The sequence below is a fragment of the Micromonospora sp. NPDC000316 genome (assembly GCF_042898885.1).
In the GTDB taxonomy this organism is placed as follows: Bacteria; Actinomycetota; Actinomycetes; order Mycobacteriales; family Micromonosporaceae; genus Micromonospora.
Genome location: NZ_JBIAZG010000003.1, coordinates 56,271 through 281,635 on the forward strand (window position 1 = coordinate 56,271; position 225,365 = coordinate 281,635).

Annotated in this window: 216 protein-coding genes, 3 tRNA genes, 1 other RNA gene, 2 pseudogenes and 2 riboswitches (2 of these 224 cut by a window edge); of the genes and pseudogenes, 137 read left to right on the top strand and 85 right to left on the bottom strand. The window is 71.1% G+C overall.

What is annotated here, in order from left to right; translation table 11 throughout:
* Window positions 1-67, bottom strand: partial view of an enoyl-CoA hydratase-related protein gene (locus tag ACFY2Q_RS08460; RefSeq protein WP_387128535.1) — the 5' portion only. It extends 719 nt beyond the left edge of the window; only the first 67 of its 786 coding nucleotides appear in the window; its start codon is at window positions 65-67; its stop codon lies off the left edge, out of view.
* A gap of 19 nt (window positions 68-86) precedes the next feature.
* Between ACFY2Q_RS08460 and hemW the strand changes: the two genes are divergently transcribed.
* Window positions 87-1,310 (top strand): radical SAM family heme chaperone HemW, encoded by a 1,224-nt coding sequence (gene hemW, locus ACFY2Q_RS08465; protein ID WP_387129105.1) that lies wholly within the window; start codon window positions 87-89, stop codon window positions 1,308-1,310.
* 60 nt (window positions 1,311-1,370) lie between these two features.
* On the opposite strand, the gene ACFY2Q_RS08470 is transcribed toward hemW, so the two are convergent.
* Complete coding sequence (locus tag ACFY2Q_RS08470; RefSeq protein WP_387128536.1) at window positions 1,371-2,024, bottom strand: DUF4870 domain-containing protein; 654 nt, start codon at window positions 2,022-2,024, stop codon at window positions 1,371-1,373.
* A 196-nt stretch (window positions 2,025-2,220) separates the two neighbouring features.
* On the opposite strand from ACFY2Q_RS08470, the gene hrcA reads away from it, so the two are divergent.
* From hrcA to ACFY2Q_RS08485, 3 genes are all read left to right on the top strand, one after another.
* Window positions 2,221-3,243 carry a heat-inducible transcriptional repressor HrcA gene (gene hrcA / locus ACFY2Q_RS08475; RefSeq protein ID WP_387128537.1) on the top strand — a complete coding sequence of 341 codons (1,023 nt, stop codon included), beginning with the start codon at window positions 2,221-2,223 and terminating at the stop codon, window positions 3,241-3,243.
* Window positions 3,244-3,316: 73 nt separating this feature from the next.
* Entirely contained in the window at window positions 3,317-4,459 is a 1,143-nt protein-coding gene (gene dnaJ, locus ACFY2Q_RS08480) for a molecular chaperone DnaJ (RefSeq protein ID WP_387129106.1), read from the top strand.
* 1 nt (window position 4,460) lies between these two features.
* Window positions 4,461-5,195, top strand: a complete 735-nt coding sequence (locus ACFY2Q_RS08485; RefSeq protein WP_387128538.1) for a 16S rRNA (uracil(1498)-N(3))-methyltransferase — start codon at window positions 4,461-4,463, stop codon at window positions 5,193-5,195.
* Between the two features lie 322 nt (window positions 5,196-5,517).
* Here ACFY2Q_RS08485 and ACFY2Q_RS08490 read toward each other — a convergent pair whose 3' ends face one another.
* On the bottom strand, window positions 5,518-6,279 hold the full coding sequence (locus ACFY2Q_RS08490) for an SDR family NAD(P)-dependent oxidoreductase (RefSeq protein WP_387128539.1): 762 nt from the start codon (window positions 6,277-6,279) through the stop codon (window positions 5,518-5,520).
* Between the two features lie 62 nt (window positions 6,280-6,341).
* On the opposite strand from ACFY2Q_RS08490, the gene ACFY2Q_RS08495 reads away from it, so the two are divergent.
* The 8 genes from ACFY2Q_RS08495 to ACFY2Q_RS08530 all read left to right on the top strand — a co-directional run bounded on the left by ACFY2Q_RS08495 (window position 6,342) and on the right by ACFY2Q_RS08530 (window position 13,839).
* Entirely contained in the window at window positions 6,342-6,701 is a 360-nt protein-coding gene (locus ACFY2Q_RS08495; protein WP_387128540.1) for a histidine triad nucleotide-binding protein, read from the top strand.
* Window positions 6,698-8,083 (top strand): serine hydrolase domain-containing protein, encoded by a 1,386-nt coding sequence (locus ACFY2Q_RS08500; protein WP_387128541.1) that lies wholly within the window; start codon window positions 6,698-6,700, stop codon window positions 8,081-8,083. Before ACFY2Q_RS08495 ends, ACFY2Q_RS08500 begins: the two co-directional genes overlap by 4 nt.
* Window positions 8,084-8,216: 133 nt before the next feature.
* A complete protein-coding gene (locus ACFY2Q_RS08505; protein WP_387128542.1) occupies window positions 8,217-9,275 on the top strand; it encodes a PhoH family protein in 1,059 nt (352 codons plus the stop codon).
* 15 nt (window positions 9,276-9,290) lie between these two features.
* On the top strand, window positions 9,291-9,764 hold the full coding sequence (gene ybeY, locus ACFY2Q_RS08510; protein WP_355244140.1) for an rRNA maturation RNase YbeY: 474 nt from the start codon (window positions 9,291-9,293) through the stop codon (window positions 9,762-9,764).
* A complete protein-coding gene (locus ACFY2Q_RS08515; protein ID WP_387129108.1) occupies window positions 9,740-11,158 on the top strand; it encodes a hemolysin family protein in 1,419 nt (472 codons plus the stop codon). The genes ybeY and ACFY2Q_RS08515 overlap by 25 nt, the downstream gene beginning before the upstream one ends.
* On the top strand, window positions 11,151-11,537 hold the full coding sequence (locus tag ACFY2Q_RS08520; RefSeq protein WP_387128543.1) for a cytidine deaminase: 387 nt from the start codon (window positions 11,151-11,153) through the stop codon (window positions 11,535-11,537). Before ACFY2Q_RS08515 ends, ACFY2Q_RS08520 begins: the two co-directional genes overlap by 8 nt.
* Before the next feature lie 5 nt (window positions 11,538-11,542).
* A complete protein-coding gene (gene era / locus ACFY2Q_RS08525; protein WP_387129110.1) occupies window positions 11,543-12,439 on the top strand; it encodes a GTPase Era in 897 nt (298 codons plus the stop codon).
* A 182-nt stretch (window positions 12,440-12,621) separates the two neighbouring features.
* On the top strand, window positions 12,622-13,839 hold the full coding sequence (locus tag ACFY2Q_RS08530) for an acyltransferase (protein ID WP_387128544.1): 1,218 nt from the start codon (window positions 12,622-12,624) through the stop codon (window positions 13,837-13,839).
* Here ACFY2Q_RS08530 and ACFY2Q_RS08535 read toward each other — a convergent pair.
* A complete protein-coding gene (locus tag ACFY2Q_RS08535) occupies window positions 13,826-14,632 on the bottom strand; it encodes a DUF4097 domain-containing protein (protein WP_387128545.1) in 807 nt (268 codons plus the stop codon). The two genes, ACFY2Q_RS08530 and ACFY2Q_RS08535, sit on opposite strands and share 14 nt — an antisense overlap.
* 102 nt (window positions 14,633-14,734) lie before the next feature.
* On the opposite strand from ACFY2Q_RS08535, the gene recO reads away from it, so the two are divergent.
* From recO to ACFY2Q_RS08560, 5 genes are all read left to right on the top strand, one after another.
* On the top strand, window positions 14,735-15,601 hold the full coding sequence (gene recO / locus ACFY2Q_RS08540) for a DNA repair protein RecO (RefSeq protein WP_387128546.1): 867 nt from the start codon (window positions 14,735-14,737) through the stop codon (window positions 15,599-15,601).
* Between the two features lie 4 nt (window positions 15,602-15,605).
* Window positions 15,606-16,418, top strand: a complete 813-nt coding sequence (locus ACFY2Q_RS08545; protein ID WP_387128547.1) for an isoprenyl transferase — start codon at window positions 15,606-15,608, stop codon at window positions 16,416-16,418.
* 66 nt (window positions 16,419-16,484) lie between these two features.
* Window positions 16,485-16,670: a hypothetical protein gene (locus ACFY2Q_RS08550; protein ID WP_357012681.1), complete on the top strand. Its 186-nt coding sequence runs from the start codon at window positions 16,485-16,487 to the stop codon at window positions 16,668-16,670.
* Between the two features lie 100 nt (window positions 16,671-16,770).
* Entirely contained in the window at window positions 16,771-17,019 is a 249-nt protein-coding gene (locus ACFY2Q_RS08555; protein ID WP_387128548.1) for a thioredoxin reductase, read from the top strand.
* The gene (locus tag ACFY2Q_RS08560) at window positions 17,016-17,777 is read left to right on the top strand and encodes a pirin family protein (RefSeq protein WP_387128549.1); all 762 of its coding nucleotides are present in this window, start codon (window positions 17,016-17,018) and stop codon (window positions 17,775-17,777) included. The genes ACFY2Q_RS08555 and ACFY2Q_RS08560 overlap by 4 nt, the downstream gene beginning before the upstream one ends.
* Window positions 17,778-18,079: 302 nt before the next feature.
* Here ACFY2Q_RS08560 and gndA read toward each other — a convergent pair whose 3' ends face one another.
* On the bottom strand, window positions 18,080-19,522 hold the full coding sequence (gene gndA / locus ACFY2Q_RS08565; RefSeq protein ID WP_387128550.1) for an NADP-dependent phosphogluconate dehydrogenase: 1,443 nt from the start codon (window positions 19,520-19,522) through the stop codon (window positions 18,080-18,082).
* 185 nt (window positions 19,523-19,707) lie between these two features.
* A complete protein-coding gene (locus ACFY2Q_RS08570) occupies window positions 19,708-20,004 on the bottom strand; it encodes an MTH1187 family thiamine-binding protein (RefSeq protein WP_387128551.1) in 297 nt (98 codons plus the stop codon).
* 285 nt (window positions 20,005-20,289) lie between these two features.
* Between ACFY2Q_RS08570 and ACFY2Q_RS08575 the strand changes: the two genes are divergently transcribed.
* On the top strand, window positions 20,290-20,748 hold the full coding sequence (locus tag ACFY2Q_RS08575) for a hypothetical protein (protein WP_387128552.1): 459 nt from the start codon (window positions 20,290-20,292) through the stop codon (window positions 20,746-20,748).
* 170 nt (window positions 20,749-20,918) lie between these two features.
* On the opposite strand, the gene ACFY2Q_RS08580 is transcribed toward ACFY2Q_RS08575, so the two are convergent.
* The 3 genes from ACFY2Q_RS08580 to ACFY2Q_RS08590 all read right to left on the bottom strand — a co-directional run bounded on the left by ACFY2Q_RS08580 (window position 20,919) and on the right by ACFY2Q_RS08590 (window position 23,921).
* On the bottom strand, window positions 20,919-21,719 hold the full coding sequence (locus ACFY2Q_RS08580) for an energy-coupling factor transporter transmembrane component T family protein (RefSeq protein WP_387128553.1): 801 nt from the start codon (window positions 21,717-21,719) through the stop codon (window positions 20,919-20,921).
* Window positions 21,720-21,804: 85 nt separating this feature from the next.
* Window positions 21,805-23,220 carry an ABC transporter ATP-binding protein gene (locus ACFY2Q_RS08585; protein WP_387128554.1) on the bottom strand — a complete coding sequence of 472 codons (1,416 nt, stop codon included), beginning with the start codon at window positions 23,218-23,220 and terminating at the stop codon, window positions 21,805-21,807.
* A 113-nt stretch (window positions 23,221-23,333) separates the two neighbouring features.
* Complete coding sequence (locus ACFY2Q_RS08590) at window positions 23,334-23,921, bottom strand: ECF transporter S component (RefSeq protein WP_387128555.1); 588 nt, start codon at window positions 23,919-23,921, stop codon at window positions 23,334-23,336.
* 74 nt (window positions 23,922-23,995) lie between these two features.
* Window positions 23,996-24,100: riboswitch (TPP riboswitch) on the bottom strand.
* A gap of 104 nt (window positions 24,101-24,204) precedes the next feature.
* On the opposite strand from ACFY2Q_RS08590, the gene ACFY2Q_RS08595 reads away from it, so the two are divergent.
* The 5 genes from ACFY2Q_RS08595 (at window position 24,205) to ACFY2Q_RS08615 (ending at window position 29,448) form a co-directional block, all read left to right on the top strand.
* Window positions 24,205-25,035, top strand: coding sequence for an alpha/beta fold hydrolase (locus ACFY2Q_RS08595; RefSeq protein ID WP_387128556.1), 831 nt, complete (start codon window positions 24,205-24,207; stop codon window positions 25,033-25,035).
* Window positions 25,036-25,059: 24 nt separating this feature from the next.
* Window positions 25,060-25,866: an aminoglycoside N(3)-acetyltransferase gene (locus ACFY2Q_RS08600; RefSeq protein WP_387128557.1), complete on the top strand. Its 807-nt coding sequence runs from the start codon at window positions 25,060-25,062 to the stop codon at window positions 25,864-25,866.
* The gene (locus ACFY2Q_RS08605) at window positions 25,863-26,612 is read left to right on the top strand and encodes a sugar isomerase domain-containing protein (RefSeq protein ID WP_387128558.1); all 750 of its coding nucleotides are present in this window, start codon (window positions 25,863-25,865) and stop codon (window positions 26,610-26,612) included. The genes ACFY2Q_RS08600 and ACFY2Q_RS08605 overlap by 4 nt, the downstream gene beginning before the upstream one ends.
* A 145-nt stretch (window positions 26,613-26,757) precedes the next feature.
* The gene (locus ACFY2Q_RS08610) at window positions 26,758-27,261 is read left to right on the top strand and encodes a DUF6328 family protein (RefSeq protein WP_387128559.1); all 504 of its coding nucleotides are present in this window, start codon (window positions 26,758-26,760) and stop codon (window positions 27,259-27,261) included.
* A gap of 108 nt (window positions 27,262-27,369) precedes the next feature.
* Window positions 27,370-29,448: an acyl-CoA dehydrogenase family protein gene (locus ACFY2Q_RS08615; RefSeq protein ID WP_387128560.1), complete on the top strand. Its 2,079-nt coding sequence runs from the start codon at window positions 27,370-27,372 to the stop codon at window positions 29,446-29,448.
* Window positions 29,449-29,593: 145 nt separating this feature from the next.
* On the opposite strand, the gene ACFY2Q_RS08620 is transcribed toward ACFY2Q_RS08615, so the two are convergent.
* The 7 genes from ACFY2Q_RS08620 to ACFY2Q_RS08650 all read right to left on the bottom strand — a co-directional run bounded on the left by ACFY2Q_RS08620 (window position 29,594) and on the right by ACFY2Q_RS08650 (window position 33,901).
* Complete coding sequence (locus ACFY2Q_RS08620) at window positions 29,594-30,202, bottom strand: hypothetical protein (protein ID WP_387128561.1); 609 nt, start codon at window positions 30,200-30,202, stop codon at window positions 29,594-29,596.
* 79 nt (window positions 30,203-30,281) lie between these two features.
* Window positions 30,282-30,680: a Fur family transcriptional regulator gene (locus ACFY2Q_RS08625; RefSeq protein ID WP_387128562.1), complete on the bottom strand. Its 399-nt coding sequence runs from the start codon at window positions 30,678-30,680 to the stop codon at window positions 30,282-30,284.
* Complete coding sequence (locus ACFY2Q_RS08630; RefSeq protein WP_387128563.1) at window positions 30,677-30,976, bottom strand: ArsR/SmtB family transcription factor; 300 nt, start codon at window positions 30,974-30,976, stop codon at window positions 30,677-30,679. Before ACFY2Q_RS08630 ends, ACFY2Q_RS08625 begins: the two co-directional genes overlap by 4 nt.
* A gap of 41 nt (window positions 30,977-31,017) precedes the next feature.
* Window positions 31,018-31,884 (bottom strand): metal ABC transporter permease, encoded by an 867-nt coding sequence (locus ACFY2Q_RS08635; RefSeq protein ID WP_387128564.1) that lies wholly within the window; start codon window positions 31,882-31,884, stop codon window positions 31,018-31,020.
* A gap of 2 nt (window positions 31,885-31,886) precedes the next feature.
* A complete protein-coding gene (locus ACFY2Q_RS08640) occupies window positions 31,887-32,648 on the bottom strand; it encodes a metal ABC transporter ATP-binding protein (RefSeq protein ID WP_387128565.1) in 762 nt (253 codons plus the stop codon).
* A complete protein-coding gene (locus ACFY2Q_RS08645) occupies window positions 32,645-33,589 on the bottom strand; it encodes a metal ABC transporter substrate-binding protein (protein WP_387128566.1) in 945 nt (314 codons plus the stop codon). Before ACFY2Q_RS08645 ends, ACFY2Q_RS08640 begins: the two co-directional genes overlap by 4 nt.
* A 54-nt stretch (window positions 33,590-33,643) precedes the next feature.
* Entirely contained in the window at window positions 33,644-33,901 is a 258-nt protein-coding gene (locus ACFY2Q_RS08650) for a hypothetical protein (protein WP_387128567.1), read from the bottom strand.
* Window positions 33,902-33,930: 29 nt separating this feature from the next.
* Between ACFY2Q_RS08650 and ACFY2Q_RS08655 the strand changes: the two genes are divergently transcribed.
* From ACFY2Q_RS08655 to dusB, 4 genes are all read left to right on the top strand, one after another.
* Window positions 33,931-34,272, top strand: a complete 342-nt coding sequence (locus ACFY2Q_RS08655) for an antibiotic biosynthesis monooxygenase family protein (RefSeq protein WP_387128568.1) — start codon at window positions 33,931-33,933, stop codon at window positions 34,270-34,272.
* A gap of 24 nt (window positions 34,273-34,296) precedes the next feature.
* Window positions 34,297-34,776 carry a hypothetical protein gene (locus tag ACFY2Q_RS08660; protein WP_387128569.1) on the top strand — a complete coding sequence of 160 codons (480 nt, stop codon included), beginning with the start codon at window positions 34,297-34,299 and terminating at the stop codon, window positions 34,774-34,776.
* A 116-nt stretch (window positions 34,777-34,892) separates the two neighbouring features.
* Complete coding sequence (locus tag ACFY2Q_RS08665) at window positions 34,893-36,272, top strand: glycine--tRNA ligase (RefSeq protein WP_387128570.1); 1,380 nt, start codon at window positions 34,893-34,895, stop codon at window positions 36,270-36,272.
* A 64-nt stretch (window positions 36,273-36,336) separates the two neighbouring features.
* Entirely contained in the window at window positions 36,337-37,509 is a 1,173-nt protein-coding gene (gene dusB / locus ACFY2Q_RS08670; protein ID WP_387128571.1) for a tRNA dihydrouridine synthase DusB, read from the top strand.
* Between the two features lie 628 nt (window positions 37,510-38,137).
* Here the strand turns inward: dusB and ACFY2Q_RS08675 are convergent.
* Window positions 38,138-38,782: a C39 family peptidase gene (locus tag ACFY2Q_RS08675; RefSeq protein WP_387128572.1), complete on the bottom strand. Its 645-nt coding sequence runs from the start codon at window positions 38,780-38,782 to the stop codon at window positions 38,138-38,140.
* Between the two features lie 606 nt (window positions 38,783-39,388).
* On the bottom strand, window positions 39,389-41,107 hold the full coding sequence (locus tag ACFY2Q_RS08680; protein WP_387128573.1) for a beta-N-acetylhexosaminidase: 1,719 nt from the start codon (window positions 41,105-41,107) through the stop codon (window positions 39,389-39,391).
* 313 nt (window positions 41,108-41,420) lie between these two features.
* Between ACFY2Q_RS08680 and ppdK the strand changes: the two genes are divergently transcribed.
* Window positions 41,421-44,129 carry a pyruvate, phosphate dikinase gene (gene ppdK, locus ACFY2Q_RS08685; protein WP_387128574.1) on the top strand — a complete coding sequence of 903 codons (2,709 nt, stop codon included), beginning with the start codon at window positions 41,421-41,423 and terminating at the stop codon, window positions 44,127-44,129.
* A gap of 51 nt (window positions 44,130-44,180) precedes the next feature.
* On the opposite strand, the gene ACFY2Q_RS08690 is transcribed toward ppdK, so the two are convergent.
* Window positions 44,181-44,681, bottom strand: a complete 501-nt coding sequence (locus ACFY2Q_RS08690) for a roadblock/LC7 domain-containing protein (protein ID WP_387128575.1) — start codon at window positions 44,679-44,681, stop codon at window positions 44,181-44,183.
* A 242-nt stretch (window positions 44,682-44,923) separates the two neighbouring features.
* Between ACFY2Q_RS08690 and ACFY2Q_RS08695 the strand changes: the two genes are divergently transcribed.
* From ACFY2Q_RS08695 to ACFY2Q_RS08705, 3 genes are read left to right on the top strand one after another with little or no spacing between them, the layout of a single operon-like run.
* Entirely contained in the window at window positions 44,924-45,277 is a 354-nt protein-coding gene (locus ACFY2Q_RS08695; protein ID WP_387128576.1) for a VOC family protein, read from the top strand.
* Between the two features lie 12 nt (window positions 45,278-45,289).
* A complete protein-coding gene (locus ACFY2Q_RS08700) occupies window positions 45,290-46,558 on the top strand; it encodes a deoxyguanosinetriphosphate triphosphohydrolase (protein WP_387128577.1) in 1,269 nt (422 codons plus the stop codon).
* Between the two features lie 15 nt (window positions 46,559-46,573).
* Window positions 46,574-47,404 carry a siderophore-interacting protein gene (locus ACFY2Q_RS08705; protein WP_387128578.1) on the top strand — a complete coding sequence of 277 codons (831 nt, stop codon included), beginning with the start codon at window positions 46,574-46,576 and terminating at the stop codon, window positions 47,402-47,404.
* Between the two features lie 6 nt (window positions 47,405-47,410).
* Here ACFY2Q_RS08705 and ACFY2Q_RS08710 read toward each other — a convergent pair whose 3' ends face one another.
* Entirely contained in the window at window positions 47,411-48,619 is a 1,209-nt protein-coding gene (locus ACFY2Q_RS08710) for a low temperature requirement protein A (protein WP_387128579.1), read from the bottom strand.
* Window positions 48,620-48,751: 132 nt separating this feature from the next.
* On the opposite strand from ACFY2Q_RS08710, the gene dnaG reads away from it, so the two are divergent.
* From dnaG to ACFY2Q_RS08825, 23 genes are all read left to right on the top strand, one after another.
* Window positions 48,752-50,632: a DNA primase gene (gene dnaG, locus ACFY2Q_RS08715; protein ID WP_387128580.1), complete on the top strand. Its 1,881-nt coding sequence runs from the start codon at window positions 48,752-48,754 to the stop codon at window positions 50,630-50,632.
* Complete coding sequence (locus tag ACFY2Q_RS08720) at window positions 50,633-51,166, top strand: hypothetical protein (RefSeq protein WP_387128581.1); 534 nt, start codon at window positions 50,633-50,635, stop codon at window positions 51,164-51,166. It begins immediately after the preceding gene.
* Between the two features lie 420 nt (window positions 51,167-51,586).
* Entirely contained in the window at window positions 51,587-52,519 is a 933-nt protein-coding gene (locus tag ACFY2Q_RS08725) for an ABC transporter ATP-binding protein (protein WP_387128582.1), read from the top strand.
* A 241-nt stretch (window positions 52,520-52,760) separates the two neighbouring features.
* Entirely contained in the window at window positions 52,761-53,591 is an 831-nt protein-coding gene (locus tag ACFY2Q_RS08730) for an ABC transporter permease (RefSeq protein WP_387129111.1), read from the top strand.
* Between the two features lie 9 nt (window positions 53,592-53,600).
* On the top strand, window positions 53,601-54,410 hold the full coding sequence (locus tag ACFY2Q_RS08735; protein WP_387128583.1) for an ABC transporter permease: 810 nt from the start codon (window positions 53,601-53,603) through the stop codon (window positions 54,408-54,410).
* A gap of 61 nt (window positions 54,411-54,471) precedes the next feature.
* Window positions 54,472-55,497 (top strand): YihY/virulence factor BrkB family protein, encoded by a 1,026-nt coding sequence (locus ACFY2Q_RS08740; protein WP_387128584.1) that lies wholly within the window; start codon window positions 54,472-54,474, stop codon window positions 55,495-55,497.
* A gap of 257 nt (window positions 55,498-55,754) precedes the next feature.
* Window positions 55,755-56,933 carry an ROK family protein gene (locus ACFY2Q_RS08745; protein WP_387128585.1) on the top strand — a complete coding sequence of 393 codons (1,179 nt, stop codon included), beginning with the start codon at window positions 55,755-55,757 and terminating at the stop codon, window positions 56,931-56,933.
* Window positions 56,934-57,165: 232 nt separating this feature from the next.
* On the top strand, window positions 57,166-58,674 hold the full coding sequence (locus tag ACFY2Q_RS08750) for a sugar ABC transporter ATP-binding protein (protein WP_387129113.1): 1,509 nt from the start codon (window positions 57,166-57,168) through the stop codon (window positions 58,672-58,674).
* A complete protein-coding gene (locus ACFY2Q_RS08755; RefSeq protein ID WP_387128586.1) occupies window positions 58,671-59,798 on the top strand; it encodes an ABC transporter permease in 1,128 nt (375 codons plus the stop codon). Before ACFY2Q_RS08750 ends, ACFY2Q_RS08755 begins: the two co-directional genes overlap by 4 nt.
* Window positions 59,799-59,895: 97 nt before the next feature.
* Window positions 59,896-60,948, top strand: coding sequence for a substrate-binding domain-containing protein (locus ACFY2Q_RS08760; protein WP_387128587.1), 1,053 nt, complete (start codon window positions 59,896-59,898; stop codon window positions 60,946-60,948).
* A 54-nt stretch (window positions 60,949-61,002) separates the two neighbouring features.
* A complete protein-coding gene (locus ACFY2Q_RS08765) occupies window positions 61,003-62,196 on the top strand; it encodes a Gfo/Idh/MocA family protein (RefSeq protein WP_387129114.1) in 1,194 nt (397 codons plus the stop codon).
* Window positions 62,197-62,739: 543 nt separating this feature from the next.
* Window positions 62,740-63,906: an inositol-3-phosphate synthase gene (locus ACFY2Q_RS08770; RefSeq protein ID WP_387128588.1), complete on the top strand. Its 1,167-nt coding sequence runs from the start codon at window positions 62,740-62,742 to the stop codon at window positions 63,904-63,906.
* Window positions 63,890-64,777, top strand: coding sequence for an SCO3242 family prenyltransferase (locus tag ACFY2Q_RS08775; protein WP_387128589.1), 888 nt, complete (start codon window positions 63,890-63,892; stop codon window positions 64,775-64,777). Before ACFY2Q_RS08770 ends, ACFY2Q_RS08775 begins: the two co-directional genes overlap by 17 nt.
* Entirely contained in the window at window positions 64,774-65,766 is a 993-nt protein-coding gene (locus ACFY2Q_RS08780) for a sugar phosphate isomerase/epimerase family protein (RefSeq protein ID WP_387128590.1), read from the top strand. The genes ACFY2Q_RS08775 and ACFY2Q_RS08780 overlap by 4 nt, the downstream gene beginning before the upstream one ends.
* 59 nt (window positions 65,767-65,825) lie before the next feature.
* Window positions 65,826-66,464 carry an EboA domain-containing protein gene (locus ACFY2Q_RS08785; RefSeq protein ID WP_387128591.1) on the top strand — a complete coding sequence of 213 codons (639 nt, stop codon included), beginning with the start codon at window positions 65,826-65,828 and terminating at the stop codon, window positions 66,462-66,464.
* Complete coding sequence (locus ACFY2Q_RS08790) at window positions 66,464-67,321, top strand: TatD family hydrolase (protein WP_387128592.1); 858 nt, start codon at window positions 66,464-66,466, stop codon at window positions 67,319-67,321. The genes ACFY2Q_RS08785 and ACFY2Q_RS08790 overlap by 1 nt, the downstream gene beginning before the upstream one ends.
* Window positions 67,321-68,520, top strand: a complete 1,200-nt coding sequence (eboE, locus tag ACFY2Q_RS08795) for a metabolite traffic protein EboE (protein ID WP_387128593.1) — start codon at window positions 67,321-67,323, stop codon at window positions 68,518-68,520. The genes ACFY2Q_RS08790 and eboE overlap by 1 nt, the downstream gene beginning before the upstream one ends.
* The gene (locus tag ACFY2Q_RS08800; protein WP_387128594.1) at window positions 68,517-69,938 is read left to right on the top strand and encodes an alkaline phosphatase family protein; all 1,422 of its coding nucleotides are present in this window, start codon (window positions 68,517-68,519) and stop codon (window positions 69,936-69,938) included. The genes eboE and ACFY2Q_RS08800 overlap by 4 nt, the downstream gene beginning before the upstream one ends.
* Window positions 69,935-71,002, top strand: a complete 1,068-nt coding sequence (locus tag ACFY2Q_RS08805) for a polyprenyl synthetase family protein (RefSeq protein WP_387128595.1) — start codon at window positions 69,935-69,937, stop codon at window positions 71,000-71,002. Before ACFY2Q_RS08800 ends, ACFY2Q_RS08805 begins: the two co-directional genes overlap by 4 nt.
* Before the next feature lie 218 nt (window positions 71,003-71,220).
* Window positions 71,221-74,094, top strand: a complete 2,874-nt coding sequence (locus ACFY2Q_RS08810; protein ID WP_387128596.1) for a PQQ-dependent sugar dehydrogenase — start codon at window positions 71,221-71,223, stop codon at window positions 74,092-74,094.
* 75 nt (window positions 74,095-74,169) lie between these two features.
* Window positions 74,170-76,287, top strand: a complete 2,118-nt coding sequence (locus ACFY2Q_RS08815; protein ID WP_387128597.1) for a ThuA domain-containing protein — start codon at window positions 74,170-74,172, stop codon at window positions 76,285-76,287.
* A gap of 136 nt (window positions 76,288-76,423) precedes the next feature.
* Complete coding sequence (locus ACFY2Q_RS08820; protein WP_387128598.1) at window positions 76,424-76,918, top strand: sensor histidine kinase; 495 nt, start codon at window positions 76,424-76,426, stop codon at window positions 76,916-76,918.
* 219 nt (window positions 76,919-77,137) lie between these two features.
* Window positions 77,138-78,145, top strand: a complete 1,008-nt coding sequence (locus tag ACFY2Q_RS08825) for a sugar phosphate isomerase/epimerase family protein (RefSeq protein ID WP_387128599.1) — start codon at window positions 77,138-77,140, stop codon at window positions 78,143-78,145.
* A 102-nt stretch (window positions 78,146-78,247) separates the two neighbouring features.
* Here ACFY2Q_RS08825 and ACFY2Q_RS08830 read toward each other — a convergent pair whose 3' ends face one another.
* Window positions 78,248-78,652 carry a hypothetical protein gene (locus ACFY2Q_RS08830; protein ID WP_387128600.1) on the bottom strand — a complete coding sequence of 135 codons (405 nt, stop codon included), beginning with the start codon at window positions 78,650-78,652 and terminating at the stop codon, window positions 78,248-78,250.
* A gap of 292 nt (window positions 78,653-78,944) precedes the next feature.
* Between ACFY2Q_RS08830 and ACFY2Q_RS08835 the strand changes: the two genes are divergently transcribed.
* From ACFY2Q_RS08835 to ACFY2Q_RS08850, 4 genes are all read left to right on the top strand, one after another.
* Window positions 78,945-79,017: transfer RNA gene (locus ACFY2Q_RS08835), tRNA-Asn, on the top strand.
* 236 nt (window positions 79,018-79,253) lie between these two features.
* Window positions 79,254-81,377, top strand: a complete 2,124-nt coding sequence (locus ACFY2Q_RS08840; protein WP_387128601.1) for an MMPL family transporter — start codon at window positions 79,254-79,256, stop codon at window positions 81,375-81,377.
* Window positions 81,367-82,605 carry an FAD-dependent oxidoreductase gene (locus tag ACFY2Q_RS08845; RefSeq protein WP_387128602.1) on the top strand — a complete coding sequence of 413 codons (1,239 nt, stop codon included), beginning with the start codon at window positions 81,367-81,369 and terminating at the stop codon, window positions 82,603-82,605. The genes ACFY2Q_RS08840 and ACFY2Q_RS08845 overlap by 11 nt, the downstream gene beginning before the upstream one ends.
* A gap of 223 nt (window positions 82,606-82,828) precedes the next feature.
* A tRNA-Ile gene (locus ACFY2Q_RS08850) sits at window positions 82,829-82,905 on the top strand.
* Window positions 82,906-83,103: 198 nt separating this feature from the next.
* Here ACFY2Q_RS08850 and ACFY2Q_RS08855 read toward each other — a convergent pair.
* The 3 genes from ACFY2Q_RS08855 to ACFY2Q_RS08865 form a co-directional block, all read right to left on the bottom strand.
* Window positions 83,104-83,445, bottom strand: coding sequence for a hypothetical protein (locus tag ACFY2Q_RS08855; RefSeq protein WP_387128603.1), 342 nt, complete (start codon window positions 83,443-83,445; stop codon window positions 83,104-83,106).
* Between the two features lie 748 nt (window positions 83,446-84,193).
* Entirely contained in the window at window positions 84,194-84,517 is a 324-nt protein-coding gene (locus ACFY2Q_RS08860; protein ID WP_387128604.1) for a hypothetical protein, read from the bottom strand.
* 152 nt (window positions 84,518-84,669) lie between these two features.
* Window positions 84,670-85,401, bottom strand: a complete 732-nt coding sequence (locus ACFY2Q_RS08865; RefSeq protein ID WP_387128605.1) for an LPXTG cell wall anchor domain-containing protein — start codon at window positions 85,399-85,401, stop codon at window positions 84,670-84,672.
* Window positions 85,402-85,673: 272 nt separating this feature from the next.
* Between ACFY2Q_RS08865 and ACFY2Q_RS08870 the strand changes: the two genes are divergently transcribed.
* Window positions 85,674-85,862 (top strand): hypothetical protein, encoded by a 189-nt coding sequence (locus ACFY2Q_RS08870; protein ID WP_387128606.1) that lies wholly within the window; start codon window positions 85,674-85,676, stop codon window positions 85,860-85,862.
* Between the two features lie 669 nt (window positions 85,863-86,531).
* On the top strand, window positions 86,532-87,254 hold the full coding sequence (locus tag ACFY2Q_RS08875; RefSeq protein WP_387128607.1) for a hypothetical protein: 723 nt from the start codon (window positions 86,532-86,534) through the stop codon (window positions 87,252-87,254).
* Between the two features lie 28 nt (window positions 87,255-87,282).
* Here ACFY2Q_RS08875 and ACFY2Q_RS08880 read toward each other — a convergent pair whose 3' ends face one another.
* From ACFY2Q_RS08880 to ACFY2Q_RS08900, 5 genes are read right to left on the bottom strand one after another with little or no spacing between them, the layout of a single operon-like run.
* A complete protein-coding gene (locus ACFY2Q_RS08880) occupies window positions 87,283-87,855 on the bottom strand; it encodes a hypothetical protein (RefSeq protein WP_387128608.1) in 573 nt (190 codons plus the stop codon).
* Window positions 87,852-89,174, bottom strand: coding sequence for a hypothetical protein (locus tag ACFY2Q_RS08885; RefSeq protein ID WP_387128609.1), 1,323 nt, complete (start codon window positions 89,172-89,174; stop codon window positions 87,852-87,854). The genes ACFY2Q_RS08880 and ACFY2Q_RS08885 overlap by 4 nt, the downstream gene beginning before the upstream one ends.
* Window positions 89,171-89,971, bottom strand: coding sequence for an ATP-binding cassette domain-containing protein (locus ACFY2Q_RS08890; protein ID WP_387128610.1), 801 nt, complete (start codon window positions 89,969-89,971; stop codon window positions 89,171-89,173). Before ACFY2Q_RS08890 ends, ACFY2Q_RS08885 begins: the two co-directional genes overlap by 4 nt.
* A gap of 11 nt (window positions 89,972-89,982) precedes the next feature.
* Window positions 89,983-90,789 (bottom strand): hypothetical protein, encoded by an 807-nt coding sequence (locus ACFY2Q_RS08895; RefSeq protein WP_387128611.1) that lies wholly within the window; start codon window positions 90,787-90,789, stop codon window positions 89,983-89,985.
* A complete protein-coding gene (locus ACFY2Q_RS08900) occupies window positions 90,786-91,337 on the bottom strand; it encodes an RNA polymerase sigma factor (RefSeq protein WP_387128612.1) in 552 nt (183 codons plus the stop codon). Before ACFY2Q_RS08900 ends, ACFY2Q_RS08895 begins: the two co-directional genes overlap by 4 nt.
* A gap of 222 nt (window positions 91,338-91,559) precedes the next feature.
* Here ACFY2Q_RS08900 and ACFY2Q_RS08905 point away from each other — a divergent pair, with 222 nt between their 5' ends.
* A complete protein-coding gene (locus ACFY2Q_RS08905) occupies window positions 91,560-91,940 on the top strand; it encodes a YciI family protein (protein ID WP_387128613.1) in 381 nt (126 codons plus the stop codon).
* Window positions 91,937-93,214, top strand: a complete 1,278-nt coding sequence (locus ACFY2Q_RS08910; protein ID WP_387128614.1) for an RNA polymerase sigma factor — start codon at window positions 91,937-91,939, stop codon at window positions 93,212-93,214. Before ACFY2Q_RS08905 ends, ACFY2Q_RS08910 begins: the two co-directional genes overlap by 4 nt.
* A 32-nt stretch (window positions 93,215-93,246) precedes the next feature.
* Here ACFY2Q_RS08910 and ACFY2Q_RS08915 read toward each other — a convergent pair whose 3' ends face one another.
* Window positions 93,247-93,672: a hypothetical protein gene (locus ACFY2Q_RS08915; RefSeq protein WP_387129146.1), complete on the bottom strand. Its 426-nt coding sequence runs from the start codon at window positions 93,670-93,672 to the stop codon at window positions 93,247-93,249.
* Window positions 93,673-93,675: 3 nt separating this feature from the next.
* Between ACFY2Q_RS08915 and ACFY2Q_RS08920 the strand changes: the two genes are divergently transcribed.
* From ACFY2Q_RS08920 to ACFY2Q_RS08935, 4 genes are all read left to right on the top strand, one after another.
* Window positions 93,676-93,891, top strand: coding sequence for a Uma2 family endonuclease (locus ACFY2Q_RS08920; RefSeq protein WP_387128615.1), 216 nt, complete (start codon window positions 93,676-93,678; stop codon window positions 93,889-93,891).
* Window positions 93,892-94,277: 386 nt separating this feature from the next.
* Window positions 94,278-94,547, top strand: a complete 270-nt coding sequence (locus ACFY2Q_RS08925) for a hypothetical protein (protein WP_387128617.1) — start codon at window positions 94,278-94,280, stop codon at window positions 94,545-94,547.
* Window positions 94,547-95,584: a hypothetical protein gene (locus tag ACFY2Q_RS08930; protein ID WP_387128619.1), complete on the top strand. Its 1,038-nt coding sequence runs from the start codon at window positions 94,547-94,549 to the stop codon at window positions 95,582-95,584. The genes ACFY2Q_RS08925 and ACFY2Q_RS08930 overlap by 1 nt, the downstream gene beginning before the upstream one ends.
* Before the next feature lie 39 nt (window positions 95,585-95,623).
* Entirely contained in the window at window positions 95,624-96,553 is a 930-nt protein-coding gene (locus ACFY2Q_RS08935; RefSeq protein WP_387128621.1) for an LLM class F420-dependent oxidoreductase, read from the top strand.
* On the opposite strand, the gene ACFY2Q_RS08940 is transcribed toward ACFY2Q_RS08935, so the two are convergent.
* A complete protein-coding gene (locus ACFY2Q_RS08940; RefSeq protein ID WP_387128622.1) occupies window positions 96,550-96,765 on the bottom strand; it encodes a hypothetical protein in 216 nt (71 codons plus the stop codon). The genes ACFY2Q_RS08935 and ACFY2Q_RS08940 overlap by 4 nt on opposite strands.
* 101 nt (window positions 96,766-96,866) lie before the next feature.
* Here ACFY2Q_RS08940 and ACFY2Q_RS08945 point away from each other — a divergent pair, with 101 nt between their 5' ends.
* Window positions 96,867-97,637: a hypothetical protein gene (locus ACFY2Q_RS08945; protein ID WP_387128623.1), complete on the top strand. Its 771-nt coding sequence runs from the start codon at window positions 96,867-96,869 to the stop codon at window positions 97,635-97,637.
* On the top strand, window positions 97,634-98,908 hold the full coding sequence (locus ACFY2Q_RS08950; protein WP_387128624.1) for an FAD-binding protein: 1,275 nt from the start codon (window positions 97,634-97,636) through the stop codon (window positions 98,906-98,908). The genes ACFY2Q_RS08945 and ACFY2Q_RS08950 overlap by 4 nt, the downstream gene beginning before the upstream one ends.
* Here ACFY2Q_RS08950 and ACFY2Q_RS08955 read toward each other — a convergent pair whose 3' ends face one another.
* Together ACFY2Q_RS08955 and ACFY2Q_RS08960 are read right to left on the bottom strand one after the other, a co-directional pair.
* Window positions 98,909-100,054 carry a site-2 protease family protein gene (locus tag ACFY2Q_RS08955; RefSeq protein ID WP_387128626.1) on the bottom strand — a complete coding sequence of 382 codons (1,146 nt, stop codon included), beginning with the start codon at window positions 100,052-100,054 and terminating at the stop codon, window positions 98,909-98,911.
* A 51-nt stretch (window positions 100,055-100,105) separates the two neighbouring features.
* Window positions 100,106-100,960, bottom strand: a complete 855-nt coding sequence (locus ACFY2Q_RS08960) for an alpha/beta hydrolase (protein ID WP_387128627.1) — start codon at window positions 100,958-100,960, stop codon at window positions 100,106-100,108.
* 156 nt (window positions 100,961-101,116) lie between these two features.
* Here ACFY2Q_RS08960 and ACFY2Q_RS08965 point away from each other — a divergent pair, with 156 nt between their 5' ends.
* The 4 genes from ACFY2Q_RS08965 to ACFY2Q_RS08980 are packed head-to-tail and all read left to right on the top strand — an operon-like array spanning window position 101,117 to window position 104,632.
* Window positions 101,117-102,016: an ABC transporter ATP-binding protein gene (locus tag ACFY2Q_RS08965; RefSeq protein ID WP_387128629.1), complete on the top strand. Its 900-nt coding sequence runs from the start codon at window positions 101,117-101,119 to the stop codon at window positions 102,014-102,016.
* A gap of 1 nt (window position 102,017) precedes the next feature.
* Window positions 102,018-102,839 (top strand): ABC transporter permease, encoded by an 822-nt coding sequence (locus ACFY2Q_RS08970; protein ID WP_387128631.1) that lies wholly within the window; start codon window positions 102,018-102,020, stop codon window positions 102,837-102,839.
* A gap of 27 nt (window positions 102,840-102,866) precedes the next feature.
* Entirely contained in the window at window positions 102,867-104,003 is a 1,137-nt protein-coding gene (locus tag ACFY2Q_RS08975) for a sensor histidine kinase (protein WP_387128632.1), read from the top strand.
* Entirely contained in the window at window positions 104,000-104,632 is a 633-nt protein-coding gene (locus ACFY2Q_RS08980) for a response regulator (RefSeq protein WP_387128634.1), read from the top strand. Before ACFY2Q_RS08975 ends, ACFY2Q_RS08980 begins: the two co-directional genes overlap by 4 nt.
* A gap of 42 nt (window positions 104,633-104,674) precedes the next feature.
* On the opposite strand, the gene ACFY2Q_RS08985 is transcribed toward ACFY2Q_RS08980, so the two are convergent.
* Complete coding sequence (locus ACFY2Q_RS08985; protein WP_387128635.1) at window positions 104,675-105,541, bottom strand: L,D-transpeptidase family protein; 867 nt, start codon at window positions 105,539-105,541, stop codon at window positions 104,675-104,677.
* 131 nt (window positions 105,542-105,672) lie between these two features.
* Window positions 105,673-107,118 (bottom strand): alpha-amylase family protein, encoded by a 1,446-nt coding sequence (locus tag ACFY2Q_RS08990; protein WP_387128637.1) that lies wholly within the window; start codon window positions 107,116-107,118, stop codon window positions 105,673-105,675.
* A 276-nt stretch (window positions 107,119-107,394) separates the two neighbouring features.
* Here ACFY2Q_RS08990 and ACFY2Q_RS08995 point away from each other — a divergent pair, with 276 nt between their 5' ends.
* From ACFY2Q_RS08995 to ACFY2Q_RS09010, 4 genes are all read left to right on the top strand, one after another.
* Window positions 107,395-109,071 (top strand): hypothetical protein, encoded by a 1,677-nt coding sequence (locus tag ACFY2Q_RS08995; protein WP_387128639.1) that lies wholly within the window; start codon window positions 107,395-107,397, stop codon window positions 109,069-109,071.
* On the top strand, window positions 109,071-110,534 hold the full coding sequence (locus tag ACFY2Q_RS09000) for an NADH-ubiquinone oxidoreductase-F iron-sulfur binding region domain-containing protein (protein ID WP_387128641.1): 1,464 nt from the start codon (window positions 109,071-109,073) through the stop codon (window positions 110,532-110,534). The genes ACFY2Q_RS08995 and ACFY2Q_RS09000 overlap by 1 nt, the downstream gene beginning before the upstream one ends.
* Before the next feature lie 70 nt (window positions 110,535-110,604).
* Window positions 110,605-111,216, top strand: coding sequence for a TlpA family protein disulfide reductase (locus tag ACFY2Q_RS09005; protein WP_387128643.1), 612 nt, complete (start codon window positions 110,605-110,607; stop codon window positions 111,214-111,216).
* Entirely contained in the window at window positions 111,213-112,130 is a 918-nt protein-coding gene (locus ACFY2Q_RS09010; RefSeq protein WP_387128644.1) for a cytochrome c biogenesis protein CcdA, read from the top strand. The genes ACFY2Q_RS09005 and ACFY2Q_RS09010 overlap by 4 nt, the downstream gene beginning before the upstream one ends.
* A gap of 48 nt (window positions 112,131-112,178) precedes the next feature.
* On the opposite strand, the gene serS is transcribed toward ACFY2Q_RS09010, so the two are convergent.
* The 5 genes from serS to ACFY2Q_RS09035 all read right to left on the bottom strand — a co-directional run bounded on the left by serS (window position 112,179) and on the right by ACFY2Q_RS09035 (window position 117,581).
* Window positions 112,179-113,462, bottom strand: a complete 1,284-nt coding sequence (gene serS, locus ACFY2Q_RS09015) for a serine--tRNA ligase (RefSeq protein ID WP_387129115.1) — start codon at window positions 113,460-113,462, stop codon at window positions 112,179-112,181.
* Between the two features lie 156 nt (window positions 113,463-113,618).
* Window positions 113,619-114,719: a MerR family transcriptional regulator gene (locus ACFY2Q_RS09020; protein WP_387128645.1), complete on the bottom strand. Its 1,101-nt coding sequence runs from the start codon at window positions 114,717-114,719 to the stop codon at window positions 113,619-113,621.
* A gap of 57 nt (window positions 114,720-114,776) precedes the next feature.
* Window positions 114,777-115,949 (bottom strand): saccharopine dehydrogenase family protein, encoded by a 1,173-nt coding sequence (locus ACFY2Q_RS09025; protein ID WP_387128646.1) that lies wholly within the window; start codon window positions 115,947-115,949, stop codon window positions 114,777-114,779.
* 49 nt (window positions 115,950-115,998) lie between these two features.
* The gene (locus ACFY2Q_RS09030) at window positions 115,999-117,147 is read right to left on the bottom strand and encodes an alcohol dehydrogenase catalytic domain-containing protein (protein WP_387128647.1); all 1,149 of its coding nucleotides are present in this window, start codon (window positions 117,145-117,147) and stop codon (window positions 115,999-116,001) included.
* Window positions 117,144-117,581: a hypothetical protein gene (locus ACFY2Q_RS09035; RefSeq protein WP_387128648.1), complete on the bottom strand. Its 438-nt coding sequence runs from the start codon at window positions 117,579-117,581 to the stop codon at window positions 117,144-117,146. The genes ACFY2Q_RS09030 and ACFY2Q_RS09035 overlap by 4 nt, the downstream gene beginning before the upstream one ends.
* 145 nt (window positions 117,582-117,726) lie before the next feature.
* Here ACFY2Q_RS09035 and ACFY2Q_RS09040 point away from each other — a divergent pair, with 145 nt between their 5' ends.
* Complete coding sequence (locus tag ACFY2Q_RS09040; RefSeq protein ID WP_387128650.1) at window positions 117,727-120,561, top strand: LuxR C-terminal-related transcriptional regulator; 2,835 nt, start codon at window positions 117,727-117,729, stop codon at window positions 120,559-120,561.
* A gap of 33 nt (window positions 120,562-120,594) precedes the next feature.
* Here ACFY2Q_RS09040 and ACFY2Q_RS09045 read toward each other — a convergent pair whose 3' ends face one another.
* The 3 genes from ACFY2Q_RS09045 to ACFY2Q_RS09055 all read right to left on the bottom strand — a co-directional run bounded on the left by ACFY2Q_RS09045 (window position 120,595) and on the right by ACFY2Q_RS09055 (window position 122,390).
* Window positions 120,595-121,143, bottom strand: coding sequence for a DsbA family protein (locus tag ACFY2Q_RS09045; RefSeq protein WP_387128651.1), 549 nt, complete (start codon window positions 121,141-121,143; stop codon window positions 120,595-120,597).
* Complete coding sequence (locus ACFY2Q_RS09050; RefSeq protein WP_387128653.1) at window positions 121,140-121,637, bottom strand: redoxin domain-containing protein; 498 nt, start codon at window positions 121,635-121,637, stop codon at window positions 121,140-121,142. The genes ACFY2Q_RS09045 and ACFY2Q_RS09050 overlap by 4 nt, the downstream gene beginning before the upstream one ends.
* A gap of 66 nt (window positions 121,638-121,703) precedes the next feature.
* The gene (locus ACFY2Q_RS09055) at window positions 121,704-122,390 is read right to left on the bottom strand and encodes a BON domain-containing protein (RefSeq protein WP_387128655.1); all 687 of its coding nucleotides are present in this window, start codon (window positions 122,388-122,390) and stop codon (window positions 121,704-121,706) included.
* Between the two features lie 336 nt (window positions 122,391-122,726).
* Here ACFY2Q_RS09055 and ACFY2Q_RS09060 point away from each other — a divergent pair, with 336 nt between their 5' ends.
* The gene (locus ACFY2Q_RS09060; protein WP_387128656.1) at window positions 122,727-125,489 is read left to right on the top strand and encodes a cellulose binding domain-containing protein; all 2,763 of its coding nucleotides are present in this window, start codon (window positions 122,727-122,729) and stop codon (window positions 125,487-125,489) included.
* Window positions 125,490-125,655: 166 nt separating this feature from the next.
* Here ACFY2Q_RS09060 and ACFY2Q_RS09065 read toward each other — a convergent pair whose 3' ends face one another.
* Together ACFY2Q_RS09065 and ACFY2Q_RS09070 are read right to left on the bottom strand one after the other, a co-directional pair.
* Window positions 125,656-126,063: a hypothetical protein gene (locus ACFY2Q_RS09065; RefSeq protein ID WP_387128657.1), complete on the bottom strand. Its 408-nt coding sequence runs from the start codon at window positions 126,061-126,063 to the stop codon at window positions 125,656-125,658.
* A gap of 137 nt (window positions 126,064-126,200) precedes the next feature.
* A complete protein-coding gene (locus ACFY2Q_RS09070) occupies window positions 126,201-126,341 on the bottom strand; it encodes a hypothetical protein (protein WP_387128658.1) in 141 nt (46 codons plus the stop codon).
* A gap of 425 nt (window positions 126,342-126,766) precedes the next feature.
* On the opposite strand from ACFY2Q_RS09070, the gene ACFY2Q_RS09075 reads away from it, so the two are divergent.
* On the top strand, window positions 126,767-127,129 hold the full coding sequence (locus ACFY2Q_RS09075) for an STAS domain-containing protein (protein ID WP_387128660.1): 363 nt from the start codon (window positions 126,767-126,769) through the stop codon (window positions 127,127-127,129).
* Window positions 127,130-127,148: 19 nt separating this feature from the next.
* Here the strand turns inward: ACFY2Q_RS09075 and surE are convergent, their stop codons facing one another.
* Together surE and ACFY2Q_RS09085 are read right to left on the bottom strand one after the other, a co-directional pair.
* Window positions 127,149-127,976, bottom strand: coding sequence for a 5'/3'-nucleotidase SurE (gene surE / locus ACFY2Q_RS09080; protein ID WP_387128662.1), 828 nt, complete (start codon window positions 127,974-127,976; stop codon window positions 127,149-127,151).
* On the bottom strand, window positions 127,973-128,935 hold the full coding sequence (locus tag ACFY2Q_RS09085) for a 1-phosphofructokinase family hexose kinase (RefSeq protein WP_387129116.1): 963 nt from the start codon (window positions 128,933-128,935) through the stop codon (window positions 127,973-127,975). Before ACFY2Q_RS09085 ends, surE begins: the two co-directional genes overlap by 4 nt.
* A 186-nt stretch (window positions 128,936-129,121) precedes the next feature.
* On the opposite strand from ACFY2Q_RS09085, the gene ACFY2Q_RS09090 reads away from it, so the two are divergent.
* The gene (locus tag ACFY2Q_RS09090) at window positions 129,122-129,589 is read left to right on the top strand and encodes an SRPBCC family protein (RefSeq protein ID WP_387128664.1); all 468 of its coding nucleotides are present in this window, start codon (window positions 129,122-129,124) and stop codon (window positions 129,587-129,589) included.
* A 58-nt stretch (window positions 129,590-129,647) separates the two neighbouring features.
* Here the strand turns inward: ACFY2Q_RS09090 and ACFY2Q_RS09095 are convergent, their stop codons facing one another.
* The 4 genes from ACFY2Q_RS09095 to ACFY2Q_RS09110 all read right to left on the bottom strand — a co-directional run bounded on the left by ACFY2Q_RS09095 (window position 129,648) and on the right by ACFY2Q_RS09110 (window position 135,217).
* A complete protein-coding gene (locus ACFY2Q_RS09095; RefSeq protein WP_387128665.1) occupies window positions 129,648-130,715 on the bottom strand; it encodes a coiled-coil domain-containing protein in 1,068 nt (355 codons plus the stop codon).
* Window positions 130,716-130,720: 5 nt separating this feature from the next.
* Window positions 130,721-130,852: riboswitch (cyclic di-AMP (ydaO/yuaA leader) on the bottom strand.
* A 142-nt stretch (window positions 130,853-130,994) separates the two neighbouring features.
* Complete coding sequence (locus tag ACFY2Q_RS09100; protein ID WP_387128667.1) at window positions 130,995-131,912, bottom strand: cation diffusion facilitator family transporter; 918 nt, start codon at window positions 131,910-131,912, stop codon at window positions 130,995-130,997.
* 105 nt (window positions 131,913-132,017) lie between these two features.
* A complete protein-coding gene (locus tag ACFY2Q_RS09105; protein WP_387128669.1) occupies window positions 132,018-134,141 on the bottom strand; it encodes a HelD family protein in 2,124 nt (707 codons plus the stop codon).
* 107 nt (window positions 134,142-134,248) lie between these two features.
* Entirely contained in the window at window positions 134,249-135,217 is a 969-nt protein-coding gene (locus ACFY2Q_RS09110) for an alpha/beta fold hydrolase (protein WP_387128671.1), read from the bottom strand.
* A gap of 192 nt (window positions 135,218-135,409) precedes the next feature.
* Here ACFY2Q_RS09110 and ACFY2Q_RS09115 point away from each other — a divergent pair, with 192 nt between their 5' ends.
* Window positions 135,410-136,021, top strand: a complete 612-nt coding sequence (locus tag ACFY2Q_RS09115) for a carbonic anhydrase (RefSeq protein ID WP_387128673.1) — start codon at window positions 135,410-135,412, stop codon at window positions 136,019-136,021.
* Window positions 136,022-136,133: 112 nt separating this feature from the next.
* Here the strand turns inward: ACFY2Q_RS09115 and ACFY2Q_RS09120 are convergent, their stop codons facing one another.
* Complete coding sequence (locus ACFY2Q_RS09120; RefSeq protein ID WP_030330285.1) at window positions 136,134-136,463, bottom strand: hypothetical protein; 330 nt, start codon at window positions 136,461-136,463, stop codon at window positions 136,134-136,136.
* Between the two features lie 308 nt (window positions 136,464-136,771).
* Between ACFY2Q_RS09120 and ACFY2Q_RS09125 the strand changes: the two genes are divergently transcribed.
* The 3 genes from ACFY2Q_RS09125 (at window position 136,772) to ACFY2Q_RS09135 (ending at window position 139,378) form a co-directional block, all read left to right on the top strand.
* Window positions 136,772-137,263 carry a DUF3145 domain-containing protein gene (locus ACFY2Q_RS09125; protein ID WP_387128675.1) on the top strand — a complete coding sequence of 164 codons (492 nt, stop codon included), beginning with the start codon at window positions 136,772-136,774 and terminating at the stop codon, window positions 137,261-137,263.
* 103 nt (window positions 137,264-137,366) lie between these two features.
* Entirely contained in the window at window positions 137,367-139,091 is a 1,725-nt protein-coding gene (locus ACFY2Q_RS09130) for a glycoside hydrolase family 3 protein (protein ID WP_387128676.1), read from the top strand.
* Between the two features lie 68 nt (window positions 139,092-139,159).
* Window positions 139,160-139,378, top strand: a complete 219-nt coding sequence (locus tag ACFY2Q_RS09135; protein WP_387128678.1) for a hypothetical protein — start codon at window positions 139,160-139,162, stop codon at window positions 139,376-139,378.
* 75 nt (window positions 139,379-139,453) lie between these two features.
* Here ACFY2Q_RS09135 and fabF read toward each other — a convergent pair whose 3' ends face one another.
* The 7 genes from fabF to ACFY2Q_RS09170 all read right to left on the bottom strand — a co-directional run bounded on the left by fabF (window position 139,454) and on the right by ACFY2Q_RS09170 (window position 146,292).
* Entirely contained in the window at window positions 139,454-140,680 is a 1,227-nt protein-coding gene (gene fabF, locus ACFY2Q_RS09140) for a beta-ketoacyl-ACP synthase II (protein WP_387128680.1), read from the bottom strand.
* 2 nt (window positions 140,681-140,682) lie between these two features.
* Complete coding sequence (locus tag ACFY2Q_RS09145; RefSeq protein ID WP_053653162.1) at window positions 140,683-140,922, bottom strand: acyl carrier protein; 240 nt, start codon at window positions 140,920-140,922, stop codon at window positions 140,683-140,685.
* An 84-nt stretch (window positions 140,923-141,006) separates the two neighbouring features.
* Entirely contained in the window at window positions 141,007-141,951 is a 945-nt protein-coding gene (locus ACFY2Q_RS09150; protein ID WP_387128682.1) for a beta-ketoacyl-ACP synthase III, read from the bottom strand.
* On the bottom strand, window positions 141,948-142,901 hold the full coding sequence (locus ACFY2Q_RS09155; RefSeq protein ID WP_387128683.1) for an ACP S-malonyltransferase: 954 nt from the start codon (window positions 142,899-142,901) through the stop codon (window positions 141,948-141,950). Before ACFY2Q_RS09155 ends, ACFY2Q_RS09150 begins: the two co-directional genes overlap by 4 nt.
* Window positions 142,902-142,979: 78 nt before the next feature.
* A complete protein-coding gene (locus tag ACFY2Q_RS09160) occupies window positions 142,980-144,296 on the bottom strand; it encodes a PucR family transcriptional regulator (RefSeq protein WP_387128685.1) in 1,317 nt (438 codons plus the stop codon).
* A 107-nt stretch (window positions 144,297-144,403) separates the two neighbouring features.
* Window positions 144,404-145,096, bottom strand: a complete 693-nt coding sequence (locus ACFY2Q_RS09165) for a response regulator (RefSeq protein WP_387128687.1) — start codon at window positions 145,094-145,096, stop codon at window positions 144,404-144,406.
* Window positions 145,093-146,292 carry a sensor histidine kinase gene (locus ACFY2Q_RS09170; protein WP_387128689.1) on the bottom strand — a complete coding sequence of 400 codons (1,200 nt, stop codon included), beginning with the start codon at window positions 146,290-146,292 and terminating at the stop codon, window positions 145,093-145,095. Before ACFY2Q_RS09170 ends, ACFY2Q_RS09165 begins: the two co-directional genes overlap by 4 nt.
* A gap of 67 nt (window positions 146,293-146,359) precedes the next feature.
* On the opposite strand from ACFY2Q_RS09170, the gene ACFY2Q_RS09175 reads away from it, so the two are divergent.
* A complete protein-coding gene (locus ACFY2Q_RS09175; RefSeq protein WP_387128691.1) occupies window positions 146,360-146,563 on the top strand; it encodes a hypothetical protein in 204 nt (67 codons plus the stop codon).
* Between the two features lie 100 nt (window positions 146,564-146,663).
* Complete coding sequence (locus ACFY2Q_RS09180; protein WP_387128692.1) at window positions 146,664-146,999, top strand: hypothetical protein; 336 nt, start codon at window positions 146,664-146,666, stop codon at window positions 146,997-146,999.
* 90 nt (window positions 147,000-147,089) lie between these two features.
* Here the strand turns inward: ACFY2Q_RS09180 and ACFY2Q_RS09185 are convergent, their stop codons facing one another.
* Complete coding sequence (locus ACFY2Q_RS09185) at window positions 147,090-147,743, bottom strand: hypothetical protein (RefSeq protein WP_387128693.1); 654 nt, start codon at window positions 147,741-147,743, stop codon at window positions 147,090-147,092.
* Window positions 147,744-147,983: 240 nt separating this feature from the next.
* On the opposite strand from ACFY2Q_RS09185, the gene ACFY2Q_RS09190 reads away from it, so the two are divergent.
* Window positions 147,984-148,598 (top strand): copper resistance CopC family protein, encoded by a 615-nt coding sequence (locus ACFY2Q_RS09190; RefSeq protein WP_387128694.1) that lies wholly within the window; start codon window positions 147,984-147,986, stop codon window positions 148,596-148,598.
* Between the two features lie 44 nt (window positions 148,599-148,642).
* Here ACFY2Q_RS09190 and gltX read toward each other — a convergent pair whose 3' ends face one another.
* The 3 genes from gltX to ACFY2Q_RS09205 all read right to left on the bottom strand — a co-directional run bounded on the left by gltX (window position 148,643) and on the right by ACFY2Q_RS09205 (window position 152,747).
* Window positions 148,643-150,052 carry a glutamate--tRNA ligase gene (gene gltX, locus ACFY2Q_RS09195; RefSeq protein WP_387128695.1) on the bottom strand — a complete coding sequence of 470 codons (1,410 nt, stop codon included), beginning with the start codon at window positions 150,050-150,052 and terminating at the stop codon, window positions 148,643-148,645.
* Window positions 150,053-150,138: 86 nt separating this feature from the next.
* Window positions 150,139-151,416 carry an MFS transporter gene (locus ACFY2Q_RS09200; protein WP_387128697.1) on the bottom strand — a complete coding sequence of 426 codons (1,278 nt, stop codon included), beginning with the start codon at window positions 151,414-151,416 and terminating at the stop codon, window positions 150,139-150,141.
* The gene (locus tag ACFY2Q_RS09205) at window positions 151,413-152,747 is read right to left on the bottom strand and encodes a GH1 family beta-glucosidase (protein WP_387129118.1); all 1,335 of its coding nucleotides are present in this window, start codon (window positions 152,745-152,747) and stop codon (window positions 151,413-151,415) included. The genes ACFY2Q_RS09200 and ACFY2Q_RS09205 overlap by 4 nt, the downstream gene beginning before the upstream one ends.
* A 204-nt stretch (window positions 152,748-152,951) precedes the next feature.
* Between ACFY2Q_RS09205 and ACFY2Q_RS09210 the strand changes: the two genes are divergently transcribed.
* The gene (locus tag ACFY2Q_RS09210) at window positions 152,952-153,398 is read left to right on the top strand and encodes an SRPBCC family protein (protein ID WP_387128699.1); all 447 of its coding nucleotides are present in this window, start codon (window positions 152,952-152,954) and stop codon (window positions 153,396-153,398) included.
* Window positions 153,399-153,582: 184 nt separating this feature from the next.
* Here ACFY2Q_RS09210 and aceE read toward each other — a convergent pair whose 3' ends face one another.
* Window positions 153,583-156,321, bottom strand: a complete 2,739-nt coding sequence (aceE, locus tag ACFY2Q_RS09215; RefSeq protein WP_387128700.1) for a pyruvate dehydrogenase (acetyl-transferring), homodimeric type — start codon at window positions 156,319-156,321, stop codon at window positions 153,583-153,585.
* 300 nt (window positions 156,322-156,621) lie between these two features.
* On the opposite strand from aceE, the gene ACFY2Q_RS09220 reads away from it, so the two are divergent.
* The 6 genes from ACFY2Q_RS09220 (at window position 156,622) to ACFY2Q_RS09245 (ending at window position 161,302) form a co-directional block, all read left to right on the top strand.
* Window positions 156,622-157,026: a YjbQ family protein gene (locus tag ACFY2Q_RS09220; RefSeq protein WP_387128701.1), complete on the top strand. Its 405-nt coding sequence runs from the start codon at window positions 156,622-156,624 to the stop codon at window positions 157,024-157,026.
* 73 nt (window positions 157,027-157,099) lie between these two features.
* Window positions 157,100-157,579 (top strand): MarR family winged helix-turn-helix transcriptional regulator, encoded by a 480-nt coding sequence (locus ACFY2Q_RS09225; protein WP_387128703.1) that lies wholly within the window; start codon window positions 157,100-157,102, stop codon window positions 157,577-157,579.
* 51 nt (window positions 157,580-157,630) lie between these two features.
* Complete coding sequence (locus ACFY2Q_RS09230) at window positions 157,631-160,051, top strand: thiamine pyrophosphate-dependent enzyme (protein ID WP_387128704.1); 2,421 nt, start codon at window positions 157,631-157,633, stop codon at window positions 160,049-160,051.
* A 112-nt stretch (window positions 160,052-160,163) separates the two neighbouring features.
* A complete protein-coding gene (locus ACFY2Q_RS09235; RefSeq protein ID WP_387128706.1) occupies window positions 160,164-160,601 on the top strand; it encodes a DUF3052 domain-containing protein in 438 nt (145 codons plus the stop codon).
* 86 nt (window positions 160,602-160,687) lie between these two features.
* On the top strand, window positions 160,688-161,152 hold the full coding sequence (locus ACFY2Q_RS09240; RefSeq protein WP_387128707.1) for a peroxiredoxin: 465 nt from the start codon (window positions 160,688-160,690) through the stop codon (window positions 161,150-161,152).
* A gap of 78 nt (window positions 161,153-161,230) precedes the next feature.
* Window positions 161,231-161,302: transfer RNA gene (locus tag ACFY2Q_RS09245), tRNA-Val, on the top strand.
* A gap of 251 nt (window positions 161,303-161,553) precedes the next feature.
* On the opposite strand, the gene ACFY2Q_RS09250 is transcribed toward ACFY2Q_RS09245, so the two are convergent.
* A complete protein-coding gene (locus ACFY2Q_RS09250; protein WP_387128708.1) occupies window positions 161,554-162,000 on the bottom strand; it encodes a hypothetical protein in 447 nt (148 codons plus the stop codon).
* Window positions 162,001-162,591: 591 nt separating this feature from the next.
* Between ACFY2Q_RS09250 and ACFY2Q_RS09255 the strand changes: the two genes are divergently transcribed.
* Window positions 162,592-163,308, top strand: a complete 717-nt coding sequence (locus tag ACFY2Q_RS09255; RefSeq protein WP_387128710.1) for an RICIN domain-containing protein — start codon at window positions 162,592-162,594, stop codon at window positions 163,306-163,308.
* A gap of 113 nt (window positions 163,309-163,421) precedes the next feature.
* Here ACFY2Q_RS09255 and ACFY2Q_RS09260 read toward each other — a convergent pair whose 3' ends face one another.
* Together ACFY2Q_RS09260 and ACFY2Q_RS09265 are read right to left on the bottom strand one after the other, a co-directional pair.
* A complete protein-coding gene (locus ACFY2Q_RS09260) occupies window positions 163,422-164,627 on the bottom strand; it encodes a hypothetical protein (protein WP_387128712.1) in 1,206 nt (401 codons plus the stop codon).
* A 196-nt stretch (window positions 164,628-164,823) separates the two neighbouring features.
* A complete protein-coding gene (locus ACFY2Q_RS09265) occupies window positions 164,824-165,579 on the bottom strand; it encodes a hypothetical protein (RefSeq protein WP_387128713.1) in 756 nt (251 codons plus the stop codon).
* Between the two features lie 166 nt (window positions 165,580-165,745).
* On the opposite strand from ACFY2Q_RS09265, the gene ACFY2Q_RS09270 reads away from it, so the two are divergent.
* The 5 genes from ACFY2Q_RS09270 (at window position 165,746) to ACFY2Q_RS09290 (ending at window position 169,694) form a co-directional block, all read left to right on the top strand.
* Window positions 165,746-166,294, top strand: coding sequence for a hypothetical protein (locus ACFY2Q_RS09270; protein ID WP_387128715.1), 549 nt, complete (start codon window positions 165,746-165,748; stop codon window positions 166,292-166,294).
* A 21-nt stretch (window positions 166,295-166,315) separates the two neighbouring features.
* Window positions 166,316-167,113: an alpha/beta fold hydrolase gene (locus tag ACFY2Q_RS09275; protein WP_387128716.1), complete on the top strand. Its 798-nt coding sequence runs from the start codon at window positions 166,316-166,318 to the stop codon at window positions 167,111-167,113.
* 121 nt (window positions 167,114-167,234) lie between these two features.
* A complete protein-coding gene (locus ACFY2Q_RS09280; RefSeq protein ID WP_387128717.1) occupies window positions 167,235-167,864 on the top strand; it encodes an HAD-IA family hydrolase in 630 nt (209 codons plus the stop codon).
* Window positions 167,865-167,989: 125 nt separating this feature from the next.
* The gene (locus tag ACFY2Q_RS09285; protein ID WP_387128719.1) at window positions 167,990-168,490 is read left to right on the top strand and encodes a GNAT family N-acetyltransferase; all 501 of its coding nucleotides are present in this window, start codon (window positions 167,990-167,992) and stop codon (window positions 168,488-168,490) included.
* A gap of 61 nt (window positions 168,491-168,551) precedes the next feature.
* Window positions 168,552-169,694, top strand: coding sequence for a polysaccharide pyruvyl transferase family protein (locus tag ACFY2Q_RS09290; RefSeq protein ID WP_387128721.1), 1,143 nt, complete (start codon window positions 168,552-168,554; stop codon window positions 169,692-169,694).
* 8 nt (window positions 169,695-169,702) lie between these two features.
* Here the strand turns inward: ACFY2Q_RS09290 and ACFY2Q_RS09295 are convergent, their stop codons facing one another.
* Window positions 169,703-169,909, bottom strand: coding sequence for a hypothetical protein (locus ACFY2Q_RS09295; RefSeq protein ID WP_357011880.1), 207 nt, complete (start codon window positions 169,907-169,909; stop codon window positions 169,703-169,705).
* A gap of 253 nt (window positions 169,910-170,162) precedes the next feature.
* Here ACFY2Q_RS09295 and ACFY2Q_RS09300 point away from each other — a divergent pair, with 253 nt between their 5' ends.
* Both ACFY2Q_RS09300 and ACFY2Q_RS09305 read left to right on the top strand, forming a co-directional pair.
* Window positions 170,163-173,429, top strand: a complete 3,267-nt coding sequence (locus ACFY2Q_RS09300) for an SNF2-related protein (protein WP_387128723.1) — start codon at window positions 170,163-170,165, stop codon at window positions 173,427-173,429.
* Window positions 173,429-174,337 (top strand): SWIM zinc finger family protein, encoded by a 909-nt coding sequence (locus ACFY2Q_RS09305; RefSeq protein WP_387128725.1) that lies wholly within the window; start codon window positions 173,429-173,431, stop codon window positions 174,335-174,337. Before ACFY2Q_RS09300 ends, ACFY2Q_RS09305 begins: the two co-directional genes overlap by 1 nt.
* A 4-nt stretch (window positions 174,338-174,341) precedes the next feature.
* Here ACFY2Q_RS09305 and ACFY2Q_RS09310 read toward each other — a convergent pair whose 3' ends face one another.
* Window positions 174,342-174,599, bottom strand: coding sequence for a DUF3040 domain-containing protein (locus ACFY2Q_RS09310; RefSeq protein WP_387128726.1), 258 nt, complete (start codon window positions 174,597-174,599; stop codon window positions 174,342-174,344).
* Between the two features lie 431 nt (window positions 174,600-175,030).
* Between ACFY2Q_RS09310 and ACFY2Q_RS09315 the strand changes: the two genes are divergently transcribed.
* Genes ACFY2Q_RS09315 through ACFY2Q_RS09335 form a run of 5 tightly spaced genes read left to right on the top strand, consistent with a single transcriptional unit; the run spans window position 175,031 to window position 181,343 of the window.
* Window positions 175,031-177,151, top strand: a complete 2,121-nt coding sequence (locus ACFY2Q_RS09315; protein ID WP_387128727.1) for a DUF1800 domain-containing protein — start codon at window positions 175,031-175,033, stop codon at window positions 177,149-177,151.
* Window positions 177,152-177,159: 8 nt separating this feature from the next.
* Complete coding sequence (locus ACFY2Q_RS09320) at window positions 177,160-178,542, top strand: DUF1501 domain-containing protein (RefSeq protein ID WP_387128728.1); 1,383 nt, start codon at window positions 177,160-177,162, stop codon at window positions 178,540-178,542.
* Window positions 178,539-179,957, top strand: a complete 1,419-nt coding sequence (locus ACFY2Q_RS09325; RefSeq protein ID WP_387128729.1) for a ferric reductase-like transmembrane domain-containing protein — start codon at window positions 178,539-178,541, stop codon at window positions 179,955-179,957. The genes ACFY2Q_RS09320 and ACFY2Q_RS09325 overlap by 4 nt, the downstream gene beginning before the upstream one ends.
* An 11-nt stretch (window positions 179,958-179,968) precedes the next feature.
* On the top strand, window positions 179,969-180,574 hold the full coding sequence (locus ACFY2Q_RS09330; protein WP_387128730.1) for an FMN-binding protein: 606 nt from the start codon (window positions 179,969-179,971) through the stop codon (window positions 180,572-180,574).
* Window positions 180,575-180,623: 49 nt separating this feature from the next.
* Window positions 180,624-181,343, top strand: a complete 720-nt coding sequence (locus ACFY2Q_RS09335; protein WP_387129119.1) for an FAD:protein FMN transferase — start codon at window positions 180,624-180,626, stop codon at window positions 181,341-181,343.
* 627 nt (window positions 181,344-181,970) lie between these two features.
* On the opposite strand, the gene ACFY2Q_RS09340 is transcribed toward ACFY2Q_RS09335, so the two are convergent.
* A complete protein-coding gene (locus ACFY2Q_RS09340) occupies window positions 181,971-182,642 on the bottom strand; it encodes a bifunctional DNA primase/polymerase (protein ID WP_387128731.1) in 672 nt (223 codons plus the stop codon).
* Window positions 182,643-182,892: 250 nt separating this feature from the next.
* On the opposite strand from ACFY2Q_RS09340, the gene ACFY2Q_RS09345 reads away from it, so the two are divergent.
* The 9 genes from ACFY2Q_RS09345 (at window position 182,893) to mctP (ending at window position 192,448) form a co-directional block, all read left to right on the top strand.
* Complete coding sequence (locus tag ACFY2Q_RS09345) at window positions 182,893-184,122, top strand: helix-turn-helix domain-containing protein (RefSeq protein WP_387128732.1); 1,230 nt, start codon at window positions 182,893-182,895, stop codon at window positions 184,120-184,122.
* Between the two features lie 16 nt (window positions 184,123-184,138).
* Window positions 184,139-184,711 carry a flavoprotein gene (locus ACFY2Q_RS09350; RefSeq protein WP_387128733.1) on the top strand — a complete coding sequence of 191 codons (573 nt, stop codon included), beginning with the start codon at window positions 184,139-184,141 and terminating at the stop codon, window positions 184,709-184,711.
* A 125-nt stretch (window positions 184,712-184,836) separates the two neighbouring features.
* Window positions 184,837-185,673, top strand: coding sequence for a Nif3-like dinuclear metal center hexameric protein (locus ACFY2Q_RS09355; RefSeq protein WP_387129120.1), 837 nt, complete (start codon window positions 184,837-184,839; stop codon window positions 185,671-185,673).
* Window positions 185,663-186,400, top strand: a complete 738-nt coding sequence (locus tag ACFY2Q_RS09360) for a zinc ribbon domain-containing protein (protein WP_387128734.1) — start codon at window positions 185,663-185,665, stop codon at window positions 186,398-186,400. The genes ACFY2Q_RS09355 and ACFY2Q_RS09360 overlap by 11 nt, the downstream gene beginning before the upstream one ends.
* Before the next feature lie 3 nt (window positions 186,401-186,403).
* Window positions 186,404-187,567 carry a bifunctional RNase H/acid phosphatase gene (locus tag ACFY2Q_RS09365; protein WP_387128735.1) on the top strand — a complete coding sequence of 388 codons (1,164 nt, stop codon included), beginning with the start codon at window positions 186,404-186,406 and terminating at the stop codon, window positions 187,565-187,567.
* An 89-nt stretch (window positions 187,568-187,656) separates the two neighbouring features.
* The gene (locus tag ACFY2Q_RS09370) at window positions 187,657-187,737 is read left to right on the top strand and encodes a putative leader peptide (RefSeq protein WP_350874228.1); all 81 of its coding nucleotides are present in this window, start codon (window positions 187,657-187,659) and stop codon (window positions 187,735-187,737) included.
* Between the two features lie 148 nt (window positions 187,738-187,885).
* Window positions 187,886-190,315, top strand: a complete 2,430-nt coding sequence (locus ACFY2Q_RS09375; protein WP_387128736.1) for a M14 family zinc carboxypeptidase — start codon at window positions 187,886-187,888, stop codon at window positions 190,313-190,315.
* 241 nt (window positions 190,316-190,556) lie between these two features.
* Window positions 190,557-190,799, top strand: coding sequence for a DUF3311 domain-containing protein (locus ACFY2Q_RS09380; protein ID WP_387128737.1), 243 nt, complete (start codon window positions 190,557-190,559; stop codon window positions 190,797-190,799).
* Complete coding sequence (mctP, locus tag ACFY2Q_RS09385) at window positions 190,799-192,448, top strand: monocarboxylate uptake permease MctP (protein ID WP_387128738.1); 1,650 nt, start codon at window positions 190,799-190,801, stop codon at window positions 192,446-192,448. Before ACFY2Q_RS09380 ends, mctP begins: the two co-directional genes overlap by 1 nt.
* A 96-nt stretch (window positions 192,449-192,544) precedes the next feature.
* Here mctP and ACFY2Q_RS09390 read toward each other — a convergent pair whose 3' ends face one another.
* Window positions 192,545-193,426, bottom strand: coding sequence for an AraC family transcriptional regulator (locus ACFY2Q_RS09390; protein WP_357011917.1), 882 nt, complete (start codon window positions 193,424-193,426; stop codon window positions 192,545-192,547).
* 160 nt (window positions 193,427-193,586) lie between these two features.
* On the opposite strand from ACFY2Q_RS09390, the gene ACFY2Q_RS09395 reads away from it, so the two are divergent.
* The gene (locus ACFY2Q_RS09395; protein WP_387128739.1) at window positions 193,587-194,597 is read left to right on the top strand and encodes an aldo/keto reductase; all 1,011 of its coding nucleotides are present in this window, start codon (window positions 193,587-193,589) and stop codon (window positions 194,595-194,597) included.
* A gap of 119 nt (window positions 194,598-194,716) precedes the next feature.
* Entirely contained in the window at window positions 194,717-195,913 is a 1,197-nt protein-coding gene (locus ACFY2Q_RS09400) for a serine hydrolase domain-containing protein (protein WP_387128740.1), read from the top strand.
* 46 nt (window positions 195,914-195,959) lie between these two features.
* Here the strand turns inward: ACFY2Q_RS09400 and ACFY2Q_RS09405 are convergent, their stop codons facing one another.
* The gene (locus ACFY2Q_RS09405; RefSeq protein ID WP_387128742.1) at window positions 195,960-196,532 is read right to left on the bottom strand and encodes a TetR/AcrR family transcriptional regulator; all 573 of its coding nucleotides are present in this window, start codon (window positions 196,530-196,532) and stop codon (window positions 195,960-195,962) included.
* An 87-nt stretch (window positions 196,533-196,619) separates the two neighbouring features.
* Between ACFY2Q_RS09405 and ACFY2Q_RS09410 the strand changes: the two genes are divergently transcribed.
* Window positions 196,620-197,510 (top strand): NmrA/HSCARG family protein, encoded by an 891-nt coding sequence (locus ACFY2Q_RS09410; protein ID WP_387128743.1) that lies wholly within the window; start codon window positions 196,620-196,622, stop codon window positions 197,508-197,510.
* A gap of 92 nt (window positions 197,511-197,602) precedes the next feature.
* On the opposite strand, the gene ACFY2Q_RS09415 is transcribed toward ACFY2Q_RS09410, so the two are convergent.
* Window positions 197,603-198,091 carry a MarR family winged helix-turn-helix transcriptional regulator gene (locus tag ACFY2Q_RS09415; RefSeq protein WP_387128744.1) on the bottom strand — a complete coding sequence of 163 codons (489 nt, stop codon included), beginning with the start codon at window positions 198,089-198,091 and terminating at the stop codon, window positions 197,603-197,605.
* 54 nt (window positions 198,092-198,145) lie between these two features.
* Between ACFY2Q_RS09415 and ACFY2Q_RS09420 the strand changes: the two genes are divergently transcribed.
* Complete coding sequence (locus tag ACFY2Q_RS09420) at window positions 198,146-199,378, top strand: MFS transporter (protein ID WP_387128745.1); 1,233 nt, start codon at window positions 198,146-198,148, stop codon at window positions 199,376-199,378.
* Between the two features lie 11 nt (window positions 199,379-199,389).
* Here ACFY2Q_RS09420 and ACFY2Q_RS09425 read toward each other — a convergent pair whose 3' ends face one another.
* Window positions 199,390-200,151 carry a sulfite exporter TauE/SafE family protein gene (locus ACFY2Q_RS09425; RefSeq protein WP_387128746.1) on the bottom strand — a complete coding sequence of 254 codons (762 nt, stop codon included), beginning with the start codon at window positions 200,149-200,151 and terminating at the stop codon, window positions 199,390-199,392.
* 130 nt (window positions 200,152-200,281) lie between these two features.
* Here ACFY2Q_RS09425 and rnpB point away from each other — a divergent pair.
* Window positions 200,282-200,700, top strand: an RNA gene (rnpB, locus tag ACFY2Q_RS09430) — RNase P RNA component class A.
* Between the two features lie 316 nt (window positions 200,701-201,016).
* Here the strand turns inward: rnpB and ACFY2Q_RS09435 are convergent.
* Window positions 201,017-201,436, bottom strand: coding sequence for a hypothetical protein (locus tag ACFY2Q_RS09435; protein ID WP_387128747.1), 420 nt, complete (start codon window positions 201,434-201,436; stop codon window positions 201,017-201,019).
* 86 nt (window positions 201,437-201,522) lie between these two features.
* Between ACFY2Q_RS09435 and ACFY2Q_RS09440 the strand changes: the two genes are divergently transcribed.
* A complete protein-coding gene (locus ACFY2Q_RS09440) occupies window positions 201,523-202,134 on the top strand; it encodes a hypothetical protein (protein WP_387128748.1) in 612 nt (203 codons plus the stop codon).
* Window positions 202,135-202,170: 36 nt separating this feature from the next.
* On the opposite strand, the gene ACFY2Q_RS09445 is transcribed toward ACFY2Q_RS09440, so the two are convergent.
* Window positions 202,171-203,256 carry a GTP pyrophosphokinase family protein gene (locus ACFY2Q_RS09445; protein WP_387128749.1) on the bottom strand — a complete coding sequence of 362 codons (1,086 nt, stop codon included), beginning with the start codon at window positions 203,254-203,256 and terminating at the stop codon, window positions 202,171-202,173.
* A gap of 532 nt (window positions 203,257-203,788) precedes the next feature.
* Here ACFY2Q_RS09445 and ACFY2Q_RS09450 point away from each other — a divergent pair.
* Complete coding sequence (locus ACFY2Q_RS09450; protein WP_387128750.1) at window positions 203,789-204,046, top strand: hypothetical protein; 258 nt, start codon at window positions 203,789-203,791, stop codon at window positions 204,044-204,046.
* Between the two features lie 1,169 nt (window positions 204,047-205,215).
* Here ACFY2Q_RS09450 and ACFY2Q_RS09455 read toward each other — a convergent pair.
* Window positions 205,216-206,139: a hypothetical protein gene (locus ACFY2Q_RS09455; protein ID WP_387128751.1), complete on the bottom strand. Its 924-nt coding sequence runs from the start codon at window positions 206,137-206,139 to the stop codon at window positions 205,216-205,218.
* Window positions 206,140-206,879: 740 nt separating this feature from the next.
* Between ACFY2Q_RS09455 and ACFY2Q_RS09460 the strand changes: the two genes are divergently transcribed.
* From ACFY2Q_RS09460 to ACFY2Q_RS09470, 3 genes are all read left to right on the top strand, one after another.
* Window positions 206,880-207,599, top strand: a complete 720-nt coding sequence (locus ACFY2Q_RS09460) for a hypothetical protein (protein ID WP_387128752.1) — start codon at window positions 206,880-206,882, stop codon at window positions 207,597-207,599.
* 276 nt (window positions 207,600-207,875) lie between these two features.
* Window positions 207,876-208,337 (top strand): GNAT family N-acetyltransferase, encoded by a 462-nt coding sequence (locus tag ACFY2Q_RS09465; RefSeq protein WP_387129121.1) that lies wholly within the window; start codon window positions 207,876-207,878, stop codon window positions 208,335-208,337.
* A 263-nt stretch (window positions 208,338-208,600) separates the two neighbouring features.
* Window positions 208,601-209,185: a suppressor of fused domain protein gene (locus ACFY2Q_RS09470; RefSeq protein WP_387128754.1), complete on the top strand. Its 585-nt coding sequence runs from the start codon at window positions 208,601-208,603 to the stop codon at window positions 209,183-209,185.
* 376 nt (window positions 209,186-209,561) lie between these two features.
* Here the strand turns inward: ACFY2Q_RS09470 and ACFY2Q_RS09475 are convergent, their stop codons facing one another.
* A complete protein-coding gene (locus ACFY2Q_RS09475; protein WP_387128756.1) occupies window positions 209,562-209,753 on the bottom strand; it encodes a DUF397 domain-containing protein in 192 nt (63 codons plus the stop codon).
* Window positions 209,740-210,546: a helix-turn-helix transcriptional regulator gene (locus ACFY2Q_RS09480; protein ID WP_387128758.1), complete on the bottom strand. Its 807-nt coding sequence runs from the start codon at window positions 210,544-210,546 to the stop codon at window positions 209,740-209,742. The genes ACFY2Q_RS09475 and ACFY2Q_RS09480 overlap by 14 nt, the downstream gene beginning before the upstream one ends.
* 309 nt (window positions 210,547-210,855) lie before the next feature.
* Between ACFY2Q_RS09480 and ACFY2Q_RS09485 the strand changes: the two genes are divergently transcribed.
* Window positions 210,856-211,131, top strand: coding sequence for a hypothetical protein (locus tag ACFY2Q_RS09485; RefSeq protein ID WP_387128760.1), 276 nt, complete (start codon window positions 210,856-210,858; stop codon window positions 211,129-211,131).
* 254 nt (window positions 211,132-211,385) lie between these two features.
* Here the strand turns inward: ACFY2Q_RS09485 and ACFY2Q_RS09490 are convergent, their stop codons facing one another.
* Window positions 211,386-212,312, bottom strand: a complete 927-nt coding sequence (locus tag ACFY2Q_RS09490) for an expansin EXLX1 family cellulose-binding protein (RefSeq protein ID WP_387128762.1) — start codon at window positions 212,310-212,312, stop codon at window positions 211,386-211,388.
* Window positions 212,313-212,735: 423 nt separating this feature from the next.
* Here ACFY2Q_RS09490 and ACFY2Q_RS09495 point away from each other — a divergent pair, with 423 nt between their 5' ends.
* The 6 genes and pseudogenes from ACFY2Q_RS09495 to ACFY2Q_RS09520 all read left to right on the top strand — a co-directional run bounded on the left by ACFY2Q_RS09495 (window position 212,736) and on the right by ACFY2Q_RS09520 (window position 217,077).
* On the top strand, window positions 212,736-213,128 hold the full coding sequence (locus tag ACFY2Q_RS09495) for a hypothetical protein (RefSeq protein WP_053659552.1): 393 nt from the start codon (window positions 212,736-212,738) through the stop codon (window positions 213,126-213,128).
* Window positions 213,129-213,262: 134 nt separating this feature from the next.
* A pseudogene (locus tag ACFY2Q_RS09500) lies at window positions 213,263-213,659 on the top strand (hypothetical protein); the annotation flags it as partial.
* 192 nt (window positions 213,660-213,851) lie between these two features.
* Window positions 213,852-214,010: pseudogene (locus ACFY2Q_RS09505) on the top strand (IS1380 family transposase); the annotation flags it as partial.
* 31 nt (window positions 214,011-214,041) lie between these two features.
* Window positions 214,042-214,662: a hypothetical protein gene (locus tag ACFY2Q_RS09510; RefSeq protein WP_387128764.1), complete on the top strand. Its 621-nt coding sequence runs from the start codon at window positions 214,042-214,044 to the stop codon at window positions 214,660-214,662.
* A gap of 234 nt (window positions 214,663-214,896) precedes the next feature.
* A complete protein-coding gene (locus ACFY2Q_RS09515; protein WP_387128766.1) occupies window positions 214,897-216,123 on the top strand; it encodes an epoxide hydrolase family protein in 1,227 nt (408 codons plus the stop codon).
* On the top strand, window positions 216,124-217,077 hold the full coding sequence (locus tag ACFY2Q_RS09520; protein WP_387128769.1) for a redoxin family protein: 954 nt from the start codon (window positions 216,124-216,126) through the stop codon (window positions 217,075-217,077).
* 37 nt (window positions 217,078-217,114) lie between these two features.
* On the opposite strand, the gene ACFY2Q_RS09525 is transcribed toward ACFY2Q_RS09520, so the two are convergent.
* Window positions 217,115-217,612, bottom strand: a complete 498-nt coding sequence (locus ACFY2Q_RS09525) for an NUDIX domain-containing protein (protein WP_387128771.1) — start codon at window positions 217,610-217,612, stop codon at window positions 217,115-217,117.
* Between the two features lie 228 nt (window positions 217,613-217,840).
* Between ACFY2Q_RS09525 and ACFY2Q_RS09530 the strand changes: the two genes are divergently transcribed.
* Window positions 217,841-218,044, top strand: coding sequence for a hypothetical protein (locus ACFY2Q_RS09530; RefSeq protein WP_387128773.1), 204 nt, complete (start codon window positions 217,841-217,843; stop codon window positions 218,042-218,044).
* Between the two features lie 93 nt (window positions 218,045-218,137).
* Here ACFY2Q_RS09530 and ACFY2Q_RS09535 read toward each other — a convergent pair whose 3' ends face one another.
* Window positions 218,138-218,680 (bottom strand): hypothetical protein, encoded by a 543-nt coding sequence (locus tag ACFY2Q_RS09535; protein WP_387128775.1) that lies wholly within the window; start codon window positions 218,678-218,680, stop codon window positions 218,138-218,140.
* Between ACFY2Q_RS09535 and ACFY2Q_RS09540 the strand changes: the two genes are divergently transcribed.
* From ACFY2Q_RS09540 to npdG, 3 genes are all read left to right on the top strand, one after another.
* Window positions 218,661-218,981: a hypothetical protein gene (locus ACFY2Q_RS09540; RefSeq protein ID WP_387128777.1), complete on the top strand. Its 321-nt coding sequence runs from the start codon at window positions 218,661-218,663 to the stop codon at window positions 218,979-218,981. The two genes, ACFY2Q_RS09535 and ACFY2Q_RS09540, sit on opposite strands and share 20 nt — an antisense overlap.
* 91 nt (window positions 218,982-219,072) lie before the next feature.
* On the top strand, window positions 219,073-220,503 hold the full coding sequence (locus tag ACFY2Q_RS09545; RefSeq protein WP_387128779.1) for an RNB domain-containing ribonuclease: 1,431 nt from the start codon (window positions 219,073-219,075) through the stop codon (window positions 220,501-220,503).
* Between the two features lie 145 nt (window positions 220,504-220,648).
* The gene (gene npdG / locus ACFY2Q_RS09550) at window positions 220,649-221,347 is read left to right on the top strand and encodes an NADPH-dependent F420 reductase (protein ID WP_387128780.1); all 699 of its coding nucleotides are present in this window, start codon (window positions 220,649-220,651) and stop codon (window positions 221,345-221,347) included.
* Window positions 221,348-221,846: 499 nt separating this feature from the next.
* Here the strand turns inward: npdG and ACFY2Q_RS09555 are convergent, their stop codons facing one another.
* The 3 genes from ACFY2Q_RS09555 to ACFY2Q_RS09565 form a co-directional block, all read right to left on the bottom strand.
* Window positions 221,847-223,097 carry a DUF222 domain-containing protein gene (locus ACFY2Q_RS09555; protein ID WP_387128781.1) on the bottom strand — a complete coding sequence of 417 codons (1,251 nt, stop codon included), beginning with the start codon at window positions 223,095-223,097 and terminating at the stop codon, window positions 221,847-221,849.
* Window positions 223,098-223,350: 253 nt separating this feature from the next.
* Window positions 223,351-224,196: a 3-methyl-2-oxobutanoate hydroxymethyltransferase gene (gene panB, locus ACFY2Q_RS09560; protein ID WP_387128782.1), complete on the bottom strand. Its 846-nt coding sequence runs from the start codon at window positions 224,194-224,196 to the stop codon at window positions 223,351-223,353.
* 159 nt (window positions 224,197-224,355) lie between these two features.
* On the bottom strand, window positions 224,356-225,365 hold the 3' portion of the coding sequence (locus ACFY2Q_RS09565; RefSeq protein WP_387128783.1) for an NAD+ synthase. The gene runs 748 nt beyond the window's last position; the window shows 1,010 of its 1,758 coding nt (coding positions 749-1,758); its start codon lies beyond the right edge, outside the window — the gene reads right to left on this strand; its stop codon occupies window positions 224,356-224,358.

Consider the following 225,365-nt stretch of genomic DNA (forward strand, 5'->3'; position numbering starts at 1 on the left):
TGTCCAAGGTGAGGGTGGTCACCCCACGGGCCGTGGCGACCCGCACGAGGACGTCGGGAGAGGTCATGCCGGGCACACTAGTGGCCATGCCCGGCGTCCTTCCAGATGGTGAAACCGTCCCCGTCGACGGTTCGCTGCCCACCGCCGCCACCCGCGCGGTCGGTCGGCGCGGCTTCGGCGTGTACGTGCACGTGCCGTTCTGCGCCAGCCGCTGTGGCTACTGCGACTTCAACACGTACACGGCGAGCGAGTTGGGCGGCGGCGCCAGCCGCGAGGGGTACGCCGACACCGTGCTCGCCGAGCTGGCACTCGCCGCCCGGGTGCTCGGCGACAACCCACCGCCCCGGGTCGACACGGTATTCGTCGGCGGCGGCACGCCCACCCTGCTCCCCGCCGACGACCTGGCCCGCATCCTGGACGGCATCGACCGCACCTGGGGGCTGGCCGCCGACGCCGAGGTGACCACCGAGGCCAACCCGGAGTCGGTCACCCCGGAATCGTTGAAGCTGCTGCGGGCGGCCGGCTACACCCGGATCTCGCTGGGCATGCAGTCCGCCTCCCCAGGTGTGCTGGCGATCCTCGACCGCACACACAGCGCCGGTCGGGCCACCGCCGCCGCCCTGGAGGCGCGCGACGCCGGCTTCGAGCACGTCAACCTGGACCTGATCTACGGCACGCCGGGGGAGCGGGCCGAGGACTTCGCCGCCTCGCTGGAGCAGGTGGTCGCCGCAGGGGTGGACCACGTCAGCGCGTACGCCCTCATCGTCGAGGACGGCACCCGGCTCGCCGCCCGGATGAAGCGCGGCGAGCTGGCGTACCCCAGTGACGACGTCGCCGCGGACCGCTACCTGGCCGCGGAGGCCGCCCTCGACGCGGCCGGCCTGTCCTGGTACGAGGTCTCCAACTGGGCGCGCACCGACGACGCCCGGTGCCGGCACAACCTGCTGTACTGGACCGGCGCGGACTGGTGGGGGCTCGGCCCCGGGGCGCACAGCCACGTCGGCGGGGTGCGCTGGTGGAATGTGAAGCACCCCACGACGTACGCCCAGCGGATGGCCGCCGGAGCGTCACCGGGCCTGGCCCGTGAGGTGCTCACCGCCGACGAGGCGCACATGGAGAACGTGATGCTGCGGCTGCGGCTCGCCAGCGGCCTTCCGCTGACGGTGCTCGACACCGTCGGCCGGGCCGGCGCCGAGCGGGCGCTTGCCGACGGCCTGCTGGCCGCGGAGGACTACGCGGCTGGCCGGGCGGTGCTCACCCTGCGCGGCCGACTGCTCGCCGACGCAGTGGTCCGCGACCTGCTGCCCTGAGCCGACGCTCCCCGGCCTGCGGCGGTGTGCCGGGCCGGCCGGGGGAGCGGCCGACCCGGTTCACTTGATGAAGGTGGCCGACATCGGGTAGCGGTAGGGGCTGCCCTCGTTGGCCTTCATGCCGGCGATGATCCCGAACAGGATCTGGATCACCACGACGGCGATGCTGGGCAGGAAGAGCAGGCACCAGCTCACGAAGAGCAGCACGAACGCGATGATCGACCAGAGGATCTGGAAGTTCAACGCGGCCAGGGCGTGCGCCCGCACGGTAGGCGACTGGTTGCCGCGGACCAGGAAGGCGATGAGCGGGGCGACGAAGCCCAGCGGGCCGAAGCTGATCAGCGCGCCGGCGGCACCGCCGAAGTGCGCGACGAGCGCCCAGGTCTTGTCCTCGTTGTTGGCGTAGCCGCCGCCGGGGCCGCCGTAGGCGCCGCCGGTCGGATACCCGCCAGTGGGACCGCCCGGGGGGTAACCACCCGGCGGGGGATAGCCACCCGGGGGCGGATAGCCACCGGGCGGAGGGTAGCCGCCTGACGTCGGTTGGTCACCGGTGGGCGGCGGATAGCCACCGGCTGGGGGATAGCCGCCCGAGCCGGGTGCCCCGGACAGTGGTGCGGTGGGCGGCTCGGACGAGTAGGGCGAGCCCGGGGAGGTCGGGTCCGGCGGGTAGCCGCCAGGATCTCCCGCACCGGGTGGGCGAGGTGGTTCAGTCATGCTGCCACGGTAGGGGTGGGCGGCAACGCCGCACCAGAGCGACACCGCCGAGCCGCCGACTGAACGAACAGCGAGGCACTTGATCATCGCGTCGGTGGACGTGCCGACGTAGACTGGCACTCGTTACAGTCGAGTGCCAGGACGGTCCGTCGGCCCCTGTGGGCCGGCGGCCGACGTGCGACAGGAGGTGCGGAGGATGGGTCTCGACGACCGCAAGCTCGCCGTGCTCCGCGCCATCGTCGAGGACTACGTCTCCACGCAGGAGCCGGTCGGCAGCAAGGCGCTGGTCGAGCGTCACCAGCTCGGGGTCTCCCCGGCCACGGTCCGCAACGACATGGCCGTGCTGGAGGAGGAGGGCTACATCCGGCAGCCGCACACAAGTGCCGGTCGGGTGCCCACCGACCGTGGCTACCGGCTCTTCGTCGACAGGCTGTCCCGCGTCAAGCCGCTCAGCCCGGCCGAGCGCCGGGCCATCGAGCGCTTCCTGGTCGGCGCGGTCGACCTGGACGACGTGGTGCACCGCACAGTCCGGCTGCTCGCCCAACTGACCCGCCAGGTCGCCGTCGTGCAATACCCGAGCCTGGCCCGTTCCTCCGTGCGGCACCTGGAGTTGGTGCCGATCTCCACCACCCGGCTGATGCTCGTCATGATCGCCGACACCGGTCGCGTCGAGCAGCGGCTGGTGGAGCTGCCCGGGCCGGTGCCCGCCGACGACGTCACCGACATGCGTCGGCTGGTAAACGAAAAGCTCGCCGGCGCGCGGCTGTCCGACACACCGCCGCTGGTGCAGGCGCTTGTCGAGGAGGCGCCGGCCGGGCTGCGTCCGATGATGACGACCCTCGCCACCGTGCTGCTGGAAACGCTCGTCGAGCGGCACGAGGAACGCATCGCGCTGGCCGGCACCGCCAACCTCACCCGGGGCGGCCTGCTGGACTTCCAGGGCTCCCTGCGACCGATCCTCGAAGCCCTGGAGGAGGAGGTCGTGCTCCTCAAGCTCATCGGCGAGACCGAGCCGAGCGCGACCCGGGTGCTGATCGGCGACGAGAACGAGTTCGACAACCTCCGGGCCGCCTCCGTGGTCAGCACCGGGTACGGCCCGGGCAGCACAATCGTCGGCGGCCTCGGAGTGCTGGGGCCGACCCGGATGGACTACCCCGGCAACATCGCCACGGTGCGCGCCGTGGCACGCTACGTGGGCGAGCTGCTGGCCCAGAACTGATTGGTCAGGGCCGACGGCCGGCTGCGGCCGCCGGTCGGCGCAACGCGAGACGAACATGAGGACACGGAACGCAGTGGCCAGGGACTACTACGGCATCCTCGGTGTCAGCCGGGAAGCCTCCGATGACGAGATCAAGCGCGCCTACCGCAAGTTGGCGCGCCAGTTCCACCCGGACGTCAATCCGGACCCGGAGGCGCAGGAGAAGTTCAAGGACATCAACGCCGCGTACGAGGTCCTCTCGGACGACCGCAAGCGGCAGATCGTCGACCTGGGCGGCGACCCGCTCGCCCCGGGCGGCGGTGGCGCCGGCCCGGGCGGCCCGGGTGGAGCCGGCCCGTTCGTCGGTTTCCAGGACATCATGGACGCGTTCTTCGGCGGTGCGGCGGGCGGTGCCCGTGGCCCCCGTCCGCGGACCCGTCCGGGTGCCGACGCGATCCTGCGGCTCGAACTGGACCTGCACGAGACGGCGTTCGGCGTCGAGGCCCCGATCACCGTCGACACGGCGGTGCTCTGCACCACCTGCTCGGGCGCAGGCACGGCGGCCGGCACCCACCTGGCCACCTGCGAGGCGTGTGCCGGTCGGGGCGAGGTGCAGTCGGTGCAGCGCACCTTCCTCGGCCAGGTGGTCTCCGCCCGGCCGTGCACCGTCTGCCAGGGCTACGGCACCACCATCCCGCACCCCTGCCCCACCTGCGCTGGCGACGGCCGGGTGCGCACCCGGCGCTCGCTGACCGTCAAGATCCCGGCCGGCGTCGAGGACGGCATGCGGATCCGGCTGGCCCAGCAGGGTGAGGTCGGCCCGGGCGGCGGCACCGCCGGTGACCTCTACGTCGAGATCCACGAGCGGCCGCACGACGTCTACTCGCGCAAGGGCGACGACCTGCACTGCCGGGTCACCGTGCCGATGACCGCCGCCGCACTGGGCACCCGGCTCACCATCAAGACGCTTGACAGCGAGGAGACCGTCGACGTCAAGGCCGGCACCCAGCCGGCCAGCACGCTGCGGCTGCGCGCCCGGGGTGTGCCGCACCTGCGCGGCACCGGCCGGGGCGACCTCTACGTGCACCTCGACGTCCGTACGCCGACCAAGCTCGACCCGGACCAGGAGCGGATGCTGCGCGACTTCGCCAAGACCCGGGGCGAGGAGGTCGCCGAGCTGAGCAAGCAGGGCGGCTTCTTCTCCCGGATGCGCGACGCGTTCAACGGGCACGCCTGAGGTGTCCGCGCCGCTGTTCCTGGTCCAGGCGCTGCCCACCGGCGACGCGCTGACCCTGGACGGCCCGGAGGGGCACCACGCCGCCACAGTGCAGCGGCTGCGGGTCGGCGAGGAGTTGCTGCTCGCCGACGGCCGGGGCGGCACGGCAGCCGCCGTGGTCACCGCCGTCGGCCGAGGCAACCTGGACCTCACCATCACCTCCCGGGGGTACGCGGACGCGCCCGTACCCCGGCTGGTGACCGTGCAGGGCATCGCCAAGGGCGACCGGGGTGAGCTGGCCGTGCAGGCGATGACCGAGGTAGGGGTGGACGAGATCGTGCCCTGGGCGGCGTCCCGTTCGGTGACCCAGTGGCGCGGCGACCGGGGCGTACGCGCCCGGGAGAAGTGGGTGGCCACCGCCCGGGAGGCGGCCAAGCAGGCCCGCCGGCCGTGGCTGCCGGTCGTGGCCGGTGCGCCCGACGAGTCCACCGCGACAGTGGCCCGCCGGATCGCCGGTGCCGCCGCCGGGTTCGTGCTGCACGAGGAGGCCGACGAGCGGCTGACCACCGCCGACCTGCCGGCAGCCGGTGAGATCGTGCTCGTGGTCGGCCCGGAGGGTGGCATCGACTCGGCCGAGCTGACCGCCTTCCGGGAGGCCGGCGGCCGACCCGTACGGCTCGGTGCCGAGGTCCTGCGCACCTCCACCGCCGGCGTGGCCGCGCTCAGCGTGCTCGCCACCCGCCTCGGCCGCTGGTAACCCGACCTTCACCCACTCCACGCCCGACGGGCAGGCCCAGCCCAGCCGCGTCTGGTGGCCCTTCGCAGCCTCGGTTCCGGGCGGACGACAGTGCGCGGGCCAGGCCGACCCAGGCCGAGTCGAGCCGGCCCAGGTGGGCCCGGCCCCGGCCCCGGCCCCGGCCTCGGCCCGGACCACCTGTGGGTGTCCTTTGCTCTGCTTCAACGGACGCAACGGTTTCGGTCGTTGGGTGTTGCGGTGGTTGAAGCAGAGCAAAGGACACGATGAGCAGGTGGAGCCGCTCGGCGCTTGCCGGTCGTTGGTCGGTCGTTGGTAGGGTTGGTCAGCTGCGCAGGTAGGACGCGCCGTTGAGGTCGACGATCGTGCCGGATGCCCACTCGGCCTGCGGCGAGGCCAGCCAGTGCACGGCAGCGGCGATCTCCTCCGGTCGGCCCACCCGGTCGAACGGGCTCTGCGCCCGGATTGCCGCGCCCTGCTCGCCGTCCAGGTACTCGGTGACCATGTCGGTCGCCACGAAGCCCGGCGCGACGGTGGCGACGGTGATGCCGTACGGCGCGAGCGCCACGGCGAGGGACTGACCCAGCGCGTTCAGCCCTGCCTTGCTGGCCCCGTACGCCGGCTGGTGCGGCTCGCCGCGAAACGCGCCACGGGACGAGACGTTGACGATCCGCCCGCCACGTTCGCGCATGTGCTGTGCGGCGCACCAGATGACGTTGCCGGCACCGGTCAGGTTCGTCTCCAGCACCTGCCGCCAGCGCTGCTGCCACTCCCCGTACGAGGCGCCGAAGATCGGGTGCGGGTCGTCGCGGTCGCCGTACGTCCCGGCGTTGTTGACCAGCACGTCCAACCCGCCGAGCAGTTCGGCGGCTCGGTCGACCATGGCCCGGACCGCATCCGGATCGGTGAGGTCGGCGCGAACCACCACGTGCCCGGTACCCGGCAGTCGCCCGCGTAGCTCTTCGGCCGTGTCGGCGGAGTCGCGGTGGTGGATCGCCACGCGGTCACCGCCGGCCGCGAACGCCATCGCCACCGCCGCGCCGATGCCACGCGAGGAACCGGTCACCAGTACGGCCCGAGCAGTCATGCCAGCCATCCTGCCCCAGGAGTCGCGCGTGCCTTGAGCGGCCCCTTCCTTACACTGCCCCGATGGGATCCGACTGCCTGTTCTGCCGCATCGTCGCCGGGGAGATCCCGGCCACAGTGGTCCGGGAGACCGCCACGACGCTCGCCTTCCGCGACATCGACCCGAAGGCACCTGTGCACGTTCTGGTCATTCCGAAGGAGCACTACGCCGACGTCGCCACCCTCGCCGAGGGTGATCCCGGCCTGGCCGGTGAGGTGCTGGCCACGGCCGCCGCGGTGGCCGAGGACGAGGGTCTGCTCGGCGACGGCTTCCGGCTGATGTTCAACACCGGGGCGTACGGCGGGCAGGAGGTTTTCCACGTGCACGCGCATCTGCTCGGTGGCGCGCCGCTCGGCCCGATGCTCGCCCGGGACCTGGCGTGACGACCGGCCCCGACGTGCACGACCGGTTGGGCCGGCTGGTCCGGCGGGTGCAGGCCGACGCCCGGGTGCCGGCGCTGTCGGCAGCGCTGCACCGGGCCGACCGGCCGCTGTGGACCTGCACCGTCGGCGGCACCGGCACCGACAGCGCGCTGGGGCCGCGCACCCAGTTCCGGATCGGCTCGGTCACCAAGACGTTCACTGCGGTGCTGACCCTCCAGTGCCGCGACGACGGGCTGCTCGACCTGGACGATCCGGTGGGCCGGCACCTGGACCTGCCGGCGCACGGTGAGCTGACCGTACGACGGCTGCTGTCGCACACCGGCGGTCTGCAACGGGAGCCGTTCGGCGACGTCTGGGACACCCTTGCCGCGCCGGACGCCGAGCGGCTGGTGGCCGAGCTGGACCGGGCCGAGCGGGTGCTGCCCGCAGCCCGTCGGTTCCACTACTCCAACCTGGGCGTGGCGGTGCTCGGCCTGCTGGTGGCCCGGCTGCGCGGCGGCAGCTGGGCGGAGGTGCTCGCGGAGCGGGTGTTGACGCCGCTCGGGCTGACCGACACCACAGTGACCCCGCAGCCGACGGCGGCGACCGGGTTCCTTGTCGACGCGTACTCCGACGAGGCCCATGCCGAGCCACCTACCGACTTCGGCGCGGTCGGTCCGGCCGCCCAGCTCTGGAGCACCGCTACCGACATGGCCCGCTGGGCGGCCTTCCTCGCCGATCCGGCGGCGCTCGACCCGTCCGGCGCGGTTCTCGCCCCCGGCACCCTTGACGAGATGCGCTGGCCGGTGACGACCACCGACGAGACGCTCTGGGGCGCCGGCTTCGGTCTCGGGCTGATCCTCGTACCGCAGGGCGAGCGCGTGGTGCACGTGGGGCACGACGGGGCGATGCCCGGCTTCCTGGCCGCCGTGTACGGCCGCCGGGGCGGCGACGGCACGGCCAGCGCGATGGGCGCCGCGGTGCTCGGCTCCTCCGGTACGGCTGCGGAACTGCTCGACCTGCCGCACCGGCTGCTCACCCAGGCCGTCGAGCACGACCCGGCCGACATCGAGCCGTGGCGACCCGGTGCACCCGCACCGGCGGCTCTGCGGGGTGTGCTCGGCCGGTGGTGGGGCGAGGGCTTCGAGTACGTCTTCTCCTGGCACGACGGCACACTGCGGGCGCGCGGGGCCGGCGACCCGGCGGGGCGCCCACCTGCGGTCTTCGCCCCGCTACCGGACCGGCCGGACGTGTTCCGGACCGTCTCCGGCCGGGAGGCCGGCGAGCTGTTGAGGCTGACCCGGGACGAGACCGGCGCGGTGGTCCGGATGCACTGGGCGACCTACCGGTTCACCCGCCACCAGGAGACCTTCGACAGGCACGACTTCCGGGCCGGGAGTTGATCGCGGCCAGCGGAAATGGGCGCGATGCGCCCCGCGTTGAACGGATACGATGGCTGCAACGTCCGCACGCCGTGCCAGCAGGGCCCGGCGCCCGAGATCGAGAGCAGGTGCGCAGGGCCCTTCGGCCCAACTTATGACCGGCACTCCACCTCCCGGCGCTCCCCGGGTGCAGACCAGGATCACCGTGCCCGACCCCAAGATCATGGTCAATCTGCTCGGCGCGGGCGACGAGATCCTGCGGCTCGTCGAGCGCTCGGTCACCAGCGACGTGCACGTGCGGGGCAACGAGATCACCATCACCGGCGCCCCCGCCGACAACGCCCTCGCCGAGCGGGTCTTCACTGAGCTGCTCGAACTCATCGAGAAAGGCGAGACCCTGACCACTGACGCCGTGCGGCGTACCGTCGGCATGCTCGAGCAGGGCAGCACCGAGCGGCCCGCCGAGGTCCTGACCCTCGACATCCTCTCCCGTCGCGGCCGCACCATCCGCCCCAAGACACTCGGGCAGAAGCGGTACGTCGACGCGATCGACTCGCACACCATCGTCTTCGGCATCGGCCCGGCCGGCACCGGCAAGACCTACCTGGCGATGGCGAAGGCCGTCCAGGCGTTGCAGGCCAAGCAGGTCAACCGGATCATCCTGACCCGGCCGGCGGTCGAGGCGGGCGAACGGCTGGGCTTCCTGCCCGGCACGCTCAACGAGAAGATCGACCCATACCTGCGCCCGCTCTACGACGCGCTGCACGACATGCTCGACCCCGAGTCGATCCCGAAGCTGATGGCCGCGGGCACGATCGAGGTCGCCCCCCTGGCGTACATGCGGGGCAGAACGCTCAATGACGCTTTCATCATCCTGGACGAGGCGCAGAACACCACGCCCGAGCAGATGAAGATGTTCCTCACCCGACTCGGCTTCAACTCCAAGATCGTCGTGACGGGTGACATCACCCAGGTGGACCTTCCCGGCGGGACGAGCAGCGGCCTGCGGGTGGTCCGGGAGATCCTGGAAAACGTCGAGGACGTGCACTTCTCCCAGTTGTCCAGCTCCGACGTGGTCCGCCACCGGCTGGTCGGGGAGATCGTCGACGCGTACGCCCGCTGGGATGCCGAGCGGGAAGCCCAGCAGTCGCAGGGCGTCCATGCCGTGCCCGGGCGACCCGCCCAGGGCGGCCGGGCCGGCCGCCGCCGCTAAAGCAGAGGAAAGCAGTTGTCCATCGAGATCGCCAACGAGTCCGGTGTCGAGGTTGACACCGACGCCGTGCTCGCTGTCGCCCGGCACGCCCTCGACGAGATGGGGGTCAACCCCCTCGCCGAGTTGTCCGTGTTGCTTGTCGACATCGACTACATGACCGAGCTGAACCACCGCTGGATGGGTGGTGACGGCCCGACCGACGTGCTCGCCTTTCCGATGGACGAGGGAAGCGTCGACCACGGCCCGGGCGAGACCGCACCCGCAGGCGGTGAGCCGGCCCTGCTCGGCGACATCGTGCTCTGCCCCGAGGTCGCGGCCAAGCAGGCGGCGACCGCCGGGCACGCCCCGGCCGACGAGCTGCACCTGCTCACCGTGCACGGGGTGCTGCACCTGCTCGGCTACGACCACGCCGAGCCGGAGGAGGAGCGGGAGATGTTCGCGCTCCAGGCCCGCCTGCTCACGAGCTGGCGGTCGACCCGCACCCAGTGATGTCCACTCCGCTCCTTGCGGTCGGCCCCGCCGGCCTTCCCGACCTGCAACTGATCTTCTTCGCGGCCGGCCTCGTGGTGTTGGCAGGTCTGATCGCGATGACCGAGGCGGCGCTCGCCGCGATCTCGCCGGCCCGGGCCGCCGAGTTGGCCCGGGACGGCGTACGCGGTGCTCGTACCCTCCAGGTCGTGGCCGGCGACGTCGTCCGGCACCTCAATCTGCTCCTGCTGCTGCGGCTCCTCGCGGAGCTGACCGCCACCACGCTCGTGGCGCTTGTCGCGGTGGACAGCTTCGGCGCCGGTTGGCGTGCGGCGCTTGTCACCGCCGGTGCGATGGCAGTGGTGAGCTTCGTCGTGGTCGGTGTAGCCCCGCGCACCATCGGCCGGCAACACGCGTACGCCGTGGGGCGGGCGGTGGCGCCGCTGGTCCGCTGGCTGGGCCGTGCGCTCAACCCACTCGCGTCGCTGCTCATCCTGATCGGCAACGCGGTCACCCCGGGGCGCGGTTTCCCCGAGGGGCCGTTCGCCAGTCAGGTGGAGCTGCGTGAGTTGGTCGACCTGGCCGAGCAGCGCGGCGTCGTCGAGCACGGCGAACGACAGATGATCCACTCGGTCTTCGCGCTCGGCGACACCATCGCCCGTGAGGTGATGGTGCCGCGCACCGAGATGGTGTGGATCGAGGAGGGCAAGACCCTCGCGCAGGCGCTGGCGCTCTTCCTGCGTTCCGGGTTCTCCCGCATTCCGGTGATCGGCGAGAGCGTCGACGACGTGCTCGGCGTGCTCTACCTCAAGGATCTGATCCGCCGGTCCCGGGGCGGTGACCCGGATGCCGAGCAGTTGCCTGTCGCCGAGCTGATGCGCCCGGCCACCTTCGTGCCGGAGTCCAAGCCGGTCGACGACTTGCTGTCAGAGATGCAGGCGGCCCGCAACCACCTGGTCATCGTCGTCGACGAGTACGGCGGCACCGGCGGCCTGGTCACCATCGAGGACATCCTGGAGGAGATCGTCGGCGAGATCACCGACGAGTACGATGTCGAACGCCCGCCCGTCGAACGCCTCGGGGACTCCTCGGTGCGGGTCACTGCCCGCCTTCCGGTGGAGAACCTTGGCGAGATGTTCGACACCGATCTGCCCACCGACGAGGTGGAGACGGTCGGTGGCCTGCTCGCCCAGTCGCTCGGGCGGGTGCCGATCCCTGGGGCTGAGGCCGAGGTGGCCGGCCTTCGGCTGGTCGCCGAGGGCACCACCGGCCGGCGCAACCGGATCGACACCGTCCTGGTCAGCAGGTTGGAGCCGGGCAGCGAGCAGGACACCTCCGGGCGCGGCGAGCAGGCCGGTCCCGGGGACGACCCAGATCATTTTCGAGACGAGGAGAGGCAACCCGCCGATGCCTGACACACCCGCCGCGCCCCCCGCCCGGCCCACCCCCACCGCGCCGGCACCGCTGAGTGCCGAGGACGGCAAGCTCGTCGTCCTGGCTCGGGGAGCCCGCGGGCGGGTCGGCGCCGTGGAGGGCGCCGCGGTCCGGGACTCCGACGGCCGGACGTACGCGGCGGCCAGCATCGCGTTGCCCTCGCTGACGCTCACCGCCCTGCAGTTGGCGGTGGCCTCGGCCGTGGCAGCCGGGGCGAGCCGGCTGGAGGCGGCTGTCGTGGTGACCGAGGCGTCGACGCTTGACGGCGCCGGGCATGCCGTCGTGCGTGACCTCGCCGCGGACGCGCCGATCCACGTGGCCGCGCCGGACGGCACCGTGCTGGGCACGGTGACCGAGTGAGCCCCGTGCGGGATCCCGAGCCGCGCCCGTACCGGGCTGGGTTCGGCTGTTTCGTGGGCCGGCCCAACGCCGGAAAGTCGACGCTTACCAACGCCATCGTCGGCACCAAGATCGCGATCACCTCGAACAAGCCGCAGACCACCCGCCACGTCATCCGGGCGGTGCTGCACCGGCCGGAGTCGCAGTTGGTCCTTGTCGACACGCCGGGCCTGCACCGTCCCCGGACGCTGCTCGGGGAGCGCCTCAACGACCTGGTCCGGTCCACCTGGACGGAGGTCGACGTGATCGGTCTCTGCATCCCAGCCGACGAGCCGGTGGGGCGTGGCGATCGGTTCATCAGCGGTGAGCTGGCCGAGTTGAAGGCGACAGTGCTTGCCGTGGTCACCAAGACCGATCTGGTGGACAAGGGTCGGCTGGCGGAGCAGTTGCTCGCGGTGAGCGAGATGGGGGAGTTCGCCGAGATCGTGCCGGTGAGCGCCGTCTCCGGGCATCAGGTGGACACGCTTGTCGACGTGATGACCAGCTATCTGCCGCCGTCGCCGCAGCTCTATCCGGACGACATGCTCACCGACGACCCGGAGCAGGTGATGGTCGCGGAGCTGATCCGGGAGGCCGCCCTGGAGGGGGTCCGTGACGAGCTGCCGCACTCGATCGCCGTGGTGGTGGAGGAGATGATCCCCGAGGGTCAGCTCACGAAGATCTACGCCGACCTGTACGTGGAGCGGCCCAGCCAGAAGGCGATCGTGCTCGGTCACAAGGCGAGCCGGCTCAAGGAGGTCGGCACCAACGCTCGCCGGCAGATCGAGGAGTTGCTCGGCACCCGCGTCTATCTGGACCTGCACGTCCGGGTGGCGAAGGACTGGCAGCGCGACCCGAAGCAGCTGCGCAAGCTGGGGTTCTGACGCCGTTCCGCCTGGCCCAGCGGGTCGGGCCAGGCGGTCGTTGGGTGCGCTGTCGGACAAAGTCGTTTTCGGTCGGACGTATGGGATGATTCACGTTTGGCCGGCGTCGGTACCGTTTAGCGGCGACAGCGCGAAGGGTAGGGGAGTACGACCCCCCGCGTCCCCGACCCAGATGCAGGCTGATGCGCAACAGGTATCTCGATCTGCTCCGTTTCCTGGCCATCGTCCGAGTAGTCGTCTACCACGTCACCGGGTGGGCGTCCCTCACACTCGTCTTCCCTGCCATGTCGGTGATGTTCGCGCTCGCCGGTTCGTTGATGGCCGCCTCGCTCACCCGTTCCGGCCCGGTGGCTGTCGGTCGCCGGTTGCGCCGGCTGCTGCCGTCGCTGTGGGTGCTGGCGGTGATCTTCGTGCCGGCCATGCTGTTCAGCGAGCTGGCGTTGTCACCTCGGGTGCTGCTGTGGCTGTTCCCGATCGCGGACCCGCCGGCCAACCACTGGGGTGCTCTCGCGCTGAGCGTCATCTGGTACCTGCGCGACTACCTGTGGTTCGTGCTCGTCTCGCCTGTCGCGCTCTGGCTGTTCCGTAAGGCTCCGCTGCCCACCCTGCTCGCCCCGTACCTGCTGTTGGTGGCGATCGAGGTGGGCATCTACCAGGCGCCCCCGGCGGTGCTGCGCGAGTTCGGGTTGTACTTCGGCGCGTGGCTGCTCGGCTTCGCCCACCACGCCGGGATGCTGCGACGGCTCGCCGGCCGGGTCCTGTACCCGCTGGCGTCGGTCCTCGCGCTGGCCGGCGGCGCCTGGCTCGTCGCGCATCCAGGCCCCCGGGGGTACGACCTCAACGACAACCATCTCGGCAACGCCCTCTGGTCGGCGGCGTTCATCCTGATCGCCCTAGGGCGGGCACCGGCGGGGATGGCCTGGTTGCAGCGTCTCCGGCTGGCCGACCGGGCGGTGACTGTGGTCAACCGGCGGGCGCTGACCATCTACCTCTGGCACATGCCGTTCGTGGTGGCACTCACCCCGCTTGTCGATGTCGTCGGCTGGTCCCACCAGGACCCGCTGGGACTGGCCATCCGGGTGCTGCTGGTCTTCGGGCTGGTCGGGCTGGTCACCCTGGCTGTCGGCTGGGTCGAGGACGTCGCCGCCCGTCGCCGCCCGGAGTTGATCCCCCTTGGCGCGCCGCGCCCGTTCGGGCCACCGAACCCGGCCACCGCCGATCCGACGGGCCGGTCGGCTGCCCCGCAGCCCCGCTCCGATGCCGATCCGACGGGCCGGTGTGCCGTCGAGTCAGTCGACCGGTTGGGCGCTGGCCGGGCAGAGGAGACCAGCGGCCGGGCGGGCGTACCGGCGCAGGGGGTGGCCGGGGCCGCCTCCAGCGTCGAGATCAACGCTGGCTGATCATGACGTTGCCGCTGCCGGCCGAGCCGTCGAGCACCAGGGACGCGGCGGGGTCGTTGGCGACGGTGACCACCGCCTCCCCGGAGCCGGTGCTGGTGCGGACCCGGTAGGTGCCGGCCGGCACCAGCAGTGTGGCGTTTCCGCTGGAGGTGTGCACCCGTGCAGAGGCGGGCGTATCCAGTTCGACTGTGACGTTGCCCGAGCCGGCCTCGGCGTCCGTCGCGCCGTTCACACGGCGGGCGTTGACCTCGCCGGACCCAGCGCGCAGGCGTACCGCCGCGCTGGCCCCGTTCACCTCGATGTTGCCGGAGCCGGTCTCCACGTCGAGCGCACCGGAGGCGTCTGTGATGCGCACGTCGCCCGAGCCCAGCCGCAGCTTCACCGCGCCGACACGGCTCAGTTCGGCGTTGCCGGAGCCGCCCTCACCCTGCACGATCACGCCCGGCGGAACTGTCACGTCGTAGGAGACGCTGCACCTGTTGCCGCAGTCGCTGTCGAGCACCAGTTCGCTGCCCTTGATCTCGTACCGCGTCTTGGGCTCGCCGCCCTGGTAACGCACCACCCGCTTGATCCGCACTTCGGTGTCCGGGCCGCTGCCCCGGACCACCATGTCGCCGGAGCCTCCGCGCACCTGGATGCTGGTGATCTTCACCGCCTCGGTGTTGTCGTAGTCGAGCCGGCGGAAGGCCAGGTTGTCACACGCGGAGAGCAGGATGAGGCTGGTGGCCAACCCCCACGTGACGGCCACGGTGGCCAGGCGGCGAGGGGCGGCGGTGATCCGGTGCTGTGCCATGGGGAGCACGCTACGGTCGGTGGAGATCCTTGTGCATCAGGGAACTTCCGCGCGTCCACCCCGAAGCAACCCTGATTTCGCACCCCGAGGGAGAATGGCCCGATGGCCGGGTACCGCCGACAGCTCTACCGCGACGACGCGGTGGTGCTGCGCGTGCAGAAGCTCGGCGAGTCCGACCGGATCATCACTCTGCTCACCCGCCGGCACGGCCGACTGCGCGCGGTGGCCCGGGGCATCCGGCGCACCACAAGCAAGTTCGGTGCCCGGCTGGAGCCGTTCGGTCACGTCGACCTGCAACTTGCCGGTGATCCCAAGGGCAACCACGGCAGTTCGCTGCACACCGTCAGCCAGGTCGAGGGCATCGACCTCTACGGCAAGCGGTTCCTCGGCGACTATCCCCGCTACACGGCGGCCAGCGCGATCGCCGAGACCGCCGAGCGGCTGACGCCTGTCGAGCGGGAGCCGTCGCTGCGGCTGTTCCAGCTCACCCTGGGCGCGCTGAAGGCGCTGTCCCGCGGTGAGCACGCCACCACCCTGGTGCTCGACGCGTACCTGCTGCGCGGCATGTCCCTGGCGGGCTGGGCGCCGGCGCTTATCGCCTGCGCGGTCTGCGGCACTCCCGGGCGGCACCGCGCGTTTTCCGTGCCGGCCGGCGGCGCGGTCTGCCCGGACTGCCGGCCACCCGGCGCGGCCCACCCCGCGCCGGCCACCATCGACCTGATGTCCGCGTTGGCCACCGGTGACTGGGTGGTCGCCGACGCCACCGAGACCGGTGTACGCCGGGAGTGCAGCGGCCTTGTCGCGGCGCACCTGCAGTGGCACCTGGAACGCGCGCTACGCTCGCTGCCGCTGGTCGACCGGGGTTCCTCGGCGGCCGGCACGGCCTCGCCGCCGGATGGCACCGGGGCCGTGGTGCTCCGGCCACGCGGCGACGTCGAGGCCGGGGCGGACGGCGCGAGCAAGGAGTGATCGAGTGATCCGATCGAAGAAAGCCGGCCGGCGCGAGCCGACGCCACCGACACCGCACCCGTCGGGTGCCCGGCCGCCGGCGCTGCCCACCGAGGCGGTGCCAAAGCACGTGGCCGTGGTGATGGACGGCAACGGCCGGTGGGCCAAGGACCGCGGGTTGCCCCGCACCAAGGGCCACGAGGCGGGGGAGCACAGCCTCTTCGACACCATCGAGGGCGCCATCGAGATGGGCATCCCCTACCTGTCGGCGTACGCGTTCTCCACCGAGAACTGGCGGCGCTCGCCCGACGAGGTCCGCTTCCTGATGGGGTTCAACCGGGATGTCATCCGTCGGCGTCGCGACCAACTTGTCGACCTCGGCGTGCGGGTGGTCTGGTCGGGTCGGCCCGGCCGGTTGTGGAAGAGCGTCATCTCCGAGTTGCAGACCGCCGAGGAGATGTCCCGGGGCAACTCGACGCTTACCCTGCAGTTCTGCGTCAACTACGGCGGGCAGGCCGAGATCGGCGATGCCGCCGCCGCGATCGCCCGGGACGTGGCGGCCGGCCTGCTGGATCCGGCGAAGGTCACCGAGAAGACCGTGGCGAAATACCTCTACCACCCGGAGATCCCGGAGGTGGACCTGTTCCTGCGCCCCTCCGGCGAGGAGCGGATCTCCAACTTCCTGCTCTGGCAGACCGCGTACGCCGAGTTGGTCTTTCTGGACACGCTCTGGCCGGACTTCGACCGCCGTCACCTCTGGTACGCGTGCGAGCTGTACGCCCAGCGGGACCGACGCTTCGGCGGCGCGCTGCCCAACCCGGTCGCCCCGGTGGGCTGAGAGGCTTACCGGCACGTCACAGTGGGTACCAGAAGCGTCAGGAGCCACTGACGGAGGTGAACCCACATGATCCAGAAGCGCATTGCACAGTGGGCGGTGATGGCGATCGCGGTGCCAGTGGCCGCGGCCGGTGCCCGCCGCCTCAGCCACACCCTGGAGGCCCGGCGTGGTCCCTCCGGGGCGAGTCGGCTGCTGACCCGAGGTGCCGACCTGATCCGCCCTCAGAAGGCCAAGCGCCGCCGGTTCTTCTGACCCCCGACGCCAGGCGCCGCCCGCATCCGTGCGGGCGGCGCCTTCGCGTTGTTCCCGGGTGGCGGGGGACGAGGGGCGGGTAGGGTCCGAAGGTGGCGTGATGACGGCGGTTGGGGTGGATATGCGCGATCTCCGGTACAAGATGATCATGGCGTTGAGCGCTGCCGACCTGGGTGACCCGATCTGCGAACAGGTGGCCGAGATCTGCGCCGAGATCGCCGAGCAGCACTGCGCGGAGTTCGGCCACACGCCGCAACTGCGCAGCGGCGAGATCGCCGAGTTGGCCACCGGCGAGCCGGCCCTCACCTGGGCACCGTCGACCCCCGACGCCGGGCAGCGGGCCTGGTGACCACGCCCGCACCCTCGGTCGACGTGCGCCGAGCCGAGGACCGCTTCGCCACCCGGATCTCCTGGCTGGACTCGAAGCACTCGTTCTCGTTCTCGCGGCACTACGACCCGGCCAACACCCACCACGGTCTGCTGCTTGTCAACAACGACGACGTGGTCCACCCGGGCGCCGGCTTCGAGACCCACCCGCACCAGGACATGGAGATCATCACCTGGGTGCTGCGCGGCTCCCTTGTGCACCAGGACTCCACAGGCCACTCCGGCGTGATCTACCCGGGCCTGGCCCAGCGGATGAGCGCCGGCACGGGCATCCTGCACTCGGAGAAGAACGACGCCTGGCGGCTCAACAACCAGGAGCCGCACAGCGACCCCGTGCACTTCGTGCAGATGTGGGTGCTCCCCGACGAGCAGGGCGTCGACCCCGGCTATGAACAGCTGGAGATCGAGGACGAGTTGCTGCGGGGCGGCCTGGTGCCGATCGCCTCCGGGATGGACCGCTACGACGGCGCGTCCGCGATCCGGATCCGCAACCGGTACGCCACCCTGCACGCCGCCCGCCTCGCCCCCGGCGACGAGGTCACCCTCCCGGACGCGCCCTTCGTGCACCTGTACGTGCCCAACGGCACGGTGACCCTGGAAGACAGCGGTCCGCTAGGCACCGGCGACGCGGCCCGACTCACAAGGACCGGCGCCCGCCGCGTAACCGCCACCGAACCCGCCGAAATCCTGGCCTGGGAAATGCACGCAACCCTGGCCTAACCCGCGCCCCGCCCCGCGCTGCCCTGCCCCGCCCCCGCGCTGCCCCGCCCCGCCTCGCGCTGCCCCGCCCCGCCTCGCGCTGCCCCGCCCCGCCTCGCGCTGCCCCGCCCCGCCTCGCGCTGCCCCGCCCCGTCCCGCGCTGCCCCGCCTCGCCCGCGATCTTGCACTTTCTGCCCGGGCATAACGGTATATAGACCGCGTTTCGGGGTCCGAAAGTGCAAGATCGCGGGCGCGGGCGCGGGCGCGGGCGCGGGCGCGGGCGCGGGCGAGGGCGAGGGGGCGCGGGGCAGGGTGGGGGGTGGTTAGGCTTTTTGTTCGGTTTGGTCTCCGGACCACAGGGTGTGGAACGAGCCCTCGCGGTCGACGCGCTGGTAGGTGTGGGCGCCGAAGTCGTCCCGCAGGCCCTGGATCAGCGCGGCGGGGAGCCGCTCGGCGCGCAGCGCGTCGAAGTACGCCAGTGACGACGAGAACGCCGGCGTCGGCACTCCGGCCCGGGCCGCGTCGGCCACCACTCGCCGCCAGCTCGGCACGCCGGCACTTACCGCGTCGGCGAAGTACGGCGCCACAAGCAGCGTCGGCAGGTCGGGCTGCTCGTCGTACGCCTCACGGATCCGGTCGAGGAAGCGGGCTCGGATGATGCAGCCGCCCCGCCAGATCGTCGCCGTGCCGCCGAGGTCGATGTTCCAGTCGTACTCCTGGCTGCCGGCGCGGATGTGGTCGAAGCCCTGCGCGTACGCCACGATCTTGGAAGCGAGCAGCGCCCGGCGGACGTCCTCGATAAACGCGTCCCGGTCGGTCACCTGCCACTTGTCACCGGCGTCCGGGAACGCCCGGCGGGCCGCCTCGCGCTGGTCGACGTGCCCGGAGAGCGAACGGGCGAACGTCGCCTCGGCGATCCCGGTGATCGGAATGCCGAGGTCGAGGGCGCTCTGCACGGTCCACCGCCCGGTGCCCTTCTGCTCGGCGCGGTCCTGCACGATGTCCACGAACGGCCGGCCGGTCGCCGCGTCGGTGTGCGCGAGCACATCGGCGGTGATCTCGATGAGGAACGAGCCCAGCTCGCCCTCGTTCCAGTCGCGGAAGATCTGCGCGATCTCCGCCGGCTGCGCGCCCAGACCGGCCCGGAGCAGGTCGTACGCCTCGGCGATGAGCTGCATGTCGGCGTACTCGATGCCGTTGTGCACCATCTTGACGAAGTGCCCGGCGCCGTCCGGTCCGACGTGCATGCAGCACGGCGCACCGTCCACGTGGGCGGCGATCTTCTCGAACATCGGACCGAGCTTGGTGTACGACTCGTCCGAACCCCCCGGCATGATGCTCGGCCCGAGCAGCGCGCCTTCCTCGCCGCCGGAGACGCCGGTGCCGCTGAAGTGCAGTCCCTTCGCGCGCAGCGCCTCCTCCCGGCGACGGGTGTCGGCGAAGTGGGCGTTGCCACAGTCGACGATGATGTCGCCCTCGTCCAGCAGCGGCACCAACTCGTCGATCACCGCGTCGGTGGGCGCGCCCGCCTTGACCATCACGATCACCGCGCGGGGCCGTTCCAGTGACGCCACGAAGTCGGCCATCGACTCGCCGGGTACGAAGGTGCCCTCGTCACCGTGCTCGGCGATGAGGCTGCGGGTGCGCTCGGGTGAACGGTTGTGCACCGCCACGGTGAAGCCGTTGCGGGCCAGGTTGCGGGCCAGGTTGCGGCCCATCACCGCCAGCCCGGTCACGCCGATCTGCGCTGTCGCCTGCTGAGCCATCCGTGCTGCCACCTCTCGCTGTCGTGCAGTCCTGCTGCGACCGTATCGCGGGGTACGCAGCGCGAGCACACCTGTCAACAGTTGGTCACCGACCGGTGGCGCTGCGCCCTCGACCGGCCCAGCGGCCAGCCTCGGGGCGGCGACCGACCCAGCGGCCAACCCTTGGCGTCAGCGACCGACGGTGGTCAGCCCCGGGCCAGGCGATCCTCCACGTGCGCCACCTTCGCGGTGAGCGCGTCGGTCACGCCGGGCCGCACGTCGGCCTTGAGCACCACGCTCACCCGCGGCGCCTGCGCGGCCACCACGTCGACCGCCCGCTTGACCACCGCCATCACCTCGTCCCACTCACCCTCGATCGTGGTGAACATGGCGTCGGTCCGGTTGGGCAACCCGGACTCGCGGACCACCCGTACCGCCTCGGCGACCAGGTCACCGACGGACTCACCGACACCGAGCGGGGTTACCGAGAACGCGATAAGCATGCCGCCGATCGTGCCAGGAAAATCGGCTGCGCCGGTGTACGCCCACCCGATAGTGTCCGGTCATGCGCTACTGACGCCCCACTTCCGAGCCGGCCGCCGCCCCGCGTCGCGGTCCGTGCGCTCCCGGCGTCCGCATTCTCGCCAGCCGTCTTCGGCGGTGCTTGTCGGTTCCGGTGAGCAGTCCCCTCCCCATCTCGACCGTCGCGCCGCGACGGTCACCAGCCGATCCGACCGACCGCCGGAGCGCGGGACCGGCCGTGACGGTCGGCACCGAAGGAGGCCCGGATGCCCGCCAGGCGCAACCCGAAGAAGTCCCGTACCCCCGGACCGACGCCGCTCGGCACCGACCCGGCGGCCAAGCGCGGCCCGCTCCCACCAACCCGCCCCGACCTCGGCCGCACGGTCGAGCCGGCGCTACCGGCCGTGCTGGTCGAGCCGGCAGGGCTGGTTGAGCCGGCGCTGCCGGCGGGGCTGGTTGAACCGGCGCTGCCGGCGGGGCTGGTTGGGCCGGCGCTGCCGGCGGGGCTGGTTGGGCCGGCGCTGCCCGCGGTGGCGCTGGGTGAGCTCGCGCCGGTCGACGTGCCGGCAGCAGTCGACGCGCCAGCGGTGGCAGACCTGCCGAAGGCGGCCGGGCGACCGACGGCGCCGACGGCCGGGCCGCCGCACGGTGGTGGAGGCCGCTCCGGCGGCGGCAAGAGCCAGCAGGCTGGCCAACCACGCCGCTACGCCTTCCGCCGCAGCTGACCGATCCGTCATCGCCCGCCGTGCGGCGGGCGATGACGACACCATCCCCGATGTTGTGGCCTCCACCGGCAGGCGAGGCCGCAACATCAGGGATGGTGCGGTCTTCTCCGGCCTGCGAGGCCACAACATCCCCGATGTTGTGCGGATCTTGACAGCGGCCCCGGGGCTGATCAGCCGATCAGCGGGCGGAAGGTGCCGAGCAGGACGCTTACGGTCAGGGCGCCGCCGGCCAGGGCGACCGCCCCGGCGACGAGCAGCCAGTCGGCGGGGCCGAAGCGTTGGCGGCGGGCGACGGTACGGGGTGTGTCGGCGTCGAACCCCCGCGCGTCCATTGCTACGGCCAGTCGGGTGCCTCGGCGGATCGCCCCGACCAGCAGCGCGAACGCGGTGGAGGTGAAGAGTCGCAGCTTCGCCACCGGGTTGCGTCCGGCGTCGACGCCGCGCGCCCGCCGGGCCATGCTGATCATCTGCCATTCCTGCCCGAGCAGCGGCACCAGCCGGAACGCGGCAAGTGCTCCGATGGCGAACCGGGGCGGCGCCTTCGCGTTCTGGATCAGCGCGTCGGCGAGGTCGGTGGGGTCGGTGGTGGCGAAGACGATCACGCCGGGCAGGGCAACCGCGAACACCCGCAGCACCAGACCGAGCGCGGTGAGCAGGACGCCTGTGGTCACCAGCACCGGCCCGACGTCCAGCAGGACCCGGCCGGACTTGTCGGCGGCGAAGAGCACCAGGGTGACCAGGATGCCCACGGCGCTGAGTAGCAGGGGCAGGGATCGTCGGGCCAGCACCCGGTAGCGGACGCCGAACAGCGGCAGAACGGCGAGTTCCACAGCGATGGCGATCGCCGGGGCCACCGGGTCCAGGGTGGCCAGCAGGGTGAACGAGAAGACCAGGGCGGCGGCGACCTTCGCCACCGGGTTGCGCCGGGCCAGCGGCGCGCCGGGCGCGGCGACCGGCTCAATACTGATCATCGGACGCCACCCCGGGCGACCACTGTCGCTCCTGAATCGCGGTGCGGCCGGAGAGCGCCGTCGACGAGGTTGGCGCCCGGGGTGGTCACTGTCGCTCCAGGGTGACGGTGCGGTCGGCGAGCGCGGCGACGAAATCCGCGTCGTGGGTGACAGTGACGATTCCGTGTCCGGCGTCGCGCAGGTCGGCGAAGAGGTCGACCAACTCCCGCCAGGTGCGCCGGTCCTGGCCGAAGGTCGGTTCGTCGCAGATCAGCAGGCGTGGCGCGGTGGCCAGGGCGGTCGCGACGCTCAGCCGCCGCGCCTCCCCACCCGAGAGGGTGTACGGGTTGGCGACGGCCAGCCGGGTCAGCCGCAGCCGGTCCAGCAGGTCCGCCACGGTGTCCTTGACGGTCGAGTCGGATTGGCCGGTCCGGCGCGGGCCGAGCGCCAACTCGTCGAAGACGGTGCTGGTGACGAACTGGTGCTCCGGGTCCTGGAAGACCGACCCGATCCGCCGGGCGAGCGCGGGTGCACGCCACCGGTGCGGGGGAGTGCGCTGGTCCGAACCGGCCAGCTCGGCGGACGCGGTCACCCGGCCGGTGCCCGGCTTGAGCAGCCCGCCGAGCAGCAGTGCGAGCGTCGACTTGCCGGCGCCGTTCGGGCCGCGTACGGCGAGTGCCTCTCCGGCGCGTACCGCCAGGTTTGTGGGACTCAGCCGGGGCGGCAGGCCGAGCCGGTCGGCGGTGATCAGCACCTCCCCGGCGGCGGCGGTGGCCGGCCGGGGCGTGACGGGGTGGCCCGGCACCCACACGCCCTCGGCGGCGAGGGCGGCGCCGTGCGCGGCGAAGACCGCCTCGGGTGGCCCGTCCGCGCGGACCCCGCCGCCGGGTTCCAGGACGACCACCCGGTCGACAAGCGGCAGCGCATCGGCGACCCGGTGTTCGACAAGGATCAGCGTGGTGTCCGCGTCCAGGGCGCCAGCCACCGCCCGTCGGATCAGGTCGGCGCCGGCCGGGTCGAGGTTGGCGGTCGGTTCGTCGAGCAGCAGCAGGCCGGGGCGCAGGGCAAGTGCGCCGGCCAGGGCGAGGCGTTGCTGCTCGCCGCCGGAGAGTGCGGCGGTGTTGCGGTCCCGGGAGTACGGGAAGCCGACGCGACGCAGTGCCTCGTCGACGCGGGGCCAGATCTCGGCTGTCGGTACGCCCCGGTTCTCCAGCCCGAACGCGACGTCGTCTCCGCTGCGGGCCATCACCAACTGGGTCTGCGGGTCCTGGAAGACGATGCCGACGCGTTCGCGGCCCTTGCGCGGGTCGAGCCCGTCGATCTCGACGGTGCCCTCCTGCTCGCCGGAGTCCTCGGCCAGCAACCCGGCCAGCGCGCTGAGCAGGGTGCTCTTGCCGGCCCCCGATGGCCCGAGCAGCAGTACGCGCTCACCGGCCTCCACCCGCAGGTCGACCCCGCGCACCGCCCAGGCGCGCCGCCCAGCGTGCCGCCACCCGAACCCCCGCAGCAGAACCTCACCCACCGGACCCACCCCCTCCCACCCACCTGTGCCACCCTGCCTGGTCGATCATGAGGTTGACCTGCGGATGGATACCCAATCCACAGTCAACCTCATGATCGACACGAGGGGTGGGGTCAGACGAGGGCTCGGTTTCGGCCTGCGGGGAAGCGGTCCAGGACGCCTGTGTTGGCCAGGGCACGGGTGAGCAGCCAGCCGCCGACACCGGCGATCACCGTGGCGCTGACGATGGTGAGCAGCGCGTACGGGATGCGGTAGTCACCCAGCGCGTAGTCGACGTTCCAGACGAAGAAGTCGAACAGCGCGGCACTCAGACCGGTAAGCGCGCCGGCCAGCGCCGCTGTCGGCAGCCGGTACGACCGGTAGCGGAAGGCGGCGAAGGCCAACTCGGCGCCGATGCCCTGCACGATCCCCTGCGGGATGACCGTGCCGGCCCACTGGCTGCCCAGCAGCGCGGAGACGACCGCCGCCACCGTCTCGCAGTAGAGCGCCGCGCCGGGCTTGCGGATGACCAGGCCGCCGACCACGGCCGGCATCAGCCAGACGCCGTAGATCAGCGTCTGTGCCGGCGGGAAGAAGGCGAAGGCGCCCTCGGTGGCGCTCCAGACCAGGCCCCAGGCCCAGAAGATGACGCCGAAGGCGACAGCGATCACCGAGGCGACCACGATGTCGATGGTCCGCCATCGGTGTGTGGTGTTGTCCATGTTTGCTCCCAGTTCAGTGAACGAACCAGGAGAAGACGCACGCCGCGCGTCCGGTGGCACCGGACGGCGGCGCGGCTGGAGGTCGACCGAACTCCCTGCGCTGGCATTACCCAGATCAGGTTCGAGGGTCTGCGGGCATGCCCGCACTCTCAGCGCTGTGCGCTCCCCTGTCGGATGTGAAGTTGTCTCGGTGACGCTAGCACCGACGAGCGTGCCGGCCCAGTGCGACGTCCGCCATCTGAGCGGCCGGCCGGCAGGACGCCGGCTGGGTAGGCTGACGATCATGCAGGTCGACGCACGAGGTTTCACCTTCGAGGTACGCACCGGTGGTCCACCGACCGGCGCTCCGGTCCTGTTGCTGCACGGCTTCCCGCAGCACAGCGGCGAGTGGGACGAGGTCGTCCCGGCGTTGCACGCGGCCGGGCTGCGCACGTACGCGCTGGACCAGCGCGGCTATTCGCCGGGTGCGCGGCCGGAGGCGGTCGCCGACTACCGCATCCCCGAGTTGGTCGCCGACGCGGTGGCCGTGCTCGACGCGCTCGGGCTGGACGCCGTCCACCTGGTCGGGCACGACTGGGGCGCGATCGTGGCGTGGGCGGTGGCCGCCGCGCACCCCGATCGGGTCCGTACGCTCACCGCCGTGTCCGTGCCGCATCCGGCCGCCATGGCGCACGCCCTCGCCACCGGCACCGAGCAGAAGGCCCGCTCGTCGTACATCGCGCTGTTCCGTAAGCCCGGCAAGGCCGAGAAGGTGCTGCTGGCGTTCAACGCGATGGCGCTGCGCAAGCTGCTCGGCGGGGTGGGTGACGCGTCCCAGGTAGGCCGTTACGCCGACCCGATGCGCGAGCCGGGCGCCCTCACCCCCGCCCTCAACTGGTACCGGGCCATGTCCCGGGCCGACCTGGCCGCCGTCGGCCCGGTCGCGGTGCCGACCACGTATGTGTGGAGTGACAGGGACATCGCCATCGGCCGGACCGCCGCCGAAGCCTGCGCCGCAAACGTTAGTGGCGACTACCGCTTCGTACCGCTGCCCGGTGTCACCCACTGGATCCCGGACGCCGCGCCGGGGCCGCTCGCCGAGGCGATCCTGGCCCGGGTCGCAGGAACGGCCTGAGCGGTGCCTGTCGACGGGGGCGCGGTGACCACGAACGCCGGCGGGCCGAGCACCCGCCGCTCGGTCGCCGCGCAACTGCGCCTGCTGGGCGTACGCCCCGGCTCGACAGTGCTTGTGCACGCGGGTCTGCACCCGTTGGGCTTCGTCTGCGGTGGACCGCACGCGGTGGTGCTCGCCCTGCGTGACGCGCTCGGCCCGGACGGCACGATAGTGGTGCCGACCCACACGCCCGACAACAGCGACCCGGCGCAGTGGCGCAACCCGCCGGTGCCGGTGGACTGGTGGCCGCTGATCCGCGCCGAGATGCCGGGGTTCGACCCGGCGGTCACTCCCAGCCGCTACATGGGCGCGCTCGCCGAGACGGTGCGCGGCTGGCCCGGGGCGCTGCGCAGCGCGCATCCCCAGGTGTCGTTCGCCGCGCTCGGCCCGGCCGCCGAGCAGGTCGTCGCCGGGCACGCCCTGGCCGACATGCTCGGCGCACAGTCTCCGCTGGCCCGGCTCTACGACCTGGACGCCGACGTGCTGCTGCTCGGAGTGGGCCACAGCGCCAACACGTCGCTGCACCTGGCCGAGTACCGCCTACCGGCGCCGGTCCGCGAGCGGCTGGGCGCGGCGGTGCGGACGGGCGACGGTGGCCGCGAGTGGGTGTGGTGGGAGGACGTCCGGCTCGACGCGACCGACTTCGGCGCGTTGGGCCGGGACCTGGAGTCCGGCGGGACGGTCCGCATCGGCCCGGTGGGCGCCGGGACCGCGAGGTTGGTACGCCAGCGGGCGGCAGTCGACTTCGCGGTGCGGTGGATGGCCCGCAACAGGACGACGGAGGACACATGAGCGTGAGCGCCGACGACTATCTGGCAGTGGTGACCGAGACGATCGGCCGGGTGGCCGCCAGCCAGCGGGAGGCGGTGGGGCGCGCCGCCGACCTGATCGCCGACGCCGTACGCGCCGACGGGGTGGTGCACGCCTTCGGGACTGGGCACTCCGAGGCCCTGGCCATGGAGATCGCCGGTCGGGCGGGTGGCCTGGTGCCGACCAACCGGATCGCGCTGCGTGACCTGGTGCTGCTCGGTGGTGAACCGGCCGAGCGGCTCGGCCCGCTGCTGGAACGCGACCCGGCCGTGGCGCACCGCCTCTACGAGTTGGCCCCGGTGCGGCCAACAGACGTCTTCGTCCTCGCCTCGAACTCCGGGGTCAACGGCGCCATGGTCGAGTTCGCCACGCTTGTCAAGGAGCGGGGGCACGGGCTGGTGGCGATCACCTCCGCGCAGCACTCCGGTCGGATGACGTCCCGCCACCCGTCCGGGCGCAAGCTGAGTGACCTGGCCGACGTGGTGCTCGACAACGGCGCACCGTACGGCGATGCGACGCTGCCGCTGCCCGGCGGCGGCGCGGTCGGCGCGGTCTCGTCGATCACGGCGGCGCTGCTGGCCCAGCAGGTCACCGTGGAGGTGGTGGCCCGGTTGCTGGCGGCGGGGGAGCGGCCCCCGGTCTACCTGTCGGCGAACATCCCGGACGGCGACGCGCACAACGCGGAGTTGGAGGCCCGGTACGCGGGCCGGATCCGTCGCGGTTCCTGAGCCTGTCCGGTGCCGCCGGGCTGGGCACTGTCCCGGCAGCGCCGTGCAGGTGTCGTGAACCTGTTTCGCGCTCAGCCGTGTGGGGCATTGGCGTTGCTGCCGGCGGGCAGGACCGCCGGCAGTAGCGTTTCACCGGAGGTAGCGCGTGTCGAAGGAGACCGAGAAGCAGCGTTGGCAGCGCAACTTCGCCGACCTGCTGCAGGAGTTGCGGGTCGCCCAGACCGGCGTGCAGATCCTCTTCGCCTTCCTGCTGACCCTGCCGTTCAGCAACGGGTTCAACCAGACCAGCGAGTTCCAGCGGGATGTCTACATCGTCGCGTTGCTCTCCGCGGCCGCCGCCACCGCGATGATCATTTCGCCGGTGGCGTTCCACAGGGCGCTGTTCCGGCAGGGGCGCAAGCCGGAGTTGGTCCGCTTCGCACACCGGATGGCCAGCGGCGGGCTCGCGTTCATGCTGATCTCCATGGTCAGCGCGGTGCTGCTGATCACCGACTTCGTGCTGGACCGGCCGATCGCCTTCCTGCTCAGCGCGCTGACCGGGCTCTGGTTCCTCACCTTCTGGGCGGTCCTGCCGTTCTCCAGGCGCAGCTGGGGCGAGGACGACATCGACGACGACGATGACGACCCGGAGACGCTTACCGGTCGCTGAGGACGGCGATCCGCACGTACGTGGCGCTACCCCTTGGTAACAAGCGGGGGTAGCGTGACGGTAGTCACGCACGTCGACGCAGCCGCACCGAGGTTCGAGGGGGCAGCCGTGACCACGACGCAGAACGGCCGACCGACGCCGGACGGCCCCGACTCCGCTGCCACAGCGGACGCCGCCGCTGCCACGCCGGAATCCGCTGGCACGCCGGACTCGGGTGGAGCGCCGGACTCGGGTGGAGCGCCGGCGGCCGGTGGTGCGACGCCGCTACCGGCGGAGGCCGGGCAGGTCTCCGAGAAAGAGGCCCGACAGGTCGCCGAGGCGGCCCGCGAGTCCACCTGGGACCGGCCCAGCTTCGGCAAGGAGTTGTTCCTCGGTCGGTTCCGGCTCGACCTCATCGACCCGTGGCCGCGCTCCGACCCGGACGATGTGGCCCGCGCCGAGGAGTTCCTCGGCCGGTTCCGCGACTTCCTCGCCTCCGAGGTGGACGGAGCCGCCATCGAGCGCGACGCGTCCATTCCGGACTCGGTGTTCCACGGCCTGGCCGACCTCGGCGCGTTCGGCATGAAGATCGACCGGAAGTACGGCGGCCTGGGCCTGAGTAACCTGCACTACTGCCGGGCGCTGATACTTGCCGGCTCGGTAAGCCCGGCGATAGGCGCGCTGCTCTCGGCACACCAGTCGATCGGGGTGCCGCAGCCGCTGAAGATGTTCGGCACCGCCGAGCAGAAGCAGCGTTTCCTGCCCCGGCTCGCCGCTGGCGAGGTGTCCGCGTTCCTGCTGACCGAGCCGGACGTCGGCTCCGACCCGGCCCGGCTGGCGACCACCGCCGAACCGACCGAGGACGGCACCGGCTACCGGCTCAACGGTGTGAAGCTGTGGGCCACCAACGGCATCGTGGCCACCCTGCTTGTGGTGATGGCACGGGTGCCGGCCGGCGAGGGCCGCCGCGGCGGCATCACCGCCTTCGTAGTGGACGGCGACAGCGCGGGCATCACCGTCGAGCGGCGCAACGAGTTCGTCGGCCTGCGCGGCCTGGAGAACAGCCTGACCCGGTTCCACGACGTTTTCGTACCTGCCGAGAACGTCATCGGCGGCGAGGGCAAGGGCCTCAAGATCGCCCTGACCACGTTGAACACCGGTCGGCTCTCGTTGCCGGCCATGTGTGTGGGTGCCGGCAAGTGGGCGTTGAACGTGGCCCGGGGATGGGCTGCCGACCGGGTTCAGTGGGGTCGGCCGGTGGGCGAGCACGAGGCGGTCGCCCAGAAACTCTCGTTCATCGCGGCCACCACGTACGGCATGGAGACCATGCTCGACCTGTGCTGCCTGCTCGCCGACGACGACCGCAACGACATCCGGATCGAGGCGGCGCTGGTCAAGCTGTACGCCAGCGAGATGGCCTGGAAGATCGCCGACGAGCTGATCCAGATCCGGGGTGGACGCGGCTACGAGACGGCCGACTCGCTGGCCGCCCGAGGCGAGCGCGCCGCAGCCGTCGAGCAGATGATGCGTGACCTGCGGATCAACCGGATCTTCGAGGGCTCGACCGAGATCATGCACCTGCTGATCGCCAGGGAAGCCGTCGACGCCCACCTGTCGGTGGCCGGCGACATCATCGACCCGGAGGCGGGGCTCGGCCGCAAGGCCCGCGCCGGTGCCCGGGCGGGCGCCTTCTACGCGAAGTGGCTGCCGACCCTGGCCGTCGGCCGGGGGCAGAGCCCGTCGGCGTACGCCGAGTTCGGCCCACTGGCCGCGCACCTGCGCCAGGTCGAGCGGTCGTCGCGCAAGCTGGCCCGTTCGACGTTCTACGCGATGTCCCGCTGGCAGGGAAAGATGGAGCGCAAGCAGGCGTTCCTCGGCCGCATCGTCGACATCGGGGCAGAGCTGTTCGCGATGTCGGCGGTCTGCGTCCGAGCGACGGCCGAACGGGACAGCCGACCAGAGAACGTCGAGTTGGCCGACCTGTTCTGCCGGCAGGCGCGGGTCCGTGTGGACGCGCTGTTCGCCGCCCTGTGGGACAACACCGACTCGGTCGACACCGCCGCCGCGAAGCGGATCCTCGCCGGCCGCTACGCCGGTCTGGAGGAGGGTGTGATCACCCCGTCCGACGAGCTGCCCTGGGTGGCCGGGTGGACGCCCGGCCCGTCGACCGCCGAGGACGTCCGCCGCCGAATCCCCCCGAAGCCGTAGACCGCGGCGCCCGGCCACCGCACCGCAGCCACGCCGGCCGGCGGCGGCAACCGGGTGGCAGATCCATACCAGGTCGCCGAGGTGGGGGCATCCGGACGCCCGGACACACCCATGTCGGCGATCTGGAGTGGATCAAAGCCAGGGTTCAGCGGCCCCTGCCACGCAGGCCCAGTTGGCGCAGCTCCAGCGCGGCCAACGCGTCGACTGTGTCGTCGTCGCCGCGCCGCCACGCCTCGGCCACGTCCGGCGCGATCCGAGTCAGTCGGCCCAGTGGCTGGGTGGCCAGCGCGCGCAGGGCGAGCAGGTCCCGGCCGGCCGGTCCGGCGGCCAGTTTCGCGGCCGACCCGGCCCGGCGCATCCACCGCAGTCGCAGCGGCAGCCACCCGAACAGCACCAGGCCGAGCGGAAAGATCAGCACCGCGATGGTGAGCGCCAGGGCGAGTTGGTCGACCAGGTGCTGCTGGTCGCGGCCGGCGTCGGCGAGCCCACGAGCGGCGTCGGCCGCACGCTGGAAGGGCGCGGTCAGCTCGTCGCCGACAAGCGGCACCCGGCCGACCTTGCCGCCGGCGTCACCCAGGTTGTCGGCGAGCCCGCTGCCGGCGCCCTCCAGCTTCTGCCCGGGTACGGCGAGCTTCTGCACCAGGTCGTGCAGCCAGAGCGCGCCGCGGATCGCGACGTACACCCAGGCGACGACGAGTAGGTCGGTGAGCAACTGGCGGGCGGCGGTCGGAAAGCGATCGGCGTAGATCTTCACGCCGGACAGCGTGCCACGAACGGCCCGCCCCGGCACCTCGCCGGATCAGCCGCGAACGTCAACCCTCGGGGCGCGACAGTCAGCGCACGCAGGCCGGGCAGGTGCCGAAGATCTCCAGGGTGTGGCTGACGTCGGCGTAGCCGTGCTGTGCGGCGACCCGGTCGGCCCAGCTCTCCACCGCTGGCCCGGCCACCTCGACGGTGCCCCCGCAGGCCCGGCAGACCAGGTGGTGGTGGTGGCCCTCGCTGCACCGGCGGTAGAGGTGCTCGCCGCCCGGCGGGCGCATCACGTCGATCTCGCCCGCGTCGGCAAGCCCCTGCAACGTCCGGTAGACGGTGGTCAGGCCGACCCGCTCACCGCGCTGCCGGAGCATCGCGTGCAGATCCTGGGCGCTGTGGAAGCCCTCCATCTCGCCCAGCAGGGCGCTCACCGCCGAGCGCTGCCGGGTGTTGCGCACCGCGGAGCCGCTCTCGCTCATGACCCCTCCCCGGCGTGGCTCACCGCATCCGCCACGATGTGCGCCACGTGCTCGTCGACAAGGCAGTAGGCGATCTCCCTGCCCCGGCGGGACCCCCGCACCACGCCCGCGCCGCGCAGCACCCGCAGGTGCTGGGAGACAAGCGGTTGTGCGGCCCCGAGCTTCTCCACCAACTCGTGCACACACCGCTCGCCGTCGGCGAGCTCGCTGACGATGGCCAGCCGGATGGGTGCCGACAGGGCGCGGAGCAGCTCGCTCGCCCCGTCGAAGCCCTCGTAACCCGTAGCGCTGGTCATTCTGTAACGGTAACCAATACCACCGTCATCCGCCGATCCGGTCAGTGGAGCACGACCTCGTGCGGTTCGGCCGGCGATACGGAGGCCGGCGTCGCCCGGCGGCGCAGCGCCCGCCAGATGCCCCCGGCCACGGCCACCACCAGGAAGGAGGCGATCGCCATCAGCACCACCGAGGCTCCCGGCGCGGTGTCCGCCGTCGCCGCCACCCAGACGCCGGTGCCGGCGGCGAAGAGCCCGAGTGCCATGGCTGCGGTCATCGTGCTGCGGAAGCCGCGGGTGACCTGCTGGGCGGTCGCCACCGGAACCACCATCAACGCGCTGATCAGCAGCACCCCGACGGCCCGCATCGCGATGGTCACGGTGACCGCCGTGGTGACCGCGATCAACAGATTGAGGGTACGCACCGGCAGGCCGGAGACCCGGGCGTACTCCTCGTCGTGACTGACCGCGAAGAGCGCCGGCCGCAGCGCGATCATGGTGACGAGGATCGCCGCTCCGAGCACCGCGATGGTGGTCAGGTCGGCGGCGGAGATGGTGGTCAGCGACCCGAACAGGTAGGAGTTGAGGTTGGCGCTTGTGGCGTCGGAGAGGCCGACAAGCAGCACGCCGCCGGCGATGCCGCCGTAGAAGAGCAGGGCCAGCGCCAAATCGCCTGAGGTGCGGCCACGGGCACGGACCAGCTCGATGGCTATCGCGCCGGCGGTCGCCACGATCACCGCCACCAGCACCGGCGAACGGTTGAGCAGCAGACCCGCGCCGACACCTGTCAACGCCACGTGCCCGATGCCGTCGCCGATCAGCGTCAACCGGCGCTGCACCAGGTAGATGCCGAGCGCCGGCGCGGCCAACCCGATCACCAGCGCGGCAATCAGGGCACGCTGCATGTACGGATACTGGAAGAGTTCCATGGTCAGCTGCTCCACAGCCCGGCGGGCTCGTCGGGACCGTGCGGGTGCACGTGGTCGTGGTCGGGCTCCGCGTGGTGGCCGGCCGGGTCCGGCACCGGGCCGTCGTGACAGATACCGCCCTCGTGTACGACGACAGCCCGGCTGATCACCGGCCGCAGCGGGCCCAACTCGTGGGCCACCAGCAGCACCGTGCCGCCGTCGCTGACGAAGTCGCGCAGCGCGCCGGCGAACGCCTCTTGGCTGGCCGCGTCCACCCCAGCGGTGGGCTCGTCGAGGATCAACAGCTCCGGTCGGCCGGCCAGCGCGCGGGCGATGAGCGTGCGCTGCTGCTGGCCCCCGGAGAGGGTGGCCACCGGGTCGGCGGCCCGGTCGGCGAGCCCGACCGCGCGTAGCGCGTCGTCCACGGCGACCCGGTCGGCCCCGCCCGGAGGGCGGAGCAACCCCCGGCGAGCCAGCCGGCCGGAGGCCACGACCTCGCGGACGGTCGCTGGTACGCCGCCACCCGCGCCGAGGCGCTGGGGGACGTACCCGATGCGCTGCCACTGCCGGAACCGGCGCAACGGCTGGTCGAAGAGGGTGATCGAGCCGGTGCCCAGCGGCACCAGGCCGAGCACGGCGCGGATCAGCGTGGACTTGCCGGAGCCGTTGGCGCCGAGCACCGCGACCACCTCCCCGGCGGTCACGGTGAGCGAGACGTCCCGCAGCACCGGGCGGCCGTCGTAGCCGACCGCCGCGTGCTCGACGGTGATCACAGGTGCGCTCACGAGCAGCTCAACGCCGTCCGCAGGGTCTCCAGGTTGGTACGCATCACCGAAAGGTAGTCGCCGCTGCTGCCAGCGGCGAGCCCTTCGAGCGGGTCGAGCACCGCGGTCTTCGCTCCGACCTGACCGGCGATGGTCTCGGCCACCTTCGGGCTGACCAGGGTCTCGAAGAAGATCGTGGAGGCCTGGTGCTCCTTGGCCTCCTCGATGACCTGCGCGAGCCGTTGCGGCGAGGGCTCGACGTCCGGGCTCAGCCCGGTGATGCCGATCTGCTCCAGCCCGTACCTGTCGGCCAGGTAGCCGAACGCGGTGTGGCTGGTCACGATCTCGCGCCGCTGGCAGGTCCGCAGGCCGTCGGTGAACTCGCCGTCCAGCGTCGTCAGCTCGGCGCGCAACGTCGTGGCGCGGTCGGTGTAGTCGGCGGCGTGGTCGGGGTCGGCCTCGCCGAGCCGCTGGGCGAGTTGGTCGCCGATGCGGGCCAGCCGGGTCGGGTCGAGCCAGACGTGCGGGTCCTTACCGCCGGTCTCCTCGCCGTGCTCCTCCTCGCCGTCGTGGTCGTGGCCGCCGGCGTTCAGATCCAGCAGCGGCTGCACGCTCGCCACGTCGAAAACCCGGTCGCCACCGCCCTGCGCGACCGCATCGTCGACCGCCGGCTGGAAGCCCTTGAGGTAGACGATCAGCTCCGCGTCGCTGACCTGGCCGACCTGCTTCGGGCTGAGCTCCAGGTCGTGGGGCTCGGCGCCGGGCTTGGCCAGGTTCGTCACCCGGACCGCGTCGCCGCCGATCCGCTCGGCGAGGAACTGGAGCGGATAGAACGCGGCGACCACGTCGACCCGTTGCGGATCGGCGCCGGCCGGGCCGCCGGTGGAGCAGCCGGCCCCGGCGCCCAGGGCGAGCAGGGCGGTCGCGGCGGCCAGGACACGGGACGTGGTGCGGTTGGTCATGCCCCCAACTGTCCGTGGCAACGACAATGATTGTCAAAAACGCATAGCTGCATGTCAGAGCAGCTTCGCCAGGCCCACAGTCACCAGCAGGGTCAACATCAACAGCCGGATCAGCCGGGTCTGCGGCGCCTGAACCGCCCAGGTGGTCACCAACAGGGCCACCAGGGCTGCTGCGAGCGCCAGCGTCAGCAGCCCGCCGACCACCCCCGGGGTGAAGAACGCGACAAGCACCACCACAAGGGTGAGCAGGAACACCGACGTCGGGTTGGCACCGGCCAACCGGGTCAGCAGAGGGCGCTGCGTACGCTGCATCCCACAGACTCTACGAGGAGGCACCCCAGTTGCTGGTGACCAACCGGTTCGTGGTCGACGTCGATGTCGCCGACGATTTCACCGAACGGGCGCACGCCGCCCTCACCGCACTGGCCGCCCGCCCCGGCTACCTGCGAGGTCAACTCCTCCGGGCACTTGACGACCCCCGGCACTGGACGCTGCTCACCGAGTGGGAGTCGGTCGGCACCTACCGGCGGGCCCTGGGCGCCTTCGAGGTCAAGGTCAGCGCCGTACCGCTGCTCGCCGAGTCGGTCGACGAACCGTCCGCGTACGAGACGCTGGCCAGCGCGGCGCCCGGCGGGGCAGTGGTGGTCGCCGAGAGTGATCGGGCTGCTGGTCCTTACCGCTGAGCCGTCGGGCACTACCCTGCTCGTATGACCGCACCCGCCCCGCCGCCCGGTCCCGGTGTGGCTCCGCCGTTCGCCGCGCCGCCCACCGAGGGCCGCCGGACCCGGCTCTGGATCGGCCTCGGCGTCGGCGCACTCGCCATCCTGCTCTGCTGCGGAGGGGGAGGCAGTGCCATCGTCGGCCTGGCCGTCAGCGGCGTGCAGGCGATCCGGGAACAGGGCCGCACGGTCACAAGCGACTACTACCAGGCGCTTGTCGAGCGGAAGTACGGGCGCGCGTACGACCAGCTCTGCGACGACGCGCAGCGGCGCGAGTCACGCCCCGAGTTCGAGCGCAGGGCCGCCGCCGAGCCGCAGGTCACCGCCTTCCGGGTGGGCGAGGTCGACACGACAAACCTGACCGTGCCCGTCGACGTGACACTCGACGGGGGCGACCGGGAACGGCAGCAGGTCACCCTCGGCCAGGACGGTGAGACCGGTGGCATGGAGGTCTGCGGGGTGAGCTGAGCCGCCCCCGGTATTCTGCTGTCGCTCGGGGTGCCGATGGTCGTACCGTTGTCCCCGAACTGCCCGATCCATCCACATCTCGCCCCCGCCGACCGCCAGCCGGCGTAGGAGGAAACATGCCAGCCGACCGTATCGACGCCGTCGTCAGCCTCGCCAAGCGCCGAGGCTTCGTCTTCCCCTCCAGCGAGATCTACGGAGGCACCCGATCGGCGTGGGACTACGGTCCGCTCGGTGTGGAGCTCAAGGAGAACGTCCGCCGGCAGTGGTGGAAGACAATGGTCCAGCAGCGCGACGACGTCGTCGGCCTCGACTCCGCGGTGATCCTGGCCCGCAAGGTGTGGGAGGCGTCCGGCCACATCGCCGAGTTCGTCGACCCGCTCACCGAGTGCCAGTCCTGCCACAAGCGGTTCCGGGCGGACCACATCGAGGAAGCGTACGAGGCCAAGCACGGCCACGCGCCCACCTCACTCGCCGAGGTCAACTGCCCCAACTGCGGCAACAAGGGCACCTTCACCGAGCCGAAGATGTTCAACGGCCTGATGAAGACGTACCTGGGCCCGGTGGAGAGCGACGAAGGGATGCACTACCTGCGCCCGGAGACCGCGCAGGGCATCTTCGTCAACTACAAGAACGTCGAGACGGTCGCCCGCAAGAAGCCGCCGTTCGGCATCGCGCAGACCGGCAAGTCGTTCCGCAACGAGATCACCCCGGGTAACTTCATCTTCCGGACCCGCGAGTTCGAGCAGATGGAGATGGAGTTCTTCGTCGAGCCGGGCACCGACGAGCAGTGGCACGAGTACTGGCTCCAGGAGCGCTGGAACTGGTACCTCGACCTCGGCCTCTCGGCGGACAACCTGCGTCTCTACGAGCACCCCGCCGAGAAGCTCTCCCACTACTCGAAGCGCACCGTCGACATCGAGTACCGCTTCCAGTTCGGCGGCACCGAGTTCGCCGAGTTGGAAGGCGTCGCCAACCGCACCGACTTCGACCTCTCCACGCACAGCAAGCACTCCGGCGTCGACCTGTCGTACTTCGACCAGACCAAGAGTGAGCGCTGGATGCCGTACGTCATCGAGCCGGCCGCCGGCCTGACCCGCGCGGTGCTCGCCTTCCTGCTGGAGGCGTACGACGAGGACGAGGCGCCGAACACCAAGGGCGGCGTGGACAAGCGCACGGTGATGCGGTTCGACCCGCGGCTGGCCCCGGTCAAGGTGGCGGTGCTGCCGCTGTCCCGCAACGAGGCGCTGTCGCCCAAGGCCAAGGATCTCGCCGCGCTGCTGCGCAAGCGCTGGGTGGTGGAGTTCGACGACTCGCAGGCGATCGGCCGCCGCTACCGTCGGCAGGACGAGATCGGCACCCCGTTCTGCGTGACAGTCGACTTCGACACGCTGGACGACAACGCCGTGACGGTCCGCAACCGAGACACCATGACCCAGGAGCGCGTCTCCCTGGACCAGGTGGAGCGCTACCTGATCGAGCGCCTCCCCGGCTGCTAAGACGGTGGGCACGGGGCCTCGGCCGACGCGAAGAGCGCCGGTCGGGGCCCCGTACACTTGTGCGGTGACTGCCTCGACCGTCCCTGCGCTGCGCCCGTTGACTCTTGGGCAGAACCAGGTGTGGCCGCCGGTGGTGCTCGCGCCGATGGCGGGGATTACCAACGTCGGTTTCCGCCGGCTCTGCCGGGAGCAGGGCGGCGGCATCTACGTCTGCGAGATGATCACTACCCGGGCGCTTGTCGAGCGGAACCCGAAGACACTGCGCATGATCGCCTTCGGCGACGACGAGAAGCCCCGCAGCCTCCAGCTCTACGGCACCGACCCGGAGATCACCGCCGCCGCCGTGCGGATCGTCGTCGAGCGCAACCTGGCCGATCACATCGACCTCAACTTCGGCTGCCCGGTCCCCAAGGTCACGCGGCGTGGTGGCGGCGCGGCGCTGCCGTGGCGGCGCCGGCTCTTCGCCCGGCTGGTGAAGGCCGCGGTGGCCGCCGCGTCACCGGCCGGCGTGCCGGTCACGGTCAAGATGCGCAAGGGCATCGACGACGACCACCTGACGTACGTCGAAGCAGGGCTCGCCGCCCAGGACGCCGGCGTGGCCGCAGTGGCCCTGCACGGGCGGACGGCCGCGCAGCGCTACTCGGGCACCGCCGACTGGGACGCGATCGCCACCTTGAAGCAGGCGCTCGATGTGCCGGTGCTCGGCAACGGTGACATCTGGGAGGCCGACGACGCGCTGCGGATGGTCGCCCACACCGGGGTCGACGGCGTGGTCGTCGGCCGTGGCTGCCTGGGGCGGCCGTGGCTGTTCGCCGACCTGGAGGCCGCCTTCAACGGCCGGCCCGAGCGGCGGCTGCCCTCCCTCGGCGAGGTGGCGGTGACCATGCGCCGGCACGCCGAGTTGCTTGTCGACCAGTTCGTGGCGGGAGCCCGCAACCCGGCTCGGGGGGAGCGGGACGGCTGCACCGACTTCCGCAAGCACGTCGCCTGGTACCTCAAGGGCTTCCCGGTCGGCGGCGAACTGCGCCGCTCGCTCGCGATGATCGAGAGCCTGGCCCAGCTCGACGACCTGCTCGGCAAGCTCGACCCGGCCGAGCCGTTCCCAGTGGCCGCCCTGGGTCAGCCGCGCGGCCGTACCAACTCGCCGGGCAAGGTCTTCCTGCCCGACGGCTGGCTGGCCAGCCGGGACGACGACACCGTCCCCGAGGGCGCCGAGATGGACGACTCCGGCGGCTGATCCACACCGACTCGGCACCTGGTGGGTGCGTCCCGTGCGGTGGTGCGTCGGGGCTGGGCCCGGCCTTGGCCGGGCTGGGCCTGGGTTGGGCTGGGCCTGGGTTGGGCTGGGCCTGGGTTTGGGCTGGGCCCGGGTTTGGGCTGGGGTGCCGGGGGTTGGGTTTGCGTCCTTTAGAGCTGATGTCGTAGACGGATCATCGCTCTGACCGCCGTTGGTGGGCCGCTCGTTTGGCCACCCGTTGCTTGGCGGAGGGCGTTGGCGGGCTGGCGGGTGTCGGCTCCGCCTGCAAGCGATTGAGGCGATCGACAGCGGGTCCGTGGCTCGTAGGTGGGTCGGCGCTTGCCATTGTCATCGTGGCCGTAGGTAAGTCGGTCCTGCCGTCGTCATCGTGGCCTTCGGCGGCATTCATCGCCGACGCTGCCGGTGAGTGGATCGCGGCCGTGGCCGGTGCTCTGATTCGTTTGCGGCATCAGCTCCAAAGGATCCGCGGCCCATGTCCGGTAGTTCGGCGGTCCGCTCGATCCGGTCTTGGCGTTCTCGCCGTCGGCTGGCTTTATGACGGCGGAAGGGCCGGGCCCCTGGTGGGGTCCGGCCCTTCGTCGTGTTCGCCGTGCCGTGGTGTGGTGGGTTAGCTGGTGGCGTAGCCGCGGGTGGCGATCCAGTCGGCGAGGTGCTCGACGGTGACCTGGTAGGAGGCGGTGTTGGGGTTGGCGGAGTCGGCGATGGTGACGGTGTTGCCGTTGTCGGTGTAGCCGACGACGCTGATGTAGTGGCCGCCTTCGAAGGAGTGGGTGTTGCCGTCGGTGTCGGTGGTGGTGCCGGCGATGTTGGCGACCACGGCGCGGCCGTCGTCAACGGTCTTGACGATGTCCTGGCGCAGCTTGTCGGTCTGGGTGTCGTCGGCGGCGGGGGTGTTGATCTCGACGGAGCGGTAGGCGTCGTTCTTGCCGGTTTCCTTGTTGAGCACGGGGGTGATGTCGTTGATGCTGTTGGTGCCGTTCTCGGTGGTGCCCATTTCCTTGGCCATGGCGTCGACGCTGATGTCCTTGCCCTGGACGGACAGGGCGTTGCGGGCGGCGGCGGGGCCGCAGTAGTAGAAGTTCGGCTGGGCTTCGTAGCGCACGTCGAGCTGACGCTCACCCTTGCCCTGGCTCTGGCCGGTGGGCTTGGCGTCGGCGGCGTAGGCGGTAGTGATGGGGCCGGCGATGGCGCCACCGGTGAAGGCCAGGCCAGCAGCGGTCAGAGCGGTCTTACGAATCAGATCGGTACGCATGGCGTGCTCCTCTGCATTCGGGGGTCCGCGACACCAGGGGGGCGGTGCGCACGGGCGTGCAAGGGGAGAAAGGGTTCCGGGGGGATCTCACCGGGCGGCCCGGGGGGCCTGCTCGGGGTGGTCCAGGGGGATGTAACCGTCCGGGCCGGCGGGTCATTCCACCGCGCTCCGGGGGATTTTCAACCGGCGGCCCGGGGGCCTGCTCGGGGTGTTCCGGGGGATGTAACCGTCGGGGCTGGCGGGTCATTCCACCGCGCTCCGGGGATCTTCAACCGGCGGCCCGGGGGGCCTGCTCCGGGGTGTTCCGGGGGATGTAACCGGGCCGGCCGGGTCGATGTTCCCGGAGGCCAGGGGAGCCGGGCCGCGCGGGGCGGGGGCTGTCGTGGTTACCCCCTGTACAACCAGGCGGCCCGGCCCATCATTCCGCCGCCAGAGTGCCCCCGACCACAGCGCACCCAACCCCAAACCCGACAAACCACCCGACCGCAGTCGGGGCCGGGCGGTGATCGACTCGGTATCGGCGACATCGCGGTATCCGAACGCCCGGACACCCCCTCATCGCCGACATGGAGTCGATCAGCGAAACGAAACCCGGCAAACAGGCTCTCAGGGGATTTCCGGGCCGAGTTGGGGCGCTTCGTATTGACGGGGGATGGCGGGGACTGCCGGCCAGGGGATCTCGGGCGTGCGGTGGAAGGTGATGCCGGCGGTGGCCCACCGTGGCCCGTGCCCGGCCAGGCGCTCACGGAACCCGGCCCAGTCGTGCGCCGCCTGGGGTGACCAGCCCAGCTCGGCGATGGCCGGGAGCCGGGGGAGCAGCAGGTACTCGATCTCGGCAAGCGAGGTGACCGACTCGGTCCAGAGCGGCGCCTCCACGCCGAGCACGGCCTCTGCGGGTACGCCTGTGAGGTGTGTGCCCGGATCCCAGTCGTAGGCCCGGCGTACGTCGATCAGGCCGGCCCAGTCGTGCCCGATCGGGGTGTCCGGCGCGTACTTCATGTCCAGGTAGGCGTGGTTGCCGGGGGAGAGGATCAGTCGGGCGCCCCGGCGGACGGCGTCGCCTGTGGTGGGGTCGTCGCCGTTCGTCCCCCACCACTGGAGGACCCGCCCGTCGACGTGGGCGGCCGGTGCGACCTGGTGCCAGCCGACGACTGTCTTGCCGAGGCCGGCGACGATGCGCTGGACCCGCTCCACGAAACCGGTGTAGACCTCGCCCTTGACCTTGAACGCCTCGTCACCGCCGATGTGCAGCCACGGCCCCGGGGTGAGGGCGGCGAGTTCTCCGAGCACGTCGGCGACGAAGTCGTACGTCCGCTCGTCGGCGGGGTCGACGTAGCTGAAGCCGACCTCGGTGCCGGTGTACGGCGGCGGCGCGACCTTGTCCGGTGCCAGTTCGGGGTACGCGACGAGCGCCGAGTTGGTGTGGCCGGGCAGGTCGATCTCCGGTACGACGGTGATGTGCCGGGCGGCGGCGTACTCGATGATCTTTTGGTAGTCGGTCTTGGTGTAGTGCCCGCCGGGGCCGCCGCCGACCTCGGTCGTCCCGCCCAGCGTGGTCAACCTCGGCCATGAGTCGACGGCGATGCGCCAGCCCTGGTCGTCGGTGAGGTGCAGGTGCAGATGGTTGAGCTTGTAGCGGGCCAGGTGGTCGATCACCCGCAGCACGTCCTCGACGGCGAAGAAGTGTCGTGCCACGTCGAGCATCGCGCCCCGGTAGGCGAAGCGTGGGCGGTCCACGATGCTGCCACCGGGCAGCGCCCAGCGTGCGGCGACAGGCGTCGGGCTCTCCACGGCGGCGGGGAGGAGTTGGCGCAGGGTCTGCACGCCGTGGAACAGGCCGGCGGCGGTCTCGGCGGCGATGCGGACCTCGGTGCTTGTCACGTCGAGCCGGTAGCCCTCCGCGCCGAGGGTGGTGGGCGGGCGAGCCGGGGCCGGGGTGGCGGGCGTGTGGGCCAGGGTGAGCGTCAGGTCGCCGGTGGGCGCGACGTCGACGCTGTCGGCGACCGGCAGGGGGAACCCGGTCACGGGCCGGAGCAGCGCGGCGAGGTGTTCGGCGACCGCGCGGGCGCCCGGGTGGGCGGTGACCCGGATGGCCGTGTCCCCGGTGAGCACGAATGTCGCCGTCGGGTCGGCCTCGACCTGCTCGGGTGCCGGTACGACGGCGTCGAGGCGTGCCGGGGGTGCGGGGGTGAGCAGGTCGCTGGCCGTGCGCGTGGCGAGCATTGCCAGGTCCGCGGCGGCCGGCTCGTGCGTGGGCAGCACCGTCGGGTCGGTGGCGGGGGCCGTGAGGCTCGGCTCGGGGCCGGTGGCGGAGGGGGATGGCACGACGACGGCTCCGGGGGTTATTTCGCGTCGGATATGGCAAAAGCGAACTTCGACAGAACCAGTGCCGTCAAGAATACGAGGACCTGGGGCGATGCGTGATCGTGCTCGTGGAAGCGTTCCCAAATACCCGTACGAACGCGGATAGTCGTGATGGCTGTGCCTATTGTCACCGAACGGTCCCAGGCCACTCAAAGTTGGCTTAGCCTTCGCCCACCGATTGATGTCGACGCCGGGATTGCCGGCGGTCCGTCCCGGGGTATCAGAAAACTGAACCTTCGTTAAGTGTCCATTGCGGCGTGCGTGGGAGGCTCTGGTGGCAGCGCAAGAGACCGTCGATCATAAGTACGTCTACGACTTCTCCGAGGGGAACAAGGACCTCAAGGGCCTGCTCGGCGGCAAGGGCGCCAACCTCGCCGAGATGACGAACCTCGGGCTGCCGGTACCTCCCGGCTTCACCATCACGACCGAGGCGTGCCAGGCGTACCTGGCGACCGGCCAGGAGCCGGACGGTCTCGCCGGCCAGATCGAGCAGCACCTGGAGTCGTTGGAGCGCGCGATGGGCAAGCGCCTCGGCGACCCGCAGGACCCGCTGCTGGTGTCCGTCCGCTCCGGCGCCAAGTTCTCCATGCCCGGCATGATGGAGACCGTCCTGAACGTCGGCCTCAACGACCAGAGCGTCGTCGGTCTCTCCGCACAGGCGGGAGGCAACGACCGATTCGCCTGGGACTCCTACCGACGACTGATCCAGATGTTCGGCAAGACCGTCTGCGAGGTGCCGGGCGAGGAGTTCGAGCACGCGCTTGACGACGCGAAGAGCGCCAAGAGCACCCACAACGACCTGGATCTGGACGCCGACGACCTGCGTGGGTTGGTCGACACGTACAAGAAGATCTTCTTGAAGCACACCGGCCGGGAGTTCCCGCAGCAGCCGCGCGAACAGCTCGACCTCGCGATCCGGGCGGTCTTCGAGTCGTGGAACGCCGAGCGCGCGGTGCTCTACCGCCGCCAGGAGCGCATCCCGGCCGACCTCGGCACCGCTGTCAACGTGGTGACGATGGTCTTCGGCAACCTCGGCCCCGACTCCGGCACCGGCGTCGCGTTCACCCGCGACCCGGGCAGTGGCGCGCAGGGCATCTACGGCGACTACCTGGCCAACGCCCAGGGTGAGGACGTCGTCGCCGGCATCCGCAACACCGTGCCGTTGCAGGAGTTGGAGCAGCTCGACAAGGCCTCCTACGACGAGCTGCTCGGCATCATGGCGCGGCTGGAGGAGCACTACAAGGACCTGTGCGACATCGAGTTCACCATCGAGCGCGGCAAGCTGTGGATGTTGCAGACGCGGGTCGGCAAGCGCACCGCCGCCGCCGCGTTCGTCATCGCCGGCCAACTCGTCGACGAGGGCCTGATCGACCTGGACGAGGCGCTGCACCGCGTCAACGGCGCGCAGCTCGCGCAGCTCATGTTCCCCCGCTTCCAGCTCGACCACGAGTTCGAGCCGGTCGCCAAGGGCATCGGCGCCTCACCGGGCGCGGCGTCCGGCACTGTGGTCTTCACCTCCGCCCGCGCCGTCGAGTTGGCCGCCGAGGGCAAGTCGGTGATCCTGGTCCGCCGGGAGACCAACCCGGACGACCTGAACGGCATGATCGCCGCCAAGGGCATCCTCACCTCGCGCGGCGGCAAGACCAGCCACGCCGCCGTGGTGGCCCGGGGGATGGGCAAGACCTGCGTCTCCGGCGCCGACGAGATCGACGTCAACGTGCCCGCGAAGCGGTTCACGGTGGCCGGGCAGACCGTCAACGAGGGCGACGTCGTCTCCATCGACGGCACCACCGGCAAGGTGTACCTGGGCGAGGTGCCGGTCATGCCGTCGGAGGTGGTGCAGTACTTCGAGGGCAGTCTCGACCCTGAGCACATCGACAACGCGCTGGTCCGGGCCGTACACCGGATCATGACGCACGCCGACGGCAAGCGGCGGCTCGCGGTCCGGACGAACGCCGACACCGGCGCGGACGCCGCCCGTGCCCGGCGCTTCGGCGCCGAGGGCATCGGGCTGTGCCGCACCGAGCACATGTTCCTCGGCGACCGGCGGGAGCTTGTGGAGCGGCTGATCCTGGCCCGCGCCCCGGGCGAGCGGGAAGCGGCGTTGGAGGCGCTGCTGCCGTTGCAGCGGGCCGACTTCGAGGAGATCTTCCGCGAGATGGACGGTCTGCCGGTCACCGTCCGGCTGATCGACCCGCCGCTGCACGAGTTCCTGCCGCCGCTGGAGCAACTCGCCGTCAACGTCGCTGTCGCGCAGGAGCGCGGCGAGGACGTCGCCAAGGAGGAGGCGCTGCTCGCCGCCGTCCGGCGGATGCACGAGGAGAACCCGATGCTCGGGCTGCGGGGCGTACGCCTGGGCCTGGTCATTCCCGGGCTCTTCGCGATGCAGGTCCGCGCCATCGCCGAGGCCGCGGTCAGCTGCGCCCGCGCCGGTGGGGTGGCCAAGCCGGAGATCATGGTGCCGCTTGTCGGTGCCGTGCAGGAGCTGGAGACGGTCCGCGCCGAAGCCGAGAAGATCATCTCCGAGGTGGTCGGGGACAGCGGCGTCGAGGTGCTGATCGGCACGATGATCGAGGTGCCCCGGGCGGCGCTGACCGCCGGCCAGATCGCCGAGGCGGCCGAGTTCTTCTCGTTCGGCACCAACGACCTGACCCAGATGGCCTGGGGCTTCTCCCGCGACGACGTCGAAGGCGCGTTCTTCTGGCGCTACCTGGAGTTGGGCATCTTCGGCATCTCACCGTTCGAGTCGATCGACCGCGACGGCGTCGGCCGGCTCATCCGGATCGCCGCCGAGGAGGGCCGGGCCGCCCGACCCGGGCTGAAGCTCGGCGTCTGCGGTGAGCACGGCGGCGACCCCGACTCGGTGCACTTCTTCCACGAGGTCGGCCTGGACTACGTGTCCTGCTCGCCGTTCCGGGTGCCGGTGGCGCGACTGGAAGCCGGCCGGGCGGTCGTGGAGACCGACGGTTCGGACAGCCGCTGACGCGAGGGCCGGCGGCCGACCCGGGGGACCGGGCCGCCGCCGGCCCGACACTCAGATCGGCGGGCGACGCCAGGTGGGCCGGGCCGAGCGGCGCAGTTGCGTGGGCAGGGTGGCCATCGGAGTACGGACGGCAAGCGGCGCGTGCGCGTCGGGAATCGGCGTGGCCCCGATCCCGCCGCCGCGGACGTCGAGCACCCGGCCGGCCCGGTGGGCCACCACCCGGGCCTCCTCGTGCAGCCCGCGCAGATCCTCCGCCGACGACACGGTGACCAGGGTCAGCAGGGCGGCGCGCCCGGCCGGGTAGGTGACCACGCAACCAGCGGTCGTGCACACCACCGACTCGCGGAAGTCACCCCGCCCGACGGTGTCGGCGACCCGGTGGCCGAGCCCGAAGCTGGCCGCGGCGAGCGCGGCGAGGTGGGTGGCGTCGGTGCTGGGCAGGTCGCTGCAGATGAGCAGCCCGTCGGTGCCGGCCAGCACGGTCCCGGCGATGTCGGGTCGGCGTCTGCGTAGTCCGCGTAGTTCCGTCCCCACCACCGTGTCTGCGTCCACGAGAGTCTCCCCTTAACCGGTCGGGCTCTGGCTGGTCACGTTCCGCGCTGGGAACGCTACCGGCGGCGACTTGCGTCCGCGAGTGCGTGACCCAGGGCAATCGGATCGCAACTGCCAGCCAATCGGCCGTTGTGGACCCGCCGTCGATGCGTCGTCGGCACGTCGAGCGGCACCGGCGGGCGTAATCTTGACTCCTCGCACAGGGCCGATTGCGAATGCCGTCGAGAGGGAAAGGTGACTGCATGACCAGCGTCTGGGAAAGCCTGACCATCGACGCCCGTGATCCGGCCCGGCTGGCCCGCTGGTGGGCGGAGGCCCTCGGCTATCAGGTCGTCGCCGAGAAGCCGGACGAGGTGGAGATCCGACCGAGCGCCGACCGTCTGCCCGGCCTGGTCTTCGTGCCGGACGCCGACGGTAAGCGGGGCAAGAACCGGCTGCACATCGACCTGCGCCCCGCCGACCAGGAGGCCGAGGTCGAGCGCCTCGTCGACATGGGCGCTCGGCACGTCGACATCGATCAGGGTGACGTCGACTGGACGGTGCTTGCCGACCCGGAGGGCAACGAGTTCTGCGTCCTGCGCGCGGAGCGGGGCTAGGCCGGTGACCGGTTGACCGCACCGCCGCCCGACGCGGCGGACGCCCGGCTGGTCGAGGAGCCACCCAAGGACACCGGTCACCGCCGGTCGCCGTACGAGCGTGACCGTGCCCGGGTGCTGCACTCCGCGGCGTTCCGTCGCCTGGCCACCAAGACCCAGGTGCACACCGCGGGAACCGACGACTTCCTACGTACCCGGCTGACCCACTCGCTGGAGGTGGCACAGATCGCCCGGGAGATGGGTGCCCGGCTGGGCTGCGACCCGGACGTGGTGGACGTCGCCGGGCTGGCCCACGACCTCGGGCATCCGCCGTTCGGGCACAACGGTGAGGCGGCGCTGGACCTGCTCGCGACACCCTGCGGTGGCTTCGAGGGCAACGCGCAGACGCTTCGGGTGCTGACCCGGTTGGAGGCGAAGGTGCTCGCCCCGGACGGCTCGTCCGCCGGGCTGAACCTGACCCGGGCGTCGCTCGACGCCATCGGCAAATACCCCTGGCTGCGCCGCCACGGGCAGCGCAAGTTCGGGGTGTACGCCGACGACACAGTGGTCTTCGAGTGGCTCCGCCTCGGTGCTCCTGGTGACAAGCGCTGCCTGGAGGCGCAGGTGATGGACTGGGCTGACGACGTCGCGTACTCGGTGCACGACGTGGAGGACGGCATCCACGGCGGCTACGTCACGTTGCGCCCGCTGCTCGTTGACGCCGACGAGCGGGCCGCGCTCTGCGCCGACGTGGCCGCCGCCTATTCCGGTGAGTCGGCGGACGACCTGGCCGGGGTGCTTGTCGACCTGCTTGCTGATCCGCTGCTCGCCCCGCTCGCCGGGTACGACGGCAGCCATCGCGCCCAGGTGGCGCTGAAGGCCACCACCAGCGGCCTGACCGGTCGGTTCGTCTCCGCGGCGGTGACTGCCACCGAGGAGCGGTTCGGTCCCGGCCCGCATCGCCGCTACGCCGCCGACCTGGTGGTGCCGAGGCGTGTACGCGCCCAGTGCGCGCTGCTCAAGGGCATCGCGCTGCGGTACGTGATGCGTCGTACCGGTTCCTGGGATCGCTACGAGCGGCAGCGGACGATGCTTGCGGAGTTGGTGGCCGCGCTGGTCCGGCGGGCACCGGACGGGCTCGACCCGGTCTTCGCCCCGCTGTGGCGGGCCGCCCCCGACGACGCCGCCCGGCTGCGCGTGGTGATCGACCAGGTCGCCTCGCTCACGGACCCGGCGGCAGTGACCTGGCACACCCGCCTGGTCGGGGATCGCACACCTCCGGTGGACACCACTGCGACTTAGGTTAGCCTAAGCGACATGACCGATCGCCCCAGGAACGTCACCTCGGTCCGGGTACTGCGCACCGAACGGCCCACCCCGCACCTGATCCGGCTCGTCCTCGGCGGGGAGGAGCTGGCTGGCCTTCCGGTCGGCGAGTTCACCGACCACTACGTCAAGCTGGTCATCCCGCAGCCCGGCGTGACATACCCGCAGCCGCTGGACCTCGCCGCGATCCGCCGGGACCTGCCCCCGCAGCAGTGGCCCCGGCAGCGCGCGTACACCGTGCGGCGCTGGGATCCCCTCGCCGGGGAGATGACGATCGACGTGGTGCACCACGGCGACGTGGGGCTCGTCGGCCCGTGGGTCGCCGCGCTGCGACCGGGCGACCCGGTGCACTTCCTCGGCCCCGGCGGGGCGTACGCGCCGAGCCCGGACGCGGACTGGCACCTCCTGGTCGGCGACGAGAGCGCGCTGCCGGCCATCGGCGCGGCGCTGGAGCGGCTGCCGCTGGGCGCACCGGCGAAGGTCTTCGTGGAGGTCGCCGACGCGGCCGACGAGCAGGAGCTGCTCAGCCCGGGCGCTGTCGAGTTGAGCTGGCTGCACCGGGGCGACCGCCCGGTGGGCGAGGCGCTTGTGACTGCGGTGCGGGACTTGGAGTTCCCACCGGGTCAGGTGCACGCCTTCGTGCACGGCGAGGCGACATTCGTCAGGGAGTTGCGCCGACTGCTGCGGGCCGAGCGCGGCGTGGCCGCCTCCCAGTTGTCCATCTCCGGCTACTGGCGGCGGGGCATGGACGACGAGGGTTGGCGCTCCTCGAAGGCCGACTGGAACCGGCAGGTCGAGGCCGAGGAGCCGGCCGTCGCCTGAGACACGTCAGCCCTCGGCCACGTCCTCCGACTCCTGGCCGGCCCGGTTCAGGCGGCGGGTGAGCAGCACGGCGTACCCGACGATCGTGGCCGCGAGCAGGAACAGCAGCAGACGCGGCTCGCGTACCGTCGCGGCGATCAGGCTTACCGACGCCACCCCGTAGCCGGTGATCGCCAGCCGGAGGACGCTCGGCGGGCTCCACAGCCAGTAGAGGGCCAGCCCGCAGAGCATCCAGACGATCACCGAGCCGGCCAGCAGCAGCCGTAGCTCCGACGGCACCCGGACCGCGTCGTCGTCGGCGAGCCGGACCACCTGCCCGAGCGCCCAGCCGAGCACCAGCAGCGCCCCGTCGAGCGGGACGTGCAGGTAGCTGTATGCCTGCCCGCCCCGCAGTCGACTCGCCACCAGGTGGGTGGTGACGAACGTGGTGTAGATCCACCAGATCGCGGCCGGCACCAGGAAGGCGATTCCGGCGGTGAGGATCATGTGCGGCCGGGGGTGGTCCGGCACCGCGAAGAGCAGGCTGGCAAGCGCGCTGCCCAGCACGATGATGGTGAACTGCCCGATCCGCTCCGGCAGGTGCCGGTTGTCCACAGGCCACCTGTCGAGCCAGCGCCGGCCGACCCACGGCGTGGCGAGTTCGATGGTCATGGCGGCGATCCACAGCGCGGGCCGGTGGCTGGCGGACACGACAAGCGAGACCAACCAGATCAGCCAGCCCGACCCGAAGCCGATCAGATAGACGGTCGTCACCGTACGGGCCTGTGCGTTTGTCGGCCACGCCCGGAGGTAGAGCACGAGCAGCACGCCCCGGACGATCAGGTATCCGACGGGCAGGAGCACGCTCTCCGGCACCTCGTCCACGCCGAGCGTCATCGTGCCGGCCCCGACCAGGGCGACCAGCACCAGCACCCGGTGCGGCGCGTCGTCCGGGTCGAAGCGGGTGTCGTAGTAGACCTGCCCCACCCACGCCCACTGGATGACCACGAAGAGCCCGCCGACGGCCGCCACGGCACTCGGCGCCGGCGTCGGGTCGTTACCCAGCCGGGCCGCCACCGCCGCCAGCGCGTACACGAATATGACGTCGAGGAAGAGTTCCAACCAGGTGGCGTGCCGGTGACCCGCCTCGTCCGACCGGGGTTCGATGCCGCGCAGGCCCAGCCGGCCGGTCACCCATCCGGGCCGGAAGACGCCGTCGGTCCGTACCCTGCGCACCTGGTCATGGTCCCCGCGCGGGCCCGGCGGCGGGGTCGGAACCGGTGAGCCGGCGGCGGCCGCCACACCGGCGTCCCCCGCCCGGCGCGTCGTCGGTCCCGCAGGGCAGGATGTACGCGGAGGGGGTGGCGAATGGCTGGGCGGATCCGGGACGAGGACATCGCACTGGTCCGGGAACGCACCTCGATCGGGGATGTGATCTCCGAGACGGTCACCCTGAAGTCCGCAGGCGGCGGCAACCTCAAGGGTCTGTGCCCGTTCCACGACGAGAAGAGCCCGTCGTTCAACGTGTCGCCGGCCCGCAACGTCTGGTATTGCTTCGGCTGCGGCGCGGGTGGCGACGCGATCAAGTTCCTGATGGACGCCGAGCACCTCAGCTTCGTCGAGTCCGTCGAGCGGTTGGCCGGCCGCGCCGGCATCCAACTGCGCTACGTCCAGGACGACGGCAACACCCCGCGTCCCCGCCCCCAGCAGGGGCAGCGGCAGCGTCTGGTGGCCGCGCACGCCGCGGCTGTCGAGTTCTACCGGGCGCAGCTCAGCACCGCGGGTGCCCGGCCGGCGCGTGAGTTCCTCGCCCAACGGGGGTTCGACCGGGCCGCCGCCGAGCGCTACGGCTGCGGCTTCGCGCCCGAGGGCTGGGACCTGCTCACCAAGGCTCTGCGCCAGCAGGGCTTCACCCACCAGGAGCTGGTGACCGCCGGCCTGTCCCGGGAGTCGCGTTCCGGCACGCTCATCGACAGGTTCCGCCGCCGGCTGCTCTGGCCGATCCGCGACCTCGCCGGCGACGTGATCGGCTTCGGGGCGCGCAAGCTCTTCGACGACGACGACGGCCCGAAATACCTCAACACCCCCGAGACGCCGATCTACAAGAAGTCACACGTCCTCTACGGCATCGACCAGGCCAAGCGGGAGATCGCCAAGCAGGGCCGGGCGGTGATCGTCGAGGGCTACACCGACGTGATGGCCTGCCACCTAGCCGGGGTGACCACTGCCGTCGCGACCTGCGGCACCGCGTTCGGCGCGGACCACATCGGTGTGCTGCGCCGACTCCTGCTGGACACCGACTCGGTGGCCGGCGAGATCATCTTCACCTTCGACGGGGACGCCGCCGGGCAAAAGGCGGCCCTGCGCGCCTTCTCCGACGACCAGCGCTTCGTCGGCCGGACGTTCATCGCGGTCAGCCCCGACAACATGGACCCGTGCGAGCTGCGGCTGGCCAAGGGCGACCTCGCCGTGCGGGACCTGGTCGCCCGACGCGAGCCGCTCGTCGACTTCGCGCTGCGACACGAACTGAGCCGCTTCGACCTGGACACCGTCGACGGCCGGGTCGAGGCCATGCGCCGGGCCGCGCCGCTCGTCGCGCAACTCAAAGACCGGGAAAAGCGCCCCGAGTACGTCCGCAAGCTCGCCATGGACCTCGGCATGGAGATCGAGCCGGTGCAGCGGGCGGTGCTGGCCGCCGCCAACGCCCCGCCACCCGGCGCCCGGGACTCCGCGCCCTCGGCCCGCCCCGCGCGGGGCCGCCCCGAGCCGCCGGTGGACAGCCCGCAGTCGATGGTCGAGCGGGAAGCGTTGAAACTCGCCCTCCAACAGCCGGTGCTCGCCGGGCCGATGTTCGACGCGATCGAGGCGACCGAATACCGGAACCCGATGCACGTGGCGGTGCGTACCGCAATCGCCGCCGCCGGTGGGGCCGTGTCGGCGACCGGCGGCGCGGTCTGGATCGAGTCGGTCCGCGACGCCTGCGACGACCTGGCGTCGGCGGCGCTTGTCGGCGAGTTGGCGGTGGAGCCGCTGCGCATCGACGGCGAACCCGACCCCCGGTACGTGTCGATCACCATGGCCCGGGTGCAGTTCGGGTCGGTCACAGCCCGCATCCGGGACCTCAAGTCACGAATCCAGCGGATCAACCCGGTCAACAACAAGGACGAATACTTCGCCGCCTTCGGCGAGCTGCTGTCGCTTGAGCAGCACGCCCGGGCGCTGCGCGAGCAGGCCGCAGGAGGGCTGTAGATGGGACTGTTCAGCCGTAAACCCAAACTGCCTCCGGCCGACCGGCCGCCCCTGGCCCGCGACGAGCGGGTGCTCGCCTGGGCGGCGGCGGGCAACGGCGAGGGCGACGGAGTGGTGGTGGCCAGCAACCTCGGGCTGTGGCTGCCCGGCCGGAAGCACCACCTCGGCTGGCACGACATCCTCAAGGCGGTCTGGTCCGGCCGGCAGCTGACAGTCACGCCCGCCGAGGTCGCCACCGAGCGGGACGGCTACACAGTGGTCGTCGACGGCCCGGCCGAGACGTACCTGATCATCGACCCGGGCGAGCTGCCGCACCAGGTACGCGCGCGGGTGACCCGCTCGGTCGCGTACACCGAACACCATCGGCTGCCCGGCGGCGCGGTGCGGGTCGCGGCCCGGCGCGTGGCCGGCGTCGACGGCCTGACCTGGACAGTACGCCCAGACCCAGGCACCCCTGTGGACGACGACCTGCTAGCCGAAACCGACCTGCTAGTAACGGCAGCCCGCGCCGCCACGGCACCCGCCGACGAATAACCCCACGCGCCCCTGCCCCCCGCCCCTCGCCCCTCGCCCCTCGCCCTTCGCGCGCCCCGCCCTTCGGCCTTGGCCCCCGCGCGCCCCGCCCCTCGCCCCCGCGATCTTGGCCCCCGGCCCCGCCCCTCGCCCTCGCCCTCCGCCCTCGCCCCCGCGATCTTGCACTTTCTGCCTCGGCATAGCGGACAATTCCGCGCGAATGGGAGACAGAAAGTGCAAGATCGGCGAGGGCTTGGCGTGAGGGGTTGGGGTTTGGTCTCAGGGCTTGGCGTGAGGGGTTGGGGTGAGGGCTTGGGGTGAGGGCTTGGGGTGAGGGCTTGGTTTGAGGGTTTCGTGTCAGGGGTTGGGTGGGAGGTTGGGGCCGGCGGGGGGTTGGATTTTGCGTGGATTGGTGTCGGGGGGCGGCGTTAGGGTCGGGCGGTGACTTCGGGGCGATCACTGATTCAGGCTCGGGGGCTGGTGAAGCGGTTCGGCGACTTCACCGCCGTGGACGGCATCGACGTCGAGGTGCGCTCGGGTGAGGCGTTCGGCTTCCTCGGGCCCAACGGCGCCGGCAAGTCCTCCACCATGCGGATGGTCGGCTGCATCTCCCCGCCGAGCGGGGGTGAGCTGCGCATCCTCGACATGGATCCGGTCAGCGACGGGCCGGCGATTCGAGCCCGGCTCGGCGTGTGCCCGCAGATGGACAATCTCGACCCGGAGCTGACTGTTCGGGAAAACCTGACCGTCTACGCGCGCTACTTCGGCATCGCCCGCCGGGTGGCCCGGGCGCGGGCCGACGAGCTGCTCGACTTCGTGCAGCTCACCGAGCGGGCCAACAGCAAGGTCGAGCCGCTCTCTGGCGGGATGAAGCGCCGGCTGACCATCGCCCGCGCGCTGGTGAACGATCCGGAGATCGTGCTGCTCGACGAGCCGACCACAGGCCTGGACCCGCAGGCCCGGCACCTCGTGTGGGAACGGCTGTTCCGGCTCAAACAGCAGGGCGTCACGCTTGTGCTCACGACGCACTACATGGACGAGGCCGAGCAGTTCTGTGACCGGCTTGTGGTGATGGACGGCGGGCGGATCGTCGCCGAGGGTTCACCCCGGGCGTTGATCGAGAGGCACTCCACTCGCGAGGTGGTCGAGCTGCGCTTCGCCGCCGAGTCGCAGGAGCCGTTCGCGGGCAAGCTCGCCGGGCTGGGGGAGCGGGTCGAGGTGCTGCCCGACCGGGTTCTGCTCTACGTGGCCGACGGTGACGCGGCGGTCGCCGAGGTTTCCGCGTTGGGGCTCAACCCAGCAAACGTGCTGGTGCGGCGCAGCAGCCTGGAGGACGTCTTCCTGCAACTGACCGGCCGCACCCTGGTCGACTGACGCGCTTGCCGGGCGTCTGGCGTTCCGGGCCGTCCCGCATCGGGCTCAAGCCCCGTCTGGTGCATCCCATTGATCGACTCGGCTTCCTGGAAACCGCTGTAACGCTGCGCTGGGGACACCCCGATATCAGGGAACCCGAGTCGATCAATGTGTCGAAACCGGGGCGACACGCTGCCGGGGGCGTCGTAGGGTGACCGGCGGTCTGTCGTACCCCGGAGGTAGACAGGTCGTGGCGGTCGGCATGGCGGGGGCGGGGGTGGTCGTCGTGAGCGTGGCGGGCTCGACGCGGAAGCGGGCGCGGCCGGGGTTGCCGCGGGTGCCGGCGCTCGCGGTCTTCGAATACTTCCTGGTGGGTTATCGCCGCACCTGGCGGGCCGGGGTGTTCTCGTCGTTCCTGCTGCCGGTGCTCACGGTGCTCGGCTTCGGGGTGGGTGTCGGCGCGTACATCGACCAGGGTGTTGGCGGGGTGCGTTACCTCGACTGGCTGGTCCCGGGGCTGATCGCCTCGACCGCGCTTCAGGTGACAGTCGGTGACTCGACCTGGCCGGTGTTCAGCAACTTCCAGTGGATCAAGACCTACTTCGCGCAGAGCGCGTCGCCGCTGCGGGTGGGCGACATCCTGGCCGGGCACCTGACCTTTGTGCTGTCCCGGGTGCTCACCACGATCGCGGCGTTCCTGCTTGTCACCGGGTTGTTCGGGGCGTTGCGGTCACCGTGGGCGGTGGCCGCCCTGCCGGTGGTGGCGCTGCTCGCGCTGGCGGTGGCCGGGCCGACGTTCGCGTTCGCGGCGTCGGTGTCCAGCGACAGTTGGCTGGCGATGCTGTTCCGGTTCGCGGTCATCCCGATGACGCTGTTCGCAGGGGTGTTCTTCCCGGTCGAGTCGCTGCCCGACGCGCTGCGTTGGCTGGCGTACGTGACGCCGCTGTGGCACGCCGTCGACCTGTGCCGCGCGGCCACTCTTGGCATCGCTCCACAGTGGTCGATCGTCGGTCACCTGCTCTACCTGGGGGCGTGGTCGCTCGCCGGTTGGCTGCTGGCGCTGCGGGCGTTCCGCCGCGAGCTCGTCGTCTAGGGAGGCATCGTGGTCACGCTGGTTCTGCCCCGGCTGGTCGACGTCTCGGCCGCTTCCCGGCGGTCGGGCTCGGTGGTCGAGCGCAACGTCGCTGCGCTGAAGTCGGTCTACTGGCTGCTGCTGCTCTCCGGTTTCGTGGAGCCGCTGCTCTACCTGCTGTCCATCGGGGTGGGCGTCGGATCGCTGATCGGCGACCTGCCGTTGCCCGGTGGCCGGCTGGTGTCGTACGCCGAGTTCGTGGCCCCGGCGATGCTGGCCGCCTCGGCGATGACCGGGGCGCTCGCGGAGACCACATTCAACTTCTTCGGCAAGATGAAATACATGAAGCTGTACGACGGGATGATCGCCACCCCGGTACGGCCGTTCGAGATCGCCGTCGGCGAGTTGGGCTGGGCGATGTTGCGGGGCAGCGCCTACTCGGCGGCGTTCCTCGCGGTGATGGTCGCGCTGGATCTGACGACCGTCGCCCGTGCGCTTACCGCCCTTCCGGCGGCGGTGCTCGTCGGGTTCGCGTTCGGCGCGCTCGGCATGGCGCTGTCCACGTTCATGCGCAGCTGGCAGGATTTCGACCTGATGGGCTCGGCCCAGTTCACGCTCTTCCTCTTCTCGGGCACGTTCGTGCCGGCGCAGGCGTACCCGACCCTGCTGCACTGGCTGATCGAGGTCACGCCGCTGTACCGGTCGGTGCACCTGATCCGCGGTGTCACGCTTGGCGAGGGCGGTTGGTCCTGGCTGCTCGACGTGGCGTACCTGCTGATGATGCTGGCGATCGGCCTTTTGGTGGCGTCGCGCCGGATGGGCAGGTTGCTCTACCGGTAGGGGTTATCCGCCGCCGCTCACGGGGCATGTCGGAGGCGACACCCGACGATGAGGAGGGGCGATGGCCTCGGACGAGTCTTCCGCCCGCAGCCGGCCCGGCCGTGCTGCCGCCAGCGAGCCGGTCGGCCCTGACGCGGGTCCGGACAGCCCCACCGACCTGCCCGGCAGTGGCTGGAAGGCGGCGCTGCGCCGGACGGTCAGCGAGTTTCAGGACGACAGCCTTACCGACTGGGCGGCGGCGCTTACCTACTACGGAGTGCTGTCCATCTTCCCCGGGCTGCTGGTGCTGATCTCTCTCCTCGGTCTGCTCGGCGAGAGTGCCACAAACGGTGTCCGGGACACCGTCAACCAGGCGGTGCCGAACGACAGCATCCAGAAGATCATCAACGATGCGATCGGCACCGCGCAGGACAACGGCGGCCTGGCCAGCCTCGCGGCGATCATTGGTCTGGTGGCGGCGTTCTGGTCCGCCTCCGGTTACGTAGGCGCGTTCATGCGCGCCTCGAACACCATCTACGACGTGCCCGAGGGGCGGCCGATCTGGAAGACGCTGCCGATCCGGCTGGGCGTGACGGCTGTGATCGGGGTGCTGCTGCTGGCCAGCGCGGTGATCGTGGTCTTCACCGGTCGTCTCGCCGAGGCGGTCGGGGATGTGGTCGGTCTCGGCTCGACAGCGGTCACGGTGTGGGACATCGCCAAGTGGCCGGTGCTGCTGGTCCTGGTCAGCCTGATGTTCGCGATCCTCTACTGGGCCTCGCCGAACGCCCGGCACGGCGGGTTCCGCTGGGTCAGCCCGGGTGGCGTGCTGGCAGTGGTGATCTGGCTGGTGATCTCCGGGCTGTTCGCCTTCTACGTGAGCAACTTCGGCTCGTACAACAAGACGTACGGGGCGCTGGCCGGCGTGATCATCTTCTTGATCTGGCTCTGGCTGAGCAACATCGCGATCCTGCTGGGTGCCGAGTTCGACGCCGAGTTGGAGCGTGGCCGGGCCATCGAGGCGGGCCACCCCGCCGACGACGAGCCGTACGTCGAACTGCGCGACGACCGCAAGCTTCGCAAGAAGCGGAACGCGGCAGGCAGTCACTGACCTGCCCGCTACCGCCCCACCACCCGCAGATCGGGGTGGTGGGGCGATTTTCTGCCCGGCATCCGGTGCGGGGCGTGATCAGGCACAAGCTTTCGGTAACCCTTTCCTTGATCGACTAGTAGCTTTTGTTCCTTCGGACAGAAGTTGGGGAGCAGATCGGCCGAAGCTCTGGACACGCGGTACGGAACGCTCCTACTGTGTCGGACACAACACCTCGGCGTTGCGTCGATGTGAACGAGGTCGAAGAGGTGAGTCCGGTGCGGACCGTCGAGCCCCTGCACGTCCGACTGTTGCGGCTGCTCCGCGACGAGGGGGCCGTGTCCCGCGCCGAGTTGGGCGACAGGCTCCAGATGCCCCGCCCCCGGCTCCTGGCCGAGCTGGACCGCCTGGTGGCCCTGGGTTACGTCGCCGAGGCCGGCCTCGCCGCGTCGCGGGGCGGGCGTCGCTCCACCCTTGTCGAGCTGAACCCGAAGCTGCGCTTCGCGGCAGTCGACCTGGGCGCCAGCTCGATCGACATCGAGGTGGTCAACGGCCGCCTCGAACCGGTGGCCCACTACGCCGAGGCCGCCGACATCCGCAACGGACCCAAGGTGACCCTGCAACGGGTCAACGAGCTGCTGCACAAGGCGCGGGTCGACGGCGCGTACGAGCGGTTGGACGCGGTGGGCGTCGGTGTGCCGGGCCCGGTCAGCTTCCGCGACGGCGTGCCCGTCTCGCCGCCGATCATGCCCGGGTGGGACCGCTTCCCGGTGCGCGAGTTGCTCAGCCGGGAGCACAGCTGCCCGGCGGTGGTCGACAACGACGTCAACATCATGGCGATCGGCGAACGCCACGGAGGGGTCGCCCACTCGGTGGACGACTTCCTCTTCGTGAAGATCGGCACCGGCATCGGGTGCGGCATCTACCTCACCGGCGAGGTCTATCGGGGCACCGACGGCTGCGCCGGGGACATCGGCCACATCCAGGTCGACGCCCACGGGCCGATGTGCTCCTGCGGCAACGTCGGCTGCCTGGAGGCGCTGTTCAGCGGTGCCGCGCTGGCCAAGGATGCCGCCGCCGCCGCACGCAGCGGGGCGTCGCCGGCGCTTGCCGAGCGGATGAGCCTGCGGGGTTCGGTGAACGCACTTGACGTCGCCGAGGGCGCCGTCGAGGGCGACACGACATGCATCCAACTGATCCGCGACGGCGGGCGGCGGGTCGGCGGAGTGCTCGCCGGCCTGGTCAGCTTCACCAACCCGTCGATGATCGTCATCGGCGGCGGTTTGGCCCAACTGGGGCACATCCTGCTCGCCGAGATCCGCAGCGTGGTCTACCGCCGGTCGCTGCCACTGGCCACCGGCAACCTGCCCGTCGTGCTGTCCGAGCTTGGCGGCCGGGCCGGTGTCGCCGGCGCGGCGGTGCTCGCAAGTGATGTCGCATTCGGGGAGGCCTCGTGAGCGCGAGGAGTGAGCCGGGTTTGCGAGCCCCGCAGTCGCGAACCCCGGACAGTTCGGTGAGCGCGAGGAGTGAGCCGGGTTTGCGAGCCCCGCAGTCGCGTGTAAGGGATGCATCGTGAGGGAGGAGAAGCCTGTGGTCCATCCTGATGAGTCTGTTGCCGGCACCGGGTCGGCGGACGCCGTCGCCGAGGCGCCGCTTGTGGAGGCGCCCGCCGACACCGTCGTGGGCGAGGTGGTCCTGCGCCTCACCGATGTGGTCAAGACCTTCCCGGGGGTACGCGCCCTGGACGGCGTGCAGTTGGAGGTGCGGGCCGGTGAGGTGCACTGCCTGCTCGGCCAGAACGGCGCCGGCAAGTCCACTCTCATAAAGGTTCTCGCCGGTGTCCATCGCCCGGATTCGGGGCTTGTCGAATGGCGTGGTGAGCCGGCGACGTTCGCCAACCCGCAGGCCGCGATGCGTGCCGGCATCGCCACCATCTACCAGGAGCTCGACCTGGTCGAGGATCTGTCGGTGGCGGAAAACGCCTTCCTGGGCCATGAGCACCGCAGCTTCGGGTTCGTCCGGCGCGGCCGGATGGCCCGGCACACCCGGCAGATCCTTGCTCGGCTCGGCCACGGCGAGATCCCGCCGGGGCGGATGGTCCGGTCGTTGCCGGCCGCCGGCAAGCAGATCGTCAGCATGGCGCGGGCGCTGTCCCACGAGGCACGACTGATCATCATGGACGAGCCGAGCGCGGTGCTGGCCCATGACGAGGTCGGCAACCTGTTCCGGATCATCCGCGAGCTGACCGCGCAGGGCATCGCGGTCATCTACATCTCCCACCGGCTTGAGGAGATCCGCGAGATCGGCGACCGGGTCACCGTACTCAAGGACGGCCGGACCACCGCGGCGAACCTGCCGGCGCGCGACACACCGACCCGCGATCTGGTCAGCCGGATGACCGGCCGCACCATCGAGTACGTCTTTCCGGACCGGCCGGTCGACGACACCGCCGGTGCCGAGCTGCTCCAGGTGGAGGGGCTGACCCGTCCGGGCGAGTTCGCGGACGTCTCACTGAGCGTGCGCGCCGGGGAGATCGTCGGCATCGCCGGCCTGGTGGGTTCGGGTCGCTCCGAGCTGCTGGAGACCATCTACGGCGCCCGTCTCGCGGAGGCCGGTACGGTCCGGATGAACGGGCGGGTGCTGAGCCCGGGCGTCGGCGCGGCGGTGCGGGCCGGCATGGGGATGGCCCCGGAGGAACGCAAGAGCCAGGCGCTGCTTCTCGGTGAGCCGATCTACCGCAACGTCACCCTGGCCACCTTTGGCCGGTACGCGCGCCTTGGCTTCACCGACGCCAAGCGGGAACGGGCCGAGGCGGACCGGATCGCCGAGAGCCTGGAACTGCGGCCCCGGGACGTCAACCGGCCGGTACGCACCCTGTCCGGCGGCAACCAGCAGAAGGTGGTGGTCGGGCGCTGGCTGCTCGGCGGCACCAAGCTGCTGCTGCTCGACGAGCCCACCCGGGGCGTGGACGTGGGTGCCCGGGCCGAGCTCTACCAGGTCATCCGGGCGTTGGCGGAGCAGGGCGTCGGGGTCCTGCTCGTCTCCAGTGAGGTGCCCGAGGTGCTCGGTCTGGCCGACCGGGTGCTGGTGATGCGGGAGGGGCGGGTCGTCCGCGAGGCCCCGGCCGGCGAACTCGACGAGAACACTGTGCTCGACCTCGTGATGGCGGGGTCCCTGATGGAAGGCGCACCGGCATGAGCGACGCGACTCCCACTCCCACCGCGACACCGGAGCGCCCGCAGCTTCCGGCGCAGTCGCCGCCGGTGGATCCGGCCGAGACCGCTGTGGCCGGCCACAAGGCGGCATCCACGGGCCGGCTCTCCTGGTGGCAGGGCGACGGTGGCGACGGCGCCAAGCGCAACCTGGGTCTGATCGGTGTGCTGGTCGCGCTCATCGTGGTCGGCGTGGTCACCAAACCGGATCTGTACGGCGATCCGAGTTGGGTCTGGAACAACATCCTTGCCATCCTGCAGCTCGCCTCAGTGGTCGGCGTGGTGACGGTCGGCATGACCTTCGTGATCATCGGGGGCGGCATCGACCTGTCGGTGGGCGCGATCGTGGCGCTGGCCGGGGTCTGGTGCACCACTGTGGCGACGCAGAGCTACGGCGCGGCCGGCATGATCTTCACCGCGATCGTGGTGGGCATCTGTGTCGGCCTGGTCAACGGCGTGCTCATCTCGTACGGGCGGCTGGTGCCGTTCATCGCGACGCTCGCCATGCTGGTGGCCGCGCGTGGGCTCGCGGCGTCGATCTCGAACAAGCAGACGCAGGTGTCGAGCAGCACCTTCATCAACGACATCGCCGCACGCAAGGTGCTCGGCATCCCGATCCTCGTCTACATCCTCGGCGCGGTGGTGCTGGCCGGGTGGATCCTGCTCAACCGGACGACCTTCGGCCGGCGGACCATCGCGGTCGGCGGCAACCCGGAGGCGGCGCGGCTGGCCGGCATCAACGTCCGCCGACACACCATGCTGCTGTACGCGTTGTCCGGTCTCTGCTGCGGCATCGCCGCCATCATGCTCACCTCCCAGGCCACCTCGGCCCAGGCAGCGATGGCCAACCTCTACGAGCTGGACGCGATCGCCGCCGCGATCATCGGCGGCACGCTGCTCAGCGGTGGCCGGGGCACGATCGTCGGCTCGCTGCTCGGCGTCATCATCTTCGCCACTATCACGAATCTCTTCGCCATCAACGGCCTCTCCATCGAGGCGCAGAACATGGTCAAGGGCGGCATCATCGTCGCGGCCGTCCTGGTCCAGCAGTTCCAGTTCAAGTCCTTCACACGGTTCCTCGCGCGGAACAGGGTCACCACCGCGACCTGACGCACCGCACCGTTTGTCCCGGGCGACGTCGAGAAATTCGACAGTGGCCGGGCCTCGCACACCCTTCACCACTCGAATCCGTTCCCAGGAGGTCGTCATGACCCAGCACAGCCGCGACCTGTCGCGCCGCCGGCTGCTCTTCGGCGGGGCCGCAGTCGGCGCCGCCACCCTGCTCACCGCCTGCACCAGTAACGAAACCCCGGCGGCCAGCACCCAGACCAAGGCCGCCGGCGACGGTGCCGGCAACAACGCCCCGGGCAAGAAGGTCGTCATCGGTTTCTCGGCTCCGGCCGCCGACCACGGCTGGATGGGCGCGATTCACGCCAACGCCAAGGCCCAGGCCGCGGCGTACTCGGACGTGGAGCTCAAGGAGGTCGACGGTGGGTCGGACTCCGCGGCCCAGCGCTCGACGCTCGGCACGCTTATCGCCCAGAAGCCGGACATCATCGTCGTGCTGCCGCACGACGGCAAGGAGGTCAACCCGGTCGCCCTGCAGGCGATGCAGGCGGGCATCCCGGTGGTGAACCTCGACCGGATCTTCCCCGACGCGCTGGCCTTCCGGCTGGTGATCAAGGGCGACAACTACGGCATGGGCGTCTCGGCCGGGCACTTCATCGGCAAGCAGCTCAAGGACAAGGGCGTCGCCAACCCGGTCATCGGTGAGATCGCCGGTCTGGAGATCCCGCTGACCGTCGAGCGTAGCGCCGGCTTCGCGGCGGCCCTGGCGACCTACGGGTTCAAGGTGAGCAACCGTCGCTCCGCCGAGTTCACCTCGGACAGCGGCCAGCGTGAGGCGTCCCAGCTGCTCCAGGCGCTGCCGAAGATCGACGCGATCTGGAACCACGACGACGACCAGGGCATCGGTGTGCTCGCGGCCATCAAGCAGGCCAACCGGTCGGAGTTCTTCATGGTCGGCGGCGCGGGATCCAAGCTCGCGATCGACGCCATCAAGGCCGACAACACCGTGCTCAAGGCGACGGTCACCTACAACCCGTCGATGGCCTCGTCGGCGATCTCCCTGGCGCGGCTCATCGCGCAGGGTCGGGGCTTGGGCGACCTGACTGAGCTGCAGGTGCCCAAGGAAGTAACCCTCGCCTCCGAGACGATCACCAAGGAGAACGCGAGCAGCTACGACAAGCTCGGGTTCTGACATACCGGGGGGAGACCCACCTTGTCCACGACAGACAGAGAACTGCGGATCGGCATGGTCGGCTACGCGTTCATGGGCGCCGCGCACTCGCAGGCGTGGCGCACCGTGAACCGCGTGTACGACCTGCCGGCGCGGGCCAGGATGGCGCTGATCTGCGGCCGGGACTCCGGGCAGGTGGCGCAGGCCGCCGACCGGCTCGGCTGGGACGCGTACACGACAGACTGGCGTGACCTGATCAACCGGGACGACATCGACGTAGTCGACGTCTGCACACCGGGCGACAGCCATGCCGAGATCGCCCTCGCCGCGTTGGCTGCCGGCAAGCACGTGCTGTGCGAGAAGCCGCTGGCCAACACGGTTGCCGAGGCACGGGCGATGACCGCTGCGGCGGCCACAGCCCGGGCCGCCGGGGCGAGGTCGATGTGCGGGTTCAACTACCGCCGGGTGCCGGCGGTCACGATGATGCGTCAGATGGTCGCAGACGGACGACTCGGGGTGATTCGGCACGTCCGAGCGACGTACCTGCAGGACTGGATCGTGGACCCGCAGTTCCCGCTGGTCTGGCGGTTGCAGAAGGACCGGGCGGGCTCCGGCGCGCTCGGCGACATCGGGGCACACATCATCGACCTGACGCAGTTCGTCACCGGCCAGCGGATCACAGGCGTCAGCGCGGTCACCGAGACGTTCATCAAGGAGCGGCCGCTGCCGGCCGGGTCGAGCGGTTTGGCGGCCACTGTGGACGGCAGCGGATCGGCAGACGCCAACGGCTCGGCCACCGGGCCGGTCACCGTCGACGACGCCGCGGTCTTCGTGGCCCGGCTCGACGGGGGTGCCCTGGCCACGTACGAGGCGAGCCGGTTTGCCACAGGTCGGAAGAACGCTCTGCGTGTCGAGATCAACGGCTCGCTGGGCAGCGTGGTCTTCGACCTGGAACGCCTCAACGAACTGGAGTTCTACGACGCCACCCGGCCCACCCTGGAGCAGGGGTTCAGCCGGATTCTGGTGACCGAGGGCGAGCACCCGTACATGTCGGCGTGGTGGCCGCCCGGCCACATCATCGGCTACGAGCACTCCTTCACCCACCAGATGCGCGACTTCATCGAGGCGATCGCCACGGGCACCGACCCGGCGCCGTCCTTCGCCGACGCGTTGCAGGTCCAGCTGGTGCTGGACGCGGTGACCCGTTCGGCGGAGGTCGGATCCACCTGGACAGAGGTGGAGCCGGCGTTGTCCGCGGTGGCCGTCTGACCTGACCATCCGCGACGGCGGTGTTCGCGCCGCCGTCGCCCGACCGGCTTTCCGGAGCCGACCGGCGAGGGACCGGCCGCGGTTTGCGCCCCGCGGCTGGGACGAGGTCGGCACCGGAGAGTGTGCGGCCGGGCCTGACGGCCCGGTGGCACACGAGCAGGACGGTCGTCCGGTGTGGCCGGACCGGGATTCCCCGGCCACACCGGAGGGCCGCCACCACCACCCCGGCGATCCGGAGAACCTGACGGTTTCGTCGGCCTGAGACGTCCGGTCGGGGCACGCCAACGCCCCGGCCGGCCGGATGCGGGGGAGGCAGGGTCGAGACGCCGACCGACCCTGCCTGCCAGCCCCGTCTGCCCGTGCCCGTATCGGGAGCCGGTCCGTCGTCGTCGCCGCCGACGCCGACGCCGGAATCCGGCGGCAATCCCGGTGCGGGTCGGGTGGGCGGGGCCCATCCAGCAAGGGCGTATCTTTACCGACAATATTCTGATATTCCTATATTTAATTACACCGACGGTTCCTCCTGAACGGGGAAGGAGCACCATGCGAACGGGTGTCTGGCTGGTAGGAGCGCGTGGTTCGGTCGCGACTACGAGCATCGTCGGAGGGCTCGCGCTGCGGGCCGGCCTGGCCGGCCCCACCGGCTGCGTCACCGAGCTGCCGCAGCTGCGCGGCCCCGCCCTGCCGTCCTTCGCCGACCTGGTGTTCGGCGGGCACGACCTGGCGACCACGCCGCTGTGCAAGCGCGCCGAGGCGCTGGCCGACAGCGGGGTGATACCGGGTCGGTTGGTCGCCGCGCTCGGCGACGAGATGGCCGCCGTCGAGCAGGAGCTGCGCCCGGCCCCGACCGGCGCCACCCAGGCAGACCGCGTCGCCGTCGTGGTCCGTGACCTCACCGACTTCCGTGCGCGGCACCGGCTGGACCGGGTGGTGGTGGTAAACGTCTCCGCCACCGAACCGGCCCCCGAACCGCACCCCGGGCACGCCGACCCGGCCGCGCTGAGCGCCGCCGTCGCCGGCCCGGACGACGTGCTGCCACCCAGTTCCCTCTACGGGTACGCCGCGCTGCTGGCCGGCTGCCCGTACGTCGACTTCACCCCGTCCACCGGGCTGCGGCTGCCAGCGCTGGCCGCGTTGGCCGTGCAGGCCCGGCTGCCGTACGCCGGGCACGACGGCAAGACCGGGGAGACGCTCGTCAAGTCGGTTCTCGCGCCGATGTTCGCGATGCGCAACCTGGCGGTGCGGTCCTGGTCGGGCACCAACCTGCTGGGCGGTGGCGACGGCGCCACCCTCGCCGACCCGGCCGCCAACGCCGCAAAGGTGCAGAGCAAGCAGCGGGTGCTCGGCGAGACGTTGGGCTACGTGCCGCAGGGCGGCACCCGCATCGAGTACGTCGAGGAGTTGGGCGACTTCAAGACCGCCTGGGATCTGATCACGTTCGCCGGTTTCCTCGGCACCGGGATGCGGATGGAGTTCACCTGGCACGGCTGTGATTCCGCGCTTGCCGCGCCGCTTGTGCTCGACCTGGCCCGGCTGACCGCCGCCGCGCACGCCGCCGGGCACGTCGGGCCGCTCGCCGATCTGGGCTTCTTCTTCAAAGACCCGCTCGGTGCGCCCACCCACTCGCTTGCCGAGCAGTGGGCCCGGCTTACCGATTTCACGCAGCGACTGCACGCCGGCCTGGACGGTTCCCATGACCACGTTGGCTGACCTTGCCGAACTCGTCCGGGCACCGGCCGCGCTCTCGGTTCCCGGTGACGTGGTCGCCGGAGCGGCGGCGGCCGGCGCGTTGAGTCCGCGTACCCCCGCCCTGGCCGGCGCGTCGGTGCTTCTCTACTGGGCCGGCATGGCCGCCAACGACTGGGCGGACCGGCGGCTGGACGCCGTCGAACGGCCCGAGCGGCCGATCCCCAGCGGGCGTGTCACACCGGCCGCCGCGGTCGGTCTCGCCGCCGGCCTCACCGCCGCCGGTGTCGGCCTGGCCGCCGCCGTGGGCGGTCGCCGCGCCGCCGTGCTCGCCGTGCCGCTGGCCGCCACCATCTGGGGGTACGACCTGCTGGCCAAGAACACGGCCGCAGGCCCCGCCGTGATGGCCGCCTGCCGAGGGCTGGATGTGCTGCTCGGCGCGTCCGGCGGCCGGGTGACCCGGGCGTTGCCGGCGGCGGCGACCGTCGCCGCGCACACCTGGACGGTCACCGCGCTGTCCCGCCGGGAGGTCACCGGCGCCGACGCCGCCCTGCCGATGCGCACACTGGCCGGCACCGCGCTGGTAGCCGCCAGCGCCGCCGTCGCCGGCCAGGTCGGTGTGCGCGCGAGCCGGACCCGGTTGCCCGGGATCGCTGCCGTGCTGCCCGCCGTGCTTGCCGGGTGGTACGCCGCCCGCTACGGCGCGGCCCAGGTCGAGGTGGTGCGGGACCCGTCGGCAGGAAAGGTTCGCGCCGCAGTCGGTGCCGGGATCACCGGCCTGCCCGCCCTACAGGGAGCGCTCACCGCACGTGGTGGAGCCGGCCTGCTCGGGTTGGCCGTCGCGGCGGCGGCGCCGCTGGGTCGCCGGTTGGCCCGGAAGGTGTCCCCGACATGACCGTTCCCCAGGCCCGATCCGCTCCGCCGCGCGACGCGACGACCCTGCGCCTCGGGTACGGCACGAACGGCTTCGCCAACCACCGGCTCGACGACGCGCTCGCCGTCATCGCCGACCTCGGGTACGACGGGGTGGCGCTCACCCTGGACCACGATCACCTCGACCCGTTCGCGCCGGGGCTGACCCGCCGCGTCGCCGCGGTCGGCCGGAGGCTGAGTGCGCTCGGCCTCGGGCTGGTGATCGAGACCGGTGCCCGTTACCTGCTCGACCCGTGGCACAAGCACGCCCCGACGCTGCTGCACGACGACCCGACCCGGCGGATCGAGTTCCTGCGCCGGGCCGTCCGGATCGGCGCCGACCTCGGCGCGGAGGCGGTCTCCTTCTGGGCCGGCGTCCGCCCCGAGGCGGTGCCGCCGCAGTGCGCCTGGGACCGGCTGGTCGCCGGGTGCGCCACAGTCGTCGACGCCGCCGACACGGCCGGCATCACGCTGGGCTTCGAACCGGAGCCGGGGATGCTCGTGCAGGACATCGCGGACTGGCGTCGCCTCCGCGCCGCACTCGGCTCACCGGCCCGCTTCGGCATCACCCTCGACATCGGACACTGCCGCTGCCTGGAGCCGTGGCCGGTGCCGCAGTGTGTCGCCGAGGTGGCCGACCACCTGGTCAACGTGCAGATCGACGACATGCGCCGGGGCGTGCACGAGCACCTGGAGTTCGGCACCGGCGAGATCGACTTCCCGCCGGTGCTCGCCGCCCTGTCGCAGGCCGGCTACCGAGGGCTGGTCGCCGTCGAGCTACCCCGGGACTCGCACGCCGCGCCGGCCGTGGCTGCCCGTTCGATCGAGTTCCTACGCGCCGCCGCCGTTGCGGCCTCGCCGGCAGCCGGCGGCGCCACCGAGGCCGAGGCACCCCCTCGCCCCCTTTGCTCTGCTTCAACGGACGCAACAGCGACCGTCCGCTATCCGGACAGTGGCCGTCGCGTGGGTTGAAGCAGAGCAAAGGGCGTCCCTGGGGTGCCCTGCGGAGCAGCACAAGGGGAGGAGACGGGATGACACCGGATTCACTACGGGCCGCGCTGCGGGGCGTACCCGATCCCGATTGGCTGGACGAGGCGCTGCGCCGGGTCGCGGCCGAGCCCACAGCGATCAGCCGGCTCTTCCCGGCCGCCGGCCGGCGCTGCGGCCGGGCCGCACTGCCCGACGCGCCCGGCTGGACCGCCGACGACGCGGCCCGGGTGCTGCTGCTCACCGCCCTGCCCGGCGAGCATGCCGCCTACGCCGACACCCTCTATCAGCACGGCGACGCGGCCGAGCGGCGGGCCGTGCTGCGGGCCCTGCCGCTGCTGCCGCTCGGCGCCGAGGGCGTGTCGCTGCTGCACGACGCGATCCGCACCAACGACACCCGGCTGGTCGCCGCGGCGCTCGGCCCCTACGCCCGGCACCTCGACCCGGCCGCCTGGCGGCAGGCGGTGCTCAAGTGCGTGTTCAGCGGCGTGCCGCTGGCCGCGGTCGCCGACCTGGACAGCCGCGCCGACGGGGAACTCGCCGCGATGCTTGCCGCGCTCGCCGCCGAGCGGCACGCCGCCGGCCGGGAGTTGCCCGCCGACGCCACCGACCTGCTCGACCGGCTCACCGCGCACAGCGGCGGGGCCGGCACCGTCGACCGGCCCACCCCCACGGAGGCGTGATGCGTATCTTCGACCCCCACATCCACATGACCTCGCGCACCACTGACGACTACGAACGGATGGCCGCCGCAGGCGTCCGCGCGGTGGTGGAGCCGGCGTTCTGGATGGGTCAGCCGCGCACAAGCGTCGCCTCGTTCGTCGACTACTTCGACTCGCTCATCGGTTGGGAGCCGTTCCGGGCCGGGCAGTTCGGGGTGCGGCACCACGCCACGATCGCGCTCAACCCGAAGGAGGCAAACGACAGGCGCTGCCGGCCGGTGCTCGACCTGCTGCCCCGCTACCTCGACAAGGACGCGGTGGTGGCGGTCGGCGAGATCGGGTACGACTCGATGACGCCGGAGGAGGACGAGGCGTTCGCCGCGCAGCTCGCCCTCGCTGTGGCGCACGACCTGCCGGCGCTTGTGCACACCCCGCACCGGGACAAGGCGCGCGGCGTCGAGCGGACCCTCGCCGTCGTCGCCGAATCCGGCATCGGCGCGGGGCGGGTGGTCGTCGACCACCTCAACGAGGTGACAGTCAAGCTGGTCCGGGACACCGGCTGCTGGCTGGGCTTCTCGATCTACCCGGACACCAAGATGACAGCGCTGCGGATGGTCGAGCTGCTGCGCGAGTACGGCACGGAACGGATGCTCGTCAACTCGGCGGCCGACTGGGGTCGCTCGGATCCGCTGCTCACACGCGCTACAGGCGAGGCGATGCTGGCCGCCGGGTTCGGTGACGACGACGTCGACCGGGTGCTGTGGCGCAACCCTGTGGAGTTCTACGGGCAGTCCGGTCGGCTCGACGTGAGCGACGTGGAGGACCCCGCCGCGGTGGACCCGCAGACCGGCAACTCGATCCTGCGCGGCGGCAGCTGATGCGGCTGCGACACACCGGCGGCGAGACCATCCACCTCGGCTACTGCACTAACGTGCACCCCGCCGAGGACCTCGCCGGCATCCTCGGTCAACTGGACACCTACGCCGTGCCGGTCCGCGTGGCCCTCGGCAGCGACCTGTTGGGGCTCGGCCTGTGGCTGGCCGCCCCGGTCGCCGCCGAGCTGGCCGCCGACCCGGCGCTGCGCCGCCGGCTGCGCGCCGAGTTGGACGCGCGCGGGCTGGAGGTGGTCACCCTCAACGGCTTCCCGTACGCGGCCTTCCAGGCACCGGTTGTCAAACACGACGTGTACCACCCCGACTGGACCACCGAGCAGCGGCTGACGTACACAGTGGATTTGGCCCGGGTGCTCGCCGACCTGCTGCCCGACGATGCCGCGCGGGGCTCGATCTCCACACTGCCGTTGGCCTGGCGGCAGCCGTGGGACACCGCACGGGCCGACGCCGCGCGGCACCGGCTGGACCAGCTCGCCGCCGGGCTGGCCGCCGTGCAACGCGACACCGGCCGCGAGGTGCGGGTCGCCTTTGAGCCGGAACCTGGCTGCGTGGTGGAGAGCACCGGACAGGCCGCCGCGATACTGTCCAGCATGGACACTGAGCGGCTGGGTATCTGCCTGGACCTCGCCCACCTCGCCTGCGCGTGGGAAGACCCGACGGCGGCACTGGACCGGCTGCGCTCGGCCGGGCTGCCGGTGGTGAAGGTGCAGGTCTCGGCGGCCGTCGAAGCGGCCGACCCGGCAGCTGACGCCGAGGCGCTGCGCCGCTGGGTGGAGCCGCGCTTCCTGCACCAGACCCGGGGCGCCGGTTGCGTGGGCGCGGCTGACCCTGCCGACCCGGCGTACGCCGCCGATGACCTCGACGCGGCGCTGGACGCGGCGCTGCCCGGCCCGTGGCGGGTGCACTACCACGTACCCCTGCACGCCCCACCCGAGCAACCGCTCGGCTCGACCCTGCCCGTGCTTCGCGCGGCCCTGGCAGCGCTCTTCGACGGCCCGGTCGCCGGCTGCGACCACCTCGACGTCGAGACGTACACCTGGGGGGTGTTGCCGGCGGCGCGGCGGCCCGGCAGCGACGCGGAGCTGGCCTCCGGCATCGCCGCCGAGTTGGCCTTCGCCCGAGACGAACTTGTCGAGCTGGGTCTGACCGTGGATCAGGCCGTGACTGCGGAGGTGACGCGATGAGCAGGCGACTTGTGGTCCTCGACGTGGTCGGGCTGACCCCCCGACTGCTGGCGCACATGCCCCGGCTGCGCGGTGTCGCCGACGGTGGCTTCCGGGCCGAGCTGGGCACCGTGCTGCCCGCGGTGACCTGCTCGGTGCAGTCCACATTCCTCACCGGCGAACCGCCCAGCGGGCACGGGATCGTCGGCAACGGGTGGTATTTCCGGGAGCTGGGCGAGGTGTTCCTGTGGCGGCAGCACAACGCGCTTGTCGGCGGGGACAAGCTCTGGCAGGCGGCCCGTCGGGCCGAGCCGGGCTATACCGTGGCCAACGTCTGCTGGTGGTACGCCATGGGCGCGGACGTCGACTGGACCGTCACCCCACGGCCCGTCTACTACGCCGACGGCCGCAAGGAACCGGACTGCTACACCGACCCGCCGGAGCTGCACGACGCGCTGACCGGGCGGCTGGGCACCTTCCCGCTGTTTACCTACTGGGGGCCGACGGCCGGGCTGCCCTCGTCGCGGTGGATCTGCCAGGCGGCCGAGCAGATCCTCGCCGACGTGTCACCCGACCTCACACTCGTCTACGTCCCGCACCTCGACTACGACCTGCAACGGTTCGGCCCGTCGTCCGCCCAGGCGGCCGCCGCGGCGGCCGAGCTGGACGCGGTGCTCGGGCCGCTGCTGGACGCCGCCCGCGACCGGGACGCCACTGTTGTGGTGCTGTCGGAGTACGGCATCACCGACGTGTCCCGGCCGGTGGACGTCAACCGGCTGCTGCGCGCCGAGGGGCTGCTGCGGGTCCACACGCAGGCCGGCATGGAATACCTCGACCCGTGGACGTCGAAGGCGTTCGCGGTCGCCGACCACCAGGTCGCGCACGTCTACGTAAAGGATCCGGCCGACGTGCCGGCGGTGGCGAAACTCTGCGCCGGGCTGCCCGGTGTGGCCGAGGTGCTCGACGCGGACGGAAAGGCCGCGTACGGGCTTGACCATCCGCGCGCCGGTGAGTTGGTGCTGGTGGCCGAGCCGGATTCGTGGTTCACCTACTACTACTGGCTCGACGACGCCCGTGCGCCGGACTTCGCCCGGCTGGTCGAGATCCACCGCAAACCCGGGTACGACCCGGCGGAGCTGTTCTTCGACCCGGCCGCGCCGCTCGCCGCCAAGCGCCGGGCCGGGGTGGCCCTGGCCCGCAAGAAGCTCGGCATGCGCTACCTGATGAACGCCGTCGGTCTGGACGCCGGCGCGCGTGCGGTACGCGGCTCACACGGCCGCCTGCCCACCGATCCGGCGGACGCCCCGGTGCTGCTCTGCTCCGACCCGGCGGCAGCCCGGGGCCGGATCGAGGCCACCGAGGTCAAGGCGCTGCTGCTGGAACTCGCCGGGCTGAGCACCGGCGACGGGCAAGCGGAGCGGCCGGGGGAGGGGTCGTGACGGTCACTGTGACCCCTACCGACGCGAGTGGGCTGCGGGCGCGCTTCGACGCGGAGTTGGCCGCGTTTCTCGACAGGCAGGGCCTGGACTGGCCGGACGGCGCGCCGCGTGGGGTGTTCACCGCGCTGCAACGGTTCGTGCTGGCCGGCGGGAAACGGCTGCGCCCGCTCTTCTGCTACTGGGGTTGGCGTGGCGCGGGGGCGGCCGACGGCGGCCCGATCGTGGTGGCCGCGGCGGCGCTTGAGCTGTTCCACGCGTTCGCGCTGATCCACGACGACATCCTGGACGGCAGCGACCGTCGCCGGGGGGAGCCGTCGGTGCACCGCCTCTTCGCCGACCTGCACGCCCGCTCGTCCTGGCGTGGCGACCCCGAGGCGTACGGGCGCAACACCGCGCTGCTCTGCGGGGATCTCTGCGCGGCGTGGTCGGATCAGATGTTCCACGAGTGCGGCCTGGACACCGAGCAGGTGCACAGGGGGTACGGCGTGTTCGCGTTGATGCGGACCGAGGTGATCGCGGGGGAGTACCTGGATTTGGTGTCCGGGGTGGGCGACGGCTCGGTGGCCAGCGCGCTCACCGTGATCCGAATGAAGGCCGCCCGGTACACGGTGACCCGGCCACTGCAGATCGGCGCGGCCCTGGCCGGTGCGGGGCCGGAGCTGATCGCCGCGTTGGGCGAGTTCGGCGACCCGCTGGGCGACGCGTTCCAGCTGCGCGACGACGTGCTCGGTGTCTTCGGTGATCCGGCGGTCACCGGCAAGTCGGTCCTGGACGACCTGCGTGAGGGCAAGCCGACGGTGATGATGGCGTTGGCGCGCAGCGCCGCCGACCGGTCGCAGACGGCCCGACTGCGGGAGCTGTTCGGCAACCCCTCCCTGGACGCCGACGGCGCGGCGGAGCTGCGCGAGATCATCGAGGCGACGGGTGCGCGGGAGCGGATCGAGCAGATGATCCGGGTCCGGACGGAGGCGGCGCTGAGCGCGCTGCGTAACGCGGTGCTGACCGAGGAGGCCCGGGCGGCGCTTGTCGCGCTTGCCGGGCAGGCGATCGATCGCCGCGCCTGACCAGTCACCTTTTGATCAGATCGACGAAAGTTGATGGTGGATCGCCGGAAGCTATGGACACATCGACACTTGCAACTTAGTGTCGTGCCCAACACGGCATTGTTTCGTCGATGTGAACCGGTGGCGCGGTAACCCATCGACCCCACCCCCACCGCTACGGCATCCGGCGCGACGGCGCGCGCCCGGCCTGGCAGTCACTCGTCAGGAAGGGACAGCAGATGTCCATGAAGGACGCCCTCACACATCGGTCCCGACGATGGTTCTCCACCGGCTCGACACTGCTCCTGGTGGCCGCGGCCGGCACCGTCGCGCTCGGCGCCGGTCCGGCCGCGCTCGGCGGCCCCACCCCGGCCCAGGCACACACGATCAACGCCACCGACTTCCAGCAGGTCGAGCTGGCCCGCGGTGTCGCCGACATGGGCGAGCCGATGTCGCTGGCCGTGCTGCCGGACCGCTCCGTCCTGCACACCGCCCGCAACGGCACACTGCGCCGCACCGACGCGGGCGGCACCACCACAGTGATCGGGACCCTCGCGGTCTACAACCACGACGAGGAGGGGTTGCAGGGCGTCGGGGTCGACCCGAACTTCGCCAGCAACCGGCAGATCTTCCTCTACTACGCCCCGCCGCTGTCCACCCCCACCGGCGACGCGCCCGCCACCGGCACCAGCTGGTCGGCATGGCAGGGCGTCAACCGGCTCTCCCGGTTCACACTCAACACCGACTTCACGCTCAACCAGGCCAGCAAGGTCGACGTGCTCGACGTACCCGCCGACCGCGGCCTGTGCTGCCACGTCGGCGGCGACATCGACTTCGACGCCGCCGGCAACCTCTACCTGTCCACGGGTGACGACACCAACCCCTTCGAATCCGCCGGCTACTCGCCGCTTGACGAGCGGACCAACCGCAACCCGGGGTACGACGCCCAGCGCAGCGCCGGCAACACCAACGACCTGCGCGGCAAGATCCTGCGGATCAAGGTGAACGCCAACGGGACGTACTCCATCCCGTCGGGCAACCTGTTCGCACCCGGCACGGCCAGGACCCGGCCGGAGATCTACGCCATGGGGTTCCGCAACCCGTTCCGGATCAGCGTCGACAAGGCCACAGGCGTCGTCTACGTCGGTGACTACGGGCCGGACGCCGGCTCCACAAGCTCCACACGAGGGCCGTCGGGGCAGGTGGAGTTCAACCGGGTCGCCGCGCCTGGCAACTACGGCTGGCCGTACTGCACCGGCACCAACACCACAACCGAGACGTACAACGAGTGGGACTTCGCCAGCAACACCAGCGGGGCGAAGTACAACTGCACAGGCGGGCCGACCAACAACTCGTTCCGCAACACCGGCCTCGCCACCCTGCCGCCCGCCCAACCGGCCTGGATCCGGTACGCCGGCGACGCCGGCACCCCCACCGAGTTCGGCGGCGGCTCCGAGTCGCCGATGGGCGGCCCGGTCTACCGCTACAACGCCTCGTCGACCTCCACCACGAAGTTCCCGCAGTCGTTCGACGGGCAGTTCTTCGCCACCGAGTTCGGCCGGGGCTGGATCAAGCCCATCCACGTCAACGCCGACGGCTCCCGGGGCACCATCGATACCTTCCCGTGGGTCGGCAAGCAGGTGATGGACTCGGCGTTCGGCCCGGACGGCGCCTATTACGTGCTCGACTACGGCACCGGCTACTTCAACGGTGACGCCAACTCGGCGCTCTACCGCTTCGACTACGTCGGTGGCGGCAACCGGGCACCCACCGCCTCGGCCAGCGCCAACAAGACCTCCGGCGCGGCGCCACTGACAGTGGTGTTCTCCTCGGCCGGCTCGTCCGACCCCGAGGGTGGGACGCTCACCTACTCGTGGGCCTTCGGCGACGGCACCACCTCCACGGCGGCGAACCCGACGAAGACCTACAGCGCCAACGGCACCTACACCGCCACGCTTACCGTGCGGGACCCGCAGGGCGCCACAGGCAGCAGCAGCGTGCAGATCAGCGTCGGCAACACCGCGCCCACGGTGACCATCAACAACCCCGGCAACGGGCAGCTGTTCAGCTTCGGTGACACGGTCTCCTACAGCATCACGGTCACCGACCCGGAGGACGGCACCATCGACTGCACGAAGGTCAAGATGACCTACGTGCTCGGGCACGACCAGCACGGGCACCAGATCACCTCGAAGACCGGCTGCTCCGGCACGATCACCATCCCTGTCGACGGTGAGCACGACGACGCGGCGAACATCTTCGCGATCTTCGACGCCGAGTACACCGACGCCGGGGGTCTGACCACGCACACCCAGCACACGCTGCCGCCCCGTCACCGGCAGGCCGAGTTCTTCGGCACCTCCTCCGGGGTCAACGTGTTCAGCAAGACCCCGGCCGAGGGCGGCAAGACCGTCGGCGACATCAACAACGGCGACTGGATCGCGTTCCAGCCCTACCGGCTGGGCAACGTGACAGCGTTCAACGCCCGGGTTTCCTCGGCGGGCGCCGGCGGCACCCTCCAGGTCCGCGCGGGCTCGGCAACCGGCACGGTCCTCGGCTCGGCCACCGTGCCGGTGACCGGCGGCTGGGAAACCTTCACCACTGTCACCGGGACGATCACCAACCCGCCGACCGCCACCACCACGCTCTACCTGACGTTCGCGGGGACGGGCACCGGGGCGCTCTACGACGTGGACGCCTTCAGCCTCGTCACCGGCACACCCTCCACGGGCGGGACCGGCCCGATCAAGGGCCTGGCCGGCAAGTGCCTTGACGTGCGCAACGCGGCCACCGCCGACGGTACGCAGGTCCAGATCTACACCTGCAACGGCAGTGCGGCGCAGACGTGGACGGTGACGCCGAACTCGACGATCAAGGCGTTCGGCAAGTGCCTCGACATCTCCGGGGCCGCCACCGCCGACGGCACCAAGATCCAGCTCTGGACCTGCAACGGCACTGGCGCGCAGAACTGGTCCGCCCAGGCCGACGGCACGGTACGCAACCCGGCGTCGGGCAAGTGCCTGGACGTCTCCGGCAACAACTCGGCAGACAGCACCCCCGTGCACCTGTGGACCTGCAACGCCGCCGCGAACCAAAAGTGGACCCTGCCCTGAGTTGACAGGAGGGGCACCTTGTTAACGCCTAGTGTTGTACAAGGGGCCCCTCCTAACAGTCTTTAGGAGAGCGACATGCGCAGACTCCTGCGACCCATCCTCGGCGCGGCCACCGCCGTCCTCGCCGTCATCGCCTGCACAGCCCCGGCCAGCCCGGCCAGCGCCGCCGACGCCCCGTACGACGTGCTGGTGTTCTCCAAGACCGCCGGCTTCCGCCACGACGCGATCCCGGTAGGCATCCAGACCATCCGTGACCTGGGCGCGGCGAACAACTTCACAGTCACCGCCACCGAGGACGCCGCCGCGTTCACCACCGGCAACCTCGCCCAGTACGAGGCTGTCGTCTTCCTCAACACCACGGGCGACGTGCTCAACGCCAGCCAGCAGACGGCCTTCGAGTCGTACATCGGCTCCGGTCGCGGGTACGTGGGCGTGCACGCCGCCGCCGACACCGAGTACGACTGGCCGTTCTACGGCAACCTGGTCGGCGCGTGGTTCGCCTCGCATCCGGCCATCCAGCAGGCAAACGTCAAGGTGGAGGATCGCGGGCACGCGGCGACCGGGCACCTGCCGCAGACCTGGACCCGCACCGACGAGTGGTACAACTACCGGACCAACGCCCGGTCCACCGCCCACGTGCTGGCGACGCTCGACGAGTCGTCGTACTCCGGTGGCGGGATGGGTGCCGACCACCCGCACTCCTGGTGCAAGAGCTACAGCGGCGGCCGGTCCTTCTACACCGGCGGTGGGCACACCCAGGCGTCGTACGCCGAGCCCGCGTTCCGCAACCACCTGCTCGGCGGCATCCGGTACGCGGCCGGTCGCAGCAAGGCCGACTGCCGGCCGGAGACCGGCTACACCCCGTTGTTCAACGGTTCGACGGCCGGCTGGTCCCAGGCGGGGCCGGGCAGCTTCACCAACTCCGACGCCACCCTCACGTCGGTGGGTGGCATGGGGCTGTACTGGTACAACGCCAAGCAGTTCACCAACTACTCGCTGAAGCTGGACTGGAAGCTCGCCGGTGACGACAACTCCGGCGTGTTCATCGGCTTCCCGCCGTCCAGTGACCCGTGGTCGGCGGTGGACAACGGCTACGAGATCCAGATCGACGCCACCGACGCGGCCGACCGCACCACCGGGTCGGTCTACACCTTCAAGTCCGCGGACCTGGCGGCTCGCGACGCGGCGCTCAACGCGCCGGGGGAGTGGAACACCTACGAGCTGCTGGTCGAGGGCGAGCGGCTGCAGATCTTCCTCAACGGGGTGAAGATCAACGACTTCACCAACACCAATCCGGTACGGTCGCTGGCCGGCCACATCGGCATCCAGAACCACGGCACCGGCGACGACGCCTCGTTCCGCAACATCCGGATCAAGGAGTTGGGCACCACGCCCCCGCCGACGGGTAACACCACGGTCCAGGCCGAGGCGTTCAGCTCGGCGAACGGCGTCTCCGCGTTCGCCAAGGCCGGCGCCAACGGCGGTCAGACCATCGGTTACATCGACCCGGGCGACTGGGCCGCGTACAACGGCGTGGACCTGACCGGCGTCACCTCGTTCACGTCCCGGGTCGTCTCCGGCGGCGCCGGCGGCACCATCCAGGTGCGTACCGGCTCGGCCACCGGCCCGGTGCTCGGCTCGGTGACGGTGCCGAACACCGGCAGTTGGACGACGTTCGCCAACGTCACCACCAACCTGTCCGGGGTTCCGTCCGGCACCCAGAACCTCTACCTCACGTTCGGTGGCAGTGGCACGGGGCTCTTCGACGTGGACGACTTCACACTCGTCAAGGGCGGCGGCACCGGCACTCCCGGCGTCGGCCCGATCAAGGGTCTGGCCGGTAAGTGCCTGGACGTGCGCAACGCCGCCACCGCCGACGGTACGCAGATCCAGCTCTACACCTGCAACGGCAGTACGGCGCAGAACTGGACGGTGACGGCGAACTCGACGATCAAGGCGTTGGGCAAGTGCCTCGACGTCTCCGGTGGCGCCTCGGCCGACGGCACCAAGATCCAGCTCTGGACCTGCAACGGCACCGGCGCGCAGAACTGGTCCGCCCAATCCAACGGCAGTCTCCGCAACCCGACGTCCGGCAAGTGCCTGGACGTCAGCGGAAACAACTCCGCAGACAGCACCCCAGTCCACCTCTGGACCTGCAACGGAGCAGCAAACCAAAGGTGGACCCTGCCCTAACCCCCGGACACCCCGTCGATCTTGCAGTTGCTGTCGGGATTGTTGCCGCAATTCCGGACGTTCCGGCGACACAAAGTGCAAGATCGGCGGGGTTGGGGGCAGGGCGCTCACAGGCTTCTGCCGTACCTTGACCTGCATGAGGCGTTTCGCGCGGTGGCGCCGGATGGTGCGGGCGCACGGGCACCGGCTGCTGCACGGGGCCGAGGAGCCTGATCCGGCGACCGGGCCGGCGCCGAGCCTGAATCGCCTCGACGCCCTCATGGAGGGTTTCGCCGCAGGTCAGCCGGTGCGCTGGAAGCTGGCCGGCCAACCCCGGCCGCTGCCGGGCCCGGTCGACGTCGTGGCGTACCGGATCATCGAAGAATCGCTTACCAACGCGTGCCGTTACGCTCCCGGCGCGCCCGTCGCGGTCCGCCTGCGCTACGACCCCGAGGGCATCACCATCGAGGTACGCGACGAGGGCGTTGGTGTCGCGCCGTCCGGCGGCGCCACCCAGGGTGCCGGGCGAGGTCTGCTCGGGGTTCGCCGTCGTGCCGAGCGGCTCGGCGGTACGTTCTCCGCCGGCCCGTGCGTCGGTGGTGGCTTCGTCGTGCGGGCCGTCCTGCCCGCGCCGGAGGAAATGGTCGGATGATGACCCGGCCGCGGGGCTTTCGCGATGGGGTACGGCGGAAATAGGCTGGGGGCGGCGACCGTGACGGTGGCCGGTGACCCGGTGGGAGGCGCAACCCGCCGGGTTCAGGTGCGCTCGGCACCCACCGGTGTTCCGCCTCGACGCCGCGCACCGGTCTGACCGGTCACCCTCGCCTCGGTCCGCATGACGGAATCCCCATCACAACAGGGGAGAAGGACAATGGCGCGACCCATCACGCTCTTCACCGGCCAGTGGGCCGACCTTCCGTTCGAGGAGGTCTGCCGGCTCGCCTCCGAGTGGGGCTACGACGGTCTGGAGATCGCCTGCTGGGGCGACCACTTCGAGGTCGACAAGGCGCTCGCCGACGACTCGTACGTCGATCGCAAGCGGGAGACGCTCGCGAAGCACAACCTTCAGGTCTTCACGATCTCCAACCACCTTGTCGGTCAGGCGGTCTGTGACCACCCGATCGACGAGCGGCACCAGGACATCCTGCCCGGCCGGATCTGGGGCGACGGTGAGCCGGAGGGGGTCCGCCAGCGGGCCGCCGAGGAGATCAAGGACACCGCGCGGGCGGCGGCGAAGCTCGGCGTGAACACGGTGGTCGGCTTCACCGGCTCGTCGATCTGGCACACGCTGGCGATGTTCCCGCCGGTGCCGCCGTCGATGATCGAGCGCGGCTACCAGGACTTCGCCGACCGGTGGAACCCGATCCTCGACGTGTTCGACGAGGTCGGGGTGCGGTTCGCACACGAGGTGCACCCCAGCGAGATCGCGTACGACTACTGGACGACGAAGCGGACGTTGGAGGCGATCGGCAACCGGCCCGCGTTCGGGCTGAACTGGGACCCGTCGCACTTCGTCTGGCAGGAGCTGGACCCGGTGAACTTCATCTTCGACTTCGCCGACCGGATCTACCACGTCGACTGCAAGGACGCGAAGGTGCGTACCGGCGACGGCCGGCGCGGCCGGCTCGCCTCCCACCTGCCCTGGGCGGATCTGCGTCGTGGCTGGGACTTCGTCTCCACCGGGCACGGCGACGTGCCCTGGGAGGACTGCTTCCGGGCGTTGAACGCGATCGGCTACACCGGCCCGATCTCCGTCGAGTGGGAGGACGCCGGAATGGACCGCCTGGTGGGTGCTCCGGAGGCGTTGCAGTTCGTCCGGCGGCTCGCCTTCGATGCCCCGAGCGCGGCCTTCGACGCGGCGTTCAGCAGCAAGGACTGACCGGCAGGTACGGCTGAGCGCGCTGACGCGCGGTCAGCCGTACCTGCGGACAGACCACGGGCCGGTCGCCCTGCGGCGACCGGCCCGTCGACGTGCTGTTGGTCAGAGCGTGCTGCCGTTGGTGCCCGAGCCGGACGGCTTGCGGGGGGTCGTGGCCGACGGCGACCCGGAGGTCGTGCCGACCGTGCTGCTGGTGCCCGACGAGCCGGAGCCCGCCTTGGCGCCCACAGTGGCGGGCGTGCCGGCGAACGCGTCGTCGGCGGCGGTCAGCTCGTTGCTGCCGTTGCCCAGCTTCTCGCCCAGCTTGGTCTGGCCGAGCTTGTCCTTGCCCTCGCTGTAGAGCTTGTTGGCCTGAGCCTGCGCCACCCCGGCCGCCTCCTGGACGGTCGGGTGGTCGAGCACCTTGCGGCCCCGGACCACGAGCTCTTCGTACTTCTCCCGGCCGGCACGGGCGCCCAGGACGAATCCCGCAGCCAGCCCGCCAAGAAACATGATCTTTCCGCGCATGGCGGCTCCTTCCGTACCTGACGCGCCGTCGCCCCGGAGGGTTGCCCCGTCGGGGCGAGCAGTTCGCGCCTGCGTCCTCTGTCCGCAGCTAACTACCCATCCTGCTCCCCGCTCACGCCTGCTTGTGTCGGGATGGCGATTTGCCCCGATTGCGCGAGAGTCGTGTCGCCCGGCCTGCCGGATCTGATCATGGCGAGCGAGGGTGCAACCCACTGGACCATCACCGGGGTATGTCCTGTACTCTTGTCCCGTCGCACGGCACCGGCTAGATCCGGGTCCGAGCGGTGCACGATCCCCTGTAGCTCAATTGGCAGAGCAGCCGGCTGTTAACCGGCAGGTTATTGGTTCGAGTCCAATCGGGGGAGCTTCGCTTCACCCAACGCCCGTCGGCCCAGTGCCGACGGGCGTTCTTGCGTCTCCCGCGTCTTCCGCTGGCGCCGCACCGGCGCCGCACCGGCCACAGAGCCGACGACGGTGCGGGGCGTGGTGCCGGATGGGATGGGGGGTTTGGCCATCTTTGGGCACGTTTGAGCGGCAGGATGGTCGATGTCGACCCAGGCGTCCCGCTGCGTCGATTGATGCGTCGATGGGATGGGTGCGGATGTCCGGACGAGGAGGCTTCGGCCGGGCCACGCTGATCGCGGTGGCCGTCGTACTGGCCTGGCTGGTGATCGGTGGCGTGGCCGGGCCGTACGCCGGGCGGCTGAGTGAGGTCTCCACAAACGACAACGCCGCCTTCCTGCCCACCGACGCCGAGGCGACCCGCGCACAGGATCTCGCGGCCGGATTCGTCGACCGCGAGACCGTCCCGGCGCTTGTCGTCTACGAGCGAACCTCGGGCATCACCGACGCGGACCGGCAGCGGGTGAGCGCCGACGTCGCCCGGTTCGCCCAGGTGCCCGGCGTGGTCAGCCCGCTGCCCCCGCCGATCCCCAGCGAGGACGGCCAGGCGCTACAGGTCGTCGTGCCTGTAGACGACGCCGAGGGCGAGGAGATCGGCTCGGTCGTCGAGCGGTTGCGCGACATCGCCGGCGGGGACCGGGACGGGCTCAGCGTGAACGTCGCCGGCCCGGCCGGCCTGCTCGCCGACCTGATCGAGGTCTTCTCCGCCATCGACGGGCCACTGCTGCTTGTCACCCTCGTGGTGGTGCTGATCATCCTGCTGGTCGTCTACCGCAGCCCGGTGCTCTGGATCTTTCCGCTGCTGGCCGCAGGCATGTCGTACGCCCTCGCGTCGGTATTCGTCTACCTGCTCGCCGACGCCGACATCGTCAAACTCAACGGGCAGGCGCAGGGCATCCTCACCGTGCTGGTCTTCGGCGCCGGCACCGACTACGCGCTGCTGCTGATCGCCCGCTACCGCGAGGAGTTGCACCGCCACCACAGCGCCTGGGACGCCATGCGCACGGCGTGGAAGGGTGCCGCGCCGGCCATCATCGCCTCCGGCGGCACTGTCATCGTCAGCCTGCTCTGCCTGCTGCTGTCCAGCCTCAACTCCAACCGCGCACTCGGCCCGGTCGCCGCCATCGGCATCGCCGCGACCCTGCTGGTGATGCTCACCTTCCTGCCCGCGCTGCTGGTGCTCGGCGGCCGTTGGGCGTTCTGGCCCCGCCGGCCGCAGGAGGACCAGGCCGACCCGCGCGCCGAGCACGGCATCTGGAGCCGCATCGCCGGCTTCGTGGCCCGGCATGCCCGACCGATCTGGCTGAGCACCGCCGTCGTGCTGGCCGTCCTCACGCTCGGCCTCACCCAGTTGGGCGCCACCACCCTCGGCCAGTCCGACCTGTTCACCCAGCGCACCGACTCGGTGGACGGTCAGGAGGTCATCTCCCGGCACTACCCGGCCGGCACCGGCAGCCCGGCCACCATCTTCACCACGGAGCAGACCGCCCGGCAGGTGGCCCAGGTGGCGCAGAGTGTGCCAGGCGTCGCGTCAGTCCGCCCGCTTACCAGCGGCTCGCAGACCGGCCCACCCGACCCGAACGCCGCGCCGAAGGTCGTCGACGGGCGGGTGGAGTTGGAGGCGACGCTCGCCGACGAGCCGGACAGCGACGGCGCCGAGCGGACCATCCGCGACCTGCGTGTCGCAGTACACCAGGTGCCCGGCGCGGACGCGGTGGTCGGCGGCTTCACAGCGATCAACGTGGACACCTCGGACGCCGCCGAGCGCGACCAGAGCGTCATCATCCCCGTGGTGCTGGTGGTCATCGCTGTCATCCTGGCACTGCTGCTCCGCGCACTGCTCGCCCCGCTGCTGCTGATCGCCACCGTACTGCTCAGCTTCGGGGCGACCCTCGGCCTCTGCGCGCTGCTGTTCCGCCACGTCTTCGACTTTCCCGGCGTCGACTCGTCGTTTCCGCTGTTCGCGTTCGTCTTCCTGGTCGCCCTCGGCATCGACTACAACATCTTCCTGATGAGCCGGGTCCGCGAGGAGTCGGTCAAGCGCGGCACCCGGGCCGGTGTGCTCGCCGGCCTCGCCGTCACCGGCGGTGTGATCACCTCCGCAGGGATCGTGCTCGCCGCGACGTTCTCCGCCCTGGCCGTCCTGCCCCTGGTGGTGCTCGTCGAGCTGGGCACCGCTGTCGCGGTCGGCGTACTCATCGACACGATCGTGGTCCGGTCGCTGCTGGTGCCCGCGCTCGCGTACGACATCGGGCCGAAAATCTGGTGGCCGGGCCGGTTGTCCCGGGCGAACGGTGAGCGGGAGGCGCGCGATGCCGGCTGAAACCGACGTGGTCATCGTCGGCGGCGGCCTCGCCGGCCTCGCCGCCGCCCGCCGGCTGCACCGCGCCGGTGTGCCCTGGCGGCTGCTGGAGGCCGCAGGCCGGCTCGGCGGCCGGGTCGCCACCGACGTGGTCGACGGCTACCTGATCGATCGCGGCTTCCAGGTGCTCAACACCGCCTACCCGAGGCTCGGCACGCTGCTCGACACCGAGCGGCTGAACCTCGGCTACTTCACCTCCGGGGTGCTGGTGCGCAAGGGCGACGACCTGCTGCGGCTTGTCAACCCGGTGCGCGAACCGACCGGCGGGCCACGCACCGCTCTGGCCGGCATCGGTTCGCTGCTCGACCGGGTGCGGTTCGCCGCGCTCGCCACCGGCTGCGCCACACTGCCCGTATCCAGGCTGCTCGCCGCGCCGGAAACCACCACCGAGACGGCGCTGCGCCGGGCCGGCCTCTCCGACGCGATCATCGAGGAGTTGCTGCGGCCGTTCCTGTCAGGTGTGTTCATCGACCGCGAGTTGGCGACCTCCAGCCACGTGCTGGCGATGGTGCTGCGCTCGTTCGCCCGCGGCCGGATCGGCGTGCCCGCCGAGGGGATGGCCGCGCTGCCCCGGGCCGTCGCCGACCCGCTGCCGGCCGACCTGCTCGACCTGGACACCCCTGTCGCGCAGGTCGCGCCCCGCCTGGTCCGCACCCAGACCGGCGAGATCCACTGCCGGGCCGTCGTGGTCGCCGTCGACCCGCCCGCCGCGGCCGCGCTGCTGCCGGCCCTGGCGAGGGTACGCATGCACAGCTACACCACCTACTACCACAGCGCACCCGAGCCGCCGCTGGCCGAACCGATCCTGCTCGTCGACGGCGACCGACGGGAGATCGTCGCCAACACGGCAGTGCTCAGCAACGCCGCACCGACCTACGCGCCGGCTGGCCGCCATCTCGTCGCCACCTCCGTGGTCGGCCCGACCGCACCGCCCGAGCCGACCATCCGGGCCGAGTTGACCCGGCTGTACGGTCGATCCACAGCCGACTGGACCCACCTCACCACCGTGGCAGTCCCGGACGCGCTGCCCGCCGCGCCGCCACCACAGGGGCGACTGCGTAAACCGGTAGCGCTGGGGGAGGGCCTGTTCGTGGCCGGTGACCACCGGGACAGCCCGTCCATCCAGGGTGCGCTCGCCAGCGGGTGGCGCGCCGCCGGGGCGGTCCTGGAGGAGCTGCGCGCGATGTAGCCCGCGCTGGAGGACCGGGAAAGCGGGACGCTTGATCACCGCTGCTGCGTGTTCGCCGCCGACAGGGAAGTGGTTCTGGGGCGTCATCGCTGTCGGCCGGCTGCCCACTGTTATCCTCGCGTTGCCCATCGTGCTGCTCAAGCGACGGCGGCGGTGATGAGGTAGGGCCGGATCGCTGCTGGCCTATGATCCACCGAGCGGGATAAGATCCGGCGCGGTGTCAGGGGCGGTAGCTCAGCCGGTTAGAGCAGGGGACTCATAATCCCTCGGTCGCGGGTTCGAGTCCCGCCCGCCCCACCAGCCGTTTTCCCTGGTCAGCCATGCTGTCGATGACCCGGGCGGACCGCATCGAGGTCCGGACCGACGCTCTCCGCTCCTTCACCCCTGATGTTGTTGATCCACTCCGATGCACGCCAGGACTGTGGTCGACGCCGCCCGACACCGACGGACGGGCTGACCAGGAGCGCCATGTCCCGACCAGCCAGCCGCGATCTTCTTCTAAACCCTAGGCCGCTTCCGATCCCGGCGAATGAGCAGCACGAACACAGCAGCACTGACCAATGACATTGCCGCCATAAGAAGCCCGCTTGATTGCTTGTCCGCCGGACCGGCGAGGATGGCTACAGCGAGCACGCCGGTGATGATCGAAATGACTGCTGACATTCCCCGGTTAACCAGACGATGATGTCGGCGGTCGGTCTCAATCATTGCCGCGCGCTCAGCTTCGCTTCGATCGGCCACCCCGAAGCGTGACGGGTAACCCATCAAGAAGAGAACCCCGAGCCCTGAGACGATGACAATGGCCACAAGGATCGACTTCAGCACGGCGGTGAATTCCATCGTTGACCAACGTACTGGAGATAGAAGCCAGGGGGAACGGCACAGTGGCCAGTTCAGGCGGCCTCCGGCGGCAACCCGTAAGCGGCTGCCTCCTGACCTCAGCCTGACCCAGCCGCGCCGCCACGGCCGTCCCTCGATGAACGACAGCCGCGACTTTAGTGGCGAGGCGAGCCAGGTGCCCGTGGATACCGGACGGTCCTACCGATCAGAAGGTAGCTGTACAGCCATCCGTACAGCCAAGACCGCCGACCAACGCCGACCCTGCCCGACAGCTGCGGACGGGCCGACCAGGCAGACAGCCAGGCCACCAGCCATCCGCGATCTTCTTCTAACTCCCAGGCCGCAGCGTCACGTGGTTCGGTGGGAACGGAACAAGCGGACGTTCAGCCGCGCAAGGGCTCCAAGGCCTGCCAAGGTGAAGAGCAGACCCCAACCGTCGACTGCCGCTCCTAAACTGAGAAGGCCGAGCGCGACCCCCAGCCCGATGCAGTAATACCCGTAGTCCGTGACGGAGTGAAAGCGTCGCGTTTCGCGCCTCGGCGCCCGCCCCGTGATGAGCACCGCAAGGCCCCAGGAGATCGCAAGTCCAGCGAGAACTCCGCACGACCAGACAGCGAAAGACTGCATCGTGCAACCCTAAAGGTCGCAACGGCTACTCGATACCCCGAGGCAGGTCTGCTTCGTCACCATTCAATCCGGCCACGCCCGCACAGTAGAGGAACGGCGGCAGGGACCCGGCAGATGTGGTTCACCCCCGGATGCGGTCGGGTGTGACGGGGAACGGGCGGATGCCAGCGGCTCGTCGTCCGGCGAGTTCGATCATGCGAGGTCCGAGCATGCCGATGATCCGGTCCTGTGTGGCCAGCGACGGGACGGCGGTGTCGGGCCCGCGCCGGCGCTGCCCGGCCACCCTCTCAGCGAGCCCTGCGGCCTCCTTCGGGTCGGCCTGATCCGCCCCTCGGTACGGAAAGCGGTCCTTGGAGAGGGTCAGCCACAGGCCCAGATCAGGGCCGCGGCGCCGACCGACGCGGCGAGTGCCAGGGGTACGCGTCGCGCGTCGGTAGAGGGTCATCGTGACAGGACTGCCAGCAGCCTTCGCCTGATCCTGCAGCAGTTGGTGCTGGGCAGCAGGACGGCCGACAGCGCGTCGAGGGCCGCATGAGCCGACAAGCAGCCCGATCGCGCCCAGCCCGACGGAACATCGGGCCGGGCGCGTTCAGCGGGCTATGCGACGAAACGGGAACGGCGTCGGCGTCCGATCAGGTAGCCAGCGCCGCCGAGGAGCAGAAGCGCACTGCCGATGCCGGCCACGGTCGCGGTGTCGTTGCCGGTGACGGGCAGCCCACCGCCCCCGCCGCCGTCGGTGGCGCCCAGGCTGGCGGAGGAAGAAGGAGCGGGTGCGACGGTCGTCGTGGCGCTGGGCGTGGTGCTCGGTGTGGGCGTGGGCTGAGACGTCGCCGTCGGTGTGGGCTGGGCCGCGCAGTCGAGCGCACGTGCGACGTACAGGCCGTTGTTCAGGTAAGCCAGGTACGCGTCGATGGTCGCCTCGTCAAGGGCCTTCTGCGCGGCCGCCTTCACGTTGGCACCGGCGTCCGTCAACGTCCGGACCGCCGTGATCCGCAGAGCCGTTGACCAAGCTTTCTGCACGTCCGCCTTGAGGAATGCGCGCAGATCATCCGCGGTGCCGTCGAGGCGCTCCTGAATGATGTCAGGTAGCACCGGCAACGAGTCGGCGTTCGCCGCGGTCAGGATCTGACCGGTCAACACACGCACCTCGGTATCGGTGGCGGTATCCAGGTCGATGGTGAGAAGCTCGCGGATGTCCTTGTAGACCTTGCGCTCGACTGTCTGGCAGGCCCCGTTCAGCACCGGCGGCTCGGGTTGAGCCATCGCCGGCGCCGCCGGAACCAGAAAGACCAGCGCCACTATGACGCCGGCCGGCAGCTTCCATTGCATGTGGATCTTCCTCCCCGTTTCAAACCAAACGTGGAGAGATTACCTGTCACTCACGCCAGGTCGTTGCCCCATCCGTGACCGGCCCCGCGTCGAGGCTACGAATCGGGGAGGTCGGCGGGGCGGGCATTTTGATCTTCCGCGTCACCGGGTCGCCCCGGCCCGTCCTGCAAGATGAGCATCGGCCGGTTCGGCGACGGGTCGCCGACCATCTGTCGTCCCACCTGCCATTCCTCGCGGAGGTGGACGGCGACGTGGTCGGAATGGCATGACTGATGATCGCTGACCGGGTACCCACGCCCGCGCGGCGGCTTCGGCGCAGCGGCGACGTCCAGTCGGTGTATGTGGTGCCCGAGCTGCGTGACAGCCGGATCGGTGCGACCCTGCTGGAGGCGCTGGCTCCGCTGGCTACCGGAATGACGCTACCGCCGCCATTGACTCGCGGGATCATGTCGAGCATCTGATGGGACGCGAGTTCCGTGACGGGGCGCTGCTGCCGCGGCGCTGTCGTCCGCCAGGTGGTGGACGACGGACGCTGAGCCGGGACCCTTGACTCGGTAAGGGCCCAGGTGTTGGCTTACGGCTATGGGCCCCGCCCCAGCGGAAGAACAGGATTCGTCCACCCGGTCGAATGTGGCTGACCGTCGGCCCGTCGTTCCGTGGTACTACGCGACGATCGGAGTAATCGCAGGAGCCGCGATCGTGGCAACTGCGCTTCTGCCGCAGCAGGTCGGGGGCCTCTCTCTCGTCGCCGCATCCCTGTTTGTGGGAGTGACAAGCCGTATCGCGGGGAAGGCCTCGGGGTCTCGTCTGTCCATTCCGGCGAGCGCCTCCGGCATCGGTTATCTGGTAGCCCTGGCGGTCGTGGTGATCGGGTCCTTGATCGTCGTATGGACCGTCGTGCGCCCTGGCGGTTCGTCGTGGCTCGCCTGGATGCTTGCCGCTCTCGTGTTTGTGGTCGCGTTCTGCGGGACATGGGTGGCGAAGAGGGGGCGTACGGCATAGGCCTGTCAGCGACGTCGCCCACCGACAGATCGCAAACGATCCCTGCGCCCCACTGACCTGGTGCGGTGCGCGGCCACGCGATCGGCTTGCCGAAGTCGTACGTTGACGCTGTCGTTCACCATGGCGATATGGGTAGGTGGCAGCGTCCGTACTCACTCGATGCCGCGACCGGTTTCGCGATGCTGGGGCTGGTCGGGGTGGTTGGTTTCGCCACGTTCCTCGCGATCGTGTACGTGCGCGAGCGCCCGGTTCCCGCGCCGGTTGCGATCCTTGTCGGGGCGTGGTTGGTCGTGTGTGCCGCCGTCGCCCTACGGCAGGCGATGCTCGGTGTCTACGTCAGCGCGGGCGGCATCCGGTCCCGAACCCTTCTCCACACGACCACGGTGCCCTGGGAATCGGTGACGGCCATCCAGAGCGGCATCGCCACCATCGCGGGTCTGGACATGGGCCGCTCCGCGATCATCATCGAGCGCACAGACGGGGCCCCGGTCCAGACCGCGCTCCAGCGCGGTGACCTGCTCCGGCCGTTCACGTTCCGGCCGGAACTGGGCCGGCTGGCCACCTGGCCGGAGCACTACGACGAGATCCTGGCGACACTGCGGGCACACCACCGCGACGAGCAGCCCCGGCACACCGGCCAGACCGGTGGGCCTGCGCGGCCCCGCACCGGCGGTGCCGGGACGACGAGCCCGTCCGCCGGAGTCGGCCGGACGGGCGTCACCCGTGGTGGCCCAACCGCTGACCAGCGGCGGGACATTCACGCGCTGACCCGGCAGCACCAGCGTGGCGCGCTCACCGACGCCGAGTTCGCCGCGGCACTGGCGAAGATCCAGGGCACAAGGGAGGGTTAGCCCTTCCGTAGCGTGGCCGGCGCCGAGTTCACTCGCGCCGGGCGGCTCCGATGATGGCGTACGTCAACAGGCCCGTGACCGCCAGGACGGCCGCGACAACCGCTGCGGGCCGGCTGGTATGGGGTTGGCCCTGCCACGTGGCGAGGGCGCCCCACGTGCCCGATTGCGGGAATATGGCGGCGACGACAGTCCAGCCCAGCGGGAGGAACCAGGCGCGGGTCGCGCCGATGACGCTGGCGCACAGGGCGGTCAGGCCCAGCAGGCCGACGGTGTCGCGGAGCACCAGCGCGGCGGGGCCGAAACGGGCGTCGGTGGGCAGTGTGGCGAGGAGTACGACGAGCACCAGCGCCAGCGCGGCAAGCAGGTGCAGGGCTCGCCGCCAGGGCCAGCGCAGCGACGCGGTGCGCTCCAGGTCCTCGTCCGGGGCGGCGAGCGTTGTCGACAGGACCGACACCATCAGCACGATCGTCAGCACGACGATCAGGAGGATGGCGTCGCGTTCCTTGGCGAGGGTCAGCCACAGCGCCCAGATCAGGGCGGCGGCGCCGACGGACGCGGCCACTGCCAGGGGTACGCGTCGCGCGCGCAGGTGGAGGGTCACCGCGACAGCAGCCCGGTGCTGTCGCGGCAGGCCAGAATCGCGTCGCGTACCGCCGTCACGCGGGAGAGCGCCTCCGGTTCCGGCAGCTTCCGCAGCCCCTGCCACAGCGCGACAGCCTCGGCAGTGATCTCCGGATCCTCCTCGAACACCTCGGGGATCTCCTCGACGGCGGAGACCGGCTGCCTGCCGAGCAGGTAGTAGGCGGCTGCCCGTTCGACCGCGCCGTTGCGCTCGCAGCGCGTGTCGGCGTACCCGATGCCCAGACCGAAGACCATCTCGGGCACCACGACGTCGGGATGGGCCAGGCCGCCGCGTTCGTCGATCCGGACGAAAACCGTGACGACGCCGAGGTCACGCGCCGGCGCACCTTCGATGAGGTAGGCCCGCCGCTCCTCGTGCGCCTGGGTGGGGGCGTTCGGCAGCTTCGCGAGAACTGCCAGCCCTTCGCGGGCGAGCGGGGTCAGGGTGTCGAGCACGTTGGCGTGGATCCGGGTGACGCAGACCTTCGGCGCGTCGTCGGTGCAGACGAGTTCGCGGGCGACCGGATCGACCGGTGCGACGAGAGCGGCCTCGTCGCGGGGGACGATCGCCGCTGCGGCGCCGAAGCCGAGCAGCACCGGCAGCGCGGCGGCCAGCCAGACCCGTGGGTTCCGGGCGACCAGCAGCAGTACGCCCGTCAGCGCGAGCCCGACCATCCAGATGGCGAGCGCGGCGGTGACCCCCGCGTCGATGGTCTGGAACGGATAGAACGAGCCGCTGCCGTAGGCGGGGGACAGCACCGCAGCCATCCAGTCCGGCTGCATGATCGCTGTGAAGAAGACAAGCAGCACACCGGCCACGGCGAGCACGGGGGCGGTCACCAGTGCGGGCAACAGCCGCCCGATGCCCAGGCCGAGCCAGGTCGCCGCGACCAGAGAGAACGCGCCGACAAGCACGATGGCGACGACGTCCGGCGGAAAGTAGCCGGTGGTCGAGGCGAGCTGCACGCCGCCCGCGACGACGACGAGCACGTAGGCGAGCCCGAGTGCGGCACCCATCGCGACGAGCACCGGCAGCATCCGCCGCAACGGTGAGCGGGGTGTGGTGTCGAACAGCTCACCGACCTTGGCGCGGTGCTCGCGGCGGCCCTGCCACGCGCCGGCGGCCAGGGCGATCGGCCACAGCAGGATCATGTATTCCTTCGTGGTCAGTGCGAGGGACAACCACCCGTCCGACCAGCGCCCCCGGGCGAGGTAGAGAGTGGCCACACCGACCGTCAACGCGAGCAGGGCTGCGCCGAGCGCGGCGGAGCGGCGCAGTTCGATCCGCAGGATGCTCATTGGGCGACCTCCGCCCGGTGGGAGCGCAGCAGGGCCGAGTAGCCGCGTTCGGCGGGGCTGTCGCCCGCATGGCTGTCGTCGCCCTGTGCGGCGAGCGCGGTAGGCGTGCCCTGCCACACCAGCCGGCCCTCGTTGACAAGCACCACCTCGGTGCAGGCGGCCACCACGTCCTCGACCAGATGGGTGGAGACCAGAACGCAGGCGTCCGTGCCCAGGTCACGCAGCAGCTCGCGCAGGTCGAGGCGCTGCTCCGGGTCGAGGCCGACGGTCGGCTCGTCCATCAGCAGCACCTGCGGGTCGTTCACGATGGCCTGGGCGACGCCGGCCCGGCGCAGCATCCCGCCGGAGAGTGTCTTGAGCCGGGCGTCGGCCTTGGCGCTGAGCCCCACCCGGTCGATTGCGCGTTGCGTGGCCGCCGGGATGTCGGCCTTCGGCATCTCCTTCAACCAGGCCATGTACGCCACGAACTCGCGCACCGTGAACCGCGGGTAGTAGCCGAAGTGCTGCGGCAGGTAGCCCAGCGCACGCCGGGCCGGCCGCAGGTCGGCGCGGCCGTCGACGGGGCAGCCGAGCACTGTCAGCCGGCCACCGGACGGCTTGATCACCGTGGCGAGGGCGCGCATAAGCGTCGTCTTGCCCGCGCCGTTGGGCCCGAGCAGGCCGTGGACGCCGGTGCCCAGGCTCAGATCGAGCCCGTCGACGGCCAGGTGGCGCCCGGCGCGCACCTTCAACGCTTCGGCGTGGACGGCCCAGGGGTGGGTGGTGGCGGTCGTCTCCGCCGTGCTCACCGCTCGCATTGTGGTTCCTCTCAGAACGAGGTGAGGCGCCGGAAACTGTCGGCGCGCAGCAGGGTCAGGGCGGCCAGTACGACCGTGAGGAGGGCCCACGCGCCGGTGGCGGCGGGTTCGAGCAGCACGGGCAGTTCGGCGGTGACGAGGCTGGGGGCGACCACCGCGGCGGCCCAGGCCGCCATCAGGCCGATCGCCGCGCGCTGGACGCCCACGAGGGAGCCGAGCAGCAGCGTGGCAGCCGTGAAGGCCAGACACGGCAACAGCAGTAGCGCGGGGTTCGCCCGGCTCACACCGAAGGCGGCGAGCACGGTGAGCACCGGGATGACAAGGACAAGCACGACTGCGGTACGCCGCAGCAGCATCGTCAGGCCGGCCGACGGGGTGCCGGCGACCAGCTCCCAGGCCGGGTCCACGCGTCTGCTCCAGGCGGCCGCCACACCGGGCAGCGGCGCCAGGGGCGCGAGCAGCACCACGAACGACGGCATCTCGGGCAGGAGTTGCGTGAGCAGGGCGGCGGTGCCGAGCACTGCGGCGGTCATGGCGACCCAGGGCAGCAGCGCCGCCACGAACCAGCGCTGCCGCACCGGCGTACCGAAGAGAGTCTTGGATCGTGGTCGTGGGCCGGCGGCGATGTCGCGGTCGACGGCTGCCGCGACCTGGGCGATCAGGGCGCGCGACGCGGCAGTGGTGCTGCCGGCCAGGCGGGCGCGGCAGTCGGCGCAGCTCTCCAGGTGCACCTCGATCGACCAGACGGTCGCCTCGTCCAGCCCGGGGCCGCCCTCGGCGTAGCTGTCGATCTCGCTCAGGGTGGGATGCGTGGTCATGACAGGGCCTCCCGCAGGGCGATCCGGGCTCGGCGGACCCGGGACTTGACGGTGTTCTCGGGTACGCCCAGCAGCACCGACGTCTCGCGGACGGAGAAGCCGTCGAGGACTGTGGCCCGCAGCACCGCGCGGACCTCGGCCGGCAGGACGGCGAGGGCCTGTTCGAGCTCCTGCCCGACGCGGCCGGCCAGGACCTCGTCCTCCGCGGCGGGCACGACGGTGTCGGTCGGGTGCACCTGCGGCATCCGGGCCTGCCGGGCGCGACGGCGGAACGCGTCGACAAGGCGGTGCGCGGCGATTGTCCACAACCAACCGACGGCGCTGCCCTTGACGTGGTCGCCGGCGAAGCTGCCGGCCGCCCGCCAGAGGGCCAGGTAGGTCTCCTGGAGCACGTCGGCGACCACGTCCGGGTCGGCACAGCGGCGGCGCAGCCGCACCTCCAACCACGGCGCCGTACGCCTGTACAGCTCGTCAAAGGCCCGCCGGTCGCCGTGGGCCACGCGGCGCACGAGTTCCTGCTCGTCGGCCGCATCCAGGCTTCGTCTCACATGGGGTAAGACGACTGCTCCCGCGTGATGGGGTCTTGCGATGATGTGATCGCCGCCACACTCGTCCTTTCCTCAGTCGATACGTCGGTGCGTCTTGAAGAGGAGTTTCCGCCGATGGTGTCGTATCGAGGCGCAACCGTTCGTGGAGCAAGTGTGCGGCCGGCTGGGCCACACACGAGAAATCGGGGCGGCTCCCGTCGCGGGGGCTGAGAGGAGACGGCCATGACGGAGTACCTGATCGCTTTCAACGACGAGTGGGTGCCCGAGCACACGGCGGAGGAGTTGCGCGAGAAGGCCAGGGTGAGTCATGCCCTGATCGCGGAGATGCAGGCCGAGGGCGTGCTGATCTTCACAAACGGTGGGCTCGACCGGTCCACCGCGGTGTGTGGTGTCGAGTCGGTCGACGGCAAGCCCGTCTTCACCGACGGCCCGTACGTCGAGACGAAGGAACACCTCGGGGGCTTCGTCGTCGTGGACGTGCCCGACGACGAGGCGGCGCGATACTGGGCTGGACGGCTCGCGACCGTGCTCGACTGGCCGCAGGAGGTGCACCGGTTCCGAAGCGCGGGGATGGCCCGGGGTGACGGCTCCGGGGAGCGGTGAGCGCCCAGGAAGCCGACAGCCCGGAGCCCGCGACCACCGCCACCATCGAGCAGGCGATCACCCGTGCCCACCGCGAGGAGTGGGCGCGGGTGGTCGCCGGCCTCGCGCGCCGCTTCGGCGATCTCGATGTGGCCGAGGAGGCGGCGGCCGAGGCGTTCGCGTCGGCTGCGGAGCGGTGGCCGCGCGAGGGCGTACCCCCGAATCCCGGCGGTTGGCTCGCCACCACCGCGAGCCGCAAGGCGATCGACCGGCTGCGTCGCGAGGCGCAGCGCGACGCCAAGCACCAGGCGGCCCGGCTCATGTTCGACGACACCCCTCCCGCGCCGACCGGCCCGGTCGAGGACGACCGGCTCAGGCTGATCTTCACCTGCTGTCACCCGGCGCTCGCGGTGGAGGCCCGCGTGGCGCTCACCCTGCGCCTGCTCGGCGGCCTCACCGTCGCAGAGATCGCCCGCGCCTTCCTGGTGCCGGAGACCACGATGGCACGTCGGATCACCCGCGCCAAGGCGAAGATCAAGGGGGCGCGCATTCCCTACCGGGTGCCGTCGGCCGACGACATCCGCGAGCGCCTCGCCGGCGTGCTCGCGGTCGTCTACCTCGTCTTCAACGAGGGCTATCTCGCAGGCGAGGGGGACGACCCGGTGCGCGGCGACCTCACCGACGAGGCGATCCGCCTCGGCCGCCTGCTCCGGACGCTCCTCCCCGACCACGGCGAGGTGACCGGCCTGCTCGCCCTGATGCTCCTCACCGACGCCCGGCGGCACGCGCGGGTGTCCCGCACCGGCGAGCTGGTGACCCTCGACGAGCAGGACCGGGGGGCCTGGGACCGTACCCTCCTCGCCGAGGGCAACGCCCTGGTACGGGAGCGAATCGAGGCGGTGGCGACCCGCGGTGACCTGCCCGGGCGCTACCAGCTGCTGGCCGCGATCAACGTGGTTCACACGGACGCCCCATCGGCCCGGGACACCGACTGGTCCACAATCGTCGCCCTCTACGGCCGTCTGTTGCTGCTCGACCCCTCGCCGATCGTGCGGCTCAACCGTGCGGTAGCGGTCTCCGAAATCGACGGCCCCGGCGTCGGGCTCGCCGAGGTCGACCGGCTCGCCGAGGCCTTGGACGGCTACCACGCCTTCCACGCCGCACGCGCCGACCTGCTGCGGCGACTCGGGCGCAGCGGCGAGTCGCGGGAGGCGTACGACCGGGCCATCGGTCTTGCCGGCAACCCGGCGGAACGGGCCTACCTCACCCGGCGACGCGACCAGCTCGCCGGCTGACGGCGCCCGGCGTCGGGCCGACAACCGCTGCATCAGGGTGAGGGACCGCCGTTGTCACGATTCGCGCTTGTCGACGGTGTCGACCGGACCGAGCGTCCGATCCCCGGCGAGGAGCGGCTCGGGCAGCCATGTCGTGGTCTGGCCCTGCCGTCCGAGGTGGCGGCCGCGGCCGACAGGCAGATCGCCACGGCGGCGAGGAGCGGCGGGCGGGCGCCCAGGTGGACGGCCGCGGAACCGAGTGGGATCGCCGCTACGAGAGGTCCGAACATCGCGGTGTTGGCCGTCGCGGACACCCGCCCCAGCAGCGCCGACGGCGTGTGCGTCTGCACGGCGGTCACCGCGGCGACCAGGGTCCAGGGCAGGCCGACACCGGCGACCACAGCGCCGACAACCGTGACCGGCCACCACGGCAGACAGCGCGCCAGGCAACCGATGGCGAACAGCGTCGTCCCGGCCACGCCGTGGAGATCGTCTCGCCGGGTTCGGAGGCGATGGACTCGGTGACCAAGGTCCGCGAGTACGCGTCGGTGGGGATCCCGCAGTACTGGGTCGTGGACCGGGACGGCGCGCAGACGGTCACCCTGCACCGGCTGGCGAGGGACGGCGCCTACGAGGAGCGGGCGCGGATGCCACTTGCCTGGCTGCTTCAGACCGCGCCCGCCGACCACCTCGACTGAGTGCTCTTCTACCGCCGCACCACGGCGCCCCGGGAGGCCCGGTGGGCGCTGTCGTGATCCGGACTGGACGGTAAAGCCCCTGGTAGAGCACGCTTGGGGCAGGTGGAGGCAGACGGGTGGCGGGCCACATCCCAACCCTCCGGACCGGCGGGGACAACATCGTCCGCACCGGTGCCGCCCCAACCCACACACCCCTGCGGGCGCCCGCAGCGGTGCTTCCGCCCAGCGGGACGAGGACGTCGGCACTGCCGACAGTCAGGCGACGCCGCCCAACGGCTTCCTGCCGTCCCCGTGCCCCGCCGGCCTTTCGCACTGTGGACCCCGCCGGGTCCGGTGTCGCTCAACCGCGCGCCGAGCCCTGGCGACCGAGCCAGAAGGGGCCCGACATGGCCGCTCCCACCGTGACCGCAGCCCTCAACGCATCCGTCTTCGCGCCGGGTGACCAGATGCTGCTGACCGTCACGTACTCCGACACCGACACCAAATCGCTCACCGTCACCATCGTGGTCACCGACGCGCAGGGCAACAGCAGCGCGCCGGTCAAGGTCAGCGCCGTCATCGACCCGCTCGCCGTGACCGTCACCGACAACTCCGGGCGTACCTGGACCCGGGTCTCCGACAACGGCTCGGTGGCCGTGTACCGGGCGGTGGCGTGATGCCCCGGGTCACCGTCCAGGTTCGCGACGCCGCCGGACACACCACGACGGCCGCCGCCGACTACAACCTCAGCCAGCCGGTGCTCGGTGGCTACTACCTGTCCGGCGGCGCCGACCCGACCGCCGACATGGCCGGCGGCAACTTCCGCTCCCTCACCCAGTACCGCAGCTTCGCCGACGGATACACCTTCCCCGGCTACAACCGGCCCTGGCTCGTCAACCTGGGCAAGGCCGCGGTGCAGATGAACATGGTGCTGGAGTTGAAGCACTACGGCGCCCCGGACACCGGGCCGCAGACCTTCACCGTGGACGGCACGACCTACACCGTGCCGGCGCCGTCGATGACCATCCAGCAACGCCCCGGCACCGGGTGGCCGAAGGCGTACGGGTACACGCAGGTCGTCACCGGCCAGTGCGACGGGCTGCTGCACCGCGCCCTTGCGCAGTATCGGACGCTCGGCTTCGGGGTGAACATCCAGCTCGCCTCCGAGTTGGACACCGACCACGAGTTCGGCACCACCGAGAGCGGCAAGGCCTACACGTGGGCCGAGTCGGACGCCCGCGCGGTGCAGGCGGTCAACTACATCCTCACCTGGTTCAAGGCCCGCACACTGCCCGCCGGCACGACCTTCTCGATCGGTCTCGGCGGCTTCGACCGGGCCTGCTTCCAGCGCACCCACCCCGAGTCGCTGATGTCCCGGCTGGACTTCCTCCAGTGGAACGCGTACGCCACAGACGCCAAGGACACCGCCCTGGCCCGGTTCCGCCGTACGAAGGACTGGGCGGTGGCGGACCTCGGCCCGGTGGCACTGTCCCGACCAGTGATCATCGCGGAGTGGGGGGTGCGGTCGGCTGAGATCCCGAACCAACCCGCCTGGATCGCCAGCGTCCCGGCGGCCATCGCCCAGCTCAACGCCGAGCGCGGGCCGCGGATCGCCAGGACCAACTACTTCAACTCCGGGTGGGGCACCCTGTCGCCGAGGGCGGCCGGGCTTGCCGCGCTCCGGACCGCGTACGCCACAAGGCCGTACGTCTGACCGCGCGCGGCCCGCCGATCGGCTACCTATGCTCGGGGAATGGAACTGAGGATCTTCACCGAGCCGCAGCAGGGTGCCACCTATGACCAGTTGCTCGCGGTGGCCCGCTGTGCCGAGGACGCCGGCTACGGCGCGTTCTTCCGGTCCGACCACTACCTCAAGATGGGTGGGGTGAGCGGCGACCCCGGCCCCACCGACGCGTGGACCACGCTCGCCGGCCTGGCCCGGGACACCAGCCGAATCCGGCTCGGCACCCTGATGACCGCCGCCACCTTCCGGCTGCCCGGCCCGCTGGCGATCACCGTGGCACAGGTCGACCAGATGAGCGGCGGTCGGGTGGAGCTGGGCATCGGCACCGGCTGGTACGCCGACGAGCACACCGCGTACGGCATTCCGTTCCCGGCGCTGGGGGAGCGGTTCGACCGGCTGGAGGAGCAGCTCGCCGTCATCACCGGCCTCTGGTCCACCCCGGCGGGGGAGCGGTTCGAGTACGACGGCAGGTACTACCCGATCCGCGACTCACCGGCACTGCCCAAGCCCGTGCAGCAGCCCCGACCGCCGATCCTGCTCGGCGGGATGGGCCCGAAGCGCACCCCCCGGCTGGCCGCCCGCTACGCCGACGAGTTCAACCTGCCGTTCGCCTCGGTGGCGGACACGGCGGCGCAGTTCGAGCGGGTCAGCGCGGCCTGCGCCGAGATCGGCCGGGACCCGGCCGGCATGGTCTGGTCCAACGCCCTGGTGCTGTGCTGCGGGCGCAACGACGCCGAGGTGGCCCGGCGTGCCGCCGCCATCGGCCGCGAACCGGACGAGCTGCGGGCCAACGGCCTGGCCGGTACGCCCGACGAGGTCCTGGACACCATCGGCCGGTACGCCAAGATCGGCAGCCAGCGGCTCTACCTCCAGGTGCTGGACCTGGCCGACCTGGACCACCTCGAGCTGGTCGCCACCGAGGTGATGGCCAACCTCTAGGGCTCGCGCGGCGGCGGCCCCGGCGCTGGTACGGGCGTCGGGGCGGGCGCGGGCGCGGGTGTCGGACGGGGGCCGGGCGTGGGCGACGGGTGGCTCGCCCACCGCGCATCCGGTGGGGCGCTGGCCGGCTCGATCGCGCTGCCGGTCGGGTCCAGCTCCTCCTCGGAGGGGAACACGTCGCCGCGCGGGGCCGGGTCACGGTAGCTGCTCATGGGCGTAGGGTTCCCCGACGATGGTGAGAACAACCGTGCCCGATCGTCCGGTGTCCGTGGCGTCTGGTCTGTCGGAGGATGCGGAGAGCGACGCCACGGTCATGAACGGGGGTCCGAGCGTGGAGCTGCGCCGGAGTCGGGGGTCCCGACTGCTCGCCCTGGTATGCGTACTCGGCGGGGTGGTGCTGTTGGCCGTGCCCAGCGACGGCGCCCTGCTCCGGACGATCATCGCGCTCGGTGCGGTCGCGCTCGGTGTCGCGGCGCTGGTCAGCGCCCTGCGGCCGTTCCGGTTCAGGATCGGCGAGGACGGGCTTACCATCCGGCGTCCGGGCCTGCGCCGGTCGATCGCCTGGGCCGAGGTCGACGCGCTGGTCCTCGACGAGCCACCCCGACGGGACGGCCGTCCGGACCCGCCGCGCCTGCTGCTGGTGCCCCCGCCGGGTGTGCCGGTCGAGCCCGTGACCGCCCGCCACCCGATCGACGGGCGGCCCGCGATCGAGCTGCTCGTCCTCGACCAGATCCGGGAGCAGCCCGAGCAGGTGGCCGCCGCGCTCGCCCGCTACGCAGGCGGTCGTTTTGTGGACCTGCCCGCGCAGCGCCGTGCCGCATTCGCCGACCCGGACCTGCCCGTCGGCCTGCGCGGCTACCAGATGAACCGGGTCGACGAGTTGATCCGACGCGGCCAGGACGCGCTGCTGTCCGGTGACGCGCAGGCCCGGCAGGCCGCCCGCGACGAGATCGAACACGCCTGCGCGGCCGGCCTGCCGATCGCCCAGCGGGGGTACGGCGGGCTCCAGGCCGACACGGCACTTGACGCCCTCGCCGCCGCGCTCGCCGACCACCCGACCACCGACCGGAGGACCACGCAGTGACCGCCCCCGGACAGGGCGGCCCGCCGGCCGCCGCCGACGTGCCGCGCCGCAACTGGGCCGGCAACGTGCGCTACGCCGCGCGGGAGTTCCACCGACCCGCCACGACCGACGAACTGCGCCGGCTCGTCGCCGGCAGCAGCCGGATCCGCGCGGTCGGCACCGGGCACTCCTTCAACCGCCTCGGCGACACCGACGGCGACCTGGTCACCCTCGCCGGCCTGCCCCCGACGATCGAGATCGACCGGGAGCGCGGGCAGGTCACCGTCGCCGGCGCGTTGCGCTACGGCGACGTCGCCCAACACCTGCACACACAGGGGTACGCGCTGGCGAACCTCGCCTCGCTGCCGCACATCTCCGTGGCCGGCGCGGTGGCCACCGCCACCCACGGCTCCGGCCAGACCCACGGCAACCTCGCCACCTCCGTCGCCGCCCTGGAAATGGTCACCGCCGACGGCGACCTGCTGCGCGTGGACCGCGACGACGACACGTTCGCCGGCATGGTGGTCGGGCTCGGCGCGCTCGGCATCGTCACTCGGGTCACCCTGGACCTGGTGCCGACCTTCGACCTGCGCCAGTTCGTCCGCCTCGACCTCGCCCCCGAGGCGCTGGACGAGGCGCTCGGCTCGGCGTACAGCGTGAGTGTCTTCACCGACTGGCGTACGCCGACGCTGCGGGAGGTGTGGCGCAAGCAGGTGGTGGACCAGTCGCCTCCGGAGGCGGACTGGCTCGGCACCACGGCCGCCGACGAGCCACGGCACCCGGTGCTCGGGATGCCTGCGGAAAACTGCACAGTCCAGCTTGGTGTGCCCGGCCCGTGGCACGAGCGGCTGCCGCACTTCAAGCTCGGCTTCACCCCGAGCAGCGGCGACGAACTCCAATCCGAGTACCACGTGCCCCGCGCCTCGGCGATGGAGGCGCTCGCCGCGCTGGGGGACGTGGCGCACCTGATCGCCCCGGTGCTCCAGGTGTGCGAGCTGCGTACGGTGGCGGCGGATGAGTTGTGGCTCAGCCCGAACCACCTGCGGGACAGCCTCGCGGTGCACTTCACCTGGGTCGACGACGCCGCTGCGGTGCTGCCGGTGCTTGTCGAGGTGGAGGCGCGGCTGGCCCCGTTCGGGCCGCGCCCGCACTGGGGCAAGGTCTTCGTCACCGATCCGGCCGAATTGGCCGCCCGCTACCCGAGGTACGCCGACTTCACCGCCCTGCTGACCGACCTGGACCCGAAGGGCAAGTTCCGCACCGACCTGCTGGACCACTACTTCCCCCGCTGATCACCGGGAGTTTGCGGCGGCCGGGGTGCGCAGCGTGCTTCGCTGAACTGCTCGGCTGATGTCGCTGGGGGAGATGATGCCGGTGAGGCGACCGTCGTCGGTCACCACCAGGGCCCGGCCGTCGGCGCACTCGCTGAGCCGTGGGAGCAGGTCGTTGAGCTGTTCCCCCGGCTGGGCGAGGACCAGTTGGTCAGCCCGGCAGGCCACCTCGGCCAGAGTTGTCGACGCCCGCCTGTCGGCCGGTACGCCCCGTACCCGATCCAGGGTCACCAGCCCGGTAGGGCGGCCCTCCTCGGTCAGCGGCAGCGCCGAATGCCGGTACGCGAACAGGTAGTGGTCGACGAAGTCGGCGACCGTCATGTCCGCCGAGGCGGTCTGCGGTTGTGGGGTCATCACGTCGGCGACCCGGATCCCGCGCAGCGCGCTGCCGGTGCGGGCCTGCCGCTCCTCCATCCCGGCAGCGCCGATGAGGAACCAGCCGATCAACGCCAGCCACAGCCCACCGAAGCCGACGCCGGACAGGAACTGCCACAGGCCGAGACCGATAAGCAGCGCGCCGAGCACCCAGCCGGCCCGGGCGGCGACCACCGAGGCCCGGGTCCGGTCGCCGGTGGCCTTCCAGACGGCGGCGCGGAGCAGCCGGCCGCCGTCCAGGGGTGCGGCAGGCAGCACGTTGAAGATCGCCAGCAGTACGTTGATGCCGGCCAGCCACGCCAGCGCCCCGAGCAGCAGCCCGCCCTGCCCGGCAAGCGCGAGCAGCACCGCGATGGCGCCGAAGAACGCGCCGAGCAGCAGGCTGACCAGCGGGCCGACGCCCGCGATCCGTAACTCCGCACCCGGGTCGCGCGGCTCGCCCCGCAACTCGGCCACGCCGCCGAACAGCCACAGCGTGATGCCCTCGACCGTCAGGCCGTTGCGCTTGGCCACCACGGCGTGGGACACCTCGTGGGCGAGCAGGCCGACGAAGAAGACCACCGCCGCTGCCAGCCCCGCGATGGCGTACGCCACCGGGGAGCGGTCAGGATACGAGCGGGGGAACTGGTTGGCGGCCAACCCCCAGGCGATCAAGGCGAAGATAACCAGAACGCTCCAGTTGACACCGACCGGCACACCCGCGATCCGACCAAGTCGGAAGCTCGCCCTCATCCCCGACTCATACCCGCGGATGGTGTGCTCATGCAGGCGGCCGGCCGAGGCTCAGCGGCGAGGGCTCTCGCTGGCGACTGTCGCTTCCCTGGGTAGAGCCGCCGCGCGCAGCGCCCAGTCCAGTGCGTAGTCGGCGATCCGCTCCCAGCCGTCCTGCCCGACGGTGAAGTGGGACCGGTCGGGGAACTCCTCGTACGCGGTAAGCGCCCGGGACTTCTGGTAGAGCCCCGCGTTGGACTGCACCACTGTCGCCGGCGCCACGTGGTCCTGTCCGCCGGACATCAGCAGCAGTGGCGCGCGGTCGTTGCGCCCGTTGTCGATGCGGGCGGGCGAGCGCGGGTCGAGGTTGGCGAAGACGCTCTCGAAGAGCACCCGCCCGGCTCCTGGGACGGCGTAGCGCTGCCACGCCCGGTCGGAGTCGGCGCGGCTCATCGTGTTGCCGAAGGTGTAGGCGAAGTCGTCCTCGGTGAAGGGGACGGCCCGGTGCCGGTTGGCGGGGCTGCGCAGGATCGGGAACGCGGAGCGCAGCTGGCTCAGCGGCACCTTGAGCACCCCCTTCGGCGGGGCGGGGTGCACGCCAACGCCTGCCGCGCCGAGGCCCCGGTCGACGAGGATCTGGGTGAACAGCCCACCGAACGAGTGCCCCATGATGATCGGCGGTCGCGGCAGCGCCCGGATGATCCGGTCGTAGTGCGCGACGATCGTGGCGATGCTCTGCTGGGCGATCGGGGTCGGATCGTCGCGCAACTGCTCGACCGACTGGTCCATGCCGGGCCAGGCTGGGGCGAGGACCTGCATGCCCCGCGCCGTGTACCGGTCGACCCACCCCTCCCAGCTGCGCGGGGTCATCCACAGTCCGTGGATCAGTACGACCGTGTCGACTCGGCCCTGCGGCGTGGCGCCCATCGCGTCCTCCCGGTGTCGCTGTGTCCGGCCGGGCGGTTACCCGCTCCCGAGCGCGGAATTCCTCCCCCGCTGCCGCCCGGTCCCCTGACAAATGTCATGGCGGGAACGTGACGACCGCTCCGGGTGTCACGTCCCGCGCCGCCGGAGCATCAATGCATGACACGTACGCAGCCGGCCGTCGAGCTGAACGGCCTCACCAAGACCTTCGGCGCGGTCACCGCTGTCGACGGGCTGAGCCTGCGGGTGCAGCCCGGCGAGGTGGTGGCCTTCCTCGGCCCCAACGGTGCGGGCAAGACCACCACCATCGACATGCTGCTCGGGCTGGCCCGCCCGGACGCGGGCACGGCCCGTGTCTTCGGCGGCACCCCGGGCGACGCGGTGGCCCGGGGTCGGATCGCCGCCGTACTCCAGACCGGCGGGCTGCTCAAGGACCTCACCGTGGGCGAGACGGTGCGGATGACAGCCCACTTCTACCGGCACACCCGCCCGGCCGCCGAGGTGCTGGAACGCGCCGGCATCGCGGATATCGCCGACCGGGTGGTCGGCCGCTGCTCCGGCGGCCAGCAGCAGCGGCTGCGCTTCGCGCTGGCACTGCTGCCCGACCCGGACCTGATGGTGCTCGACGAGCCGACCACCGGGATGGACGTCGAGGGCCGCCGGGACTTCTGGCAGGCGCTGCGTCGTGACGCCCGGGACGGCCGGACGATCATCTTCGCCACCCACTACCTGGACGAGGCGGACGCGTACGCCGATCGGATCGTGTTGGTCCGGCATGGGCGCATCGTCGCCGACGGCACCACTGCGGAGATCAAGAACCTGGCCGCCGGCCGTACGGTGCGCGCCACCCTGCCCGATGCCGACCAGGCCGCGCTCGCCGCGTTGCCCGGCGTGGACGCCGTGGAGGTGCGCGGCGACAGCGTGCTGGTGCGCACCGGCGACTCGGACTCGATCGCCCGACACCTGCTCACCCGGACCACCGCCCGGGATGTGGAGATCACCTCCCGCAACCTTGAGGACGCGTTCCTCGCCCTGACCACCGAGCGCACCGGAGCCTGAGATGACCACCCTGCCCGCCATCCAGACCGACAAGCCCGGCCAGCCGAGCCGACCTGACCGGCCGGACCGCCGGTTGCCCGCCCTGGGTGGCTTCGCCCCGGGCGTCCTCGGCATCGAGCTGCGCAGGGTGCTGCGCAACCGGCGCACCCTCGCCTTCACGCTCGTCATGCCGGCGGTCTTCTTCCTCATCTTCGGCCTGCCGCAGCGCGGGCAGTCGTTGGACAACGGCCGGCCCGTCACGGCGTACATCATGATCAGCCTGGCCGTGTACGCGGCAATGGTCGCGACCACAAGCGCGGGCGGCGCGGTCGCCACCGAACGGGCCCTGGGCTGGAGCCGGCAGTTGCGGCTCACCCCGCTGCGGCCCGCCGCGTACGTGGCGATGAAACTGGTCACCGCGATGACCCTCGGCCTGCTCGCGGTCGTCGTCGAGTTCCTGGTGGGCGCCGCGGCCGGTGTGCGCCTCCCGGCGTACGTCTGGCTGCTGGCCGGGCTCGCCGCCTGGGTCGGCTCGCTGGTCTTCGCCGCGTTCGGTCTCTTCATCGGCTACCTGGTGCCGGCCGAGAACGTCATGCAGTTCCTCGGCCCGATCCTGGCGGTGCTGGCCATGTTCGGTGGGCTGTTCGTCCCGCTCGACGTGCTGCCGCACGTGTTGCAGCAGGTCGCCACGTTCACCCCGGTGTACGGCTTGGGCGAGCTGTCCCGAGCGCCGCTGACCGGCGACGGGGTGAGCGTGGCCGAGGTGGCGAACATCCTCTTCTGGGCGCTGGCCTTCGGTTTCGGCGCGGCCCGGCTGTTCCGCCGGGACACCGCGCGGGTCTGACGGCCGGCGACCGCTAGCGTGAACCCGATGGACCTCTCGACGGGGCAGCCTCGGCCGGCGGGCCGCCACTGGCGGTTCACCGGCTGGCTGCTGGCCGCCGTGTGGCTGTTCTTCCTCAACGTGCCGCTCTCCACCGCGCTGCACCAGCCCCAGCCCTGGCGGCGGGTGCTCGGCGTGGCGGCGCTCGTCGCCTTCAGCGTCGGCTACGTGCTGCTGTTCCAGTGGGCTCGCCGGCTGCGCCAAGCTCTGCTGCCGGTCCCGGTGGGTCGGGCGCGGGCCGCGCTGGTGCTGCTGCTCGCGGTGGGCGTGGCAAGCATCCCGGGGACCGGCGGGGACTGGCTGGCCACACTGGTCTACGTCGCGGCGTTGGCGGTCTTCCTGCTGCCGCAGTGGGAGGCGTTGGCCGTCGTGGTGCTCTGCGCGGGGTCCCCGGTGCTGGCGTCCCGGCTGGTGCCGGGATGGGGATCGGAGAGCACGATCTTCTTCGCGGTGCTGCTCGCCTCGTTCGCCATGTTCGGTGTCTCCCAGCTGGCCCAGCGCAACAGTGAGCTACAGGCCGCCCAGCGGGAGATCGGCCGGCTCGCGGTCGCCGAGGAACGAGCCCGCGCGGCCCGTGACCTGCACGACATCCTGGGGCACTCGCTGACCGTGGTGGCGATCAAGGCCGAGTTGGCCGGGCGGCTCATCGAGGTGGACCGCGAGCGCGCCGCCGCCGAGATCGCCGAGGTGGAGGGGCTGGCCCGCGCGGCGCTGGCCGACGTACGGCAGACGGTCGGGGCGTACCGGGAGGTCACTCTCGCGGGGGAGTTGGCCGGCGCGCGGTCTGCCCTCGCTGCGGCGGGCATCGCGGCAGATCTGCCGGCGGAGCTGCCCGAGTTGCCGGGGGAGTGGGACCGGTTGTTCGGCTGGACGGTGCGCGAAGGGGTGACAAACGTGGTCCGGCACAGTGGGGCGCGATGCTGCACGATCCGGGTGCGCCCGGATCGGGCCGAGGTCAGCGACGACGGCCGGGGGCCGTCCACGCCGGACGCCGACGGGGCCGGGTACGGCCTGGTCGGGCTGCGTGAGCGGGCGCGGCGGCTGGACGCGGTGGTGACCGTTGGTCGCCGGCCGGACGGCACCGGCTTCCTGCTGCGGGTGCACGCCTCGGAGGAGACCCGGTGACCGGCCGGTCCGCGCCGATCCGGCTGCTGCTCGCCGACGACCAGGCGCTTGTGCGTGGCGCGCTGGCCGCGCTGCTGTCGCTGGAGCCGGACCTGACAGTGGTGGCCGAGGTCGGTCGGGGCGACGAGGTGGTGCCCGCGGCTCGCCGCAGCGCGCCCGACGTGGCACTGCTGGACGTGGAGATGCCCGGTCTGGACGGGATCGCCGCCACCGCCGCGCTGCGGGCCGCGCTGCCCGCCTGTCGGGTGCTTGTGGTGACGACGTTCGGCCGGCCCGGCTATCTGCGTCGCGCCATGGAGGCCGGCGCGAACGGCTTCGTGGTCAAGGACACCCCGGCCCGGCAGCTCGCCGACGCCGTCCGCCGGGTGCACGCCGGTCTGCGGGTGGTCGACCCGACGCTTGCCGCCGAGACCCTGGCCACCGGGGCCAGCCCGTTGACCGAGCGGGAGACCGAGGTGCTGCGCGCGGCCCGGGGTGGTGGCGCGGCCGCCGACCTGGCGCGGACGCTGCACCTGTCCGAGGGGACGGTGCGCAACCATCTCTCGGCGGCGATCGGCAAGACCGGCGCCCGCAACCGGGCCGACGCCGTGCGTATCGCCGAGCAGAACGGCTGGCTGCTCGGCGAGTGAGCGACGTGCTGCCGGGCGGGTGAGGCGACGTGTCCGCGCCGCTCAGGCGGTCGGCGGCGGCGTGGGCAGCTGCTCGACCACTACCAGGCTGCTGCCGGGGCGGACCTCGGCGAGCAGCTCGCGCTGGCCGCTGCGGGTCACCCGGATGCAGCCGTTTGTCGTGTTCTCGCCCAGGTCGTCGTCGTTGTGCCAGGTGTGCAGACCGATGTGGGCGCCGCGCAGCCCGGCCGGCACCGCCTCGGGGTCGTCGGGCACCGAGCCGAGGGCGTAGATGTCGACCCCGCCGTAGACCTTCTCGGGCGGTTCGGTGCGGCCCAGGATGAACGTCCGACCGAGAGGGGTTTCCTGCCCGGCCTGGCCGAGGCTGGTCTCCCAGGTGCGCATCGCCTTGCCGGCCCGGTACCAGGTGAGCCTGTTCACCTTGCGCTCCACCACGATCTGGTCGCGCAGCGGCACGGTGTCGAACCCGCCGGGTGGCAGCCAGGCGAGACGCCGGTTCGCCGAGGGCAGCAGGACGGCCGTCCAGCCGGCCCGCCGCTCGGCGATCGGCACTGTCAGCTCCACACCGGCGAGTGTCGGTTCGAGGAAGGCGAGTGGACGTCCGCCGGGCGCGTCGTACGCGGCGATCCGCCGGGTCGGGTGCACGCCCTCGGTCAGTGGTGTGGTGTCCATGGTGGCCGGGTCGGCCGGGAACCCCTTCGGCGCCGGGTCGTAGTCGACCACAGGCAGCCCGTCCGGGGCGGGAGCCGCCGCGGGCACCGACTCCTCGGGGCTCTGCTCGATGCTGGGCGGCGTCGGGTCGGTCGCCGCCGCGATCGGCCGGTCACGGGCCGTCGAGCGTGGAGTGAGGGCCTGGCCGACCAGCAACGCGACGATCAGCAGCGCGGCGACAGCGAAGGCCGCGCCCACCCATACACCCCGACGACGGTACGGAGACATTCGGTCAAACTGCACCAAATGACTGTATCGGACCACCCGACGTTAGGAAGGGCCCCTTCCTATACAAAAAGCGATAAGAAGGGACCCTTCCTTGCACTGGGTTAGACGCGGGCGCCGATGTGGATCGCTATCGCGTCGTGGGCCGGCACGTTGGCGGTGAACCAGCCGTTACCGTCCACGGTGATCACCGGGCCGCTGCACGTGCCGCCCGCGTACGTGCCGTGGATGACGTCGCAGAACCGGCCGGCGGGCAGCCCGGCGTAGTACGAGCGGCCGTTCACCGCGGAATCCTCGTCGTTGACGGTGATGTAGCCCTTGCCGCTGCGGCTGAACGCGATGTGGTTGTTGCCGTTGTCGTACCAGTTGGCGACGCCCGCGCCCTCGGTGGCGTTGCGGAAGCCGACCATGTTGGCGATCACCGGCCAGCGGTGCTCGCACTCCCAACCGGAGTAGCAGGTGGTGTTGAGCGTCTTGTTCGCGCCGTCCGACGGCGGGCCGGCGTCCCGGTTGCTGAAGGTGTAGCTGGACATCACCGTCGGCGAGCCGTACGGCCAGGCCAGCATGAACGCGTTCGCAAGCGCGTAGATGCCCCGATCCTTGTAGGTGAGCACACCGCCGACGTCGCGCTGGGTGTCGTGGTTGTCCACGAACACCGAGGCCGGCCCGCTGGGCAGGTGGCCCCAGCCCGCGCCGAAGTTTTGCAGGTACGCGAGCCGCTCCGAACGGAACACGCGGGCGAGGTCCTTGCCGTAGCGGAACTCGTGCACGTCGCCGTTGCCTGTGTACTCGGTCGGCTGGACCGGCTCACCGGCGCCGTAGATGACTTCCTGCACGATGTACGCGGAGCGGGAGAGCTTGCCCCTGATCGCGGCGATGTCGGCGGCCGGCATGTGCTTGCTGGCGTCCAGCCGGAAGCCGTCCACGCCGAGTGCGAGCAGGTCGTTGAGGTACGACGCGATCTTCGTGCGGACGTAGTCCGACTCGGTCTTCAGGTCCGACAGGTTGACCAGTTCGCAGTTCTGCACCTCGTACCTGTCGTTGTAGTTGACGATGTCGTCGCCGCCGTTGCGCCCACAGTGGTGGAAGTCCTGCGTCTGGTAGATGCCCGGGTAGTCGTAGTGCGAGTAGGACGACCCGGCCCAGCCGGTGCCGCCGTTCGCTTGCCCGGACATGTGGTTGATGACCGCGTCGACGAGCACCTTGACCCCGGCGGCGTGGCAGGTGTTCACCATCGACTGGAACTGGGCGCGGGTGCCCTTGCGGGATTCGATCCGGTAGCTGACCGGCTGGTACGCCAGCCACCACTGGTTGCCCCGCACGTGTTCCTGCGGGGGCGAGACCTGGACGTAGCCGTAGCCCTTCGGGCCGAGCGTGCTCTGGCACTCGCTGGCCACCGACGGCCAGTTCCACTCGAAGAGTTGGACGATGACCTTCTTGTTGCCCGCCGGGGCGGCGGCGGCCGGGGGTGCCGTCACGGTGAGGGGGACGAGCAGGCTGGCGATCAGGCCGAGGGCGAGGATTGCCGAGCCGCGTCGACGACGGTGCATCGAGGACTCCTGACGGGAGCGGGGGTGGGGTGGTGGTGCGGGGGAACACCGAGGTTGCTCGAATCTTGCAACCGATGCTGAAAATTGCCGAAAGATTACAAGCCTGTTGCAACGACTGTCAATGCACGGGCATCAATCGGTGCCCGCCCCGTCACGAGGGGTTCGGCTACTACGCGCGTTGACGCCTGTCGGTTCGATCCGACCCAGAAATTTCCAACCCGAAGTGATCCGCGCGCCTCGTCCGTCCGTACTGGATGGGGGAGCAGGGGTCGGCCGGTGGTGCGCCGCCGCGAGACGATCGAGGAGCAGATGGCCCGGGCAAAGCAGAACGAGAAGGCCACCGCGGTCCGGACCAGCACCAGCAGCCGGGGGGTACGAACCCGGTCGCGGTCGGCCACGATGTTGCTTATCGCGTCGGTGGTCGCCGCGCTCTGGGCGGCGACGATGCTGACCGGCGCGGGACAGACGGCGTACGCGTACGGCTTCTTCTTCACCGAGTTCTTCGCCGGGGTGATCGCCCTGGTGTCACTGAGCCTCACCGTGATGCTCGGCCTGCTCGCCACCGACCGGCTGGTGCTGAGCATCTCGCACCGGGTGTTGATGCAGTCGGCGCACCGTGCGACAGGTGTCCTGGGCGTGGCCGGGCTGGGCTTCCACGTGCTCACCAAGATCGCCACCGGTCGGGCGGCGGCTACCGACTCGCTCGTGCCGTTCGTCGGCGGTCGAGGGCTCTACGTCGGCCTCGGCACGGTGGCCGCCCTGCTGATGGTGAGCGTGATCTGGACCGGCATCATCCGGGCGCGCTTCGCCGGAGTCGGTCCGAAGTGGCTGTGGCGGGCGATGCACTCCACCGCGTACCTGGCCTGGCCGTTCGCGGTGCTGCACGGTCTCAACGCCGGACGGGCCGCGAGCTCCTGGGTGGTGCTCAGCTACCTCGCCTGCATCCTGCTCGTCGTGCTGGCGCTGCTGGTGCGGTTCTCGGTCACCATCGGCCGGCGCAGCCGCGAGCAGCACCAGGCCGCCCTGCGCAACGCGGCGATGGCCGGCCGGGCCAGCGCGGAAGCCCGTGGCCGATCGCTGCTGGCCGGCCTGAGTCGACGCCGCGACACAAGCGAGGACAAGCGTCCCGCCTGGGCGGAGGCCACCACCGCCACCTGGACCGCGCCGCCGGCCGGCCCACGGCGGCGCGACCCCGAGCGATTCACCGTCCCGGTGGTGCCCGAACCCGGTTCACTCGTCGAGCCGACCCGGCCCAGCCGACGGCGCAGGGACGAGGAACCGGCCGCCCGACAGGACGTCGACCGGCCCACGCGCGGGCGCCGCGACGAGGCGGAACCCCGCCGGGCCGCCCGCCGCGAGGCGCAGGAGACCCGCCAGCGCGACGAGGAGGACTTGGAGCCCGTGGCCCGTCGGCGCGGCGAGCGCAGCCGGTCCCGGACCCGGGACGAGGCGACCACCACCGGCCGGCGAAACGCCACCGCGCCCGTCGAGGAACCGGTCGCCGAACGGCCCAGCCGCCGCTCCCGTACCGAGGACGAGAGCAGCCGGTACTCGGCACCGCCACGACGGACGTTCGACGAGGCCGAAGAGCCGTGGGACAGCCCACGCCGCTGGCAGGCCGCCGAGCCGATCTCCGGCCAGCCGATCTCGGCGGGCCCGATTTCCGGCAGCCCGATCTCCGCCGGCCCGATCTCGGCGGCGCCGCGCAGCGGCAGCGGCCGGCACAGCGTCGAGGACGACCTGCCGGAGGAGCCGGACTACTGGCGGCCACCGGCCCGGTACGTCCCCGAGGAGGTGCCGCCGCCCGTCGACGACACCCCGACCCTTGTCGACCTGGCGTCACGGCGAGCCCGTCGGGCCGCCGGCGAGAGCCGCTCCGCCAAGCGCCGCAAGGCAAGCGCGGACGCTGTGGACGGCGCGTACTGGGCCGGGCTGCGGGGTGAGGCCAAGTGATGCGGACGGCAGTGCCCCCGGTCGCCTGTGTGGGCGAGCCCCGACTGACCGCCGGCTTCGCCGAGTTCGGCCGGCTCGACCTGGCCGCCCACGAGGAGGTGCACGGGCCGATCGGCCCGATGGAGCCGGCCCAACTGCTCCGGCTCGCCGAGGGCATGCAGCTCAAGGGCAAGGGCGGGGCCGGCTTCCCGTTCGCCCGCAAGCTGCGCGCCGTGTTGGAGTCCTGTGAGCGGCAGGACCTCGCCGCAGTTGTCGTCGTCAACGCCACCGAGGGCGAGCCGGCCAGCTGGAAGGACAAGGTGCTGCTCACCCGCGCGCCGCACCTGATCCTCGACGGCGCGGCGCTTGCCGCGTACGCCCTGGACGCCGAGGAGATCGTGATCGGCGTGGCCGACGACGGGGTCGGCCGGGAATCGCTTATGGAGGCGCTGAGTGAGCGCCGGATGCCGGTGCCGGCCACCATCGTCACCGTGCCGCACCGCTTCATCTCCGGCGAGGGCGGCGCGCTTGTCAACGGGATCAACGGGCTGCCGCACATCCCGCCGGGCACCAAGAAGCGCTCCAGCGACTCCGGCGTCGGTGGCCTGCCCACTCTGCTGTCGAACGCCGAGACGTACGCGCAGCTCGCCATCGGCGCGCGCCTCGGCCCATACGAGTACGCGGCGCTCGGCACCGACGACGAGCCGGGCACCGTACTGCTCACCGTGACCGGCTCGGCGGGCCGACCGGCGGTGGTGGAGTGCACCGCCGGAATGCCACTGCGCGACGTCCTCGACCTGTGCGAGGTGCCGGACGTCCAAGGCATCCTGATGGGCGGCTACCACGGCAAGTGGATCACCCCGGAGGCTGCGGAGAAGGCAGAGGTCTCCCGCAAGGGCCTCGCCGCCGTCGGCGGCACCCTCGGCGCGGGCATCATCGTCCCGCTCGGCCTGGACACCTGCCCACTCGGCGAGGCCGCGCAGGTGGTGCGCTACCTGGCCGGGGAGTCCGCCGGCCAGTGCGGCCCGTGCAAGATGGGCCTGCCGGACCTGGCCCGCGCCGTCGACCTGGCCGTCGCCGGCAGCCAACCCGCCGACGTGGTACGCGCCGCCGCCGGCGAGGTGAAGGGCCGGGGCGCGTGCAGCCACCCGGACGGCACCTCCCGGTTCGCACTCTCCGCGATCGAGGTCTTCGCCGACGACCTGCGGATGCACAGCACCGGCGACGGCTGCGGCCGCCGGGTCAAGGGCGTGATGGGCCTGCCGGGCGCGCCCGACCCCAACCCGCAGAAGCTCACCCTGGACTGGTCGCGCTGCGACGGCCACGGGCTCTGCGCACACGTGGTGCCGGACTTCATCAGGCTCGACGGCAACGGATACCCGGCCTTCCCGGCCACGCCGGTGCCGACCTGGCTGCGCGAGGGCGCGCTGAAGGCGGTAAAGGTCTGCCCGGAGCTCGCCCTGCGCCTAGCCAAGGCCGAGTAAGGAAGGGCACCTTCTTAACGCCTCGTGTATAGGAAGGGCCCCTTCCTAACGACTGTGGAGGGAGACACCGATGCGCAGCTGGCACGTACGGAGGTGGGCACGCCGGGGCGGTACTGCAGCCGTACTGGCTGTCGCTTTGCTCGCCACGGCGTCCTGCACCGGCACGGTGCCGCCCGACGCTGCCGCCGTCGAGGCGACGCCGGCCCCGGCCACCGCCCCGGCCACGCCTACCACCTCGGCCGCCGGGTCCGAGCCGCCGGTCGCGCCCGCCCGGATCCCGGACACGCTGCGCTTCACCGGCACCACCCTCACCGGCGACGCGTTCGACGCGACCCGACTCGCCGGCCGACCCGTGGTGCTGTGGTTCTGGGCGCCGTGGTGCGCCACCTGCGCCAGTCAGGCGTGGACGGTGGCCGAGATCGCGCCACAATACCGGGACACCGTGCCGATCGTCGGCGTCGCCGGGCTGGGCGAACAGAAGGCCATGAAGGACTTCGTCACCGAGTTCGACCTGGCCGGCACGCCGCAGATCGACGACCGCGCCGGCAAGCTCTGGCGTCGCTTCACCGTCACCGAACAGAGCATCTTCGTGATCATCGACCGGGACGGCACTGTGGTCCACAAGGGCTTCCTGGACGGCGCGGCGCTCACCGCCAAGGTCGCCGAGCTGGCCCGGGCGTGACCGCCCCGCTGCTGCTCGCGCTGACCGCTGGCATGCTCAGCGCGGTCAACCCGTGCGGCTTCGCGCTGCTGCCCGCGTACCTCTCGCTGTTGGTCGCCGGGCCGTCGGACACCCGGGGCGCGGTCGGCCGCGCGCTCACCGCGGCGGCCGGGCTGACAGTGGGGTACGTAGTGGTCTTCGGCGCGTTCGGCCTCGCGCTCGCGCCGCTCGCTGGCTGGCTGCGGCCCCGGCTGCCGTGGCTGACCGTGGCGCTCGGCGTTCTGCTGGTGCTGGCCGGCTGTTGGCTGCTCGCCGGCCGGCGACTGCCCGCCCCCGGCTGGTCCGCGCGGGCACCCCGGCTGACCCGCTCCTGGCCGTCGATGGCGCTGTTCGGCGCGGCGTACGCGCTGGCCTCGCTCGGCTGCGCCATCGCGCCGTTCCTGGCCATCGTGGTGACAAGCCTCCAGGCCGGCTCGACCGGCGAAGGGTTGGCGTTGTTCGGCGCGTACGCCCTCGGGATGGGTCTGGTGGTCGCGGTCGCCGCGCTCGGTGTGGCGCTGTTGCGCGACGGCCTGGTGGCCCGGCTGCGGGTCGCCGGCGCCCTGGTGCCCCGGCTCAGCGGCCTGGTGCTGCTGATCACCGGCGGGTACGTCGCCTGGTACGGCTGGTACGAGCTGCGGTTGTTCGACGGCCAGCGCGAAGCCCTGCACGACCCGGTGATCGAAGCGGCGGCAAAGATCCAGCAAGCCGTAGCAGAAACCCTGAACACCCTAGGCCCACTCCTACTCCCAGCAGCCCTGCTCCTGCTCCTGTTACTGCTACTGCGACTGCGAGCAAAAACCCACCCCCACCCCCGCGATCTTGCAGTTTCTGCCCCGGCAAAAGCCGCAGACTGCCCCATTTCGGGGTCCGAAAGTGCAAGATCGCGGGGGTGAGGGTGGGGTTCGCGGGGGCAGGGTGGGGGTGGGGGTGAGGGCAGCGGTTTAGCGGGGGGTGAGGGTGTCTTTGCCTAGGCGGTCGCGGAGCACCTCGGGGATCTGCACGCTGCCGTCGGGTAGTTGGAACTGCTCCAGGATGGCCGGGAAGAGCCGGCTGGTGGCCAGGGCCGACCCGTTGAGCGTGTGCACGAACCGGGTCTGCTTGCCGCCCGGCTCGCGATAGCGGATGGCCGCCCGCCGTGCCTGGTAGTCGCCGCCCCAGGAGACCGACGACACCTCCTTGTACTTGTCCATGCTCGGCATCCACACCTCGATGTCGAGGGTCTTGCGCATGGACGCGCTGGCGTCGCCAGCCGACAGCAGGCTGCGCTGGTAGTGCAGCCCCAGCTTCTCGACCAGGCTCTCGGCGTGGGTGACCATCTCCTCAAGCGCCGCGTCCGCCTGCTCGGGCAGCGTGAACTGGAAGATCTCCACCTTGTTGAACTGGTGGCCCCGCACGGTGCCGCGCTCGTCGGAGTGTGAGCCGGCCGCCTCCCGGCGGTAGCACGGCGTGTACGCGAACCGCTTCAACGGCAGCTTCGACGTCTCCAGGATCTCGTCCTGGTATGCCCCGAGGATCGCCGTCTCCGAGGTGGGCAGCAGGAACTGCCCGCGCGGGGCGGACTCCCGGTCCAGGTGGTAGACGTCGTCGTAGAACTTCGGGAACTGCCCGGCGGCGAAACCTGCCGTGTCGAGCAGCAGGTGCGGCGGCAGCAGGAACTCGTAGCCGGCCTTGATGTTCTCGTCGATGAGGAAGTTCAGCAGCGCCCATTCCAGCCGGGCGCCCATCCCCGTGTACATCCAGAAGCCGGAGCCGCCGAGCTTCACGCCCCGCTCGTGGTCGACCAGACCGAGCATCCGCGACAGCTCCACGTGATCGCGAACCTTCTCGATCACCGGGGCCGTACCGAAGGTCTTGACGACCCGGTTGGCCTCTTTGCCGCCGGGGACGACGTCGTCGGCAGGCAGGTTGGGCAGTTCGCTCATCGCGGTGCGCAGCCGGCCCTGCACCTCGTCCAGCTCGGACTCCAGGTCGGAGAGCTGCCGTCGACCGGCATCGGGCGCGGCGGCCTCCGGCTCGCGGCCGGCGCGCTTCGCTTCCGCGTACGCCCGCGCGTCCGCCTTGCGGCGCTGCCGCTCGTTGTCGATCTCCGTGATGAGGGCGCGTCGCTCCTGGTCGAGCCGCTGGATCTCGTCCAGGGCACGGGTGACCTCGGCGGGATCCAGACGCTTCGCCAGCGCGCTCGCCACCGCCTCGCGATCCTTCCGGATCAACTCCATGTCGAGCATGCTGCTCCGTACGCCTCCGTCCGGGGTCAGGTGGACCACCAGATGCTACCGTCGCGCCCCATTCGACCCGGGACGGGGAGCGGGAATGCTCGCTTTCAGACCCGGATCGGCGTGAGCGGGCCGGATCGGTGTAGCGGGCCGGATCGGCGTGAGCGGTCAGAGCCGGATCGGCATCAGCACCGAGAACGTGTCCGCGTCGTCCGGGCGGCGTACGGCCAGCGGGGCGATCGGGCCGTCCAACTCCAGCACCAGCTGTGGCCCGCCGGCCGCGTCCAGCGCGTCGAGCAGATAGTCACCGTTCACCCCGATCCGCAACCCGCCGGCCGGGTCGGGCTCGGGCCCGTCGTCCGTGGGGTCCAGCACGCGCAGGCCACCCCGGTCGTCGAGGCCGAGGACGGTGACCGCCAGGGGCCGGCCGGCGTACTCGCGGGCCACCGTCGGTGCGGCCGGGTCGGTAAGTGCGGCGCGCAGCGCCGCCACGTCCACCGGGATGCGGTACGTCGCCGGCTGCTCGCCGACGGACTCGCGCAGCAGCCGTTGGTAGTCCGGGAAGTCGTAGGGCAGTGCCGTGCCGGTGAGCGTCCGGCCATTCACCGCCGCCCGCACGTCGGTGCCGGCCACGGTCAGCGACACCGGCCCGGCGTCGGCGTTGTCGAGCAGCCGGCGCAGACGGTCGACGAGGTCCACCGGCAGGAGCATTCGCGCTGGCGGGCCGTCGACGGTCGCCTCCGCCCGGGCCAGCGCGAGTCGGTGCCGGTCGGTGGCGACCAGCCGGAAACCGTCGGGCTCCACGTCGAGCAGCACCGCGCACAGCGCCGGCAGCTCCGGGTCGGCGCCGACGGCGAAGCGCACCGCGTCGATCGCGGCGGCCAGCTCGGCGGGGGAGAGCAGCAGCGTCGTGGCCGTGGCCGGCGTGGGGTCGACCAGGGCGCGGAGCCGGACGATCTCGCGGCGGGCGTCGGCGAGCCCGTCGGCGAGCCGGCGCAGGTGCGCGTCGAGCAGCCGGTGCACCTCGGCGGGCTCCGCGCGGACCGCGGCGGCGATCTCCGGCACCGGCATGCCGACCCGGCGCAGTCCGGCCACCAGCCGGGCCGGGCCGATCTGCTCGTCGGTGTACCAGCGGTAGCCGGTCACCGGGTCGACAAGAGCCGGCTCCAGCACCCCTGCGGAGTCGTAGAAGCGCAGGGCGCTCACGGTCAGCCCACTGGCCCGGGCCAGCTCGCCGATGCTGTGCAGGTCACTCGCCACGCCGGGCATCCTCCCCCTCGACCTGGTCGAGGGTCAAGCCGCCGATGTATAGGAAGGGACCCTTCCTTAGGTCAGCACCCGGAAGGTGAGCCCGGCCCGGATCAGCCGGTCGAGCAGCGCGTCGCCCATCGCGCTGACCGGGGTGAGCTGGCCGGCGGTCGGTGGCAGGTCGTCGAGCGCCAGGCAGAGCGCCGACTCGGCGAGCATCTTCGCCGTCTCGTCGTAGCCCGGATCGCCGCCGGCTACCTCGGTGACGACTCGTTTGCCGCCGCCGGTGCCGACGAACCGGACCCGGAACCAGGACGCCGCCCGCTGCTGCGGGGTCGGCCCCTGCCCGGACGCGAGTCGACCGAGCAGCCAGCGTCGGGTGGGTGGCAGCTTTACCAGGCCGACGAGCGCGCCGAGCCCCACCGCGCTGACAAGCACCGTCGACAGCCGCTTCAGGGCGGCGAAGTGCCGGTAGCGGAAGTCCGGGCCGTACTCGGGGCGGGCCGCCGCCGATCTGCGGATCACCTGCGGGTCGATGGTGGGCAGCGGCACGGTCCAGATGCCCAGCTCCGCCGAGCGGGCCAGCCGGCCGGGCACCGCCCGGGCCTGGCGGTCGGTGGGGCGCGGCTCGACGGCACGGCGGGCGCGGGCCGCCCGGCTCGCCTCTCTGGTTCGGGAGAACGCGGTGAGCGCGGAATGGTACGTGCCGGCGGAGGGCCGGCCACCGGCGCGTACGTAGCCGTCCACGGTGATCGGAACGTCGGCGGGCAACTGCTTGAGGGTGAACCAGACGCCCAGGTCGTGCGGGATGGAGTCGAACCCGCAGGCGTGCACAAGCCGCGCGCCGGTGCGGGTCGCCTCGGCGTGGTGCCGGACGTACATGAGGTCGACGAACTCCGGCTCGCCTGTGATGTCCAGGTAGTCGGTGCCCGCCTCGGCGCAGGCGGCGACGAGCGGTTCCCCGTGGTGGATGAACGGGCCGACGGTGCTGGCGACCACTCGGGCGCTCTGCGCGACAGCGCGTAGCGAGTCGGCGTCCGTCACGTCGGCGGTGAGCAGCGCCAGGTCGGCCAGCGCCGGGTCGATGTCGGTGAGCCGGGTGCGTACGGCGTCGAGGCGATCCCGGTTGCGCCCGGCCAGCGCCCAGCGCAACCCGGCCGGCGCGTGCCGGGCGAGGTATTCGGCGGTCAGCCCGCCGGTGAACCCGGTCGCGCCGAACAGCACCACGTCGTACGTCCGCTCCCCAACCATCCCCGGAGTCTGCCACCCATCGACCCCGATCGCCGATCATGAGGGCGGTTCACGGTGTGAACACGGCCCGGACGCACCCGTCGGCGCGATCCCGGAACAGCGCGTACCCGTGCGGGCCGTCCTCCAACGGCAGCTGGTGGGTGGCCAGGTGCTCGGTGCGCAGCTCGTCGCGGGCCATCCGGTGCAGCAGCATCGGCACGTCCCGCAGATCCGGTCGGCGGGCCCCGCGCAGCGTGAGCCGCTTGTCGGTCACCGCGCCCAGCGGGAACGCGTCGACGAACGCGTCCGCGCCGCCGAGCACCACCACCACGCCGTCCTTGCGGCAGGCGTGCACCGCCTCGTGCAGCGCGTCCGGGCGGTCGGCGCCCCGGCCGGCGAGACGCTCGGCGAGGGACCGCGCGGGCGGTGCGCCGACGGCCAGCACGCACACGTCCGCGCCCCGTCCACCGCTGCGGTCCCGCAGTTCCGACGGGACATCGGTACGGCTGTAGTCGAGCGGCTCCGCACCGGCGTGCCGTTCGGCCATCCGCAGCCGCTCCTCGTGCCGGTCCACGACGAGCACCCGTGCGGCGCCGCGCAGCATCGCGGCGCGGGCCGTCAACTGGCCCACCGCACCGGCACCCCACACCGCCACCACGTCGCCGGGCCGCACCTCGCCCAGCTCGGCCGCCAGCCAGCCGGTCGGTGCCGCGTCGGCGGCGAACAGCGCCCGGTCGTCGCCGACCGCGTCCGGCACCCGGAACGCGCCCACGTCGGCGTACGGCACCCGGACGTACTCGGCGTGACCGCCGGCGAAGCCGCCCGCCGCCCGGGGCCTGCCGAAGCAGCCGGCGTCCGGGTGAGCCCAGCCGGGATCGTCGGTCGCCGGGTCGGTGCTGCCGTTGTCGCAGCAGGAGTGCCGACCCCGACGGCAGTACCAGCAACCACCGCAGGCGACGCTCGCGCCGACCACCACCCGGTCCCCGATCCGGTGTCGCGCGACCGCCGGACCGGCCTCGACCACCTCGCCCAGGAACTCCGCGCCGAGCACGTCACCGGCACGCACAAGCGGGTCCCGACCGGCCAGCAGCGGCAGGTCGGCACCACTTGTGGCGCTGCGCCGGACGCGCACGATGGCGTCCCGCTCGTTGCGCAGCTCGGGGTCGGGCACCTCGCGCACCGCCAACTCGTCGGCAGCCACCCAGCACAGCGCCCTCACCCGCGGGCCTCGGGGCGGTCCAGCGCGGAGCGGTCCGCGCGCAGCACCTCACCGGCCTCGACACGTTGCTTGACCTGGCGCAGCGTTCGGCGGACCAGCAGTCGCGGGTCGTCACCGACCAGGTGCGCGGCCAGGCCGACAGTCGGTGCGGCACCGGCCAGCGGGCGGGCGGCCAGCTCGGTGCCCCGGTCGCCGGGCGCCGGCCGCATCCGTACCTCGACCACGCCGTCGAGGCGGCGGAGCGGCTCCGGCCACCGGCCGTCCGGCAGCACCTGCTCCGGGGGGCGATCCACTGTCACGACCTCCCACCGGGCCGCGGCGGGGTCGCCGTCCACGCCGGGCCGGCTCCGCCGCCGGGGTACGCGCAGCAGCCGCCACGCCCTGGCCAGCGCGGCGCCGGTCAGGGCGGATCCCGTGCGTGTCAGGCGTCCCATCCGTCCCATCCGTCCTGCCGGATCCACGTCCCCCGATCGTCGGCCCGGGTCGGGTGAAGCGGGCTCGCCCGGAAGGGGTGAACCGTCCCGGGTCGGGTAACCGCAGCCGACCAGGGGTGGGACGCGTCGGTGGGGGTGGGGCCGGGTGGCGGAACAGCGTGATCGTGTGCGGGTGGGTACGGCGGCGGGGCTCCCCGGGGAGCCGCCGCTGCTGGCATCCCGGCTGACACCGGCCGTGCCGCCCGAGCCCGTAGTGGCCCGGCCCCGCCTGCTGCGTCGGCTCGACGAGGGAAGCGCCGGGCCTGTCACCCTGGTCACCGCGCCCGCCGGTTGGGGCAAGACCACGCTCCTCGCCACCTGGGTCCGGCTGGCCGGTGCCGCAGCCGATGTCGACTCCGGGCCGGTGGTGCCCGACTCGGGGCCGGTGCTGGTGCCCGAGGTTGGGCCGGAGCCGGCGTGGGTGTCGGTGGAGGCCGGCGACGATGGCGACCGGCTGTGGGCGTACCTGGCGGCGGCACTGCGGACCGCGACCGGCGCGGCGGACGACAACCCGCTCGCGCCGATGCCCGCCGGGCCGCCGCGCCCCGACCAGTTGGAGCTCCTCGCGGCCGGGCTGGCCGCCCTGGAGCGCCCGGTGCTGCTGGTCCTGGACGACCTGCACCGGGTCACCGACCCGGCGGCGCTTACCGGGCTGGAGTTCCTGCTGCGCCACTGCGAGCAGCGGCTGCACCTCGTGGTGGGGGCGAGGGCCGGGCTGCCGCTGGCCCTGCACCGGCTGCGTCTCGCCGGTGAGCTGACCGAGATCGGCCCGGACGAGTTGGCCTTCACCGACGACGAGGTGGCCGACCTGCTCACCGCGCACGGTGCGGCGCTACCTGCGACAGCGGTACGCCGACTGCGCGAGCGCACCGGGGGCTGGCCGGCGGCGCTGCGGATCGCCGCGCTGGCACTGCGCGGGCAGCCCGACCCGGAGCGCTGGGTGGGGCAGTTCGGCGGCGACCAGCCGGAGATCGCCGGCTACCTGCACGAGGAGGTGTTGGCGGCGATCGACCCGGCCGACCGGGATCTGCTGCGCCGCACCGCCCTCGCCGAGACCGTCTGCGCCGATCTGGCCGAGGCGCTCACCGGCCGCGCCGACGCCGGACAGGCCCTTGCCGACCTGGCCGGCGCGGGCGGCCTCCTGCGTCGGGAGGACGGCCGCCCACCCTGGTACCGCTGCGACCCACTACTCGCCGACCTGCTCCGGGCCGAGCTAGCCCGGCTGCCCGGCGACGAGTTGCGTGAGCTGCACGTACGGGCGGCCGACTGGTACGCCGGGGACGGTCGTCCGGCCGACGGGCTGCGGCACGCGCTGGCGGCCGGCAGGTGGGATCTGGCCGGCGACCTGTTCGTCGCGCACTGGCCGGAGCTGACGCGGTACGACGACGAACCGGTACGCGGCCCGGCGCCCCCGTCCCCGCCGCCGGACGTGGTCCGCGCCGATCCGGAGGTGGCCCTGGCCTGCGCCGCCGAGCGGGCGTACGTCGGCGACCTGCCAGCCGCCACCGGCCACCTGCGTGCCGCCGTCGGATACGCGAACACGCTGCCGGTGCCGCGCCGGGACCGGTTCCAGCGGATGGCCACCGCCCTGGAGCTGACGGTGGCTCGGCTCGCCGGTGACCGGGCCGAGGTCCGCGCGGCGGCGGCCCGACTGCTGCGCACCCGCCCGGTCGACGTTCCGCCGTCCGGGCCGCCCAGCGCACCTCCGGCACCCGACTCCGCGGCGCGCGCCGACGACGCCGATTTGCGGGCGTTCACCGGCACGGCGCTCGGGCTCGTGGAGCTGGCCTGTGGCGGGCTGCCCACCGCGCGGTTCATCAGGGCTCGGGCAGCGGCGCGGGACGCGGGCCGGCCCCGCACCGAGCTGGTCTGTGCCAGTCGCTCCGCCCTGCTGCTGGCGGTGCGCGGTGAGCTGCGCGCGGCGGAGCAGGCGGCCCGGGAGGCTCTGGGCATGCCGCCGTGCCGGGGTTGGTCCTGCCGGCTCGACTGCGCCTACGCGTACCTGGCGTTGGCAGTCGTGGCGCTGCACCGTGACCAGCCCGAGGAGGCGGCCGCCAACCTCGCGCTCGCCGCGCCGGCGACAGGTTCGGTCGGCGTCGTCGACGCGGGCTCCGACGGCGTACCCGGTGACCCGGTGGCGACCGCCCTCGCCGCGTGGTGCGGGGCGCAGTTGCACCGTGACGCCGGAGACCCTGCGGCCGGCCAGCGGATGCTCGTCCGGGCCCGCGAGCAACTGCCCGACGAGCCGGCCGCCGACGAGCTGTCCGGTCTGTTGCGGGCCGTCGAGGCCGAGATCCGCGCCGAGCGGGGCGACCAGGACGGCGCGCGAGCCCTGCTGGCCGACGCCAGCGGCGACGCGGACAGCCCGGTGCTCGCCGTGGCCCTGGCCCGGGTGGAGCTGCGAGCCGAGGACCTGGCCGCCGCCGGACGGGCCCTGCCGGACTGGCAGGCGACGCCCGCCGTGGCCTGGCCCCTGCCGGTACGCCTGGACGCCGGCCTGCTGGAGGCGGTCCTTGCCGACCGGAGCGGAGACGCGCGCCGGGTCGGCCGGACCCTGGAGCAGGTGTTGGACTTGGCGGGCGCGCAGGGCTGCCGTCGGGTCTTCATCCGCGCCGACCCGCCGGTGCGGGACCTGCTGGCCGCACACCTGGACGCGGGCACCGCGCACTTCCCGCTCGTCAGCGACCTGGTGCGGGGCGTCGAGCAGAGCACGGCCCGACCCGCCGTCGAGCCGGCGGGAGCGCTCGACGAGCCGCTCACCGAGCGGGAGCTGACAATCCTGCGTTACCTGCAGAGCATCCTGTCCAACGTGGAGATCGCCGCCGAGCTGTCGCTCTCGGTCAACACGGTGAAGACCCACGTCCGCAACATCTACCGCAAGCTCGGCGCGACCCGCCGGCGCGAGGCGGTCCGGCGGGCACGCGAGCTGCGCCTGATCTGAGCGGCCGGTCAGCCGAACGGATCAGGCGCCGGGTCAGCCGTCGGCAGCCGCGTCCACGGCTGCCAGCAGGTCGGGCAGGTCGTACCCGCCGTCGTGCCGGACGTCGTTGATGAACAGGGTCGGTGTGCCGTTCACCCCACTGCGGATCCCGCCCACGAAGTCCCGGCGCACCCGGTCGGCGTACGCACCGCGTTCCACCTCGCCGTTCACCTCGTCGGGCGGCAGTCCGAGCTGCTCGACGCCGAGCGACAGGTGCACCGGGTCCAACTGGTCCTGGTGCTCGTACAGCCAGTCGTGCATCTCCCAGAACCGCCCTCGGCTGGCGGCGGCCTCGGCCGTCTCGGCCGCACGCTCGGCGTACGGGTGCACGTTGGCGATCGGGAAGTAGCGGTAGACAAGCCGTACCGTGTCGGCGCGCTGGCGCAGCAACTCGTGCAGGTTCGGGTACGCGGCACCGCAGAAACGGCACTGGAAGTCGCCGTACTCGATGATGGTGACCGCCGCGTTCGACGGCCCGCGGACGTGGTCCTCGGCGGTTATCGGCTCCCGCAACCGGGCGGTCACCTGAAGTGGCGTGGTCATCCGGCCATCACCTTCCGATCGGCGGCGATCCGCTCCAGCGCGTCGAAGATCCCGTCGGCGCCCGGGTTGACATCGGACGGGGACAGGTAGCTCCAGGCGACCGTGCCGGACGGGTCCAGCACCACAAGCGCCCGGGCCGCCACACCCTCGGAGGTGTACGCGCCGTACGCGCGTGCCACCTCGCCCTTGGGCTCGAAGTCGGCGAGCAGCGGAAACTCGATGCCCTGGCTCTGGGCGAACGCCCGATGCGACCAGATGCTGTCCACCGAGATGCCGAGCACCACAGCCTGGTAACTGTCGAACACCGGCGTCGCCGCCTGGTAGAGCGACATCTGGTCACCGCAGACCGGGCTCCAGTCGGCGGGGTAGAAGGCCAGGACGACCGGTCGACCCCGGAACTGCTCGGGCCCGGTCTGGCGCCCGTCCGGAGTGCTCGCCAGGGTGAAACCGGGCGCGGGGCGTCCCGGCTGGATCAGCCCGTTCGGATCACTCATGGCCCCAGCCTGCACCTGGGGCGGGTGAGGTGGGCTCACCCGCCCCGGGTGGTTGCGCGCTCGCGGTCAGCGCAGGACCGGGGCGACCGCGATGTGGTTCTGGACCTCCCGGATGCCCGGCGCGGACCAGGCCACCTGCTCCACCTCGGCGCGTTCGGGCATGGAGTGCACAAGCCCGGCCAGCACTGCGGTGTCGCCGTGCACCCGGACGCTTATCCGCTCGGCCTCGGTGGCCCCTGCGCGGGCGAGCGCGTCGACGATCCGTTCGGCCATGTTCACACCGGCCGGCGGGGCGGCCGGTCGCACGGTGACGCCGTTGCTGACCCCGCGTACGCCTGTCAGCCGGCAGACGGCCCGCTCGGCGGCCCGGCGCTGGTACTCCCACTCGACCTCGCCGTGCAGCGTCACCCAACCGGCCGACACGGTGACCTGGAGCTTCTCGATGGGCACGAACGCGTCCCACTCCAGCGCGTGGCCGGCCGCGGCGGCCAGGTCGGGGTCGGCACGCTCGGCGCTGCCGGGTAGCCGCACGGCCAGGTCGTTGGCGACCGCCCGGACCTGGACCACGCGGTGCGCGGCACGTTCGGCAGCCCACTTCTTGGCGTAGCTGTCCACCCGCCCGGTAAGCGTGACGACGCCCTCGGCGACTGTCACGCCGATCTCGTGCGGCTGCACCCGAGGCTCCCAGGTCAACTCGTCGAGTACGGCGGACTGGATGTCCTGGTCGGTGCGGCTGATCGTCGCGATGGCCATCTGTCCCTCCTCCGCTGTGTGACTGGCGGACCGGGGTGACGGCCGCGGCCGAAGGTCCGCCCGGTGTCCGATCCTGCCGCCGGCCGGGGTGACCCGTCCTCATCCGGCGCGGGTGACGGCCCAGGACTTGCCACGAACATCTATGGGAGCGCTTCCAAACCGGCCGTGGATCGGTTACGGTAAGCGCGTTCCTCGATAGCGGAGAGCCGTCGCGTCGGGTGGTTGGAGCCAGGGCAGCTCCAGCCCGTCCCCAGCGTCGCGTGCCCGTCCCCCGGGCCACGGCGTTCACCACCCGCCGCTCCCGTCCCCCGGGCGTGCCTCCCGAGAGGAACCGCATTGCTGAAAAGTCTCGCCGGTGCGGCAGTGTCCGCGCTTGTCGTCGCCACGGCCGTCGTGGTGACCCCATTTGCCGCCGCCGGCGGGGCTCCAACCGCTGGCGCGGCGTCGGCGCTGGCCGCCGAGGCGTACACCTGGCGCAACGTCCAGGTCGGCGGTGGCGGCTTCGTACCCGGCATCGTCTTCAACCCCACCGAGAAAAACCTGATCTACGCCCGGACCGACATCGGTGGGGCGTACCGCTGGGAGCAGGCCAGCCAGTCGTGGACGCCGCTGCTCGACTGGGTCGGCGCCGACAGGTGGGGCTACAACGGGGTGGTGAGCATCGCCACCGACCCGGTGCAGACCAGCCGTGTGTACGCGGCGGTAGGCATGTACACGAACGGGTGGGACCCGAACAACGGCGCGATCCTCCGCTCGGCCGACAAGGGCGCCACCTGGCAGATCACCGAGTTGCCGTTCAAGAACGGCGGCAACATGCCGGGCCGGGGGATGGGTGAGCGGCTCGCCGTCGACCCCAACCGGAACAGCATCGTCTACTACGGCGCCGAGGGCGGCAACGGGCTGTGGCGCAGCACCGACCACGGCGCCACGTGGGCGAAGGTCACCGCCTTCCCGAACGCCGGCAACTACCGGGCCGACCCCAGCGACCCCAACGGCTACAACGGGCAGAACCAGGGCCTGACCTGGGTGAGTTTCGACATGAGCACAGGCACCGCCGGCTCCACCACGCAGACCATCTACGTGGGCGTGGCCGACAAGGACAACCCGGTCTACCGCAGCACCGACGGCGGGGTCACCTGGGCGCGCATCCCCGGCCAGCCCACCGGTTACCTGGCGCACAAGGGCGTCGTCGACCCGGTCGGCGGTCACCTCTACATCGCCACGAGCGACACCGGCGGCCCGTACGACGGCGGCAAGGGTGACGTCTGGAAGTTCACCCGGTCGTCCGGAGCCTGGACGCGGATCAGCCCGGTGCCGTCCACAAGCGCGGACGCCTACTTCGGCTACAGCGGTCTGACAATCGACAGGCAGCACCCGAACACGCTGATGGTGGCCACCCAGGTCTCCTGGTGGCCGGACGCGATCTTCTTCCGCAGCACCGACGGCGGGGCGAGTTGGACCCGGATCTGGGAGTTCATCAACTATCCGGAGCAGTCCCGCCGCTACACGATGGACGTCAGCTCCGTGCCCTGGCTGACGTTCGGCGTCAACCCGGCGCCGCCGGAGACGTCGCCCAAGCTCGGCTGGATGAACGAGTCGGTAGAGATCGACCCGCACGACTCCAACCGCATGATGTACGGCACCGGCGCCACCATCTACGGCACCACCGACCTGACCAAGTGGGACACCGGCGGCCAGTTCACCATCAAGCCGATGGTGCGCGGTCTGGAGGAGACGGCGGTCCTCGATCTGATCAGCCCGCCCAGCGGCGCGCCGCTGATCAGCGCGCTCGGCGACGTCGGCGGCTTCCGGCACACCGACCTGGACACCATCCCGTCGATGCTGTTCACCCAGCCGGTCTTCACGAGCACCACGAGCCTGGACTACGCCGAGAGCAAGCCGGCCGTGATCGTCCGCTCCGGCAACTTCACCGACGCCGACCGGCCGGGCGACAGCCACGTCGCCTTCTCCACAGACGGCGGGGCAACGTGGTTCCAGGGCACCGAGCCGTCCGGGGTCAACACCGGCGGCACGGTCGCCGCCGCGGCCGACGGCAGCCGGTTCGTCTGGGCGCCCGGCGACGCCGGTCAGCGGGTCGTCTACTCGGTCGGCTTCGGCAACACCTGGTCGCCGGCCACAGGCATTCCCGCCAACGCGACTATCGAGTCCGACCGGGTCGACCCCAACCGGTTCTACGGCTTCAGCGGCGGCCGGGTCTACCTCAGCACCAACGGTGGGGCCAGCTTCACCGCCACGGCGGCGACCGGCCTGCCCACCTCCGACGTGCGGTTCAAGGCCCTGCCCGGCCGGTCGGGCGAGCTGTGGCTGGCCGGGCCCGGCGGGCTGTGGCGCTCCACCGACTCGGGTGCCAGCTTCGCCAAGCTGGCCGGCGTCAGCGCCTCCGGAAATGTCGGCTTCGGCAAGGCGGCACCGGGCCGGACCAACCCGGCCGTCTTCCTCTACGGCACGGTGGACGGCCAGCCCGGCGTGCACCGCTCCGACGACGGCGGGACGACCTGGGTACGCGTCAACGACGACAGCCACCAGTACGGCAACCCGACCGAGGCGCTGACCGGCGACCCCCGCGTCTACGGCCGGGTCTACCTCGGCACCAACGGCCGGGGCATCGTGGTCGGCGAGCGCACCGGCGGCCCCACCACCCCGCCTCCGACCACGCCACCTCCCACGACGCCGCCGCCGACCACCCCGCCTCCCACGACGCCGCCGCCGACCACGCCACCCCCGACCACGCCGCCTCCCACGACGCCGCCTCCGACCACGCCGCCTCCGGGTGTCGGGTGCGTGGCGACGTACCGGGTCACCGGCTCCTGGTCGGGGGGTTTCCAGGCCGAACTGGTGGTCAGCAATTCCGGCAGCGCGCCCATCGCCGGTTGGACGCTGGGCTGGACCTTCCCGAACGGGCAGCGGATCAGCCAACTCTGGGGCGGCACGCACACCCAGAGCGGATCGGTCGTCTCGGTCCGGGACAGCGGCTGGAACGGCGCGCTCGGCGCCGGAGCCAGCACCACTGTCGGGTTCCTCGGCTCGTGGACCGGCAGCAACTCACCACCGCCAAGCGTCACCTGCACGAGTCGCTGACCTGGGTGGTCCGGGGGTGCGCCCGGACCACCCTCCGCGACACCGGTCCGCCGGGGCTGCCTGAGGGGTCCGGTACCCCGGCGGACCGGCCCCGAGAATTGGCCCCGTACACGCGAGCGGGCCCCGCCGACCCGAAGGTCGAGCGGGGCCCGTGGCGTGTGGGTGGTCAGTCGTCCAGGCCGACGGGGGAGTTGGGGCGGTCGACGTCGACGAACTCGACGTCGTCCACCGCACGGTCATCCCGACTGCCGGCCGCACGGGCTGCGGAGCCGACGGCCCAGCCGACCGCCGCGCCGACAAGCGCGGCGCCGATCAGCAGCGTCCAGGGCAGCGCCGGCTGGCGGCCGGCGAGCGCGTCGAAGGCACGCGACGCTCGCCGCCGCGCCTCCTCGGCAGCCGTTCCCACCAGGTCACCCGCGCCGTCGGCGAGGTCGCCGCTGCTGCGGCGGGCCGAGCGGGCGGTGTCCCGGACGCTGTCGCCCGCGGAGCTGACGGCGGAGACCAGGTGCTCCCACGCCTGGTCCGCGATCCGCTCCGGTTTGCTGCGGCGGTCCAGCAGGTTGGTTCCGAACATCGTGGTTTCCTCCTCGGGTGCCGAAGCCGCCAACCACTTCGGACTTTGCGTCTGTCCAGCCACTCACGGCTCGCTCACCCCGCAGTGCCCCGTGCCGACCGCGCGCAAACCCGGCCGGCACGGCTCACCGGCAGGGGTCAACGCACCGCCACCACGGCAGCGCCCCGGGCGAAGTCGTCATCGTCGTCATCGTCGTCCCCGCCACCACCGAAACCGCAGGCCAGCACGAGGGCGAGCAGTACGCCGACGCCGGCCAGCCCCGCCAGTCTCTTGATCATCGAAGATCCTCTCCGTCACGGTGGGTGTCCCGGGTCGATGCTAGGAGGCACTGGCAACCTCGGTCCGCCCTTGCCTCCACATGCCGCAACGGAATCACACCCATCGAGCTCGAGCCTCCCCGGCGGCGCGACACGCCGGGTTCAGTCGGGCTGAGGCGCGGGGCGAACCGGTTGTGGGCCGTGGCGGGTCCGGGCCGCTACCCTTGTCCGCGGCGCGTCGGTTCCGACCGATTGTCGACTGAGCAGATAACGAAAAGTATTGAATGATCAGATGCCGAAATGTGGGGATATGGGCGACTTTGTGTGCCCGGATCCGTGAATTGCTCATCCCGAGGGGTGGCGACCGAGGCCGTCGGAGGAATACTCTCGGTCGCGGCCCGCGTACTGATGAGGCGCCCGGGGGACGGGCGAGTGGAGGTGCTCGCGTGAGCCTGTCGATCGTGCAGTCAGTTCTGTCCGGTGGAGTCGTGGAGATCGCCCCACGAGGCGAGATCGACGTCGACACAGCGTACGAGGTGCGCGAAGCGATCGCGGAGGTGCTGGCCAAAGGCCGTCCGCGTCGCATCGAGCTCAACATGAGGCTTGTCACCTTCATCGACTCCGTAGGCATCAGCGCCATGGTCGCCGGCTTCCAGACCGCCGAGGTCAGCGGCGTCAAGCTCGTGGTCACCGAGCCGAGCCGGTTCGTGCACCGGCAGCTCTGGGTGACCGGCCTGCTCGGCCTCTTCGGCGCTCCGGAGCCCTACTTCGCCGGCGCCGCGACACCCGAGGTGCTGCCCGGCGCCTGAGCGCCGACAATCCTGCCCGTCACGGCTGCTCGCCCAGGCCGGTCAGGTCCACGTCGTCCACCTCGGTGACCGCCCGGATGGCTGTCACCGAGGCGTACCCGCCGGCCAGCAACGCCACGTCCGTGCCGGGCTGCGCGGCCTGCCCCGGCTCCTCCAACGAGGTACGCACGAAGCCGTGCCCCGACTCGGCCACAGTCATCTGCACCTGACCGAAGCTCGCAAGCGAACCACGGCGCACCCCGCGCAGCTGCCCGTGCGGCAGGTCGGGGGCGTTGACGTTGAGCACGCTCTCCGGCGGCCCGGCGGTCAGTCGGGGCAGCAGGTCCAGGGCGACCCGCGCGGCGGTGCCCCAGTGCCGTTCGGCGTCGCGTACCCGGGCTGCGGCGTCGACCGCCGCGCCACCGCTGGCGGCCGTCGCCTCACCCGCCGACAGCACGTCGAGCGACACCGCCATCGCCCGACAGCCGTTCGTGGCGGCGGTGAACGCGGCACCGACAGTGCCGGAGTGCAGCACGGCGCGGCCGGCGTTCGCGCCCCGGTTGATGCCGGACAGCACCACGGACGGCGGCGGGCCGAACGCGCCGTGCAGCGCGATCAACGTGATGAACCCGGGCGAGCCGCCGACCCCGTACGCCGGCACACCCGGCAGGTCCGGCAGCGGATGGTCGTGCACCACCACCCGACCGTCCCGTTCCACAGCGCTCATCGCGGCGCTGGTGCCGCTCGCCTCCTCCAGCGGCGCCGCGACCACCACGTCCAGGCCCCGCTGCGCGGCGGCCCAGGCCAGCGCCTGGATGCCGGGCGCGGCGATCCCGTCGTCGTTGGTGATCAGCACCCGCAGTGTCATTTCTCGACCGCCCGGTCGGCCAACTCGTCGGGGGTGGTCCGCTCCTGCGGCCGGCTGTCCGCCGGGACCAGCCGGACCCGCTCCACGAGCCCGGTTATCGAGTCCAACCGGCCGGTGCCCAGGCCGTGCCGGGTCACGTTGAGCGCTCCGGCTGCGGCACCGGTGCGGATGGCGGTCCGGATGTCCCCGCCGCGCGCGACAACGGCGGCCACCCCGGCGGTCATCGAGTCGCCCGCGCCGCGCGGATCGGCGGCCTCCAGCCGGGGCATCTCCACCTCGAAGAGTTCCCCGTCGACGAGCGCCAGCGCCGGCTGGTCGGCCCGGCTCACCACCACCGTCTCGGCGCCGGCGGCGTGCAGTTCGTACATCGCCCGGGTCAGCTCCGCGCTGTCGTCGCTGCGGGCGCGTCCGTCGCGGATCAGCTCCTCGTGGCTCACCTTGAGGAAGAACACCCCGCCCTCCAGCGCCGCACCAAGATGATCACCGGAGAGGTCGACAACCACCCGGCTGCCGTTGGCGCCGAGGTCGGCGGCGAAGCGCCGGTACACGTCGGCCGGGACGAGCCACGGCGCGTTGGGCCCACTGAGGACGCTCACCTCCGCGCGGAGGCCCTCGCCGAGCGCCAGGTTGTACAACTCGTCGAGCTCGTGCCGGCTCAGCGGCTGCCCCGGCACGTCGGCGATCTCCTGCCGGGAGCCGTCCCGACGGTCGTGCACGTACCCGCCACTACCGGAGTCGCGGACCACCACCTTGAGGTCCACGCCCTCGCTCACCAGCAGTGGCTCCAGCACTTGGCCGATCTCCCCGCCCAACGCGGCGCAGAGCACCACGTCGACCCCGAGCGACAGCACCATGCGGGCCTGCCAGACGCCCTGCCCGCCGGGATGCAGGTGCAGTTCGGGCTGGTCGTTCGGCTGGTCCACCGTCACCGTCAGTTGCGGAGTGGGCGCGAAGACCATCACGTGCCCGCTCACCGAGCATCGCCGTTCATGTCTCCGCCCTCCGTCACGACCGGTGATATCCCCACAGCCGACGGTAGTGATAACGCACCGCGAATGCCTGGGCAACGGCCGGCGTCCGTCCGGGCGTTGCCAGCCTGACCGGGGTACGGGACGATCGTGCGACAATCGACGGCAGGAGCCGGTGTGTTCAGCAGCGATACGTTCAGCTACACCGTCCAGGCCCGTTGCTCGCTCGCCGACGCGGCGGCCTTGCTGAGCGACCTGACCCGCCAGGGCGAGCTGCATCCGCTGATCATCCGGGTTCGCCGGGTCCCGCCCCGGCACGGTGCCCGGGCCAGCTACACGATCAACGACCGGCTGGCTGCCGGCCCGCTGCGCTTCCGAACCACCTACCAGGCGGACGTGCTGGTCAGCGAGGACGACGAGATCGTCACAGTGGCCCGCCAGTGGCCGGCGACAACGGTGCGCAACCACACCCGGCTACGCACCGAGCCGGACGGCCTGGTGCGGATCGACGTGGAGATCACCCTGCGGGCGCCGGCACCCCTGTTCCGGTACGCGTTCCGTCAGGCCCGAGCCGCCCACCTGGCCCTGGCCGCCCGACTCGGCGCGGCCCTCGACCGCACCGGCGACCCCCCGACCCCCGCCTGACACACACCGGCCGGCGCCCACGTGAGCGGGGCGCCGGCCGGGCAGGGGTCAGGTCGGGTCAGTAGACGGACAGGTGCACGTGGTTGGTGTGGTCGCTGGACGGGTCGCCGCCCGCTCCGCTGTAGGACTTCCACCCACTGCTGGGTAGCCAGATCTGCCTGTACCAGATCACGTACAGCACGGCGAGCCGGTCGGCGTTGCGGATGAAGTACGCGGCCAGGTTGTTGCCGTACGTCTTGTCGCCGCCTGTGGCGTCACCGCCGAAGCCGCCCTTCTGCGCGGCGAAGTCGCAGGCGCGGCCCTTGGGGTGCTCACCTGAGCCGCCGGAGCGGTGGCAGGAGACGTACCTGGTGAAGCCTGCGGCCTTGGCCTGGTTGAGGGCGTGCAGGGTGCGTGGGGTGATGCAGCCGTTGGCCGGGGTGGGGTCGTTGATGCTGCACGACTCGGACGGCCAGGAGCCGTCGGAGTTGCGCGGCGCGGCCTTGGCGTTGGCGGTGGAGGTGCCCCGGTTGGAGTTGGTGTCGGCGGCGGTGGATTGCGACCTGGTGGTTGCCACGGTGAGGGCCCGCTCGGCCTGCTCCTTGCGCTTGGCCATCACCTCGACCTGCTTGCGCTGTTCGCGGATCTCGCCGTCGAGGGCGATGCGGGTGCGGTTGGCCTCGTCCTTGGTGGCGTGGAGGTCGCGCAGTGCGCGGTCCTCGTTTGCGGCGACGACGTCCAGCGAGGCGGCCCGGTCCATGAAGCCTTCGGGGGTGTTGGTGCTGAGCAGCGCCGAGACGGTGCTGAGTCGCCCGGTGCGGTACGCGACGCCGGCGATCTCACCGACCTTGCCGTTGCGCTCGCTCATCTCGGCTTCGGTGGCCTTCAGCTTGGCGGCGAGTTGCTGCTGCCGCTGAATGGAGGTGTCCAGGAGGCGCTTCGCGTCGAGGTAGCCCTTGCTTGCCGCGTCCAGTTGGGCCCGCAGGGCCGGGGTGCCACCCTCTTCGTCGTCGCTTGGTGCCGCGGCGGCGCGCTGGGCGCCTGGGGGAGCGGCCGAGGCTGCGCCGGCCGGGATCGCGACGCCGAGGGTGAACATCATGACGATGAGCGCCGCCAGTCGGGCGGCGGGGGGTCGTGCTGGTGCCACTGTGCGTGTCCTTCCGTCAGCCGCCGACCGGGTTAGCTGACGGGTTCGGGACGGAAGATCCCTACCGCTGACGCGGATGCACCCCAGGAACATGGTTCCCCGGTTCGCCCTCTCGGGTGATTAGGCGGCGGCCCCCACCGGCGCCGGGAGGGCGCCGCCGGGTGGTGGCCGGGAGCCAGCCTACCGGTGCCGGTGGGGCTGATGCAGCAATTGTGACTGAGGGTGCCCACGCGGTCACCAAGGATTCCGACTAAAGGGACAAATAGGGGCAGAAGCCGGTCACCAGGCGACGGCGCCGCAGGCTCCGGGTGCCGCCCCGGGTTCGATCTGCAACGTGGCGTGCTCGATCCGGAAGTCCTCCTGCAGGGCGGTACGCGCCGCGCTGAGCACCGCGCCGACCTCCGCGTCCGGGGCCATGGTCAGGTGTGCGGAGGCCACCTCCATGCCCGAGGTGAGCGTCCAGACGTGCAGGTCGTGCACCTCGACGACGCCGGGCACGGCGGCCAGCCGGTCGTGCACGGCGGTGACCTGGAGGTGTTCCGGTGCGGCCTGCACCAGGATGCGGACCGCGGCACGGCCGAGCCGCCACGTGCGCGGCAGGATGAACACGCCGATGGCGACCGCGACCAGCGGGTCGGCCCACCACCAGTCGGTGACCGTGATGAGCAGTGCCGCGCCGATCACGCCGAGCGAACCGAGCAGGTCGCCGAGCACCTCCAGGTAGGCGCCCTGGAGGTTGATGCTCTCCCGGGCCCCGGTGCGGAGCAGGGCGAAGGCGACCACGTTCGCGAGCAGACCGAGCACGGCCACCGCGAGCATCGGGCCGGCAATCACCTCGTGCGGATCGCCGAATCGGCGGATCGCCTCGATCACCACGTAGATCGCCACGCCGGAGAGCAGGACGGCGTTGGCGAGGGCGGCGAGCACCTCGAGGCGGTAGAGCCCGAAGGTGCGTTGCGGGTCGCCGGTGGCCCGTTGGGTGGCGGTGATCGCGGCCAGCGCCATCCCGATGCCGAGCACGTCGGTGAACATGTGCCCGGCGTCGGAGAGCAGAGCCAGTGAGCCGGTGCGCAGGGCGGCCACCGCCTCGACCACCATCAAGGTGGCGAGCAGCCCGAATGCCGCCCAGAGTCGGCCCCGGTGCTGGTGCGCGGCATTGGCGACCGAGGCGTGGTGGTGGTCATGACCTGCGCCCACGACACCCACCCTCCGTCGTCGTCCGGGATCGGGTCAAATGTATGCTCACATCGCTATGTATGCAACTGTGCGCCAGCGTCGACTCCGGGCCGCGCCAAATCGAATTCAGCCGGTCGGGTCGATGGTGGTGAGCCGCTGGGTGGCACGGGACAACGCGACGTAGAGCGTGCGGACGCCCGCCCCCGGATCCGCCCGTATCTCGCTCGGCGCCACAAGCACCACGCCGTCGTACTCCATGCCCTTGGCCTCCAGGCTGGTCACCACCTGCAACCGCGACCCGCCGAGCGTGCCGAGCCAACCGGCGACCTCGTCCCGGCGGGGGACCGGCGTGATCACCCCGACCGTGCCGTCCACCTCGGCCAACAGTCCGGTGGCCGCCTCCACTGTCGCGGCCTCCAGGTCGGCCGCCGGCACCACCAACTCCACCGGGTCGACCCCCGTGGAGCGGACCGCCCTCGGCAGCGGCAGGTCCGGATAGAGCCGGCGGATCTCGGCCGCCGCCACCGCGAAGATCTCCGCCGAGTTGCGGTAGTTGGTGGTAAGCGTGAAGTCGTGCCGCTTGCGGCGGCCCAACGCCTGGTCGCGGGCCCGGGCCAGCTCCTCCGGGTTGCCGGTCCACGCGGTCTGCGCCGGGTCGCCCACGACTGTCCACGAGGCGAGCCGGCCGCGCCGGCCGACCATGCGCCACTGCATAGGCGAGACGTCCTGCGCCTCGTCCACCACCACGTGCGCGTAGTCCCGGTAGTCCGCCGGCCGTTCCCGCGCCGCCGCGCGGGCCGCCCGCTGGCGTTCGCCGAGGGTGCTCAGCTCCCGGACCCCGCCGGCGAGTTGGAACGGGTCGCGCTTGGCTCGCGCCGGCTGCGCCGGCTTGCCCAGCAGCGATTCCAACTCGTCAAGCAGCGCGATGTCGGCGATGGTGAGGCCGTCGGTGTCGAGACTCTGGTACGCCGCCTCCAGCAGCCGGATCTCCGCGCCGGACAGGATCCCGCCCGCGTACCGGCGCAGCCGGTCCGGATGGGCCAGCCAGCCCAGCACGTGCCGGGGGTGCAGCCGGGGCCACCACGCCTTGAGGAACTCGCGGAACTCCGCCCGCTCGGCGACCTCGCTCTCGAAGGCCCGCTGCTCCGGCAGCCGGCCGGTGCCGGTGTTCAGACGACGGGCCTGCGCCCAGAGCGCCGCGAAGATCCCGTCGAAGCCCGCCCGGCGGGCCTCGTTGCGGCGGGCGCCCCGCTGTAGCGCGCGGTCCCGGATCGCGTCCAACTCGGCGCGGTCCAGCCGCAGCAACCCGCCCCCGTAGAGCAGCCGCAGCTCACCCGGCCCACCCGGTACCGCGTCCCGGGCGGCCCGCTCCAGCACCTGGCGCATCCGCAGCGAGCCCTTCACCGCCGCCACCTCCGGCGGATCGGTGCGGGTGGCGGTCATCCCCGGGAAGAGCGTGCCCAGCGAGTGCAGGGTCGCAGTGTCCTCACCGAGCGACGGCAGCACCGAGGCGATGTACTCGACGAAGACTGTGGACGGCCCGACCACGAGGATGCCGCCGCCGGCGTAGCGGCTGCGGTCGGAGTACAGCAGGAAGGCCGCCCGGTGCAGGGCGACGGCGGTCTTGCCGGTGCCCGGGCCGCCGGCGACGATCGTCACCCCGGAACCGGGCGACCGGATCGCCTCGTCCTGTTCCCGTTGGATCGTCGCCACGATGTCCCGCATGCCCCGGCCGGTGGCCTGGGACAGGGTGGCCAGCAGCGCGCCGTCGCCGACCACTGTCATCCCCTCCGGCGTGGCGGTGGGGTCGAGCAGGTCGTCTTCGATGCGGGTGACCCGCTCCCGCCGGGACTGGATCGTCCGGCGTCGCACCACGCCCAGCGGCTGCGCCGGGGTGGCCTGGTAGAACGCGGCGGCGGCCGGCGCCCGCCAGTCGACGACAAGTGTGGTGGCGTCCTCGTCGCGGATGCCGAGCCGCCCGACGTGCAGCACCTGACGGTCCCGCAGGTCCATCCGGCCGAAGACAAGTCCCTCGTGTTCGGCGTCGAGGGTGTGCCGCCGCTGGGCGGCGTGGAACACCATCGCGTCGCGTTCGACGAGCGCGCCGAACGTGCCCACCCGGGCCATCCGGTAGCCGTCGCGCTCGGCGCGGACCGCCGACTGGCGCAGCTCGGCCAGTCGGGCGTACACCCGGTCGAGATGCCGTTGTTCGACGGCGATCTCCTGCTCCAGGGCGGTCTGGTCGGTCAACGCACGCTCCTTCGATGTCGCCGGCAATCGGCGCGAACCGCGCGGGCCAACCGCAGAAGGGTACGGCCCTCGCTTCGGCCCGCCGCGCCCGAGGTGCGGGAACGTGGTCAGGCACCCGTTTCGACGGCGCTCGTGTCGCTGGCCTGCGGCGGCACGACGCACGAGGCGTCGGGCGGCGATTCAGCGAGCACCCGACGCAGGACGCCGGTCAGGGCGGCGTTCACCTCGTCCGGGCGTTCCATCATCAGCATGTGCCCGGCGCCGGAGCAGATGGTCAGTTCGGTGGCTGGCAGCGCGGCGGCGATCGACTCGGCGCAGGGTGGTGGGGTGAGCCGGTCCCGGTCGCCGACAAGGGCGGCGGCGGGCAGGTGGGCGAGCGCGGCGAGGGTGTCCAGCCGGCGCTGGGCACCGATCGAGGCGCGGAACCCGCCGATCGACCGCAGCGAGGCGCGGGCCACCGCCGAGGTCACCAGCCGGATGTCGGCCGGGTCGCAGCGGTCGCCGAAGAGCATCCAGCGGATGCTCGGTTGCAGTGCGCGCAGCAGCGGCCGGGGCGGCCGCCACGAGCCGCACCGGGCCAGCACGCCGGCCCCTGTCGTCTCGGCGAGCCGGATCAGCCGGGTGATCCGCGGCGAGAGTCCGTAGGCGGTGTGCGTGTGCCCCTCGGCGGTGGTCGAGACGAAGACCAGGCCGGCCGTGCGGGCGGTGAAGTGTGCGGGGTGGCGGTGGGCGTACTCCATGATCGTCATACCGCCCAGCGAGTGCCCGACCAGGACCACCCGGCCGGCCGGCGCCACCGTGTCGATGACCGCCGCGAGGTCGTCGCCGAGCTGAGCCAGTGTCGCGGTGGGCAACTCCATGCAACTGGACCGCCCGTGGCCCCGCGCGTCGAAGGTGACCACCCGCACCGCCTCGCCCGGCAGCCCGGTGAGCGCGTCGAGTTGCCGGTGCCAGCTGCGCCCGTCAAGCGTCCAGCCGTGCAGCAGGACGGCGGTGACCGGGGCGTCCGCCGGCCCTGTGGTCTCGACGTGCAGCCGCACGCCGTCGGGCAGACCGACCTCGAACCGCTCCGGCATCGCCACCTCCCAGGGCCGCCACGTACCACAAGCACCGGGATACCCGGCGGTAACACCGGCTACCCGCCATGACACCACGCCAATCGCGCCGAGGCGAACATTCCCGACCCCGCCCCCGCCCGTCGTCGGCGGGCCAAGCTGGACGGCATGGGCTCGGCGCAGGCAACGCCCGGTCCGCCCGTCGGCGGACCGGTGACTCAGGGACGACAGGCCGGCGGTACGCCCCGGGCCGCGCTTGCCGAACTGCTCGCCGGCAACCGGCGCTTCGTCAGCGGCCAGCCGGTGCACGGTCACGACGTGACGGCCGCGGCGGCAGCCTCCGGCGACCAGCAGCCGTACGCGGTGGTGCTCGGCTGCATCGACTCGCGGGTGCCGTTGGAGGCGATCTTCGACCAGACATTCGGCGCGATCTGCGTGATCCGCACCGGCGGGCACGTACTGGACCGCGCGGTGCGCGGCTCCATCGAGTTCGTGGTCGGCCAGCTCGGCGTACCGCTGGTCATGGTTCTCGGCCACGAGCGGTGTGGTGCGGTGGGCGCCGCGGTGGACGCGCTGCGCACCGGCCAGCGGCCCGGCGGGTCGCTCGCCCACCTGGTCGACGAGATCGCCCCGGCGGTCGTCGAGGCGGGGCTCGACGATCCGGCGGTGCATCCGTTGGCGATCCGCCGGCACGTCCGGCGTACGGTGCACACGCTGCGCCACGACGCCGCGCTGGCGGAGCCGGTCGCCGCCGGCCGGGTGGCAGTCGTCGGCAGTCTCTACGACCTGGCCACCGGTGAGGTCGCTCTGCTCGACCCGCCCTGAACCCGGCCCGGCCTGGATTGCCGCCGGTGCGGACGGCCCGGGGCGAAGGGGACGCGAAACCGCCCGCCGGGAAAGTCCCGACGGGCGGTTCGTTGATGCGGTGGGGGAGGGCTCAGCCCTCGAAGACACCGGCCGCGACCAGGCGCTTCTCGGTGGCCTCCCAGCCGTCACCCGGGTGGGTGGCGGCCAGGTTGTTGATCTCCGCCCGGATCTTGGCGGCGTGGCCGGCGGCGGCCAGCACGCGGATCTCCTCGACGAAGGCGTCGGAGTCGGTGCGCAGGTGCGCGGTCTTGCCGTTGGTCAGGTTGCGCACGTAGGCGTGCTTGCCGCCGTTGAGCGGGATGAGGTACTTGAACTCGCCCAGCACGCTGAGGGCGCCACCCTGGCCAGCCTGGCCGGCCCGGACGGACGCGCGCGCGGTCTTAGAGGTGTTGCTCGCCACGGAGGTACTCCTTGCAAGACGTACGGGAGGACTGGGACGTCCGGGGGCTGTGTGCGGGCGACGCTGGGTCGGCCCGCGGAGGTGTAACGCGGCAGAAGCCGCCGATGGAACTGTACAGGACCACGACATCTGGCTGGTCGTCGCGGTGTCCCCTGAGACAACCGCGGCCACCCGTCCGGCTATTCCGGCCAGCGAATTTGCCGATTCCCTGGCGCACCATCCGTCACAGGAGTCATCATGTGTTGCAGCAACCACCTGGGTGGCCGAGGTCGTAGGGGAAGACGCACCTCGCTCTCCGGGAGGTCACCGTGCCAACGCGTGGCGTCGTATACGTCCACTCGACCCCGCTCGCCGTGTGCTCGCACGTCGAGTGGGCGATCGCGCGCGTCCTAGCCGCGCCGGTCAACCTGCAGTGGACGGCTCAGCCCGTCGACCCCGGCGCACGCCGGGCCGAGTGCGGGTGGACCGGGCGTCCCGGGACGGGCGCCGAGCTGGCTGCTGCCCTTCGGCAGTGGCCCATGATCCGTTTCGAGGTCACCGAGGAGCCGAGTCCCGGCGCCGACGGTGAGCGCTACATGTACGTGCCGGCTCGTGGCCTGTTCCGGGCCACCGTCGGCGCGGCTGGTGACATCCAACTCGGCGAGGACCGGCTGCGGGCGCTGATGGCCTCCGCCCGGGCCCCCGAAGCGCTGTCACACGCCCTCGACAAGGCGATGGGCACCGCCTGGGATGCTGACCTGGAGCCCTACCGGTACGCGGGCGACGGCGCGCCGGTGACGTTGCTCACCAGAGTTGGCTGAACGGGCCGCCACCCGGGCCCTCACCTGGTCGTGTCCCGCTGCGGCGGCGCCGACCGGTAAGGTCAAGTTGCCCCGATACGGGGGAACTGGTGGGATAGGCGGCGTGCCGATTCGCCCGCGACGCGCCGGCATCGCCGTCGCCGCCCTGACTGCCCTGCTCGTCTCTGGCTGCTCGGGTTCCCCGGAACGCCCCGACCCGACGCCAAGCCCGGCGGGCACCTCGGCCGCACCGAGTGCCCCCGCCGCGACGGCGGGCACCGACCCGGCATCCCGGGCCGCCGCGCTCGTCGCCACGCTCTCGGACGAGGACCTGGTCGGTCAGGTGCTGATGCCGTACGCCTACGGCGACTCGGCGACGAAGGTCTCAGCCGGCTCGGCGGCCGGCAACCAGGCACTTGCCGGCGTCGACACCCCGGCCCAGATGATCGCCAAGTACCGCCTCGGCGGGCTGATCCTCGTCGGCTTCAGCGCCGACGACCCGACCAAGGGCAACCAGGAGACCACTAACGTCGACAACCCCAAGCAGGTGCACGAGCTGACCGGCGGGCTGCGCGAAGCCGCCGGCCGGCTGGCCGCCGGTTCGGCACCCTTCCTGGTCGGCACCGACCAGGAGTACGGCGTGGTCACCCGCGTCACCGACGGGGTCACGCTGCTGCCCAGCGCCCTCGCGGCCGGGGCGGCCGGCGACCCGACGCTCACCGAGAACGCCTGGCGGGCCGCCGGCACCGAGCTCGCCGCGATGGGGATCAACGTCGACTTCGCCCCGGTCGCCGACGTGCTGGCGACCCGCAGCACTGTCATCGGCTCCCGCTCGTACGGCGCCGACCCGAAGGTCGCCGCCGCACAGGTCGGCGGCGCCGTCCGGGGTCTGCAGGCCGGTGGCGTCGCGGCCACCCTCAAGCACTTCCCGGGGCACGGCCACAGCGCCGACGACTCGCACCAGGACCTGCCCGTGCTCACCCAGTCCGCCGAGGCGCTGCGCAGCGGCGCGTGGCCGCCGTTCGCCGCTGGCATCGAGGCCGGCGCCATGGCGGTGATGTCCGGCCACCTGGACGCGCGGGCCATCGACCCCGGCATCCCGGCGACCTTCTCGCACAAGCTGCTCACCGACGTGCTGCGCGGTCAGCTCGGCTTCAAGGGTGTGGTGATCACCGACGGGATGAACATGCCGCCGGCGAAGCGCTGGGCCCCCGGCGAGGCCGCCGTTCGGGCGCTCAACGCGGGCAACGACCTGATCCTGATGACCCCGAACGTGGGCCAGGCGTACGACGGGCTGCTCGCCGCGCTGCGCGGGGGGTCACTGCCCCGGACCCGACTGGTCGAGGCTGTCACCCGGGTGCTGACCATGAAGTTCCGGCTCGCCGACGCCCCGGCCGCGCAGATGTCCACGCTCAACTCACAGGCGCATCGGGCGGCGGCGGACGCCCTGGCCGCCGGTGCCGTCACAGTGCTGCGCGGCACCTGCGGCAAGGCGGTACCCGGGCCGGTGACCGTCACCTCCTCAGGCGGCCGGGACGGCACGCGGGCCACGCTCACCGCCGCGCTCACCGCTGCCGGCGTGACAGTGAAGGCGAGCGGAGGCACAGTCGTGCACCTGGTCGGCTACGGCGACGGCGCAGGCGACCTGCGCGCCGACGCTGCGGTCACCGTCGCCATGGACACCCCGTACGTGCTGGCGGACGCGGCGTCGCCGACGCTGCTGGCGACGTACTCCTCCAGCAAGGCGTCGATGACCGCGCTGGCGGCCGTGCTGGCCGGCAAGGCCCGCCCCGGCGGCCGGTCCCCGGTCGCCGTGCGGGGCCTGCCCGCGACCACCTGCGGCACCTGACCCGGCACGGCCGGGCGACGCGGAAAATCGCGTTGCGGCAGACCAGGTGAACTGGGACCCTCGGCCGCATGCCAGCACCAGAGGGATTCCGGTACGACCAGCGGGCCGACGGCACGGTGGTGATCACGCACCACGGGCGGGTGGCGAGCACGCTGCGCGGCGGCCGGGCAGCGGAGTTCCTCGCCGAGGTCGACGACGACCCGCAACTGGTGATGGCTCGCTGGACGGGTAACTACCGCCGGGGCAACGAGCGCACCGCCAAGCGGCACCCCCGTAACCGGGTCTGAAACGACACCGGGCCCTGTTCCGTCGCCAGGCGACAGGACAGGGCCACTGCTCACCCGCTGCCGCGGGCGGTGGTGTCAGGCTCGCGTGAAGACGAGAGCCACGTTGTGGCCGCCGAAGCCGAACGCGTTGTTCAACGCGGCCGGGATCTCCATGTGGCGTGCCTTCTGGGTGGCCACGTCCAGGCTGAGGCCGTCGTCCGGGTCGTCCAGGTTGATCGTCGGCGGAACGACGCCGTCGCGGATGGCGAGGATCGTGGCGATCGACTCCAGCGCGCCGGCCGCACCGAGCAGGTGACCGGTCATCGACTTGGTCGCCGCCAGCACCGGGTGATCGCCGAGCGCCTTGTGCAGCGCGCCGATCTCCAGCATGTCGCCGACCGGGGTCGACGTGGCGTGCGCGTTGACGTGCACGATGTCCTGCTTGGCGATGTCCGCGTCCGCGATGGCCTTGGCGATGGCCCGGATGGCGCCCTCACCCTCGGCGTGCGGCTGCACGATGTCGTACGCGTCGGAGGTGATGCCCGAGCCGGCGAGGCGCGCGTACACCCGGGCACCCCGGGCGGCGGCGTGATCGGCCCGCTCCAACACGATGACGCCGGCGCCCTCGCCGAGGACGAAGCCGTCACGGCCCTTGTCCCACGGGCGGGAAGCCCGCTCCGGGTCGTCGTTGCGGGTCGACATGGCCCGCATCGAGCTGAACCCGGCGATCGGCAGCGGGTGGATGACCGCCTCGGTGCCGCCGGCCACCACCACGTCGGCCCGGCCGGCGCGGATGATGTCCAGACCCAGCGCGATCGCCTCGGCGCCAGTGGCGCAGGCGCTGGCCACCGTGTGCACGCCGGCCTTGGCGCCCAGCTCCAGCCCGACCCAGGCGGCCGGACCGTTCGGCATCAGCATCGGGATGGTGTGCGGGGAGACCCGCCGCGGCCCGGATGCCTCCAGGATGTCGTCCTGGGCGAGCAGTGTGGTGGCGCCGCCGATGCCGGAGCCGATGCTGACCGCGAGCCGCTCCCCGTCGAGGCCGGAGTCGGCCAGGCCGGCATCCGCCCACGCCTGCTGTGCGGCGATGATGGCGATCGCCTCGGAGCGGTCCAACCGGCGCAGCCGGACGCGGTCCAGAACCTCCGACGGCTCCACGGCCAGCTGCGCGGCGATCCGGACGGGCAGTTGCGCGGCCCACTCCTGGGTGAGGGCACTCACCCCGGAGCGGCCGGCAAGCATGGCGTCCCAGGTCGACGCGACGTCCCCGCCGAGCGGGGTCGTCGCGCCGAGCCCGGTGACGACGACGTCAGGACGACTCATGATCAGGACTGCGCCTCGATGTAGCTGACGGCGTCCCCGACGGTCTTGAGGTTCTGCACCTCGTTGTCCGGGATCTTGACACCGAACTTCTCCTCAGCCGCCACCACGACCTCCACCATGGAGAGCGAGTCGACATCGAGGTCGTCGGTGAAGGACTTCCCCTCGGCCACGTCGTCCGGGTTCACCCCGGCAACCTCTTCGAGGATCTCGGCGAGGCCGGTGGTGATCTCGTCACGGGTCATTGCGGTTGGTTCCTCTCATAGGGGATCTCCGGCGGCCAGCATCGCCGACCGCCGCTCCTCGACGCGTACGCGCCCGAGGGGGTTTCAGGGGCAGCGGACGACCTGACCGGCGTAGGTCAGGCCACCGCCGAAGCCGAACAGCAGCACCGGGGCGCCCGAGGGCACCTCCCGCCGCTCGACAAGCTTGGACAGGGCCAGCGGCACGCTCGCCGCTGAGGTGTTGCCCGACTCCACCATGTCCTTCGCGATGATCGCGTTGGGGATGTTGAGCCGCTTGGCGATGCCGTCGATGATCCGGCCGTTGGCCTGGTGCGGCACGAACGCGGCAAGCTCCGACGGCTCGACCCCGGCGCGTTCGCACGCCTGGAGGGCGAGCGGCGCCAGCGCGGTGGTGGCCCAGCGGAACACCGACTGCCCCTCCTGCTGGATGTACGGGCGCCAGCCCTCGATGCGGACCGCGTCGCCCTTCTCCGGCACCGAACCCCAGACCACCGGGCCGATGCCGGCGGGCTCGTCGTCGGCAGTGGCGGTGACCACCGCGGCACCGGCGCCGTCACCGAAGATGATGCAGGTGGAGCGGTCGGTCCAGTCGGTGAAGTCGGACAGCTTCTCCGCGCCGATGACTATGGCGTTGCGGGACGCTCCGGCCCGGATGGCGTGGTCGACGGTGCCCAGCGCGTAGGCGAAGCCCGAGCAGGCGGTGTTGACGTCGTACGCGCCAGGAGCGGCGATGCCCAGCTTCGCGGCGACCCGGCAGGCCACGTTGGGGCTGCGGTCGATCGACGAGCAGGTGGCGACCACGACCAGGTCGATGTCGGCGGCACTCAACCCGGAGTTGGCAAGTGCCTTGCCGGCGGCGGCGGCGGCCATGTCGGCCACCGTCTCACTGTCGGCGATCCGCCGGGTCACGATGCCGACCCGGTCCCGGATCCACTCGTCGCTGGTGTCGACGAGCTGGGCGATGTCGTCGTTCGTCACCACCCGCGAGGGCTGGTAGTGCCCCATCGAGACGATGCGACTGCCGGTCATGAATGTCCTCCGATGGGGGCGAGCGAGCCCGACGTGCCGTGCCGGGCGATCAGATCCCGCGCGGCCGGCAGGTCGTCGGGCGTGTTCAGGGTGACGATCTCAGGCGCGCCGTCGCCCTTGAGCTCCCGCTTCACCAGCCCGGCGAGGGTGCCGGCCGGAGGCAGCTCGATCACCCCGGTCACACCGAGGTCGGCCAGGGTGCGCATGCACAGGTCCCAGCGGACCGGGGCGGTGACCTGGCGGACCAGACGCTGCACCATGACCCGGCCGTCGCTGACCGCCGTGCCGTCGAGGTTCGACAGCAGGATCCGCTCCGGGTTGGCCTGGGTGATCCCGGCGGCCACCGAGGCCAGCGCGGTCTCGGCCGGGGCCATGTACGGGGTGTGGAACGCGCCCGCTACCTGAAGCCGGATGACGCGGGCCTTCGACGGTCGCTCGGCGGCGAGCTTGTCCAGGCCGTCCAGCGCGCCGGCGGCGACGATCTGACCGGCGCCGTTGCGATTGGCCGGGTGCAGACCGTGCCCCGCGATCGAGGCGAGGACCTCGTCCGGGTCCCCACCGAGCACGGCGGCCATCCCGGTCGGCTCCAGCGCGCACGCCGCAGCCATCTCCCGGCCCCGCACACCGGCGAGGGTGATCGCCGTCTCGGCCGACAGCACCCCGGCCAGCGCCGCGGCGCCCAGCTCGCCGACGCTGTGCCCGGCGGTCACCGCCACGTCGTGCAGCGGCAGGTGCTCGGCGGCGAGCAGCGCGGCGGCGACGAGCAGCGGCTGGGTGCGGGCCGTGTCCTTGATCTCGTCGGCGTCGGCGTCAGTGCCCAGGTGTACCAGGTCGACGCCGGCCAACGCGGACCACCACCGCAGGCGTGCCTCGGTGCCGGTCAGGTCGAGCCAGGGGGTCAGGAAGCCGGGTTTCTGGGAACCCTGGCCGGGACTAAGTACGGCGAGCACCCCTATGACTCTTCCGGATACACGTGAGGAACGCTGTGCCGGCCCCGACCAAACCGCACTAGAACCTTTGGAGGTTTCCTACAAAGATCGGTCGGTATCATCGCTGGTTTGGGGGGATTTCCGGTTGGCCGGGGTCAATGTCTGGGTCGGCACGGACGGGGCGATCGGGACCACCGGGTCCAGCCGACCGACAGTCAACGCCACCTGCAGGGCGAACGCGTCCCGCGGCGACAGCGGCGAGAAGCCTGTCACCTCGGCGATGCGGCGCAGCCGGTACCGCACCGTGTTCGGGTGCACGAACAGCGCACGCGCGGCGCTCTCCAGCGTGCCACCGGCGGCGAGGAAGGCGTCCAGAGTCTCCAGCAACTCGCCACCGGCACGGACCAGCGTCGCGTACACGTCATGACGTAGCTGACGACGCGCCTCCGCGTCCCCGGCGAGGGCACGCTCCGGCAACAGGTCGTCGGCCGGCACCGGCCGCGGGGCCGCCGGCCACGCTGGCGCCGCCCGGAAACCGGCCAGCGCGGCCCGCGCCGACGACGTCGCCTCGTCCAGACTGGGTACGGCCGGACCGACCACCACCGGCCCGTCCCCGAACGCGTCCAGCAGCTTGCCCGTGGCGCGCAACGGGTCCGCCGCGCCGCCCAGCACGATCACCAGCCGGTCGCCGTGCACACCGCCGATCACCTCGACGTCGATCCGCCGGGCCAGCCGGTAGACGACGTGCAGCACCGCCGACACCTCCCCACCAGGGGAACGGCCGACCGCCACCGCGACCGGCGGCGCGTCCGCCCACCCCAACGCGGCCGCGCGGCTGGCCAGCACGTCCGGCGAGTCGCCGCGCAGCAGGGCGTCGACAAGCAGGGCCTGCAACCTCGCGTCCCACGCGCCGCGTGACTCGGCGGCCCGCGCGTACACCCGTGCGGCCGAGAACGCGATCTCCCGGCTGAAGCGCAGCACCGCCTCGCGCAGCTGCTGCTCCTCACCCTCGACGGCCAGGTGCGACACCTGCTCCTCGACCACGTCGATGGTCACCTTGATCAGCGCCACGGTCTGCTGAAGGGCGATCGACCGGGCCAGCGCCAGCGGCGCGGCGGCGAAGACATCGTCGGAGACCTCCTGCGTGCTGTCGGCCGTGCCGCCGCCGTCACGCAGCCACTCCACAAGCGACCGGACGCCCGCCTGGGCCACAAGCGTCACCCAGGAGCGCTGGTCGGCCGGCAGGGCGCGGAACCACGGCAGCGTCTCGTCCATCCGGGCCACGCTGGCGGTGGCCAACGCCCCCGCCGAACGTTCGATCCGGCGCAGCGTGGCCGTCAGATCTCCACCGCCGGGCGCACTCACCGCCCTAGCCTGACATGTCGTGAGCAGGCCACCCACGCCGGCACCGGTCAACCGGCCGCTGCAAGGCCGGCCCGGCCCACACCCTTCAGTGACGTGTTGAGCGGCCGATCAGGGCTGTGCAGGAAGCACAGAGCGCCAAGGGAGCCCGCCTGCCCTGATCAGGGCTGTGGGGGAGCGGGCAGGCCCAGTTCCTGCGCCAGGATGGCGGCCTGCACGCGGCTGCGCAGGTCCAGCTTGGCCAGGATCCGGCTCACGTGGGTCTTGGTGGTGCTCTCCGCCAGCCCGAGCCGGTCGGCGACCTGTTGGTTGGACAACCCCAGCCCGAGGCAGGCCAGCACGTCCCGCTCGCGCGGAGTGAGCGTGTCCAGCGCGGCCCGCGTGGCCGCCGACGCGCCCGGCGCGGTCGCGGCGAAAGCGGTGATCAACCGGCGGGTCACCGTGGGGGCGATGAACCCGTCGCCGCGCGCCACGGTCCGAACCGCCGCGACCAGCCCCGCCGCGTCGGTGTCCTTGAGCAGGAAGCCGGCAGCACCGGCGCGGAGCGCGCCGAAGACGTACTCGTCGAGGTCGAAGGTTGTCAGCACCAGCACGTCGGCGAGCCGGTCGGCGACGATCGCCCGGGTCGCGGCGATGCCGTCGCGGCGGGGCATCCGGATGTCCAGCACCGCCACGTCGGGGCGCAACTCCCGGCACAGCCGGACCGCCTCGTCGCCGTCGGCCGCCTCGCCGACCACCTCGACGCCCGGCGACCCCGCCAGGATCAGGGCCAGTCCCGCCCGCACCGCCGGCTGGTCGTCGGCCAGCACCACCCGTACCGTCGGCTCCGTCGCGGCCTCGCCCGGCCCGGTCATCCAGCGACCCCGGTCGGCAGCGCGGCACGGACCTGCCAGTGGCCGTCCTGCGGGCCTGCGGTGAACCGACCGGCAAGCAGTGTCGCGCGCTCCCGCATCCCGATCAGCCCGGCCCCGGCACCCGGCACCCCGGCCCCGCTTGGGCGCACCGGGTTCTCCACCGTCAGCACCACCTCCGCCGGCCGGTACGCGATGGTCAGCTCCGCCTCGCCCGTGCCGTGCTTGAGCGCGTTGGTAAGCGACTCCTGCACGATCCGGTACGCCGCGAGATCCACCCCCACGGGCAGCGGCCCAGGCGTGCCGTCGGTGCGCACCCGCACCACGAGGCCGGCGGCCCGGATCCGCTCGACCAGGCGGTCCGCCTCGGCCAGCCGAGCGGTGACCGCCTCGGGCAGCGGCCCGCCGACCGGGGGCCGCTCGCCACCGGCACCCGGCTCGCGCAGCACCTCGATCATCTGCCGCATCTCCGCCAGGCCCTGCACACTGCTCTCGCGGATCACCCGCAACGCCGACTCGACCTGGCCGCGCTCCAGCCCGGGTACGGACAGCACGGCGGTGGCATGGATCGCCACCGCGCTGAGGTGGTTGGCGACCACGTCGTGCAACTCCCGGGCCATCCGCGCCCGTTCGGCGCTGACCGCCTGGCGGCGGTCCAGCTCGACCAGCCGGGCGGTCTGCTCGGCCCGAGCACGCTCGGCGGCGGCCTGGTCGCGGTACTGCCGCACGCTGACCCCCGTCAGCACCGGCAGCAGGCCGGCGAGGACCACCGGCACACCGACGGCGACCCCACGCCACTGGTCGAGGACGATCACACCGACCACCGCTCCGACCACGCTGAGCGCGATCGTGACCCGCAGCAGCCACCGCCACAGCCGTGACGGGCCGTACACGCAGGCGTCGTAGAGCACCTGGGTGTAGATCAGGAGGGTTCCCAGCGAGCCGCCGAGCGCGATGTCCACGACAAGCGCCCCGGTGCCGACGGCCAGGCTGGCGCGCGGGGCGATCCGGCGCAGGCTCACGGCCACGCACATCGCCAGCAGCGGCGGCAGGAACAGCGCGGGCGGCACGTCCGGGTACGGGCGGATCTGCGGCTGCCAACCGAGGGACCACAGCACCAGGCCGCCGAACAGCGACGCACCGGCCAGGGTGAAATCCCGACCGTTGGTGCCTGAGCCGAGCCACGGTGGTGGTCGCATGCCCCCGATCCCACCACAACCGCCGACCGTCCGACTCCGACCCCGGGACGACCTCGTGGGACCCGGCATGCCCCGAAAGGAGTACGCCGGAAGCGGTCAGCACGGTCCCGCGCACACCGGCGGCCGTGCCCCGCGCGGAGCCGGTGGTCGAGGACGCGGTCGCCCCGGCTCCACCGAAGGACGGAGCCAGAAGCTCACTGTCGCCCTCGTGATCTGGCTTGTCGCCTTCCCGGTCTGGGAGACCCTGCTCCCGCGCCGCCCGAAGCGCTGACCCCGGGGTACGCCGTGCACGGCCTGTCCGCCTCGGCCAGTACGGTGTCAGGGCACGTCGGGGAGCAACCGCGGGTGAGTGCGAGCGTGAGGAGACCGGGATGGCGCACGGGGAGGCCGAGCACGGCTGCGCCCAGGGTGAGCCCTGCCGGCCGGGGCACCACGACCCGCAGGCGGCCGGCAAGCCCCGTCGGCCGGTCGGCGGGTTGCCGGCACACCCGGCGGAGTCGACAGCTGGCCGCCCCGCCGAGCGGGCTGACGACGACCTGACGGTGCCGCGCCAGCGGGCCGGTGAGCCGGCGCTGCCCGACGAGCCCGACGACGACGCCGGCTGCCGCAGTGACCTGCCCGGGTGGGCTGGGGCGCACCGGCACGGCCCGGTCCGGCCACGACCGCGGGCCACCCGCCGGGAGCGTCCACCGCGCCGCTGGTGCTGACCACGCGGCTGCCGGTGCTGACCACGCGGCCGCCGGGCGGCGGCTAGCGTGCGGTCGCCGCACGGGACACGTGCGGCGGCTCCGTGCGGGTCAGCGGGTCCGGCGGCGGATCAGCAGGGCGATGCCGGCGAGACCGACCGTGATGGTCAGCATCACCGCGACGTTGAGCAGCAGCAGCCGCTGCAACTCGCCGAGTGCCTTGTCGATGTCCCGTGCCGGGTCGAGAGTGTCCTCCGGGAGCACCCGCTCGCCGCCACCCACGCCGCCGCTGACCGTGTCGAACTGCCGCTCCAGCGGCACTCCCGCGGTGCGCAGCGTCTCGGACATGCTGAGCCGGCCGAGGAACCAGCCCGCGCTGGTCTTGCGGCCGTCCGGCTGCTTCGCCGGCCGGTAGACGCGAGGCCCGCCGACAGCCTTCGGATAGAGGTCGTACGTCTGCTTGGGCGTCTCCCCGGCGAGCACCACCACGGTGAACTTCGGGCCGAGGTTGGCAGCCTTCGGGCCGGTCGGCTGGCCCGTACGACCAAGGAAGTTGACCTGGTCGATGATCGCGACCACGTGGGCGGGTTGCGTGTCTGACCGCAGTCGCAGCGGCTCGGACAGCCCTTCGCCTGTGACGTCCACTCCGGCGGGCGGGGCGGTCTTCGGCGCGGCGGTGGCCGGGCCGGCGGTGCCGAGCGTCAGCAGTGCCGTGGCCAGCGTGCCCGCCAGCACGGCGAGCGACCGTCTCATGTGTCGGACCATCCCGCTTCCTCGCCCCGTTCGATGGATGGCTTCGTCGTGACGTCCGGACCGGTAGATCGGTGACGTCACCGGCCAGGCGGTCGTGCCCACTCTCACAGACTCCGCAGATCGTCGATGAATTGCAGCTTGTGGAACAGTAATTGGAACTATCTGCGATCTCTGCTCGACTAATGAGGAGCGGTTGATCAGTGGGCGGATCGTACCCTTACGGAGGGGTTCATGGGGGGCAGGGTTACACGTTTGGCGCGGGTCGTGCCAGTGGTGCTCGGCGTGGCGTTCGGTGTGTCGTTGCTGGCCCCGGCGCTACCGGCCGCCGCGCACAACTCGCTGACCGGCAGCGACCCACGCGACGGCGCCCGGGTGGCGACTGCGCCGGCCCGGATCGAGCTTCGGTTCCTGGCCACACCAGCGCCGGCCACGACGAAGATCACAATAACCGGACCGGACAATGTGGTCGCTGGCGGGTCGCCCACCTTCGATGGCAGCCGGGTGCGCGTGCCGTTCACGCCAGGTGCCGCCGGGCTCTACATCGTCGGCTACCAGTTGGCCTCCAGCGACGGTCACCCGGTCAAGGGCGAGGTGCGGTTCACCCTCACCACGGGCACCGCCGCCGATCCGTCCCCGTCCGCCGGTGGCGCCACACCGACCGCGCCGACCGCAGCGGCGGCGGGTCCCTCCGCAGGCGGAGCGCCGTCGGAAACACCTACCGCCACCGCGACTCCGGCGGGCACTCCGGTGCCGGCCGCCCAGGAGAGCAGCCAGTTGCGCGGTTGGCTGTGGACGATCGCGGCCGCTCTGGTGGTGGGCGGGTTCGTCGTCTGGTTGCAGCGGCGGCGTCGGGCCCGGCGCCGGTGACCGGGCCGGCCACCAGCCAGCCGGCTGGTGGCCGGGCGAGGCAGTCAGACCAGGCGGAGGCGGGCGGCGCGCATCCGGGTCAGGGTGCGCTCGCGACCGAGCACCTCCAGCGACTCGAACAGCGGCAGGCCCACGGTGCGGCCGGTGACCGCGACCCGGACCGGCGCCTGCGTCTTGCCGAGCTTGAGCCCACGCTCGGCGCCGACGGCCTCCAGCGTCGACTTCAACGACTCGGCGTCCCAGGGCTCCAGCGCCTCGAACGCCGCGACGGCGGCGTCCAGCAGGTCGGCGGAGCCGTCCTTCATGGTCTTGGTCCAGGCGGCCTCGTCGATAAGTGGCGAGGCCAGGAACAGGAAGTCGACGTTCGGGACGATCTCGCTGAGCACCGCGATCCGGGTCTGGGCCAGCGGGGCGACGGCGGCGAACGCGTCGGCGTCGAACTCCTCGGGCTGCCACGGCGGCGGCGCGATGGTCCCGGTGCCGGTTAGCCACGGCTGGCAGGCGTCGATGAACTCGCCCACCGGCAGCGCGCGGATGTAGTCGCCGTTGAACGCACGCAGCTTCTTCTCGTCGAAGAACGCGGGGGAGGGGTTGACGTTCTCCAGCCGGAACTCGTCCTCGATGACCGACCAGGGGACGATCTCCCGGTCGCCCGAGGGCGCCCAGCCGAGCAGCATCAGATAGTTGCGCATCGCGCCGGCGAGGTAGCCCTCCTCCCGGTACGCCTCCAGGGCCACCTTGTCGCGGCGCTTGGAGAGCTTCTGCCGCTTCTCGTTGACCACCACAGGCACGTGCGCCCAGACCGGCGGCTTGACCCCGAGGGCCTCCCAGAGCAACTGCTGCTTGGGCGTGTTGGGCAGGTGCTCCTCGGCCCGGATCACGTGGGTGATCCCCATGGTCATGTCGTCGACGACGTTTGCCAGCAGGAAGACCGGCGAACCGTCGCCCCGGGCGATGACGAAGTCCTCGATGAGCTTGTTCTCGAACGTGGGCTCACCGCGGATCAGGTCGACGACGACTGTCGCGCCCTCGTCGGGCGTACGGAAGCGCAGCGCCCGCCCCTCACCCGGGGTGAGGCCCAGGTCGCGGTGGTAGCCGTCGTAGCCCTGGTGCTGCGAGCCGGTACGCGCCTGCACGTCCTCGCGGGTGCAGTCGCAGTAGTAGGCGCGGCCGGACTCGTAGAGGCGGGCGGCGGCGGCGCGGTGCTCGCCGGCGTTCGCCGACTGGAAGTACGGCCCCTCGTAGCTGTCCCGGGAGATGCCGATCCACTCCAGCGCGGTGAGGATGCCCTCGGTCCACTCGGGCTTGTTGCGCGCCGCGTCGGTGTCCTCGATGCGCAGCACGAACACCCCGCCCTGCTGCTTGGCGTAGATCCAGTTCTGCAGCGCCGAGCGGGCGCCGCCGACGTGGAACATACCGGTCGGGGAAGGGGCGAAGCGCACACGTACCGTCACGTCCCCCAGCCTACGGCGACGGACAACCGAGTAAGGAAGGGCCCCTTCTTATCGCCTGGTGTTGTACAGGGGGCCCTTCCTGACATCTAGGGGACTGAGCGGATCTTGACGACCAGCGCGCTGCCGATCAGTGTGACCACTGCGGTGACCGCGTAGAGCGTGGGGTAACCGCCCAGGTAGACCACGAGCGGGGCGGAGAGCGCCGGGCCGAGCACCTGGGGGGCCGAGTTGGCGATGTTGATCACGCCGAGGTCCTTGGCCCGGTCGGTGGCCCGGGGCAGCACCTGCGTGATCAGCGCGGCGTCCACCGAGAGGTAGACGCCGTAGCCGGCGCCGAGCAGCAGGGCGGCGACGATCGCCATCGGCCAGATCGGCGCGACCGCGAGCAGCAGCGCCGCCACCGCCATGATCAGCCCGGAGGCGATCACGTAGATCTTGCGCCGCCCGGAGCGGTCCGACAGCCGCCCGGCGACCACGGCGGTAAGCATCATGCCGAGCGTGTAGAGCAGGATCAGCACCAGCAGGCCACCCTCGGGGTCGGGGTGGCGCACCCCGTCGGTGAGGAAGTACAGCAGGTAGAGGGTGCCCAGCGCGTTGCCGAGCTGGACCAGGAACCGGGTGATCCAGGCCCAGGCGAAGTCCGGGTGCCGGCGCGGGCTGATCCACATCGAGGCCAGCAGCGCCCGGGCCCGCAGCACCTGCCGATGCGTACGCGGAAGCGGCTCGTCGGGGGTGAACAGCGCGAACGGCAGCGACAGCAGCAGGATGGCCACGGCGATGGCCAGGTAGCCGGCCTCGTTGCCGGTGACCAGGGCGGTGACCAGCACCGCGCCGAGCACCAGCCCGAGCGCCTGCGGGATGCCGACCCAGCCGGAGACGCCGCCGCGCTGGGTCACCGGCACCCGGTCGGGGATGGCGGCGGTGAGGCTGGCCAGCATCGCGTTGAAGCAGACCTGGGCGGCGACCCAGCCGAGGGCGACCCCGAGGATGGTCCGCTGCTGGGCCAGCAGCACAAGCGCGGCGGCACCGAGCAGCGCCCCGCCGGCGGTCCAGACGTGCCGCCTACCGAACTCCCGGCCGGCGATCCGCACGCAGGTCCGGTCCGACAGCGCGCCGGCGAGGGGGTTGGCGAGCACCGCGGCCAGCGCGCCGAGGCCGGTGACCACGGCGAGCATGTTCTCCTTGTTGCCGGGCGCGATCTGCTCGATCTGCTGCGGCAGCAGCACCTGGATGGGCGTGAAGAACGCCATCCACACCCCGAGGTTGGCCGCGAAGATCAACCCGATCCAGCCGCGCCGCACCGGCACCGTCGGCTCGGCGAGCGCGGCCGGCAGCGACGCCGGGGTCGGCTCGACTGTGGTCACCGTGCCGACCCCGCCCGGCGGGTCGCGATCACGTCCCGCAGCCAGGTGTACGACGACTTCGGCGTACGGGTCTGGGTGGCGTAGTCGACGTGCACCAGGCCGAAGCGCTTGGTGAACCCCTCGGCCCACTCCCAGTTGTCGAGCAGCGACCAGACGAAGTACCCGCGCACGTCGACCCCGTCGTCGATGGCGGCCCGGACGGCCCGCAGGTGCCCGTCGAGGTACGCGATCCGCTCCGGGTCGGCCACCTGCCCGTCCGCGTCGGGTACGTCGTCGTACGCGCAGCCGCTCTCGGTGATCTCGATGGGCGGCAGCGCGTCGCCGTACGTGTCGCGCAGCCAGCCGAGCAGTTCGCGCAGCCCGTCGGGGGCCACCGGCCAGTCGAAGGCGGTACGCGGGTAGCCGTCGAGCGGCACCAGGTCGAACGGCAGGGGCGAGCCGTCCTCGGCGGCCCGTACACCTGTGGGGTTGTAGTAGTTGACCCCCAGCACGTCGATCGGGGCGGCGATGGTGTCGAGGTCGCCGGGGTGGATGACGCTCGGGTCGAAGCCGGGCAGGTCCGGGTAGCCCCTGCCGAGCAGTGGGTCGGTGAAGAGCCGGTTGTGCAGCGCCTCGTACGCGGCCCCGGCGTCGCGGTCGGCGTCGCTGTCGCCGAGCACCCGCACTGGGGAGTAGTTGTTGGCGATCGCCACCGGGCTGCTGCTGCGGCTGCGCAGCGCGGCGACCGCGAGCCCGTGGCCGAGCAGTTGGTGGTGGGCGACCGGGAAGGCGTCGAAGAGCAACGCCCGGCCGGGGGCGTGCGTGCCCATGCCGTAGCCGAGGCTCATGTGGATGAATGGTTCGTTGAGGGTGATCCAGAGCCGGACGCGGTCGCCGAGGCGGGCGGCGGTCCGGTCGGCGTAGTCGGCGAAGCGGGCGGCGGTGTCGCGGTGCAGCCAGCCGCCGGCGTCCTCAAGTGGTTGGGGCAGGTCCCAGTGGTAGAGGGTGGCCACCGGGTCGATGCTGGCGGCCAGCAGCTTGTCGACAAGCCTGTCGTAGAAGTCCAGGCCTGGGGCATTCACCTCGCCGGTGCCGGTGGGCTGCACCCGGGGCCAGGCGATCGAGAACCGGTACGCGGAGACGCCCAGCCCGGCGAGCAGCGCGACGTCCTCGGCGTACCGGTGGTAGTGGTCGCAGGCCACCTCGCCGCTGCTGCCGTCGCCGATCCGGCCTGGGGAGTGGGCGAAGGTGTCCCAGATGGACGGCAGGCGCCCGTCGGCGGTGGCGGCGCCCTCGATCTGGTGTGCCGAGGTGGAGACGCCCCAGCGGAAGCCGGCGGGGAACTCGGGCATTGATGCGGTCGACAAGGCGCCCTCCCGATCAACGTGAAACGTGCTCGGGACTTTAGAGCGCTCTCGATGAATGCGCCATAGGCCGGTCTGGCGCGATGCGCAATGGTTGATCGGCGTGTCTTTTTCCGAACCCGTCCAGGTAAGTCCGATTTAGCGCATAGAGTGCCGATATCGTGGGATGTCCTCACTGGAGGAAAGACGGAAATGATCCTCGTGGAACGCAGTGCGCACGTGGCGGCGCCGGTGGAAGTGGTCTGGGACGTCGTACAGCGGGCCGAGCAGTTGCCGGCCTGGCTGGCGGGGGTCCGCGCGGCCGAAGTGCTCTCGGGGGAGGGCTTCGGTCGGCGGCAACTGGTCCAGGCGGGGCGCGGCTCGGCGCATGAGGCCGAGGTGATCGCCTACCAGGAGCCGACGTTGATCGGCTGGCGGGAGCGGGCCAAGGGGGCCGGTGCTCGTGCGGAGGCGCGCACCGAGATCTATGTCCAGCTCACCCCCGACGAGGAGGAGGGCGGGACCATCGTGCGGCTCATCGTGGTCCGCTGGCCGGTTGGCCCGGTCAAGGCGGCCCTGCTGCGCCTGGGCCTGCGCCGGGTGGGCGCCGACCTGGAGGACTCGCTGGCCCGGCTCACCGACCTGGCCGCCGTCGGCTGACCGCCGAACCTCCCGGCGTCACCCGCTTCCGGCGGTGGCCTCGGGTCCCCGCCAGGGACTCCGGACCGCCGTCGCCCCACCTCACCCGCCGTCCGCCCGGTCGATCGGGGAGTGTGGGGCAAGGTGCGGGTGCACCAAAAAGGGCCCGGCGCGGGTGCGCCGGGCCCTTCTCGTTACCGCTTGATCAGCTGTCGCCGCCGGTCTCACCGACCGGGGCGGCGTTGACGTCGTCGATCGCGTACTTCTTGGCGGCCTCGGCCGGCACCGTGGCCGGCACCGCGCCACTGCGGGCGAGCTGCCGCAGCGTGGCGACCACGATCGACTCGGCGTCGACGTGGAAGTGCCGGCGCAGCGCGTGCCGGGTGTCGGACATGCCGAACCCGTCGGTGCCGAGCGACGTGTAGTCGCCGGGTACCCAGCGGGAGATCAGGTCCGGTACGGCACGCATGAAGTCGCTTACCGCGACCTTCGGCCCCTCGGCGTCGGCAAGCTTCTGCGCGATGTACGGAACCTTGGCCTCGGCGCCCGGGTTGAGCAGGTTGTATTCCTCGGCCTGCACCGCGTCGCGACGCAGCTCCGTCCAGGAGGTCACCGACCACACCTCGGCGGCCACCCCCCAGTCCTGGGCGAGCAACTGCTGGGCCTTGAGCGCCCACTGCATGCCGGTGCCCGAGGCGAGCAGGTTGGCCTTCGGGCCGTCGACCTGCGGTGCCGGCGCGTAGCGGTAGATGCCCTTGAGCAGCCCCTCCACGTCCACGTCGGCCGGCTCGGCCGGCTGGAGCGTCGGCTCGTTGTAGACCGTCAGGTAGTAGAAGACGTTCTCCTGCGCGTCGCCGTACATCCGGTGCAGACCCTGCTCGATGATGTGCGCGATCTCGAACGCGAACGCCGGATCGTAGGCGACCACCGCGGGGTTGGTGGCGGCGATCAGCAGCGAGTGCCCGTCCTCGTGCTGGAGGCCCTCACCGTTGAGCGTCGTGCGCCCCGCCGTGGCACCGAGCAGGAAGCCCCGCGCCATCTGGTCGGCAGCCGCCCACAGCCCGTCGGCGGTCCGCTGGAACCCGAACATCGAGTAGAAGATGTACATCGGGATCATCGGCTCGTCGTGGGTGGCGTACGCCGAGCCCGCGGCGGTGAACGAGGCGACCGACCCGGCCTCGTTGATGCCCTCGTGCAGGATCTGCCCGGTCGTCGACTCCTTGTACGACAGGAACAGCTCCCGGTCGACAGAGGTGTAACGCTGACCGTGCGGCGAGTAGATCTTCGCGGTCGGGAAGATCGAGTCGAGGCCGAAGGTGCGGGCCTCGTCCGGGATGATCGGCACCCAGCGCTTGCCGAACTCCTTGTCCTTCATGATGTCCTTGAGCAGGCGGACGAAGGCCTGCGTGGTGGCCACCTTCTGCTTGCCCGAGCCGCGCTTGATGTCGGCGAACCGCTCCGGGCCGGGGATGGCCAGCCGCTTGGTGCTGGTGCGCCGGGACGGCAGATAGCCGCCCAACTGCTCGCGCCGCTCCTTGAGGTACGCCATCTCCTCGGACTTCTCGCCCGGGTGGTAGTACGGCGGCAGGTAGGGGTTGTCCTCCAGCGCCGAGTCCGGGATGTCCAGGTAGAGCCGGTCGCGGAAGGTCTTCAAATCCTCAAGCGTCAGCTTCTTCATCTGGTGGGTCGCGTTGCGGCCCTCGAAGTGCGAGCCGAGCGTCCAGCCCTTGATCGTCTTCGCCAGGATGACAGTGGGCTGACCGGTGTGCTCGGTGGCCGCCTTGTAGGCCGCGTAGAGCTTGCGGTAGTCGTGCCCACCCCGCTTGAGGTTCCAGATCTCGTCGTCGCTGAGCGGCTCGACCATCTTGCGGGTGCGCGCGTCACGGCCGAAGAAGTGCTCCCGCACGTACGCGCCGGACTCCGCCTTGTAGGTCTGGTAGTCGCCGTCGGTGGTGGTGTTCATGAGGTTGACAAGCGCACCGTCGGTGTCGGCGGCGAGCAGCGGGTCCCACTCGCGACCCCAGACGACCTTGATCACGTTCCAGCCGGCGCCCCGGAAGAACGACTCCAGCTCCTGCATGACCTTGCCGTTGCCCCGGACCGGGCCGTCCAGCCGCTGGAGGTTGCAGTTGATCACGAAGGTGAGGTTGTCCAGCTCCTCGCGGGCTGCCACACCGATGGCGCCAAGCGTCTCCGGCTCGTCCATCTCACCGTCACCGAGGAACGCCCACACGTGCTGCTGCGAGGTGTCCTTGATGCCGCGGTGCTGCAGGTACCTGTTGAACCGGGCCTGGTAGATCGCGTTCAGACCGCCGAGACCCATCGAGACGGTGGGGAACTCCCAGAAGTCCGGCATGAGCCGCGGGTGCGGGTACGACGGCAGGCCGCCGCCCGGGTGTGACAGCTCCTGGCGGAAACCGTCGAGCTGGTGCTCGCTGAGCCGGCCCTCCAGGAACGCCCGCGCGTACATGCCGGGGGAGGCGTGGCCCTGGTAGAAGATCTGGTCGCCGCCGCCAGGGTGGTTCTTGCCCCGGAAGAAGTGGTTGAAGCCCACCTCGTAGAGCGACGCAGAGCTGGCGAAGGTGGAGATGTGCCCGCCGACGCCGATCTCCGGGCGCTGCGCCCGGTGCACAAGCATCGCGGCGTTCCACCGGACGTACGCCCGGATCCGTCGCTCGACGTGCTCGTCACCCGGGAACCACGGCTCGCGCTCCGACGGGATGGTGTTGATGTAGTCGGTGGTGGTCAGGGGCGGAACCCCGACCTGGCGCTCCCGAGCCCGCTCCAGCAGGCGCAGCATGACGTAGCGAGCGCGTTTGGCGCCACGGTCGTCAATGACACCGTCAAGCGACTCGACCCACTCGCTGGTTTCGTCAGGGTCGATGTCCGGAAGCTGGCTCGGTAGGCCGTCGCTGATCACCGGGCGCTTGCGTTCCGTAGCCACAGGCGTTCCCTCGGTTGTGTGTGGGATAGGTCTCTAGCGCCATCCTGCCCCCTGGTGGCACCCCTCGTCACGCCTAGACCCCCCGGACGCGATGCTGAACACAGGTACCCGCCGGTAACTTAGTGCGACGGTCACACGAACCGGCTCTTGTCCGACACCACGACCGTGCCGGGCAGGATAGGGCGACGGGTTGCCGCCGGCGGAACGGTCCCGGCGACCGGCGCACGCGGGCGGCTCGGCCGGTGGCGACTCCTGCGGGGGCGGCAACTCCTGGAGGCGTGCTGCGGCAGAATGCGACCTATGCGCAGTGACGTGATCACCGTCCAGACCGGGTCGCGGCCGACCGTCCGGGACATCACCGCCGAGGCGCAGGCGTTCGTCTCCAGCGAGGACGACGGCCTGCTGCACGTGTTCGTGCCGCACGCCACCGCCGGCCTGGCGATCATCGAGACGGGCTCCGGCTCCGACGACGACCTGCTCACCGCGATCGACGCGCTGTTGCCCACCGACGGGCGCTGGCGGCACCGGCACGGCTCGCCCGGCCACGGCCGCGACCACGTGCTGCCGGCCTTCGTTCCCCCGTACGCGACGCTGCCCGTGCTCGGCGGCCGGCTGGCGCTCGGCACCTGGCAGTCGATCTGCCTTGTCGACACCAACGGCGACAACCCGACCCGCCAGGTCCGCTTCTCGTTCCTGCCCGGCTGACCGCCGCCCCGCACGAGCTGACCGAACCTGATCGTCGACCGGCCGAGCCAGGCGCGGTGCGTACGATGTGGCGATGGCGCAGGAGGTCGTTTTCGGATCAGGCGGGCCGGTGGACCGTGCCGGCCTGGCCGCCGACGTGGTGCGCCGGATGGGGCACGTGAGCGCCGCGCTGCGGCATCGGCAGGATTCCGGGTTCGCTGAGCTGGGGCTCACCCCGGCGGCCGCCCGAGCGCTGCACGAGCTGGACCCGGACCGCCCGTCGCCGGCCCGTGACCTCGCCGCGCGGTTGGGCTGCGACAGGTCGAACGTGACGGCACTCGTCGACAAGTTGGAGCAGGCCGGGCTTGTCGAGCGCCGCACCGACCCGAGCGACAGGCGACAGAAGACGCTTGTGGTGACCGGGCGGGGTCGGGACGTGCGGGACCAGGTGGCCGAGGTGATGTCCGACTCCCGACTCCTGGCCGGGCTGACCGACGACGAGCTGGGCACCCTGCGTGACCTGGTGTGGAAGGTGTCCGACGGTGGCTGTCCGGAGCCCTGCGGACCAGAGTGACTCGACCCGCGCCTGCCGTGTCCCAGTGGGCGACCATGGCTCGCGTCGGTAATGCTGTCCGACGTGACCACCCCGCAAGATCTCGACGACCGCTTCCGGGAGACGCTCGCGGCCCTTCCCGCCGCGCAGCATCGGCGTGACCCCGCCGACCCGGTCACCGACGACGCCCCACTTACCGGCGCACAGCTGCTGGACCTGTTCGACGCGCAGGTGACCAGCCGGCAGCTCGACCTGGCCGGACGCTGGCTGCGGAGCTTCGGGGAGGGCTTCTACACAATCGGCTCGGCCGGGCACGAGGGCAACGCGGCTGTCGCCGCCGCGCTGCGACCCACCGACCCGGCGTTGCTGCACTACCGCTCCGGGGCGTTCTACTGCGTACGTGCCTCCCAGGTCGCGACCGACCCGGCGGACACTGGGGAGCCGGTGCCCGCCACCGAACCGGAAGCACCGGCAGACCCGGAAGCACCCGAGCCGTCCGACGCCGAGCCGACCGCCGGCCGGTTCGCGGCGTACGCGGACGCGGCCCGGGACGTACTGCGCGGGATGGTCGCCTCCAGTCAGGAGCCGATCGCCGGCGGCCGGCACAAGGTGTTCGGCCGGGCCGACCTGGCCATCGTGCCGACCACCTCCACCATCGCCTCGCACCTGCCCCGGGCGGTCGGAATGGGGCTGGCCGTGGAGCGGCTGCGCCGGCTGGACAGCGCCGGCCGGCGTACCGGCGCCGGGGCTCAGGTGGGCGGTGCCGAGAACGCGCCGTGGCCGCCGGACGCCATCGTGGTCTGTTCCTTCGGTGACGCGTCGGTAAACCACGCCAGCGCCACAGCTGCCTTCAACACCGCCGGCTGGTACGACCACGCGGGGCTGCGCATCCCGGTGCTCTTCGTCTGTGAGGACAACGGGCTGGGCATCAGCGTCCGCTCCCCGCAGGGCTGGGTGGAGGCGACGCTGCGCTCCAAGCCGGGCATCCGGTTCTTCAGCGCCGACGGCGACGACCCGGTGGGGGCGTACGCGGCGGCGGCCGAGGCGGCGGCCTGGGTGCGTCGGCACCGGCGACCTGCCGTGCTGCACCTGCGCACCGTCCGGCTGATGGGGCACGCCGGCGCGGACGCCGAATCGGCGTACCGCAGCCCCGCCGAGCTGGCCGAGGACCTGGACCGGGATCCGGTGGCCGCCACCGCCCGGGTGCTCGTCGAGGCCGGCGTGGCGACCGGCGAGGAGTTGTTGGCCCGGTACGACGAGACCGGCTGGCAGGTCCGCCGGCTCGCCGAGGACGTGTTGGGCGAGCCGAAGCTTGCCTCCGCGGCCGAGGTGGTGTCGTCGCTGGCGCCCCGCCGCCCGGCGCGGGTGGCGCGGTCGGTGGCCGACGCGGCGGCGCGGGCCAGCGGGCCGGGCGCGGGTGCCCGCGCGGAGGCGTTCGGGGGCAAGCCGCCGGAGCTGACCGGCCCGCTGACGCTGGCGCAGAGCATCAACGCGGCGCTCGCCGACGGGATGATCGACCACCCGCAGATGGCCGTCTTCGGCGAGGACGTGGCCGCCAAGGGCGGCGTGTACGGGGTGACGAAGGGTCTGCGCGACCGCTTCGGAGCGGCCCGGGTCTTCGACACCCTGCTCGACGAGACGTCCGTGCTCGGGCTCGGGCTGGGCGCCGGGCTGGCCGGGATGCTGCCGGTGCCGGAGATCCAGTACCTGGCGTACCTGCACAATGCCGAGGACCAGCTGCGCGGCGAGGCCGCCACGATGCAGTTCTTCTCGCGGGGGGCGTTCCGCAACCCGATGGTGGTCCGGGTGGCCGGGCTGGCGTACCAGGAGGGGTTCGGTGGGCACTTCCACAACGACAACTCGGTGGCCGTACTCCGGGATGTGCCGGGTCTGGTGATCGCGGTGCCGGCGCGGCCGGACGACGCCGCGCCCATGCTGCGGACCTGCCTTGCCAGCGCGGCAGTGGACGGCAGCGTGTGCGTGTTCCTGGAGCCGATCGCGCTCTACCACACCCGGGACCTGTACGCCGATGGCGACGGGGAGTGGCTTGCCGGCTATCCCGAGCCGGGCTCGTGGGTGGCAGGGCACGTGCCGATCGGCCGGGCGCGGGTCTACCCGGTCGGTTCGGCCGACGATCTGACGATCATCACCTTCGGCAACGGGGTACGGATGTCGCTGCGGGCGGCGGCCGTCCTCGCCGAGGAGGGGGTGGGCACGAGGGTCGTGGATCTGCGGTGGCTGGCTCCGCTGCCGGTGGCCGACATCATCCGGGAGGCCTCGGCGACCGGCCGGGTGCTCGTGGTGGACGAGACACGCCGGTCCGGCGGGGTTGGCGAGGGAGTCATCGCCGCGCTTGTCGACGCCGGATATGTAGGCGCCGCGCGTCGAGTAGCCGGAGTTGACTCGTTTGTACCATTAGGTCCGGCAGCACGTCAGGTTCTGGTCTCCGAGGAAGCCATTACCGAGGGTGCCCGTACGCTGCTGGCACGGTAAATTCCGATCCACCCGGTGCGCCACTTGCGCGGGGGCGCACAACTGTGTGGACTTTGCCAGACGGCGTCGGCATGACGCCGCGAGCAGGAACAAGAAGAGGAGGCACGCGACAGTGAGCGCGACCGCTGGTCAGGCCGCCGACGGGGTACGCAGCCTGGCGGACCGGTTCGGCATCGAACCGGGGATGGTCGTCATGGAGATGGGGTACGACGATGACGTCGACCAGGATCTCCGGGACGCCCTGACCGACCGCTGTGGAGACCTGGTCGACGAGGACACCGACGAGGTGGTCGACGCGGTGCTGGTGTGGTACCGCGAAGGCGACGGTGACCTCTTCGAGCTTCTCGTCGACGCCCTTGGCCCGCTGGCCGACAACGGTGTCGTGTGGCTGCTCACCCCGAAGGCGGGGCGTGAGGGGCACGTCGAGCCGAGTGAGGTCGCGGAGTCCGCGCCCACCGCCGGCCTTCAGCAGACCTCGACCGTCAACGCCGGTCGGGACTGGAGCGGCGCCCGCCTGGTGCTGCGCCGAGGGGCCAAGGCCAAGAAGTAGCCCAACCGGCCCCTCGCGCCCGGCGGTCCGCACCGCCGGGTGTGGCAGGCTGTCGTCGTTTCCCAACTCGATTCCGAGGAGTCCGCATGCCGATCGAGGTTGGTGCCGAGGCGCCGGACTTCGTGCTGAAGGACCAGAACAACCAGGAGGTCCGACTGTCGGACTTTCGTGGCAGGCGCACCGTGCTGCTGGTCTTCTACCCGCTGGCCTTCACCGGCACCTGCCAGGGCGAGCTGGCCGAGGTGCGAGACAACCTCGACGAGTACGTGAACGACGACGTCCAGGTGTTGACGGTAAGCGTCGACTCGGCCTACAGCCACAAGATCTGGGCCGACCGCGAGGGCTACCAGTTCCCGCTGCTCGCCGACTTCTGGCCGCACGGCGCCGTCGCCCAGGCGTACGGGGTCTTCAACGACGTGGCAGGCTTCGCCAACCGGGGCACCTTCGTCATCGACAAGGCCGGCGTAATCCGCTTCGCCGAGATGAACGGCCCCGGCGAGGCCCGCGACCAACAGGGCTGGCGCAAGGCCATCGCGGAGGCCGCCGCCTGACCGGGGTACGCCGCGCGCCCTGAGCGGCGGGAGCAGGTAAGCTTGCCAGCCACCGGCCCGCCGCACACGGGGCGTTCCGGGCGCGTAGCTCAGTGGGAGAGCACCCGCCTTACAAGCGGGGGGTCGCAGGTTCGAAACCTGCCGCGCCCACCCTTCAGCACCAGCGCAAACCGCCCCGGGAAGACTTACTTCCCGGGGCGCTGACCGCAACGAGGTCCACGAGAGCCGCCGGCCGAGCGCCTGACGCATCGCGTCGAGGTTGGGTTACAGCGACCACCGCCAGTGGCATTGCCGCAACGCTGGCCGTCCTTCTACCGAGCGCCGCACTGCAAAGCCGGGTCATGGCCGTGGCAGGTGCCCGACCGGCGCGGGACTCCGCCGGTGGCGGATCGCGCCACTGATCAACCGTGCGCTGTCCGAGTCGGTTCGTCCGGGTGGGTCAGCCATACGCCGACCAGCGCCACGAAAGCCGCGCCGTCAGCGACCAGGCACCAGATGATGGACGCCATGAGTTGGGGCTGGGCACTGAACAGAGGGGTGCCGATCAGGGCCACCCAGCAGGCGAAGAGCGCGACGCCGACCGCAGTGGTGGTCAGGAGCCCCGACAACCAGCCGCGGGTCGAGACCAGGGCAAGGGCGACCACGACGGCCAGGGCGAGCGCCAGGAAGTAGAACGGCAGGTAGATGAGGATGAACGTGCCGAACCTGCCGCCGGCCTCCAACTCGCCCCACGCCTCTCGGTCTGGCTGGGAGAAGCGCAGACCGTAACCGAGGATCACCCAGGCGATCGCGACCGCGCAGGCGGCGACTGCCTGCGAGGCTCGTCGACGGCTCCTCGAATTCCGCACGGCGACACCGTACTTGCCCTGCGGCAGGCGTCGGCTTCGCCCTTCGGCTCAGTGTCGGACACGAGCCTCGACGGTGCCGGGGCGGTGGAACGGTCAGGCACCGGGCCGCACCCAGCGCGGTTTGGCCCACCTGCTCGGCCGTGTTGCCGCTCGCTCTTTTCGGTGTTATAAGGGCATTTGTTGCCGAGCATTACCGTCCGAGACGACGGCAATCGGAAGATCTTCGCTATTCAAGATAATGTTATGACTTATTGCGGATGCTGGGGATGTCCAGTTTGTCGGCAGTGGGTCGATGCATCTGACCGGCGCTCCTGATTGCCTTATTGTAAATCGCATTTAGGGTTCCGGCCGACCGGTGGATCCGGCGCCGCCAACCAGCGTCCACAGTGAACCGAGAAACCAGACGGGTCGCCCCGAACGGGCGCAGCTTTGCCATCCGCTTGACCTGTTGTCGGCCATCAATCGCACGACGTACGGTTGCGGCACCAGCATCCCGTGTGATTAGCCAGGTAATTGCGGCAAATTGCAGCGACTCTGTGGATTCGAAATCCGTCTTTGATGGGAATAAAAGTGAAGAACATGACAAGGTCTATGGCGGTCTTGGCGGTTCTGGCCATGGCCGCGGCGGGATGCGGGCAGGACGCAGAGTCAAGCCCGTCTGCGTCCGAGCCGGCCACGCCGACGAGCGCGGCGTCCGCGTCCGCGTCCGCATCCGCATCCGCGCCCCAGGCGGCGGCGGTCGACACGTCCATCAACGAGAAGCCGGTGGACGGTTCAGACGCCGCTGCCGTGAAGACAGTCGATGTCCGGACGCGGCCGGCGGCGCAGGCCCCAGCCTCGGCGTCGGGGTACTACAAGCTCAAGACGGTGTTCCGCGGCGAGGACGAGTGCCTGGAAGGCAACCGCGTCGACGGCAACTCGACCCTCGCCGGCGCCGCGTTCCAGGACACCTGCAAGGACGTGGACGGGCAGGCTTGGAGTTTCACCAAGCGCCCCGACGGCTACTACACGCTGCGGACGAAGTTCCTCGGCGAGGAAAAGTGTCTGGAAGGCAACCAGATCGCCGGGAAGGTCCTCGGCGGTGCCGCATTCCTCGACACCTGCCGCGAGGTCACCGGACAACAGTGGAAGCTGGTCGAAGCCGGTGACAACCTCTTCCGGCTACAGACGAAGTTCCGGGAAAAGGAAGGCGAATGCCTGGAAGGCAACCGGTTCGCGCCGGAGTCCGTCCTGAAGGGTGCGTCATTCACGGACAAGTGCCAGAACGTGACCGGTCAGCTCTGGTACCTTACCGCGATTCCTGCCTGACAGCACTGCACTGACCTAGAGGAGCCCGGACAGCAGTCCGGGCTCCTCCGCGTGCGCGTGGTAGGCCCGGCGTCACTACGGCGACGTCAAGCCGGCACCAAACTGCAGCGGGTCTAATCGGTCAGTCGGGATATCAGTTCATTACGCAGGGGCCACGATTCGTCATTGACGCACTCTGCGAGGGAAGCCAGCCCAAGTGCCAGAGGCCAGGAAACCGCATCCCGGTGCTTGCGCGGCAGCATCTCAAGCGGCCGACGAGGGTCCCACAGTCGCACAGGTGCGAGGGTGACCGGCATGACTTCGTGGACGAAAGACCGCTCCACCCGCCGCACTGACCGGTCGAGCATCTGGTCACCGGTGAGTCTGAGGAGGGTTGCTGCGCAGAATTCGGGCATGGCTCCCCGGCTGATCCAACGACCATGGCCAACGACAGCGCTGCGCCGTATCTCATTCGCTTCCAGGTGGCATTCTTCCTGTAGCTCGCGCTCGGCCCCGTTGATGACAATTGTTTGGATCGTCCAGTCGGCCATGTTGTGAGGCATGTCCTTGGGTTCGAGTGCACCCGATCCGGACGGGGCAAGCAAGCCGGGACTGCCCATGTTCTCGGGGGTCTGCGACACAAGGAGCAATTGCCCATCGGTGGTGAAGGCAAGCGTCGATACGCCGATGATGTTCGCGAGACGGCTGCGCCTGAAGGGGATCAGCCGTCCCTCGGGGTCGAGGATGAGATCACGACCACGCAGGGCGGGGCTCTTGCGCCCCACCTGCCAGACATCCAGGGGTGCGAGCAGGTTGCTGCACAGGAAGTCGAAGTAGCGGGCCGCTCTCAGATTGGCGACGTCGTCGCCCAGAAGATCCGATGCCAGGCAGAGCACGCGGTCGTTGTAAATCTTCCCGGTCTTGGCGCGGCGGGTCAGATAGTCAAGGGACCAGGTCCTTAAGTCACGGGGAAGCACGTAGTCTGGGGTTTGGAGAATGGCGCGGATGGGTCGTTTGCGGAGTTCGGCGTTCTCCCGAGACAGCATTATTCCTACGTCTCGGGCGCTTTCTATGCTCGGGCCGAGGGCGGCCGACTGATCTACAACGTCCTTGTATTTGTCGCCCTCTCGCGGCTGGAACCGCAATTCCTCTGAGCGGCGGCGGTTGGCCCGGGTCTCCATGAAGGAGAGGGTAGCGCCAGCAAGTCCCGCAGCCACGCTAACTGTCCGAGGCGGATTGACCAGGGCGGTTGCTGCGCCGAACGAGGCCAAGACAATGCCGACGGTGGTGAGTCGGAAGCGCCACAGGCGGTAGCGCCAGATCGTCAGCTTCGTCCTCACCGATCTCTTAGCTCCAAGCATCTGTGCTCTCCGCCGGTGTGGCTGCCTCGGGTGCTGCATCCTAACGGCGGATGAAAACTTGTCGCGTACGGCTTGAATCCAAGAGCCGGCAGAGAAGTGGGACAATTCTGAACACGACCGGCGGCCGAGATCTCGTCTGCATCGCCAGCGTCGGATATTTGACTCCGGGGCGAGCCTACGAGCAACGTACCCGTACCCGATCCAGCTCGTGTTGCGTGCCGATGGCCGACCGGTGCTCGGGGTGCTCGACGTAGTGGCGGATCGTTTCCGCGAGGAATGTCGGATCGACGTGCAGTGGCGCCATCGGCAGCGAAAACGGTACGGGTGGGCGGCCCGGCGTCGCCGGCTGTTGCATGAGGGTGAGGTTCGCGGTGCGCCGGGCCGGTGACGGTGGTCCGCCCGGAAGCAGCCGGTCCCAGCGGAGATGGGTGCGTCGGGTCAGGCCCTGCTTGGTGATGCCGTCCCGGTCCAGGATCAGGCGCGGTCGGTCCAGCAGCAGCACGGCCGCCATGGCTGCCAGGACGACGGCCGGGACGGCGATGCTCACGGCGAGGACGCCGGGTATCTCGGCGAGCCGCACGCGGTCCGCGCCCGGAACCCGCTCGGTCAACACGGCACCCCCGGCCAGCCAGCCGATGAGGATCACCCAGGGGCCGAGCCAGCGCGGGCTGGCCGACGCGACGAAATTCTCCGCCCCGGCCGTCACCTCCAAGGTCGCCGGCCGCTGGCGCACCCGTCTGGTGAGCAGGGCGTGCCCGGCCCACGGCACCAGCAAGCAGGCGGCGTGGACGGCCGCCCAGACCAGGAAGGCGACGCCACTCGGATCGATCCGCCAGGTCACCGGCTTGAACCACAACTCGGCGCAGACCCGGAGGGTGAGCGCGGTCACCGCGAAGGGCCAGATGAGCAGGCGCGCCACGCGAGGGGACATGCGTGGCACCGTAGGCGACCCGGGCAACATGTCGGGCGCCGTCCCGGCCTGGCTTTCGCCGCGACTGCGGTAGGCGCCAGCACCTGCGGTACGCGGGGGACGGTTCGAGAGTTGGACGTTCGCTCCCGATGGGGACCTCTGTGCGGGTCACCGCAATGATGGGCGCGTGCAGGACACTGTCGCCGTCGCGCTGATCACCGCACTGTCCACCTTGGCCGCTGCGGCCCTGACCGGGCTGGTCGGCGCGTTCAGCACCCGCCGGCAACTCGCCCACCAGCTCAGCCTGGCCCGCCAGGAGAGCGCCGAGCGGCGGGCGACCCGCCGCGACGAGCTGCGACGCGAGGCGTACGTCGGGTTCCTGAGCGCCTGCGACCGGGCGTACCGGCGGCTGGACCGGCGGTGGGTCGAGCCTGCCGGGGACGGGTCCACGCCCGGCTACGACGAGACGTACGCGGCGATGCGCGCCGTGGACGAGGCGTACAACCTGGTGTTGCTGGAAGGCCCGGCGGACGTCGCGGCGGCGGCCCGGTCGGTGCAGAGCAGCCTCACGACGGAGTACGCCGAGCAGCGCCGGCTGGGCGACGAGCCGGGCGACGCGGTGGTGCCGCTACGCGAGAGGCACCGGGAACGTTGGCTGGCCGCGATCGAGGTACGGACGGATCGGCGCGTTGCGTACGTCGACGTCACCCGTCCCGTGTTGGATCGGGACGGGTGACGCCGAGAAGCGGGGGGCCGGGTGAGCTACGCGCAGGTCAACGGGCTGCGGCTCTGGTACGAGTCGCACGGCACGGGACGGCCGCTGGTGTTGCTGCACGGCGGCTACGGGTCGGTGGAGATGTTCGCACCGATCGTGCCGGCGCTTGCCGAGCGACGCCGGGTCGTCGCGGTCGACCTGCAGGGTCACGGGCGCACCGCCGACGTCGACAGGCCGCTGCGCTACGAGACGACGGCCGACGACGTCGCCGCGCTGCTCGGGCACCTCGACCTGTCCACATCCGACGTGCTGGGCTTCTCGCTGGGTGGCGGTGTCGCGCTGCGTACCGCCATCCAGCATCCGGCGCTGGTGCACAGGCTGGTGCTGGTCTCCACGCCGTGCAAGCGCGCCGGTTGGTATCCGGAGGTGCTGGCCGCCATGGCCGCCCAGGACGAGCGCGCCGGTGAGCAGATGCGCGGGACGCCACCGCACCTGCTCTACGAGCGGGTCGCCCCGCGCCCGCAGGACTGGCCGCGGTTCTGGGCCAAGAGCGGTGACCTGCTGCGCCGTGACTACGACTGGTCGCCCGAGGTGGCCCGACTGAGCATGCCGACGATGCTTGTGTTCGCCGACGCCGACTCGATTCCTACCCGTCACGTGGCGGAGTTCTACGGGCTGCTCGGCGGCGGGCACCGCGACGCCGGCTGGGACGGCACCGACCGGCCGGCGGCCCGACTGGCCGTGCTGCCCGGGCACACGCACTACGACATCATCGGCGCGCCAGCCCTGCCGGCGGCGGTGCTGCCGTTCCTCACCCACCAGGTCGGCGCGCCCGCCTGACCCCCGAGCCGGTCGAGGCCGGTGCCGTCGGTGTGGTGCAGGGCGCGACGGTGGCACCTGGTCGGAGGCCCGATCGGCGGCGCCCTATCCTCGTGACGGAGCGTATTCGGGGAGTGTGATCATGCAGCTGGCGGACATCGACGCGGTGCTGTTCGACATGGATGGCACGCTTGTCGACTCCGACGCCGCCGTGGAGCGGGCGTGGGAGCGGTGGGCGGCCGAGTACGCCGTCGACCCGGCGGCAGCGTTGGCCATCGCGCACGGCAGGCCCGCCGATCAGACCATTCGCCGGTTGCTGCCCGCGCTCGACGACGCGGCGGTCGCCGTGGCGGCGGCCCGGCAGTTGGCATTGCAGTACGACGACCTGTCGGACGTGACGCCCACCCCGGGCGCACACGAGGTGTTGGCTGTCCTCGGCCGTTTGGGGTTGCCCTGGGCCGTGGTGACAAGCGCCGACGTCCGGCTGGCCCAGGCCCGGCTCGGTGCCGCAGGCATCACCACGCCGGTGCTTGTCACCGTGGAGGACGTACGCGTGGGTAAGCCGGACCCGGAGGGCTACCTGCGCGCCGCCGCGTTGCTCGACGTGCCGCCGACGCGGTGCCTTGTCGTCGAGGACGCCGAGGTCGGGCTACAGGCCGGGCGCGCGGCTGGCGCGCTGACCGCGGCGCTGAAGGGACTCGACGGCGACCTGCGGCTGGTCGACCTGACGCAACTGGCGGACGGACTGCTGTCGGCACCCACGGCACGCTGACCCCAGCGCCGCAGTACGGCACCGGGAGCGGACAGGAAAAGCCCCGCCGCGGGTATCACGGTGGCGGCGTGTGCGGGGTTCTGCTGCACTACCCGCTGGGCTCAGATATCGAAGGGGAGGCCCCGGTGGAGCTGACATTGACGCCGATGACGGAGCAGGAACTCGCCCGGCTGTGGGAACCGCTGGAGGTGGGCTATGCCGAGGATCTGGTCGCGCACCGGGGCATGACCCCGCAGGCGGCCCGGGAGCGGTCGGCGCAGCAGCTGCGGGAAGGGCTGCCGGCGGGCGCGGCCACCGAGGGGGTGCTGCTGCGGCTGGCGCGGGTCGGCGACACCGAGGTCGGCTGGATCTGGGTGACCCTGCCCGGCGCGGCCGGAGCCACCGACGGCACCCGGGCCTGGATCCACAACATCGAGGTGCATCCGGCGCACCGGGGACGGGGGTACGCGCGACGGATGATCCAGCTCATCGAGGCGGAACTCGCCCAACTGGGGGTGCCCGAGCTGGGGCTCAACGTCTTCGGCACGAACACGGTGGCGATCGGGCTCTATCAGAGCCTCGGCTTCCAGGTCACCGCGCAGCAGATGGCCAAGCCGATCGACGTGGGGGCGACGCCGGTCCCCTGAGCAGGACTGTTCGTCCGTCCAGCGGGAAACCGCGCCGGACCGCACCCGGGAGGAGCGACGGATGACGCATGGCGCCGGACTGACTATCGGTGTGCTCGGCTCGTACGGTGGTCGGAACCTCGGTGACGAGGCGATCCTCACCGGCCTGCTCACCGATCTGCGCACGCAGGAGCCGAACGCCCGGATCATCGTCTTTTCCCGCAACCCGGACCACACCCGGGCCGCCCACCCGGATGTGGAGGCGGTGCCCTGGGAGGGCGTCAGCCGCACCGACTCGGCGCTGGTCCTGGCCCAGCTCGACCTGCTCATCCTGGGCGGTGGTGGCATCCTCTACGACCGGGAGGCCCGCCGCTACCTGCGGGTCGTCCGGGTCGCGCAGGAGCGAGGTCTACCCCTGATCACGTACGCGGTGGGGGTCGGGCCGCTCAGCGACTCGGTGGACACCGGCATGGTCCGGGAGACGCTCGCCAGCGCCGTGCAGGTTACCGTCCGTGACCAGGAGTCCCGGATGGTGCTGGAGGAGGCCGGGTTGCTCAACCCGATCACTGTCACCGCGGACCCGGCGTTCCTGTTGAAGCCGGCGGATTTCCCGGCCCACCTGCTGGCCGAGGAGGGCGTGCCGGTCGGTAAGCCACTTGTCGGGATCAGCGTGCGGGAGCCGGGACGAGCCGCCGAACGCCTCGACGTCGACGGCTACCACCGGCTGCTGGCCCAGATCGGCGACTTCCTGGTGCACCGGATCGACGCGTACGTGCTGTTCGTCCCGATGGAACGCGACGACATCAGGCACTCGCACGGGGTGCTGTCACACATGGTGGCCGCCGAGCGGGGGCGGATCCTGCACGGCACGTACTCGCCGGAGCAGATCCTCGGGCTGATGCGCCACTTCGACCTGGCCGTCGGCATGCGCCTGCACTTCCTGATCTTCGCGGCGATGGTGGGCACGCCGTTCCTGCCGCTGCCGTACGCCGGTAAGGTCTTCGACCTGGCCCAGCGGCTCGGTGTGCCGGCGCTGCGCGGCGTGGAGCGGGAGGTCGAGGGCCCGCTGCTGGCCGAGGTCGACAGGCTCTGGGACGAGCGCGAGGCGCGTGCCGAGGCCACCGCCCGGCGGGTGGCCGAGGTCTGCGAACAGGCCCGAGGCACCTCGGAGGTCACCCGCGCCGTGCTGGAGAGCCTGCGCAACAGGACCCTCACCCGGGTCTGAATCGACTGTCAGACCGCCGGGCCGGTCCACCTGTAGCGCCACTCGCGGGCTTCCTCGCGGGCGGACTCCAACTCGTAGATCTGCGCCTCGGCCAACCCACCGGACCCGAGGTGGTGGTGGGTGAGGGGCGGGCGGCCGTTGCTGTCCAGCTCGACGGTCACGGTCTGCCCGTCCGCCGCGCCGCCGACGAGGAGGATCTGCACGGAGGAAGCCATGCGCCCATCCTGCCTGCCGTGCCGTCCGCGCGCAGCGGATAGCGGGGCAGCGCGACGGTGCGGCGCAGCAGCCTGATCACCACGGGATCGGTGAAGTCGGGGTGTCCCGTCGACCCGGACACCGCGATATCAGCGATATCGCGTCGATCATCGGCCCGGCTGCGGCTCAGCCCGCGCGTGTCGAACGGTGGGCGCGGACGCCCTCTCGCCCCAGGCCGCCTATCCTGGGCGCGGGCGGCGACGAGGGGGAGCAGTGCTTGTCATCCACGGGCTGTGGCTGCCCGGCGACGGCGCGTCCGCCGGCCTCGCCGTCTGGGCGGAGGACAGCACCGCCCCGGCCGCCACCACGCTGCGCGCCGGCCGGCCGCCCCGGGAACGCCCGCACCCGTTCGCCGCCGGCCACGCCGACCTGGCCGCCGTCCTCGCCGAGGCCGCCGAACCGGCCCGCCCGGACACCGCGCTGCTCACCCTGCCGACACGGGCGGGCGCGCCGACCGACTCACCCGAACTGATCCGGACCGCCGTCGCACCCCCGGCCCGCGGCCGGCTCACCCTTGCCGGGTGGCGGGTCCCCATCCTGGTGTACGCCCCAGACGACGCCCTTCCTCTGCTCCGTGCCCTGGACGACCTCCCGGTGGTGCCCGGGGCCACCCTGCGCCTCCTCGCGGAGCTGGCCGACTTCGCCGCCGACCTGGTCACCCGGGGTCGTGTCCTGCCCGGCGTCAGCACGGCGGCAGGCGCAACGTCATCAGGTGCCGGCGTGGCCGAGCCGCAGCGCCGACCGGCTGTTGGTCGCGCGACGCGATCAGCAGAGGTGGAGGTGACGGTGACGGCACAGGCCGTCTGGCGTCCCCTGCTGACCGGCACCGACGCCGCCTGGGCGCGGTCGCTGGCACTGGCCCTCCCGCCGGCCGCCCGAGCCGCCGCGCCCGCCACGCCGGAGGGGACCGCGTCGGCCGCGCCTCGAGCGGACTATGCCGAGCTGACCGCTGGTGCGTTGGTCGCGGACGCGCTCGACGCGCTTACCGACGCCGCCGCCCGGGGTGCGCTGGCGACCACCACGCTGGCCCGAGGGCTGCGTCCGGGTGGGCCCGCGCCGGCCTGGCTGGCGGCGCTCGCCGGCCCGCGCCGCGACTTCACCGTCGACCCGGCGGCGCTGGCCACCCTCCGCGCCGAGTTGGACGACTGGCAGCGGGACGCGGCAGGCGGGGCGGTCCGGGCCAGCTTCCGCCTGGTGGAACCGGCCCCCGACGAGGTCACCGAACCGATCCTGGCCACCCGCCCGGCACCGGCCGACGGCGGCCCCGCCGCTACCAGCCTGGTCGAGGACGGGCTGGTCCTGGACGATCTGGCCGGTGGCGGGCGGTGGCGGCTGGAGTTCGGGTTGCAGGCGGCCGACGAGCCCGGCCTGCACGTCGACGCCGGGCAGATCTGGCGCGCGCCGCAGACACTCGACGGTCCGGCCGGCGCTACGACCAGCCCGCAGGAGACCCTGCTCGCCGAGCTGGGCCGGGGTAGCCGCCTCTGGCCGGAGCTGGACGCCGCGCTGCGTACCGCCGCACCCGAGGCGATGGAGCTGGACATCGAGGGCGCGCACCGGTTCCTCAGCGAGGGCGCCCCGGTGCTGCACGCCGCCGGCTTCGGGGTGCTGCTGCCGTCCTGGTGGCAGCGCCCGTCGGCGCGGCTCGGCGCCCGGCTGCGCGCCCGCAGCCGTACCGCGCCCGGCACGGTGGCCGGCACCGAGTCCGGCGTCGGGTTGGACGCGCTCGTCGACTACCGCTGGGAGGTGGCGCTCGGCGACCAGCCGCTGTCCGCCGACGAGTTGGCGGCGCTTGCCGAGTTGAAGACCCCGCTGGTACGCCTGCGCGGCCGCTGGGTGGAGCTGGATCCGGGCCGGCTCGCCGCCGGGCTGCGGCTGCTCCGGTCGGCCGGCGAGCTGACAGTCGCCGACCTGCTCCGCCTCGGACTGACCGACGGCGACGACACCGGGGCGCTGCCGGTGCTGGAGGTGACGGCCGACGGGGCGCTGGGCGACCTGCTCGCCGGTGCGGTCGAGCGCCGGCTCACCCCGCTCGATCCGCCGCCGGGCTTCGTGGGGACGCTGCGGCCGTACCAGCGGCGTGGGTTGGCCTGGCTGGCCTTCCTGCGGTCGCTCGGGCTGGGCGGTGTGCTCGCCGACGACATGGGGCTGGGCAAGACCGTGCAGCTGCTCGCGCTGCTGGCCGGGGATCCGCCGGAGGCCGGGCCGACCCTGCTGGTCTGTCCGATGTCGCTTGTCGGCAACTGGCAGCGGGAGGCGGCGAAGTTCACGCCGGGGCTGCGGGTGCACGTACACCATGGTGCGGAACGGGCGCGAGGGGCAGAGTTTACGGCGGCCGCGCACGGCGCGGACCTGGTTCTCACGACCTACTCGGTGGCGGCCCGCGACGCCGTCGACCTGGCCGGCATCGACTGGCACCGGGTGGTGGTGGACGAGGCGCAGGCGATCAAGAACGCGTCGACCCGGCAGGCCGAGGCGGTCCGCGCGCTGCCCGCCCGGCAGCGGGTGGCGGTGACCGGTACGCCAGTGGAGAACCGGCTCGCCGACCTGTGGTCGATCATGCAGTTCGCCAATCCGGGGCTGCTCGGGCCGGCCGCGACGTTCCGGAAGCGGTTCGCCGAGCCGATCGAGCGCCACGGCGACGCCGAGGCCGCCGAACGACTGCGCCGGATCACCGGCCCGTTCGTGCTGCGCCGGCTCAAGACCGACTCGTCGATCATCTCCGACCTGCCGGAGAAGTTGGAGATGGAGGTGCTCTGCAACCTCACCGCCGAGCAGGCCGCCCTCTATCAGGTGGTCGTCGACGACATGCTTGCCCGGATCGAGTCCAGCGAGGGCATCGAACGCCGAGGTCTGGTGCTGGCCACCATGACCCGGCTCAAGCAGGTCTGCAACCACCCGGCCCAACTGCTGCGCGACGGCTCGCCGCTGGACGGCCGCTCCGGCAAGCTGGCCCGGCTGACCGAGATCGTGGAGGAGGTGCTCGCGGCGGGGGAGCGGGCGCTGCTGTTCACGCAGTACGCCGAGTTCGGCGCGATGCTGCGCGGGCACCTGTCGGCGCGGTTCGGCCGGGAGGTGCTGTTCCTGCACGGTGGGGTCGGCAAGGCGGAGCGCGACGCCATGGTGCAGCGCTTCCAGTCGGCGGACGGGCCGCCGCTGTTCGTCCTCTCGCTCATGGCGGGCGGCACCGGGCTAACCCTCACCGCCGCCAACCACGTGGTGCACGTGGACCGGTGGTGGAACCCGGCGGTGGAGGACCAGGCCACCGACCGGGCGTTCCGGATCGGGCAGCGCCGGCGGGTGCAGGTGCGCAAGTTCGTCTGCGCCGGCACCGTGGAGGAGAAGGTGGCCGCGATGATCAACGATAAGCGTGCCCTCGCCGAGCGGGTGGTTGGCACCGGCGAGCAGTGGATCACCGAGCTGTCCACCGGTCAGCTGCGGGAGCTGTTCGCCCTGGAAGCCGGCGCGGTGGTGGAGTAGTGAGCACCGATCGGTTCGCTGACTACGGCCGTCCCCGCCGGGTCGACGGGGGTCTGCGGGCACGCAGCGCCCGAGGCGCGATCGGGCGATCCTGGTGGTCGCGGCGGTTCCTGGAGGTGCTGGAGTCGTTTGCGCTCGGCACCCGGCTGACCCGCGGCCGCTCGTACGCGCGGGCCGGGCAGGTGCTCCGGCTCGACATCGCGCCCGGCCGGGTCACCGCCGAGGTGCAGGGTTCCCGGCCGCGCCCGTACGAGGTGTCCATCGCCCTTGCCGCGTTTCCGCCCGCGCTGTGGTCCCAGGTCGAGGCGGAGTTGGCCGGGCAGGCGTTCTTCAGCGCCCGGCTGCTCGCCGGGGACCTGCCCGACGAGTTGGAGGAGCTGTTCGCGGCGGCCGGCGCGCCGCTCTTCCCGGGCAGCGTGGACGAGCTGACCCAGCGCTGCAACTGCCCCGACTTCGCGGTGCCGTGCAAGCACCTCGCGGCGACCTTCTATCTGCTGGCCGAGGCGTTCGACGCGGACCCGTTCGAGCTGCTGCACTGGCGCGGGCGGTCCCGTGCGGAGCTGCTCGACCAGTTGCGCGCCCGCCGGGCCGAGGCCACCGGTGCGGCGGCCACCACCCCGCCTGCCGACACGGCGTCCATCATGGACGGTAGTCGTTCCGGTATGGGCTCTTTGCCGTCGGCCGGTGCGGCGCGGGCGCTCGCCGGGCTGTCGGCGACCCCACTTGCCGAGACGACGGACCGGTTCTGGGCGCCGCCGGTGCCGCTCCCCGACCGACCGCCCCGGCTGGTGACCGGGCCGGATCTCCTGCTGCGCCAGCTCGGCCCCCCGGCACCCGCCATCGGCGGGCCGGGACTGCTCGAACGGCTCCGTCGCGCGTACCGGGCGTTCGGCCCGGCCGACCGGTGAGCCATCACGTCCATCGGCGGCGGAACCGCCACATGATCGCCGCGTTGGCCACCAGCACCACCGCGCAGATCACGCCTGCCAACCGGCCGGCGAACACGGCCATCGCCGGAAGCGACGCCCACAGCACGATGGTCAACAACATCAGATAGCGGCCCCGGCGGGCCCTTACCCGGTGGTCGAGCCGGGCGAAGAAGGCCGGGTCACTCTCCCGGAGCTGACGGGTGATCTGGTCGAACCTGCGCTGATCCTCTTTGCTGAGCATGGCGCTGCCTTCCCCTCACGCGTTCAGCGGTTCGGCGGCATACCCGCTGCGGCAGCGGCTCACGCTCGCCTGCTGCTCCTACTTTTCCCCCGCGTGAGGGCACCTCATGTCCTGCTTATCCCGACCTTAAGTTTGCCTGTGCCCGTTAACGACGCCGAATGTGTCGCGTACGGCGGCGCGGTCCGGTCCGTACCCGACTGCCGGGCGTCCGCCCTGCTGGGAAGGTCGGAGCCCGACCCGTGTGGGGGACCGGCCACGACCACGCTGGTGAGGCCTGTCTTAAGTGCCCTCACGAGGGCGAACAGGTCACCTTGAAGGCACCTGAGTGCTTGGTTACCTTGCCGTAGCAACCCCCTCAGGCAACAGTCGCCGCACCTGCCGCACCTGCTCGGTCGCAGCTTCCGGCGCTCATCAGAAATCGGGATTGGTACATGGCCGACCAGAATGTGCCACCACGTCGACCGCGGGACGACCGCGGCTGGGACGGACGCCAGCACCACAGTGCGGACGGGTACGGCGACTCCACCTCCTCCGCGTCGTACGGGTACGACTCGCCCCGCCCCTACCAGGGCGGCTACCCGGCACAGGCCGACCCGCGTGACCAGTACGGCGACGGGTACGCACACGCCGCTTCCGCCCCGCGCGGGCCGCAGTGGGTAGGCCCGGAGGGCCTCGGTCGTCAGGTCCCGGCCCGCCCGGCCGGCGGCGGACTGCCCACCCTGGACGATGACGACGAGCCGGGCCGCAAGGTCGGCCGGCGCAAGGCAATTGTCGCGCTCGGCGGTACGGCAGCCGTCGTGGCCGGTGGTGCGGCGCTCGCCATGACCCCGCAGTTCCGCGGCCTCTTCGGTGACGAGGCGGTGGCCGGCGACGCGACCGGCAACACGGTGACCGACGGCAACGCGGCGCGGCCCAGCGGCCAGCAGCCCAGCACGGTGCGCACCTACACCGAGCAGAACGAGAGCTACATGGGCTCCCGGGCCGGGGACGCGCTGAAGAAGAACGCGCCCGCCGGTGGCCGGACGTTCTCCGGGCCTGCGGCAGCCGCCGCGGCGACCCAGGTGACGGTCAAGACGGTGCTGGCCAAGGACCCGATCCTGCACCTTGCCAGGCGGGCCACCTTCGGCGCGACGCCCGCAGTGGTCGCCGACATCAAGAGGCAGGGCATCGACGCCTGGATCCGCGCCCAGCTCGACCCGGAGAAGCTGGAGCCGAGCAAGGCCGAGCTGAAGATCGCCGAGCTGCCCACCCAGGCGCTCACCGTGCAGCAACTGCGCGACCAGCGGGAGAAGCTCAACGAGCAGGGCGCCCAGCCGGAGCGGGAGGTGGTCGACGCCACCCTGGCACGGCAGATCTGGTCGAAGCGCCAACTGTTCGAGGTGATGGTCGACTTCTGGAACGACTTCCTGCACGTCGCCGCCGACTTCGACGGCGGTGAGGCGTACCGCACCTCGTTCGACAAGGACGTGGTGCGCAAGCACGCGCTTGGCAGCTACCCGGAGATGCTCGTCGCCGCGAACAAGCACCCCGCGCTGCTGATCTATCTGAACCAGAAGGACTCCCGCAAGGACGCCATCAACGAGAACCTTGCCCGGGAGAACCTGGAGCTGTACTCGGTCGGTGTCGACGGCGGCTACACGGAGGGCGACGTCCGCCAGGCCGCCATGTTGCAGACCGGCCGTGGCGTCGACGACAAGGGCCAGTACCGCCTGCGCGTCAACCAGCACTACATGGGCAAGGTGAAGATCCTCGGCTTCACCCACCCGAACACCTTCGCCATCGGCGACGTCAACAACCCGACGCCCAAGGAGATCGCCGCCGTGGACGCGGCGATCGACAAGTACATCACCTACATCGCGATGCACCCGTCGACGGCGAAGTACGTGGCGCAGAGCCTGGCCACCCGGTTCGTCTCGGACACCCCGCCGAAGTCCCTCGTGGACCGGCTCGCCAAGTCGTACAGCAGCAACAACGGCATGATCAAGCCGGTGTTGATGACGCTGTTCAGCTCCTCGGAGTTCTGGGCGGCGGTGGGCCAGAAGGTGCGCCGGCCGATGGAGTACCTGGTGGCCACCTACCGGACGCTGGGCGTGGGGCCGGAGGCGTCGCCGACGCACAACAACGGCGACAACAAGCGAACCCCCTTCGCCCGGGGCCTGCGGCAGGTCCACGACAAGCTGCGCGAGTTGGGCCAGTACCCGATGGGTCAACCCACCCCGGACGGCTACCCGGACGTCTACGTGGCGTGGACCTCGGCCGGCACCATGGTCAACGGTTGGAACGAGGCCGGCGAGATCGTCGCCGGCTACCGCACCGCCTTCACGTACACGCCGCCGCAGAAGCTTGTCGCCAAGCCGCCGGCCACCGCCGGGGCGTACGTGGACGCGCTCTCCCTGCGTCTGGTGGGCCAGAAGCTGAGCGCGCGGGAGAAGAACCTGATCCTCGGCGTGGCCGGCGTGCCGGCGACCGCCAAGGTCGATGCCACGTTCAACGGGGCCATCACCGCCGTCGCGCGGGCGATCCTCGCGTCCCCCCAGCACCACCTCCGGTGAGGCACCCGATGGAGAAGACTGTGTACAACTCGTTCCCCCTGCACCCCGAATGCCCCGACCTGCGGCGACTGGCCGACAACCCGGCGGAGGCGCTGCTGCGCGCCGAGGCCGACCTCGTCGCCGCCGAGAACGCGGCCGAGGCCGACCGCTACCGCACGCTGGAGAACCTGGAGGAGGCCCAGCAGGACGGCCGCGGTGTCACCCGGCGGACCTTCGTCGCCGGCGCCGCGGCGACCGCCACCGCGCTGGCCACCGCCCAGTTCGTCACCACCTCGGCGTCGTTCGCGGCGACCAAGACCGGCACGCTGATCCACGTCTTCCTCTACGGCGGGCTGGACGGGCTGAGCCTTGTGGCACCGGACAACGACCCGGTGCTCGCCAAGGCCCGCCCCGACCTGCTGCTCGGCAACGACTCGCTCGCCCTGAGCCGGGGCTTCAAGCTGACAAGTGCCTTCAAGCCGCTGGAGCAGTGGCTCAAGGCCGGCCAGTTGGGCTTCATCCCGGCGGCCTCCGACGAGCGGCTGTCCCGCAGCCACTTCCAGGCCGCGGACGCCTGCAACCTGGGTGGGCTGCCCAACGAGACAGGCGGCCGGGGCTGGCTGGACGGCCTTGTCGACAACCTCGGCAAGGGCACCGCGTTCCGCAGCGTCGGCATCGGCAGCACCCTGCCCCGCTCGCTTGTCGGCAACAACGGCGCGATCTCGCTGAACAGCGTCGGCTCGCTGCGGCTCAACGGCGACGACAAGTTCCGGGCCGCCACGGAGAAGGCCATCAAGGGGCTCTTCACAGGGATCAACCACCCGGTCGAGGAGGCCGTGCAGGAGGGCATGGGTGCGCTGGCCACCGCGCAGAAGCTCGCCGCCAAGCCGTACCAGCCCACCGAGGGCGTCACGTACGAGGGCGTCGGCAGGGCGTTCCAACAACTCGCCCAACTGATCAAGGGCGGGGCCAACGTCCGGGTCGCCACCGTCGGCATGGGCGGCTACGACACCCACGAGAACCAGGGCACCCGCGAGGGCGGCCAACTGCACCGTCGGCTCGGGGAGTTGGCCAAGGCGATGGCCGCGTTCTTCACCGACCTCGGCCCGCAATCCGCCGACGTGACGATCATGGTGTCCAGCGAGTTCGGCCGTCGGGTCGGCTCCAACGGTGGCGGCACCGACCACGGCCACGGTGGCGTGATCACCGTCCTGTCCGGCAAGAAGCTCGCCGGTTCGTTGCTCGGGACCTGGAACGGCCTTGACAAGCTCGACTCCGGTGACGTGCCGGAATACAACAACATGTTCAACGTCTACGGCTCACTCGCCCAGGGCCGGTTCGGGCTCACCAACGCGGAGGTGCAGAAGGTGTTCCCCCGCATGAAGTACGCCCCGATGAAGCTGTACGCGTGACGTACCCGCACACCCACGCCGCCGGCCGCCGCACCGGGACCTCGTCCCGGCACGGCGGCCGGTCGGCTGCGCCCGTACCCCCGCAGATCCCGGCGCGGCGCGGACCCGGCGGCCGGCGGTTGCTGGCGGTGCTGCTCCTGGTCGGGCTGCTCGCCAGCGTGCTGCCCTGGTGGCTGGGGACGCCCGCCGGCTCGCTGCGGAGCACCGCGGCGACAGTCACCGCGGCGGGCCGGATCACCGGCCTGATCGCCGGCTACCTGCTGCTGGTGCAGGTGCTGCTGATGAGCCGGCTGCCGGTGCTGGAACGGTGGATCGGCGGCGAGCACCTGTCCCGCTGGCACCGCGACATCGGCGCGACGCTGCTGGTCGCCGTGTTGGCGCACATGTCGCTGATCCTCGTCGGCTACGCCGACCTGCGAAACCAGTCGATCGTCGCCGAGGTGGGCACGCTGCTCGGCGACTACGAGGACATGGTCTCGGCGTTCGTCGCCATCGGCATCATGATGCTTGTCGGGTTCAGCAGTGTGCGGGGGATCCGGCGGGCGCTGCCCTACGAGCTGTGGCACCTGCTGCACCGCTCCAGCTATCTGGTGCTGCTACTCGGCTACGGCCACCAGTTCACCCACGGCGCGCAGCTCTACAGGCCCGGCCCGGTGCGCACCGGCTGGATCGCCCTCTACGTGCTTGTGGTCGCCGCCCTGCTCTGGGGTCGGGTGATCGCGCCGCTGGCGTTCAACATGCGCTACCGGCTGCGCGTCGCCGACGTGGTCGCCGAGACCCCGGACACCATCTCCATCTACCTCACCGGCGAACGGCTCGGCCGGTTGGAGATGCTCGGCGGGCAGCACTTCCGCTGGCGTTTCCTCACCCGGGGCTGCTGGTGGCAGTCGCACCCGTTCTCCGTCTCGGCCGCAGCCAACGGCCGCTGGCTGCGGCTCACCGTCAAGGTCGTCGGCACGCACACCGCCGACCTGCGCGACCTGGACCCGGGCACCCGCGTCTGGGCGCAGGGCCCGTCGGGCACGTTCACCGCCGCGCACCGGATCCGCGAACGGGCCCTGCTGATCGCCGGCGGCAGCGGCATCACGCCCATCCGGGCCATGCTCGAGGAGCTGCCGCCGGGCGCCGCCCTCATCTACCGGGCCCGTACGCCCGCCGACGTGCTGCTCAGCCGCGAGCTGGACTGGCTGGCCCAGGAACGCGACACCTCCATCTGGTACGTCATCGGCTCCCGCGACGACGCCGGCCCCCGCCAGCTCATGAGCCCCGACGGACTGCGCCAACTGGTGCCCGACGTGGCCCGCCGCGACGTCTACCTGTGCGGGCCGCCTGGCCTGGTCGAGCAGTCGGTGCGCGCGTTGCGCCGGGCCGGCGTACCGCGCCGGCAGATCCACCTGGCCACCTTCGAGTTGTAGGAAGGCATCGCATGCGTCGCGCGTTGCTCGCGATCACCGGTCTGGCCGCCAGCACCACAGCGCTCGTGGTGCTCAAGGGCTCCCCGGGCATCACCCCGGCCGCCCAGAACCTGCCGACCTCCCAGCCGGTCAACCCCGCCGGCCCGGGCGTCGACCCGAGCGCCGCCCCGGACGCCGCTCCGGACGCCCCCGGCGCCGGCCCGACGCCGGCCCCCTCCCAAAGCGCCGACGCGCCAGCGTCGCCCAAGCCCGGCAAGACCACCGCCCGCCCGTCCGGCACCCGCACCACAGCGAAGGCGCCGACCGCGCCGCGCACCACCAAGGCGCCCCAACCGACCACCCGCCGGGTCACCGGGCCGGGCGTGGACAACGAGTACGGGTACGTGCAGGTGCAGATCGTGGTCTCCGGCAACCGGATCATCGAGGCCACCACCCTGTCGCTGCCCAGCGGCGGCGAATCCGACATCCACAGCGGCGACGTGCGGGACGCCTACAACGGCACCGGCGGCGAGGTCGTGCAGAAGCAGAGCGCCAACCTCAACACCGTCTCCGGCGCCACCGAGACCAGCAACTCCTACAAGCAGTCGCTGCGGGCCGCCATCGAGCAGGCGTTCTGACATGCCGGCAACGACCACCCGTCCCGGTCTGTGCCGGGTCGAGCAGATCATGGGTACGGCGATCACCGTGGACCTCGCCGACGACCTGCCGCCCACGCGCCTGCACGAACTGGCCGACCAGGTGTTCGGCTGGATGCGCGAGGTCGACGCCCGGTTCAGCACGTACCGGGACGACAGCGAGGTGTGCCGCTTCGACAGGGGCGAGGTGCTGCTCTCCGAAGCGTCGGCGGACCTGCGGTTCGTGTTGGAGGCGTGCGCCGACCTGTGGGGCGCCACCGACGGGTTCTTCGACGCGTACGCCACCGGTCGGCTCGACCCGTCCGGTTTCGTCAAGGGCTGGGCGGCACAGGTCGCCTCGGATCGGCTACTCGCCGCCGGAGCGGGCAACCACTGCGTCAACGCCGGCGGCGACGTGCGCGTACGCGGCCTGTCCCCGTCGGGGGAGCCGTGGCGGATCGGCATCCGGCACCCGTGGGATGAGATGGCGACCTGCCTGGTGCTCGCCGGCACCGACCTGGCAGTAGCCACGTCCGGGATCTACGAGCGGGGTCCGCACGTGCTGGACCCACGCCGGGGCGTACCGGCCGACGGGCTGCGCTCGGTGACAGTGGTCGGCACCGACCTCGGCATCGCCGACGCCTACGCCACCGCAGCCCTGGCCATGGGAACCGCCGGAATAGATTGGCTGGACCGCCGCGCCAACTACACCCACGCGGTAATCACCGACAACGCCCGCCAGTACGTCTCCCCAACCCTCCCCAAAACCTAACCCGCACCCTCGCGCCCCGGGCCCTTGTGCCCCGGGCCTCGCGCGCCCCGAGCCCGCGCCCCGGGGGCCTCGCGCGCCCCACACCCCCGCGATCTTGCACTTTCGGTCGCTGTTTCATCCTATATGCGGCGATTGTCGGGGCAGAAAGTGCAAGATCGCGGGGGCGGAGGGCGGAGGGCGGAGGGCGGGCGAGGGCGCGGCGCGGGGGTGCGGGGTTAGCGCACGGGGCGGTGGGTGCCGGCGGGGCGGGTGCCGGTGGGGCGGGGGCGGCCGGGGCGGGAGCCAGCGGGCCGCGTGCCTGCCCAGCGGTGCCCGGGGTGGCTGCGGCGGGGCGGCTCGGTGCCGCCGGGCTGCGGCGCTCTGTCGTCCGTGGACATCGTTCCCCCGATCGTGGCGCGCGTTCGCGCTGTCCTTGGTCGCTGTCCCTCTGCTCAACGAGGACCGGCGCCCCGGCGACGCTGTCGGTCACCGGATCGGGTCGGTGGCCCGGACCGGCCCAGCGACCCGACACGGCTGCGGCGGACCGAATCACATGCCCTGGCACGGCTGCGGCGGACCGAATCACATGCCCTGGCACGGCTGCGGCGAAGCGGCCCGGGTGACCCGGCGCGGCCGAGGCGGGCCGGGTCACATACCTCGGCGCGGCAGTGGCAGGTGGCCGGGGAGCAGGTCGAGGGTGAGCGTCACCCCGGAGGCGCGCAGCGTCTCGATCAACGTGTTCTGCACCAGGTAGGAGTCGGGGAGTTGCCACCGGGCCTGCTCCGGGGCGACCGCCCAGCGGACTGTCCCCTCGGGCAGCCGGGTCGGCGGCGCCGGAATCCACGAGCCCGGCCCGTGTCGGACCACGTGGAAACAGTGCTCCAACTCTGGCCGGAGCGGATCGCCGGGGCGTACGAGGAACATCCACCGGCCGGTCGGGGTGACAAGGACCGGGCCGCGTACGCCGGTGCCGGCCGGGTGGGTCCGCACCGCGTCGAGCACCTGCCGGCCGAGGTGGGCCGGCACTTCCAGCACGTCGAAGGCCCGCCCGGTGGGCAGCAGCACGCCGTGTGGGCGGGTCCGCCACCAGGTGGCCACCCGGGCCGGGTCGGCGCTCGCGGCCAACTCCCAGTTTTCCAGGGCTGGGTGACAGCCGACGGTGGGACAGCCGGCGCGGCCGCACACGAACCGGCTGCGTGCCAGGCAGGCGCCGGGGGTGACCTCCCATCCGTGTACGGCGTACCGGATGGCGACCCGGCGCAGCCGGACCCGTTCCAACGGCGACAGTTCGGCGACGCGCGGTCCGACGTTACGCCACATGATGTGCCATCTCCCCTCGTCGGGCCTGGCGATCGCCAGGTCGCATGTCGAGCACCGTCACTGCCGTAACCCACGATCGTTGAGGTTGACGAACGGCTCGTGCAACTTGCACGAAAAGTACGAGGACTGGCTGTCTGGCTGACGTACAGGCTGTGCGACCAGCGGAAACCTGAAGAGCACGCTGGATCGCCGCACCCGCGGACATCGCCCCGGCCCGATGGACGGTGGCGGCAGGGGAGGGGATGGGGAGATGGACGAGCTACCCATAGGGCGGCGAGTGGCCTACTGGCGGGGCCGACGCAAGATGTCGCAGCAGGTGTTCGCCGACCGGTTGGGCAAGTCGAAGAGCTGGGTGGACAAGGTCGAGCGTGGCGTCCGTCGGCTGGACAAGTTCTCGGTCCTCTACGAGATCGCCGACATCCTCCAGATGGACGTGCAACTGCTGCTGGGTCGTGACCCGGAGCGGCGTACGGACGCGTTGAACTGCATCGACCAGGTCGAGGTGCAGGAGATCCGGGCGGCCCTGGAGCGGTACGACTCGATGAGCGCCTACTTCGACGCGGCGCCCTGCCCGCCCCCGCTTGACGACATGCGCAAGGCCGTCAACCACGCCTGGCTCACCTACCAGTACGGCCGCTACGGGATGCTCACCCGGGCGCTGCCGAAGCTGCTGCGCGACGCCCAGGCGGCCGACGCCGCCTACGACGGCGCGCAGGCTCCGGAGGCGGCTCATCTGCTCGGCCAGGTCTATCAGATCGCCTCCTCGGTGTTGCGCAAGCTCGGCGAGTGCGAGCTGGCCTGGCTGGCCGCGGACCGGTCGATGGCGGTGGCCCAGCGTGCCGACGACCAGTTGCTGGCCGGCATCGCCACCACCCGGGTCTGCAACGCCCTGGTCGCCATGGGCCGGGCCCGTCCGGCGCTGGAGTTGAACGTCCAGATCGCCAACCGGCTGGCGCCCGGCGGGAGCAACGAGGTCACCCCGGCGCGGCTCTCGGTCTACGGGATGCTGCTGCTCCAGGGCGCGATGGCCGCCTCCCGGATCGGTGACTCGGCAAGCGTCGACGACCTGATCAACTGTGCGGAGGAGGCCGCGACGCTGCTCGGCAGCGACCAGAACCACTACTGGACGTCGTTCGGCCCGACGAACGTCGAGCTGCACCGGGCTGCCGCCGCCGTGGAGTTGGGCGACGGTGGTCGCGCGGTGGAGGTGCATCAGCTGCGCATCTCGGAGCCCTTGTTCAATGCGCTGCTGCCGGAACGCCGCGCCCACCACCTGCTCGACATCGCCCGCGGGTACGCGCAGATGGGCGACGTGGCGAACGCCGGCGAGATGCTGCTGCTCGGTGATCGGCTCGCGCCGTCGGAGATCCGCTGCCGGCCGATCGCCCACGAGGTCATGTCGGACATCCTTCGTCGCACACGTGGTGCGCCGCCTTCTCCGATAGCGGAGTTGGCTGAGCACATGGGAGTAGGGGTATGAGCACGGAGCCGGTCTGATGGCCGGCGGACAGCGCACCAGCGAGCACCGCGCGGTGCTCTATGTCATCGCCTGCGGTTCGCCGCTGGCCCGTCACGTCGGGCGTCTGGTCGACCTGGCCCAGCAGGACGACTGGGATGTCTGCGTGGTCACCACACCGGACGGCGCCAAGTTCGTCGACAAGTCCGCCCTGGCCCGCCAGACCGGGCATCCGGTGCGAACGCACTACAAGAATCCCGATGATCCGGACGTGCTGCCGCCGGCCGACGCCATGATCGTCTGCCCGGCGACAGTGAACACGGTAAACAAGTGGGCGGCCGGGATCGCTGACACGCTCGCCCTCGGGTTGCTTGTCGAGGCGCAGGGCAAGGGCCTGCCCATCGTTGCCGTGCCGTACACGAACGTCGCGATGGCCGCCCACCCGGCGTTCCGGGCCGGTGTGGCTCGGCTGGCCGACTGGGGTGTCACGATGCTCTTCGGTGATCATGTCGTCGCACTGCACCCGCCCGGGACAGGTGAGCAGCACCTGCACGTGTTCCCCTGGCAGATGCCGCTGGCCGCGCTGCGTTCCGTCGCGTACCGCGCGGCCTGAGCGTTCGGCGGTCGCGTCCGGCGGGTCACCCGACCGTCCCGGCCGGGCGTCGCCGCCGGACCGCCGCCACGCCGGTAAGCTGGGCCGCCGTGAGCGTATGCGTATCCGCCCCCTCGGTGACCGACGTGGTCGCCGAGCTGGAACGGCGCTACCCGCCGGTCTGGGCCGAGGAGTGGGATCGGGTCGGCCTCGTGCTCGGGGAGCCGGCCGCCCCGGTCCGCCGGGTGCTCTGTGTGGTCGACGTGGTGCCCGAGACGGTGGCCGAGGCGCTGGCCGTCGAGGCGGACATGATCGTTTCGCATCACCCGCTGCTGCTGCGGGGTGTCTCGTCTGTCGCTCCGACGACCTTCAAGGGCCGGATCGTGCACCAGTTGATCCGGGCCGGGGTGGCGCTCTACGTGGCGCACACAAACGCCGACGTCGCGTCCCCTGGCGTGTCCGATGCCCTCGCCGCCCGGTTCGGCCTGACCGGGCTGCGCCCGTTGCAGCAGCCCGCACCCGGTTCGGCCGCGTACGGCGACGACCGGGGCTTCGGCCGGGTCGGCGAGCTGCCCCGCCCGATGACCCTGGCCGAGTTGACCCGGCACGCCGCCGCCGTGCTCCCTGTCACGTCGTGGGGGGTTCGCGCGGCGGGGGATCCCGGGCGTATGGTTCGTACCCTCGCCGTCAGCGGCGGGTCGGGGGACAGTTTCCTCGGCGCCGCGACCGCCGCCGGGGTGGACGCGTTCCTCACCGCCGACCTGCGGCACCATCCGGCCGGCGAGCACATCGCGGCCGATGGTCCCGCCCTGATCGACGCCGCCCACTGGGCGACCGAACGACCGTGGCTGGACGATCTGGCAGCCCTCCTGCGGGAGGCGCCGGGCGTCGAGACGCTGGTGTCCGACCTGGACACCGACCCGTGGACCGTGCACGCCGCCGCAACCGTTGTGGACGACAAGGAGCCCGACCGTGAAGGCTGACCCCAAGGTCCAGCGCCGCCTGCTCGACCTTCAGGCGATCGACACCAACCTCGCCCAGCTCGCGCACCGACGCCGGTCGCTGCCGGAGCGGGCCGAGCTGGAGGCGCTGGCCCGGGAGCTGTCGTCGCTGGAGGACGAGCGGGTCCGCGCGCAGGTGGCGGTCGACGACCTGGACCGGGACATCGCCCGTCTGGAGAAGGACGTCGACCAGGTCCGGGCCCGCAAGGAGAAGGACCAGAACCGGCTCGCCGCAGGCACCGGCCCGGCCCGGGAGCTTGAGGCGCTGCAGCACGAGCTGGTCTCGCTCAACCGGCGCCAGGGCGACCTGGAGGACGCCGAGCTGGAGTTGATGGAGCAGCGGGAGACCGCGCAGAGCGTGCTGGACGGCGTGGAGCAGCGGCTGGCCGACACGCGGGAGAAGCGGGCCGCCACCGAGCAGCGCCGCGACGACGCGCTTGCCGAGATCGCCAAGGAGGAGGAGTTCAAGCGGGGGGCCCGTCAGCCCCTCGCGGCCGACCTTCCGGGCGAGTTGGTCACCCTCTACGAGAAGATCCGCGAGGAGACCGGGCTGGGTGCCGCGCTGCTCACGGCGGGCCGCTGCGGCGGCTGCCGGCTGGAGCTGTCCGGCGCCGACGTGGCCCGGATCCGCAAGACCGCCCCGGACGACGTGGTCCGCTGCGAGGACTGCCGACGGATCATGGTCCGTACCAACGAGTCGGGTCTGTAGGTCGTGGCACCGCGCGTGGTCGTCGTCGAGGCCGACGGCGGGTCCCGGGGCAACCCGGGTCCGGCCGGCTACGGCGCGGTGGTGCGCGACTCGGAGACCGGCGAGGTGCTCGCCGAACGCGCCGAGTCATTGGGTACGGCGACCAACAACGTCGCCGAGTATCAGGGTCTGATCGCCGGGCTGACGGCCGCCGCCGAGTTGGGTGCCGGCGAGGTGGACGTCCGGATGGACTCGAAGCTTGTGGTCGAGCAGATGTGCGGCCGGTGGCAGATCAAGCACCCGGGCCTGCGTCCGCTCGCCGCCCAGGCGGCGACGCTTGTGGGCCGGTTCGCCGCTGTCCGGTTCACCTGGATTCCCCGCGACCAGAACCGGCACGCCGACGCGCTCGCCAACGCCGCGATGGACGCCGCCGCCGGTCGATCCACGCCGCCGCCGGCCGCCGCCAGCGCCCCGGCCTCGGCCAGCGCCCCGGCCGGCGGTGCCTCGACCGGCACCGACCCGGCGACCGCGCCGGTCTCCTGGGAGCCGCGTCCGAGCTTCACCGCCACCCGGCTGATCCTTGTGCGCCACGGCGAGACCGAGTACACCGAGCAGCGCCGCTACTCCGGCCGCGGCGACGTGCCGCTCTCCGAGCGCGGCCGGGCTCAGGTCCGCGCCACCGCCGCACGGGTCGCCGCGCTGGCCCCGTCCGTCGCGGCCGTGCTCAGCTCACCGCTGTCCCGGTGTACGTCGACGGCGGCGGCGATCGCCGGGGCGCTCGGTGACGTGCCGGTCCGCACCGAGGACGACCTGATCGAGTGTGACTTCGGCCAGTGGGAGGGGCGTACCTTCGCGGAGGTGCGCCAGCAGTGGCCGGGGGAGATGGACGCTTGGCTCGTCTCTCCTCGGGTCGCCCCGCCCGGTGGTGAGTCGTTCACCCAGGTGGCCGAGCGCATCCGACGGGTCATCGAGGCGCTGCCCACGGCGTACCCGGCGGAGACCGTGGTGATCGTCTCCCACGTCTCGCCGATCAAGCTGGCGCTGCGCGACGCCCTCGCCGCCGGTGACGGTTTCCTGCACCGACTGTTCCTGGACGCGGCCGGCATTTCGGTGCTCGACATGTGGCCCGACGGCGGAGTCGCCGTTCGTACGGTCAACGACACCGCGCACCTCACCAAGATCGACTAATTCCCACCTGGCGGGAGGGTTTTGGCTCTGGGGCTCCCACCAGGGCAGAAACCGTTGACAGTGGAGCGTGCGCGACCCAAGATCGGTTTGTGCGAAGCGTTCACCTGACGAAGCGGGGTCACATCGACCTCCTGCGCGTCGCCAGCGCAGCCTGTCGACGCTCTATCTGACGCCGGGTCCATCCCTTCCTCGCACGCTACGGACGTCCCCCTTTCACCGCTGGTCTCCGGCCCGGCGGCGCGTCCGCCTGCGTACCTCCCGACAGGAGATCTGTCCATGTTGCCTACGAGACGTCTATCCCGCCTCACCGTGACGGCGGTGAGCACCGCGTTGCTCGCCACCGTGGCCCTGACAAATGCGGCGTCCGCCAAACCGGGTAACCCCACCCCGGGCCACCACGCGCCGCAGCACGGCCCCGGCCACTCCGACGTTCGCGGCTACCCCCAGCAGAACACGCTCCCGCTCTGGCCGGACAATCCGGCCGACGCGTCGATCCCGATTGGTGTCGTTCCGTACGACGAGATCGCGCCGAAGCTGAACGCCATCCAGCGTGCGAGCAACCGGGTCTCGGCCCGCGTCGCCGGTAAGTCCGCCGGCGGCTACGACCTGTACGTGGTCACCGTGACCGCACCGGAGAGCCGCAGCGAGGCCCAGCAGCAGGAGACCTGGAAGCGGCTCATCGAGGACGACCCGGCCCGGGCGCAGCGGGACCGCAAGCTGCTGGCCGGCTACAAGACCCCGCTCCTGGTCAACGGCAACCTGCACGGCAACGAGTGGGAGGGCACCGACGCGGCGCTGCGGGTCATCGAGGACCTCGCCACCGACCGCAGCCCCGAGGCGGCCACGCTGCTGAAGCGCAACCGGCTGGTCTTCATCGTCACCGCCAACCCGGACGGGCGTGTGGCCGGCACCCGGCCCAACTCGGCGGGTTACGACCTCAACCGCGACCTGACAATCGTCTCGCAGCCCGAGACCAAAATCATCCGCGACCTGATCATCGACACCAAGCCGATCATCACGCTGGACCTGCACGGGTACGTCAACCCGACCCTGCTGCACCCCAGCACCCCGCCGCACAACGTCAACAACGAGTACGACCTCTACATCAAGCACGGCCTGCCGAACGCCCTGGCGATCGAGCAGGACCTGCGCGGTCTGGGCTACGCCGAGACCCAGAGTGCCCGGATCCCGTTCCGCGACGACGCGCCGGGCGTGTGGGACGACTTCCCGCCGATCTACGTGCCGTCGTTCGCCATGCTCCAGAGCAGCATCCCGTACACCATCGAGGCGCCGCTGAACCCGCGCGGCACCAACCTCACCCCCGCCGAGCGGGTCCGTCGCTCCGGCATCAACACCGACGTGCACGAGGTGGCGATCCGCACCTCGCTGCGCTACATCCAGGACAACCGGGCGCAGGTGCTGCACGACCAGGCCGAGGTCTACCGCCGTGGCCTGGCCGGTGAGCCGCTGCGCAACATCCCGGACGAGTACGTGCCGGGCTGGGGTCCGGAGGACAACTACAACACCGAATTCCCCCGCTCGTACGTCATCCCGGCTGGCACCGGGCAGCGCTCCGAGCCCGCCGCGGCGCGTCTGGTCAACCTGCTGATCGGCAGTGGTGGCCGGGTGTGGCAGGCGAAGAAGGCGTTCAAGGCCGGCGGCAAGTCCTACCAGGCCGGCTCGTACGTCATCGACATGCACCAGCCCAAGCGCGGCCTGGTCAACTCGCTTCTCGAACCGGGCGCGGACATCACCGACCGCGTGGACGACCTCTACGCCGGCCCGGGCGCCTGGAGCCAGGGGCTGACCTGGGGCGCCACAGTGGACACGCTGTGGAACACCCTGCCCGGGGTGCGCCTGGAGCGGATCAACGACGCGCGGGCCGAGGGCACCCTGCCCGCCGGTAAGTCCGACCTGCGCCTGGACCTGCGGGACGCGGCCGACCTGCTCGTGGTGAACTCGCTGCTGGCCAAGAACGTCGCGGTCTACCGGCTCGCGGACGGATCGGTTGTCGTTCCGAACACTCCGGCCAACCAGAAGCTGGCACGTGCCGAGGTGAAGGCCCACGGCGTGAGCTTCACGGCCGCGCCGAAGGGTTGGCGGGGCACTCTGCTCAACCGGGTAGTGGTCGGCTACGTCGGCACTGTCGAGGAGCGGGACACCCTCGCCGCCCTGGGCTTCGAGGCGCGTGCGGTGACCGCCGCCACGCTTGCCACCACCCTGACGTCTGACGTCGACGTGCTGTTTGTCGCCAGCAACGTCAACCTGACGAACCTGACCGCCGAGAACCGGGCCGCCCTGGACGCCTTCCTGGCTCGCGGCGGCGGCGTGGTCGGCCTTGGCACCCCCGGGGCGGCCTTCGGTAACGGCACGGGGCTGTTGAGCGTGACCGCCACGGCAGCGCCGAGCCTGGCAAGTGGTGTGGCGAACATCGTGAACAACGGCGGGCCGGTCACCACCTCGGCCATCCCGCACGCGTTCATCAGCCAGCCTGTCTGGTTCACCAACCTGGGCGCCAACGTCCAGGTCGAGCAGTCGTACGCCGCCGACCCGCTGCTGTCCGGCTGGTGGGCCACCGGCGGCGCCAACGGTCAGGCCGCGGCTGCCAACCAGGCCAGCATCGTGCGGGCCGTCTCCAGCACCGGCAACGGTGTGGTGCTGTTCGGCACCGACCCGACGTTCCGCCTGCACCCCAAGGGTCTGCAGTCGCAGCTCGGCCGGGCGCTGCTCTGGACTGCTCAGCGGTAATGCCGATCGGGTGATCTGACGATCTGCCCACGTGGGGCCCGGGTGCGAATCGCACCCGGGCCCCACGCCGTTCCCGGGTCGGTCGGACCGGCCCGACACCGGGTACGCCTGTCGATGCCGTTCGGCGCAATACGGACACCGTTCGGCGCACCGCCACCCCCGCACGGATCGTGACGGCGGTCACAGAGTCGTAGCCTCCGGCCGTTACATCGAGTGTCACGACTCCCCGGAGGTGTGTCAGATGGCTGCACCGGAACCGGAGGCGCCCGCCACGGCGCCGTCCAGGGCAAAGGACCACAGCCCCTGGAACTGGTTGCTCTTCCTCCCCATCGTGGTGCCGCTGATCCCGGCGTTCTTCAATGGCGACGCACCCCGGGTCTTCGGGTTCCCGCGCTACTACTGGCTGCAACTGGCCTGGATCCTGCTCGGCGTGTCCACCACGACGTTCGTCTACCAGATGACGAAGAGGCGGGGGGCCCGCTGATGTGGCGCGATCACCTCACCGAGATCATCGTCTTCTCCCTGCTGTTCCTGTTGGTCAGTGCCATGGGCTTCGTGGCGGCGCGCTGGCGGGCACCGAAGGACATGGCGCACCTGGACGAGTGGGGTCTGGGCGGCCGGAGCTTCGGCGGCTGGATCACCTGGTTCCTTGTCGGCGGTGACCTCTACACCGCGTACACATTCGTGGCGGTGCCGGCGCTGATGTTCGGAGCCGGCGCGGCCGGGTTCTTCGCGGTGCCCTACACGATCGTCGTCTACCCGCTCGTCTTCCTGGTGCTGATCAGGCTCTGGTCGGTCTCGCACCGGCACGGCTTCGTGACCCCTGCCGACTTCGTCCGCAGGCGGTTCGACTCGCCGGTGCTGGCGCTGCTGATCGCGATCACCGGCATCGTGGCCACGATGCCGTACATCGCCCTGCAACTTGTCGGCATCGAGGCGGTCCTCAAGACCATGGGCGTGACGGGGGAGAGCACCCTGGCCCGGCATCTGCCGATCATCATCGCGTTCGCCATCCTGGCCGCGTACACCTATCAGTCGGGGCTGCGCGCGCCGGCGCTCATCGCGTTCGTCAAGGACAGCCTGATCTACATCGTGATCCTGGTGGCGGTCATCTACCTGCCCTACAAGCTGGGTGGCTGGGGTGACATCTTCGACGCGGCGGACGCGAAGTTCCAGGCGTCGCCGAACCCGAACGACGGCATCCTGCTCAACGGCAACAACCAACTCCAGTACGTCACCCTGGCGTTCGGTTCGGCGCTTGCGCTGTTCCTCTATCCACACAGCATCACAGGTGTGCTGGCCAGCCGGAACCGTGACGTGATCAAGCGGAACATGTCGGCGCTGCCCGCGTACAGCCTGCTGCTCGGTCTGATCGCGCTGCTCGGCTACATGGCCATCGCGGCGGGGGTGAAGCCGCTGCCCGGGGCGACGGAGGGCAGCGTCGACAACAACACGATCGTGCCGTTGCTGTTCGACCAGCAGTTCCCGGACTGGTTCGCCGGGGTCGCCTACGCCGCCATCGGCATCGGCGCTCTGGTGCCGGCGGCCATCATGTCGATCGCGGCGGCGAACCTGTTCACCCGCAACATCTACAAGGAGTACCTGAAGCGGGACGCGACAGCCGCGCAGGAGGCGAACGTCTCGAAGATCACGTCGCTGGTGGTCAAGGTCGGCGCGGTGGCCTGCATCGTCTTCCTCGACCCGCAGTTCTCGATCGACCTCCAGCTCATCGGCGGCGTGATCATCCTCCAGACGTTGCCGGCGGTGGCGCTGGGCCTCTACACGCGGTGGTTCCACCGGACCGCGCTTATCGCCGGCTGGGTCGCCGGCATGGGGCTCGGCATGTGGATGCTCTACCAGGTTGCCAGCCCGACCCGGAAGCACTTCGGCGGCTCGGCGTTCCCGCTGGAGAAGTTCGGCTTCGACACCCCCAAGACGATCTACGTCGGCATCGTGGCGGTGCTTGTCAACCTGGCGGTAGCGGCCCTGCTGACGCTGATCCTGCGGGCAGCCAAGACACCCGAGGGCGTGGACGGCACCACTCCGGACGACTACTTCGCCGACGAGGGCGACCCCCGCGTAACCCCCGGCCCCAACCGAGACGCCACCCCCACCCCCGAACCAGTCGCCTAACCCCTCACCCGGTCGATCATGGAGTTGTGGTGCCTGGCTGATGGTGACTCGCGCCATTCGTCCACCGCCACAACTCCATGATCGACGAAAGGGGGGTCACCCGTCGGCGAGTTGTGCGGGATCAAGCCGGGCAAGGCGGGCCGCGTCCTGGCCCGGCGGCAGCCCGAACAGTCGGCGGTACTCACGGCTGAACTGCGACGCGCTCTCGTAGCCGACCGCGAACCCGACGGCCGCCACGTCGCCGGGCTCGGCGAGCAGCCGAGACCGTGCCTCCTGGAGCCGAATGACCTTCTGGAACTGGATCGGCGTCATCGTGGTGATCGCCCGGAAGTGGCGATGCAGGGACGTCACGCTCATCCCGGCGACGCGCGCCACGTCCTCGACCCGGAACAGGTCGGCGTGATGGTCGCGGATCCAGCGGATCGCCCGCTCGATCTGCACGATGTTGCCGCCGCCCAGCCCGATCTGCCGGACCGTGCCGCCCTGCTCGCTGGTCAGCAACCGCCAGACCACCTCACGCTCCAGGCCCGCCCAGAGCACGCGCTGGTCTTGGGGACGGTCGAGCAGGCGTAGCAGCCGCACCAGCGCGTCGAGCAGGTCGTCGCCGGCGGTGCTGACCGCGATGCCGGCCGCCGGCTCGCCCCGCCCGGGTGGCGTCTCCACCAGCAACTCCGCGATCAGCGGCGGCCGCAGCGCCAGGCCCAGCACCAGGTACGGCTCGTCGGGAGTGGCCCGGGTGATGTGGGTGATCACCGGCAGTTCCAAGGACGCGACGATGAACTGCCCGGACCCGTACGTGAACACGCGCTTTCCCAGGACGGCGCGCTTCGTGCCCTGCACGACCAGGGCGAAGGTCGGCGCGGTCTGGGCCGGCATCGGCTCGGTGGGGGAGTCGCTGCGGTGCAGGCCGAGCCCGGCTGGCGTCGGCCGCCCGGCGTGGCGCCGCACCAGGTCGCGGATCTCGGGCAGCGCGCTCATGCGCTCATCCTGCCCAACTTGGCAGGATCAGGCAACGCGGTGGCAGTATCGATCTACCCGCACCGGCGCCTGCGGATTGTAAACTGGACATATGCCACTCAACAGTTTCGTCACTCTTGGCCGCTCTGGCCTGCGCATCAGCCCGTACACCCTGGGTACCATGACCTTCGGGGAGGATCATGGATGGGGAGCCTCGGTCGCCGAGTCGGAGGCGATCCTCACCGAATATCTGGAACGTGGCGGCAACTCCATCGACACCGCCAACATCTACACCAACGGCCACTCCGAGAAGATCATCGGCGACTACCTGGCCTCTCGGCCGGGCCTGCGAGACCGCATCGTCCTCGGCTCCAAGTTCTTCGGCAACCTGTTCCTCGGCGATCCCAACGGCGGCGGCGCCGGGCGCAAGGCCGTGGTGGCCCAGGTGGAGGAGTCGCTGCGCCGGCTGCGCACCGACTACCTGGACATCTACTGGCTGCACAACTGGGATCGGGGCGTACCGGTCGAGGAGACCCTGCGCGCCCTCGACAACCTCGTCACGGCCGGCAAGATCCGGTACGTGGGCCTGTCGGATCTGCCCGCGTGGAAGGCGGCCGAGGCGCAGATCGTCGCCCACTTCCGCGGGTGGACGCCGGCGATCGGATTGCAGGCCGAGTATTCGCTGCTCGAACGGACCGCCGAAGGGGAACTCGTCCCGATGGCGGCCGAGCACGGCCTCGGAGTGCTGCCCTGGGGTCCGCTCAAGAGCGGCTGGCTCTCCGGCAAGTTCCGCCGTGGGAACGACTCCGTGGACACGAAGCGTGGCGCACTGGTGGGCGGCCCTGCCGAGCGTGACTGGCAGGTCATCGACGTACTGCACGAGGTGGCCGCTGACGCCGGAGTGACGCCGGCGGCGGCAGCGCTGGCCTGGGTGGGTGCCCGACCGGGCGTGAGCTCGGTGCTGATCGGTGCGCGGCGCCTCGACCAACTGAAGGCGAACCTGGACGCGGTGGACGTGCGGTTGTCGCCGCGGCAGACGGAACGACTCGACGAGGTGTCGACACCCACGTTGAACTTCCCCGCCGACAACAATCGGCACCTCGCACCGAGGATCGCCTTCGCGGGAGCCACAGTGGACGGCCAGCCGACCGGCGCGATGCCCTGGCTGACCTCCGACAGCGTCCGGTACTGACAACCACCGGCCCGAGGTAGCGCAGGCTGTACCAATGGTGGGCAGCAGGGGGGATCGTCCAGCTATCGGGCTTCTTGAACCATTGATGGCATCAGCGTTTCCGACACCGAGGAGCCATCATGCCCGTGACACCGAGCGATCCCTCCCGCCGTCGCCGAACCGTGCGGATGGTCAGCGCCGCGTTGGCCGCCGTCACGGTCGGCGCAGCCCTTACCGGCCCCTCGGCGTTCGCCGACACCGGCCGGCACGACGGTCCCCGGGACGTCGTGCAGCGGCAACTGGACGGCCTGGTCGACGAGCACGGCTTCCCCGGCGCGCTCGCCTCCGTGCGGGGGAGCGGCGGGCGGGTCAGCGACTACACCGCCGGCGTCAGTAGCCTCCAGACGCGCCGCCCGGTCCCGCGTGACGGCCAGGTCCGCATCGGCAGCAACACCAAGAGCTTCACCGCGGTGGTCGTCCTGCAGTTGGTGGGCGAGGGCCGCATCGATCTGGACGGGACCGTCGAGCACTACCTGCCCGGGGTCGTGCGCGACAACGGCAACGACGGCAGCAGGATCACCGTACGACAGTTGCTGCAGCAGACCAGCGGCCTGCCCGACTACGACGACGTGCTGTTCACCAAGTCGCAGGACCTGATCGACAAGAGCCACTCGTACTACGAGCCGCGCCGACTGGTGGACGCGGCCCTCACCAGCGCACCGCACTTCCCGCCAGGGGAGAAGTGGGAGTACAGCAACACCAACTACGTCCTCGCCGGGCTCATCGTCGAGCAGGTCACCGAACGTCCGATCGGCGAGGAGATCACCAACCGCATCATCAGGCCGCTCGGCCTGCGCGACACCTACTGGCCGGGCGTCGGGGAGCAGTCGCTTCGTGGCACTCACCCGCACGGCTACGTCGCGGTGGCGCCGGGCACGCCGTGGGTGGACGTCACCGAGATGGACCCGTCCCTCGGCTGGGCCGCCGGTCAACTGGTGTCGACGCCGGACGAGCTGCGGACCTTCTTCGACGCGCTTGTGGGCGGCAGGCTGCTCAAGCCCGCGCAGCAGGCGGCCCTGACGACGACAGTGCCCGCGCCCGGGTTCGAGCCGAGCGGGGAGTACGCGTACGGGCTGGGTGTCGCCCGGTACGAGCTGCCCTGCGGCGGCTACGCCTGGGGTCACGGCGGCGACATCCAGGGCTTCGAGACCCGCAACCTCGCCACCAGCGACGGCCGGAGCGCCGTTGTGGCCGTGACCGGCCTGCCGACCACCGAGCAGATGCTCGGTGCGGTGAACCGCAGCGTCGAGATGGCGCTCTGCGGCACGGCCCGCTGACGCGGCCCTGGTCACCCGCCGCCCGTGTGGACCGGCTCGTGCCGGTCTACACGGGGCGTGCGTCTGCGGCGCGCGACGGCGGTCGGCCCGCTGACCCAATTCCCTGCAGGGCAAGGGTCAGTAGGTGTTCCGCCTTGGCCGCGCCCATCGGTTGCGCCGCGAGTGAGATGCCGTTGGCGAGAATCATCAGGTCGGCCATGGTGATGTCGGGCCGTACCGAGCCTTCGTCGATCGCTCGGCGCAGCAGTGGTTCACCGGCGGCGACGAGCATCGTGCCGCAGGTGTCGGTCTCCTCGACGGGCTCGTTCAGAAGCGATTCCGCGAGGCCGCGGGTTGTCGTGGCATACGCGGTCACCTCGTGCAGCCAGGTCGTCAGCGCGTCGAGGGCATCCGGCGCGTCACGCAGATCCTCGGCCCGCTTCGCGAGATTGCCGACACAGCCGCGGAAGACCGCCTGGAGCAGGGACCAGCGGGTGGGGAAGCGCCTGTGCAGGGTCGCCGATCCCACCCCGGCGGATCGGGCGATGTCCTCCAGCGACGCGTACGCGCCGTCCCGGGCGATCGCCTCGGAGGCCGCCGTGATGATGCGGTCGTAGTTGCGCTGCGCGTCCGCTCTCATGGCCCGCCTTGCCAAAGTGGGGTGGTCCCCCATATCGTAGCCGACGAGAAGTGGGGTGCTACCCCACTTTGAATCTCAGGAGGCATCATGGCTGTTCTCGTCATCGGCGCGACGGGCAAGCAGGGCGGGGCCACGGCCCGAGCACTGCTCGACCGTGGCGTCGTGGTCCGCGCCCTGGTCCGCGATTTCGGCACCGACAGCGCCCAGGCTCTGCGGGCTCGGGGCGCCGAACTGGTCAAGGGCGACCTGGACGACGCGGAGTCGCTGCTCGCCGCGGCGGACGGGATGGACGGCCTCTTCTCCATCCCGTTTCCCGACGTGACGGACATGCAGGGCGACGCCGAGGTGACCCGCGGTCGCAACGTCGTCGAGGCCGCGCGCCGGGCGGGCGTGTCGCACGTCGTGCACAGCAGCGTCTCGGGTGCCGGCGAGTTCCACCGCAACCAGCCCGGATGGGCCGAGGGCCGGTGGGACAGGCACTACTGGGAGAGCAAGGCGGCCATCGACGAGATGGTGCGCTCCGGTGGCTTCGCGCACTGGACCGTCCTCAAGCCCTCGACCTTCATGGAAAACCTCATGGGCTGGTCCTACCTCTTCGGCGACTGGTCCAGCGGCACGATCATCACGGGCTTCGCGGCGGACACCCGACTGCCGTGGATCGCCGTCGACGATATCGGCGAGGCTGCGGCGACCGCGTTCACCAACCCGGACAAGTTCACCGGCCTGGACGTCGAACTCGCCGGAGACATGCTCACCATGACCGAGGTCGCGGCCATCCTGAGCGAGGTCACCGGCCGGGAGATCACCGCGCCCGTGTTCACCCCTCAGCAGGCCGTCGAGCGTGGCCTGCTGCCCGCCATGGTCAAGGCGGTCGAGCAGATCAACGAGAACGGGAGCCCCGCCCGGCCGGAGATGGCCCGCGCCCTGGGTCTGCCGACCACCGACTTCCGCACCTGGGCGCGGCGGACGTTCTCCTGACGCCCCGCCCGTCGATGGCGCCACCAGGCGTCAGGCGCGGCGGGAGTCGGGCATCGGCGCGGGGTTCAGGAACGACCGCGGCGGGCGGCGGCTCAGGAGCGGCGGCGGTTGCGGTCCACGAGGGCCTGGTTGAGGCGGTTCAGCAACCGCGCCAGGTCGTCCCGGTCGGCGGTGGTCCAGTCGGCAAGCATGTCGCCGTAGAGCCGGGTCCGCGCGGCCCGCACTGCCGCCATGCGGTGCAGGCCGGCGGTGGTGGGGGAGATGACAGTGCCCCGGCCGTCCGACGGATCCGGGGTACGGGTGATCAGGCCGTCCCGCTGGAGCGCGGTCACCTGCCGGGTCACTGTCGAGCCGTCCAGGTTGAGCCGGGCCGCGAGCACTGAGACGTTCTGCGGGCCGGCGGCGTCCAGGTGGCGCAGGATCACGTACGCCGCACGGTCGAGCACCCGGTGCTCGGCCGTGTCGGTGGCCCGCCGGGTCGCCTCGCCGAACCGCATCAGCAGGGCGACCTCGGTCTCGATGCGGCCGAGGGTGGCCTCGTCGAGGGCGGGTTCGGTGTCCCGGTGGGGGTCGTCGCTCATAGCTGTATGATACAGAGTAATTGCCTGTATCATACAGCTACCTGGGGAGTCGCAGTGGATCGGCGATCCGAACCGAACCGCAGTGCCATCTACGCCACCACACTGGTGGCCTTCCTCGCCATCGCCGGCATCGCCGTCGTCGACCCGATCCTGCCCGCCATCGGCGAGGCGATCGGAGTCACCGCCTGGCAGGTCGAGCTGCTGTTCACCGCGTACATCGCGGTCATGGCCCTCGGCATGATCCCGGCGACGCTCGCCAGCGGCCGGTTCGGCTTCAAACCGGTGCTGATCACCGGCGTCTCCGTGGTCGGCGTCGCCGCGATCCTCGCCTCGCTCAGCGACAACATCGTGCAGCTCTCCGTGCTGCGCGGCGTCTGGGGGCTGGGCAACGCGATGTTCTTCGCCACCGCCATGGTGGTGCTCGTCAACCTGGCCGTCGACAGGGAATGGGCGGTGAGTCTCTTCGAAACCGCACTCGGTCTCGGCTTCGCCGTCGGCCCACTGATCGGCGGCCTGCTCGGCCAGGTCAGCTGGCGGCTGCCGTTCTTCGTCTGCGGCGTGTTCATGGTCCTCGCCCTCGGCGTGGCCGCCCGCAAGCTGCGCGAGCCGACAAACCGGCAGCCCTCGGTGCGTACCGGCCAGATCTTCGCCACCTACCGCCGCCCGGCGTTCATCGTGCTCTGCGTGGTCACCGGCACGTACAACTTCGTCTTCTTCGTGGTGCTCGGCTACACGCCGCTCTTCCTCGGCCTGGACGTCATCCCGCTGGGGTTGGCGTTCACCGGCTGGGGGCTCGGTCTGGCCGCCGGCATCCTGGTGATCGGCCACCGGCTCGCCCACCGGATCGGCGCGGTGCAGACCATCGGCGTGGCCATCGTCGGGCTGCTGGTCTGCATGGTCCTCTTCGCCACCTCGACAAGCACCGCCGAAGCGCTCGTGGTGCTGGTGCTCTCCGGGCTCTGCATGGGGCTCGCCAACGCCAACCTCACCGACTTGGCGCTCGGCCTCGGCTCCAGCGACCGCCGGGTCGCCACCGGCGCGTTCAACCTCGTCCGCTGGGGTGCCGCCGCGCCCGCGCCGATCATCTCCGGCAAGCTCGCCGAGCACTCGCTGTCGCTGCCGTACTGGGTCGGCTTCGGGGTGCTCGCCGTCGGTGTGCTGGCCTACCTGGCCTTCGCGCACGTGATGGCCGCCGGCTACGGCGAGCGGGTGCTCTGGGCCCGCTGGAACCGCGCCGCCGCCGACACCGAACACGCCCCGGAGGCGCCGGTCGGCGAGGCGTACTGACGACGCCCGGATCAGCTCAGCGCGCGCCAGAGCAGGTAGAGGCCGATCGTCGTGCCGAACACCACGATCAGCGTCTTGAGCACCACCGGCGGCAGCCGGCGGACGAGCCGAGCACCGGCGTACCCACCGATCAGCGTGGCTGGCGCGACCACCGCGACGGCCGCCCAGTTCACCGGGCCGAACAGGGCGAACACCACGAGCGTCGTGAGGCCCACCAGCGCGGAGAGCAGATTCTTGATCGCGGTCACCCGGGCCAGGGTCGCGTCCAGCACCAGGGCCAGACCGGCGACAAGCATCACCCCGAGCGCCGCGCCGAAGTAGCCGCCGTACACCGCGCCGAGCGCGACCATCGTCTGCACCGCGACCGTCCGGCGGCGCGGCGACAGGTCGCGGGGATGCCCCACCAACCGGCGCAGCGGATCCTGAAAGGCCAGGACCGCTGTCGCACCGAGCACCAGGAAGGGTACGACCACCTCGAACGCGCGGGCGGGCGTGGCCAGCAGCAGCAGCGCCCCCACGATCGTTCCGACCAAGGTGGTGGGCACGAGGGTCGCCAGCGCCCGAGGGCGTGGCAAATCTGCCTTGCTGCCCGCCACGCTTGCCACGTAGCCGGGGAACACGGCCACCGAATTGCTGACGTTCGCCGGCACCGGCGGCAACCCGGCCGCGATCATCGCCGGAAAGGTGATCAGCGAACCACCACCGGCCACCGCGTTGACCGTGCCAGCGGCGAGACCGGCGGCGAGCAGCAGCGCGGCGTGGGAGAGATCCATAGCCCTCAGAGGTTAGCCCTAGCCCCCCGGAACGAATCCGCCGGACCACCGCCCCTGAGCTGCGCGATCTTGCCCAGGCGGGGCGGCAATACCGGCGGACCGCACGTCGTTAGGATGGGAGCGCGACGGACGAGTCGACCGGGCGGTCGCGTCGGCGGGCTCCGGCCCGCCGCCGAGGAACGTCCGGACTCCACAGGGCAGGGTGGTTGTTAACGGCAACCCGGGGCGACCCGCGGGACAGTGCCACAGAAAACAGACCGCCAACCCCCACGGGGGTCGGTAAGGGTGAAACGGTGGGGTAAGAGCCCACCAGCACCCCGGGTGACCGGGGTGGCTCGGTAAACCCCACCCGGAGCAAGGCCAAGTAAGGGCCGTCACCGCAAGATGACGACCCGGCGCAGACGCTTGAGGGCTGCCCGCCCGATGTCTGCGGGTAGGCCGCTGGAGCCTGCCGGCAACGGCAGGCCGAGATGGATGGCCGCCGCCGGCGCAAACCCCTTTTGGGGTACGCGCCGCGCACAGAATCCGGCGTACAGGTCGACTCGTCCGTCGCCCACCAGCTCGGAGCGTGATCAAGGCTCTGAGCTGGTTCTATGTTCGGGTGTCGATGGTTGTTCATGGTCAACATTGGGCGGCGTTTGACGCCCTGACGACGCCCTGAGCGCTGAGTCAGTTGGCCTGGCGGTGGAGCAACTACCTCGCCTCGGTGACCCGGTGGCATGCCAGTCCTGGGGTTGGACTGGCGCGGTAGCCGGAAGCCCTGACGTGCGACCAGGCCGACCCGCTGGCTTCCGTAGCCCGACGATCTCGCTAGTCCATCGCTCGCCGTCGAGGTTCCGGCGGCGGTGGCCTGTCACGGCTAATGTCAGGTCGCAGCTGCGATTCTCCTAGGCGAGTAGTAGGCATGGATGCCGTTGACCTGGCTGATCCAGAAGCTGAGCTTCTCATCGGACGTCGCACGCTGCGGCAGCAGTCCTAGCTGCTTTGCGAGAGCATAGAAGCCAGGCCCCGCATCGTTGGCATCCAGATAGTGCACCAGTGCGGAGATCATGAGCCCGGTGATGGGTCGGTTGCGGCCCACGACCAGGCCCAAGAGGTGTCCCATCGCCTTCCGGTCGATCTCGCGTTCGAACTCGAAAGCCGGCAGCTCGGTTCGGCGTTCTAGCGTGGTATTCAGTTCGGTGTACGAGGTGACCTTGCCAAGCCGGGCACGCTCTACCAAGAAGGCCAGGCCGACCTCAGTGAAGCGATCCCACGTCTCGTCCTCGCGGCCGTACATCGACATCGCAGGCTCCGTGATGAAGAGTAGGGCGACCTGACCGCGCCGTCAGTGGGGCGTCTGCCCAGGTCCGACGAGAGTAAGGCTGGCCGATGGTCCCAATCGATCGCAAGCGGGCGGCAGCAGAATTTCTGAAGCTCCTTGTCGACGCGGGTCGGCTTGTGGCCGACCGGTGGTTCCTCCTCCAGACCGCATCCCGGAGGGGCAGCGAGCCAGTGATCCGCTATCGCGAGAGAGTGTATTGCTACGAGCTCTATCACCAGCTTCGCATGCTGAGCGACAGCCCTCTTGGCGGAGACGCAGGAGCGCCCGCGTACACGCTCTCCGGCGAGATCGACAAGGCCCAGCTAAACGCGGTGATCGACGGAGGGCGGCACAAGCCGGACTTGGTTTGGCATGTTCCCGGGCAGTGGCAGCACAACGCCGTCGTCATCGAGGTGAAGGCGGCAGACCACCTCAGGCCTGGGCCGCTACGGAAGGATCTGCAGACTCTTAGCGCCTTCCTTCGAGCAGAGCGGGGGTATGAGCGAGCGGCCCTGCTCATCTATGGCGACGCCGAAGGTGAAGTCCTGCGGAGACGCGTCCTACAAACCGCAGCCGGTGTGGGCTTCCCAGCAGACCTGGCCCAACGCACCCATCTTTTGTGGCATCCTCGGCCACGGCAGGCTATGCAGGACCTGGGCCCGCTCGCGCAGTGCGTGTAGGCCCTCTATGTAACTGGGCGCCGGCCGGGGGCTTCTTTACCTCTCTTGTGAGTCGCGCTCCGCCACTAACCGTCTCTTGCGCGCAGTCTCGTAAGGAAACGGGAACTTTATTTCCGTGAGCAATTCTTGCCCCTCTGATCCATCCCGGTATGTCGCCTCAAGAACGAGTAGATACTGGAGGGCCGCACCCTTTGGTATAGATTTCCGCGGTTTTGTCTGGTGCTGCTCTATGAAGGCGATAAGCAGCGAATATTTCTCTTCCAGGATTTCGTCGAGCTGTCCGATGTTCTCAAAGCCATAGCGGTGGAGGAAGGCCGCCAATCTTGAGGCATAGTCAGGGCTCGGAGCAGCAACCGTTGCGCCGCCATAGAGCTCCGTTAGTTCGAGGTCGAGCCGGGCGAGACGGCCGGACTCCGCAATGTATGCGAGGATGGAATCTCTATCGATTGGCACGCCAAGCGGACTCTCCCGCACTGCTAGCCCCACCGCCAGGCGGTGCTCGCTCAGGTCATTACGGATGTGCTCAAACTCTGAATCCGCCAGTTCAAGCAGGCCCGCGAGCCGCGAGAAGCGGCGACGCACGTCGACAGGCAAGTCCTCTTTGGACTTATATCCGAGATCGTGTTCGATTTCCGCCCACGCGTGCTGGAGGATCGTGCGTATCTGGATTTCGAACTTGAAATCACAATACTTTTCGAAGTCTCGTCGGGAGCATAGATCCTGTCGAACACGAACAACATAATGCAGGGAGAGGTAGCCGAACCGATCTGGATCCAGCAAGGCCCGCTTATCCACTGAATTCTCGTGATCGACACCGAACTCCCGTTCGATAATCGAGGCGACAGAGTCTATCTCGTCAGGAAAGTACGTTATTACGCGAACCCCGAGGACGTCTGTCATGTTCTCCAGGGAATATTCACCAACCCCCTTGTCGAGGATCTTTCGTTCGGCGTCTGCGCGATCCTTGACCCTTGCTTCCACGGAGTGGAGATGCATCCCAGCATCGTCAATGAGCTCCTTGATCCACTCACGCGCTTTCGGGCCGAGCGAGCCGGCCAGACCGGTTAGGTCCTCCCACTCGCTATCGTCAATCGGGGTGACGGCGCCCGTCTCGGAGCTCATGACATCCATCGTTCCATATGCGAGGCCGCAGGGGCAGCCTGAGCACGCGATGATCCTTCTGGGTCGCCTGAGTCTGGGCTAGCCGCCTGCTCCTCGTGTCTTGCCGGGTGGCCCCCGCCCCCGGCGGCCAGCTCGGCTGTTCCTCCGGAGTCCCGACATCTCGCTTACAAGCTCTGTGCAGCTCGTCCACGCGCATCCGGGAACGGCCGCGCGCTCTGAGTTCCGTGCGTGCCCACGCTCGTCAGGGTGCCTCCGTCCGGCGGCGTTGCTGTCAGCGTTGCTGTCGACAGCCGTACCAGCGGCGACCCGGGCCGACCCCCGCCGGGGGGGAACCGGACACAACTCGCTCGCTCGTGCCGATTGCTGCCGATCAGTGCGGTGGAGCAGCTGGCGCAAGGCTTCCTGCGCTCCCTCGTGCCCGTTTGAATCAAGGGGTTTGCTGCCTTAGCGCTGCCTTCGGCTGCGGTCTGGTCGCCGCCGCAGTTCCAGGGGCCACAATGGAGGCGGCCAATCTCACCAGTATGGGAGTGTCATGTCACTGATCACGGATCCGCTGGACAACGCCAGAACCTACGCCGACATGGCCAAGTCCAACGCCGACGAATCCCTCGCCGCGAACATCGCCACTGTTGCCCAAGCCTTCGCCACGATCGCCCTGGTCAAGGAACTGCGCGCTCTGCGGCAGACGCTCGATGGCCTGCGGGGAGCAGTGACCGACACCGACGGATTCAGCTCGGCCGACCACCTGCGCAACATCAACGAATGGGTCGAGCGCATCGCCAAGGCTTAACCCAGCACAGCGAATGGCCCATCAGGACCCATCCTGGCGGGCCATTCGCTGTGCCAGAGCTGCATCAACTCCTACAGGGTCCCGTCAGGATGGCAGGGGAGTGGGCCGGCCAGGGACTCGAACCCTGAACCCCTCCGGCCGTCTGTGGATCACCTTAGATCGGGCGGATCGGGCCCCTGACCTCGGCGAGTTCTTCCGCTGCCTTACAGCGGTTGACGGCGCTTGTACCGTCAATTGTGCCTGCGTTGGGCCCGACGATCTTGCTGCCTATGGTCGCTGTCTCCGCCTGCGCAGCAAGTGGGCACCTGCGATCCTGGCTGCATGAGTCCACTGTGGTCGGTCCTTTTTCAGCTGTTGCCGGTTCTCCTCGGTGCCCTGCTAGCCATTGGCGGCGGGTATCTCGGCGCTCAATGGCAGGCGAGGTTCGCGGCAGAGCAGCAGAGGGCGAACATGCTCCATGAGGCGCGCATCGCCCTGTATGTCAACTTGTTCACTGACTGCCATGCCTGAAGTGTCCACATTCGTAAGTCGGCTGATCCGTACCCACCTTCGACTGGCTTGCGGGGGCGCGTGGATCTGCTGGCGGCTCCCGCGGTAAGAGTCGCGTGGGAGCGGATGGAGAAGGGCGAATGGCTTGGTTTGACGAGCGTGATGCCTCCTCGGCATGCGGCAGCCCCGAGCCCAAGTGCGCCGAAGCGGCACCCGAAAGATCCGGAGCCGACTTTAATAGAACGAATGAGGTTGGAGTTGGTGCAGGCTGTAGAAGCTGCGATCCGCAGTGATCTGGCCGACTTCCGGGGCGATCCTGTGCGCGGCGGAACCAGCCTGCGCAGAGGGGCATGATGCGGGTAGCCGACAGGATCGGCACGACAATCAAAGACGAGGCCGGACACGGTGTCGGTAAGACCGGCCGGGCTCCTGATCGGCGCTTGATACCGGCCCTAGGTGGGCCACGGCATGTGAACGACCTTGACTCCCAGGCAACAAACACTCGGCGCTGACCTGCTGCACCACGGCTGCTGACCTGCCAAAACGGTCCGCCGGTGTCCATGTTGGTCCACCGGCGTCCGTCCCGATCGTCACCCAGTTAGTCACTCAGCCCAGGTCTGCGGGCCGCCCTTGACGCCTCGAAGGGGCGCATTCGGCGTACCACCCGCGAATCGCCATGGCTAGGCCAACTCCTCGACACCCCTCCCCTTTACGCGCTCCCAAGGGAGTTTCAGTTCCTCTGCAAAGAAGCGCACGACACCCAGAACATGGCCGTTATACCATTCCTTTATTCCGTCTACGTGCACAACGTCATACCGGAATCGCCCCTGAACTGATTTGGACGACAGCCGTCGCTCCAAAGTCACATGCTTGGTTTCTTCGACCTTAGGGTCAGGGTCTGAAGCGGAGACCGCATATATCGGCGACGATAAGAATATCGCTGGAAAAAGGAGGTGAACTTCCCGCCTTAAGGCCTTTAGGTGGTCATCACTATCATCGCGCATTTTGAATTCCTGACCTAGAAAAGAAACCGCCTTGGCGAGAGGGTAGGTGACTTCATTGAATATATCACTAGAGTGAGTCTCCCAACCGCCGGACTTTTTATTCAGCTTTACCAGTTGCACAGCTCGGGGTTGACGCCGAAATCGAACGCCCTCGTACTTTGTGGCAAAGTTAGGCTTTCCGCGGAAGAAATACCAGCCCTGGTCCGCTTTCAGTTCGATCCTTGTCGCCGTTGTGATCAGAAGCTCGGGCATGTCAAGGTACCCCGACTCCCGCTCCCACGGCTTTGTCAGAGCGACCCAAGGCCACTGAAAATTTTTACACTCTCCCAAGACCGTCCAGTGCAAACGTGTGTCACTTCCGTCCGGCCAATAAGCGAAACTGTTTGAGTAAATGTCAATTTCACGGCTCGTGCCTGTATCTTGGTCTTGGAAGGCCCACCCGGTATCGGTCCTATTTCCTAATATCGCCGCGACCCTCTGTTCAAAGAGGAAGCCCGTGCGGTCTAACGCGCCAAGAACTTGGTCGGGGGTCGGCAATGGAGGTTCGGCTGGCATCCCGGCAGTCTTGCACCCGGCGTCAAGAACCAGTAGGTCCTTCATCCTCACTGTCTGCCGCCGACCCGGCCACCTGGGGAGCAGGCAGCCGCCCAGCCCGCCACGTCACGCGGACCTTGACGCACGGACGGACGCTGCCGGAACAGCCGGAGTCGGCTTTCGTGTCACGGACCGCGCCTCCGGCGGACACTGCCACAGTGGCGCAGTTGACCTAACCTCGCCCGGCACGGACCCGGCTCCCGGGGTCGGAGCTGGCCACCGGCGGCCACCCTCTCCCCCTCCCAGGTGAGCGGTTGACCTGACCGTGAGCGGCTGCGAGCCGGCTCCTGGACGACCGGCATGCCCTCGGCGGACAACGCCCCCATGCTTGGGGCTTGCCACGCGGACCCGGCACGCGCCCCTCCCCGCGCCGCGCTGCTCCGGCGCGGCGCAGCCGGCTGCCGGCGACGGACCTCCACCACTCTCCGAACTACCCCGTCTGCGGCGGCCCCTCCGGCTTTCCGCTCTCCGCGCCAGCCGCCGGGCGTGTTGCGTGGCCGGAGTCGGAGCGCCAGCGAAGCGACGGACGCGCGCCCAGGCGGCAGCGCGTGCGCCCGTCAAGGGCCGCCTTGAAGACGTACAGAAAGTTTGAACCACATCGCCGGCAGCCGGCAGCCGGCAGCCGGCAGTCCGGCAGTCCGGCTGTCCCGTCACGGGACATGCTTGACACTCGCGTCCCACCACGTCCTTTACAAGATCCGTTCGGCCAGTCGATGACGGAGTGGGTCGGCGGAGATGATGTCGGCATGGACGCATGGGTAGACGGCGACCTGGCTGGCGAGTTCGAGCGGCAGCTTGATGACCTCCTGGCTGAGCTGAACTCAGACTGGGTAGAGCCCGAACTGCCGCCGAGGTTCACGAGTAACGAGTCGTTCCGTCGCTACCACCGGAGGAATGGCAAGCGCTGGCAGCTTGCCTGCGTTCTTCGAGAACGTCCTGACCTGGCGGCCACCCTGGCCGACCGAGTCCTGGCCGCTGTGGTCTGCGACGAAGATGTGGCCGCCAATCGCCAACTCATCGAGCCGATGTTGACGGCGGTGGGTCGTCGCAGGGTTCAGGAGTACCTCATCTCGGTCGTCACCTCTGGACCGCTACTGCAACGCGTCTGCGCAGTCCGCGCCTGGTATTGGTCGCAGGCCGTGCTCGTGTACGAGTCGACTGAGGCGCTGCACAGCAGACAGCCCACGACGGTTAGCCAAACCCAAGATGATGAGGTTGCCGACCTGCGCGCGTGGTATCGCGCAGCCTGTCTCACCGCCTTCGTCGAGTGCGACCACAACACCACACGTGAATGGCTGGCCCAAGGCTTCATTCTGGACGAGTCCTTCTACCCGTCGAACCTGCACCGCAGGGTGGCCCAGGCCCGCGCTATCGCCGAAGCCGACCCGGTCCGGTTCAAGGAACTCATTGCCAAGACCACCGACGGGACGAACCTCGCTGCCATCCGGCGGCGTGATGATCGATGAGTCCGGCGCACTCGCCCGAACCTCGTGATCTCCGCGTAGCTACCTAACCTCACATTGAGGACGCAACGAGCCTAGGCTGACAAGCATCAGGTGGGACGGATCTGTCAAGCATGTGGTGGGACTAGACACGCCGGCAGTCCGGCTGTGATCCGTCAGCTGATGTGCAACACACCTCTGCCAGCTGATCTGCGGCGTACGGGTAGATCGCGGCGGGTGAGCGCACCGGGAGGGCCGCACGCGGGATGTGACCCGTGCCAGCATCGCGACGTGACAAGAATGAACGATGACCGCCTACGTACCGCGACTGCACGTGATTTCGTCGAGTTGCTCCGCCTCTGGGCGCTGTTGTTTGACGAAGACAACGCAGCGCCGGAGGAGCCGTGGAGAAGTCACGCAGCCGAGTGGTTCAGCCGCTTCGTTGAAGATCCGGGTAGTGCTCGCTTCCCTGTGATCGAGGTAGACGGTGCGATCGTCGCTACGGCGATCGGCACCCTCGAACTCGGTGTGCCGAACCCCTGGTGCACCAAGGGGCGCACCGTGCGACTCATGAACGTCATCACCCTGTCTGAACACCGCGGCCATGGCTATGGGACGACGCTCGTCCTTGACGTGCTCGACTGGGCCAGGTCCGTCGATGCCGACCGCGTTGACCTGAGCGCCACGCCGAAGGGGCAGCTCCTCTACGAGAAGCTCGGCTTCACGATGACCTCGGCCCCGCGAATGAAGTTCGTTCTTTGATGCTCCATGTCGCCGCATGAGGTGACGTCCGGTCCTCGGCAGATCCGTGCGTCCCAAGATCGGATCTGCCCCTGGATTCGTCGCGTTGCCGCGCATCACGTGGCGGAGATGTGCCGCACATCAGCTGTCGGATCACACGCCGGGAGCCGGCCTGTCTAGTCCCACCACATGCTTTGACAACTCCGTCCCAGCACATGCTTGACAGTTGATCTAGCCTAGCTACGCCAGGTGATCGAGGTGGCGAAGCTGTAGCGGGGGAGCTCATGGTCGAGGTTGCAGACGAGGCTCCCGGCTGGGCCGCGATTGAAGCGGCAGTGGCGACCAGGGTGAGTGATCAAAATCCGCTGCACTGGGGGACAAACAACCTCCCAGGGCAGGGCCTCTACGGCTTGAGCGCGTACCAGTCCGCCGGCCACTGGTTGCTTGTTACGTTCGGGATGACCGAGTTGTTCTCTAAGGACAGCGATGACCCGGACGTCAGCGGCTGGGGATACGAGCTGACGATGCGGGTACCCGTGGACGCTGACCAGCCTCCCGCCTGGTCCCTGCGTCTGCTTGAACGACTGGTCGACTACGTGTTCACCAGTGGCAAGCCCTTCGCCGAAGGCCATCGCATGGACCCAGGCGGACCGGTCACCGGCCAGGCGAATACCCGGCTCCGCGCACTGGCCTTCGCTGCCGACCCCGAGCTGCCGCCCATCAACTCCCCGCACGGCTCAGCGCGGTTCGTGACCGTCGTCGGGATCACCGCGAACGAGCTGGACCGAATGAAGGTCACCACGACGGCCGAGGTACTCAACGAGCTGGCCGAGCGCTCACCCATGCTCGTGACCGACCCGACGCGCTAGCCCTCACCCGCTGCACTTAGCAGCGTCAGGCAGGTCGTGGGACGAGAGTGTCAAGCATGTCCCGTGACAGGACACGCCGGCAGCCGGCCGCCCCGACGCCGTCGCTCTGCGCCGCCGTGAGCCGTCTCTGGGCCTGCGCTTGATGGTTCTGGGATGAGGCCTGTGGCTGTGGAGGAGGGTCGGGCGCGTCTTGGCGGTTGTCCATCAGCTCAAGGTCTGGTCAAGGCTCCGAGGTGGGTTTTTTTGACGCTGCCGGCTGACCCAGACGCGGATTCAGGCGAGGTGAAAGTAGCCGGCTCTGGGCTCCCGTTCCCGCCTCGGCTGTCCTGACTGCCGGTGCAAATGAGCGCCGATCGACCCCCCTGCCCTGTGGCCGCTATGGCCGCTCGGCGACCTTGGCGACGAACGCGGCCCAGGCTGCCGGAGCGAAGGTCAGTGCCGGTCCGGTGACATCTTTCGAGTCACGGACGGCCACAACACCGGGTATGTTGCTCGCTACCTCGACGCAGTTGCCACCGCTCGCGCCGCTGCGGGTGGACTTGCGCCACCGGGCGTTACTGAGGTCCATGATGGCTCTCAACTTCCTTCAGCAGGTCGATGGACTGCCGGCGTGGTAGCGCCTCGTTCCGTACGCTCTCCCACCTTGCCTGAAGCGTAGCCACCTCATCGTCCTTGTCGACGACGTCACCGCCAAGCTGATTTTCGAGGTGTCCGACCCACACGCCGACGCTGGATCGGGCCAGCGCGAACGGCCCGGACAGCCCGATGTGTAGGCCGCTGGCGATCGGAATGATGTGGACGTGCACGTGTGGAAGCTCGGCCATCGCGACCAGGTGGGCGACCTGTTGGGCCATGATCCCGCCGAGTCCGTCACCCGTGCGCCGTATCGCTGCTTCGTCCAGCACGGCGACGAACTGTGGCCTGCGCTCGCCGGTCAGGATCGCTTGTCGGCTCATGCGGCTCTCGACGCGCTGCTCGACCTCGTCATCGGTGAGGCTTTCGACTGTTCGCAGGACGGTGCGGGCGTAGTGCTCCACCTGTAGTAGGCCGGGGATCAGGTTCGGCTCGAAGTAGCGGAGCTGCGTCGCCCCGCGCTCCGCGTCCAACCAGGGCAGGAACCACGACGGGGCGCCGAACTTCGTCGCCAGGCGCTCGAACAGTCCGCCGTTGTTCAGCGCTCGATCAGCGCTCTTGATGAAGTCCATCGTCAACGCTCGCGTGCCGCCTTCAACGGCGCTGACGTGGGAGGCGCTGAAGCCGGCAGCGCGGCCGAACGCCTCTTGCGTCATCCCGGAAGCGCCACGGGCGCGGCGGATCTCGCCAACGATGAACGCCGACAAGGGACCTGGGACATCAGCCACGCAACGCTCCTCAAATTAGAGATCGACTACCCGTGGCGCCACACGTCGGGCACCTGTCCTGCCAGCTCAGCCCGGACCTCGCGAGCACCTTCCGAGCGTAGTGGCCTCCACAGCAGAGTGTCACCAGGCGGCGGCCGGCGGGGACCACGACACCGGCGACCGCGTCCGTAGCGAGGCCGCACAGCACTTGCGGTTGCGGCCCTTTCCCGACGGCACCAGGGGGAGCACTGTGCCCGGCGACGAGCATGAGAGCAGAAGACCAACGTCCGCGAACGACGAGTCCGGAAGCCCCGAGCAGTGATCGGGACGATGAAGGCCGGCGACGTGATCCTGCTGACCACCGCCGCGAGCGTGCAGTTCCTGCGCCCGATCTTCGTGCGCGTCATCCGTGAGCTGCCCGAGCGGCACACGTACGACGGATGGGTGTGGGTTGAGGGCTACGAGCTGGACGCGGCCGGTGACGCGGTGGCGCGGCGGGAGTTGTTCGTGATGCGCGCGGGAGTGCGGTTGCTGGCCCTGCCCGCCGTACCGTCGGGGCCTGTGAAGCACCGGCCCGCCCGCCGGGGTCCGGTGCGGGTCGGATGACCCGGCCTCGTCCGCACCTGCCGATGCGCCCGGCGTGGTTGTGCCGCACCTGCGCCGCGCCCTGGCCGTGCGGCCCGGCTCAACTCGACCTCATGATCGAGTTCCACGGCCACTCGATCGCGCTGACGTTCTATCTGGCCGCGTCGATGCGCGAGGCGATCGACGATGTGTACGGCCTGGGGCTGCGTCCGAACCTGCCCGCCGTGCACGCCAGGTTCCTCGGGTGGTTGCCTGTGGCCCGACGGCCTCGCCGGTCAGCAGCGGGCGGCGTTGAGCGGAGCGGCGCCGGCGAGTGCTTCGACGGTCGCCGTTGGTGCGACCGATTCGGCCGGGGTCGGCGAGGGCGCGATGCTGGGGGACGGCGGAGCTGAAGGTATAGGTGAACTGCTGGGGGTGGGGGAGGCGAGCACGGCCGTGCTGCGTTGGACCTGTTTCGTGACCATCCGGATGGTGGTGGCTGTCGCCTGGCGTCCGTACACGTCGGTGACCCGGATGCTGTAGGGCCCGGGGCCGAGCCCGCCCTCGACGGTCCAGTAGTTGTCGCTCTGGCGGGCCGCCTTGCGGAAGTCGCCGCCCGGCCCCTTTGCCTCGACCGAGCGGAGCGGGTTTCCGTGGTTGCCGACCTGCACGGCGAACCACCACTGGGAGGCGCCGCCATTCATCCGGAAGGTGAGCCCTCCGTCGAGCGGCGGGTTCACCACCGCCCGGTACGTCACCTGCGCGATGCCCTGCGCCCGGTCGGCTATCTTCGCGAACGCCTCTCCGGAGAGGTCGATCTTGCCGGACCCGCACCCGCCGCACTGGTCCATGACCATGACCCGGACGGTGCCCTTCGGGCCGGTCACGTCCAGGTAGCTGCCGCAGGCCGCTGCCCCGGAGTATGCCGACGAGCCGAGGGCCACGTAGAGCCGGTCCGCGGGTGGGCTCGGGAAGGAGCAGTTGCCGCCCGAGCGGCCGGCGTCGTAGAAGCTGGCCTTTGCCTTGTGGACGGTGTTTCCGGTCGGTGGCGCGGCGCAGGCCGGGGTGGCGCCGCCACGTACGGCGAGGGTGATGGCGAGTACGGCCGCCAAGGCGGTGATTCCGGCTCCGGCCAACAAGTGTCTGGCCCGCCGACGCCACCGGCGCGTGCCGTTGATGCCGGCCGGGATGTCGTCGTTGGGGTCCGGGTCTGGCACCGTCATGACGCCTGATGCTGCCGCAGTGCCCTGCGGCAGCGCAAGATCATCGAGCGGGCCGTCACCTGCCACGCCGACGGGGTCGCAGGCCGTTCGGAGAGGGTTGGCGGCGAAGTTGTAGGGATTCGGTGATCAGCTTGCCGCACGGCCCGTCCGGATTGTCCAAGGCCACCTGGACCGACGCCGACTTCCCGAGCATGGGGTGGCACGACTGCCGGATCCATGCGCTGGGCATCGGCGTGGACTGGCAGGCGTGGTGCTATCCGACAGATAGCACCCTGAAACTACCTCAATCGTCATCAGATTCAGGTGGACGCCAGCTTCCGAGTGACCCGCCCGGACTACGCCGCTTCAGGTGCTTGACCTGTCAATTTTCCGCCGGTAGATTAAATTCGCAACGATAAGCGTCTATCTAAAAGAGGGTGAACCGTGCTGTTGAAATCCATCGCCATCGCCATCGCCGCGTCCGTCGCAGGCCTGCTGGCCACCGCTCCCGCCGCCTCGGCGGCAGCACCCGGAGTGTCGATACAAGGCTGGGGGTCCGGGAACTGCCCGCAGGGCATGCTCTGCATCTGGCCCAACTGGAATCACCCGCCGCAGGGTCCCGTCGAGACGCCGTCTCTGACGACCAACAGCGAGTGGACCGGCAGCATCCAGGGATTCAACTTCTACAACGGCACAGGCCGCGACGCCGTAATATCCGGGTTCACTTTCGGCTCGTCGATTCCCTTCAAAAACTGCGCTCCTGCCGGCGGGACCGGAGGCGACCTGTATATACCGGTCAACGTGACGAAGGTGACTTGGCAGCTGACCCCCTGCTGATCCTCCACTGGGCCTTTCCGAGTAAGGGTTAATGACTTGGAGTAGCTGGCTCGATCGGCGGTCCGGACGCGCCCGGATCCGTTGCGGCGCAACGAAAGACGCAGAACCCCGATATGAAGGTGGTCCTTCCCGGGATCACCGTCATCGAGGTTCTGCGTCGCTATGAAGGTCACATATGCGCCATCCTGCCCGTACGCGAGGCGACCGTGTCGTTTCTGTCCGGCCTCCTGCACGCCGAACGGCAACGGCTCGGCACCCGCGCCGGGACCCGGTCGTTGGACTGCTTCAAACAGGCTGTCCTGGTGACCCGCTGGCTGATCGACGGCACCCGCATCTCGCAACTCGCCAGCGACAACACGATCAGCAGGTCGACGAGGTACGCGTACCTGCATGAGGGCCTTACCGTCCTCGCCGCCCAAGCGCCCGGCCTGCGGCTCGGTGTTGCTGGCCGCGAAGATGGCCGGCTACGCCCACATCAACATCGACGGCACGCTGATCGAGACCGACCGGTGCCGTACGCCCGAGCCGACACCAGGAGTGGACCTGCGGGTCCTCGGTGACCTCGGCTACGAAGGCGAGGCCGACACCATCACGGTGGCGTTCAAGAATCCACGCAACCATGAGAGCGGCCATGATGCGGTTAGCCCCGGCCCGGAAGGCACTCTCAAAGTGCAAAGTACCGGCACGCGGCCGAACGTTGTCGTCACTGGTGGTGCTTGAGGCGTGGTCGGTCGTGCCGGCACGCGTCTGCTCACCGACCTTGCCTATAAAACTGGCCTGACCAGGAGTTTTATTCAAGCATTGGGACTGGGCCGGCTGCGTCGTTCGGCGCACGAGCCAGGCCGGGTCGCGGTCGATCTGGCGGTGTTACTGGCCGACGGGTGGTGAAGCCGAGGGCAGCTACCCTCCGACCATGCGGCGTGTGCGGAGGTCACGAGCCCGCCGTCCGAGGCTGAAGCATCTGCCCGCGGCGATCAGGGAAGCCGACTGGCTGGACCGTCTCGTGTCCGGCGGCCTGGTTGCGTGCGCCCTCGCGATCGTGCTGGCCTGGTGGCACGTCGTGCTGCCCGACGCCTGGGACGGCGTCCGGGCCACCATCTGGGGTGTGCCCGGTTCGGTCGCCGTGGCGTGTGAAGAGAGCACGGCCGCGGAAGACCCGCAGTTCTGGACACTCGGCTGGAGCTGCACTGGTCCCTTCACCTCGGACGCGGGGGACCTGCGCATCGACTCGGTGCACCTGTTCACGCACGGCGACGAACCCCCTGGCCCCACCGTCGCCGGTCGGGTCAGCGGTCCGGGAGCGACGTGGATGTGGCCTGACGGCGAGATCGAGTGGGTGTTCGCGGTGGCGCTGGCGGTCGGTGTGCCGGTTCTCCCCGGCTACCTCCTGTTCGTGGCAGTCACTGTGCTGGAGCCCTCGAACGGTTGGCCTCGGCCGCGCCGGAAACCGCGCCTCGGTCCTGCTCAGATGGGTAATCGTGCGCGGCGTCGTCGTAAACGTCGACAACGGCGTACGGCCGATCCGATGGCGTGACGACGGCCTGGCCGGCGGTCGAACGCTGGTCCCGGACGGGCCTTGCTGGTATGCCCGCGATGACGGGGCGGGCCGTTCTACGCTTCGAGATGTGGCGGCGGGCGTGCCCTGGTTCGACGGGCACCGGAGCCCGGCAGTGGCCTGAGGAACGGGTACGCGGCGGCCTCTTTCCCGCCCGCCCCGGCACAGCAGACGGCACCCTCCAGTGAGCGCGAACGGGAGAGGAAGGCACGTATGGCTGTCAAGACCAAGACGCGTCCAGGAACCACGGAGATCAGGCCGTTCACTGTCGAAATCCCCCAGGCGGACCTCGACGATCTGCGCAGGCGCATCGCCGCCACCCGCTGGCCGGACAAGGAGATTGTCGACGACCAGTCGCAGGGCGTGCCACTCGCGACCATCCAGGCCGTCGCCCGCTACTGGGAGAAGGAGTACGACTGGCGCAAGGTCGAGGCGAGGCTGAACTCCGTACCGCAGTTTCTGACCACCATCGACGGGGTGGACATCCACTTCATCCACGTCCGCTCCAAGCACGAGGACGCGTTGCCGCTCATCGTCACGCACGGGTGGCCCGGTTCGGTGATCGAGCAGCTGAAAATCATCGAACCGCTGACCGATCCCACGGCCCACGGCGGGAGCGCGTCGGACGCCTTCCACCTGGTGATCCCGTCGCTGCCCGGCCACGGCTTCTCGGGCAAGCCCACCTCGTCGGGCTGGAACCCGGAGAAGATCGCCACCGCCTGGATCGAGTTGATGAAGCGCCTCGGCTACGACCGGTTCGTGGCGCAGGGCGGCGACTGGGGGGCTGTCGTCGTGGATCAGATGGGTGTCCAGGCACCCCCGGAGCTGCTCGGCATCCACACAAACATGCCGGGGGCGGTGCCGCCCGAGATCGACCTGTTGTTCCAGGGCGACACCACCGGAGCCAACAACGCCATGGGCTCGCTGCCCTCCGGCCTGTCCGACGACGAGATGCGCGCGGCGGGCGAGCTGGACTACGTCTGGAAGCACGTGGCGTACGCGCTCATGATGGCCACGCGACCGCAGACCCTTACCGGGCTCGCCGATTCTCCGGTGGGCCTGGCGTCGTTCCTGCTCGACCACGACGCGAAGAGCTTGGCCCTGATCGCGCAGGTCTTCGACGGCGCCACAGCCGGCCTCACCCGCGACGACATCCTGGACAACATCTCGCTCTACTGGCTGACCAACACGGCGGTCTCGGCGTCCCGCCTGTACGCGGAGAACAAGCTCTCGTTCTTCGCCACCAAGGGCGTCAACGTCCCCGTTGCCGTGAGTGTCTTTCCCGACGAGCTGTACGAGGCGCCGCAGAGTTGGGCCGAGCAGGCGTACCCCAACCTCATCTACTACAACAAGCTCGACACCGGCGGGCACTTCGCGGCCTGGGAACAGCCGAAGATCTTCTCCGAGGAGCTTCGCACCGCGTTCCGGTCGCTGCGCTAGATGACCACGTTCGGCCAGGTGCACCTGCCGCAGCTCGGCGGGGCGGTCGAGTGGCTCAACTCCGAGCCACTCGACCCCGCCGGGCTGCGCGGCCACGTCGTCCTTGTCAACTTCTGGACCCTGACGTGCATCAACTGGCTGCGCCAGGAGCCGTACGTCCGTGCCTGGTCCCGGGCGTACCGCGACGACGGGCTGGTCGTCGTCGGGGTGCACACGCCGGAGTTCACGTTCGAGCACGTCGTCGACTGGGTGCGGCCGGCGGTCGCGGCGCGGGCCATCGACTACCCGGTCGCTGTCGACAACGACTACGCGATCTGGAGCGCCTTCGACAACCACTACTGGCCGGCGCTCTACTTCGTCGACCGCGACGGCGTCATCCGCGACAAGCACTTCGGCGAGGGGCGCTACGAGCAGTCCGAGCGCGTAGTCCAACAACTGCTCGGCGTCGAGCGCGCACCCGTACCCGTCGAGGGCGTCGGTGTGGAGGCGGCGGCCGACTGGGACCAGTTGCGCACGCCGGAGACGTACCTCGGCTTCGGACGCGGCGAACACTTCGCGTCGCCGAACGGCGCCGCGCTCGACGAGCGCCGCGCCTACGACCTGCCGGACAGCCTGCGCCTGAACCACTGGGCGCTGGCGGGGGAGTGGACGATCGCCCCCGAGAAGGCCGTGCTCGGGCAAGCCGGCGGGGGCATCGCCTTCCGGTTCCACGCCCGCGACGCGCACCTCGTGCTGGCGCCCGGCGCGGCGGAGCCGATCCCGTTCCGGGTGCTCCTGGACGGGGAGCCGCCCGGCCCGTCACACGGCGTCGACGTCGACGAGGACGGCAATGGTGTGCTCCGCGACGGCCGCCTCTATCAACTCGTCCGTCAACCCGACGCGGTCCGCGAACGGACCCTGGAGATCACGTTCGGTGCGCCTGGTGCCGAGGCCTACGCCTTCACCTTCGGATAGCACTCCCCGCGTCCGACATCCGCGACGTGGTGCTGGGTCAGCTCGGCACGTCGTCCCACGTCGTGCCCGCCTGCAGATACCCGGCCGACTGGTTCTCGCGCAGCGCGTAGGCGATGACCAGCAGGGCGTGCTTGTCCAGCGCGGGCAGCCGATCCAACGGGAACCACCGCACGGCCAGCGACTCGTCGTCGTTGACCCGTGCGGTGCCGGCGACCACGCGGCACAGGAAGCCCAGGTTCAGGTATTCGCACTGGTCCCCATTGGGGTACGTGTGCGGGTGCGAGACGACGCTTGACAGCCGTACCGGCGTCACGTCCAGACCCGCTTCCTCCCGCACCTCGCGGACCAGCGCGGTGGCCGGCTGCTCACCCGGCTCGACGAACCCGCTGATCACCGACCAGCGGCCGTCGTCGGCCCGCTGGCCGAGTAGCAGCTCACCGGCGTCGTTGCGGATGACCGCGCTGACGCTCGGCAGCCAGAGCAGGTCGTGGCCGACGTGCTTGCGCAATCCCGCGATGTAGTCCGGTGTTCCCATCCGGCGATCATAGGCACGACCCCGTGGCGATCACCGGGACAGAGGCGGCCCCCCGCAGTCCGGCGGACCCGACGATTCGGCCGACGGCCGGTGGCGGGCGAAGTATCCCGAATGCGGCTTATTTCGCTGTTCGGACCCAAGGTGCCGAAACCAGCTCTACTGTGGAGAAGGTCGGCGACTTGCGCGATCCGGTGGCGGCCGGTCGGTGCGCGGTGCACAGTGATTCCCATGAGCGACAACAGACGTGGTGGGCAGTTCTACTGGTGCACCCGGCACCACCGGGTCGAGACGGACGCCGACGTGTGCCCGGCGAAGCACGTCCTCGGTCCGTACGACTCGGCGGCCGACGCGGAGAACGCGCTGCAGCGAGTGCAGGAGCGGAACGAGGCGTGGGACGCCGAGGACGCCCGTTGGTCGGGGGAGGACAAGTAGACGGCGCGGGACGGCCCGCGTCGCGGTATTTCGTGCTCCGCGAGGACGCACGCGAGAGCACGTCCCCAAGGAGGGAACCACGATGGCCGAAGCTCAGCAGGCCACCACCCGCCCGGCCGCCCGACGCACCACCGCGAAGAAGACCGCTGCGGCGGAACGGAACACCGGAGCGAGCCGGACCACGCCCGTGCGCAAGTCCACCACGGCGAAGGCGCCGGCCAGGAAGGCCGCCGGCGGCGCGGGGCGTGCCCCAGCCAAGAAGACCACCACGGCGGCGAAGAAGGCCCCAGCGAAGAAGGCCCCAGCGACGAGGGCCGCGAGCAAGACCACGGCGAGCAAGACCACGGCGGCGGCCAAGAAGGCCCCGGCCAAGAGGGCCGCGAGCAAGACGACCACCGCCGCGAAGCGGACCCCGGCGTCCGCGGCGCGCAAGACCACCGCCGCCGCGACCAAGACGACGGGTACGACGCGGAAGACCACAAGCCCCGCGAAGAAGACCACGACGTCGGCGGCGAAGAAGACCACCGCCGCGGCGAAGAAGACCACCGCCGAGGCGAAGAAGACCACCGCCGCGGCGAAGGCGCCGGCCCGCAAGGTCGCGACCAAGGCGTCGGCCGTGAAGAAGACAGCAGCCAAGAAGGCTCCGGCCAAGAAGACGGCCGCCACGAAGGCCCCGGCGAAGAAGACCGCGTCCACCCGCCCGAGCGGCGGCACCCGCAAGGCCGCGGCCAAGACGGCGCCGGCCGCGAAGGCCACCGGCACCTCGTCGGCCACCGCCCGCAAGGCGGCAGCGAAGAAGGCGCCCGCGAAGAAGACCACCGCTGCCAAGGCGCCGGCCCGCAAGGTGACCGCCCGCAAGTCGCCGCCACGTCCGGTCGCCGCACGAGCCACCACCGGCAGGGGTACGCGCAGCACCGCGCGTAAGGCCACCGGCTGAGCGCACGCCGCGGCAATCCGACGGTGAGCCGGTCGGAGATCTCGGCCGGTCACCGGAAGCGGATCACCGACGGCGCTGTCAGGATTGACCCGTGGTCATCCGACGCGTACTCGCGCCCCGCATCGACTTCGGCGCGCTGCGCCGCGAGCTCGGCCTGCCCGAGGGCTTCCCGGCTGCCGCCCAACGCGAGGCTGACGAGGCGGCCGCCGCGCCGCCCCGGCCGCCCGTCGACCGCACCGACGTACCGTTCGTCACTGTCGACCCGGCCACCTCCCGCGACCTGGACCAGGCGATGCACCTCGCCCGCCGTCCGGGCGGCGGCTACCGCGTGCGGTACGCGATCGCGGACGTCGCCGCGCACGTCCGCCCGGGTGGCGCGCTGGAGCAGGAGACCTGGCGGCGGGGGCAGACTGTCTACCTGCCCGACGGTCATGTGCCGCTGCACCCGCTGAGCCTCAGCGAGGGCGCGGCGAGTCTGCTGCCCGACGACGACCGGGCCGCCGTGGTCTGGACCATCGACCTGGACGCCGACGGCGGCACCGTGGCCGTCGAGCTGGAACGCGCCCTGGTACGCAGCCGGGCCAAACTCGACTACACAGGGGTGCAGGCGGCGGCCGACGCCGGTCGACTGCCCGACCCGATCGCGCTGCTGCCCGAGATCGGCGACCGGCTGACCGCCCGAGGCCTGCGCCGGGGCGCCATCAACCTGCCGCTCCCCGAACAGGACGTGGAGCCCGACGGCGAGGGCTGGCGGCTGGTGCTGCGGGGGCCGGCGCCGATGGAGGAGCACAACGCGCAGATCTCCCTGCTGACCGGGATGGCCGCCGCCGACATCATGCTGGCCGGCGGCATCGGCCTGCTGCGCACCATGCCCGGCCCCCGGCCGGAGGCGGTGCAGCGGCTGCGGGCCGCCGCCGCCCCGCTGGGCGTGCACTGGCCCGACGGCGCGGCCCCGGGCGAGGTGATCGCCGTGCTGGACCCCGCGCAGCCCCGCGCCGCCGCGTTCATCGACCAGGCAGCCGAGCTGATGCGCGGTGCCGCGTACACGGCATTCGACGGCTCGCCGCCCGAGCAACCGGAACACGGTGGCGTGGCCGCCGCGTACGCCCACGTCACGGCGCCGCTGCGGCGCCTGGCCGACAGGTACGCCACCGAAGTCTGCCTGGCCCTGCACGCGGGCCTGCCGGTGCCCGACTGGGCCCGCGCCGCGCTGCCCCGGCTGCCCGAGGTGATGGCCAGCACCGACCGGACCGCCTCGGCGGCCAGCCGCGGCGCCGTCGAACTGGCCGAGGCCGTACTCCTGGCGGACCGGGTGGGGGAGACCTTCGACGCCGCGGTACTCGACGTCGACGCCCCACCCAACGGCAAATCCCGACCCCGCCCACCCGGCGGAACCGTGGCCCTGGACGCTCCGCCGGTCCGCGCCCGCTGCCTCGGCGACCTGCCGCTCGGCGAACGGGTCCGGGTCCGCCTCGTCACCGCCGACCCGACAGCCCGCACCGTCCTGTTCGAGCTGGCCTAGCCGATTGGTCGCGCTGTCCTGCTGGCTGAGTGGCCTCGCATGGCGTCCTGCCGCAGGTCGGCGGCCGTGCCCGGCGCGTGCGTAGCGGGGATTGTCACAGCGCCTGGCACTGCTGATGCGCCAGACGGTTTGCGAGGATGGGCCCATGGCATACGACGCGAGCACGCTGCCCGACGTGTCCGGGCTCACGGTAGGCATCATCGGCGGCACCGGCGATCAGGGCCGTGGCCTCGCCTACCGGTTCGCGCGGGCCGGGCAGACGGTGTTGATCGGTTCCCGATCGGCAGAGCGGGCCGCCGAGTCCGCCGCCGAGATCGCCGCGCTGCCGGGTATGCCGGCCGACGCCAACATCACCGGCGCGGCCAACGACGACGTGGCCCGCCGCAGCGATGTGGTGATCATCGCGGTGCCGTGGGACGGGCACGCCGCGACCGTCGGGGCTCTCGCCGAGCCGCTCGCCGGCACGATCGTCATCGACTGCGTCAATCCGCTCGGCTTCGACAAGCAGGGCCCGTACGCGCTCGACGTCGCCGAGGGCAGCGCCGTCCAGCAGGCCGCCGCGCTGCTGCCGAACTCCCGCGTCTGCGCGGCGTTCAACCACGTCAGCGCCCCGCTGCTGGCCGACCCCGAGGTCGACCGGATCGACCTGGACGTGCTGATCTGCACCGAAGACCGTGAACTTGTCGACGTGGTCGGCGCGCTCGCCGCCCGGATCCCCGGTATGCGCGGCATCTACGCCGGCCGGCTGCGCAACGCCCACCAGATCGAGGCGTTCACCGCCAACCTGATCGCCATCAACAAGCGCTACAAGGCGCACGCCGGCATCCGCGTCACCGACCTGTAAACGCTCGCCGGCCTCGAACGGCCGGCATGCCGGCCGGCCGCAGGCTGGCGGTCGGCCTCAGGCGCTCCAACTGAACGCACGGGAGTCGCGTGCCGCTGGCGTCGCCGCCGGCGCTCGGGGTTTGGGCTGCTGTCAGTGGCCGTTGCCACTGAACGTCGGCCGCCGCTGCTGTTGCGTGGCTGCCGCTGCCGCCTGCTGCCCGTTGGCGCGCGCTGCTCCCGCTGCTGCTGGCTGCCCGCTGCCCGTTGGCGGTGTCTGTTGGCCGCTGGCTGCTCCGCTGGCGCCGCCAGTCCGGGGCCGTGCGTCGCTCGCTTGTCTGGTGCGCGCTCGTAGGCTCCTGCCGACCTCGGTGGTCAGCTGGTTCGGGTGGGCTCGCTGAATCGTCTTGCAGGCGTGCGCCGCCCGCTGGGCAGGCTGGTCCGGGTGGGTGGCGTCGGTGGCGGGCCACCCCTTGGCCCGGTACGGGGCCCGATGGCGTGAGGGTCGCTGCTGGTCAGGGTCATGTCCGTCGGTGGTACTGGTTGCGGCGGGGAAGTTGGTCGGGGTCGAGCCAGGCGGGTGGGATGAATTCGGGATGCCCGTCGCCGGCAAGCTGGACGACCCAGTCGCCGCGGTGGATGTGGCGGTGGTGGTGAGCGCAGAGCAGCACCGCGTTGCGCAGGCTGGTGTTGCCGCCGTTGGCCCAATGTTGGATGTGGTGGGCGTCGCACCAGCGGGGTGGGCGGTCGCAGCCGGGGAAGGCGCAGCCGCGGTCGCGCAGCACCAAGGCTCGGCGAAGAGGCCCGGTGATGAGGCGGCGTTGTCGCCCGACGTCGAGGACCTGACCGGTGCTGCCGAGGACGGCGGGCAGGATTGTGGCGTCGCAGGCTAGGCGGCGCACGGTTTCTGGGGTGAGCGTGAGGCCGGCGTCGAGGGTGCCGGCGTTGAGTTGCTGTGTGAGGCCGTCGAAGCTGGTGGTGACGACGAGTTGGGCGGGTTCGCCGCCATGTTCGGGTAGCTGCCCGCCGCGCAGGGTGAGTCGGCACAGGTCGGCGAGGGCGTCGTGGCGACGTTGCCCCGGGTTGCGTGTGTCGTCCGGGCCGGACGGCGCGGTCAACGGCCCGATTGCGGCGCGTAGGAGGCTGGCTGCTTCGATGTCGAGGCTGCCGGCCAACCGGAGTCGACCGTCGGGCAGTTCCGACAGCGTGACGTGCCGACCCCGGGCGCAGCGTTGGGCCTCGGCTTCCAGCGCCGCGCGGGTGGCGGCCTCGGCGACCTCCGGGGCGACGTGATCGAGGATCCGGGTGCCCAGCCGGCGCAGCAGGGTCGGGTCGAACTGCCCAGCCCACCCGATGAGCACGTCGACGGCCTTGGCTGCGGCCGGGGCGTCAGCGGCGGCGTGGACCGTGGCAACAGTGTCGCCGATGACGCGGGCCTGCTCCAGGGTGATTGCCCCGTCGGCGAGGGCCTGCCGGATCTCGGGGGCGCCACCATCAAGCGCGGCGGCGAGGTCGACCAGCCGGCGGGCGGCGGGGACGGTAAGCCGCAGCCGCTCGCGCAGCCACACGGGAGTGGAGGACGCGCCCTGAGTCTGCGCCGTGCCGCGGCCGTCCAACTCGCGGACCAGGGCGAGCTTGACCGCCGCGAGGCGCTGCTCAAGACGGTGGGTGGCGTCGAGCGCCGCGATCAGGTCGGGCTCTGTGAGGGGCCAAGCCGCCGTGGCGGCGCACGCCGCCACGGCCTCCTCTGCCTGGGCCAGCCCTTCAATCACCACCCGAGACTAGAACAGATGTACGACACTTTCAGTCACCAAGATCAATCGGATTTCGCCGTCGCCGTCGCGCCGGTGGGTGCCCGATGGCTCCTGCCGGTGATCCCGTCGCCGCTGCCGGCTCCCAAAAGCCAACGCCTTCGCCCGAGCCGGCATCTGCGCCCTGGCCGCGCCTTCGTCCTGGCTGCCCGCAAGCCCAGCCTGCACGGCCCACAGAGCCGTGCAGGCTGGCGGTTGTGTCGGTCCGTGTTTGTCAGAAGGTGTGTTCGGCTGCGGGGAACTCGCCGCCGCGGACCTCGTCGGCGAAGCGGCGGGTGGCCTCGGTCAGGGTGCCGGCCAGGTCGGCGTACCGCTTCACGAAGCGTGGGGCCTTGCCGGTGCGTAGGCCTGCCATGTCCTGCCAGACCAGCACTTGGGCGTCGGTGTCCGGGCCGGCGCCGATGCCTACCGTGGGGATGGGCAGTTCGTGGGTGATCTGCTTGGCCACCTCGCCCGGCACCATTTCCAGGACCACCGCGAAGGCGCCGGCCTCGGTCACCGCCCGCGCGTCGGCGAGCACCTCGTCGGCCGTGTCGCCCCGGCCCTGCACCCGGTAGCCGCCAAGGGTGTGCTCACTCTGCGGGGTGAATCCGATGTGCGCCATCACCGGAATGCCGGCGCCGACGATCGCGGCGATCTGCGCGGCGCAGCGTCGGCCGCCCTCCAGCTTCACCGCCTGGCAGCCGCCCTCCTTCATGAACCGTACGGCGGTGCGCAGGGCCTGGGTCGGGCCCTCCTCGTACGAGCCGAACGGCAGGTCACCGACGATCAGGGCCTGCCGGGTCGAGCGCACCACGGCCCGTACCAACGGGATCAGGTCGTCGGCGGTGACCGGCAGGGTGGTCTCGTAGCCGAACACGTTGTTCGCGGCCGAGTCGCCGACAAGCAGCACCGGTACGCCGGCCTGGTCGAAGATCCCGGCGGTGTACTGGTCGTACGACGTGAGCATCGGCCACCGTTCGCCGCGCTCCTTGGCGGCGATCAGGTCCCTGGTGCGGACGCGACGGGTGGCCGGGCCGCCGTACAGCGCGGTCACCTCGTTCGGAGTGGACTCCACCATCACTGTCTCCTTCCTCGAGGCCGCCTGCGCGGTCCCCGGGTTCCGTCGCGATCGTCGCACCGGGGGAGGGGGTGACGGCAGGGCGCAGTGGAAGATCTCACTCCCGTACGGTGGCGAGGCGCCGGGTCGGGTCAGCGGCCCGGCGCCCACCAGGACGGCTCAGCCGTCCTCGCGCCACCGGTTGGTGATGGGGAGCCGGCGGTCCCGGCCGAACGCCTTCATCGAGATCTTCGCGCCGGGCGCGGACTGCCGTCGCTTGTACTCGGCGGTATCCACCAGCCGGAGCACCTTGTCCACCACCGCCGGGTCGTGGCCCGACTCGACAAGCCCGTCCCGGCCGAGGTCGCCGTCGACGTAACCGATGAGGATCGGGTCGAGTACGTCGTAGTCGGGCAGGCTGTCGCTGTCCAGTTGACCCGGGCTCAGCTCGGCGCTCGGTGGCTTGCCGATCGAGTTCTCCGGGATCGGTGCGGTCTCGCCCCGGCGGGCGGCGTCCGCGTTGCGCCATTTCGCCAGCCGCCAGACCAGCGTCTTCCAGACGTCCTTGATGGGGTTGAAGCCACCGACCGAGTCTCCGTACAGGGTGGAGTAGCCGACGGCCAGCTCGCTCTTGTTGCCGGTGGTGAGCACCAGGTGGCCCTCCTGGTTCGACAGCGCCATGAGGATGACGCCGCGGACCCGGGCCTGGAGGTTCTCCACGGCGATACCGGACAGCGACAGGTTGGCCAGGAAGCTGTCCACCATCGGCTGGATCGGCTCGATGCGGTAATCCAGGCCGGTGCGCTTGGCCAGGTCGGCGGCGTCCTCGCGGGAGTGCTCCGAGGAGTGCTGGCTGGGCAGCGACACCCCCACGACCCGGTCCGGGCCGAGCGCGTCGACGGCCAGGGCGGCCACCACCGCCGAGTCGATGCCGCCGGAGAGGCCAAGCACCACCGACGGGAACCGATTCTTGTTGACGTAGTCACGCAGGCCCAGCACGAGCGCCTGCCACACCTCCGCCTCGTCGGCCACCGGCTCGATCAGCCCGCCGAAGACGGCCGGGCCGGTCGGCGCGGGCGGGATCGTCTCCACGGTGCTGTGCACCACCCGCATGTCGTCCGCGACGCTCTTGCTGCCCGGCACCGTGGTGGCGGCCGGCAGGTCGACGTCGTGCACGAGCAGGTGCTCGA

Bases quoted from the DNA above. Each gene is read 5' to 3' on its own strand.
- ACFY2Q_RS08495 (WP_387128540.1), top strand. From the start codon at position 6,342: ATGGGATCCGACTGCCTGTTCTGCCGCATCGTCGCCGGGGAGATCCCG.
- ACFY2Q_RS09180 (WP_387128692.1), top strand. From the start codon at position 146,664: ATGGCGCACGGGGAGGCCGAGCACGGCTGCGCCCAGGGTGAGCCCTGC.
- ACFY2Q_RS08840 (WP_387128601.1), top strand. From the start codon at position 79,254: ATGTCCGGACGAGGAGGCTTCGGCCGGGCCACGCTGATCGCGGTGGCC.
- gndA (WP_387128550.1), bottom strand. From the start codon at position 19,522: ATGGCTCAGCAGGCGACAGCGCAGATCGGCGTGACCGGGCTGGCGGTG.
- ACFY2Q_RS09025 (WP_387128646.1), bottom strand. From the start codon at position 115,949: ATGGTTGGGGAGCGGACGTACGACGTGGTGCTGTTCGGCGCGACCGGG.
- ACFY2Q_RS08625 (WP_387128562.1), bottom strand. From the start codon at position 30,680: ATGAGCGAGAGCGGCTCCGCGGTGCGCAACACCCGGCAGCGCTCGGCG.
- serS (WP_387129115.1), bottom strand. From the start codon at position 113,462: ATGCTCGACATGGAGTTGATCCGGAAGGATCGCGAGGCGGTGGCGAGC.
- ACFY2Q_RS08810 (WP_387128596.1), top strand. From the start codon at position 71,221: ATGTCCATGAAGGACGCCCTCACACATCGGTCCCGACGATGGTTCTCC.
- ACFY2Q_RS09490 (WP_387128762.1), bottom strand. From the start codon at position 212,312: ATGACGGTGCCAGACCCGGACCCCAACGACGACATCCCGGCCGGCATC.
- ACFY2Q_RS09185 (WP_387128693.1), bottom strand. From the start codon at position 147,743: ATGGTCCGACACATGAGACGGTCGCTCGCCGTGCTGGCGGGCACGCTG.
- ACFY2Q_RS09465 (WP_387129121.1), top strand. From the start codon at position 207,876: ATGAACGATGACCGCCTACGTACCGCGACTGCACGTGATTTCGTCGAG.
- ACFY2Q_RS08865 (WP_387128605.1), bottom strand. From the start codon at position 85,401: ATGCAATGGAAGCTGCCGGCCGGCGTCATAGTGGCGCTGGTCTTTCTG.
- ACFY2Q_RS08885 (WP_387128609.1), bottom strand. From the start codon at position 89,174: ATGAGCATCCTGCGGATCGAACTGCGCCGCTCCGCCGCGCTCGGCGCA.
- ACFY2Q_RS09165 (WP_387128687.1), bottom strand. From the start codon at position 145,096: ATGACCGGGCCGGGCGAGGCCGCGACGGAGCCGACGGTACGGGTGGTG.
- ACFY2Q_RS09485 (WP_387128760.1), top strand. From the start codon at position 210,856: ATGAAGGCCGGCGACGTGATCCTGCTGACCACCGCCGCGAGCGTGCAG.
- ACFY2Q_RS08530 (WP_387128544.1), top strand. From the start codon at position 12,622: ATGCGCAACAGGTATCTCGATCTGCTCCGTTTCCTGGCCATCGTCCGA.
- ACFY2Q_RS08765 (WP_387129114.1), top strand. From the start codon at position 61,003: ATGGTCGGCTACGCGTTCATGGGCGCCGCGCACTCGCAGGCGTGGCGC.
- npdG (WP_387128780.1), top strand. From the start codon at position 220,649: ATGGCATACGACGCGAGCACGCTGCCCGACGTGTCCGGGCTCACGGTA.
- ACFY2Q_RS08705 (WP_387128578.1), top strand. From the start codon at position 46,574: ATGACCGATCGCCCCAGGAACGTCACCTCGGTCCGGGTACTGCGCACC.
- ACFY2Q_RS09475 (WP_387128756.1), bottom strand. From the start codon at position 209,753: ATGGACCTCAGTAACGCCCGGTGGCGCAAGTCCACCCGCAGCGGCGCG.
- ACFY2Q_RS09225 (WP_387128703.1), top strand. From the start codon at position 157,100: ATGGCGCAGGAGGTCGTTTTCGGATCAGGCGGGCCGGTGGACCGTGCC.
- ACFY2Q_RS08945 (WP_387128623.1), top strand. From the start codon at position 96,867: ATGAACGGGGGTCCGAGCGTGGAGCTGCGCCGGAGTCGGGGGTCCCGA.
- ACFY2Q_RS08490 (WP_387128539.1), bottom strand. From the start codon at position 6,279: ATGACTGCTCGGGCCGTACTGGTGACCGGTTCCTCGCGTGGCATCGGC.
- ACFY2Q_RS08675 (WP_387128572.1), bottom strand. From the start codon at position 38,782: ATGCGTACCGATCTGATTCGTAAGACCGCTCTGACCGCTGCTGGCCTG.
- ACFY2Q_RS09520 (WP_387128769.1), top strand. From the start codon at position 216,124: ATGACCACGTTCGGCCAGGTGCACCTGCCGCAGCTCGGCGGGGCGGTC.
- recO (WP_387128546.1), top strand. From the start codon at position 14,735: ATGGCCGGGTACCGCCGACAGCTCTACCGCGACGACGCGGTGGTGCTG.
- ACFY2Q_RS08870 (WP_387128606.1), top strand. From the start codon at position 85,674: ATGATCGCTGACCGGGTACCCACGCCCGCGCGGCGGCTTCGGCGCAGC.
- ACFY2Q_RS08590 (WP_387128555.1), bottom strand. From the start codon at position 23,921: ATGGACAACACCACACACCGATGGCGGACCATCGACATCGTGGTCGCC.
- ACFY2Q_RS08930 (WP_387128619.1), top strand. From the start codon at position 94,547: ATGCCCCGGGTCACCGTCCAGGTTCGCGACGCCGCCGGACACACCACG.
- ACFY2Q_RS08935 (WP_387128621.1), top strand. From the start codon at position 95,624: ATGGAACTGAGGATCTTCACCGAGCCGCAGCAGGGTGCCACCTATGAC.
- ACFY2Q_RS08855 (WP_387128603.1), bottom strand. From the start codon at position 83,445: ATGGAATTCACCGCCGTGCTGAAGTCGATCCTTGTGGCCATTGTCATC.
- panB (WP_387128782.1), bottom strand. From the start codon at position 224,196: ATGGTGGAGTCCACTCCGAACGAGGTGACCGCGCTGTACGGCGGCCCG.
- ACFY2Q_RS08815 (WP_387128597.1), top strand. From the start codon at position 74,170: ATGCGCAGACTCCTGCGACCCATCCTCGGCGCGGCCACCGCCGTCCTC.
- ACFY2Q_RS08940 (WP_387128622.1), bottom strand. From the start codon at position 96,765: ATGAGCAGCTACCGTGACCCGGCCCCGCGCGGCGACGTGTTCCCCTCC.
- ACFY2Q_RS08630 (WP_387128563.1), bottom strand. From the start codon at position 30,976: ATGACCAGCGCTACGGGTTACGAGGGCTTCGACGGGGCGAGCGAGCTG.
- ACFY2Q_RS09170 (WP_387128689.1), bottom strand. From the start codon at position 146,292: ATGCGACCACCACCGTGGCTCGGCTCAGGCACCAACGGTCGGGATTTC.
- ACFY2Q_RS09265 (WP_387128713.1), bottom strand. From the start codon at position 165,579: ATGTCCCCTCGCGTGGCGCGCCTGCTCATCTGGCCCTTCGCGGTGACC.
- ACFY2Q_RS09515 (WP_387128766.1), top strand. From the start codon at position 214,897: ATGGCTGTCAAGACCAAGACGCGTCCAGGAACCACGGAGATCAGGCCG.
- ACFY2Q_RS09290 (WP_387128721.1), top strand. From the start codon at position 168,552: ATGACGCATGGCGCCGGACTGACTATCGGTGTGCTCGGCTCGTACGGT.
- ACFY2Q_RS09455 (WP_387128751.1), bottom strand. From the start codon at position 206,139: ATGAAGGACCTACTGGTTCTTGACGCCGGGTGCAAGACTGCCGGGATG.
- ACFY2Q_RS09330 (WP_387128730.1), top strand. From the start codon at position 179,969: ATGCGTCGCGCGTTGCTCGCGATCACCGGTCTGGCCGCCAGCACCACA.
- ACFY2Q_RS08905 (WP_387128613.1), top strand. From the start codon at position 91,560: ATGACGGAGTACCTGATCGCTTTCAACGACGAGTGGGTGCCCGAGCAC.
- ACFY2Q_RS09405 (WP_387128742.1), bottom strand. From the start codon at position 196,532: ATGAGAGCGGACGCGCAGCGCAACTACGACCGCATCATCACGGCGGCC.
- ACFY2Q_RS08860 (WP_387128604.1), bottom strand. From the start codon at position 84,517: ATGACCCTCTACCGACGCGCGACGCGTACCCCTGGCACTCGCCGCGTC.
- ACFY2Q_RS08505 (WP_387128542.1), top strand. From the start codon at position 8,217: ATGACCGGCACTCCACCTCCCGGCGCTCCCCGGGTGCAGACCAGGATC.
- eboE (WP_387128593.1), top strand. From the start codon at position 67,321: ATGCGGCTGCGACACACCGGCGGCGAGACCATCCACCTCGGCTACTGC.
- ACFY2Q_RS09150 (WP_387128682.1), bottom strand. From the start codon at position 141,951: ATGACCGGCAGTCGCATCGTCTCGATGGGGCACTACCAGCCCTCGCGG.
- fabF (WP_387128680.1), bottom strand. From the start codon at position 140,680: ATGAGTCGTCCTGACGTCGTCGTCACCGGGCTCGGCGCGACGACCCCG.
- ACFY2Q_RS09310 (WP_387128726.1), bottom strand. From the start codon at position 174,599: ATGCTCAGCAAAGAGGATCAGCGCAGGTTCGACCAGATCACCCGTCAG.
- hemW (WP_387129105.1), top strand. From the start codon at position 87: ATGCCCGGCGTCCTTCCAGATGGTGAAACCGTCCCCGTCGACGGTTCG.
- ACFY2Q_RS08470 (WP_387128536.1), bottom strand. From the start codon at position 2,024: ATGACTGAACCACCTCGCCCACCCGGTGCGGGAGATCCTGGCGGCTAC.
- ACFY2Q_RS09395 (WP_387128739.1), top strand. From the start codon at position 193,587: ATGACCTTCGGGGAGGATCATGGATGGGGAGCCTCGGTCGCCGAGTCG.
- ACFY2Q_RS08790 (WP_387128592.1), top strand. From the start codon at position 66,464: ATGCGTATCTTCGACCCCCACATCCACATGACCTCGCGCACCACTGAC.
- ACFY2Q_RS09210 (WP_387128699.1), top strand. From the start codon at position 152,952: ATGATCCTCGTGGAACGCAGTGCGCACGTGGCGGCGCCGGTGGAAGTG.
- ACFY2Q_RS08645 (WP_387128566.1), bottom strand. From the start codon at position 33,589: ATGACCAACCGCACCACGTCCCGTGTCCTGGCCGCCGCGACCGCCCTG.
- ACFY2Q_RS09320 (WP_387128728.1), top strand. From the start codon at position 177,160: ATGGAGAAGACTGTGTACAACTCGTTCCCCCTGCACCCCGAATGCCCC.
- ACFY2Q_RS09530 (WP_387128773.1), top strand. From the start codon at position 217,841: ATGAGCGACAACAGACGTGGTGGGCAGTTCTACTGGTGCACCCGGCAC.
- ACFY2Q_RS09425 (WP_387128746.1), bottom strand. From the start codon at position 200,151: ATGGATCTCTCCCACGCCGCGCTGCTGCTCGCCGCCGGTCTCGCCGCT.
- ACFY2Q_RS09255 (WP_387128710.1), top strand. From the start codon at position 162,592: ATGGCGGTCTTGGCGGTTCTGGCCATGGCCGCGGCGGGATGCGGGCAG.
- ACFY2Q_RS08535 (WP_387128545.1), bottom strand. From the start codon at position 14,632: ATGGCACAGCACCGGATCACCGCCGCCCCTCGCCGCCTGGCCACCGTG.
- ACFY2Q_RS09315 (WP_387128727.1), top strand. From the start codon at position 175,031: ATGGCCGACCAGAATGTGCCACCACGTCGACCGCGGGACGACCGCGGC.
- ACFY2Q_RS09470 (WP_387128754.1), top strand. From the start codon at position 208,601: ATGGTCGAGGTTGCAGACGAGGCTCCCGGCTGGGCCGCGATTGAAGCG.
- ACFY2Q_RS09145 (WP_053653162.1), bottom strand. From the start codon at position 140,922: ATGACCCGTGACGAGATCACCACCGGCCTCGCCGAGATCCTCGAAGAG.
- ACFY2Q_RS08720 (WP_387128581.1), top strand. From the start codon at position 50,633: ATGGGACTGTTCAGCCGTAAACCCAAACTGCCTCCGGCCGACCGGCCG.
- ACFY2Q_RS08960 (WP_387128627.1), bottom strand. From the start codon at position 100,960: ATGGGCGCCACGCCGCAGGGCCGAGTCGACACGGTCGTACTGATCCAC.
- ACFY2Q_RS08695 (WP_387128576.1), top strand. From the start codon at position 44,924: ATGACCAGCGTCTGGGAAAGCCTGACCATCGACGCCCGTGATCCGGCC.
- ACFY2Q_RS08595 (WP_387128556.1), top strand. From the start codon at position 24,205: ATGCAGGTCGACGCACGAGGTTTCACCTTCGAGGTACGCACCGGTGGT.
- ACFY2Q_RS08925 (WP_387128617.1), top strand. From the start codon at position 94,278: ATGGCCGCTCCCACCGTGACCGCAGCCCTCAACGCATCCGTCTTCGCG.
- ACFY2Q_RS09050 (WP_387128653.1), bottom strand. From the start codon at position 121,637: ATGAGTGATCCGAACGGGCTGATCCAGCCGGGACGCCCCGCGCCCGGT.
- ACFY2Q_RS08575 (WP_387128552.1), top strand. From the start codon at position 20,290: ATGCCCGCCAGGCGCAACCCGAAGAAGTCCCGTACCCCCGGACCGACG.
- ACFY2Q_RS08830 (WP_387128600.1), bottom strand. From the start codon at position 78,652: ATGCGCGGAAAGATCATGTTTCTTGGCGGGCTGGCTGCGGGATTCGTC.
- ACFY2Q_RS09510 (WP_387128764.1), top strand. From the start codon at position 214,042: ATGCGGCGTGTGCGGAGGTCACGAGCCCGCCGTCCGAGGCTGAAGCAT.
- ACFY2Q_RS09220 (WP_387128701.1), top strand. From the start codon at position 156,622: ATGCGCAGTGACGTGATCACCGTCCAGACCGGGTCGCGGCCGACCGTC.
- ACFY2Q_RS09045 (WP_387128651.1), bottom strand. From the start codon at position 121,143: ATGACCACGCCACTTCAGGTGACCGCCCGGTTGCGGGAGCCGATAACC.
- ACFY2Q_RS09240 (WP_387128707.1), top strand. From the start codon at position 160,688: ATGCCGATCGAGGTTGGTGCCGAGGCGCCGGACTTCGTGCTGAAGGAC.
- hrcA (WP_387128537.1), top strand. From the start codon at position 2,221: ATGGGTCTCGACGACCGCAAGCTCGCCGTGCTCCGCGCCATCGTCGAG.
- mctP (WP_387128738.1), top strand. From the start codon at position 190,799: ATGTGGCGCGATCACCTCACCGAGATCATCGTCTTCTCCCTGCTGTTC.
- ACFY2Q_RS09005 (WP_387128643.1), top strand. From the start codon at position 110,605: ATGCGCAGCTGGCACGTACGGAGGTGGGCACGCCGGGGCGGTACTGCA.
- ACFY2Q_RS08740 (WP_387128584.1), top strand. From the start codon at position 54,472: ATGGCCTCGGACGAGTCTTCCGCCCGCAGCCGGCCCGGCCGTGCTGCC.
- ACFY2Q_RS08800 (WP_387128594.1), top strand. From the start codon at position 68,517: ATGAGCAGGCGACTTGTGGTCCTCGACGTGGTCGGGCTGACCCCCCGA.
- ACFY2Q_RS08775 (WP_387128589.1), top strand. From the start codon at position 63,890: ATGACCACGTTGGCTGACCTTGCCGAACTCGTCCGGGCACCGGCCGCG.
- ACFY2Q_RS08990 (WP_387128637.1), bottom strand. From the start codon at position 107,118: ATGCACCGTCGTCGACGCGGCTCGGCAATCCTCGCCCTCGGCCTGATC.
- ACFY2Q_RS08520 (WP_387128543.1), top strand. From the start codon at position 11,151: ATGCCTGACACACCCGCCGCGCCCCCCGCCCGGCCCACCCCCACCGCG.
- ACFY2Q_RS09280 (WP_387128717.1), top strand. From the start codon at position 167,235: ATGCAGCTGGCGGACATCGACGCGGTGCTGTTCGACATGGATGGCACG.
- ACFY2Q_RS09390 (WP_357011917.1), bottom strand. From the start codon at position 193,426: ATGAGCGCGCTGCCCGAGATCCGCGACCTGGTGCGGCGCCACGCCGGG.
- ACFY2Q_RS09035 (WP_387128648.1), bottom strand. From the start codon at position 117,581: ATGGGACGCCTGACACGCACGGGATCCGCCCTGACCGGCGCCGCGCTG.
- ACFY2Q_RS08890 (WP_387128610.1), bottom strand. From the start codon at position 89,971: ATGCGAGCGGTGAGCACGGCGGAGACGACCGCCACCACCCACCCCTGG.
- ACFY2Q_RS09055 (WP_387128655.1), bottom strand. From the start codon at position 122,390: ATGGCCATCGCGACGATCAGCCGCACCGACCAGGACATCCAGTCCGCC.
- ACFY2Q_RS08975 (WP_387128632.1), top strand. From the start codon at position 102,867: ATGGACCTCTCGACGGGGCAGCCTCGGCCGGCGGGCCGCCACTGGCGG.
- ACFY2Q_RS09440 (WP_387128748.1), top strand. From the start codon at position 201,523: ATGGTCCCAATCGATCGCAAGCGGGCGGCAGCAGAATTTCTGAAGCTC.
- ACFY2Q_RS09445 (WP_387128749.1), bottom strand. From the start codon at position 203,256: ATGAGCTCCGAGACGGGCGCCGTCACCCCGATTGACGATAGCGAGTGG.
- ACFY2Q_RS08825 (WP_387128599.1), top strand. From the start codon at position 77,138: ATGGCGCGACCCATCACGCTCTTCACCGGCCAGTGGGCCGACCTTCCG.
- ACFY2Q_RS09070 (WP_387128658.1), bottom strand. From the start codon at position 126,341: ATGATCAAGAGACTGGCGGGGCTGGCCGGCGTCGGCGTACTGCTCGCC.
- ACFY2Q_RS09135 (WP_387128678.1), top strand. From the start codon at position 139,160: ATGCCAGCACCAGAGGGATTCCGGTACGACCAGCGGGCCGACGGCACG.
- ACFY2Q_RS09085 (WP_387129116.1), bottom strand. From the start codon at position 128,935: ATGGTCTTCGCGCCCACTCCGCAACTGACGGTGACGGTGGACCAGCCG.
- ACFY2Q_RS09340 (WP_387128731.1), bottom strand. From the start codon at position 182,642: ATGTGGCGTAACGTCGGACCGCGCGTCGCCGAACTGTCGCCGTTGGAA.
- ACFY2Q_RS08550 (WP_357012681.1), top strand. From the start codon at position 16,485: ATGATCCAGAAGCGCATTGCACAGTGGGCGGTGATGGCGATCGCGGTG.
- ACFY2Q_RS08970 (WP_387128631.1), top strand. From the start codon at position 102,018: ATGACCACCCTGCCCGCCATCCAGACCGACAAGCCCGGCCAGCCGAGC.
- ACFY2Q_RS09345 (WP_387128732.1), top strand. From the start codon at position 182,893: ATGGACGAGCTACCCATAGGGCGGCGAGTGGCCTACTGGCGGGGCCGA.
- ACFY2Q_RS08965 (WP_387128629.1), top strand. From the start codon at position 101,117: ATGACACGTACGCAGCCGGCCGTCGAGCTGAACGGCCTCACCAAGACC.
- ACFY2Q_RS08955 (WP_387128626.1), bottom strand. From the start codon at position 100,054: ATGAGGGCGAGCTTCCGACTTGGTCGGATCGCGGGTGTGCCGGTCGGT.
- ACFY2Q_RS08730 (WP_387129111.1), top strand. From the start codon at position 52,761: ATGGCGGGGGCGGGGGTGGTCGTCGTGAGCGTGGCGGGCTCGACGCGG.
- ACFY2Q_RS09400 (WP_387128740.1), top strand. From the start codon at position 194,717: ATGCCCGTGACACCGAGCGATCCCTCCCGCCGTCGCCGAACCGTGCGG.
- ACFY2Q_RS08770 (WP_387128588.1), top strand. From the start codon at position 62,740: ATGCGAACGGGTGTCTGGCTGGTAGGAGCGCGTGGTTCGGTCGCGACT.
- ACFY2Q_RS08555 (WP_387128548.1), top strand. From the start codon at position 16,771: ATGACGGCGGTTGGGGTGGATATGCGCGATCTCCGGTACAAGATGATC.
- ACFY2Q_RS08895 (WP_387128611.1), bottom strand. From the start codon at position 90,789: ATGACCACGCATCCCACCCTGAGCGAGATCGACAGCTACGCCGAGGGC.
- dnaG (WP_387128580.1), top strand. From the start codon at position 48,752: ATGGCTGGGCGGATCCGGGACGAGGACATCGCACTGGTCCGGGAACGC.
- ACFY2Q_RS08605 (WP_387128558.1), top strand. From the start codon at position 25,863: ATGAGCGTGAGCGCCGACGACTATCTGGCAGTGGTGACCGAGACGATC.
- ACFY2Q_RS08785 (WP_387128591.1), top strand. From the start codon at position 65,826: ATGACACCGGATTCACTACGGGCCGCGCTGCGGGGCGTACCCGATCCC.
- ACFY2Q_RS08570 (WP_387128551.1), bottom strand. From the start codon at position 20,004: ATGCTTATCGCGTTCTCGGTAACCCCGCTCGGTGTCGGTGAGTCCGTC.
- ACFY2Q_RS09450 (WP_387128750.1), top strand. From the start codon at position 203,789: ATGTCACTGATCACGGATCCGCTGGACAACGCCAGAACCTACGCCGAC.
- ACFY2Q_RS09295 (WP_357011880.1), bottom strand. From the start codon at position 169,909: ATGGCTTCCTCCGTGCAGATCCTCCTCGTCGGCGGCGCGGCGGACGGG.
- ACFY2Q_RS08650 (WP_387128567.1), bottom strand. From the start codon at position 33,901: ATGCAGCGTACGCAGCGCCCTCTGCTGACCCGGTTGGCCGGTGCCAAC.
- ACFY2Q_RS08660 (WP_387128569.1), top strand. From the start codon at position 34,297: ATGACCGCACCCGCCCCGCCGCCCGGTCCCGGTGTGGCTCCGCCGTTC.
- ACFY2Q_RS08875 (WP_387128607.1), top strand. From the start codon at position 86,532: ATGGGTAGGTGGCAGCGTCCGTACTCACTCGATGCCGCGACCGGTTTC.
- ACFY2Q_RS09065 (WP_387128657.1), bottom strand. From the start codon at position 126,063: ATGTTCGGAACCAACCTGCTGGACCGCCGCAGCAAACCGGAGCGGATC.
- surE (WP_387128662.1), bottom strand. From the start codon at position 127,976: ATGACACTGCGGGTGCTGATCACCAACGACGACGGGATCGCCGCGCCC.
- ACFY2Q_RS08755 (WP_387128586.1), top strand. From the start codon at position 58,671: ATGAGCGACGCGACTCCCACTCCCACCGCGACACCGGAGCGCCCGCAG.
- ACFY2Q_RS09335 (WP_387129119.1), top strand. From the start codon at position 180,624: ATGGGTACGGCGATCACCGTGGACCTCGCCGACGACCTGCCGCCCACG.
- ACFY2Q_RS09350 (WP_387128733.1), top strand. From the start codon at position 184,139: ATGGCCGGCGGACAGCGCACCAGCGAGCACCGCGCGGTGCTCTATGTC.
- ACFY2Q_RS08635 (WP_387128564.1), bottom strand. From the start codon at position 31,884: ATGGAACTCTTCCAGTATCCGTACATGCAGCGTGCCCTGATTGCCGCG.
- ACFY2Q_RS08760 (WP_387128587.1), top strand. From the start codon at position 59,896: ATGACCCAGCACAGCCGCGACCTGTCGCGCCGCCGGCTGCTCTTCGGC.
- ACFY2Q_RS09435 (WP_387128747.1), bottom strand. From the start codon at position 201,436: ATGTCGATGTACGGCCGCGAGGACGAGACGTGGGATCGCTTCACTGAG.
- ACFY2Q_RS09460 (WP_387128752.1), top strand. From the start codon at position 206,880: ATGGACGCATGGGTAGACGGCGACCTGGCTGGCGAGTTCGAGCGGCAG.
- ACFY2Q_RS09205 (WP_387129118.1), bottom strand. From the start codon at position 152,747: ATGCCCGAGTTCCCCGCCGGCTTCCGCTGGGGCGTCTCCACCTCGGCA.
- ACFY2Q_RS09525 (WP_387128771.1), bottom strand. From the start codon at position 217,612: ATGGGAACACCGGACTACATCGCGGGATTGCGCAAGCACGTCGGCCAC.
- ACFY2Q_RS08820 (WP_387128598.1), top strand. From the start codon at position 76,424: ATGAGGCGTTTCGCGCGGTGGCGCCGGATGGTGCGGGCGCACGGGCAC.
- ACFY2Q_RS08665 (WP_387128570.1), top strand. From the start codon at position 34,893: ATGCCAGCCGACCGTATCGACGCCGTCGTCAGCCTCGCCAAGCGCCGA.
- ACFY2Q_RS09110 (WP_387128671.1), bottom strand. From the start codon at position 135,217: ATGCCGGAGCGGTTCGAGGTCGGTCTGCCCGACGGCGTGCGGCTGCAC.
- ACFY2Q_RS09380 (WP_387128737.1), top strand. From the start codon at position 190,557: ATGGCTGCACCGGAACCGGAGGCGCCCGCCACGGCGCCGTCCAGGGCA.
- ACFY2Q_RS09415 (WP_387128744.1), bottom strand. From the start codon at position 198,091: ATGAGCGACGACCCCCACCGGGACACCGAACCCGCCCTCGACGAGGCC.
- ACFY2Q_RS09000 (WP_387128641.1), top strand. From the start codon at position 109,071: ATGCGGACGGCAGTGCCCCCGGTCGCCTGTGTGGGCGAGCCCCGACTG.
- ACFY2Q_RS09410 (WP_387128743.1), top strand. From the start codon at position 196,620: ATGGCTGTTCTCGTCATCGGCGCGACGGGCAAGCAGGGCGGGGCCACG.
- ACFY2Q_RS09230 (WP_387128704.1), top strand. From the start codon at position 157,631: ATGCTGTCCGACGTGACCACCCCGCAAGATCTCGACGACCGCTTCCGG.
- ACFY2Q_RS08580 (WP_387128553.1), bottom strand. From the start codon at position 21,719: ATGATCAGTATTGAGCCGGTCGCCGCGCCCGGCGCGCCGCTGGCCCGG.
- ACFY2Q_RS09175 (WP_387128691.1), top strand. From the start codon at position 146,360: ATGCCCCGAAAGGAGTACGCCGGAAGCGGTCAGCACGGTCCCGCGCAC.
- ACFY2Q_RS08780 (WP_387128590.1), top strand. From the start codon at position 64,774: ATGACCGTTCCCCAGGCCCGATCCGCTCCGCCGCGCGACGCGACGACC.
- ACFY2Q_RS08845 (WP_387128602.1), top strand. From the start codon at position 81,367: ATGCCGGCTGAAACCGACGTGGTCATCGTCGGCGGCGGCCTCGCCGGC.
- ACFY2Q_RS09020 (WP_387128645.1), bottom strand. From the start codon at position 114,719: ATGCCCGGCGTGGCGAGTGACCTGCACAGCATCGGCGAGCTGGCCCGG.